Here is a 230686-nt window from a genome sequence, read left to right as displayed (position 1 = left end):
TTTCATGTAGTGAAAAAAGTAGCGATTTAATAAAACTGCTTCTGCTTCAAGAACACCGGTAGTTACTTCAATTCTAGCTTCCTCTAATCTTCTTTTTCCGTTACCAGAAACGAGCGGATTACAATCGGGAGTAGCAATTACCACACGCTTAACTCCTTTTTCGATGAGCAATTCACAACAAGGTGGTGTTTTTCCAAAGTGGCTACACGGTTCCAGTGTTACATAAACGGTAGCGTCTTTGGCGTTCTGACCAGCCATTTGAAGGGCATGAACTTCTGCGTGTTCTTCACCAGCTCGTAAATGAGCCCCCATACCAACGATGTTTCCATCTTTTACAACAACAGCACCAACCATAGGATTTGGACTTGTTTGTCCTGATGTTCCTTCTGCTAACTGCAGGGCAATCCTCATATATTCTTGATCTGTCATTTTCTTCACCTCTCCTAAAAAAATCAAAAAACCCCAAGGATTTAATATCCTTGGGGTTTGGGAGACGTGATTTCTAGAAATATAGTTTGAATACGAAAGCATAGGAAAGAAACCTAACGATAATTGATATTTCTGCATAAGGAAAAAACCTAGCAAAATATCGAATTTTTAAACGCTAGTTGTCTCTTTTTATTTCAGTATAAAAAATAAGTATAGAAAATTAAACATATATAAAGAATCAAAATGAATCTTTAAAAATATGCATACTGAAATAAAAGTGTATTCACTATATAAAAAACTAGAAACATATCCTTCTCCCATCCAGACTATACTGTCGGCCCTAGAGTTTCACTAGATCCACCGTTTTCGAGTTGAAAACGGGTCACGGACTTAGAAGTTTTCACTTCATCACCGCCGGTTGGGAATTTCACCCGACCCCGAAGGATGCTGTTTGCTCAAATTATAGCACAAAAAAAATAAAAGGCTAGTAAAAAATATTCGAATGTGAAGAATTGTGTGAAAATATATGTGGGCTGGAATGGAAATAAAAGTATTAGAAATGTTGTAAGGAGAAGGGATATAACGGAGTTGCTAAAAAGAAAAAACATGCACAAAAAAATGTGCATGTCACATGTAAAATTATTCTGCCTCTGGTGCTCTAACAACAGACTCGAATTTACCTTTATGCGAAGCGTCGCAATAAGGCATATTTTTTGATAAACCACAACGGCATAAAGAAAATGCCGGTTTTGCTGGGAATACATTCCCTTGTGAGTCGACTAATTCCACGTCCCCTGTAACGCGAAAAGAGCCATTATCATTTACTTTAATTTGTACTTTTGCCAACGTTATCCCTCCTTCCCAAACGCTTAATTTCATCATATAATCAAGGGAAGTGCTTGACAATATAAAAAGAGCACTTTGTTTGAGAAAGAAGAGAGTGTTATAATAGTTTTCATAACTGACTAGAGTAAGGTGACGAGAGATGGATAAACAATTACATACATTACGAAACATTGCAAATGAGCGCACGTGGGCATCATTTTTGAATGATAATCATCCATATAGTTTGTTACATTGGTCCATTGCAGGTGTAGGGCAAGAGGCAAAGGATGTTTGGTTACTTCAAGATGAAGTAACATTTCAAACGACAGAATTCCCAACGTTAGATGATGCAATGCAATGGATTTCTGAAAATATGGAACAAGTTACAGACGTTTTAGCGCAATAAAAAAACAGGCTTATGCAAGCCTGTTTTTTGTTTCTTTCACATATGTGTTTAAAAATTGATCGATGGCTGCTTCGTACTCTTCTTTATTTTCGTTATAAGAGCAAGCGTGTGCACCACGTTCTGCAATATAAAGTTGTTTATTGTTTTCTTTTGCTTCATATAGTGATTTCGTCATATCAGCTAAAATATAATCATCATCTTTACTATGAATAAAGAGGACGGGATTGTTAATATTTTTTATACAATCAATTGGTGAAACTTCGCGAATCGTATAACCGTCACGCACTTTTAAAAAAGCATTTGCTAAAGGTAATAAAGGCCATTTTGGTAAATGGAATTCAACCTTTAAACGGTGCTGTAATTGTCCGTGAAAATCAGAGAAAGGACAATCTGCAATATAGAAATCAGCACCATCTTCTACAAGTCCTGCGTATTGAAGAAGTGTTGCAGCTCCCATAGATTCACCATGAATACCGAGTGTTATATTTGTTCCAAAGCGACTTTTTAGCCAGTCAACTACAGATTTTAAATCATGTTTTTCATAGTATCCATAGCTTGTTGTTTTTCCGCCAGTTTTACCATGACGACGATGATCATAAATAACGACATTATACCCTCTGTTTAAAAATAACCTTGCATATTTTACAGAGTTCATTTTATTTACAGTTACGCCGTGACAAAAAATCATAAACTTATTGGAATGACCAGCAGGAATGTAATATCCGTGAAGATCATATCCGAATTGTGAAGGAATATGAATTTCTTCTTTATGAAGAGCATCAAAATCTTCTATACGAAAATGTTTTTTCGTTTCTCTTTCGAGTACTTCTTCCTCTGTTTTTTTCTTTAAATACATCACTTTATTTGTAAAGAAAATCCCAAGGGCTGTTATCGCACCTAGTACAGTAAACAATGCTGCAAAAAAACGTTTCATACTTTACCTCATCCTCCAAATACCGTTACATGTGATACACTTATATTGTATCACAATGATATAAAAGGGGAGAAATAGGAAATGGTGCATATACAAAAAATTACGCCAACGATGAAAGAAACAATTCGAATGTTTATGTGTGAGAACTGGGGAAGTTCATTGATGGTTTCACGTGGTAAGGGGCATCAATTAGAAGAGTTGCCAGGATTTGTTGCGTTTTCTAATGACAGAATAATCGGAATTATAACGTATGAAGTGACTGGAAATATGTGTGAAATTATATCGTTAGATAGTATTGAAGAAAGAAAAGGAATAGGGAAGAAGCTTGTGGATTGTGTATTGCAAGTTGCAGAAGAAGAACGGTGCAGGCAGGTTTGTCTTATTACAACAAATGATAATATGAATGCGTTACGATTTTACCAAAAACGTAATTTTGTAATGACTAATTTATATGTGAATGCGGTAGAGGAGGCAAGAAAAATAAAGAAAGAAATTCCACGTATTGGATATGATAATATCCCAATTTTACATGAAATTCAGTTGGAGTATCGTTTAGTGAAATGATGTAACAATTTTCAGAAATATGAGTTATTAATCTTGACGGATAGTGTAATTTAGGTTACCGTAAAATTGTAATCTATTACCATATTAAGGGGTGACGATGTGGCAACTATACGTGATGTTGCAAAATTGGCAGGTGTTTCAGTCGCAACCGTTTCACGAGTTATTAATGAAAAAGGATATGTTCATGAGGACACAGTAAAACAAGTAAAGGAAGCAATTGAAGAATTACGTTATAGGCCAAACAGTGCAGCGAAGCCACTATTTAAAGAGAATTCAACGATAATTGCATTACTTGTAGATAATCTATATGACCCATCAAACATCACTTTGCTACATTGTATTGAGGAAATAGCATATAAAGAAGGATATCAAATCATTGTTTGTAATATAGAGAATAAAGATAGATACATATATATGTTGAAGGAGAATAACGTTGCAGGTGTTATTTTAACAAAATCCGTTTTTAAAAGTATAGGAGAAATTCCATTTCCGTTTGTTGTGATTGATGAGCAACAATCACATGGAAATTATTATGAAAGTGGACAGAGGGCTGTTTCTTTATTAAAAGAGAAAGGGTGTCACTTTCTTGCATATTTCGGTGAGGGAGAAGAAAGTGAAGAAATGGAAGATCATATAGCAGGTTTTTTAGATACTGTTTGGGATGAAGGAATCTCTTATCGAGAAGAATGTGTACAAGGGTATACAAATAAACAATTTATTACATTATTGCGAAACAATCCGTATATAGATGGAATTGTAACTTCAAGTGATCAGATTGCTATTGAGTTAATTCGGTCAGCAAGATTTGTAAATATACATGTACCAGATAAATTAAAAATTGTTGGACCGAATGGGAGCATAGAGTGTGAATGGATAGGTTCATCACTACCGGCAATTGAAAGCTATGTCAAAGATAACGGAAAAGTAGCTTTTCAACAATTAAAAGGAAAAATAAAAAAGTAAAAGGTGCGTTTTATACGCACCTTTTTATAATGTAATTGCGGCAATAAAGCCAAATATAAGTAACGGTATATTGTAATGTAGAAAAGTGGGTACACATGTATCCCATATATGATGGTGCTGACCATCAGCATTTAAACCGGATGTTGGTCCGAGGGTACTATCTGATGCTGGAGATCCTGCGTCACCTAGCGCTCCGGCTGTACCAATAATTGCAATTGTAGCCATCGGACTAAATCCAAGCTGAATGCACAGAGGTACAAAAATTGTTGTTAAGATAGGGATGGTTGAAAAGGATGAACCAATTCCCATCGTAACGAGAAGTCCAATAACAAGCATAAGAAATGCAGCGAGTGGTTTGTTATTTCCGATTATATGTGCACTCGTTTGCACCAGAGATTCAACATGTCCTGTTTTTCGAAGAACAGCGCCGAATCCAGCGGCAGCAATCATAACAAAGCCAATAAAGGACATCATACGCATTCCGCTTGTTAATATCGCATCTGCTTCTTTAAGTGGTAGACTACCACTTACTGATAAGACGATAATACCTGCTAAAGCACCGAAAATCATTGATTCTGTTGTTAATTGAACAGTTAATGTAGCAATGATAGATAATAACCCGAAAGTAATGCTACGTTTTGTATAGGGAACGATCTCATTTTCGGTAGTATGAATTTGTTCTGTTTCATACGTACGAGGTTTTCGGTACGTAATGAATACCGCTACACATAATCCAATAATCATACCGAGTGCTGGAATAGTCATTGCTTTTGGAATAAGTGTGACATCAAATGTAAGACCGCTTTGCGCAGCGTTGGTTTGCAATACGTCATGATAAATTTTTCCGAACCCTGCAGGGATCCACATATAAGGAGTAATTAATCCAAATGTAATAATACACGTGACAAGTCTTCGATCCACTTTCAGCTCATTTAATACTTTTAAAAGTGCTGGAATTAAGATGGGGATGAAAGCAATGTGAACAGGAATCACATTTTGTGAGAAACAAGCCATCGTTAAAATAATGAATAAAATAAGTATTTTAGAATAAACTTGTTTTTTCGTGTCTTGTTCATTGCCAATCCATTTTAATGCAGTTTGAATCATAGCATCTGGAAGTCCTGTTTTGGAAAGGGAAATAGCGAAACCACCAAGCATTGCATAACTTAAAGCGATTGGAGCACTGTTTCCAAGACCAGTTGTAAAAGTGTTAATCGTTTCTGAAATACCGAGTCCGCCGATAATTCCGCCTGTTAAAGCTCCAACAATGATGGCGACAATGACCTGGACACGTAACAAACTAAGCAATAGCATAATTGCTACTGCGACGAGTACAGCGTTCATAATAAATGTAATCTCCCTAAATTTTTATTCTGTTAAGACAAGTAAATATGAAACATTTTGCTATGTTTATACATACTTGCGACATATTATTATAAAATGTTTTCTATGAAATGTAAAAGAGCCTTTTGTTACTAATGCTGAAAAGCTAGCTCTTGTTTAATTGATTGCAAAGAATTGGCGAATAATTCTGGTTCTTCTAGATCAGGAGAATGTGCTGAATTTGGGAACCAAATCATTTTTTTTATAGGCGCTTCAATAATATCGCAATATTCCTGAACGAGTGCATAAGGAGTTTGATAATCATAGCGACCAGAACAAAAATAAACTGGAATAGATAAACTTGAGATAGAAGAAAAGAAATCGATTGTCAGCATTTCTTCCCATAAAACGCCAGATTTTAAATTTCCTGCGAGAAACTTGAACCAATCTAATAGCGTATATTCAGGAGAAAAGAAACCTTTTCGTATGAAAGAAAAGGAAGATCCGTTTTGGATTGCTCCTCCGAATGTGCCAAGCCACTTTCTTTGAATAATAAGACGTCTCATATCTAAAAATGGTGGTTTTCCTAATTTTAAAAGGGAAGCTAATGCTTTTTTATGATCATGTTTTTTTGCAGAACTAATTAAATGTTGATATAGCAATTCTTCATTTTGTTTCATATGTACAATTTGCCCAATACTGATGTAAGCCTCGATATACTTTGGATATTGATGTGCTATGTTAAGCCCAATAATACTTCCCCAAGAATGACCAGCGAGAAATAGTTTTTGTTTGTTGAACCTTTTAAGTGCATATTGAATCACTTCTTTTGCATCGGAAACGAATTGTTCGATTGTAAAATTTGCTCCGAAATCTTTCATTGAAAAAGATTTACCTGCCCCGCGCTGATCCCAATTAATAACAATAAAGTGCTTCTCTAATTCTTTTTGAAAATGACGAATAAATCCGATTTGTGCCATGCCGGGTCCACCATGGCAGCATAATAAAATAGGCTGCTCTACGTTTTGCCCACGCATAAGGAGAGTTTGTTTTCGATTATTAATCATAACGCTTTCTATCGTAGCGATACTATTAGGAATGAGTTGTTTGTTTTCAGTATAGAACTGAGGGGTATAGCTACGCAAAAGCATATTGAAAACCTCCTTTTGTGAAATCGTATGAATCGCACAGGCTATTCATTTTGCATATACTGTTAGAAAATCATTGTAACATACCATACTAGTGTCATTTCAACACGGGAGGAGGGAAATTGTGACGATTGGAGAAATTATAGATGGTTTAAATAGGCGTGAATCCATCGCTATTATAGCAAAACGTCTTGAAATAAGCCCGTATACATTATCGAAGAAATTAAGATTGATTGGATACGAATATGATGGAGAGCAGAAGAAACGTATTTTTGTAGGAGATGGAGAAGAACCACGTCACTTACAATTCCAAGAAGCGACCGCCCTTCAATATGAGAAAACAGATTATCAATTATTAATTTATGAGCAATTACAAAGTATTTATGAATTATTAAGAAGAAGAGAAGAAGTAATTGCACCAATTATGAGTAAAAGTACAGAGAAAAAGAGACGCACCTTTTCTATTAATACAGAAATATTAGCAAGATTGGACCTTATATCAGAATCGAAAGGAATTCAAAAATCTAAAATTGTAGAAGAGGCGTTGCAACAATTTTTACAGCAATATGAATTTAACAAAACATCACATTTTGATAACTAAAGAAAAGGATACTATGTTCATTGGAAGAACGAGTATCCTTTTTATGATGCATATTACGTATAAATACAGGATTAGTGCAAATCTTTTATGGCGTGAAAAATGAAATTTCTTATTAGAGAAACACTTAATTTACTTTTTGGATTCTTCCATCAATAACTGGCTGAATTGGTTCTTTTAATTGTTTTACGTAATCGACTAACGCTTCAAAGTCGTTTGGACCAGTTTCTGCATTTTCACCATTTTTAAATGATATGAATCCGTCACCGCCAGAAGCTAAGAAAGCATTTGCAACTACGCTATACGTTTTAGATGGAGATAATTCTTCTCCGTTTGTTAAACGTATATTTGTAACTTTTTCACCGTTTGGTTTATTTGCATCCCACGCATATTGAATACCTGAAATTTGAAGCATTCTTGTTGTTCCTTTTTGCCATTGCTGATTTAAAATATCGCGAATGTCTTGACCTGTTAAATCTACTTTAATCAATTGATTTCCAAAAGGTTGAATGCCGTATAACTCACCCCACGTAATATCACCAGCATCTAAGTCATTACGAATGCCACCAGGATTCATGAGGGCGATTTGAGTTTGCATCGTTTGACGCTGAGCATCGGCAACTAAATTTCCAAGAGTGGACTCACCAGCATCATTTTGTTTACGGTCGATAGATGCTGTAGATTTTCCGACCACTTCATTTACAAGTGGTGCGATTTTTTCTTTATATTGATCTAGTTTTTTCTTTACTTGTTTATCAGGTTCTACACCTTCATGATACGTTGTAACAACTTCAGCTTTTTTCTTTATAATATCCTTTGTTTTACGATCAATTGTTACATCCACGTCTGAGAAAGCCGTGCCGTAAGAATTTGCTTGGACAATTAGCTTATTATTTACTGTACCATTTACATACGTATGACTATGTCCACCGAAAATAACATCAACTTCTGGGTCTGTTTCATTTGCAATTCGAGTAAGGTCGCCATTTGTTACCCCAGACTCATCGGTTGTTCCACCGACATGAGCAAGAACGACGATAGATTTAACGCCGAGGCGTTTTAATTGTTGTGTTGATTTATTAATTGCTTCTACTTCATCAGTAATTTGTACATTTTTAAGCATCGTAGGCATAACGACATTTGGTGTATCAGTTGTAACAACACCAATGAATCCTACAGGAACACCATCTACCATTTTTACAGTAAATGGTGGTAAAAATAAGCGGCCAGTTGATTTGTTATAGAAGTTAGCAGCTACATAGGGGAAGTTAGCCCCTTTGAAATTCCCTGTTTTTTCATGATATCCACCGTAAATGAGGCGTTTCATTTCATCAATGCCTTCATCAAATTCATGGTTTCCGATTGTACCAACATCAAATTTTAAATCATTTAAAAATTCAATCGTCGGTTCATCCTGTAATAATGCTGAAACTGGTGGACTAGCTCCGACGATATCACCAGCATGTACGAGAAGTGTATTAGGGTTTTGTTTTTTACGTTCTTTTAAATAAGTAGCTAAGTAATCAGCGCCACCAGCTTCTTTATTATTAATTTTTTTAACAGTATCTAGTTGTCCATGGAAATCATTAATACCAAGCATTTGTACGTCTATGTAGCGGTTTTGTTCAGCTGGATTCTGAGATGGGGGAGCGGCAAATACGCTTGAAAAAGTAATAGTGCTTAAAACAGCAACGGCAGGAATAATTTTTTTCCACATAGTTCATTTCTCCTTTTTTATAATCTGACATCATACGACATAATTTTAATAGATTCATAGGATTATAGCTACATAAAAATTTAGTCTTTTCGAAAAATTAACATATTTACAAAAAGTGGATAATAGAGTAAAGACCCTTTTTTATTGTCGATTGCATCGTGTATCTACTATAATGGAGAAAAAAGTAAAAGGTGAGTAGCATGAAGAAAAAGAAACAAAGACAAATGCAAAGACAATCGCAAGTGAATCCACCAAAGAAAGAAACACTTACATTAGGCGATCAATTAAATGATTCACTCATGCAACAATTAAAGAGTAAGAAGAAAGAGTTGCAAGTGAGAGAAGAGGAAAAAGAGGCAGCTGAACTGGAAAGAAAGCGCAAAGAACAAAAAGAACGTGAAAAGAATAAATCATTTGAAGAACTGCTAAGTGAAAGTAACCTTACTTGGAAAGACTTTAAATAATAAAAAAATGATCAGTGAAATTCACTGATCATTTTTTGACGAGCTTGTAAGAAAAGGGGAGTTATTATGAGGAAAATTGTAGTTGTTCCGCATGAAAATCATTGGAGTGAAAAATTTCAAATGGAGGCTGAAAGATTAAAAACAGCGATGCCAGAAACGGTGAAAATTCATCATATTGGAAGTACGTCAGTGCCAGGACTGGCAGCTAAACCTATTATTGATATGATCATGGAAGTAGAAAGTATTGAAAGGGTAGATAGGTGGAATGAACGATTTATAGAGCTTGGTTACATCGTAAAAGGGGAAAATGGTATTTCAGGACGCCGATTTTTTATCCATGGAACGGAAGAAAAACGTTTGTATCATTTACACGTGTTTGAAAAAGGAAATCCAGAGATAGTAAGGCATTTAGCATTTCGTGATTATATGATGGCTCATTGTGAAGAAGCAGAGGCATATGCAACCTTAAAGAAAGAATTGGCCGAAAAGTATACATATGATGGCACGTTATATACGGAAGGGAAAAATGAGTTTGTGCGCAATGTGGATGAAAAAGCGAAAGAATGGAGAGAAAATAACGTGAATAAATGAGTTCACGTTATTTTTTAGCTATATAAAAGTGTTATGTAAACTGTACGTATGTTTTGACTTTTGGGATGAATCTTGTTGAAATAAAGTTGTGGCTTATAAAAAAATGTAACAATGAAAGGGAGACGACTGTGTATATTCCAACAACTACACTTCATAATGGCGTGAAAATGCCGATGATTGGTCTAGGCGTTTATAAAGCAAAAGAAGGCGACGAAGTAAAACAAGCAGTAAAAACAGCGTTAGAAGTTGGATACCGTTCGATTGATACAGCAACTGTGTATGAAAATGAAAGCGGTGTCGGAGAAGCGATTCGTGAATCAGGAATTCCAAGAGAAGACCTATTTATTACAACAAAAGTTTGGAATGACGATCAAGGATACGAGGAGACACTCGAGGCGTTTGAAAAAAGCTTAAAGAAATTACAAATGGACTATGTAGATTTATATTTAATACATTGGCCAGTAAGAGGGAAGTATGTGGATACGTACCGAGCGTTAGAAAAATTATATGAAGAAGGTAAAGTGCGTGCGATTGGTGTTTCTAATTTTCATAAACATCATTTAGAATTGTTATTACCAAATTGCAAAGTGAAGCCGATGGTGAACCAAGTAGAACTTCATCCGATGTTAACGCAATTTGAATTGCGTAATCATTGTCAAGGTGAGCAAATCCAAATGGAAGCGTGGAGTCCGTTAATGAGGGGCGGAGAAGTATTTCAGCATCCAATCATTCAGGCTATTGCTAACAAATATGAAAAAACACCTGCGCAAGTTATATTAAGATGGGATATTCAAAGCGGGATTGTTACAATTCCTAAATCTGTTACACCATCTCGTATTAAAGAAAACTTTACTATTTTTGATTTCTCACTAACTGAAGAAGAGATAAATCAAATTAACACGTTGAATCGCGATTTACATGTAGGCACAAATCCTGATAAATATGATACGTTATAAAAAAGACTGTCTCCTAATAAAGGAGACAGTCTTCTGTTTATCGGTAATTCGATATTTTTAACGATGCAAAGCATATGTGTCATATTTAACAATTTTTTGAAGTTGTACATATTCTTCTTTAGTTAAAGGTAACTGTTGGCTAGCTCGTATATTTTCCTGCAATTGTTGAAGAGAGCTTGCGCCAGGTATAACAGCTGCAACAGTCTTATTATGTAAGCAATATTGAATAGCTGTTCCTGTTAAAGAGCTTTCTCCAATCGTTTCTTTTACACTCGCTAGAGTTGTATGTAATTCATCGTAAGAATAAGAGAGGTAATCCTTTTCCTTTACTCTTTCTATTTTTCTTGCATTGTTATCAGTTAAAATTCCTTTTGCAAGTGGTCCGCGAGCAATGATGCTAATTTGGTATTCATTCAGAAGCGGGAACCATTCTTCTGGACGACGATTTAAAAGGCTATATTCCATTAGTACACTAACGATGTTTGAGCGTTTTGCATATTCACGGATTACATTTGGACGTATAGAAGAAATACCGTAATGGCGGATAATACCTTCTTTTTTCAATTCTTCAAAAGCTTCAATTGTTTCATCTATTGGATCTTCAATCGTTCCGCCATGAAGTTGGTAAAGGTCAATATAATCAGTTTGAAGTCTACGTAAACTTTCTTTTACTTCAGCCTTTATGTAAGCTTTAGAAGGGTCCCAAGACCAGCCGTTTTTTTCTTCTGTCCAACGATTTCCAACCTTCGTTGTAAGAACAATTTTGTCTCGTTTCCCTTTCAAGGCTTTTCCAACAAATTCTTCATTTAATCCGTAATCATATAAATCTGCTGTATCAAAAAAATTAATTCCTAAATCGATTGCTTCATCGACAATACGCATAGCCTCTGTTTCAGATGTACCGAGAGACATACAGCCAAGGCCCATTTCTGTAACAAATAAATCTGAGTTTCCTAATTGACGTTTTTTCATAGGTCAACCTCCTTACCTTTATTGTACGAGAGGGAAAAGAGGTTGACAAACGTTTCCTTTTCGCTTTGCATTAACTGCCCGTAAAAGCATAATTAATGTGAGCTTAACGGATTAATGTTTCATTTTATTTGCTGTAATCCACTCTTGTACAGTTGTATACTCTTTGCTATATTGTTTTAGCTTATGGCGAATTTGCCATGCTTTTCCGACTAACGTGATGCGATTTGGTAAAATATAAACTTTCATTTCTATCACGCTCCTTTCAATGTGGTAAAATGTATGAAGAAAGAATAGGAAATAGAACAGGGAGATGAAGTAGTATGAGTAATCTTACAGAGAGAACAGTAAAAACTGAGCCGATTTTTGATGGTAGAGTTATAAAAGTTCGTGTTGATGATGTAGTATTACCAAATGGAGAAATGAGTAAACGTGAAATTGTAAATCACCCTGGTGCAGTTGCGATTATTGCTATTACAGATGAGGGGAAAATTGTGCTTGTTGAGCAGTATCGTAAAGCGCTTGAAAAGGCGATTATAGAAATTCCAGCCGGCAAGTTAGAGCCTGGTGAAAAACCAGAGGTAACAGCAGTTCGTGAATTAGAAGAGGAAACAGGATATGTATGTGAAAATATGGAGCTTATTACTTCTTTCTATACATCTCCAGGATTCGCAGATGAAATTTTATATGTATATAAAGCGACAGGTTTGACAAAAAAAGAAAATAAAGCTGAGTTAGATGAAGATGAGTTTGTGGAATTAATGGAAGTATCGTTAGAAGAAGCGATTACTCTTATGAAAAATCTTCGTATTCATGATGCGAAGACGATGTTTGCAGTACAATATTTACAACTACAAAAATAAACACTCGCCAAAGGCGAGTGTTTTTTAATTGATTTTTGCATATACACGTGCATCACGTAAGCTACCGTCTGGTGCTAGGAAATCATTTTCCATTGTACCTTCTAGAATGAATTCTAAACGTTCTGCTAAGCTACATGCATTTATATTTGTTGCATCAGTACGAATTTCAATTCTTCTAGCGCCTAGTTTATCAAAGGCGAATTGGATAGCGCCTTTAACAGCTTCAGTCATATAGCCTTGTTTTGTATAATCGCTATGCAACCAGAAGTGAAGTGAAAACTTTGGAATATCCCAGTTTTCAGGTTTTAGTGTAATTGCTCCGATGAATGTACCAGATACTTTATCGTATAAGTGAAAATCAAGTGTTTCACGAAGTAAAAACTGTCCGTGAGCTTCGCGAACAATTTCTTCAGCACTCTCTTCTGTTTCAGCGTTAATTGGTACCCACGGTACTAAGTCTTCTAGAGAAGCTTGGATTGCTTCATATACTTCTGCACCATCACCTGGAAATGGTTTACGAACTTGTAAGCGTTCAGTTTGAAATAATGTTGGAAAATCTAATAATAATGGTTTCAAGAGAAATCCCTCCTATTCTCTACTTTTTAGTTTAGCAAAGTAGAGCGGAATTTCAATGTTAATTCGTCATACTTTTTTCTTTCTTTCATACATTTTTAATAAGAGTGTGAACGGAGGGAAGAAAAATGTGGCGAAAAAATTGGCAAGACCGTGTAATGTCTCACATACAGGAAAACTCTTCATTATATATATTTAACGCTGTTTTATTATTGATGGGAGTAATATTTGGAGCCATTCTTGTGAATAGCTTACAAATCAATCAAAAACAAGATTTATCATTTTATTTACAACGTTTTTTTGGACAAGTCTCTAAAGGAGAATTTGCCATTGCGGGCGAAATGTTTCGAGAAAGTTACTTTTCGCAATTAAAATACATCGGATTTATTTGGATTTTAGGGATTTCAATTATTGGATTACCACTTATTTTTATTTTATTATTTGTAAAAGGAGTTGTTGTTGGATTTACAGTTGGTTTTTTAGTAAGTCAGCATGGATGGAATGGACTATTATTAGCATTTGTATCTGTTTTGCCACAAAATTTAATTATCATTCCAGTCTTTCTCATTATGACAACCATTGCTGCAAGTTTTTCTTTACGGATGATTAGGCATCAATTTATTAGAAAAATAACCGAGCCACTATTACCATTATTAATCCGGTATACATGTTTCTTTCTTGTAATTGGAGCGGTATTAGCAATGGCTTGTAGTGTGGAGGCTTACGCATCACCAGTTTTAATGAAAGAAGTTGTTGAGGCTATTAATAAAAAATAAATATTTTTTGAGAATAATTATCAATTTGTTTTTATTGTTTTTCTTTTGACAGAAGCCCTTCTTCTGATATAATGGTGTAAGAGTGGCGAGGAGGGAGTAGTACCGAATGGAAGAAAGAATTGAACGAATTAAGAAGCAATTACATGCAGCGAGCTATAAATTAACACCGCAACGTGAAGCAACAGTTCGTGTGCTGCTAGAAAATGAAGAAGATCATTTAAGCGCAGAAGATGTTTACCTCCTTGTAAAAGAAAAGTCGCCAGAGATCGGATTAGCAACCGTCTATCGAACTTTAGAACTATTATCTGAGTTAAAAGTTGTCGATAAGATTAACTTCGGAGACGGTGTTTCACGCTATGACTTACGCCAAGAAGGTGCGCAGCGTTTTCACCATCATTTGATTTGTACACAATGTGGTGCTGTACAAGAAATACAAGAAGATTTACTTGGTGAAGTGGAAAGGAAAGTAGAACGAGACTGGAGCTTTAAGGTGAAAGATCATCGTTTAACATTCCATGGGATTTGTAAAAATTGTCAAGAAAATGAAACGGATGAAAAATAACCTTTTCCTATTTATCTAGGAAGAGGTTTTTTATTTGAATAAGGTATAAATTGGTGAAAGCTTGGCATATGTTGTAATAACTTATATTTTGGAGGAATTTACAATGCGCCGAGCTTTAAAATTAACTTTTGATGGAATAAAAGTATTTTTATTATTTACAAGTTGTACGATTTTGTTTTATTTCGCTATACTATGGATAAATGAAGAATATGAAAGCTATCATCGTTATGAAAAACCTAAAGAAGAGACTGTAGAAAAAGTATCAGGGAATGAAGAACCGGCAAAGGATGCTTTCGTAAATAGAATGATGTTTTTCTATGAAAATGGGGAGTAGTGTAGAGTGGAAGATCAATTAAAAGATTTTATTCATTATATGGTTGTCGAAAAAGGATTAGCAAAGAATACAGTAGTATCTTATGAACGGGATTTAAAAAGCTACGTAAAGTATTTGCAAAATGTGGAACAGACGAAAACTTTTCATGAAGTGACCCGTTTACACATTGTTAACTTTTTGCAGTATTTAAAAGAAAACGGAAAATCTTCGAAAACATTGGCGCGTCATATTGCATCAATTCGTTCGTTCCAGCAATTTTTACTTCGTGAACGAGCGGTAGAACACGATCCATCCGTACATATTGAAACGCCGCAAGGGGAACGGAAATTACCAAAAGTATTATCAGTTGATGAAGTAGAGGCGTTACTTCAAACACCAAAAATGACAAGTGCTTTTGGGATACGTGATAAGGCGATGCTAGAGTTACTGTATGCGACAGGACTTCGTGTTTCAGAATTGATTGCACTCAATTTAGAAGATGTACATTTAACGATGGGATTTGTTCGTTGCATAGGGAAAGGGAATAAAGAAAGAATTATTCCACTAGGAAGTTTAGCAACGGAAGCGATTCAAAAGTATATTGAAAAAGGAAGAAGAGAATTAATGGGGAAAAAAGTAGTAGATGCACTCTTTTTAAACCATCATGGTAATCGATTATCAAGACAAGGATTTTGGAAAATATTAAAACGATTAGCGAAAGAAGCAAATATTGAAAAAGAGCTTACACCTCATACGTTGCGTCACTCGTTTGCTACGCACTTATTAGAAAATGGAGCAGATTTACGTGCTGTACAAGAAATGCTTGGTCATGCAGATATTTCAACGACGCAAATCTATACGCACGTTTCAAAAACTAGATTAAAAGATGTATATAAACAGTTTCATCCAAGAGCATAGTTACTATGCTCTTTTTTCATAGATTCAGAAGGGAAGACCGTTTCACAGAAACTTCACAAACATTTCGTATATTGTTTTCAGCAGAAGACTGGAATATTACAATGTATTTCCTCTATACTAAATAAAGTATAAAGGAGGAAATGATGATGAAAAAACTGATTATAACTTTATTTATCGCGATGCTAGCGTTGGCTGGCTGTAATACAAACAAAGAAGAACCGAAAAAAGAACAGAAACTTGAAGCTGTAAAAGTAGCAGTCCAAACAAATCCGAAAGAAATTAAACCAGGTGAAAAAACAGAAGTACAAGCACTTGTTACACAAGGGAAAGAAAAAGTAACGGATGCCGATGATGTAAAGTTTGAAATTTGGAAAGATGGCGACGAAAAGCACGAGATGTTAGATGGTAAGCATAAAGGAAAAGGTGTTTATGCAGTAGAGAAAACATTCGAAACGGATGGAGTATACCATATTATCGCTCACACAAATGCACGTGAAATGCACGTTATGCCGGAAGTGAAAGTTGCTGTAGGAAATGCGAAAGTAGAAGATGCGAAAAAAGAAAATAGTGATCACAGTGCAGGACATGGAGATCATAAAAGTGACACAATGATCCATCTTATGGCTGGAGACATAAAGGCAAATGCTGAATCTACAATGAAAGTTCATTTAAAGCAAAAAGAAGAAGCATTAACTGGTGCTGAAGTACAACTAGAGATTTGGAAAGATGGTGTTGAAAAACACGAATTTATTCCAGCGAAAGAAGGGAATAAAGGAGAGTATGAAACGAAACATACTTTCAAAGAGAACGGTGCTTACAAAGTGAAAGTGCATGTAAGAAAAGGCGAATTGCATGAACATAAAGAAGAAACAATAGAAGTAAAATAAAAAGTAGCTCTTTAGAGCTACTTTTTATTTTTAATATGAAGAAATAAATCATAAAAAAATTAGCACTTCGTTGCAGAATGGATTACAATAGAAGTGTGAAGAAAATGAGAAATTCTACGAAAATGTATTAAAAAGAAAGCGTAAACATGTTATGATATCAGTATCAGATGTCTGACATCTGACTTAGAAAAAACTAGAAATGTTTTTGAGTCGTTTCAAGTAAAATGAAATAGGTTAGAGAATGGTTTAAAGAAGTACTGTTTGACAATGAGAATTCTTATGGATAACAGTTTCACTTTATAGCGTTTTGAACATACTACAAGAAGTAGAACTGAACTTATAGGAGGTCGCAGTTATGAATAAATATAAACGTATATTCCTAGTCGTAATGGACTCTGTGGGAATCGGTGAAGCACCAGATGCTGAGCAATTTGGTGATTTAGGATCTGACACAATTGGTCACATTGCTGAACATATGAATGGTTTACAAATGCCTAACATGGTGAAATTGGGTCTTGGTAACATTCGTGAAATGAAAGGTATCTCTAAAGTAGAGAAACCACTTGGATATTACACAAAAATGCAAGAGAAATCTACTGGTAAAGATACAATGACAGGTCACTGGGAAATCATGGGCCTTTACATTGATACACCATTCCAAGTGTTCCCGGAAGGATTCCCGAAAGAATTACTTGATGAATTAGAAGAAAAAACAGGCCGTAAAATTATCGGTAATAAGCCAGCTTCTGGAACTGAAATTCTTGATGAACTTGGCCAAGAGCAAATGGAAACCGGCTCTTTAATCGTTTATACTTCTGCTGATAGCGTATTGCAAATTGCAGCACACGAAGAAGTAGTGCCACTTGATGAGTTATATAAAATCTGTAAAATTGCACGTGAATTAACATTAGATGAGAAATACATGGTAGGTCGTGTTATTGCTCGTCCATTCGTTGGTGAACCTGGAAACTTTACACGTACACCAAACCGTCATGATTATGCATTAAAACCATTCGGCCGTACAGTAATGAATGAATTAAAAGATAGTGACTACGATGTAATTGCTATCGGTAAAATCTCTGACATCTATGATGGTGAAGGGGTAACGGAATCACTTCGTACGAAGTCTAACATGGATGGAATGGATAAGCTTGTAGATACATTAAATATGGACTTTACAGGTCTTAGCTTCTTAAACTTAGTTGACTTTGATGCATTATTCGGCCACCGCCGTGATCCACAAGGATACGGAGAGGCTCTGCAAGAATATGATGCACGTCTTCCAGAAGTATTCGCAAAACTACAAGAAGATGATCTATTATTAATTACAGCAGACCACGGTAATGATCCAATTCACCCTGGTACTGACCATACACGTGAATATGTACCATTATTAGCATATAGCCCAAGTATGAAAGAAGGCGGACAAGAGTTACCACTTCGTCAAACATTTGCTGATATTGGTGCAACAGTAGCAGAAAACTTCGGTGTGAAAATGCCAGAATACGGAACAAGCTTCTTAAACGAGCTAAAGAAATAGGGGGATAAACAAATGAATCGTGAACTTATTACAAAATCAGCTTCATACTTAAAAGAGAAATTTCAAGAGACACCACAAGTAGGACTAATCCTTGGATCAGGACTTGGTGTATTAGCAGACGAAATTGAGAACGCAGTAACAGTACCTTACAGTGAAATCCCTGAGTTCCCAGTATCAACTGTAGAAGGCCATGCAGGTCAACTAGTATTTGGTACACTTCAAGGTGTAACAGTAGTAGCAATGCAAGGACGTTTCCACTTCTATGAAGGATACGACATGCAAAAAGTAACATTCCCAGTTCGTGTTATGAAAGAACTAGGTGTAGAAACGGTTGTTGTAACAAACGCAGCTGGTGGTGTAAATACATCATTCGAGCCAGGCGATCTTATGTTAATTTCAGACCACATTAACTTCATGGGTACGAATCCATTAATCGGGCCAAATGATTCTGAAATGGGCGTACGTTTCCCTGATATGTCTACATCGTATACAGTAGAACTTCGTGAAATGGCGAAACAAGTTGCAGCAGACTTAAATATTAAAGTACAAGAAGGTGTATACGTTGGAATGACAGGTCCTGTATATGAAACACCTGCTGAAATTCGTATGCTTCGTACACTTGGCGGAGATGCAGTTGGTATGTCAACAGTACCTGAAGTAATTGTAGCACGTCATGCTGGAATGAAAGTATTAGGTATTTCTTGTATTTCAAATATGGCAGCTGGTATTTTAGATCAGCCACTTCATCACGATGAAGTAATTGAAACGACAGAACGTGTTAAAGCTAACTTCTTAGCATTAGTAAAAGCAATCGTAAAACAAATGAAGGGGTGACTTCACAATGAGAATGGTGGACCTAATTGCAAAAAAACGTGACGGACATGCATTAACGACAGAAGAAATTAACTTTATTGTTGAAGGATATACAAATGGTGATATTCCTGATTATCAAGTAAGTTCACTTGCAATGGCAATTTTCTTCCAAGATATGAACGACCAAGAGCGTGCTGATTTAACGATGGCAATGGTAAATAGCGGCGATACAATTGACTTATCAGCTATTGAAGGTGTAAAAGTAGATAAGCATTCGACAGGTGGTGTTGGTGATACAACGACACTTGTATTAGGTCCATTAGTAGCTGCTTTAGACGTACCAGTAGCGAAAATGTCTGGACGCGGTTTAGGACATACTGGTGGTACAATTGATAAATTAGAAGCAGTTCCAGGATTCCATGTGGAAATTGAAAACGATGAATTCATGCGACTTGTAAATGAAAACAAAATCGCTGTTATCGGCCAAAGTGGTAACTTAACACCTGCTGATAAAAAGTTATATGCACTTCGTGATGTAACAGCAACAGTAAACTCAATTCCGCTTATTGCAAGTTCGATTATGAGTAAAAAAATTGCTGCTGGTGCAGATGCAATTGTTCTTGATGTAAAAACTGGAGCAGGTGCATTTATGAAAACGGATGAAGATGCAAAACGTTTAGCAGAAGCAATGGTACGCATCGGTAATAACGTTGGTCGTAATACGATGGCAGTTATTTCTGATATGAGTCAACCACTCGGTGAAGCTATCGGTAACGCACTAGAAGTACAAGAAGCAATTGATACATTACAAGGTAAAGGGCCAAAAGATTTAGAAGAGCTATGTTTAACACTTGGAAGCCAAATGGTGTACCTTGCTGGACAAGCTTCATCTTTAGAAGATGCACGTGAAAAGCTAATTGAAGTAATGAACAACGGAAAAGCGCTAGAATCATTTAAAACGTTCTTATCAGCGCAAGGCGGCGACGCATCTGTTGTTGATGACCCTTCTAAATTGCCACAAGCACAATTTAAAATTGAAGTGGAAGCGAAAGAAGACGGATATGTATCAGAAATCGTTGCAGACGAAATCGGAACAGCAGCAATGCTTTTAGGAGCAGGACGTGCAACGAAAGAGTCAGAAATTGATTTAGCAGTTGGTCTAATGCTGCGCAAAAAAGTAGGCGATAGCGTGAAGCAAGGTGAATCCCTTGTTACAATTTACGCGAACCGCGAAAATGTTGAAGATGTAAAAGCGAAAATTTATGAGAACATGAAGATCTCTAAAGAACACGTAGATGCACCAACTTTAGTACACGGTATCGTAACGAAGTAATAAAAAAAAGCTGAGGAGATTTCTCCTTGGCTTTTTTTACTATTTTTTGTTTATAATAATAATGGGTGAAATTATGATTAGAATTTGTGCAGTAACAAAAACAGATGAAGTATTATATGATGTTTCTCTAGAAGAAACAAAGAAAGACCATATTGTATGGTATTGGCTAGATTTATATAAGCCAACGAAAGAAGAGTATACATATATTCTGCAAGACCATTTTAAGTTCCATCCCCTTGCAATTGAAGACTGTCTAGAATATGTACAAAGGCCAAAAGTTGATTTTTATGATGGATATAACTTTTTAGTTCTTCACGCGTTTGGAGAAGATGGGCTAGAACCACATGAAATTGATTTGTTTGTTAGTGATCGCTATATTGTTTCTTTCCATTTTTCTCATAATAATGCAATTGAAAGAGTATGGAAAACACTTGGTGAGAAGAGGCGGATTAAGAAAGGACCTTTACATGTAGCACATACAATCACTGATCAAATTGTAGATGATTATTTCGCACCTGTATATTACATTGAAGATCATTTAAATGCGATTGATGATAATTTAACAGGTGAGACAGCAGGAGCCGTGCTAGAAGAAGTATTTGATATTAGGGCAGATTTATCTAAGTTAAGACGTACAATTATTCCAATGCGTGATTTATTGTATCGTATTTTGAATTCCACTCGTTTTTACGGTATAAGTGATCATGAGATTTATTTTAAAGATATACATGATCATTTACTTAAACTTACGGAAATGATTGAGGCAAGTCGAGAGTTAACGGCGGATATTCGGGATAGTTATTTTTCATTAAACTCACATCATATGAATAACATTATGAAAACATTAACTGTATTCTCGACTATTTTCATGCCATTAACATTTATTGCGGGAGTATATGGAATGAACTTTACGCATATGCCAGAGCTTGGTGGACAATATAGTTATTTTATTTGTCTTCTTCTAATGGCATTAATTGGCGGCGGAATGATGGCATGGTTTTATAAAAAAGGATGGTTTAAGTAAAAAACACCGAGGATTTCCTCGGTGTTTTTTCTTAACCAATAGCATGTAATACAAACATAGCTAAGAATAAGCATGTAATGATATACATAGATGGTGCGACTTCTTTACGCTTTCCAAGAGCAACTTTTAAGATAGGGTAAGCAATAAATCCGAACGCAATGCCATCAGCGATACTATATGTGAGCGGGATCATAACGATAATTAAGAATGCTGGAAATCCTTCTGAAAAGTCGTTCAGAGGAATTTGTTGAATGCTTGTAATCATCAGACCGCCAATAATAATTAAGATTGGTGCAATGGCACTATCAGGAATTAATTTGACAAATGGAAGAGCAAACAGTGATGCAAAGAATAGCAACCCAGTAACGATAGACGTCAGACCTGTCTTACCACCTGCAGTAATACCTGCGGCACTTTCTACTGTTGAAACGGTAGGGCTTGTGCCAAATAGACCACATGTCATTGCTGAAATTGCATTGGCTTGGTAAGCACGTGGGAATTTACGATCATCTTCTAATAAACCGTGCAGAAGTCCCATGTTCTCAAAAATAAGCACCATGCTTAAAGAGAATGTTGCAATCCAAAATGGTAAGGAAGAAAGTTTCCCAAATGACATAGCTCCAAACACATCACCGTAATTAGCGAATGAGAATGAACTATTTCCCATTTGACTCGTATCCACAAGACCAAATAACCATGAGATACCAGTTCCTATTGCAATCGTCCATAAAAAGTTTCCACGTACGTTACGAATAAATAATACAAGTGCAATGATAAGAGTAAGTAATGTCGCAAGAACGACAGGATTACTTAATTTCCCCATTGCCACAGCAGTATTTGGGTTCGAAACGACTAAACCACCTTTTTGCAATCCGATAAACGCTAAAAATAATCCAATGCCGACAGTAATCGCTTCCTTTAATGACTTTGGAATTGATACTGATAGCACGCGAGCGATTGGTGTAAAAGCGGCAATTGCAAAAATAATACCAGAGATAAAGACAGCAGCTAATGCTTCTTGCCAAGTTAGTCCAAGCGTATGCACAGCTGTGTACGTGAAGAATGCATTTACACCCATACCAGGGACAAGAATAGCAGGTGCATTTGCCCAAAATGCCATGAGTAGACATCCGACAAATGAACTAAAAACAGTTGCTAAAATTCCAGCTTCAAGAGGAATGCCAGCATCTGATAAGATGGACGCATTTACAATCATAATATATACGATTGTGAAAAATGACGTAACTCCAGCTAAAACTTCTTGTTTTGGTGATGTTTCGTGTAAACCTAATTTAAATGTTCTTTCAAGTATTCCTTTCATGTTAAACCTTCTTTTTCATATCCCTCTCCCACCCGTGATATCTCTTTTGTAAGAGCTCACCGTCCTTTATTATATCAGAACATCATGTTTTTACAACAAGTAAAATGATAACGTTTACTTGTAAAGAGAATTCGTTATAAATACGTAAAAATAGCCCGTATGGATGAAATGATTTCTAATTCACCAGATTGAATGGGCGGGGCTGCTTGTGCATGTAAAGTAGCATAAGACGTAACCTCCCGTGGTAATTGGGCAGATTCTTCAACGAATGAGAGGGGAACAGGATTAATATTTAGATTATATGTACTCGCAATAGCACGAGCTTTTTCTACTGCCTGGTGCAGAGCTTGAATGAGAGCCTTCTCATAATATTTATTTGGATGAGATACTCGGAAACGTAAACCTTTTGCTACATTTGCGCCATTTGATACGGCTATATCATATACTTCCCCAGCTTTTTGTACATTTAAAACGGTAATTTCATACAAATGCTCCACACGGTATCCTTGGAGCAATGCTTTATCATTTACATATTCGTATTGAGGAGTGATCGTATAAGAAATCGTTTCTATATCTTTATCGGCAATACCAAGCTGTTTAAGTGCATCCAGTAATTGTTTTGATTGTACTGCATTTTCTTCCTGCGCTTGTTTTACATTTTTACTATCAGTTCGAATGCCAAGCGTTAATATAACAACGTTTGGTTTTGCTTTGACAACGCCTTCGCCTTGTACAGTAATAGTAGCTTCTTTACCAGTATTAGCTGTGCGTACGTTGTGTAAATAAGGATTTATTCCACCCTGCATTTTCCATCACCATCCTTTTTATATGTATATGTGTGAACAAAAAAGAAATTTATATGAAAAAAGTTACATAAATGAGAATGTTGAGGAAAGAAATCATATACAATATAGGTATTTATAGATTATAATATGTGTAAATATGATAAAAAAGGGACGAGGCTATTGAACGAAAAAAGAGAAACGCTGATTTTAGATTTATCTGCATCATTTCGAAAAATGATACGTTTATTACAAAATGATATTAATACACGTTTTGCAGAACATATGCCATATAATGAATTTTCTGTATTACGTGCGTTATTTTTAAACAGTCCACAGATGGCTTCGCAAATTGCGAGTGAAGTAAACGTAACCTCCAGTCATATTACAGCTGTTACAGATCGACTTGTACGAAAAGGATTAGTAGAAAGAAAACGTTCTAATTCAGATCGTCGTATCGTGTACTTAGAAATTACAGAGCACGGAAGAGAAGTAACTGAAAAACTTGAAGCTGTGCGTAAAGAATATTATAAAGAGAGATTTAAAGGTTGGAGCGACCAAGAAATAGAAATGGTCTTAGAACTATTTGGCCGCGTATTATAATAAATGAGGATAGGAAGCGAAAGCATTCCTATCCTTTTTCTTTTGAATAAAAATATTTTGAAACTCCGATACTTTAATTAAAAGATCGGAGGAAAGATTATGAAATATATTGCTGCACTTACCATTTTATTTGGTGGTTTTTTCTATTTTCAAACATTCACGTACGCAGATACGCCTATCCAAGTGGTGCGAAAAGAAGTGAAGTACATTGAAACTGATAATACAGTTTTATATTCGAAATTATGGGTTCGTTCTATGCAAAACGCAGTATTATTTCACCATAGCGATAATATTCGTAATCGGGACACATTACGTAATGTAACAAGTTCATCGTTTGTTAAAGCGAAGCAACTATCTTTTCAGAAAGCAGCACTTTATATACCGAGACTATCGCAATACGTATCAAAAATAGGGAAAGAAAACATTCAAGTGTACTACATTGCGATTCACTATAATGTGAAAAAAGAAAATGCATATCAATTAGATGGTATGAACTATTTTCTACAAGTATTTGTAAAAGAGCGTGGGGAATGGAAAATTGCCGAAAGTGTAGTTGCACCGACAGAGCAAATTGTGCAAAATGGTGATGGATTTGGGATGAAAGAAGAGATGGTGTATGGGGATAGGAGAGAGAATGTGAAATAACCTCCTCTTTAAGAGGAGGTTATTTCACACGCCAAGAAAATTTAAATTTTAATAAGCGAGATAATAGTAGGTAGACTATCGTACTGGTTCCTATAAAACCAATATAATAATTTAAGATAGAATGACTTCCTCCCGTTGCCATTCCTCCAAACATTCCAATAAAGATTACACAACATATCATACATAGTGTTTTGAGTTTCGGATATAATAGAAAATTCCCATTTTGTTCATTAGGTGATCTTGTATATAAGTACATTCCTAAAGGTAATAGAATAAGTACATTTGCGATTGGGCCGATAAGTTTTGTTGCTGAGGGAATATACGTAAAATTAGGTTCATCATGACGTACGCCTTGTTCATCAGTATAAGCACGTTGAGGATCGTAATTAAAATTAATATTGAATCCGCGAACTGGCGCTAAAATACTCACTTTTTCTATTACTGAACCGTAACGATCTACATTCTCCTCCGTATAGACGGGATGATTAGAAATAAGTCCAACCGTATGAATAGAAATAGCTCCGGCAATTAGAGTCGGCAAAATAAAAGGGAATCCAAGTATAGCAACACTGAAGAATCCTTGTGAAATCATATTACCAGCAATTGTTCCTATGCATAATGCAAGTGTATATATAGCAATTAAGATGATAACCATGTATAAGAAATAGGTATGAAATGGTGAAAATATTTGATACTTATTATGAAAAGTTGCCTTTTTCATAATAGCAAAAAGTCCCCAATTCAATATAACGATAGCTAAAATATTACACACACCAAAAAGCCATTTCGTCATGAAGAGATGTTTCCGTTTAAATGGCATAGACCATAGAATGTCACTTGATTGATTTTGACGCTCCCATCCAATAAGGATGCAGGCTAATGCAATAAGGAGTCCTCCTTGAACCATGATAGCATCGGGAAGTGAAAGTTGATAATAGTATCGGTATATATATTTCCATTCATTATGTTCATGAAAATATTTTAATTGCTCGGCAGATGCTAAGTAGTATTTATAGGATAGTACATAAAAACTTACTAACCAAAATAGCCAAACAATATATTTACTTTGCTTGTAGGTATGCATCCATAATACTTTTTGAAACATAGGATCTCTCCTTTAAAAAACTTTATAGTTTGTAAGACGTGATAATATAAAATAAGTGACGATTCCAAATAAAAAGAACCCAACATAGTAACTAAATAATAAATCAAAACGCTTCAACATTTGCCCACCTATTAATGCAACATAAAAGGTAGTACTCCATATCCAGAGTGAGTTGTATTTTGGAAAAAGGAAAATTTTTTTATTATGTTCATTAGGTGATCGTGTATAAAGAAACATACCAATTAGTAAGCTGGAAATAGTATAGAAGATAGAAACAAGTATTACTTTTGCAGAGTAGTAACTATGAAAAGTGGGTCCCCTGTGTATTACTTTTCCATGATCTTCATATGATTGAGCTGTTGGATGGTAATTATAACTAATTGAAAAGTCTAATATGGCGCTTGAAATGTTGGTCTTTTTATTGAATTCATAAATGTTTTCGAAATTCGTATAACTTTTATTCCCCTGTATTGCCTCAGCATGAGCTGTAAAGAATAGGAGTAAGAGTGAAAAGATTCCCATTCCCATGATGCAAAAAGTAATGCTAAAGATGCTTTGTGAAATAATACTGCCAGTAAATGTACCGATACATAAAGAGACAGTATAGATCGCTATATATGTGAAAATTGCATACAGGAAATATCGATGAAACGGTTCGAAAGATTGATATTCAAAGTGAATCGTAGATTTATAAATAAAATACATAAGACCCCAATTGATTAGAAGTGATAGTACAATGAAAAATCCACCGAAAACCCACTTCGATAAGAACATATCACGTCTTTTAAATGGAAATGTCATAAGTGAATCTCCACTTTGATTACTTCGCTCCCAACCAATCAATATACAGGATAGGATAATTGTAATAATACCTAACCAAAAGCTATTAGAAGAATAAAAAGAATAATGATAGTAGAACTTTTCTTCACCTATTTTTTCTGGATGGAGAAAGAGAGACTGTTGAGTTTCTGCTGCTTGATAGTATTCGAAAGATAAAAAATAAAGCGAACTAAAGAAAAACAGTAACGCAGCATATTTCCCGCGCTTCCAATTCCACATCCACAACGCTTTATGAAACATACCCATCCTCCTCCAGTGTCGTAACGAAGACATCTTCAAGTGACATTGTTAGTTCTTCAATGAGTATAGGTTGCTCTTTATAAAACTTCTCCAGTGTTGTAGCTACATTTCCCTCAATTAAGATTGTATATACTTTTCCCGTTTGGTTTAATATTTTAATATTGCTTAAGTTTTCTAGTTTTTGAGGTAATGAGCGTTCATAGGCTACTTGGATTTTAGCAAATTGTGATTTTGCATCGTCTAGTGATGTAATAGAAGATACAGTATGTCCTTTTAAAATAATGATTGTATCTGCAATTTGTTCAACTTCATCTAAATGATGGGTAGATATGAAAATGGTAATCTCTTTTTCTGCAACTTCTCCAACGAGAAACTGTAAAATCTGTCTTTTAACGATAGGATCAAGTCCGTTTGTTGGTTCATCTAAAATAATATATTCTGCCTGTGCAGCAACAGCTAAAATGATGGCAAGCAGTGCTTTCATTCCTTTTGAATAACTACGAATTCGTTTGTTTGGTAAATTGAAACGTTCTAGTAGTTCGTAGAAATATGGTTCATCAAATGCTGTATAAACTGCTTTATAAAACTTCACGATTTCTTTTACTGTATAACCGTTCAGTATGTTAGTAGAATCCGGAACATATACGATTTTTTGTTTCGTTTCAGGATTTTTATGAATGTCGATATCCTCATATGTAACAGTTCCCTCATCTGGGTCTAAAATACCGACTATCGTTCGTAATAAAGTTGTTTTCCCCGCACCATTTCTTCCAAGTAATCCGACGATACTACCTTTTTGTAATGTGAAAGAAACATCGTCTAAAATTGTTTGATTATCAATTGTTTTCTTCAAGCTTGTCACTTTCAACATCCGTATTTCCTCCAATCTCTTTATAGTATGAATCTATCCAATCATGAATTTTATCTTTCGTAATACCAAGATAAGAGGCTTCTAATAGTAATTGATGAAATTGCTTTTCAACCATAGCGATTTTCCTTTCGTCTAATGTTGGGGTAATCGATTGGGATACAAATGTTCCTTTTCCTCGTAACGTTTCAATAATTCCTTGTCGCTCTAACTCTTGATACGCTTTACTCACTGTATTTGGGTTTATAACGAGTAAAGAAGCGAGCTCGCGTACAGAAGGAAGTTTATCACTTGGAGCCAACATGTTTTTCAATACGAGTTCTTTTATATTTTGAACAATTTGTTCCCATATCGGAGTGTTGCTTCTTGGGTCAAGTTGAATATGCAAGAGCAATGTCTCCTTCCTCATATGTATTAAGTGTACTACTGTGTGTAATACACTTAATACAATATAGGGGACGAATGTATTTGTCAAATGAAAATAATAGAAAAAATTGGTATTAAAAAAAGAGAAATTGGAAAAAATAGGTCTGATATAGAATGGAGGGTTAGTCATGAAGCGAGTTTTTGGAATACTTGTTTGTTTCATGTTATTGCTTTCTGGAACTTCAGTGAGTTTTGCGCAATCTGAGAAAACGAAGCAGGAGAAAACAGAAGAAACAACGCCGAAGTTAGCGGAACAAGCGTCGTCAGCAATCGTAATTGAGCAAGATACAGGTAAAGTTTTATTTGATAAAAACCCAAATGAAAAATTACCACCTGCTAGTATGACAAAGATTATGACAATGCTTTTAATTATGGAACAAGTTGAAAAAGGAAAACTAAAACTGACCGATAAAGTTAGAGCGAGCGAACATGCAGCTTCAATGGGTGGATCGCAAATCTTTTTAGAACCTGGGGAAGAGATGACTGTAAATGAGATGTTAAAGGGTATTGCAATTGCATCTGGAAATGACGCATCTGTTGCAGTAGCTGAGCATATCGCAGGTTCAGAAGAAGGATTTGTAAATATGATGAACAAAAAGGCGAAAGATCTAGGGTTGAAAAATACACATTTTCAAAACCCAACAGGTCTTCCGGCCAAAGACCATTATTCGACAGCAAATGATATGGCTATAATGGCGAGAGAATTGATGAAGTATCCACTTATTCGTAAATACACAGGTAAGTACGAAGATTATTTACGTGAAGATACGGATAAAAAGTTTTGGCTCGTTAATACGAATAAGCTAGTACGTTTTTATCCTGGCGTAGATGGAGTAAAAACAGGTTTTACGACAGAAGCGAAATATTGTTTAACAGCATCGGCTCAAAAAAATGGCATGCGTGTCATTTCAGTTGTCATGGGAGCACCAACATCAAAAGAACGGAACAACGAAGTGACGAAGCTTCTTGACTATGCATTTGGACAATATATGACAAAGAAATTGTATACGCGCGGCGAAAAAATTAAGACAGTTCAAGTAGGAAAAGGGAAAAAAGAAAAAATAGATTTAGTTGCGTCAGATAATGTTTCTCTTCTTATGAAGAAGGGCGAGAGTATGGACAAGGTAAAACAAGAAGTAATTGCTGAAAAGAAAGTAAAAGCACCGATTAAAAAAGGTGACGCGCTTGGCACACTTGTTATTAAAAAAGATAAAGATGTTTTATTAAAACAAACAATTGTAGCAAAAGAAGATGTTGCTGCAGCGAGCTGGTGGGAGTTATTTAAAAGAAGTTTTGGGATGTTTTCAACATCAAAATAGCGGCAAATAGTTTGCCGCTTTTCTATTCGTATGCCAGTGAATAATGCTGAAAGGTTTCACTTTATGACGAAATAGTTCTTCTTTTGTCAGCAGGAAGGATTCTTATTTTATATCACGAAAATCTTTATGTATGTGAATAAGTAAAGTTTGAGCATAAGGAGGAAATCGTGTGAGTCTTTCCATGCAATTAGAAGTAAAACGTGACGTCCTATGTGTGAGACTAGAGGGTGAATTAGATCATCATACGGCTGAAGAGTTGCGAACGAAAGTAACAGATATGATTGAGACACATGGTGTTCATCATATTGTTTTGAGCCTAGAGAACTTATCGTTTATGGATAGTTCTGGTCTAGGTGTTATATTAGGCCGATATAAACACGTAAAGGGATTAGGTGGAGAAATGGTTGTTTGTGCAATTTCACCGCCTGTTAAGCGTTTATTTGAAATGTCGGGCTTATTCAAAATCGTTCGCTTAGAAGAAAGTGAAGCGCACGCGCTCGCGACGTTGGGGGTGGCATAGATGAGAAATGAAATGAACCTTCAATTTTCAGCATTAAGTCAAAATGAATCATTCGCTCGCGTTACAGTGGCGGCTTTCATTGCACAACTAGATCCAACGATGGAAGAATTAACGGAGATCAAAACAGTTGTGTCAGAAGCGGTTACAAATGCAATTATTCATGGATACGAAGGAAATGCAGAAGGTATTGTTTATATTTCTGTAATTTTGGAAGAAGCAATGGTGAAACTCACGATTCGAGATGAAGGGATTGGAATCTTTAACTTAGATGAAGCGAGACAACCCCTTTTTACAACTAAACCTGAATTAGAGCGTTCCGGAATGGGATTTACTATCATGGAAAATTTTATGGATGAAGTAGAAGTTATTTCAAACGAATCTTTCGGGACAACAATCCATTTGACAAAATACTTATCAAATAGTAACGCTCTATGCAATTAAGGAGAATAGCCTATGGACATAGAGGTCAAAAATGAGAAGAAGAAACCTCAGTTAAAGGACCACGAGCTAAAAGCGTTAATTCAAAAAAGTCAAGATGGAGATCAACAGGCGAGAGATACAATCGTTCAAAGTAATATGCGTCTCGTTTGGTCGGTTGTACAGCGGTTTCTTAATCGAGGATACGAACCAGACGATCTATTTCAAATTGGATGTATTGGGCTCTTGAAATCGGTAGATAAATTTGATTTATCTTTCGACGTGAAATTTTCAACATATGCAGTTCCAATGATTATTGGAGAAATACAACGTTTTTTACGTGATGATGGATCAGTGAAAGTTAGTAGGTCTTTAAAAGAAACAGGGAACAAAATTCGAAAGATGAGAGATGAGCTTTCGAAAGAGTTCGGAAGGGCTCCAACGATTAATGAGGTGGCAGAGGCGCTAGAACTAACGCCAGAGGAAGTTGTTCTAGCACAAGAAGCGAGCCGGGCGCCTTCATCTATACATGAAACTGTATATGAAAACGACGGTGATCCAATCACTATTTTAGATCAAATTGCAGATCAATCTGAAACGAAATGGTTCGATAAAATTGCTTTAAAAGAAGCGATTAGAGAACTAGATGAACGAGAGCGCTTAATTGTATACTTGCGTTACTATAAAGATCAAACACAGTCAGAAGTAGCAGAGCGCATAGGTATTTCGCAGGTACAAGTTTCAAGACTTGAAAAGAAAATATTAAAACAGATGAAAGATCGAATAGACGAATAATTGTCTATTCGATTTTTTTATGAAGTTAATAGGAGAGAGATGTTAATTTTCGAAAAAATTAACAGAATTTATTGATAATTTAGTTAATTTAAAATATAATCCAAGTATGAACTTGTCATAAAGGGGGGAAGGAAACATGGAAACGAGGCAACAATGGGGAACGAGAGCTGGATTTATTTTCGCAGCGGTCGGATCTGCCGTTGGATTAGGAAACATATGGCGTTTTCCTTATACAGCGTATGAAAATGGCGGCGGGGCATTCTTTTTACCGTACTTATTTGCATTATTAACGACGGGTATTTCATTGTTAGCATTTGAGTTTGCTCTTGGTCATCGTCATCGTGGCTCAGCACCACTTACATTTTTCCGTATTAGCCCGCGTGCCGAATTTATTGGATGGTGGCAAATGTGCGTAACATTTATCGTTTCAACATATTATGCAGTGATTATTGCTTGGTCTATATCGTATACATACTTTGCAATTACTGGAGCATGGGGAAAAGACACGCAATCATTTTTATTTAAAGAGTACTTACATGTTGCAGATAAGCCAGGACAATTTGGAGGACTTGTACCGGAAGTATTAATTCCGTTAGCTCTCGTTTGGATTATTGTGCTTGGCGTTGCATTTAAAGGAGTTAAAAAAGGAATCGAAGTTGTTAACCGTATATTTATTCCTTTATTAGTTGTTATGTTCCTTATTATCGTCGTTCGTGCAGTGACGATGGAAGGTGCTATGCAAGGACTAGATGCATTCTTTAAACCAGATTGGAGTCGTATTTTTGATGGGAAAGTATGGCTTGCTGCTTATGGTCAAATATTCTTTAGTTTATCTTTAGCATTTGGAATTATGATTACGTATTCTAGTTATTTACCGAAAAACTCTGATACAACAAATAATGCCTTTATTGCTGGATTCGCAAACTCAGGATTTGAATTATTAGCAGGTATTGGAGTCTTTGCAGCTCTTGGATTTATGGCAAATAATATGGGAGTACCGGTTGATAAAGTAGCAAGTGCTGGCGTTGGACTTGCGTTCGTAGTATTTCCGCAAATTATTAATGAGTTGCCGATGTCACCGTTGTTTGGTGTATTATTTTTCTTATCGTTAACGGTTGCTGGAATCACATCACTTATTTCACTTGCGGAAGTATGCTTTGCCGCTGTATCTGAAAAATTCAGTTTAAGTCGTGAAAAAACCATTGGAATTATGGGAACCCTTCTCGTGTTAGTTTCTCTTGTTTTTGCAACACGTGGTGGACTTATGTTCTTAGATGTTGTCGACTATTTCGCTAATAATTTCGGATTAATTACAATTGCACTTGCGGAAGTAGTTACGATAGGGCTCATTTTACGTCGTTTACCAGTTTATCAAAATCATGCAAACTTTGTATCTGATATTAAATTAGGAACGTTTTGGAGAGTGAGTTTACTCGTTATTACTCCGCTTATGTTAGGGTATATGCTAATTGATGGTACAATCCAAAATATTAAAAAGAACTATGGAGATTATCCGACTGAGTTTGTTGTAACGTATGGTTGGTCGATAGCAGCAGCATTCCTCATAGTTGCAATAATCATTGGTCTGAAAAAATGGGATGCACAAATTCATTCGGACTCTGCCAAACTTGAAAAAGAATGGAAAGATCGAGGTGTTTCATAATGAGTGGATCAGCGATTATGATGATGGTTATTGGAATCGTAGTCATTTGGGGAGGGCTTGCATTAAGTATTGCAAACTTATTTAAGAAAAAGGCATAAGTAAAAAACATCTGCACCAAAATGGTGCAGATGTTTTTTTATGAAAAAATTGTATTAGAAAAAAATTCAATAACCATACTACAACTACGAGGAAGAGTGAAGGGGTGAATGAAAGTTGGAACAAACGATTTATATTAAAATGCGCAATCGTTTAAAAGTTTCTCCTACTTATGAAGTAAAGCTGGGCGATGTTGCTCAACTTGCCGGAGATTCTTCCGTAGTTGAGTTGTTACAAAATGAGATAGTTTACAAAATAACAGCGCATGATAAGACGCATGTTGTAATTGATGTTATGAAAGTAATTGAGATTATTCAACAGAAAGCATCTCATGTACAAATTAATTTACTCGGTTCTGGACAAACTCTTGTTGAAATTATATACGAAAAAAAGAAGGCGCATCCAGTTTTTTTCGGGCTTGTATGGCTGTTACTTTTCATTGGAGCGGCCCTTGCGATCATTTATTTCCATGAAGATGTAAGTATGCAACAAGTACATCAACGGTTATATTACATGATTACTGGAGAATTTAATGCGCAACCACTTTTATTTCAAATTCCTTATTCTTTAGGTCTTGGCTTAGGGATGGTTTTATTCTTTAATCATGTATTTCAAAAGCGAATTAATGAAGAGCCAAGTCCGCTAGAAGTTGAGATGTTTCAATATCAACAGTCGCTTGATCAATATGTAATCGTTAATGAAAACAAGGATAATATGAAACAACTTGCCGATGATTGAGTCTGGATTTGTTATTTTAATTGGTTTAGCTGGAGGGATTGCGGTAGGTAGCGGGTATGTCGCATTTTTAGCTGTACTTGGTATAATCCCCCGTTTAGCTCAATTAACGAGAAGTGGAAAGCATATTCAATATTTTGAGTGGGCAGTCATTGCAGGTACTTTAACAGGGGCTTGGTGTAGTTTGAAAAACATTACATTTCAAACATCGCAATATTGGCTCGTTATATTAGGGATATTTTGTGGCACGTTCATTGGAATGCTTGCTGCGGCATTAACAGAGGTGTTAAATGTTCTACCTATTTTAGCGAAACGAGTAGGGGTAGAGGGGAAGATTGTTGTTTTACTCATTGCTATTGTACTTGGGAAAGTAATAGGATCGTTGTTTCACTGGATTTATTTCGTAAAGTAGGAGGCAGTATATAAATGACAAGTCAGAAATTGAAGGATGATTACATAAATAAAGTGAAGGAGTATCATCCAAAGCCAAACTATTTACTAAATTGTATCAAAGCATTTCTTGTAGGTGGACTCATTTGTACAGTTGGAGAAGTATTGATGAAATTTTATATACATTATTTTCACTTCAGTGAACAAGAGGCAGGAAACCCAACTGTTGCAACGCTTGTTTTATTATCCGCGATTTTAACAGGATGTGGTGTATATGATAAAATCGGTCAATTTGCTGGAGCAGGATCAGCGGTGCCGGTGACAGGATTTGCAAATTCTATGGCGAGCGCTGCCTTAGAGCATAAGAGTGAAGGGATTGTTCTAGGGATTGCTACAAATATGTTTAAACTGGCAGGAAGTGTAATTGTATTTGGGGTTGTTGGTGCATATATCATTGGGTTAATAAGGTATACCTTTAAAGTTTTTATGTCTTAAAGGAGGGGCTAGTATGAGGTTGACCGGAAAACAAACGTGGGTATTTCAAAATGATATATATGTGAATGCAACGGGTACTGCTGTCGGTCCGAAAGAAGCTGAGGGCCCTCTTGGAAAAGATTTTGATATTTCATACGATGACTTGCATTGTGGAGAGGAAAATTGGGAGCTCGCCGAACGAAGATTAATGTCAGACTCAATTCAACAAGCAGTGCAAAAAGGGAATATAAAAACATCGCAAATTGATTTCTTTTTAGCGGGAGATTTATTAAATCAAACAGTGACAGCAAATTATGTTGCGCGTAAGTGGGGCATTCCTTTTTTAGGAATGTTTAGCGCTTGTGCGACGTCTATGGAGACTTTAGCAGTTGGCTCAGCTTTTATAGACGGTGGATTTGCAAATCGTGTCTTAGCTACAGTAAGTAGTCATAATGCAACGGCTGAAAGACAATTTCGCTATCCAACAGAGTATGGTGGGCAAAAGCCAGGGACAGCAAATTCAACTGTGACTGGTGCAGGATCTATATTAATTAGCAATGAAAAAAGTGCGATTAAAATTACGGCGGCTACAATCGGAAAAGTGCAAGATTTAGGAATCACAAATCCTTTGGATATGGGGGCAGCGATGGCTCCAGCAGCAGCTCATACAATTCAACAGCATTTTGAAGATTTAAGAAGAAGTGCCGATGATTATGATTTAATTGTTACGGGTGATTTATCAGCTGTTGGGACGCCGATTGCAAAACAACTTTTACTTGAGGAAGGTTACGATCTTGGGCATATATACAATGATTGCGGATTGATGATTTATGAATCAAGTCAAGAAGAAGTGTTTGCAGGTGGTAGTGGTTGCGCTTGTTCAGCAGTTGTCACATATGGCCATTTATTACACGAGATGCAAAAAGGGAATTTACAACGAATTTTTGTCGTTGCCACTGGCGCATTATTAAGCCCGATGATGATGCAACAGAAAGAAACGATTCCAACAATTGCACATGGTGTCGTATTTGAAAGAGTTAAAGGAGAGTGAATTGTGGATTTTATATATGCATTTCTTGTAGGTGGAGCTATTTGTGTAATTGGGCAACTATTGTTAGATTTCGCAAAGTTAACACCAGCTCATTTAATGGCAACTTTTGTAGTCATCGGAGCAATTTTAGATGGATTTGGATTGTACGATAAACTAATAAAGTTTGCAGGTGCTGGAGCAACAGTCCCTATTACAAGTTTTGGACATTCACTATTGCACGGAGCAATGCATGCAGCAGAAAAACATGGATATTTAGGAATTGGTATTGGCATGTTTAGTTTAACGTCTGCGGGCATTTCCGCAGCGATATTGTTTTCGTTTTTTATAGCACTTATATGTAAACCGAAAGGATAAATCAAATGAGACGAAGGGTTGTTTTGGTCACAGATGGAGATGAATATGCAAAGCGGACAATTGAGCTTTTAACAAAGGAATTTGGGGGAAGGTGTATTTCAGCATCACAAAGTAATCCAACCAAATTGACAGGGAAAAAAGTTGTTGAGCTTATTATGCAAACGCCATATGACCCTGTATTTGTCATGTTTGATGACAGTGGATTTATTGGAGAAGGATCTGGTGAGAAGGCTTTAAAATATGTGGCTACCCATAAACAAATTGATGTGCTCGGAATTTTAGCAGTAGCGTCTAATACGCATCATTGGGAATGGGCACGTGTAGATGTAAGTGTAGATCGGAATGGGAATTTAACCGAATACGGTGTTGATAAATTTGGACTTCCAGATGGTGAAATTGGCAGGATTAGTGGAGATACAATATATTGCTTAGACGATTTAAATGTTCCTGTCATTGTTGGAGTTGGTGATATTGGTAAAATGTGCGGAAATGATGAATGGGAGAGAGGGTCACCTATTACTAGAAAAGCGATTCAATTAATTTTGGAAAGGAGTGGTTTTTATGACGAAGCCTAAAAAGGTGGATATCCCTATATCAACTTTCATAAGTGACAATGAAAATTATTTAAAGCAGACAGTTGGACTAGGCGTTACATACGATGTTGGCATTCGTAAATTTCAAATTTTGAATAAAGAAATTGGTGTGTTATTTGTAAACGGACTTTGTGATACAAATTATATTATCCCTATTTTAGAAGAAGCGGTGGATACAAATGAGATAAGGGATGTAGAAGAAGATACAGTGAAGCTTTTAGAGAATCGCTTAATCCATCAACAAGTAAGCAAAGTGAAAACGATGGATGAGGTAATGCTCCAAGTATTATCAGGACTCATTGTGATATTTGTGGAAGGTGAAACGGAAGCGTTCGCGATCGATGTTCGTAGTTATCCAGGGCGAACACCGACAGAACCAGATACCGAAAAGGTAGTACGCGGTGCGAGGGATGGGTTTGTTGAAAATATCGTTGTAAATACAGCATTAATTCGTAGAAGAATTCGAGATCCACGTCTTCGAAATGAAATTATTCGAGTAGGAGATAGATCACAAACGGATATTTGTATTACATACGTTCAAGATGTTGCAAATCCAGACTTAGTAAAGATTATAAAACAAGAATTAAATAACATCGATGTAGATGGAATTACGATGGCGGATAAAACAGTAGAAGAATTTGTTGTAAAGCAAAGCTATAACCCATTCCCACTTATTCGATATACAGAAAGGCCAGATGTAGCAGCAAATCATCTATTAGAAGGGCATGTGTTAGTGCTCGTTGACACATCACCAAGTGCTATGATTACACCGACAACATATTTTCATCATTTACAGCATGCGGAAGAATTTAGACAAAATCCAGCTGTCGGTACATTTTTACGCTGGGTGCGCTTTTTAGGTGTTATATTCTCGTTATTTTTATTACCATTTTGGCTAGTGTTTGTATTTGATCCAACTCTTTTGCCAGCAAATCTTGCTTTTATTGGACCGACTAAGATGACGCATTTACCAATTTTATTACAGGTGTTAATGGCAGAGGTCGGACTTGAGTTTTTAAGGATGGCAGCCATTCATACTCCAACGCCGTTATCGTCTGCAGCAGGGTTGATTTCCGCTATATTAATTGGTCAAATTGCAATTGATGTAGGTTTGTTTGTGCCAGAAGTAATTTTGTATGTAGCGGTTTCGATGATTGGTGCATATGCAACACCGAGTTATGAATTAGGATTAGGGAATAAGGTTGGGAAATTGTTTGTTATTATTTTAACAGGTCTCTTCCATGAGATGGGATTTGTAATTGGTATGACGATATTAATTTTATTTTTAACGTCTATAAAAAGTTTACAAACACCTTATTTATGGCCGTTTTTACCATTTGATTGGGGCGCGTTAACAAAAATTTTACTCCGTCCAACAATGTCTAGTTTAAAAGTACGACCAAGTATTGTAAGACCTCAAAATGTAAAAAGACAAAAATAAACGGGATTATACACCCGTTTATTTTTTTTAGCAAAAATTTATTGTTTTTTAACAAAAATCACACATTTTTTGTGTACACTTAGAGTAGATATTGTGTATGGAAGGGGAAGAGGACATGATTAAATTATTTGTAAGTGATTTAGATGACACGCTCGTTTACGATGTGAATCATATGCAAAAAGAAGATGAACGTGCGCTGTGTTGGTTAGCTGAGAAAGGGACAAATATTTGTTTTGCCTCTGGCCGCTTTACACATAGAATTGATGAAGTTGTAAAAAGGTTTTCATTCCCATATTACACAACAGGCTTAAATGGAGCGACAATGTTACTTCCGGATGGGGATTTATTCCATGAATCGAGTTTTGAAAATACGGTTGCCCAGGAAATATATCGATATATACATAAAAAAGGACTAGCGGATATTGTTTGTGCAAATGAGCAGCGATATACAAAAAGGAAAAATGAACAACACCATAATTTTGAAGCGTATATGGGTGTGCATATCGCTGAAATTGAAGCGTTAGAAGAAGAGTTTGGTAAGACTGTGCACCCTGCAAAATTGTTTGTTTTTGGAGAAGAAGAGAAAATTGTGACGTTAGATCAAGAGCTACGAGATACGTTTCAAGGCGAAGCGGAAGTTTTTATATCAGGTAAACGCTATGTTGATATTATGCCAAGAGGCGTGAGTAAGGGTAGTGCTCTAAAGCGACTAATGAACCATTTGCAAATTGAAGCAAATGAAGTTGCTTGTATTGGAGATTCTTTCAATGATATTTCTATGTTTGAAGTAACCCCACATTCATTTACTCTTCATCATGCCCATCCATATGTAAAGGAGAAAGCAAATCATATAGTGCGTTCGGTTGAAGAGGCTGTTATGAAATTACCGTTACTTGTATAAAAAAGAAGCCCGTCACTGGCGGGCTTCTTTTTTACTTGAATAAAGATTTAACAAAATCAATGATACTTGAGAAGAAATCTTTCACTTTATCTAGAAAACTTTGTCCTTCTTCAGATCCTAAAAAGGCAGAAACGTGTTCTTTTGCTTTATTTAATTGACTACCAACTTGATTCCAATCGATATTAAGATTTTTCATTTTATCAAATAACGATACTAAGTTATCTAACTGTTCATCTGTTAATGTAATGCCTAATTGATCAGCAATTTTTTTAATTAATGAACGTAAATCTTCTGTTGTTTTTGGCTGTTCTTTTGCAATTTCTTCTTTAATTTTTGCAACAAGTTGAACTGCTTTTTCTTCACCAATTTTATCACCAAGCTGGGCTGTTTGTACCATTTCTTCATTCGCTACTTTTTTAACTTCTTCAGGAATTTGTTTATTGGACGCAGTTTCATATGCTTTCATTAATCCAGTTAAAGCTGCAGTTCCTGAAACTTTAAAAGGTGCGTTAATTTGAATTTCTGCATCTTTTACACCTGCTGTAATCAAAGCGTTAGTGTACATTGCATCTGTTACCCAGTTAATGTTCTTTGATCGTACAATAAGACCAGATCCTGGTTTAGTGTATGTAATCATAGAAGAAGAAATTGCTCTCGTACCAATTTGTGCTTTTGGAACAATGCCTTCTAGAAATTTATGTTCTTCCGCATTAGATACAGTAATAATTGTAGCATCTTTCGGTGCTTTCATTTCTTTTAACAGATCTTGTTTTTGTTGTTCAGATAAGTTCTCTCCTAGTGTAACAATTGATTCTCCCTCGATGATGTCTGCAAATGAAGCTGTTGGCATCATAAATACCGTTACAGCTAATAGCAGAGCTAATAATTTCGTTTTCACGAAAAATCGCTCCCTTTCTCTTTCTAAAATTTTCGGGCAACAAAGTTATTATAGTATATATTTCTTATTTGTCACCTAGCTTTTTCCACATTTCAAAAAAGAAGTATCTAGATTGTCGGATTCTTTTTGTTTCTAGTCATGAATGTGGTAATATAGTGCTGAGATAGTTGAAAGGAGACATATACATATGAAAACTTTAGGATACATATTAATGGAAAACGGTGAAAAAATCGACTTGGAATTTTTCCCAGAAGAAGCACCGAAAACAGTAGAAAACTTTAAAAAATTAGCAGAGCAAGGATTTTATGATGGTGTTACATTCCACCGTGTTATTCCTGGCTTCGTAAGCCAAGGTGGAGACCCAACAGGTACAGGTGCAGGTGGCCCAGGTTACTCTATTCCATGTGAAACTGATGGAAACCCTCATAGACACCTTGTCGGATCACTTTCTATGGCTCATGCTGGCCGTAACACAGGCGGTAGCCAATTCTTTGTTGTTCATGAGCCACAGCCACATTTAGATGGCGTTCATACTGTATTTGGTAAAGCAACAAGCGGTATTGAAACAGTATTAAAAATGCGTCAAGGCGATGTAATGAAAGAAGTTAAAGTTTGGGAAGAATAAGGTAAGGGAAAAGAGAGCTTTTGCTCTCTTTTTTTACTTTTAAATGGGACGGGGTACTTCTTCTGCAGCTCATCATACAAGTAGTATTGTTGCTAAAATATATTGCTTGTGAGAACAAACCTTTAACAAATTACATAGAATACATTATATTATATGTTTCAATAAATATTTTTTGTTATATTAATTTTGCTAGAAGTGTGCTGCTTTAGGGTAACTATTAATGAAGTGATATTGAATGATATGTTTCTTTCCATTCCATATAAAATTTTCTTTTTTTAACTCTATTTATTAAAGGAATAGTGCTGAAACATAGATTTGACTTTCTTCTTTTCGCTTTGTATGATTATCAAGTTGTTTTAGGCTCTTCTCACTCTGTTGAAAATATTGTAAAATGAATATGATATGAAAAGAGTGATTGAGGGGATTACTAGTTTGTAACTTTTGTAAGAAGGGATAAGGGTTATGTTAATTCGTTTTAAAAAAAGTTATGAAAAAATTGCAATGGGGCTTCTTTCGTTTATGCCAACTGAAAAAGATGTGAAAACATTACAATTGACAATGAAAGAATATGAAGCAAAAGATGATTGGCAATTGTATTTGTGGAAAGAGAATGAAGATTTTGTTGGAATAATGGGGATTGTAAAAAAAGAGAATCAAGTATTAGAAATTCAGCATTTGAGTGTCAACCCATCTCACCGTCATGTAGGGATTGGGACAAAGATGGTTCAAGAGTTAAAGAGTAAATTTCTTGAGTTTACAATTTGCGGAAATGAGCAAACAGCAAGTTTTTGCGAAAAATGTAAAGGGCTAGAACAAAATATACATTCGTGAAAGCAGGGATAAGTAGTTTATTATCTCTGCTTTCTTTTTTGTAATTGTTCATTTCGTTCAGTAATGACTTCTGTGCGATCACGCATAGTATGCTTGTTTATAATATATTCACTTGGGATAGCATTCAAATCTTTCCAAGGGAGGTTTTGTTTTTGACATAACTCTGTGCACTGCTTCTCTAACGATGGATCTGATAAGGGTAAAAATAAAGGTACAAAACGTTCTTTTTTATGGATAGATTGCAATCTTTCATTGAGCAAGGAAAGAAGTTGTACTTGATTAATTCCTAAACGTTGTAAAGACACACCGCTTTTTTCTAAAATTGTGATTGCGCTTTTCATCATTTTTGTAGAACCATTCCAGTTATCACGTCTTTGGTGGTATAAAGAAACTGCAATTTGAATGAGACCAACTAAGTAATGATCACGATTTCCTCGTGGTTTTGTCTTCCAGTACTCTTCTAGTATTTCGTGGCATTCAAAATAGTCGTAATCTCCTTGGAAATGAATTAAAAATTGTATGTATTCGGTAGGATACATGTTTTCTCGCCCCTATCTAACGGTTATACATATAAGTGTATCATAGAAATATGAACAATAAACGACTAGGAGATTTCCCCCTAGCCGTTATTGTTCATATTAGCAGAAGCAAGCTGCTCCTACAATAATTAGTAAAATAAACAGTACAACAAGTAATGCGAACCCACCGCTAAAACCACAATCAACGTGACCCATAGTTTTTTGACCTCCTACATTGTTCTTACTACACTGTTATCATATGAAGTGGTGGGCATGATGACATAGGCATCGGTCTATTTTTAATTAAATTTCTTAAAAAGGTTGGATAGAACATGAGTATGCTCTATACTTATGTTGTTATAGAAAAAATGTGGTGGGATGCTTTGTGCAATATAATTTTAAAGTAGAGGCTTTTGAAGGGCCTTTAGATCTATTGTTACATTTAATACATCGTTATGAAATTGATATATATAATATTCCTGTAGCAGATATTACAGAGCAATATTTATCTTATGTGCATACGATGAAAGAACTTCAATTAGATGTTGCAAGTGAGTATTTAGTAATGGCCGCAACGTTATTACAAATTAAAAGTAAAATGTTGTTGCCGAAACATGAAGAAGATGTACTTGATAACGGTGATGATTTTATAGATGATCCTCGTCAAGAATTGATGGAGAGGTTAATTGAATATAAGAAATATAAGCAAGTTGCTACTGAGTTAAAAGAAAGAGAACAAGAAAGAGCACAGCTATATACACGTCCACCAATTGACTTTACATCGTTGCAACAAGAAGAGGAGACAAGCTTGCCTCTTGATGTTACGTTATATGATATGCTAGCGGCATTTCAAAAATTAATGCGCCGTAAAAAGGCAAAAAAACCTGTAACAACACGTATTACTCGTCAAGAAATACCAATTGAACAGCGAATGACTGATATTTTAAAGCAGTTAAAAATAAAGGGTGGTCGCCAAAGTTTTTATGATTTATTTGTTGATGATGAACGTGAAATAATGGTCGTAACATTTTTAGCAGTTCTGGAACTTATGAAAAATCAACAAATCATAATTGAGCAAGAACATAATTTTGATGAAATTTTCGTATCAAGCTCTAATAAATCTGCATAGGGCAAGTATGTGAAATTGGGATAAAAACACTTTATCTCATGCTATGTTTTAATGTATCGTTTGGAACAAGAGAAAAAATATTGAACCGAACGCATTGATTGTGATTCGGTTTTTTGATGTGTATTTTTATGGGAAAATAGAAGGAAGGAGCTCGTGAAATGGATAGGAAAGAACAAAAGTCAATTATTGAAGGCCTTTTATTTGTTTCTGGTGATGAAGGGATTTATCCAGAACAAATAGCGAAAGTTCTTGAAATTGAAATGAATGAAGTAATGAATATTTTAGAAGAAATGCAACAAGAATGTGAAGGTGCAAACCGTGGTTTGCAAATTGTACAGTATGCAAAAGTATATCGTTTTGCTACAAAGAAAGAACATGCTTCATATTATCAAAAACTAATAGATACACCAACAGCTGCTTCGCTCTCACAAGCTGCCCTTGAAACGTTAGCGATTGTTGCATATCGTCAACCAATCACAAGGACTGAAATGGAAGAGATTAGAGGAGTTAAAACCGATAAGGCGTTACAAACGTTGGTTTCACATTTACTTATAAAAGAAATGGGAAGGGCGGAAGGACCAGGGCGTCCTATTTTATACGGAACAACAAAAGAATTTTTGGACACATTTGGATTGAAAACATTAGATGATTTACCGCCGCTTTCTGAAGAGAATGAACAAATGAATGAAGCAGATTTATTCTTCGGTTCCTTACAAGAGATATCGAAATAAAAGCTTAGCATTTTGCTAAGCTTTTTTTGTATATCAATTATTTACAGTGCCATACTAAATGAAAAAAGGAGACGAGTTATGAGAGGTATGCGGATTATTCTATTATTAGTTTCTGTTTTATTATGTTTTTCTTTAAATAGCGCATCAGCTAAAAGGTATATGATGTCCATTCATACTACGTCTCCTTTACATATGCATCGGCAACATCTTAGTAAAATGAAAGTGAGCTTTTTAAAAGTGGGGCAAGGTGATGCAACACTTATCATAATGCCAAACGGACAAACAATGTTAATTGATGGAGGACCTTATGAAGCAGGAGAGGTTATTATTCAGAAATTAATTGAGAAAGGGATTAATCATTTAGATGTAATTGTCAGTACGCATCCCGATATGGATCATATAGGGGGGCTAATTCCAATTGTAGAGCAAATGCCGGTATCGCTTATATTAGATAGCGGAAAAACATATAGTTCTCTTACTTATCATACATATCGGAATAATATTAAAAAAAGAGGGATACCTTTCGTTTCAGTAAAGGAAGGGCAATATATACCGCTGGATCCACATGTTTCTATACAAGTATTAAACAATGGGAAATCAAAAGATGAAAATAATGAATCCTCAATTGTTTTGAAGGTACGATATGGAAAAGCGGATTTTTTATTAATGGGTGACGCGGATGTACGGACAGAACATGAAATATTAAAACAATTTGATGTACATGCAGATGTTTTAAAAGTGGGGCATCACGGCTCGTATACTTCAACAAGTGAAACGTTTATAAAAAAAGTGGAACCGCAGTTTGCTATTCTGTCTTATGGGAGTAGTAATCCGTATGGACATCCTCACCAAAGTGTAGTAAAACGCTTAAAAAGGCACGGTATAATGGTATATAGAACGAATAAACGTACAGTAGAAATAGAAACAGATGGTGAACATGTTATGTTAGAGTCTAGTGGGTTAATGCCATTGTTGAAGTGACTTCTATATTAGGGGTGGATACTGTCCCTTTTTGGAAAAATGAATACTATATATTATAATTATAATGGACGTAAGAAATTTCCTTTTTTGTTGAATAAAAAGGAAATTTCATTAGAATGTATAGACAACTACTCGTGCATATATTAAGATGGAACTAGGCGAATAAGGTAATAATAACAAGTAGGTATTTCATGGGAAAGGATCGATGAAAATGAAAACGCAAATTGTCATCAATGCCAAAATTTACACAGGTCAAGAAATAGTGGAAAACGGATTTATTCGTTACGCAGAAACCATTAAAGAAATTGGTTTGATGGCTCAATATGTACCACAAGAAAATGAAACTGTTTTTGATGCTACAGGGAAGATTGTAATTCCAGGTATGATCGATGTTCATATTCATGGTGGATACGATATTGATGCGATGGATGCAAATAGCGATGGGTTAGTAACTCTAGGTAAAGAAATGTTAAAAGAAGGGGTTACAACTTACTTCCCAACAACAATGACACAAGCTCCAGAGGCAATTGAAGCAGCGCTAACTGCTGCGAAAGAAGCAAAAGAAAAAGGAGCACATTTCGAATATATTCACTTAGAAGGACCTTATGTTTCAAAGAAACGTGCAGGTGCACAACCACTTGAACATATCGTTCCTGCAAATATTGAGCAATTTAAACAATGGCAAGAAGCAAGTGGGAATTTAATTAAATTAGTAACATATGCACCAGAAGAAGAGGGAGCATTAGAGTTTGAACAATATCTTACTGAAACTGGTGTAGTTGGCACAATGGGGCATACAGATGCAATTGATGCGCAACTAAAAAATAGAAAGATTACACATGCGACACATTTATACAATCAAATGCGTGGATTACATCACCGTGAGCCAGGAGTTGTTGGTCATGTGTTATTAAATCCAGATGTAATGGTTGAAGTAATTACAGATGGTATTCATATTCACCCTGATATGGTGAAATTAGCATATAAGTTAAAAGGACCGAAAAAAGTAAGTGTTATTACTGACGCAATGCGCGCAAAAGGTCTTGAAGATGGATTATATGAGCTTGGCGGACAGCCGGTACATGTAAAAGATGGTAGTGCTCGATTAGAAGATGGAACGTTAGCTGGTAGTATTCTAAAAATGGATCAAGCTTTCCGAAATGTAATTGAATTTACAGGTTGTTCAATCGAAGATGCAGTACTGATGACATCAGTTAACCAAGCAGAAGAGTTTGGATTAAATAATAAAGGTGCATTAGCGGTAGGAAAAGATGCAGACTTTGTTGTGATGAATGAAGATTTACATGTATATGATACGGTTCGTTTAGGAATTCATATGAAGGAAGGGAAGTAATTAAATGAATATTCTTGTTGTAAAAACTCCAGAAGAACTAGCAGAAGCAGGTTATAAATTAATTGAAGAAGTTGTAAAAACAAAAGAAAATCCAACATTAGGAATGGCTACAGGAAGCTCTCCATTAGGTATTTATGCAGAAATGCGAAAAAATAAACTTGATACAAGCCGTGTAACCACTGTAAACTTAGATGAGTACGTAAATTTACCACATGAAGATAAAAACAGCTATCACTATTTCATGCAAGAACAGTTGTTTGATCATCTTCCATTTAAACAAACTTATGTACCAAACGGGATGGCAAGTGATTTAGAGGAAGAATGCAAACGTTACGAGGGCATTCTAGTTGCTAACCCAGTTGACCTACAGATTCTTGGAATCGGTGAAAACGGTCACATCGGATTTAACGAGCCAGGAACACCGTTTAATTCTCCAACGAACATTGTTGAATTAACAGAATCTACACGCCAAGCAAACCTTCGCTTCTTCGAAAAAGAAGAAGATGTGCCAACTCATGCGATTACAATGGGAATTGGAAGCATTATGAAAGCGAAACAAGTTCTACTTGTAGCTATGGGTGCTAAAAAGGCAGAAGCTGTTAAAGAATTATTGCAAGGTGAATATAGTGAAGAGTGTCCGGCTACAGTTTTACAACGTCATCCGAATGTAACCGTAATCGCAGATCAAGAAGCTCTATCTTTATGCAGTGAGGCGATTGCTGATGAACATCGACAAGTATTCACCATTTCCGATCTATTATCAGATTCAAGAGTGGGTGAAACAGCTAATTGAGGACGGCGAATGGAAGCCGGGAGATAAAATCCCATCTGAGAATGAACTTTGTGATAAGTTCGAAGTGAGTCGTATGACAATCAGACAGGCGATTAATAATTTAGTGGAACAAGGCTATTTATATCGGAAGCGTGGAATTGGAACATTTGTCCAACTTCCGAAAGTGGAACAAAAATTGCAAGGAATGACGGGATTCACAGAAGACATGATTTCTCGTGGGATGAACCCAAGTAGTCAATTACTTAGTTTCCGCCTAGTTCCAGCTACTGCTAAAATAGCAGACCGGTTGAGAATACAGGAGGGGGAATCGGTTTATGAAGTGAGGCGTATTCGCTTAGCTGATGATGAACCGATTGCTTTTGAGACGACATATTTGTCGCCAGCTCTTGTAAAAGATATTAACGAAGAGATATTGCAACAATCTTTATATGAACATTTAGAGAAAAAACTGGGCTTTAAACTTGTTAGCGCTACTCAGTCAATTGAAGCTTCTGTTGCAACGGAAAATGAAGCTGAACATCTGCATATTCCTAAAAAGGCGCCTGTACTTGTAATGCGTCAATGGTCATATTCAGAAGGTGAGATACCGCTAGAGTACGTGAAATGTATTTATCGTGGAGATCGTTATAAATTTATTACGAATATTGCACGTAACAAATAGTATATTTCAGTTTGTGAAGTACAGTGGAAATGAAAATGGATAACATGTAAAGAAATAAAAATACGACTCATCCTTATAAGGAATGAGTCGTATTTTTATTATGAGCAATTACGTGGTTAACAGCATCTTTGACGTGATTTACTACATAGTGAGCGTGTTTTTTCACTGCATCATCGGCTTGCGACATAGCAAAACTGTGAGGAGTTAAAGAAAACATAGGAATATCATTGTAAGAATCCCCTATACAAGCAATTTCCTCAGGTTTTATTTGAAACTCATTTAATAAAACAGAAATGGCAGAGCCTTTACTAACATTCGGTGGCATTACATCTAAACATTGTTCTGCTGAGATGAAAGTACTAACTTTCCCGTGGAATTTTTCATCAATTTTTTTCTGAAGGAGTTGTAAGCTCTCCTTTGTTCCACCGACAGAAATTTTATTTGGGAAAATTGTATCATCAATCTTCTGTAGTAAGTTTGGTTCTTCAACAGAAGTCATTGTTACTTGTTGTTCAAGTTCTTGAATAAAAGGTGTTTTCTCTTCAATGTAATAATTATGCTCATCACTTACATAACGGAAATAAGGATTTTCATTCGTCATAGCTAACAAATCGGGAAGTATGCTGGAATCAAAAGTTGCAGATAATAGTTGTTTATTTTCATGTGTATATACAAAAACACCATTTACACTAATACGATGAAAATTTGTATTTACAGCTTTCATTAAGTCTGCAATTTCATTATCAAGTCTTCCGGAAGCGAAGCAAAGAATAACATTTTGCTCGGCGAGGCTGCGTAGTGCCGCAACATCTTGCTCATCAATAAGACCTCCGTGTTGCATCATTGTACCATCGATATCACTTACAAACATTTTAATCATGTTGTTATCTCCTTTCTATGTACAGTTGCTCTTACATTATACGCATCATATATAAACATGTCTAAAAAATGAATTTTTATTAAATGGCAGATGTTTTACATTGACGACAAAGAAGAATATTCTGTAACATAAAAGTAGGCTATTTAAGTACGAGGGTGGTGTTATATGAATAATTATCTAGAAATTAAAAAAGTTTTAAATAATAATGTCATCATTGCTAGCCATCCTGAACACGAGGAAGTAGTAGTGATTGGTAAAGGAATTGGATTTGGGAAAAAAGCGAAAGATGTATTGGAGCAAGAACAAATCGAAAAAATGTTTGTCTTAAAAAATGAACGTGATCGTGAACAATATAAATTATTAGTGCCGCATGTTAGTGAAAAATTAATTGAATTGATGAACGATATTATGCTGTACATTCAAGAAAAAGCAAAATCTCCACTAAATGAACATATTCATATTGCGTTAACAGATCATATTTCATTTGCAATTAAAAGGTTAAAACAAGGACTTACAATTGATAATCCTTTTTTAGTTGAAACAAAAATGCTCTATCCAGAGGAATATGAAATTGCTGAAGGTGTTGTAGAACTTTTAAATTCTCGTTTGCAAATTACATTGCCAGAAGGAGAAATTGGTTTTATTGCACTTCACATTTACAGTTCGCTTACAAATTCTGATTTATCTTCAGTTAATCAAAACTCCCGTCTCATTGCACAACTTGTATCTTTAATTGAGACAAACTTACAAATTACATTAGATCAAGAGAGCATTCATTATTTACGCCTTATTCGTCATCTTCAATATGCTATTGAGAGGGTGAAAAAAGGAGAAAAAGTAGAGGAATCGCAAAGTTTTGCTGATTTATTAAAGGCGGAGTATCCAGTTTGCTATAACGTGGCTTGGAAGCTAGTTAAGGTCATGCAAAAAGAGTTGCAACTACCTGTATATGAAGCTGAAAGTATTTATTTAACGATGCACTTGCAACGCTTAGTAAAGGCAGAGCATGTGTAAAAAGTCATATATTTTTGTCTAAAATGAAAACGTTAAAAAAAATGATTGAATCGCTTACAATAGTTATGTATAATAACTATTGCAAAGTTATACAAATTTCGACAAACAGATTAAGGAGAGTAACGAAAACGTTTGCCTTAATTATAGTGAACTTATACGTAAACCTATTTTTGACACGTGTTACTGATTCGATCAGGCATGAGTGGAGAAAAGTAAGGAATGTAAGCTAGAGAAAGGGATATACTACCCTTTGTATAGCTATCGTTCTATCTTTTTTTCCTCATGTCTTTTTGGCGTTTGTCGGAAGGTATCAATATAGATAAGAGAGGAAGGGTTTCCATGTTTAAGAAGATCTTTGGTGTTCTTCAAAAAGTCGGAAAAGCGTTAATGCTTCCAGTAGCGATTTTACCGGCGGCAGGTATTTTACTTGGATTTGGTAATGCATTTCAAAATCCACAGTTAACAAATGTTATTCCTGCTTTAAAAGCAGATTGGTTCGTAATGGTTGCAAAAATTATGGAACAATCTGGTGATATTATTTTCGCTAACCTTGCATTATTATTCGCAGTTGGGGTAGCAATTGGTTTAGCTGGTGGAGACGGAGTAGCTGGTTTAGCAGCATTCGTCGGCTACTTAATTATGAACAAAACGATGAGTGTGTTCTTAGAAGTAGATAAGCTAGTGAAAGTAACAAGTTCTGGAGCAGACCCAGTAAAAATTGGATTTGCAGATCCAGCGTATGCAAACGTATTAGGTATTCCGACGCTACAAACAGGGGTATTTGGTGGTATTATCGTCGGTATAGTAGCGGCATATTGCTATAATAAATACTTCAACATTGAATTACCATCATACTTAGGTTTCTTTGCAGGTAAGCGTTTCGTACCGATCGCAACTGCAACATTCTCTTTAATAGTAGGTATTATCATGTGCTTCGTTTGGCCATACATTCAAGGTGGCTTAAACACGTTCTCACATCAAATGATTGATGCGAATAGAACAATCGCAGCATTTATATTCGGTTTAATTGAACGTTCATTAATTCCATTTGGACTACACCACATTTTTTATTCACCGTTCTGGTTCGAATTCGGTCAGTATACAAATGCAGCTGGCGAATTAATCCGTGGTGACCAAAAAATCTTTATGGCACAGTTAAAAGACGGTGTAGAATTAACGGCAGGTACATTTACAACTGGTAAGTATCCGTTCATGATGTTCGGTCTTCCAGCAGCAGCTTTAGCAATGTATCATGAAGCACGTCCAGAAAATAAAAAATTAGCAGCAGGTATTTTAGGTTCTGCAGCATTAACATCTTTCTTAACAGGTATTACAGAGCCACTTGAATTTTCATTCTTATTCGTAGCGCCAGTATTATTCGGAATTCATGCTGTATTTGCTGGTCTATCATTTATGACAATGCAAATTTTAGGTGTTAAAATTGGTATGACATTCTCTGGTGGTTTAATTGACTTCCTATTATTCGGTGTACTACCAGGCCGTACAGCATGGTGGTGGGTAATTATTGTTGGTCTTGTACTAGCAGTTATTTACTACTTCGGATTCCGCTTTGCAATCCGTAAATGGAATCTAAAAACACCTGGTCGTGAAGAGGCAAATGCGAATGACGGTGCAGGAAAAGCAGAAGCAGGCGAACTTCCTCGTGAAGTATTAGTAGCACTTGGTGGTAAAGAAAACATTGCTTCTTTAGATGCTTGTATTACTCGTTTACGTGTTCAAGTTAACGAACAAAAGAATGTAAACAAAGACCGCTTAAAAGAACTTGGAGCAGCTGGTGTACTTGAAGTTGGAAATAACATTCAAGCTATTTTCGGACCGAAATCTGACACGTTAAAATCACAAATTCATGATATTATGTCAGGTCGTACACCTCATGCTGAAAAAGAAGAACCTGTAAAAGTGGAAGAAACTCCTCAAAAAGTTGATGAAAATGAAACAATTGTATCACCAATTGAAGGGAAAATCTTACCAATTACAGAAGTACCTGACCAAGTATTCTCAGGAAAAATGATGGGAGATGGATTTGCAATTGAGCCAACTGAAGGAACAGTAGTTTCTCCAGTTAACGGTGAGATCGTTAATGTATTCCCTACAAAACATGCGATTGGTATTCAATCTGAAGGCGGAAAAGAAATTTTGATCCACTTCGGTATTGATACTGTAAAATTAAATGGTGAAGGTTTTGAAGCGCTTGTAGCACAAGGCGACAAGGTGAAACAAGGCCAACCATTATTAAAAGTAGATCTTGCATTTGTAAAAGAAAATGCACCATCTATCATTACACCAATTGTCTTTACAAACTTACAACAAGGGCAACAAGTCGAATTGAAAAAAGATGGAAATGTTAAGAAGGGCGAAACCGCTATTATTGACATTCAGTAGGAATTTGACGCAAAATGTTTATAATTATAATAGGCGATGTGGTTGACCGAACATCGCCTATTATATACAATAGATGATGTAGTACTCACGTCTATACAACTAAAAAATACTGTAATTTAAAGGAGATAAATTATCATGGAAAAAATCTTTAAAGTAACTAGCGACTCAGGAATTCATGCTCGTCCAGCAACTCTACTTGTAAACACTGCAAGCAAATTCGGTTCTGACATTAACTTAGAGTATAACGGAAAGAACGTTAACTTAAAATCAATTATGGGCGTAATGTCTTTAGGTATTCAACAAAACGCAGAAATTAAAATCACTGCAAATGGTGATGATGCAGCTCAAGCACTAGCAGCTATCGAAGAAACTATGAAAAACGAAGGATTAGGAGAATAATGACTCTTAACATTCAAGGGATCGCTGCATCAAGTGGGATTGCTATTGCAAAGGCTTTCAGACTTGAAAATCCTGAATTTAACATCGAAAAGAAATCAATTACAAACGAAGCTGCAGAAATTGCACGCTTAGACGCTGCGCTTGAGAAAGCAAAAACTGAATTAGAAGCTATTAAAGACCACGCATTTGCTGAGCTAGGTGCTGACAAAGCTGCGATCTTTGAAGCACATTTATTAGTGTTAAATGATCCAGAACTAGTAAACCCAGTAAAAGATAAAGTGAATAGCGAAAAAGTAAATGCTGAATTTGCAATGGATGAAGTTGCATCAATGTTTATTTCTATGTTTGAAAACATGGATAACGAATATATGAAAGAACGTGCTGCAGACATTCGTGACGTAACAAAACGCGTTCTTGCACATTTACTAGGAATTAACTTCTCAAATCCTGGTACAATTTCTGAAGAGGTAATCATCATTGCTGAAGATTTAACACCATCTGATACAGCTCAGTTAAACCGTAAGTATGCAAAAGGTTTCACTACTGATATCGGTGGACGTACATCTCACTCTGCAATTATGGCTCGTTCTATGGAAATTCCAGCTGTTGTTGGTACAAAAGTTGTTATGGAGAAAATCCAAAACGGCGATATCGTTATCATTGACGGTTTAGATGGAGAAGTAATTGTAAACCCATCAGAAGAAACTCTTCGTTCGTTTGAAGAAAAGAAAGCGAAATTTGAAGAGCAAAAAATTGAATGGGCAAAATTAAAAGACCAAGCTACTGTAACAAGTGATGGACATCACGTTGAGCTTGTTGCAAATATCGGAACACCAAATGATGTACAAGGTATTATCGATAATGGTGGAGAAGGCGTTGGTTTATACCGTACAGAATTCTTATACATGGGCCGTGACAATCTTCCAACAGAAGAAGAGCAGTTCGAAGCGTATAAAGCAGTTCTTGAAGGTGTAAAAGAAGGTCAACCAGTCGTTGTTCGTACACTTGACATCGGTGGAGATAAAGAGCTTCCATACTTACATTTACCAAAAGAAATGAACCCATTCTTAGGATACCGTGCAATTCGCTTATGTCTTGATGAGCAAGATGTGTTCCGTACACAACTTCGTGCATTACTTCGTGCTAGCGTATACGGCAACTTAAAAATTATGTTCCCAATGATTGCAACTCTTGATGAGTTCCGTCAAGCGAAAGCGATTTTATTAGAAGAGAAAGCGAAACTTGTAGAAGCGGGTACAACTGTTTCTGATTCTATTGAAGTTGGTATGATGGTTGAAATCCCAGCTTCAGCAGTATTAGCAGATCAATTCGCGAAAGAAGTTGATTTCTTCTCTATTGGAACGAATGATTTAATCCAATACACAATGGCTGCAGACCGTATGAACGAACAAGTATCATACTTATACCAACCATATAACCCATCTATTTTACGTCTTGTAAAAATGGTTATCGATGCTGCTCATAAAGAAGGCAAATGGGCTGGCATGTGTGGTGAGATGGCGGGAGATTCACTTGCTATCCCATTATTATTAGGATTAGGTTTAGATGAGTTCAGTATGAGTGCAACATCTATTCTTCCTGCAAGAACACAACTAAGCAAGTTGTCAAAAGCAGAAATGGAAACATTAGCAGAAAAAGCATTAATGATGTCAACTGCTGAAGAAGTTGTTGAACTAGTTAAAAGCATATAATTAATAAAAAAACCTGAGTCGATTTGAAATCGGTCTCAGGTTTTTTCTATGAGAAAAGTAAATCTTGTTTTCTTACTATAGAGGATAAGACACAGAACTAGATAGCGATAGCAACGATATCAGTTGGGCATACACGTAAAATACCATTAAAAGTATTACGTTGACGGTGCTTATCATCTTTGTTGTCGTCTTTATTATCTTTATCATTATTGTTACGAGCTAAAGCGGAGAAAAGAGCAACACCGTTAGCGAAACCTTCAAAAATTACATCGTTGAAAGATCCGATACCTTTAATGCTTAAAAGAGAAAGCTCTGTTCCAACTGAAATGCTAGCAAGTACGTTACATACAGCTGGTTGTTGTGGTTTTACCTCTCTCTCTTTCTCGCGATGGTCACGATGGTCGCACTCTCTTTCACGATGATGACAGTCTCTAAAGTTATCACAGCATCCAAATGATCCAAACATAATCCTCATCACCCCCTTCACACTTATAATCTATGTAAGTTCGGTAGTTAGTGACTGGACAGAGAGTGGAATTTTTTCTAGGGGATTTTCTCATTTTAAATGACTAGCTGGGTGTTTAGTATGGAATGATGTTTAAAATAGGGGTAATATAACAAAAAAATGTAAAAACCACCAAAATAAACGAAATGGGTAGCCTTTACACTTTTTTACTTTTATATAAAACGATGATATATACAGGAAGAGCTAGGAGTAGTGGTACGATGGATCGTGCAGTATGTTTTTCTGATTCTAATTGAAATGCTTCTTCTTTTGGGAATTGTAAAATGGAGATGTTTGCGGCATCACCAATAAAATATAGAAGCAGTACAGTTACTATGTAACATAAAAGTGCGATCAAGCTTCCGTATGAACTCAATGAAAATCCCTCTCTTGTTATCTATTTGTTATCATTGTATCACAATTGTAATAAAAACACACGGGTATATTTCAATACCTTAACAAAATTCGACACAAAACGTCACGTTTGTTTATGATAAAGGAATAGAATATACTTTTCTATAAGTATAAATGTCGAATGATTTGTAGTAATATTACAAAAGTATGACAGGAAATAAAAAACGAAGGTAATGTAGTTACCTTCGTTTTTTATTATTTTGCCCACTCACTCACTTGCTCTACGCTCATACGTGGTGCAGGGTGACCTTTTAAAGTTGATTCACCAATTGTAATAAGCATAATTGGAACGTAACGAGATGAAACGTTAAATTCGTCTGTCAGTGCTTGTGGATTGAAGCCACCAATAGCACAAGTATCCCAACCAGTTGCTTTAGCTGCAAGCATAAGTTGCATTGCTGCTAAAGATGCATTTGAAAAGGCAGCATCTCTCGGGAATTGTTCACGAGCATATGCAGATTCAATATTTTTAGCTAAGCGTTCTTTTGCTTCTTCTTTCATAAATCCTTGTTCTACAATTGGACCATATACTGGCTCAACATTTTTATAAGCTTCTAAATCACCTAAAATAGCGACTACTGCAGAAGCATCAAGAATTTGTTGTTGGTTATAAGCTATTGGGTGTAATCGTTTTTGTACATCTTCACCTTGAAAAACAAGGAATTTCCAGTGTTGTAAGTTCCAAGCGGAAGGTGCTTGTGCTGCGGCTTTTAAAATCTCATGCAATTCTGTAGATGAGATTTCTTTATTTGGGTTGAATGCACGTGTAGATGTGCGTTCATATAAAACGTTAAAAAAGTTGTCGTTTGTCATTATATATCCTCCAAATTGTATATAAAATTATCAAGAAAACGCAATGTATATTACTTACATTTTGTAAGTTGTCGAATTTAAGAATATAATATCTTTATTTTAATTGTCAAGTTTTAAGAAATAAGCTAGGGCATTCATACAAACGATATAATTCCTATAATCATACACTAAAAAAGGAATTTATAGAGTGAAAAGGGAAGATAACATTCTCAATTAGCTTGTTAATATGTATCTCTCGCAAATTAAAGTTTATTAGAGAACAGTCTTTTAAAAATGTTTGTGAGGAATTCAGTAGAACAAGATATATGAAGTGAGTGAAGACTAGTGATGAACATACTACATTTTTTATTAGAGAATACGGTTTTCCAAAATGTGTTACAAGATTTGCAGTTAAATGTCCTTTATATAGAAAATGGATGTAAGCATCAACAAACGATAGAAAATATCCATCCAAAATGTATGTTTATAGCAAATAATTTTGAAGAGGGCGAACTATTATTTCAAAGAACGAAACCGCACATTATAATTATGTATGTAACAGATTATTCTCAAATCAAATATATAAAGAATATGTATACCCCGCAAAGTACATTCATTGTCATTTGGGATCAACAAATAACAAAAGAATTTACAGATGTACTTGCATTAGGAATACGTAATATTGTAATAGCCCCTGTAACTCCACAAGCAGTATTAGAAGAAGTGAATAAGAGTTTGTATCAACTTTCTTTAGTAAGGCAAGTTAGTTTGCAACAGGAACTGCTTCAAACGATGTTTGATTTTCAAAATGATTTATTATTTATAGTAGAAGATGATGAAATTGTTGATTGTAATACAAATTTTTTAACTTTTTTCGGATATGAAAATTTGTTTGCCTATCGTGAGCAACATTTAGTATTTGCTGAACATTTTATAAGAGAAAATGGATACTACTCGACGACGCATGATATAACATGGCTAGACGATACTTTATCAAGTGGTAGAAGAATTAAGATGTCAAATTATGAAGGGGAAGTATCTACTTTTCTATTACGTGCGACACCATTGCCAGAAGATTTATCAAGATTTATTGTAAAATGCACGGAAATTACAGAATTAGATGAAATCTATCAAGAACAAGAAAGACTTGCTATGGTAGATTCATTGACAGAGATTTATAATCGTTTAAAGTTTCAACAAATACTAGAGGTAGAGTGGGAAAAGGTAATACGTAGTGATGAGAAAATAGCAATCATTTTATTTGATATAGATAATTTTAAAACAGTTAATGACACATATGGTCATGATTTTGGTGATTTGGCATTAATACAACTTGCAGAGCTTATGAAATCTAAAGTGGAGCAGCAACACGTATTTGCAAGATGGGGAGGAGAAGAATTCATTATATTAGTGACAAATACAGTAGAAAAGGAAGCATTTCAAGTTGCGGAGTCATTACGATTCTTCATTGAAACAAAGCAATTCACTGGAATTTCGAAGCTAACAGCTAGCTTTGGAGTTGCGTTATATGAACAAGGAACTACAAGAGAAGAATTAATGCAACGAGCGGACATTGCTTTATATGAAGCGAAAAAAAATGGAAAGAATCAAGTATGTGTGTACAGAAAAGAAAAAATGTAATTTTTCGCAACAAATTGTTGCGATTTTTTTTTATTGTTTGATAATAGAATAGGGGGACAATTTTTAGCGAAGGAATTATGGAGGATCGACATGATAAAAAAAGTAATGATAATGGCTTCACTGTCTGCTATAGTTGGCGGCGGAGTATACTATTTTCTTGTTAGCCCCAATATAAAGGAAAACACAGTATTAACAACTAAGGTGAACCCTACTATTGAACCAGAAGTGCAAGGGAATATAGAAGAAAAAGAAGAGCAACAAATTGATTATGCTAGCATATCTCAAAAATTAGATCAATATTTAGTCGGAAAGCAATTTAATGGAACAGTTTTGGTAACAGATAAAGAGCATGTTATATTGAATAAAGGATATGGCTATGCTGATGTTCAAAATAAAATTGAAAATACGCCTCAAACAAAATATCGTATCGGTTCTATTACGAAAACAGTTGTTGCCACATCTATTTTACAGCTGCAAGAACAAGGGAAATTGAATATTCAAGATAATGTAAATAAATATATTCCTTCATTTCCGGAGAATAAAAATATTACGCTATATCATTTATTAACACATACCTCTGGTTTACCTGAACACGCAAAAGGCAATGTTAATGCTGCTTCCCGTTTACAGTTAATTAATTGGATCGGACGTCAAAATTTAGAATTTCCTGCAGGAACAGGTTGGAGATATACAGATTATAATTATATGGTGCTTGCTTATATAATAGAACATATATCGAAAAAACCTTTAGGAGATTACATAAAAGAAAACATATTTATAAAAGCAGATATGCATGAATCCGGTATGGGAAATATGGTACCTGGCGATAAAAATTTTACAAAGGGTTATGTGAAAAAAGATCAAGAGCTTGTACCAGCGCAGAAGTTAGGCATGGATTGGCTATATGGTTGTGGTGAGATGTATACGACAGTTGGAGATATGAAGAAGTTAGACGAAGCAATTATAAATGGAAAACTTCTTTCTGAACAAAGTATACAAGCAATGTTTTCACCTTCAGCAGAACGGAAATATGCATTTAGTTTTTATATATATGCAGATTATTTTCATAATCATGGTGTATTATCTGGTTGGAACACTTTTAATAATTTTAATAAAGAAAAAGGAACTTTTGTTATGTTATTTTCAAATGTGAAAAATAGTATGGATGATGACTTTAATAAAGAGTTCCGAAAGATGGTAAATGATTTATTAGAACAAAGGGGATGAGAAAATGGAACATAAAACTTTATCAATAGGTTTCATTGGTATTGGCGTAATGGGAAAAAGTATGGTTTATCACTTAATGCAAGATGGTCATAAAGTATATGTATATAATAGAACGAAAGCAAAAACAGATTCTTTAGTGCAAGATGGTGCACATTGGTGTGATACGCCAAAAGAGTTAGTGAAGCAAGTTGATATTGTAATGACAATGGTTGGATATCCACATGATGTAGAAGAAGTGTATTTTGGTATAGAAGGAATTATAGAACATGCAAAAGAAGGTACGATAGCAATTGACTTTACGACATCTACACCTACCTTAGCAAAACGCATTAATGAAGTTGCAAAAAGCAAAAATATATATACGTTAGATGCACCTGTCTCAGGAGGAGATGTTGGTGCGAAAGAAGCAAAACTCGCAATTATGGTAGGTGGAGAGAAAGAAATATATGATAGATGCTTACCTTTACTTGAAAAGTTAGGAACAAACATTCAATTACAAGGACCAGCTGGGAGTGGACAACATACAAAAATGTGCAATCAAATTGCGATTGCTTCCAATATGATTGGAGTATGTGAGGCTGTTGCTTACGCGAAGAAGGCTGGACTGAATCCAGATAAAGTGTTAGAGAGCATTTCAACAGGGGCAGCAGGTAGCTGGTCATTAAGTAATTTAGCTCCTCGAATGTTAAAAGGAGACTTTGAGCCGGGATTTTATGTAAAGCATTTTATGAAAGATATTAAAATTGCTTTAGAGGAAGCAGAAAAATTACAATTATCAGTCCCGGGCTTAAGTATGGCGAAAGAATTGTATGAAGAGTTAATTAAGGATGGAGAAGAAAATAGTGGAACACAAGTATTATATAAAAAATATATAAGGGGGTAAACGAGGTGGACCTTCAAAAGTTTGATGAGATGATTGATACTGTACAGCGAGCTACTTGTATGAAAATTAATGAAAAACAAAAAGAAGCTTTTAAACAAAAGTATGATTTTGAACCAGAATTTGAATATGGAAGAGATGAGAAGGGGCATTATGTAATTCGAACCTCAAAAAAGATGTTAGAAGAAATGGAGTTTTATTTGGCATTGAAATATGATCGTGATGGAGTGGATCTTTATATGCAAGCTGAGATTGACGGTATATTTCATGTATCTGTTAGCTATGGTGAAGATGCCCTACATCTACAAGAATTGTTTCAATTTCTAGAAGAAAATAAATAAAAGTCCTCATTTGAGGACTTTTATTTATTTAGTCATCTTTAATTTTTATAATTATAAGTTAGAAGCGCGGCGGCATCGTTCAACCGGGAATGGGATAATTTGTGCGATGTGATTAGGACCCAATTGTTTTGTACGAGCATGGCGTATTATATAAAAAGCACACAGAATTGAAACAGGAATAGCGCCGAATAAACCAAACAATAAAGCGCTTACACAAGATGCGACAAATCCTAAAACACCAATTTCTAACTCTTCCATAATAGCTCCTAAAATAACTGGAAATGCTCCACATGTAACCCCAAGTATAAGTGCGATAAGTAAGCTCATGATTATCCCCCTCTGTTTGCGATATTATTTTCCTTCTTAATTAATTGTAGTATATCATATACAAAACAGAATTTTCAGAAAAAATTCAATAAATATTCAAAAAATGTTCAAAAAATATACTTGAAAAATCAAGGTGTTAAATTTGTGATGAAGTGGTACTTTTGAGTAAATAAAAAATCAGGCTTATTTCAAAAATGAAATAAGCCTGTTCCATAGGAGGATGTATATATGTAGAGTGAATAAAAGTTTGGAAAAGGGGGTCCAAGTCCTTTTATTCAACTAACTACCTTAATAGATTGGAACCCAGCCTTCAGTTGTCACAAAAATACGAATAGCTACAACTTGACGATCATCTTGCAAGGTAAAATAATGTCTTGCATTTTCAGGAACAGATATGAGATCGCCTGGCTCAAGTTCAACATCAAAGAATTTCCCATCTTTGCCTTCAATAGCGAAAATGCCATGACCACTGACGATAAAGCGAACTTCGTCATCTGTATGATGATGTTCTTTTTGGAAATTAATTAATAATTCGTCAAGGTTAGGTGTGCTATTTGAAAGTGAAATTACATCATGTGCTTTATAACCTCGACTTGCTGAAACATCAGCGATTTCTTTTGAAAAAACAGCTAATATTTCAGCTTTGTTTTCATCTGTTAACGAATAATTTTCATTTAAATGAGTAGGAAGTTTAGAAATGTTCCATTTCTCATATAAAACGCCTTCCTCTTGTAGAAATTTAGATACTTCCACTTCATTTTCAATGCGAGTATTTACTTCATGAATACGAATTTGCGCCATTAGAAACGCCTCCTTGAATTGATAATAGTTTTATATGAAATTGGAATAAAAACTCATAAGCTTCTAATCTTTTCTTTGCATCAAAGCTATCTCGGCCCCATACGGTAATACCGTGGTTACGGATTAATACTGCTCCTGAATCACCTTTTATATGCTTTCGGAAGTTTTCTCCAAGCGTTGGGATATGGGCATGGTTTTCGATAATAGGAATGTGAATTGTTGCACCTTCTTCCCAAATATCGAGAGCTTTAATAATTTCTTGATTTTGAAGGGTGACTGCATCATTATATAAATTTGTGATGACATTGTTATCAGTTGTATGAACATGAAGTACGCACCCGGCATTTGTATTGTTATAAATATGTGTATGCAATACTGTTTCTGCTGACGGGCGTAATTCAGTCTCTAATACGGGAACCCCTAAATGATCTACTAATAGAAAATCATCTGGAGTAGTTTTTGTTTTATCTTTACCACTTGCTGTAATAAGAAAAGTAAGGGGCTCATGACTAACCTTTATAGAAATATTACCACTCGTTGCCGGAAACCAATTTCGTGTTGTTAATTCTTTTTTTATCTCGCTTAAGTCATACCATTGACGAAAAAGTTGTTTCATAATTTCACCTCCAACAAATGTTTTAATTCATTTTGAATATCATGGAATGTTTCAAACGGTGTATAAGCAATATAATTCTCTTCACACTTTGTAATAAGGAAGTCACGAGCAAATACTTTATCTGCTTGTTTCGCAGCTTGTAAATCAGTAATTGAATCTCCGATCACAATATGGAAGTCATTCGTATCACTCAATTTACGGATGAGAGATGATTTACATAATCCGCAATGATTTTGACAATGATGATCACAAGGATGAGGCCAATTCACCGTAATGTATTCATTTGAAAAATCTGTTTCATTACAGTAAATTTGCTCTTTTGGAATGAGTCCTTGTAAGAGTGGATAGACGAAGAAATCCATTCCACCTGATATAACGTAAAAAGAAATGTTATTTTCATTTATAAATTGTATAAATTCATGAAAACCATTACGAATTTCAGCAGTTTCTATTAAAAATTGAATAATTTCATCGTGCAGATGAGTAGGTATTAATTGAAATAATTGAGAAACACCTTCTTGAATAGATAGCTCTTGTGATAAAATTCTATTCTTTACTTCTTCAGCTTCTGGTGGTGCGAATTTTTCCATAATGGACATAATGTTATCATTATTTGTAATCGTGCCATCGAAATCACAAAATACTTGAATACTCATAATTTCACCTCATGAGAGGGATTTCCCCATATTTGTAGTGCACTATGCAAATTTATGTCATCTACTTCATGGAGTGGTTTATTTTGCAAAGTAGCATTAATTGCAGTACGGAAAGCTTTACCACCGCCTTGCGCTCCATTTGGATGTCCATGTATCCCGCCGCCAGCATTAATAACAACATCTTTACCGAAATCTCGTACAATAAAGGGAACGAAACCAGGGTGAATACCAGCAGACGGAACAGAAAAGCTCTTCTTGAAAAATGCATCGTCTTCATTTAAATATTTTGAGATAGCAAGAGCTTCCTCTTTTTCTAGCGCAACACTTCCGTATGGAGATGGGAATAATGAAAAGTCAGCCCCAGCATAGCGTAGTAGCTTTCCGAGTAATAATGGAGATGAAATTCCATATAACCTAGATGCTGAATAAGCACCACTTACAGCAGGGTGTGCCATAATAGGAACTGGGATTTCATCATCTTCTGCAAGTGATTGTAGTACATCTAGTCCGTAAGCAAATACGTTAAATAATAGAATATCAGCTCCAGCTTGCACTGCACGTTTCGCATTTTCTTTTAAATCAAAAGTTCGTCCTGTTAAATTTACGGCATATAACGTTTTATGTCCGTATGTTTCATATACGGATTGTAAAACTTCTTTTCCAGATACAATGCGTTTCGTAAGTGGTGTTAATGCATTTTCAAATAATATTTCATCATCTTTTACTATATCTACACCACCAATTGCTTGATCGCGTAATTGCGTTTTTAAATACCCAATATTTCGTCCAATCATTCCTTTAAAAATACTCATTAAAAGGGGACGATCATGCACTTGTAAAAGATTTCGAATACCATCTATACCGAACTTAGGACCAGGAAAATGCTTTTTTAACTCATCTGAAAAAGTTAAGTCAATTAATTTTACTTCGCCATCAAGGGATAGCTTTCCAAATGTAGTCGTTAAAATTGCTGGTAAATCTGGACTGAAGTTTAATAACGGATATTCGATTTTAATAATTCCGCGTTTTACTTTTTTACGTAAATACGAATTTGTATGTTCATTTTCAGCTAATTCCTCAATATGAATGACGTTGCCTTTATGTTGCTTTAATTGTTCTTGCAATAATTGTGGCAAATGAGTCCAAGAGCCAATTGTTAAACCAAGTGCAATTTGCTCAGCCTTTTTTTCTAAGTTATGTGAATCATCATGGATTAAATACGTCGCTATAATTCCGCTCATTGTTATAACCTCCTAGTTAAATAAAAAAACCTCTCAGCTAAGGAGAGGTTTTTTTACAACCAGCTCCTTATCTGTCAGCGTAATGCTGCGAGAATTAGCACCGTGTCTACAATTGTAGATCGGTTGCCGGGTTTCGTCGGGCTCGTCCCTCCACCTGCTCTTGATAAGAAGTATTTAGAAATGTTTAAATTTTTAAGATAACTGAATTTTGTCAGATATTTTTCATGTTGTCAATTACTTTTTGAAAAAATTTAATTTATCAATTCGATTAATGGCTTCCCGTAATCTATCTTCTGTATGCAAGAGACCCACACGGATATACCCTTCGCCATGTTCACCAAATCCAACACCAGGAGCAACTGCAACATGTGCTTTTTCTAGTAAAATATCAGCAAATTGCTCAGAGGTATATCCTTTTGGAACAGGAAGCCATGCAAAGAATGACCCTGTTGGAATGTTTACATTCCAACCAATTGATTGACAAGCCGAAATAAGAGCGTTTCGTCGAGATTCGTAACTATTTACAAGGTCTATTACGCAAGACTGTGAACTTAATAGTGCTTCGCGGGCAGCATCTTGAACTGCACCAAAAATACTAACATACATATGATCTTGTAATAAGTTAATGGTTTCAATGACACTTTCATTCCCTACTGCAAAAGCAATACGCCATCCAGCCATATTGAAAGTTTTCGATAGAGTGTAAATTTCAATACCTGTATTTTTAGCACCGTCTGCTTGCAAGAAACTAACAGGTTTTTGACCATCGAATCCAATCGCACCGTAAGCAAAATCATGAACCACTAATATATTATGTTTATTAGCAAAATGAATAGTTGCATCAAAAAAATCTTTTGATGCAGTAGCACCTGTAGGATTATTTGGATAGTTTAAAAACATTAATTTTGCACGCTCGGCAATAGAGTTATTAATTTTTGTGTAATCTGGTAAAAAGTTATTTTCTGCAATAAGCGGCATTGTTTCAAATTGTGCTTTTGCTAAAGCAACTCCTGATAAATAATCTGGATAGCCTGGATCTGGAACGAGAATCGAATCACCAGGGTTTGTAAAACAAACTGGTAATTCTACTAATCCAGCCTTTCCACCAAACAATATAGCAACTTCAGTTTTCGGATTTATTATTACATCATATTCACGTTGATAGAATGTTGCCACGGCTTCTTTTAAACTTTCATGTCCGCGAAATGGCGGATATTTATGATGAATGGTCTTTTCTGCAGCATCTTGTAAAGCTTTTACGATATGCTGCGGTGTTGGTTGATCTGGATTACCTTGACCTAGATTAATAACATCGTGACCAGCTGCAACGAATTTGTTAACTTTTGCAACAAGTGAAGCGAAAAATTGTGTTGGCAATGATGTTACTATCTCAGAAGGTTGAAATAATTTCATACTTTCCACCTCTTTTGAAAGTTGTTACAATTCTAGTGACAAATGATATAATCTTTCCAGTATTTTGTAAAGAGAAAAATAAGAATGGGGCTGAAAAAATGAAAGTCGCATGTATTCAAATGGATATTGTTTTTGGGGATGTAGAAAAAAATATTGAGAATGCTAAAAATAAAATAAGCGAAGCGATGAAGGAGAGACCGGATGTTATTGTCTTACCAGAATTATGGACAACAGGATATGATTTAGCAAGACTTTCTGAAATTGCAGATAGGGATGGATTGGAAACGAAAGAAAAGTTGAAAGAATGGTCGAAACAATATGGTGTACATATTGTTGGTGGTTCCATAGCGAAGCAAACAGAGCAAGGTGTTACAAATACAATGTATGTGGTAAACAAGGAAGGAGAACTAGTCAATGAATATAGTAAAGTGCATTTATTTCAGCTTATGGATGAACATAAATATTTAATCGCTGGAAATAGTACAGGTGAATTTAAGTTAGATGATGTAGAGTGCGCCGGCACAATTTGTTATGACATTCGTTTTCCAGAGTGGATGCGCGTTCATACTGCAAAAGGTTCAAAAGTTTTATTTGTTGTAGCAGAATGGCCATTAGTTCGTTTAGCACATTGGCGTTTGCTATTGCAAGCAAGAGCAGTTGAAAATCAATGTTATGTTGTTGCCTGTAATAGGGCAGGAAAGGATCCGAATAATGAGTTTGCCGGTCATTCTTTAATTGTCGATCCTTGGGGCGAGGTTGTTGTAGAAGCAAATGAAGAAGAATCAATTTTATTTGGAGAGCTTGTATTCGAGAAAATTAAAGAAGTACGTAAAGGAATTCCAGTTTTTGCGGATCGTCGTCCAGAATTATACAAATAAAATGTTGACAAGTGATTTTTATTCTTGGTATAGTCTTCAACATAAAGTTAAAAATTCAAAAAATTATACAACTCTTATCAAGAGCAGGTGGAGGGATTTGGCCCGATGAAGCCCAGCAACCGACCGTAATACCATTGTGAAATGGGGCGTTTATTACGCCAAAAGGCACGGTGCTAATTCCAGCAGAAAGTAAAACTTTCTGGCAGATAAGAGGGGAGAAGATAAACTTCAAACCTCTTTCTTAGTGGAAAGAGGTTTTTCTATGTTAGAAAAACCTCTGAATTTAAAAAGGGGGAGAAGACGATGGGATATTATTCATTAACAGAAATAACAGCTGTACAATATGCGAAAGATCATGGCTATTTTGAAGCGAAGGCAAATGTCGTTTGTCATGAAATTGGAGACGGAAACTTAAATTACGTGTTCAAATTAGATGATGGAGAGAAATCAATTATAATAAAACAAGCACTGCCCTATGCGAAAGTAGTTGGTGAAAGCTGGCCATTGTCTATAAAAAGAGCAACGATTGAAAGTAAGGCCTTACAAATTTTTGCGCAGTATGTACCGGATTATGTTCCAGCAGTGTACAGTCATGATGAAGAGTTAGCGATAACGGTAATAGAAGACTTATCAAGACTAACAATTACAAGAAAAGGATTAATAGGCGGAGAAGAATATCCGCTTTTATCCCAGCATATCGGCCGTTTTCTAGCACATGTTTTATTTTACACTTCAGATTTTGGTTTACAATCAGAAGAGAAGAGGGTACTAGAAGGTACCTTTGTAAATCCGGATCTTTGTAAAATTACAGAGGATTTAGTGTTTACAGATCCGTTTGGACATTATGATACAAATGATTATGAGCCAGATTTACAGCTCGTGGTTGATGAACTTTGGAGTGATAAAACTTTAAAACTAAAAGTAGCACAATATAAATATAAGTTCTTAACAAGAAAAGAAACTCTTATTCATGGTGATTTACATACTGGTAGTATTTTTTCGTCACCTTCTGAAACGAAAGTGATTGATCCAGAATTTGCGACCTATGGCCCATTTGGATTTGACATAGGTCAATTTATTGCAAATCTATTATTAAATGCTTTATCTAGAGAAGAAGAAAAAAGAAGTGTACTATTTTTCCATATAGAAAAGACGTGGAGTTATTTTGTAGAGACTTTTACAAAGTTATGGATTGGAGAAGGTGTAGAAGCATATACCAAAGAAAAACAATGGTTACCAATTATTTTGCAAAATATCTTTACTGATGCTGTTGGATTTGCAGGATGTGAACTGATTCGTAGAACAATTGGTTTAGCTCATGTAGCAGATTTAGATGAGATAGAAAATAAGGAAACAAGAATTCAAGCTAAGAAACAAGCGCTATCCATAGGAAAAGAACTAATAAAATATGAATCTAAAAGTGCTGATATTCAACTGTTTCGAACATTATTTCAACAGACAGTTTCAGGGGGCATAAAAGCATGAGTACAATTGTTACTGTTCCGAGATCTGTAAGTTGGAAAGGTGATGCAATTGCGGTATTAAATCAAACGAAATTGCCGCATAGCACAGAATATAAAACATTGACGACTATTGAAGAGGTTTGGAAAAGCATCGTAATGTTAGAAGTACGAGGAGCGCCTGCAATTGGAATTGTAGCTGCATTTGGCTTGGCGCTTGAATCAAAAAAATATAACACTGTACATATTGAAGAATTTCAAAAGAAGTTTAATAGAGATTGTAATTATTTGGGGACGTCACGCCCGACAGCGGTCAATTTATTTTGGGCAATTGATCGTATGAGAGAATCTATTCGAGGGATTACTACAATAAAAGAAGCACAAAAAACATTAGAAGAAGAAGCGCTTCGCATTCAGCAGGAAGATGAAGAGGTGTGCCGAAATATTGGGGAATATGCGTTAACATGTTTTAAAGATGGCGATAATATTTTAACAATCTGTAACGCTGGAAGTATCGCAACTGCCAGATATGGAACTGCATTAGCTCCCTTTTATATTGGAAAAGAGAAAGGTGTGCGTTTACATGCATATGCGTGTGAAACGAGACCAGTTTTACAAGGTGGTCGTTTAACGACGTGGGAATTGAAGCAAGCAAATATTGATGTGACCCTTATTACAGATAATACTGCAGCTCATGCTATTCAAACGAAAGAAATAGATGCAATTATTGTAGGGGCGGATCGAATTGTCGCAAATGGAGATACGGCAAATAAAATAGGGACAATGAATTTAGCTATTTTAGCAAAGTACTTTGATATCCCATTTTATGTTGCTGCGCCACTGTCAACATTTGATGTTACGAAAGAAACTGGCGCCGAAATAATTATTGAAGAAAGAGATGAAACAGAAGTTACGAAAATCTTTGGAAAACAAGTAGCACCAATCGGAACGAATGTTTATAACCCTGCATTTGACGTAACACCGAACGAATTAATTACAGGAATTATTACTGAGAAAGGTATTATAAGCGGGGATTATAAACGAGAAATTGCATCATTATTTGAAAAACAGGCTAATACATAATAGCTTGTTTTTTTATGCCTAAATGCATTGTTTTCTCTTACTTATATAATGAAAGGAGGGGAAGAGGATGGAAGAGTGGATCAAGATGATAGGTAATGTAGGGTTTCCAATTGTTGTAACATTATATTTACTCCACCGTATTGAAAGTAAATTAGAGGGGGTAATTGTTGCAATTGAGAAGCTCCCGCGGCAATTACTAAAGTACGAAGATCCTCGTAATAAAAAATAAAGTTTGCTCTTCTTGAGCAAACTTTATTTTTTATTGAGCAGTATAGCCACCATCGATAACGACAGCTTGACCAGTTATACCTTTCGCTTTTTCACTCGCTAAAAACATAGCATAATCAGCGATTTCTTGTACTTGTAGCAAACGCTTCTGTGGTACAAGTGGATAAATGACATCTTCTAAAACATTTTCAAGTGGTACATTTCGTGTAGTAGCTAAGTCTTGTAGTTGATTACGTACAAGAGGGGTATCGACATAACCAGGGCAAAGGGCATTAACAGTAATACCATGCGTAGCACCTTCTAAAGCGGCAACTTTTGTTAATCCAATTACGCCATGTTTTGCACTATTATAGGCAGCTTTTCCAGCAAACCCGACCAGGCCGTTAATAGAAGCGACATTAATAATACGACCATATTTTTGTTGTTTCATAATCGGAAAGGCATGCTTAATTGCGATAAACGGAGCAATTTGCATAATTTGAATTAGCAGCTCGAACTTTTCAGTTGGAAAGTCTTCAATGGGTGAAACGTGTTGCATTCCTGCGTTGTTAATTAATATATCTAATGAACCGAAATGATCAACTGTTTGAGAAATTGCTGCTGTAATTTCCTCTTCAGATGTAACGTCACATTTTAAACCGATAGCTTGAAAACCTTCATTTTGTAATTGTTCAGCAGCTTCTTTCGCACGTTCTTCAAGACGATCAGTAATCACAACTTTTGCACCTTCTTTTGCAAAAGTACTTCCCACTTCATATCCAATACCACTCGCAGCACCTGTTAAAAAGACAACTCGATTTGTAACCATGATGAAAAACATCCCTTCATAATAAAGTTTTCATAGTGCTCTATTTAGAGAGGTTATAATGAAATTCCTGCAAACATTTGGAAAAAATATCGCTAGCTATCTTGTAAAACAAGATAGTAGGAGGATTTGAATTATGTCGACAAGTCAAATGCTGAAAGGGATTTTAGAAGGATGCTTACTTGCTATTATTTCTGAAGGCGAAATATACGGTTATGAAATGAGTGAGAAGCTAGCAAAGTATGGTTTTACAATGGCGAGTGAGGGAAGTATTTATCCGTTATTAATACGAATGCAAAAAGAAGGACTAATAACAAGCGTAATGAAGGAATCGCTATCTGGTCCAAAGAGAAAATATTATACATTAACAGAAAAAGGCGAGGAAGCACTTGGTGAATTTATGGATCGCTGGGAAGCGATGCAAAGTAGTGTAGAACGTCTACTTGAAGGGAAGGAGAAAATAATGTTATCAAGTGAAGCACGAAAGTTTTTGTTAGATATGAGATTATTTTTGATGGCAAAGAGTGTGAAAGAAAGTGATATTGAAAACTTTTTAGAAGACGCAGAACTTCATTTAATAGAAGGTGAGAGTGAGGGGAAGAGTGTAGAAAATATTTTCGGAAGCTCACCGAAAGAATATGCGCATGAACTTGTAAAGGTAATGGAAAGAGATAGACAGGAAACGTGGAAGCAAATTGGTTTTACAGTAATGAATATCGTATCTTTTTGGATTATTGCTTCTATCTTAATAGTGAATAATGGAATGTTACAGATTTCACTTATTCAGTGTATCGGTTACAGTTTTTCATTGATTTTAGTTGTTATAGGTCCTAATTTTCTACTTCGCAAAATGACCTTCGTCACAAGCTTTACAAAAACATGGTTTTCCATGTGGTCTTTAGTTATGATTGCTCCATTGTTTTTATTAGGAGCTGTTACGATATTAGATGTGATATATCCTACAAAAATGCTCACATTCACCGAAGTCCAAAGTTATATAGTAGCTGGTGGGATTTTTATCATCACAGTAGCGATAAATATATATTTTGAAGGATGGTTTAAAAACTTATATTTAATCATTCCGCTTTCTATTATGTAAATGTTTAAAACATTTACATCTGAAGAGCTCATGCCAGTGTTATTTCAAGTTATATGTTTATACGGAAGTTTGTTTATTTTAATTTTCCTTGAAATTATGATGAAGACGAATAGAAGAGAAATGGTTAAATAAGGGAGTGATAAAAGTGCTATCGAATGAAGGGCAAAAGTTTTTAGATGATACTCAAGGGTATTTACGAACGAAGGGCATTAGAGAAGCTGATATTATTTCCTTTATAGAAGATGCGGAAGTTCATTTAATAGAAGGAGAAAAGAGAGGGAAGAGTGTAAATGATATATTCGGTCATGCTCCAAAAGAGTATGCAAATCAACTTGCCAAAGAGATGGAAGTTGATAAAAAAGGGAATTATAAATTATTGCTTTACTTTATTATAAATTTATTAGCATTCACGATGATGAAGAGTGTATTTTTTAGTGAAGCCGACCATCGTTTGTCTTATTCTTTAATTGAATTAATCGGATATCCGATTATGATTTTTGTAGGAATTAGTGTATTAATATGGGGCATGAGAACAGCCTCATTTAAGCGTAAAAGAACTGAATTTTTAATTATGTATATAACAGGTGCGATATGGTTTTTATCAATTTTCAGTATTGCATTATTAAATAATTTTTATGGTACAACATTTATTAAATTTACTGCGACAGAAAGCTTCATTCTTGTTGGAATAGTAGTTCTATTTGCAGCTATTGTAAATATTAAATTTGGTGGTTGGTTTACTTTGGCGTATTTACTAGTTCCAATTGCATTGGAATATGTATTCGTAATGATAGATTTATCAAGTATTATTGGAATGTATGTACAACAAATAATTCTTTTCATTGTTATTTATATGCTTTTGAAAATTCATATAAAATTAGAAAAAGGAAAGTATACGAATAAAAAGAGAGACAGTATTATTTATAGGTAAATTGAGTAGTAGTTTTCTAAGGTTAACCTAACAATAACTCTTTTATCAAAAGGATATATGTTGACTATTTTATTAATATATTAGATTACACATCAGGATATATTCTGTTTTTCGGTTTAATAGGAAAGCGGCTGCTCTGGATATACAAAAAATTATTTCCAAAGAAATATTATATAGGGATTTTTAGAGGGATTACATTTACATTTAGTTGTCTATTTTTATTTCTAGCAGCCGGGATTTGGTTTGTTGATTGGAACAAGTTGTTTTAAACAGTAACATGAGGGTTACTGTTTTTTTCTTTGTAGTAAAGAGCTTTGTAAAGAGAGCGCTTTTTGTTCTGTTGTTAATAAGGAATCAATATGAACGTTTTCTGGACGAGGGACTATCGGATACATAAGATTTGTTGGAGAAGGGTGGTGCTCCGAGCCGGTTGGAGAATGAGGATCTGCATGAGTAAGTTTTCCATGAATACGTCTTGTAAATAAAATATGACCGATTTCGTGAGCGAGCGTATATATATTTTTCATAGGGGCAGCCGAATTTGTTAAAACGATATAGCCAGTAAGTTGCTGTTGTTTTGCTAAAGAATAAGCGCAGGCAATTACTGCAGTTTCTTTGAAATAATCACTGCCAATATAACAAATATAAAGGTCGCATTCAGGAGCTTCATTTACACATGTTTGGAAAAAGGATGCCAACTTTTCTTGACTTTGAATGGAATTTTTATAACTGATTTCACGGTCAAAAAAACGGAAAAGTTCATTTAATACAATTACTTCTTGAATTTGAAATGTAATGGGGTGCCAAATTGATTCTGCAACAGCTAAGTCTTTTGCGATACGGTCATCAGAAATATCGGCGCCGGGAGTAATGCAAATACATATATTGACGTATGGATTCATAAGGAACACCTCAAATGAAAAAAAGTTCTTCCTATAATATATGTGGGAAAAAGATGTCATGTATGGATAAACGCCTTCTTTATTGAATATATAGATGACAAGTCGAAAAAATTTCATAGTTCTATAACATGGTATGGTCGTCTTTTTGATATAGTAAAGGAAAGGGGGAGAATATATGTATACATTAAAAATCGTTTCAGACAGAGAAGCACTTTATCAATTTGCGAGTTATGTAAGAGTTGTACAAGGGGTTGAAGATGTATATGTAGAGGTGGGAGAACCTTTATATGAACATCCTTTAATGAAGTTTTATGTACATATTAAGCTGAAAGAAACATATGAGCAGCATAAAGCGTTACAGGAAATAGCAAGATTAGTAGAATTGGGTCGTTTTACATATGTCCATTATCGTAATGATGAAATTGAGGAAGCTTTTGAAGCTGTAAAATATGAAAGTTTTAAGAAATAAAGATGAAAAAACGGAGGCGAAAGCTTCCTTTTTTTCTTTAAAATTACATGAACAAAAAGAGAGAAATTTTGTTATGATAAGGGAGGTTAGGGAAAGGGGAATTTACATATGGGGTATATTGAAGAGTTACGAAAAGTCGTTGGTACAAGACCGCTTATTCTCGTAGGATCAGCAATCATTATATTAAATGATAAACAAGAAGTATTGCTTCAATATCGTTCAGATACATATGATTGGGGTGTACCTGGCGGGGCGATGGAACTGGGTGAAACGACAGAAGAAACGGCACGTAGAGAGTTATTTGAGGAAACGGGGTTAACTGCAAAAATAATGCAATTTCTTGGTGTTCTATCAGGAAAAGAAGTATATTTCCGTTATCCGAATGGCGATGAAATTTTCAATGTCATTCATCTGTATCAGGCACATCATGTGAGCGGGGAATTAAAGCTCGATCATGAAGGGTTGAAACTTCAATATTTTCCAGTAGATAAGTTGCCAAAATTGAATGAAACGACAGAGAAAATTTTGCAAAAGTTTTTATATGCACTGACAGAATAGAAGGTTAATTCCTTCTATTTTTATTATATGAAATATTTTGATTTTTTAGTATGTTTATAGTATGATAGTTATAGATATACATCTTATGGAATTTCACCTAAAAACTTACTAGGGTACATAAGAGAGGGGCAAGTACAAAATGCATAATGTTGTTATTACAGCTGCAGTTCGTTCGCCAATTGGAACTTTTGGAGGAGCGCTAAAAAATGTAACGCCAGTAGAATTAGCTGTTCCTGTACTTCAGGAAGCTGTAAAACGAGGCGGGGTAGAACCACATGAAGTTGATGAAGTAATTTTAGGTCATTGTATTCAAAGAACTGATGAAGCAAATACGGCGAGAACAGCTGCATTAGCGGCAGGATTTCCTGACACAGTTACGGGATATACAATCCAACGTCAATGTTCTTCAGGTATGCAAGCAATTATGTCAGCTGCAATGCAAATCCAATTAGGTGTAAGTGATGTTGTTGTTGCAGGTGGAGTAGAAGCGATGAGTTCGAGCCCTTATGCATTGAAACAGCACCGCTGGGGACAACGTCTACAGCACGGAGAAATTCGTGATACGGTGTGGGAAGTGTTAGAAGATCCGATTCACCATATTATGATGGGTGAAACAGCGGAAAATTTAGTTGAACAATATGAAATTACAAGAGAGGAACAAGATGAAGTTGCTCTTCGCAGTCATACATTGGCACTGAAGGCAATCGAGTCTGGACACTTTGACGATCAAATTGTTCCTATTACAATAAAAGAACGTAGAAAAGAAGTAGTATTTTCGAAGGATGAGCATCCACGTGCAGATATTACAGCGGAAAAATTAGCAGGGTTAAAACCAGCATTCCGTAAAGATGGGTCTGTAACTGCAGGTAATGCATCTGGCCTGAATGACGGAAGTGCAGTTCTAGTATTAATGAGCGAAGAAAAAGCAAAAGAAAAAGGCTTACAACCGTTAGCTAGAATTGTTGGATATTCAGTAGCTGGAGTAGACCCGAAAATTATGGGTATTGGACCAGCACCAGCAATCCGAAAAGGATTAGAGAAAGTAGATTGGTCATTAGAAGATGCAGATTTACTGGAAATTAATGAAGCTTTCGCGGCTCAATATTTAGCTGTAGAGAAAGAGTTAGGCTTAGACCGTGAAAAAGTGAACGTAAACGGTAGTGGCGTAGGACTTGGGCATCCAATTGGTTGTACAGGGGCTCGTATTACAGTAAGTTTAATTCACGAATTAAAAAGACGTGGTTTAGAAAAAGGAATTGCCTCTTTATGCGTTGGTGGCGGTATCGGGGTTGCCTTATTTATAGAAGCACTATAAAAAAGAAGCAGCTATTGCTGCTTCTTTTTTTATGACTCAAATAGATGATGGAATAATCGATCGCGATTTTCAAAGAAAAGTTTCGTCGTTTGATAATGCTCGGTTTCTTCTAATGTGGATTCGTGAATCCCCTCTTGTGTTAAAGAGTATATAGTAGATTCAGGGTAAGCCATTAAAATAGGAGAATGCGTCGCAATAACAAATTGTGAACCTTGTTCAGCTAGTTCGTGCATTCGAATGAGCATGGAAAGTTGTCTCATCGGTGATAGAGCTGCCTCAGGCTCATCTAAAATGTATAAACCTTGTCCTGAAAAACGATTCATAAATAAGGAAAAGAATGATTCACCGTGTGATTGTTCGTGTAGTGAAACGCCGCCGTAAGATTTTATAGCATCTATTTCATCAATATAAGAAGCAACGTTATAAAATGATTCAGCGCGAAGAAAGAAACCGTCGTTTGGTGTATTGAAACTTTTTGAAATTCGAAGGTATTCATGTAAAGATGAATGTGAATCGTTTGTGCTAAAGCGGAAATTCTTCGTTCCACCTTCTGCATTAAAACCTAACGCAATTGCAATTCCTTCAAGTAATGTTGATTTACCCGTTCCGTTTTCTCCAATAATGAATGTTACATTTGGATGGAAAGCTAGTGATTGTAATGTTCGAATAGCGGGTAAGCAGTAAGGATATGCGGAAAAACTAGGGATATTTTCTTTTTTTAATGTGACATTTTGTAAAAAGGGTACGTCAATCAATATATAAACCTCAATTCATAACGGATTTTGAATCTAAAAAGGCAGCAAATACAAGTGTTAATAACACCTGAATCCCTTCTTGTTTTCTGAATATTTATGTGGATTATATCATTTAAACTATCATATTCCAATGTGAAAATAAATATTGCATGAAGTTCCATTCTCTCGTTATGATAGATGGTATTCTATTGAAAATGTGAGAAGGAGTTAAAGTATGCCGTTTACATTTGCACATCCAGCAGCAGTTCTCCCTTTTACGAAAAAGCATTCTAAACATATTTCAGTAACGGCTCTTATATTAGGTAGTATGTCGCCTGACTTTGAATATTTCTTACACTTTAGACCGTATGGTGTAATTGGGCATACGTGGCTGGGGTTCTTATATTTAAATTTACCACTTGTCTTCTTATTAGCATACATATATCATTACATTTTAAAAAAGTCTTTTATAACACATTTACCTAAACCATTTGCTGGCTACTATACATATGCAGTAGACAAGGGGTGGGGTCTTCATACATGGAAGGATCTTTTTGTATTTTGTTATTCAGCATTATTCGGTATGTTAACGCATGTTGTTTGGGATGCATTCACTCATAAGACAGGCTATTTTGTTATGAAAATACCATTATTGCAAAGAGAATGGTACGGTATCTCTGTTTATAAATATATGCAACATGGAAGTACATGTATTGGTTTTCTATTATTAGCATACGTTTTATGGAAGCATAGAAATGAAATGGGTAAAGACTTTATTTTAGCTTCGGAAAAAAGAAAGTATTGGATTTCAGTAATTGTTGTGGCAACTATTATATTTATCGTGCATGTGTTCCTAGATCCCTATTTTCATATTTTCCAAATTGGAGGTATAATAGTATCTGGACTGACAAGTTCATTTTGTGGACTTTTCATTGTTTCTATAGTTTACAAAGCAAGGGACTAATTTTATATTCATGAATGATAGCGTTAGGAGAAATGAAATGATGAAAGCATGGAAAAGTATTTTTGTTTTATGTAGTTTTCTTCTTATGTTAAGTGGTTGCTTCCATCAAGAAGAAAAGAAAGCTGAACCGAAGAAGAAAGAATCTATTCCTGAAACAAAAGAATATGGTGGGCGTGAGCTGAAAAAAGTAGGACAAAAAGTGAAAGAAACAGGCTGGGGTACTTTCAAGTTAGAGCAGATGCATTCTGTGAATCAAACATTTGAAGTAGCGCCAATGAAAATTCACGTACAAGATGTGAAAGTAATCTCTTTATCACAGATGAGTGAAAAGACAAAAAATACATTGAAAGTATACACGGCACTAACTCCTGAAGAAGTAAAACGTAGATTAGGGGATAAAGTAAGCCAAGAAGATGCAGAATTATATGCATCGCTAAGTGGAACAGAGATTAGTAATACAATTCGTTACGTTGAGATTACATATAAAGTGGAGAATAGCGGAAATAAAAATATGCAATTTTTCTCTATGAATGATGTTATAATTAATGGTAAGCAACATTTTAAAGTAGCGACTCAAAACTTTTTATATGACGAAGATACGTTAGTTGGTACAAAAAATGTATCAAGAGAAGACTATAAGCCTGGTGAAACAAGAGATGGGATTATTGGTTTAATACTTGACGATGGAAAAGACAAGGTAAAGGATATTCAGTTTATAACTGATGATTTACTTGCAGGAGATTCAGAAACACAAGATGTTGTAAAAGAGCCACAAACGTTTAATATCTCACTTTCGGAGTAATGTGTTTTTAAAATAATGTAAGACAAAACAGTCAGCACTCAAAAGATTATGCTGACTGTTTTTTTATTTCTTTTATGTATGAATCTACATTTTGAAAAGGCACCTTAATTTTAAACGCATCTTTTTGTTTATTAAATTGCTTTTCATTATAGGGACCGAAACGTTTATTGTGCTTTACGTCAATAATCCAATAATGTTCACTTTTTTTATTTGCAATTGCTGCGTCAGGGTTATTTGGATCTGATTTTTCCTCAGTTTGTTTTGCAATAATGTATTTATCATCCCAAGCAATGTCTGTAATTTTTGCAGGGATGTATTGTGTGGCATATACAGCATCTTGCGAGGGGAAAAGTTCAAATGCATTTCCAGAAGTACGTATGAGCTCGTATTCATCGTTAACCGTATAAGTTAAGTGACTTGTGTTTCCTGTACAACCAGTTAATAGGAAGGCGACGAATAGGATTATCCATTTTTTCAATATGGGAACCTCCTTTATAATGCTATTGTAACAAATTGTACAAGAAAAGTAAGAGAAACGCTAGTTTACAATGTTTTTTAGAAGTGGTACGATGAGACGGGTAAAGAAGGATATGAAGGAGTCGACATAAAATGAAGTTAAAGATGCATCGTCCAGCGCTTGTAATGAATCGCATAGGTGCTTCCCTAATTGACATGTTTTTAATCTCGGTTATGTATGGTGCAGTAGTAGCTATTATGACCGGAAACTATAGTGCTATGTTTAAGCGCTTTAATATAAGTTTAGGTGATTTTAGATATGATTTCGCAGTAGTTTTCATATTAATGGCGATATATTTTATTGTGTTACCCTTTATTTGGAACGGTGTTACAATTGGCAAAAAGGTAACGAGAATAAAATTAATTTCATTGAAGAGTGAAAAGCTAACGTTGCAAACATTAATTATAAGATTTTTTGTATTGTTATTGCCGAACGTATTGCTATTAGGAATTCCATTAATATGTAACGTATATATGATGTTGTTCCGCAAAGACAATTGCGGTTTTCAGGACTTAATTACAAAGACGAAAGTAATAAGTCTTGTATAATGAAAAAAGACCTTTTTATCCATAAAATAAGAAGGTCTTTTTTTGTTATACTACAATTTATGTAATAATATCATTTTGGGTTTTAATAGATTGAAAATTAAGAAAATGTTATAATGATTAAAATAATATCTTTATATAATAAGGGGGAAATTGAAATGACTGGAGGTAGTGTAATCTTTTGGGGGATTTTAATTTTCATCGGTTTAGTTTTCGATCAGCGTAATAGTAGGAAAAAAGAAGGAGTAAAAAAGTAATCGCTTACAAACGAATGAGCAATTTTTCTTGCTTGCAGATTAATCTTATAAAGGAGTATACTGAATGACGGTAAGACTTATAGAAGGGGTAATGAAAATGAAGCTTGCAGGAAAAGTTGCTATCGTAACTGGCGGTGGCATCGGTATTGGACGTAATACAGCTCTTTTGTTGGCTAAACAAGGCGCAAAAGTTATTGTGACGGACATTGATCAAGAGAGTGGACAAGCAACAGTGGAGGAAATTATGAATCTAGGCGGAGAGGCACTTTTTGTATCCTATGATATGGGAAAGCAAGGAGATTGGCAACGCGTTATTAGCATTACTTTGAATGCATTCAGTCGCATTGATATGCTTTTTCAAAATGGTGGTTTATATAAAATAGATTCTATTTTTTCTCGCCAACAAGAGAACGATTCCAATGTACTTTGTATTAATGACGTTTGGATAGAGATAAAACAATTAACGTCATCTTTTATGAAACAGCAAGAAGAAGTGGTGCTTAGTGATTTACCGATTTTCGGTATTATTAGCACGAAAGGACAATCATTTCATACAGTAGAAGCCCTAGTATAATAATGAAAACCGCCCTCAATATATGTGGACGGTTTTTTTGTATGTTATATAGAAGGAAATTTCTTTAGCGAATACGTTGTTCTGTTTGGCTGTCAAAGAAATGCGCTTTATTTAAATCAAATGCCAATTTAATTTGATCTCCAGGTGAGAATATATGTCGTGCATCAACACGTGCTGCAAAATCTTGATTTCCAAGTTTCATATATAAAATAGATTCAGCACCTAACAATTCAGCAACTTCAATTTTTGTTGTGAAAGTAGTAGATTGTGAAGCTTCTAAAAATAGTAGTTCATCATGAATGTCCTCCGGGCGAATACCTAAAACAATTTCCTTATTTACATAGCCTTGTTCACGTAGCATCTTCATTTTTCCTTCAGATACTTTGATTTTTATGGTATTGTCTATAACGAAATCGGTTTCAGTCAATTTACCACGAAAGAAGTTCATCGCTGGTGACCCGATAAATCCACCCACGAAAATGTTTTCTGGTGTTTCATATACTTCTTTTGGAGTTCCAATTTGTTGAATCTTTCCATCCTTCATAACGACAAGACGCGAAGCCATAGTCATTGCTTCTGTTTGGTCATGTGTTACATAAATTGTTGTTGTTCCAAGGCGATGATGTAGCTTAGAAATTTCTGAGCGCATTGCAACACGGAGTTTAGCATCTAAGTTTGATAATGGTTCATCCATTAAGAAAACTTTTGCATCTCGAACGATTGCTCTACCTAACGCAACACGTTGGCGTTGTCCACCTGATAATGCTTTCGGTTTTCTATCTAAATATTGTTCAAGCCCTAAAATTTTTGCTGCATCTTTCACACGACGATCGATTTCATCTTTTGGTATTTTTCGAAGTTTTAATCCAAATGCCATATTATCATATACACTCATATGTGGATAAAGAGCGTAGTTTTGGAAGACCATTGCGATATCTCGATCTTTTGGAGGAACATCATTCATTAGTTTACCATCAATTGAAAACTCGCCTTTTGAAATATCTTCGAGTCCAGCTACCATTCGTAATGTTGTAGATTTTCCGCATCCAGAAGGACCGACAAATACGATAAATTCTTTATCTTGAATGTGTAAATTAAAATCGGTTACAGCTGTTACGTTATTATCATATATCTTATAAATATTTTCTAATTTAAGTTCTGCCATGGTATTTCCCCCTAGAAATAATTATGCAAACGCTTTCTTTGAGTTCATTATAAACGAATAGATTCAAAAAATAAATAAAAAAATAAAACGTTTTCATTTATTGAAGAGTTATTAGTAATTTTCGTATGTTTTCTTAGAAAAAGAACAATAAAAATTGTAAGCGCTATTTTAAATTGAGATAGAATCTGTTATCATTCATTAATGAAAACGTTTGCGCCTTAAAAAAGAGAAAAATGAATTATGAATGAAATGGGGTAGCATAATGGAAAAACAATGGTGGAAAGAAAGCGTAGTATATCAAATTTATCCTCGTAGCTTTATGGATAGTAACGGTGATGGTATAGGAGATCTTCAAGGGATTATTTCAAAGCTAGATTATTTAAAAGAGTTAGGGATTGATGTGATTTGGTTATCACCAGTCTATGAATCTCCAAATGATGATAATGGTTATGATATAAGCGATTATTGTAAGATTATGAACGAGTTCGGAACAATGGAAGATTGGGATGAGCTATTACATGAAATGCATGAACGTAATATGAAATTGATGATGGATTTAGTTGTTAATCATACATCTGATGAACATAAGTGGTTTATTGAATCACGTAAATCAAAAGATAATAAATATAGAGATTACTATATATGGCGTCCTGGAAAAGAAGGGAAAGAACCGAACAACTGGGGAGCTGCTTTTAGTGGGTCTGCATGGAAGTACGATGAAATGACGGATGAATATTATTTACATCTGTTTTCTAAAAAACAGCCGGATTTAAACTGGGATAATGAAAAGGTAAGACAAGATGTTTATGAGATGATGAAGTTTTGGTTAGAAAAAGGAATTGATGGATTCCGCATGGATGTGATCAATTTTATTTCTAAAGAAGAAGGATTACCAACTGTTGAAACAGATGAAGATGGCTATGTTTCAGGTCATAAACATTTTATGAACGGTCCAAACATTCATAAATATTTGCATGAAATGAATGAGGAAGTATTATCGCATTATGATATTATGACGGTTGGTGAGATGCCAGGTGTAACGACAGAAGAAGCCAAATTGTATACTGGAGAAGAACGAAAAGAGTTGCAAATGGTATTCCAATTTGAACATATGGATTTAGATTCAGGAGAAGGTGGAAAGTGGGATGTAAAACCATGCTCACTTCTTACTTTAAAAGAGAATTTGACAAAGTGGCAAAAAGCATTAGAGCATACCGGATGGAATAGCCTTTATTGGAATAACCATGATCAGCCTCGCGTTGTATCTCGTTTTGGTAACGATGGAATGTATCGCATTGAATCAGCAAAAATGTTAGCGACAGTTCTTCATATGATGAAGGGAACGCCATATATTTATCAAGGTGAAGAAATCGGAATGACGAACGTTCGATTCCAATCAATTGATGAATATCGAGATATTGAAACGTTAAATATGTATAAAGAAAAAGTGATAGACCATGGTGAAGATATAGAAAAAGTAATGGAGTCTATTTATATAAAGGGTCGTGATAATGCTAGAACTCCGATGCAGTGGGATGATCAGAATCACGCTGGATTTACAACAGGTGAACCTTGGATTACTGTAAATCCTAACTATAAAGAGATTAATGTGAAACAAGCAATCCAAGATGAAGGTTCAATTTTTTATTACTATAAGAAATTAATTGAGCTACGCAAAAATAATGAAATAGTTGTATATGGATCATATGATTTAATATTAGAGAATAATCCTTCTGTTTTTGCTTATGTAAGAACATATGGAGACGAAAAACTACTTGTTATTGCAAACTTTACTGCGGATGAAAGTGTATTTGAAATGCCTGAGGATATTAGTTATAGTGAATCAGAATTATTTATACACAATTACGATGTAGAAATCGGATCGATAGATAACATTACATTACGTCCGTATGAAGCGATAGTATTCAAATTGAAATAAGAAAAATCCTTATGCCACCTTGGCATAAGGATTTTTTGGATTACCATTTTAATATGGAGAATCCATATGGAGGAAGTGTAACTTGTAATACACTTGCTTCCGCTGAAAATTCTTCATTTGTATAAATGTTAATTATTTTCTTACCAGTAACATGAAGAGGGAGTGAAACTGTAACTTCACTATTAGTAGGGTTTAAAACGAAAAAGATAGTTTCATCCTCATATGTTTTCGTATAAGAAATATAATTATGTTCATCATTTGCTTCGATGAATTGAAAAGTACCATGTCCTCCAAAAGCTTCATGTTGTTTTCGTAATGAAATCAATGTTTGTATATGTGTAAATAATGCATGATCTTGTTCTTTAGTATCCCAAATCATACATTTACGGCAATCGGGGTCCATACCACCATCCATGCCGATTTCATCTCCGTAATAAATGCATGGAGAGCCGATGAAAGAAAGATGGAATACATAGAGCAATTTCAACTTATTTTTATCTCCGTTGCATGTTGTTAAAATTCTTGGAGTATCATGGCTATCTAATAAATGAAAGGCTGCTTCATTTACATTCATAGAGTAGGAATGTAGAGATTCTGTAATTTGCTTCATGAACTCACTTGCTTTAATGGAATCGTTAGCAAAGTAAGAAAGTAGAGCGTTTGTAACAGGGTAGCTCATGACAGCATCAAATTGATCGCCTTGTAGCCATGGAAGGGCATCGTGCCAAATTTCTCCCAAAATATATACTTCAGGATTTAATGTCTTTATTTCAGTTCGGAATTCTCTCCAAAAATTGTGATCGACTTCATTTGCGACATCAAGGCGCCAGCCATCTATATTAAATTCTCGTACCCAATAACGTCCTACTTCAAGTAAGTATTCTTTTACATCTGGATGAGCTGTATTTAATTTAGGCATATACGGTGTAAAGGCGAAAGTATCATAATTTGGAAGTGGCTCGGTTATAATTGGGAATTCATGAATGTGGAACCACTCTTTATATGCGGACTTCTCACCGTTCTCTAGTACGTCTTGAAATTTCTCGAAAAAGTATCCACTATGATTAAACACAGCATCGAGCATTACTTTTATACCGTGCTTATGACATTCTTCAACGAGCTCTTTGAAAGTTTCTTTCGTCCCAAATTGTGGATCAATTTCCATATAGTCAATTGTGTCATATTTATGGTTTGAATGAGCTTTGAAAATAGGTGTGAAATATATTCCGGAAATGCCAAGCTTAACAAGGTAATCAAGGTTTTGAATAACACCAGCAAAATCTCCACCGAAAAAATTAGTTGGAGTTGGATTCGTACTTCCCCAGGGAAGAGTGTTTTCTGGATTCAGCGTACTATCGCCATTAGCGAATCGTTCAGGGAAAATCTGATACCAAATGGTGTCTTTAATCCAAGATGGTGCTTTGAATACATCATCTGCATGAATAAATGGAAAACAGAAAAAGTTACCAACATCATCATTTGGAATGTTAGAAAAGAATCCTCGCTCTGTATAAATAAGAGTGTCTGTTTCAGATTTTAATTCAAACCCATAACGTAAGCGCTTAAATTTGGGTTCGATTGAAATGGACCAATAATCAAATAATGCAGTAGAACCCGTTTTTTTCATGGGTGTACTTGATGATATCCATTTCCCGTCTTTCCATTCGTAAGGATCACCGTAAATAAGATCGGCGCTTTGAATATCATCTCTCTTAGTACGTACTCGGATGTGAATTGTTTGTTCATCATAAGCGTATGCATAATTATCTTTCGGCCTATGATAAATGGCTTCTTTAAACATATAGAAAATCCCCCTTCAATATCTCTATACATAGTATTCCCTTAAGTGTAATAATAAAGACTATATTGCAAACGATTGCCTTTCTCGTAGCTTTAATATTGCTTATAAGAGTAGTATTCATTTCATATAAAGTCAATGTATAAAGAGTATAATGACATAATTTTTAAATTAATATTTGCAAAATGAATAAAAGAATGTATAATGATAGACAAATAGCGCAAACGTTTTCATAGACTTGAGATATTGTTTGCGCTTCAATTAAACTATTAAATGCAAACGTTTTCAGTTACTGAGGTACATAGACAATTTAGGGAGGTTTTTGGGATGAAGAAAGCATTATCATTATTAACGGTTTCAGCATTATCTATTGGTATGTTATCTGCATGTGGACCGAAAGATTCAGGGAAAAAAGAGGAAAGTAAAGCGAAAAAAGACTATGACCTTCTTGTTTGGGAAGATGAGAAAAAAGGTGTGGGTCTAGAGCCAGCGGTGAAAAGTTTTGAAAAGAAATATAATGTGAAAGTAAAAGTTGAAGAGGTTCAGATGACGAAACAAATAGAAAAACTTCGTCTCGACGGTCCAGCTGGCACAGGGCCAGATGTTGTAACATTGCCACATGATCATATTGGTAATGCGGTAACAGAAGGGCTACTTTCAGAAGTGAAAGTAGATGATACAGTAAAAAGTAAATTTACAGATTTATCAATAGAAGCACAAACATATAACGGAAAAATATACGGTTTACCAAAAGCGATTGAAACACCAATCTTTATTTATAATAAAAAAATGATGCAAAAAGCACCCGAAACGATGGATGAACTGTTTAACTTCTCAAAAGACTTTACGAAAGATGGAAAATACGGATTTTTAGCACTAGGAGATAACTTCTACTTCGCTAATGCATTTATGGCAGGTATGGGTGGTTATGTATTTGGTGAAAAAGATGGAAAGCCAAATGCAAATGATATTGGATTAAATAATAGCGGTGCGGTACAAGGTGCTGAATATATTCAAAAATGGTACAAAGAAAAGTTATTCCCGAAAGGTATTATCGGTGAATCTGGTGGTTCAGCTGCAGATGGATTGTTTAATGAAGGAAAAGCAGCATCTATTATGAATGGTCCATGGGCATTCCAAGCGATGGAAAAGGCTGGAATAGATTATGGTGTTGCTCCAATGCCAAAATTACCAAATGGTCAACCGATGAAAACGTTCGTTGGTGTAAAAGGATGGCATGTAACAAGCTTCTCTAAACAAAATGATTTAGCTACAAAATTTACTGAGTGGGTTACAAATGAAGAAAATGCTAAAATTCGCTTTGAGAAAACGAAAGAAATTCCACCAGTAAAATCAGTAATGGAAGATCCAATCATTAAAGAAAATGAGGCTGCAAAAGCGGTTGCGACGCAATCGGAAAATGGAATTCCAATGCCGAATATTCCAGAAATGCAGGAAGTTTGGAAACCAGCTGGGGATGCGCTTCAATTAGTTGTATCAGATAAAGAAGCACCAAAATCCGCACTTGATAGTGCAGTGAAACAAATTAAAGGTAATATTGAGGCAAATCATAGTAAGAAAAAATAAGGTGAAATTCGTGCCTCTAATATGAGGGGCACGAATTCTCTCCCTTCCATGTGGGAAGAAAAAAGGGGGAAGGAACATGCAAACATCTATGGAACCTGCAAAGGGGTTAAACCATTCAAAGCATAGGAAAATGGCAACCGTGTTATCAATCATTCCGGGCATGGGCCAAATATATAATAAACAATTTGTAAAAGGTCTTATTTTTCTAGTATTAACAGGTTCATTTATTGTAGCCTTTGCTGATTTATTAAATATGGGATTATGGGGCATTGTAACGCTCGGTACAGAAGTTCCACGTGACCATTCTGTCTTTCTATTAGTAGAAGGGATCTTGGCACTTATCGTTATCGCGTTTGGGCTCGGCATATATGCACTTAACTTATATGATGCATATCAAAATGGAAAGAAACGTGATATAGGAACACCGTTAAATTCTGTAAAAGAGCAATACCGTAATTTGTTAGATCAAGGCTTTCCTTATTTAATGGTTTCACCAGGTTTTCTACTACTTATCTTTGTTGTCGTATTTCCAATCATCTTCGTAATTTTAATTGGATTTACAAACTATGATTTATATCATTCTCCTCCAGCTAAATTAGTAGATTGGGTGGGTTTTAAAAACTTTATTGATATTTTCACATTACCGATGTGGAGAGATACATTTTTAAGTGTATTTTCTTGGACTGTCATTTGGACATTCGTTGCAACAACATTACAAGTTGCACTTGGTATTTTTTTAGCGATTATCGTAAATCAGCCTGGTATTAAAGGTAAGGCAATTATTCGAACAATCTTTATTTTACCGTGGGCTGTTCCAGCATTCGTATCTATTCTTGTATTTGCTGGTATGTTTAATGAAACATTTGGAGCAATTAATAACCAAGTATTAGCTTTATTCGGGATTGAAAAGATTGCTTGGATGACAGACCCGTTTTGGTCAAAGATTGCTTTAATTATGATTCAAACATGGCTTGGTTTCCCGTTCGTCTTTGCAATGACAACAGGTATATTGCAATCGATTCCAGGAGAATTATATGAAGCGGCTACAGTAGATGGAGCAACTGCTTGGCAACAGTTCCGCAAAATTACATTGCCACTTGTGTTATATGCAACAGCGCCAATATTAATTACGCAATATACGTTTAACTTTAATAATTTTAGTATTATTTATCTATTTAATAACGGAGGACCTGCTGTGTCTGGACAAAATGCAGGTGGAACGGATATTTTAATTTCATGGATCTATAAGTTAACGATGACTTCGGCTCAGTACGGCAAAGCAGCAGCTCTTACAATGATTTTATCGTTAATTGTTATTACAGTTGCGTTATGGCAATTTAAGAGAACAAAATCATTCCAAGAAGAGGATATGATGTAAATGAATATTAAACGACAAAAGATGCTACGTCTTTCATTAAGTTATTTAGTTATCTTCATAATGTGTGCGATTATTTTCTATCCATTACTATGGATAATTGGCTCATCGTTTAATCCAGGGGATAGTTTATCTGGGTCAAGTATTATTCCGAAAAATGCCACATTAGATCATTATCGCAAGCTACTTGATCTCGATTCAAGTAATTACTTACTTTGGTATAAAAATACTTTGAAAGTTAGCGTAATGACGATGATTTTCTCTGTACTAGCCATTAGTTTTACTGCTTATGCATTTTCGAGATATCGTTTTGTTGGAAGAAAGAATGGTTTATTAACATTTTTAATTTTGCAAATGATCCCGAATTTTGCAGCGTTAATCGCACTATATATATTAGCTCAGTTAACAGGATTACTTGATACACATCTTGCATTAATTTTAATTTATGTGGGCGGAGCAATTCCGATGAATACATGGCTTATGAAAGGGTATTTTGATACGATTCCGAAAGAGTTGGATGAATCAGCTCGAATGGATGGAGCAGGGCATTTCCGTATTTTCTGGCAAATCATTATGCCACTTGCAAAGCCAATCGTAGCGGTTGTAGCGTTATTTACTTTCATTGGTCCATTTACAGATTTCATTTTAGCGAGTATTATTTTGCGAACACCAGAAAATTATACTTTGGCAGTTGGATTATATGAAATGGTTGCGAAGAAATTCGGTAATGAATTTACAACGTTTGCAGCGGGTTCTGTGTTAATTGCGATCCCGATTTCAATTTTATTCCTATCACTACAAAAATATTTTGTTTCCGGTTTAACAGCTGGAGGTACGAAAGGATGAAAAATGGGACATTACGTCCCATTTTTCTTTTCATCTCCCCATAAATAACTTTATAGGGAGATGAAAAGAGATTTGACATCACATGCGAAAAGATGTCAAATAAATAGTATATTATAGTATAGGAAAAAATAGCTATATCCCTTACAATACATGAAGAGGGAGAATAGGATTAGTTTTGCAAGATATAAGAAATAAAAATTTATGACTTGCAATGAGTGCGAGATAAAATATATGAAAAATGGCAGAGAAATGAGAGGAGGGGGATTTTTATGACAGTTACAATTAAAGATGTGGCGAAGCAAGCGAATGTTGCACCATCAACAGTTTCTCGTGTAATTGCTGATAATCCAAGTATAAGTGAAAAGACAAAGCGCCGTGTTAGGAAAGTAATGAGTGAATTAGGGTATCATCCTAATTTAAATGCGAGAAATCTTGCGAACCAAACGACGAAAACACTTGGCCTTGTTATGCCAAGTTCTGCAAGTAAAGCTTTTCAAAATCCATTTTTCCCAGAAGTTATAAGAGGGATTAGTTCATTTGCACACGTAGAAGGTTATGCGCTTTACATGTCGACAGGTGAAACGGAAGAAGAAATTTTTAATGGTGTCGTAAAGATGGTACAGGGACGCCAAATTGGTGGCATTATTCTTTTATATTCAAGAGAGAATGATCGGATTATTCAATATTTACATGAACAAAATTTCCCGTTTGTTTTAATAGGAAAACCATATGATCGAAAAGATGAAATTACATATGTAGATAATGACAATTATACAGCTGCAAGAGAAGTGGCAGAATATTTAATTTCATTAGGGCATAAGCAAATCGCGTTCATTGGTGGTGGATCAGATTTACTTGTAACGAGAGATCGTTTAGCTGGTATGAGTGATGCCTTGAAATTAGCAGACATTGTATTACCAAAAGAATATATTTTACATTTTGATTTTTCGAGGGAAAGTGGTCAACAAGCGGTTGAGGAATTAATGGGACTGCAGCAACCGCCGACGGCAATTATGGCAACGGATGACTTAATTGGACTTGGTGTGTTAAGTGCTCTTTCTAAAAAAGGATTCGTTGTACCGAAGGATGTTTCTATTGTAAGCTTTAATAATGCTTTATTATCAGAAATTGCGAGCCCTCCACTTTCGACAGTTGATGTGAATATTTATCAGCTGGGATATGAGGGAGCAAAAGCTTTAGTTGATAAAGTAGAGAATGCAGAATCCACTGCAAAGTGTATCATTATTCCTCATAAATTACTAAAACGTCAAACTTGTGATCATTATGCATAAAAAAGCTAAGAGTTTAACTCTTAGCTTTTTTCTTTAGAAAGGCTTCTAATCGGTCGCAGCCTTCTTTTAAAGTTTCAATACTATACGCATAGGACAAGCGAAGGTAGCCTTCACCGTATTCAGAGAATGCTGTTCCAGGAACTACAGCTAGTCCAGCTTCTTTGACAAGATCAAGTGCAAAATCAAATGATGAAGATGTCAAATGACCAACATATGGGAATAAGTAAAATGCACCTGTTGGCTTTTCAACTGTTAATCCCATTTGAGTGAGTCTATTATATACGTAATCACGGCGTTTTTTATATTGGTGGCGCATCATTTTGGGTGCGTCTTTAGCTGCTGTTAATGCTTCAATTGCAGCGTATTGAGCGATTGAAGTAGCACACGTTACATTGTATTGATGAACTTTTAATATGTGTCCAGCTAAATAGCTTGGTGCAAATAAAAGTCCAACACGCCAGCCAGTCATAGAATGTGATTTAGATAAACCGTTAATGACAATTGTCTTTTCACGCATTTCTGGGAAATGAGCGATAGATGTGTGCTTTTGTTCATATACCAGCTCGCTATAAATTTCATCTGAAAGGACGAAAATATTTTTGTCTTTTAAAACATCTACAATATCTTTTAGTTCTTCTGTTGATAAAGTTACACCGGTCGGGTTAGAAGGATACGGTAGTACGATACATCTTGTTTTTTCTGTAATAGCATTTTTAAGCGCTTCAGCTGTTAAACGGAATCCAGTTTTACGAACATCTACAAAAATAGGTGTTGCACCGCATAATCGAATAATAGGTTCGTAACCTGGATAAATAGGAGCAGGTAAAATTACTTCTGTTCCTGGCTCTAAAATCGTTCGAAATGTAACATCAATTGCTTCGCTAGCACCGATTGTAACGATGGTTTCGTTTTCAGGTGAGTAGTGTAAATCGTAGTTATCTTTTACGAAGTTACAAGCTGCCTTGCGTAATTCTAGTAAACCAGCGTTATGTGTATAGCTTGTATAGTTTTCTGTAATAGCCCGTTTTGCAGCTTCTTTTACGAGAGAAGGTGTAGGGAAATCGGGTTGTCCGATTGTTAAAGAAATCAAATTATCATAGTTTTGAATCATGTTAGAGAATTGACGGATTCCAGAAATTTGGATGTCCTTCACTCTAGGGTTAATGAATTGTTCCATTGTATCTCCCTTTCTTCCGTTTGAAAATTAAGTTCATTTTATCATATTTTCTATGATCGCGCTTTGTATATGTAATTTAGAAAGAGAGAGAAAAGAGAAAAAAGCCGCTATAAGCGACTTTTTAATATCCGTATTCCCAATCTATTTCATCTTCATTCCAGAGTACAGAGGATACCTTGCCAAGGTGAACAACTGATTCGTTCACAGCACATGTGCAATTTTCATCTCCTGCTTTATGCTGTAATTCTTCATATACTGATTTTTCAACATTTTCTAGAACAACCAAATTTTCTTCTTTTAAAACAAGCGTAGTACCCGCCATATTTATCTTCCTCCTACTAAAGTAATGATCACTTATTTGTAAACATAGATAGTATGGATTATATGCTGTATTTTGCTATAGTTGTCCGTCTAAAAAAGTATTTTTATATTTTCTTTGTAATCCGTATTCATTGTATACTGCACGAAGGAAATTTGGTACAGGGTTTACAATCATTTCGAAAATCTGTAACAATTATGATGAGTTGTTAACAAAGAATTAACAAATATGTTAAGAAAAATCAAAATTTTAAAACAAATACACCTATAAAATGATATAATCATATCAAAATACATATAGGGGATGAGAGGTTATGGAGCTTATCCGTGATTTATTGATTCAAATTGCCATCATAATTTTGCCACTATTTTTATATGAAGCGATTCGTTTAAATCGCTATCAAGAAATGCCTCCGAAGCCAAATCGTTACTTTATTATGTTTTTATCTAGCGTTACGCTCGTTCTCTCCATGACATACTCTATTTGTTTTGGCAATGTGTGTGGGTATAACTTTCACCCCATTCCAATTGTCAGTGGTTTTTTATATGGTGGGATTGTTGGTTTAATCCCAGCGGTTATTTTTGTTGCATATGAATGGTTACTAAAGGGAATGAGCTTTCTTCCAGTTTTAGAAGTAATATTTCTATTGATAGTTCCGCTGTTTTTATCAAAGAAATGGTCTCTTTTTTCAAGGGATAAGAAATTAATTTTAGCATTTATGATTTCATCATTTTATGTGCTTGTTTCTTTAGTATTAGGCATGATTAATGTTCTTTTGGAAACAGGATTTACACCGTATATTTCGCAAATATATAGCGGATTTATATTTGCCTCGCTTATCATGGTCATGACAATGGTATTTCAGGTGTATTTAACTGAATATTTAAACGAAAATGCATTGCTACGTACAGAGATGCAAAAATCAGAAAAGCTTAATATTGTAAGTGAGTTAGCAGCAAGTGTGGCACATGAAGTTCGAAATCCACTTACTGTTGTTCGTGGATTTATCCAATTGTTAGAAAGTACGGAAGATGTGAAGAATAAGGATTATATGCGTCTCGTATTAGCTGAATTGGATCGGGCGGAACAAATTATTTCAGATTACTTGAATTTAGCAAGGCCGCAAATTGAGAAAAAAGAACACATTTGTTTATCAGCCCAATTAATAGAAATGACCACTCTCATGTCGTCATTTGCAGCGATGCAAGGTGTATATTTACAAGTTGAAATTTCAGAAAGTCTTTATACGATTGGTGATAAGACAAAGTTGAAGCAAGCTATTATGAATGTTGTTAAAAATGGTATTGAAGCAATTCAAGGAAATAAAGGATATTTAAAAGTAACAGCTATTCAAAAAGACGAAACAATCATAATAAGAGTTAAAGATAGTGGTGTTGGTATGACGAAAGAACAGTTAGCAAGGCTGGGGCAACCATATTATTCTTTAAAAGAAAAAGGGACAGGATTAGGGCTTATGGTAACATTTAGTATTTTACAAGCGCATAATGGTACATTGGAATATAAGAGTGAAAGTGGAAAAGGCACTGAAGCAATTATTATATTACCAGCTGTACAAAATAAGGAATAAAAGTTACCGATGGAAGGTAACTTTTTATTTTATATTGCTTATTCATTTGTTTTTTCTTGTTTTGCTCGGCTAAATAAACTTTTAAATGTTTGAAAGAAACTTTGCTCTTTTGAGGCAGCAACCATTCTTTTTGTTTCTTGAATTTCTCGAATAACTTGCATAAGCTGTGCATCACGATTACTGTCCTTGTTATAAATTTGACTAACAAGTTTATTCATTTTTTCTTCCTGTTTGGATTCTCGTTTATACATATGATTCATTAATAAGTCCATCTTTTCTTTTTGTAATGCATCTGTTTGAGCGGCGTGCTCGACTAACTCTTGAAGCATTTTTTCTTGAGAGCCTTCTTTTACATAAACTTGTTGCATCAATTCATCTAGTTTCTCATCCTTTAAACGATTTTGTGTAATTAGAGTAGAATTTTGATGAATAATTGCTTCATTTAATTGAGCTAGCATTTCAAGTTTCAACATGAATTCCTCAAAGTTACGTCCATCTTCCTTTTCTTTCGGTTGTATCTCTTGCTTATCTTGTATAACTGGTACAGGTGGGGCCTCTTTTTCTTTTAAAATAATCGGTATCGTTTCTGAAATATCTTCTTGTAATGTAGCAGCTCTTTCATGTATAGATTTCAATAGTTTTAAATCATCAAGTTTATAAATACGAGCATCAGCTGTTTTAGAAATCATATAGCCATGTTCCTCTAACAGTTGACTATATTTGCGGACTATATGTTTTGGGATGCCTGTTTTATTCGTGACATCTTTCGTTTTATAAGTAGCTTCCATGATATTTCCTCCCCAAAAAGTATCGTATATATCATTTCAATCTTTTATGGGGACTTCCTTTGAAAAAGAATGTCGGAAGGCTATTAGTTTTCTACAGCATTAGTGAAAAAATGAAAGTTTTTGGCGGAATGGCAAGGAATAACTAAAATAATGTCTGAAAACATATACAGGAGAAGTTTGTTATAATAACGGAGGAAAAAAGAAACTGGTAGAAACATGGAGGTATACATGAAGCAATTAAAAGGTATTATCATTTCAATTATCGCAATTCTGTCTATTTTAGTAGCAGTTTATGAAGTACTTGTGCCAGAGGAAACAAGTGTAAAGAAAACGAATACGTATGATCAAGTGTTAGAATTTCCGAAAGAACGTTATCCAGAGACAGGAAAACATATTACGGATGCTATAAAAGAAGGGCATTCAGAAGTTTGTACAATCGATCGTGGTGGTGCTGCAGATAGAAGGAAATTGTCGTTAGCACCATATCCTTCAAAAAAAGGGTATGATCGTGATGAATGGCCAATGGCGATGTGCAAGGAAGGCGGAAAAGGAGCACATATTGAATATATAAGTCCGGCGGATAACCGCGGAGCAGGCTCTTGGGTAGGGAATAAGTTAGATAAATATCCAGATGGTACGCGTGTGAAATTTGAAGTGAAGTAGTAGTTGTACATTTCATAATGAAGGAGAACGGGAACTATGGAGTTAACAATTTCTTATTCGCAATTAATGTTGATGAACTATGACGGTGAGCAGCCTTATGTAGACTGGACGGATGAAGATTTTGAAAGAGGTTATGCTGAGGCAGAGGGAACTGTTATTTTTGAAGCACTTTCTGATTATACTTGTGAAGTGAAAGTGACCCCAGGGAAACATATTGAAAAAGAAGAAGTGATTAGAACGATTACGGTTCCTTTTACAGTTGAAAATGAAAGTATCGTTATAACGAGTATTCTTTCAAATAAATTTCAAATACCTATTCCAAATGGTGAGTATACAGTGGTCTTACAAGCAATTCCTCTTGAAGAGCCAACGGATGATGAATTATATAAAATACAATACGAATTCTTTTTTGAAAGTAAAGAATAAAAAATGGGTTATCCTCAATAAGGATAACCCATTTTCGTTATGCGTTTGTTTTTAGCAGGGAGCGAGCATCTTTTGCTGCTTGCACCATGTGCTCTAAAGCTGGAATAACTTCTTCTGTTCTTCTCGTTTTTAAACCACAATCAGGATTAATCCAGAAATATTTAGGATCGCATACTTCTAAAGATTGTTCTACGATTTTATACATTTCATCTTTACTCGGTACACGTGGGCTATGAATATCATATACACCTAGACCGATGCCTTTTTCATATGTTGTATGTTTTAATGTATCAATAAATTCACCGTGACTTCTTGATGTTTCGATAGAAATCACATCTGCATCTAATGCGCGAATCGCATCAACAATATCTTCGAAGTTACTGTAACACATATGAGTATGAATTTGTGTTTCATTTGCTACAGAAGAAGTTGCTAAAAGGAAGGATTGAACTGCCCATGTAATATAAGCGTCCCAATCTTTTTCTTTTAGTGGCATTCCTTCACGAAGTGCTGGCTCATCGACTTGGATTACTCGAATTCCGGAAGATTCAAGTAGTTCAATTTCGTGACGAAGAGCTAATGCAATTTGATACGAAACTTCTTTTCTTGGAATGTCATTTCGAACGAAGGACCAATTTAAAATTGTAACAGGTCCAGTTAACATTCCTTTTACAACTTTCTCTGTTAAGCTTTGTGCATAAACAGTTTCCTTAATAGTCATTCCGTTAATAAAGGCTACATCACCATAAATAACAGGTGGTTTTACGCAGCGGGAACCGTATGATTGTACCCAACCGTTTTTAGTGAATGAGAAACCAGCAAGACGCTCACCGAAATATTCGACCATGTCAGTTCTTTCAAACTCACCATGTACAAGGACATCAAGACCAATTTCTTCTTGGTAACGAATCCATTTTTCTGTCTCTTTTTCAATAAATTTTTCATATTGTTCATTTGAAATAACACCGTTACGCCATTCTTTTCGCGTTTGACGAACTTCAGTTGTTTGCGGGAAGCTACCGATAGTTGTTGTTGGTAACAATGGTAACTCTAGGGCAACTTGTTGTAATTCGTATCGCTTTTCAAATGGAAGAGGACGTGAAAAATCTTCTTCTTTTAGTGCTGTTCGTGCTGCTTTGACATCTTCACGGTTACGTACAGCAGATGAACGAATTGTATGATGTACATTTCGATATGTTTCCAGCTCATTACTAATACTTTCTGTACCTTTAGTGAGAGCAGAATGAATAAGAACTAACTCTTCTAATTTTTGATTTGCAAATGCTAACGCATCAAATAGCTCAGTCGATAAGTGAGTTTCTTCTGTTTTATCGATTGGTGTATGCAATAAGCTACAAGAAGGCTGAACAATGAAGTCTTTCGTTTGGACTTGTTTTTGTAGCGTTGTAAATAACGTAAGAACTTCATCAAGGTCAGCTCTCCAAATGTTACGGCCATCTATACAACCGACAGCTAAAGTTTTATCAGCTGGGAATCCATATTTTGAAATAGCATGTAGATTACCTTCTTTACCATGAACGAAATCTAATCCAATACCGGATACAGGGAATGTAATAATTTCTTCATAGTTTTCTTCTACACTATCAAAATATGTTTGTAAAAGAAGGTTCGCATTTGGAACTTCTTTACGAATAGCTTCATAAATTTCTTTTGCTTGTTGAACTTCTTCTTTCGTTAAAGAAGCGAAAATCGGTTCATCAACTTGAATGACTTGTGCACCAGCTGCATGTAGTTCTGAAAGCAGTTGTACGTATGGTGCAACTAATTGTTTTAAAATCGTAGCGAATTGTTCTTGTGTATAACCTTTAGCTAATTTTAAGAAAGTATATGGTCCTAAAATAACAGGTTTTCCATCTACTCCTAATTCTTGTTTTGCCTCTTCGTATAAGCGAAGTGGACGATTATCTTTTAAGGAGATTTGTAATCCCTCTTCATATTCAGGAACGATATAATGATAGTTTGTGTTAAACCATTTTGTCATTTCAGAAGCTACGTGATCTTTAGAGCCACGCGCCATTGCGAAATATACATCAAGGTAAGATGTAAACTCAGAAAAACGTGATGGGATAAATCCTAGCATATAAGCAGTATCCAAAACGTGATCATAATATGTAAAGTCGCCAATTGGAATGAGTTCAATCCCTTTTTCTTGCTGTACTTTTACGTGTTGAAGGCGAATTTCTTTCATTGTTGTTAAAAATTGTTCTTCATCGATTTTATTGGACCAAAAAGCTTCCAATGTTTTTTTCCACTCTCGTTGTAGTCCGATACGTGGATAACCTAAGTTACTTGTTTGAATTGCCATTTTAAATTCCTCCCTAATTGAAAGTAAGCATTTCCGTTTACTAGGAAATACCTATAACAAAAAGTACAAAGACATAGAAAATAAGCCTTCCTTTTTGTTTTAACACCTCATCATCATCCGTGAATCTATCAGTGTTGTTAAAACAGGCAGGTCTCCTGACTTATGCTTCATATAATTTCTTTCACCTTCCCGTTTTCACAGTGGCACTAAAAAGAAATCTCAGCATTTACAGTGGCGGGACCGTGTTGGAGTTTCACCAAGCTTCCCTTTTAAACACGAAACGAAACTTTCGTGTACCTATTTTCCTTTTGAAAGGAATTTAACAAGCGATATGATATTGAAACAAATTCTAACACAATTTTTGGAATTTTGTCTACTGTTTTAAAATAAGAAAATTCCAAAGTTTTTATTTCTTATTATTCTGACTTTTACATTCTGAAGTAACTAATAATATTACATTATAAAAAGAGAAATTGAGCTATGAAAGAAGTAGGGATGTCTTCTTTCATAGCTCAATTTTCATCTATAGCAACTTCTGAAAGCCGGCCTGCTATAGCATCTTTAAGGAGGGTGTTTAGCCATTGTAGTTCAACTGTAATATGCTCAATTACACTTTGTAAAATATATAGTTGTGCACGTGGAACTTTTCCTTTATTACAATCATATATCGTTTGCATAGTATATAAATATTGAAGAGTATCGTTTTTCTTTTTTTCTAAAATAGGAACTAATTCGTGATCATTGCTAAAGTGAGCGAAAGATAAGGCTGAATAAATAGGTTTATATATTTGGTTTTTTGCTTCGAATTGTTTTAATAGTAAAGTGTGGAATAGTTTTTTGCCTTCTTCTGTTATATGAAAAATCGTTTTGTCAGGTCGATTTGTGTCTCTAATTACATTTGTAATATGAATTGCGCCTTGCTTTTCTAATTGCTCGAAGGCGTAATAAAGTGATCCTTTAGCATATTTAATGTAACAATCCATTTGTCGTTCTTTCATAATATGCTGCACTTCATATGGATGTTTATCTCCTTCGAGTAGCAAGCCGAGAATGACTAATTTCATGCTCATGCTGTCTCAACTCCTGTATATAAAAACTTTATCCGGCATTAACGGGCAGTAAGACACCCATCCAAAAATTCAGCGGAACCAAAGAAGTTAGGTGGGGGGCGGGCTGTCCGTAAAAGCCCGATTGGTTCAATTAATAATCAGTGGGGGATGAACAAAACCGCCACTGATTAAAGATTAACTTTATACATATTATAAACGGCATATCCTTTTTCATAAAGGGATATGCCGCTTCTTTTTTATATTAACTGACTTGCTTTTGTTTTTCTTTCTTTTTAGGGCCTGTAAAGAGGCGTTCATTTCCCATAAGTAAAATACAAATAATACTTAGTACAGCCGGAATAAGTGCCCAGAAGAATGTGTTCGCAATAGATGTAGCGAGAGCTTCTTTAATACCCGCTAATATTTCAGCAGGAATTTTTGCGGTAGCGCCTGGTGATAATAAGAAACTTGTGTCTCCACCTTTTGGAGCTAATTTTGCTAGTTCAGGGGGGAACACAGAGTTTAGTTTATCTGTAAAAATATGATTTTGAATTGTACCGAAAATCGTTACACCAAGAGTCATACCGAGTGATCGGAAGAATGAGTTTGTTGATGTTGCCGAACCACGGTCTCGCATTTCTAATTTGTGAATAGAAGACATACTTAATACTGAGAATGAGAAGCCAACACCAAGCCCAGCGAGAATCATAAATAGTGTTACGAGTAAACGAGGTGTATCCATTGTTAAAGTACTTAATAAATAAATACCAAGAACGAAGAAGACGCCAGATACCATCATAATGTTACGATAGCTTGTTCGAGAAGCTAATTGTCCTCCTGTTTGACTTCCAATTACAGAACCAACCATCATTGGTGTTAAAATTAATCCGGCATTAGAGGCGGAACCTCCAAGAACGCCTTGAATGAAGATTGGAATATAAACTGTACAGATAATAAAAGCGGCACCATAGAAAAAGGCAACTCCTTGACTAGCTGCGAATAAAGGTTTTTTAAATAGATGGAACGAAATAATAGGCTCGGTTGCTTTTCGTTCTACAAAGAAGAAAATAATAAGCGTAATAACTACTGTTGTAAATAAGCCAATAATTACAGTGGAATTCCAGGCATATTCCTTACCACCAAGTTCTAATGCGAACATTAAGCAAACGATACTTATGACAAGTGTAATAGCACCAGCCCAATCAATTTTTTGTTTTCTAAATTCTAGAGACTCACTGTAGTATTTAGTAATGAAGAAAAAGGAGATAAGTCCTAATGGAATATTGATATAGAAGACCCAATGCCAACTTATATAGTCTGTAATATAAGCGCCTAATAAAGGACCGAATACACTAGAGGTCCCGAAAACAGCACCGAATAGTCCTGTCATCTTCCCACGTTTTTCTGGTGGGAAGATATCGTACATAATTGTGAAGGCGATAGGCATAAGGGCACCACCACCGATACCTTGAATAGCTCTATAAATACTTAATTGCTCAATACTTGAAGCTGTTCCGCAGAGCGCAGAACCGAATAAGAAAAGAATGAGGCCACCAATATAAAAACGTTTCCGCCCGTACATATCAGAAAGTTTCCCGAAGATAGGCATCCCTGCCATTGTTGCTACCATATAAGCTGATGTGACCCAAACAAACTTATCAAATCCTCCTAAGTCTCCAACAATTGTTGCCATTGCGGTTGCAACGATTGTATTGTCCATTGCGGCCATTAATATACCAAGCAGTAAACCAGCAACAACAAATTTTGTCTTGTTGGCGTCTTTTTTTAATGGTTGAGTTTCCAAATATAACCCTCCTTTAGAAATAAGTAAACTATATTAAGTTTTGAGTGCAGTGGATAAAAAATTTAAATGTATAGGTGATTTTAATTTCTTTTCCATAAGTGCACTGATATGCCATAAAGAATATTATAGTCAAATTTGACTATAAGGCAAACTTTTTCTTCCGTCAAAATATTCTTTCGTATGAGTAGAGAACGAGTGAGCCATATTGAATATTGCCATAAAGTAAATTGTAAAAAAATTTCATTAAGAACACCTTCTGTTAATAGATGAAAAATGGTTTTTTCTTCATATTGTCGAATAGGATAAAAGGAAGAGAAATATTAAACATTGCTTGTAGTAAGCTTTAGTAATTTGGGGAATTCATTGTGTGTATGATACATCTGAAATGAGGTGAATATATATTATGAAAATATGGGGACGAATTTCGGATACAGGAAAGTATTCAATACCGCTACAACCAGTATTGTGGATTGACGGATCGAAAAAGGAAAATGAATTTCCTCAAGTAGCCGTTACATTAAAAATTGGTAGTATGTATACAGAACAATTTTCGTATGAATTGACCTACGATGTAAACGACATACTTATTATGAGAATTGAAGTGGAAAATAAAGGGGTAGAAATGATTTCGAGAGTTGTTGTAAGTCATATGATTCGAGATTACTTTGCTTATATTCCTAATTCTTTAAAAGTTGATAAGGGGATAAGTGAGTTTTTATTCCAGCTTGTAAGGTGGCGAATTGATGATTTGTTACCGAATGAAAAGGTGGAACTACGTTGTAAAATAAAAGCTAATAAAGATAAAGCTCTTAAACAAGCATTCTTTCAGGCTACATATACATTTCAAGATAAAGAGATATCATATGGTCCACTGCAAACAAATGAAGTTGTTGTGCGTCAATAATAAAAAGGAACCTGTACAAAAGGTTCCTTTTTTTAGTGAAGGTTGTGTTTTTTGAGTATTTTCTTTTGCTCCATTCCTTTTTTTCCTACATAGTTATTTTTGTAGCCAAAGTATAGAATAAATAAAAATGAAACAACATTAACAATAGCGTCAATTTGATCGTTTGTAATAAAGTGTATGCCGAAAGAGGTAAATAATAATTTTAATGATAATAGAAAACCAGCTAGTAACCGCATAGCATCTGATAGATTCTCTTTTTGTAGCATATAGATTACTCCTTTCTATAAAAGTTATATATTATATATATGAAATAGAGTAGAAAAGGTATACAAGCTTAAGCAGAAATGTACATTGGATATGTACATTTTTTATTTGGTAGAAAAACATTATTGATATAGAAACATATATTGGTATAAAAGGGGGAGAAGTATGAAACATAAAGGGAAAATTAGTGGATTATTACTTGGAAATACAGTGGCAGTTACAGAATGGATTGCACTTCAGGATGTAATTGCAAAACTGGATTCACGATCATTTTATACCGTCTTTATTATTTATATATTGCAAATGATACTAAGTTATTATTTTGGACATTGGTACGATAAAAGAGCGAACAAGCGTATGAATGAAGAAGTAGGAGGAATGGCAAGCAACGATTTTGTTGTTGATTTTTTTGGGAAAGTAGCCGCTTTATCTGAAAGAGCTTCCCGTAATATTACAGTTTACATTCTTTCTGTAAAAGAATGGGAAGGATTAAAAGACACGTTGCAAGAAAAAAAATTGGGAGTGTTAGTACAAAAATTAGAGAGTACCATTGTAAAGTCAATTCGGAAGGGAGATGTTGTTACAAAGTGGGATGAAAATAAGTATGTTATTGTAGCAATTGATAATGGTCATGAAACATCAACAATAACAAACAGATTAATGAAAAATATTGAAAGTGAAATAGAAGGTGATTTACTCAGTGTCACTCTTTTATTTGGAGCAGCTAGCTATCCAGTAGAAGGAAAAACGTTTGAAGAACTGTTGAGAAAGTCGCAAAATCAATTGTACCAGTATAGAAATTTGCAAGAAAATGAGTGAAGCTTTGATTTGAAGATATTTGATAGGAAGAAGTTTTATTTGTAACATTTTTTTGACTTTTATTACAAAAAAACGCTTCGTTTGTAATAAAAGTCTTTAAAAATATATGAAATAAGCATATAATTATGATGGTAGTGTCAATGCAATTTGCACAATGTGTTTTATTTTAAAAGTGTAGAGGAAAGCAAGCTCTACACTTTTCCTTTTTAGGAAATGAAAAGAATATTTGTAAGTTGTTGCGAGATATCGATTGTACTGTGTAAAATGAACAAAGAGATTATTTGATAGAAAGCTGGAAAGGGAATGATAGACGTGAGAGCGGAACGATCACCTTTTATCAGGTGAACTATTATAGTCTTATTAAGACTGAGGTGAAATTCTGTGGCCATTAAGGTAATACATAGTGTGAACAGATTTTAAAGAACACGAAGTACTATACTTAAAGATGGATATGGAACTGCTAAATACTTCAAAAAGAATAATGTAATATTAAGTAATAATTTGTACAAACAATATTAATGATCTTCGTAAAAAAGATGCGAGTGTATAGAACAATTACATATTTTATAACTTTTTTATATTACACGATGGTCGTTTATAAGTAGGAGGAAGAGATGTTGAAATATAGTAAATTAGCAATTATAACTGCATTATCAATGACTTTATTAGCCGGTTGTTTTGGACCGAAACCAGAAGAAGAATTATATGTAGCGTTTGAAAACGCTGCTAAACAAGAAAAAACAATGTTTGAAGATGCAAAAAAACTTGAGACTTTAGAGAAAGAAGGACAAGAATTATATAACCAGATTGTGCAAGAAGGAAAAGATAATAATCAAACTGTTAAAGAAAAACTGAATCAAGCAGCAAAGAATACAACTGAACGAGAAAAAGTACTTACAAAAGAAAAAGAGGCCTTAAATAAAGCGCAAGAAGAAGTGAAGTCAGCTGATAAGTATGTGAAGAAAATTGAAGATAATAAGTTGAAAGATCAAGCTGATAAAGTGAAAAGCATGTATGAGAAACGACACGATTCATTTAATAAAATGTATGACAGCTATAATAAATCTTTAAAACAAGAAAAAGAGTTATATACAATGTTACAAGATAAAGGTACTAAATTAAAAGATATTAGTGAAAAAGTAAAAGTAGTAAATCAATCTTATAAGGATATTGAGTCAGAAAAAGATAAATTTAATGAATTCACAAAGTCTTATAATACAGAAAAAGTAGCTTTTTATAAACAAGCAAATATTAAAATTAAAGAAGAGAAAAAATAAAACAGTTTGGCCTACACTTGGCCAAACTGTTTTATTTTTTTGTATAAGTACGACTATACCATGGAACCGGTTCACTTAATTTTTTTTCTTGTTTCAATGCTTCAGGCCCAATATAATCTTGAAGTGTTTTTTTTGCTACTGTTAAAGATAAGGTTGTTTTCGGATTTCGATAGGAGGATTCAAGATGACCAAGATGCGGTAGAATTCGAAAATCTTCTTTCGTAGGAGGGATGTGGAAAAAATAATCGCCTAAACGTATAAGGACATCAGATTGTTGTTGGCTAAAACGTGGGTTTCTAGAAAAATGTAATCCTTCTTTAATTGCTTTTTTTTCAGCAATCAAACGCTCTAAAGCTGTCTTTTTTAACCAGTATAAATATTTAGGATTAGTAGCTGCTTTAGCATGACGATTCACAACGAAAATAGATTGAGCTAGTCGATTAATAGAATGTTGGTTTTGTAATTGAGATTGTGGTTGTGAAGGTTTCATATTGAATCTCCTTTCAATTTTTCATTATTATAGCATAAATAAAATAGGTTTTTATTATATGCAAAAAGTGATTGTATATATTTTCAATATTAAAGCAATATTGTTACAAAAAACAACTATTTTGTATAATAGTAATAGAATATGTTTTTGAAATTTGATAATGAAAGAGTGAGAAGTTTGAAAGAAATATTAAAACAACAGTATGCCATTATAGATATTGGATCTAATACAATGCGTTTAGTTATTTATGAAAAGCAAAATGGAGGTTTTTATAAAGAGATTGAAAATACGAAAGTGGTTGCTAGGTTAAGGAATTACTTAATTGATGGTGTGTTGAATGAAGAGGGAATAGAAGTATTATTACAGACATTATTTCAATTTCAAGAAAGTACAAGGTTCCATCAGTTGCATCATGTACTTTGTGTTGCAACAGCAACAATTAGACAGTCTGAGAATCAAGAGGAAATTAAAAAGCTTATTGAAGGACAAACGGACTTTACTCTTAGAGTATTATCAGAATATGAGGAAGCGCGTTACGGATACTTGGCGGTTATGAATTCTACATCGTTTTCAGAAGGAATAACGGTAGATATTGGTGGGGGAAGTACGGAAGTTACATACTTTAGAAATAGAGAGATTTTAGAGTACCATAGTTTTCCTTTTGGGGCACTTTCTTTAAAGCAACAATTTATTAAAGGTGATATTCCTACTAAAGATGAGTTAGAGGGAATGCAACAGTATTTAGAATTTCAATTTCAAACGTTACCATGGTTCATCAATAAGAAATTGCCTCTTATTGCAATTGGTGGTAGTGCGAGGAACTTAGTAAAAATCCATCAAAATTTAATATGTTATCCTATAGCAGGATTACATTTATACAAGATGAAAGAAGAAGATATTGAAAATGTAAAAGATGAGTTGGAAAAATTGTCGTTCATAGAACTTCAGAAATTGGAAGGATTGGCAAAAGATCGAGCGGATACGATTATTCCAGCGGTTGAAGTATTTCATACACTTGTTAATGTTATAGAGGCACCGGCATTTGTATTAAGTAGAAAAGGATTAAGAGAAGGTGTTTTCTATGAAGAGTTGACAAAAGATTTGGGGATTTCATATTATCCGAACGTAGTTGAAGAAAGTTTGCATTTACTATCACATGAATACGAAATGGACATGGAATTTGTTATTCAACTTATTAAACATGGAAGACTAATTTGCAAACAACTTGAGGAAATAGGGCTTATTTCTATGTCAGTAAAAGACTGGGAAGTATTCCATCAAGCAGCGAAAGTATTTAATATAGGCAAATATATAGACGAAGAAGCGAGCCGTTTACATACGTTTTATTTATTGGCGAATAAGACAATTGATGGCATGATGCATAAAGATAGAGTGAGGTTAGCGCTTATTGCATCTTATAAATCAAAAATGCTATTTAAACAACATTTATCTCCATTTGAAGGTTGGTTTGATAAAAGTGAACAAAAAAAAATCCGTCTATTAGGAGCTGTTTTACAATTTTCAGCTGCTTTAAATGCAAGGCAACGATCGCTTGTTGAAACCATATCTATAACAGAAAGCAAAGAGGCATTAACGTTTAAAGTTTTATGTGAACAGTCTGCATTAGCAGAAAAAGTGCAAGCTGAAAAACAAAAAAAACAGTTAGAAAGAGTATTAAAAACGAATATTAACTTGTTATTTGAACTAAAACATTAGGTCGTACGGATGTCTTTACGAAAAATTTACACTTTGTAATATTGTAATTTGATAAAATAAAATTAACTAAATTATAGTAAAAAAGTTTCAAGGGGAAGTGTGAAGAGAATGGAATTATCGAAGGGGAATGCAGTAAATTTAAATGATACAGCTTATTACAATAATCGAGAGTTAAGCTGGCTAGCATTTAATGAACGTGTACTACAAGAAGCGCAAGATGGAAAAAATCCACTTTTGGAAAGATTGAAATTTATTAGTATTTTTAGTTCGAATTTAGATGAATTCTTTATGGTACGTGTAGCGGGATTAAAGGATCAAGTGAGTGCTGGATTTAATCAGCCAGAAAATAAAGCTGGCTTAACACCAAAAAAGCAACTAAATAAAATTGCGATAAAAGCCCATGAACTAATGACAGTACAATATGATACATTTAAAAATTATGTATTGCCAGCGCTTGAGTTAGAGGGAATTGAACGTTTAACATTCCATGATTTGACGAAAGAGCAGCGAGAATTTATAGAAGAGTATTTTGATGAGCAAATTTTTCCGGTGTTAACCCCTGTAGCTATTGATGCATATCGCCCATTTCCAATGTTATTAAATAAAAGTTTGAATTTAGCTACTCTTTTATATGATGAGAAGCAAGCGGAGGAAGAGAATCGGACGAAGCTAGGAATTGTACAAGTTCCTTCATTACTTGAGCGCTTCATATTTTTACCGAGCGAAGGGCAAAAGCATAAATTTATTTTATTAGAAGACGTAATTAGTAGCTTTACTCATAAATTATTTACGGGATATACAGTATCATCTGTTACTCGTTTCCGTATTACACGCAATGCAGATTTAACGATTCATGAAGAAGGTGCGAGAGATTTATTAAAGGTAATTGAAAAAGAATTAAAAAAACGTAAGTGGGGGGGGGCTGTACGTTTAGAAGTTGGGAAAGAACACATTGATGAAAGAGTATTAGCGTTATTATATGAGGTTCTGGAAGTAAAAGATGAAGATGTATATATAATGGATGGGCCATTAGATTTAACATGTTTGTTTTCTTTATATAAAAAACTAGCTCCTTTATATGAACATCTTGTATATCCGGCTCTTATTCCGCAACCGCCTCAAGATTTAGGTGATGAAGAAGATGTATTTGAAAAAGCAATTGAGCATGATATTTTATTACATCATCCTTTTGAATCATTTCAGCCGGTAGTTGATTTTGTCCGTGATGCGGCAGACGATCCAAATGTACTTGCGATTAAACAAACGTTATATCGAGTAAGTGGTGATTCACCAATTATTCAGGCGTTAAAGATAGCGGCTGAAAAGGGAAAACAAGTGACGGTATTAGTTGAATTAAAGGCAAGATTTGATGAAGAAAACAATGTTCATTGGGCTAAAGAATTGGAACAGGCAGGATGTCATGTTATTTACGGTGTAAGTCACTTGAAAACACATAGTAAAATTACGTTAGTTGTAAGAAGAAAAAACGGAAAAATCGAAAGGTTCGTACATCTTGGAACTGGAAACTATAATGATGCAACAGCGAAGTTATATACTGATTTTGGATATATTACATCAAGAAAAGACTTTGGGGTTGATGCAACCAATTTCTTTAATTATTTAAGTGGTTATACAACAAAGCCACATTTTCATCATTTATCTGTTGCTCCATTTGATATAAGAGAACAATTTATGGATTTAATAGATGAAGAAATCCGTTATCATAGGCAATATGGAAATGGATATATTATCGCTAAGATGAATTCATTAACAGATAAACCATTAATTAAAAAAATGTACGAAGCATCACAAGCTGGAGTAAAGGTAGAGCTCATTGTTCGAGGAACATGTTGTTTAAGACCTGGTATTCCAAATGTAAGTGAAAATATTCGTGTAGTTAGTGTTGTTGGAAGATATTTAGAACATAGCCGTATTTATTATTTCCATCATAATGGGGAGGAGAAAATATATTTATCTTCAGCTGATTGGATGACGCGAAATATGGAGAAGCGAGTGGAAATATCTTTCCCGATATTAGATATTGAAATGAAGGCACGAATTAAGGCGATTTTACAGCTTACATTAGCTGATAATGTGAAAACACGTGAACAAAATAAAGATGGTGATTACTATTATGTTATTAATGGTAGTACAGAAGAAATTGATAGCCAAGTGAAGTTGTTTAAGATGGCGTATCAAAATACAGATGCTGAATAATGAAAAAAGTAAAAACCTCTTATGTCTATAAGAGGTTTTTACTTTTTTCTACTCATATGCTCCCAAAATGGGAGGATGAGTAGAAACAATAGTTTTATTATAAGCGTGTAATAAGGTGGCTCGTTGAGAGAATAACATTTGAAATAATCGTTATTTTAACTTAGTAATAGTATGGTTGTTGACATGGTCCACCGTAACAAGGATAAGGTGCTGGCGGCGGGAAAGGTGGTGGATAAGGTGGGTAAAATGGTCGAGGGCCGAAAGCTAATGCTCCGCCGAGTAATCCACCAGCAATTCCAGCTAGAAAGGGAACGCCAAAAAACGGGAAGAAGCGTGAGTCGCCTACTGGACCAATAGGTGCTGAACGGACTGGGATTGGTTGATAATATGGATACATGAACATACCTCCTTTATTGGACTCACTTTCATCATATGGTAAATGAAACGTGGATGAGCGCGTACAAGAAAGGATATGCAAGAAAATAGGCGAATTATTACGAATGTTGGAGTGTAAAAAGTGTAATTTCAGGTTTTGACATAAAACGGAATGGAACACGCGTTCTCCCTAGGCCTCGATTAACATAGAGAGTTAAATCTTGAATTGTATAGAAGCCTTCAATATAGTCTTTGGCGAGTGATGGTGTAATAATAGCTCCTAAAAAAGGAATTTGTACTTGTCCGCCGTGGCTATGACCAGAAAGTTGCAAGTTGATTGGATATCTGGAAACTTGGGGCGCGATATCTGGTTCGTGAACAAGAACAATGTTATAAGTATTTTGTCGTGCATGCTCTAATGTTTTCTCTATTTTGGGTTTGCCTAGTAGTATATCATCGAGACCGAAAATAGAAATCTCACTATTATCCATTAGACGAATTCTTTTTTCATTATTTAGCAATAGTTCAAATCCAGATTCACGCATGATGTGTTCATAGTATTTAGTTCCATATCCACCGTGATCATGGTTACCATAAATAGCGAATTTACCGAAGGGGGCTTGTATATTTTTTAAAATGGATGCAACGAAAGGAGTGTCAGTATACGTTTGGTAATTATCAATGAGATCTCCAGTAAAAAGGACAATATCTGGATTTACAGCATTAATTTTAGAAACAACTTGAGATAAATGTTGAAGCGAGAAATAGTATCCAAGATGTAAATCGCTGAATTGAAGAATTTTCATACCATGAAAACTTTTTGGGATGAGTTGTGATTTTAATGTGTGCTGTGTAAAAGAAATGAAATGGGGTTCTATATATTTAGCATAGTAGTATCCGATGCCACTGGTTATAAATGAATAGAGACAAGTGCGCATACCAATTTTTAAAAAATTTCTTCTTGTAATGTGCTTCATAAAAATATGAGTATCCTCAATGTTTTTATTCCATTTATAGGCTACTCTAATCTCCTTTCAGTTTATTTAAAATATACTTTACATAATAAAAAATTAGTATAGATTACGAAAAAAATGAATGAAAAGAAAATTCTTTACATTAAAATATCAGAAAAGTTTAAAAATATAAAGATTTCTATTAAATAAAGTGATAAAATGAATTTGTATTCATTTTTTGGAGGGGATGTATGTGAAAGAGAAGGTAGTTATTATAACAGGTGGATCGAGTGGAATGGGAAAAGGAATGGCGACTCGTTTTGCAAAAGAAGGGGCACGAGTTGTTATTACAGGACGTACAAAGGAAAAACTAGAGGAAACAAAGTTGGAAATTGAACAATTTCCGGGGCAAGTATTACCTGTACAAATGGATGTAAGAAATACGGATGACATTCAGAAAATGATTGAACAGATTGATGAGAAGTTTGGTCGAATTGATGTTTTAATAAATAATGCAGCTGGAAACTTTATTTGTCCAGCAGAAGATTTATCTGTGAATGGTTGGAATTCAGTCATTAATATTGTGTTAAACGGTACATTTTACTGTAGCCATGCTGTCGGAAAATATTGGATTGAAAAAGGTATAAAAGGGAATATCATTAACATGGTAGCAACATATGCATGGGATGCAGGTCCAGGAGTTATTCATTCGGCTGCAGCGAAGGCAGGGGTATTAGCGATGACGAAGACGCTCGCTGTTGAGTGGGGACGTAAATATGGAATACGAGTTAACGCTATCGCGCCAGGACCAATTGAACGTACGGGCGGTGCTGATAAATTATGGATTTCAGAAGAAATGGCTAAGCGTACGATACAAAGTGTTCCGCTTGGAAGGCTGGGTACGCCAGAAGAAATCGCTGGTCTAGCTTATTATTTATGCTCAGATGAAGCTGCGTACATAAATGGAACTTGCATGACAATGGATGGAGGACAACATTTACATCAATATCCATTTTAAAAGGGATAAAAAAATGAATGTTTGATTCATTTTTTTATGGTTAAATGTGACGGAATTGTGACATATGAAAGAAAAGTGTTTACAAGAGGTCATATATACGTTATATTTAAGACCTCTTTTTTCTTCATAGTAGAATTGCTAATTCCCCTTAGCATTTTACCCCTCTAATCCCTTCAGGAAAACTGAAGGGATTTTTTATTATTTTTCCGTAAATATCATGTTATAATTTTTGAAAAGTAAAGGGAGGGAAGCACGTTGATAGATGCATTAGATGTAATGAGTAACTTGGATAAAGTCCTTCCTTATTATCAAGCTATTTTTAGTGCTGATGAGCATACTGTAATTGGATATGAAGTAGTAGGACGTATTCAAACAGAAGAGGGCATACAAAGTTTAGCTTCTTTCTTTCACGATGATTCGATTCCAAGTGAATTTCAACTGGAAGCGGATAATATTATAGTAGAAAAAGCTTTAAATCGTTATTTAGAAAGCGATCAAAAATTATTATTATTTATACATCGGAATGCTAATGTATTAATGAATGATGATGATGAAAGCTTGCTTCAACTTTTATTGAGGTATGAAGAACAAGGTTTAAATTTAAAACAAATTGTTTTAGAGATTACAGAACATGAATGTAAAGAAGATATAGAGCAATTTAATCATTTGCTTATGTATTATCGTACATATGGTATTCAAATTTCGATTAATAAAGTCGGAACGGGCACAAGTAATTTAGAGCGTATTAGCGTGTTAGCACCTGATATTTTAAAAGTAGATTTAACGAATTTAAGGCAAACAGCACTTTTACAATCTTATCAAGATATTTTATATTCTTTATCATTACTTGCTAGAAGAATTGGTGCAACTTTGTTATATGAAGAAATAGATGCTTTTTATCAACTGCAATATGCTTGGAAGAACGGCGGAAGATATTATCAAGGTAATTATTTGAAAGAATGTTTACCTGATTTTATTGAAACGAATGTTTTGAAAGAGCGACTTGGTAATGAATGTCATCAGTTTATTCAGCATGAAAAGAAGAAGTTACAAAAAATTTATAATTTGACAGAGATGTTACGCGATCGCATTGGCGATGTTTTATCAAAACAAAAAAAGAATGAAGATATAAATGATTGGTTATTACAATTTAGTCAAAGTGTATCACAGTGTAGTTTTCGTATATTTATTTGTAATGAAGATGGTTTCCAACAATCAGGAAATGTTATGAAAAAAGATGGAGAATGGATTGTGATGCCGGATTATTATATGAAGAACTGGAGTTGGCGCCCGTATTTTCTCGAGAATATCATGAAAATGCGTTTTGAGAATAAGGCAAGGCTTTCAGATTTATATGCAGATATCGAAACGGGCGAAATGGTACGAACATTTTCTTTCCCAATAGATGATGACAACTTTTTATTTATAGATTTATCTTATGAATATTTATATGAAGAAGATGTTTTATTTTAATGCACGAAGAGATTCGTGCATTTTTTGTTTGTTTTTATCATAAATTGGTAATAGTGAAAATGGTGATGAAAATGCTGTCTATCGTTGTAAAGATTTTACGAACGAAATCTGTCCTTTCTTTGCATAATCATTGTTACAATGAATACTACAAAGACAAGTTCTTTTAAAAGGAAGGTGAAAAAATGAGGAAATATGGAATATGGCTTGTTCTATTTGTATGTGTTGCCTTTCTAGTTGGTTATAGTGTTACGACTGTTTTAGGGAAAGAGGAAGTGAAAGTTGATCGGAAAGAAGTATTTACAACGATACAAAAAGGCTATGAAACCCAGTTTTCAATTCGTGGGAAGCATTTGCCGATGAATAAGATGATAGAGACGTTATCACCGTATTTTACAGATAATTTCCTTCAAGTGTTTACAGATGAAAATAGCAGAAGTGATAAACAAAGTGGTGAATATTTACTTCCGGCAAAAGAAGCACCGTTTTCTTTTAATTCAGAAACGAAAATATCGTATGATGAAGAACATAAAAATTTATATGTATATGAGCGGACAAAAAGTGGACAATATCAAATTGTAACATTGAAAAGGGATCAAGATAAATGGAAGTTAGCAGGATATCATGAAAGTCAGGAACTCTTAACTGAAATAAAAAGGTTGCAACAATTATAAAGTGAAACTTTTAATCAGTGGGAGGGATTACTAGCCCATCTAACTCCTTTGCTTTAGCTAAATTTTTTGGGTTTTACTACCTACAAATAGCGGGATAAGAATAGGAATAGGTATTTACCTATTCCTATTCTATATTGAGTAGTTTTTGTAACTTTTCAATTTGAAAACCTGCAACTACTTCGCCATCAATTACGACTGTTGGAGTTGAATAAGAATCATAGTCGTTTAAAAGACGATTGCGAGCAGCAGCGTCTTTTTTTACGTCAAATTCTTCATATGCAACGTTATTATGCTTCAAAAATTCTTTAACAATAACACATGGCGGACAATCAGGTTGTGTATAAACCTCAATTTTTTTCATTGTAATTCCTCCTTTTTTCTGTTTTTTATTATATTCTTCCAGTATAAAAACCGCAATAAAGAAGGGGAAATATGTTCTTTCTGTTTTTTCCTTCGCATTTCGACAAATTTTTAGTTGAGTTTCTAGCCAATAACCTTTATCCTAGAGTGTGGAACATTTTTTCTGTTATGACGGATAGAATGAGTATAGCTGTAAAACCTATTGGTAGGAAGATCAGAGAAAGGAGAGATTTCATGTCTCTACTCCAAGGAATTTTAACTCGACTTGTTAGTCTACAAGAACAAGCTGAAAGCGGTGAAGTAGCACAACGCTATTTTGAAGTGAACGGTGAGCGCAAATGTAGCGTGAAATTTTTCGATAAAAGTGAAATGTATGAGTTAGAAGTGTATCAACAAGGTGAAAAACCTCAAGTGTACCAATTCGATAATATCGACATGGTTGCAATTGAGATTTACGATATCATTTCTTGATACATATAAAAAAGGTACTGCCATATGGCAGTACCTTTTTTAGTTCTATTACTTTCCAGCGTAATGTATAGAATTTTTTTATTTTTCCTACAATGGTATTAAAATGAAAATTTAATCTGTGTAAGTTTGCCTATCCACGTGGATAAGTAGTCCCGCCAACCGGATGAATATGTGAAGCTAAACTTCTCACAATTGCTGGGTTCTGCAAATAGTGGGAGAAATATAACTAGGAGGTTATCGTATGGAACATTTACCAGTTGTGATTTGTCCTAATTGTCAAAGCTCTGCTGAGATTACTCATGTATTAACGGCTCAATCTAATCAAAATGTAATTTATACGTGCCAAGTTTGTCACTTTGTAATTCGAAATATTGAAACGAATAAAGGATAGGAAGTTATAATTTTAGTTTTTGTCCCATACAATGAGAATACGAAAAGTCTGTCTAATTGAAAGGACGTGACTCTGTGGACGGTGCACATAAATTTTACAATGTTTCAGAGAGACATTTAAATTTTGATATGGTCTTTAGCCGTATTTGTAGTTTCATTGAAAAGGATCCACGAAATTTATATCGATTATCCATTGGGACAGACTCGCAAGCACATCAAAAGGATACGAGGTTTATTACAGCAATCCATATTCATCGTGTTGGAAAAGGTGCCTGGGGTTGTTTACACCATAGATCAGTAAAAGATAAGCCAGCAACCTTACGTGAGAAAATATATTTAGAAACGCAGTTTAGTCAAGAAATCGCATGTCTATTTACACCTACTCATATACAAACAATATGGGAGTTATTGCATCCTTATGCTCAAGATGGGGCTGGATTCATAATGGAAATTCATTTAGACATTGGGAATGATGGTTTAACAAAGGAATTTATTTTAGATATGACAGAAAAAATTCGAGCGATGGGATTAACTGCAAAAATTAAGCCGGATGCTTATGCGGCGTTTAGCTATGCAAATCGATATACGAAATGACTTTTTGTATGTTTACAATTGCTACATATCTTTTGGTAAAAACTGAATATTACATCTATTAAATAGGTTAAATTTTTTATATAATAAGAGTAACGATGCGATTGTAAGGAGAGGGGTATATGCAAAGGGAAGTTGTTTTAACGAAGGAAGAAGAAAGTTTACTACTAGATATTTTATTTCAGCAAAATTATGCAAGTGAAATTTTAGCTGTGGAACTTACAGATATTGAGAATGGTTTGAAACAGACGGATGTGATGCAATATAAAAAAATCACAAGGTTATTTTACAGATTAAAAAATAAAGGGTATTAAGCGCTACCGGAATGGTAGTCTTTTTTTTGTGCTGTATGCTAAAATAGCTGTGTGATTGTATTTTTATTGAAATAAATTTAGGACAAAATAATAATATGAAAACGCTGTCATAAAATGTGAATAGAGTTATGAACATAAGCAGGAAAAAGGGAAAATGGGGGATGTAATATGATTAGTATTCCGAAAGACGAATTTCAACAAATTCTTGTGAAGGATTTAATGATTTCATCGGAAAAAGTAGCTCATGTCCAAATTGGAAATGGTTTAGAACATGCTTTACTCGTTCTTGTGAAATCTGGATATTCGGCGATACCTGTCTTAGATCCAATGTATAAATTACATGGTTTGATTAGTACTGCCATGATATTAGATGGTATGTTAGGATTAGAGCGTATTGAGTTTGAAAGACTTGATGATATGAAAGTAGAGCAGGTGATGAAGGAAGATATACCTTTTCTTAAATTAGAAGATTCATTTGCAAAAGCTTTAGAAATGACAATTGATCATCCTTTTATTTGTGCTGTTAATGAAGAAGGCTATTTTGAGGGGATTTTAACACGTCGTGCTATTTTAAAATTGTTGAATAAGAAAGTAAGGCAACATAATCGATAACGTGAGAAAAGTGACTTCATAGAAACGAAGAAGTCACTTTTTTTCGTGCATATCACTTGTGTATGTATTATATTTAAAAAGACATAAAACATAAGGAAAGTTTGCGCTGGAAAATTGTATTTTCTGAATGAAAGCTTGTTGAAATAAGGTGTATGGAAGCTAAGGAAAGAGGGAGAAAGTTGCAAATTGATGATTTTCAAATGATGGTTGTGTTAGCTCAGGAATCAAATATGAGAAAAGCGGCGGAACGTTTATTTGTTTCCCAACCTGCGCTGAGTCAACGATTACAATCTATGGAGAAACAATGGGGAATGAAGTTTTTTATTCGCTCACAAAAAGGATTGACAATTACACCTGAAGGGGAAAAAGTTGCAAATTATGCCAAAGAAATGTTGCAAAAGGAAGAGGATATAAAAAGTGAGCTAGCTGTTTTTAGAACGGAAACTCATGGAACGTTAAAAATAGCTGTTGCATCAGTTATTGGTCAATATTGGCTTCCTCCTGTTTTGAAAAAGTTTGTGCATAAATATCCTTCTGTAAAGATATCGCTGTTTACTGGATGGAGTAGTGAAGTGCAAAAGCAGTTTTATGAAGGAGACGTTCATGTTGCTATACTGAGGGGAACACAAGAATATAAAGGTCAAAAGCAAAAATTATTTGAAGATGAACTGTATTTAGTTGATAAAGAAATAAAAGATATTTCGATGCTAAAAGAAACAAATAGGCCGTTCATTCAATTTAAAAGTGACTCGACTTATTATGGACAAATACAAAATTGGTGGTATGGTTTATTTTCTAATCCGCCTAAGCGAACGATTGTAGTTGACCAAATTGAAACATGCAAACAACTTGTTTTAAATGGTATAGGTTATGCCCTTTTACCTTCTACTGTTTTAAAGGAAGTACAGGAAAATATGTATAAAACACCTGTTCAATTGACGAGAGAAACATGGTTGTTAACAAGTGACTCAGCAAGGCAGTTGAAGCAAGTACAAGCATTTTTAGAAATTATAGAAGAAATTCAAAGGGAAAAATAAGATTATTATCTTGCTACTCGCTCTTTCGTTTGGTAGAGTAACATTATAAATGGATTTAGGAGGCAACAAGAATGAAAATGATGGACGCTAACGAAATTATTTCGTTTATTCAAAAAAGTGAAAAGAAAACTCCTGTAAAGGTATACATAAAAGGGGATTTAAAAGAAGTAACATTCCCTGAAACAGTACAAGCATTTGTGAATAAAAAATCAGGTGTATTATTCGGAGAATGGTCTGAAATTAAGACAATTCTTGATGAGAATAATAAGCACATCGTTGACTACGTTGTAGAAAACGATCGTCGTAATTCTGCAATCCCAATGCTTGATTTAAAAGGTATTAAAGCTCGCATCGAGCCCGGTGCTATTATTCGTGACCATGTTGAAATTGGTGACAACGCTGTAATTATGATGAATGCAACAATTAACATTGGTGCTGTAATTGGTGAAGGTTCTATGATCGACATGAACGCAGTACTTGGTGGACGTGCAACAGTCGGTAAAAACTGTCACGTAGGTGCAGGTGCTGTACTTGCAGGTGTTATTGAGCCACCTTCTGCAAAACCAGTTATCGTTGAAGATGATGTAGTAATCGGTGCAAACGTAGTTGTTTTAGAGGGTGTTACAGTAGGTAAAGGTGCAGTTGTAGCAGCGGGAGCTGTTGTAACAGAAGATGTGCCTCCATACACAGTTGTTGCAGGTACTCCAGCACGTGTAATTAAAGAAATTGATGAGAAGACAAAAGCAAAAACAGAAATTAAACAAGAGCTTCGTCAATTAAACCCAGAGAAATAAAAAGAAAAAAAAGCGTAAGAGCGTAAATGGGCTCTTACGCTTTTTATAGATAGAGGTGCAAAAATGACAGTAAGCAAATTTGTCCAAATTCGTAGAGATCTACATAGAATTCCAGAAATCGGATTTAAGGAATGGAAAACACAACAGTATATTTTAGATTATATAGGAACGCTTTCTCATGAATTTGTGGAAGTGAAGACATGGAAAACGGGTGTAATCGTTAAAGTAAATGGAAAAAATCCAGAAAAAATAATAGGTTATCGTGCAGATATAGACGGTTTACCAATTACAGAGGAAACTGGATATGAGTTTGCTTCTATTCATGAAGGAATGATGCATGCATGTGGCCATGATGTACATACAACAATCGGTTTAGGCCTTCTAACGAAAGCTGTGAGCGAAAGAATAGATGATGACCTTGTATTTCTATTCCAGCCAGCAGAAGAAGGACCAGGCGGTGCTCTTCCTATGTTAGAAAGTGAAGAGTTAAAAGAATGGAAACCAAATATAATTCTTGGTCTTCATATTGCACCAGAATACGCTGTAGGGACAATTGCAACGAAAGAAGGACTGTTATTTGCCAATACTTCAGAATTATATATCGATTTAAAAGGGAAAGGTGGCCATGCTGCCTATCCGCATACTGCAAATGATATGATTGTTGCAGCGAGTCATCTTGTTACACAGCTTCAATCCGTTATTAGTCGCAATGTAAATCCTCTTGATAGTGCAGTAATTACAATCGGAAAAATTACAGGTGGTACGGTTCAAAATATTATTGCAGAAAAATCTCGTTTAGAAGGAACGATTCGAACATTATCAGTAGAATCAATGAAGCGTGTGAAAAGCAGAATTGAGGCAATTGTTGCAGGTATCGAAGCTTCTTTCCAGTGTGAGGCGATTATAGATTACGGAGCAATGTATCATCAAGTATATAACCATGAAGAGTTAACGAGAGAGTTTATGCAATTTGTACATAAACAAACAGATATGAATGTTATTACATGTACTGAGGCAATGACAGGTGAAGATTTTGGTTATATGCTTCGAGAAATCCCTGGATTTATGTTTTGGCTTGGAGTAAATTCAGAATATGGTTTACATCATGCGAAATTAAAGCCAGACGAAGAAGTGATTGAAAAGGCAATTACATTTTTAAGCCAATATGTAAAGTGGAAAGGGAATAGAAAATAAAACTTCCGCTTTCTTGAAGTTTCCAAAAAAAATTTTGTTCTGAGGTGTAAGTAACGCTCGTATAGATTGGTTTTAGGCGTTTACATACAAATGAAAGAATAAAGTTAATTGGACTGTTTTAATAATGAGCAGGGGGTTTTTAGCCACTGCTCATTATTAATTATTTGACTAACTTATATATGTTTACTTTTAGTATGAAAAGTGTGTAAAATCAATGTGAAACATAGAAAAAAGGGTGGGGAATTACGTGCAAATTAGCAGTGCGATTTTATGTTTCGTCTTATATGCGTATGTTATTATTGCGGCGGTTTATTTTGGGATAAGTTTTTATGCCTATCGTCTAGTAGATAATAATGAATATGACGAAACATACAAATGGGTGAAGAGATATTTATCACCTGTACTAGAAATTATGAATGGGTTTGTGCTCTTTTTATTTATTGGATTAATTGCTTTCTCAACGAGTTTAGTAGGGAATAAAACTACGTTATTTGTATTGGGTATCATTATTTTTATGCTGTTAGGAATAAGGATTGGTAATACGGTCTTTTGGAATGAAAGAAAAGTAGATGGTTGGACGGGAATGTTAATTCCGTGTATGTTAGCTGCAATTGTGACAAATATAGAACATGAATATTATCAATTACATTTTTGGCTCATTATCGTTTTAACAATTCTTTCTGTTTTGTATATAAGCACAGTAGTACTAACATATATTGCACATGAAAAAGGAGATGTTAAAGGCACTCGTTTCTTTAGAGGACGGGCATTATTTTGGAGTGTGCCGACGATGGCAGTTATCGCGCTTATTGCGATATTAGTAAATGGATATCAATTTTCTAATTGGCAACTATTTTTAGAAAATTGGTGGATCTTTATCTTTTCGTTTATTGCTTTTTTAGGTGCAACGCATTATTTATTTCATCAACATCATTACATATGGGCGTTGTTATTTGCATTCATACAGCTGCTATTTGCCTTTTTTGGTCAAGAAACATTATTATTCGTTTTTGAAACATTTAGTTCGTTTGGAAATATATTTGTATTTGCTATGTTACTTGTTGGTATCGCTTTTTACTTGCAACAATATTTTTATATACAAAAACAAAAATAAGAGCTAATTACAGTTTTTGTGACGCATATAAAGTGTGTTACACTGAAAATAAATAGTACTTGAAGTTATTGGAGGAATTCCTGTGGGTGAGAAAGAAAAAGAGTTTGCTGTCATTGGACTTGGTCGCTTTGGTGGAAGTATTTGCCGAGAACTAGCTCAATTAGGTATGGAAGTAATGGCAATCGATTCAGATGAGGATAAAATTAATGAATTTGCAAATATAGCTTCGCATGCTGTAATTGCAGATTCAACAGATGAGATGGTATTAAAAAGCCTTGGTATTCGAAATTTTGATCACGTAGTCGTTGCTATTGGAGATAATTTAAATTCAAGTATTTTAACGACTTTGATTTTGAAAGAGTTGGGTGTAAAAAATATTACTGTAAAAGCTCAAAATGATTATCATGAAAAAGTGTTAAGTAAAATAGGTGCAGATCATATTGTGCATCCAGAACGTGATATGGGAAAAAGGATTGCTAATAATATTGCATCAAGCAATGTGTTAGATTACCTTGAGCTTTCAGATGAGCATAGTATTGTAGAGATTATTGCGAATAAAAAAATTGATGGGCACTCTTTAATTGAATTAGATATTCGTGCGAAGTTTGGATTGAATATTGTAGCAATTAAACGAGGTAAAGAAGTTATCGTATCCCCTCGGGCTACGGAGAATATTCAAGCAGGAGATATATTAATTGTCATTGGTCATGACGATGAAGTGGATCGATTTAAACACTTTTTAAGATAAGAGAAAAGGACAATGCCTTCATAGCATTGTCCTTTTTCTTATATTTCCATAATGATTGGTAAAATCATTGGACGGCGTTTCGTTTTCTCATATAGGAATGGAGCTAATGTGTCTGTAATTTCATTTTTAATTTCAGACCATTGTGTTGTTTTACGCTCCATTACTTTTTCTAAATGAGTTGTAATTAATGTTTGTGCATCATTGATTAAATCACTGCTTTCACGCATGTAAACGAAACCGCGTGAGATGATATCAGGTCCTGCTGCAACTTTAAATTCTTTCATATCAATGCTTACAACTACAATTACAAGTCCTTCTTCAGAAAGGATACGACGATCTCGTAATACGATATTGCCGATATCTCCAATACCGTTTCCATCAATGTAGACCGAACCAGATGGGATTTTTCCAGCTACGCTAGCTTCATCCGAACGTAAAGCAAGAACATCGCCATTATCCATAATGAAGCAATTTTCTTCAGGGATACCACAATCATTTGCTATGTTCATGTGCATACGCTGCATACGATATTCACCATGAATTGGCATGAAGTACTTCGGTTTAATTAGACGTAACATTAACTTTTGTTCTTCTTGCCCACCGTGTCCACTTGTATGGATATTTGAAAGTTTCCCGTGAATTACATCAGCGCCAGCGCGGTACAACATGTTAATTGTACGACTTACGCTAATTGTATTTCCTGGAATTGGTGAAGAAGAGAAAACAACTGTATCTCCAGGAATAATTTGAATTTGGCGGTGTGTACCGTTTGCAATACGTGAAAGTGCTGCCATCGGTTCACCTTGACTACCTGTACATAAAATAACAACTTTATTAGCTGGTAAGCGGTTTAGTTGAGATGCATCTATGAATGTATCTTTCGGGCAACGAATATAACCAAGGTTTTGTCCGATTTCAATCGCTGCTTCCATACTTCGACCAAACACAGCTACTTTACGGTTGTTTTCAACAGCAGCTTCAATAACTTGTTGTAAGCGGTGAATATTTGATGCAAAGGTTGCGAATATAATCCGTCCGTCTACTTTACGGAAAATGTCTTGAATGCTATCACCAACGCGACGCTCAGACATAGTAAAGTTTGGAACTTCACTGTTCGTACTATCAGATAATAGACATAGCACGCCATCTTTACCGATTTCAGCCATTTTTGTTAAATCAGCTGGTTCACCAACTGGTGTGAAATCAAATTTGAAATCACCTGTATGAACAACTTGACCTTGAGGTGTTTTCACAACAACGCCGTACGAATCTGGAATACTGTGAGTTGTACGGAAGAAGGATACAGACGTTTTTTTGAATTTAATAACGTCATCTTCTTGAATTTCGTAAAGTTTTGCTTTACGAAGTAAGCCGTGTTCTTCTAATTTATTTTTGATGAGTGCAATTGCTAATTTTCCGCCGTAAATCGGAATGTTCACTTGACGTAATAGATAAGGAATTCCGCCGATATGATCTTCGTGACCATGTGTAATGAATAACCCTTTAATTTTATCTTCGTTTCGCACAAAATAAGTGTAGTCTGGTATTACATAATCGATTCCGAGGAGTTCGTCCTCTGGAAATTTAATTCCAGCATCAATTATAATAATTTCATCTTGAAATTGAACAGCGTATGTATTTTTACCGATTTCACCAAGCCCACCGAGAGCAAATACAGCAACTTGGTCGTTTTTTAGAAATTTCATATCGCTATACGATTTCCGCTAATGTTAAATCAGCGTTTTCTTTTTCATATTCAAGATGAGCGCCAGTAACAGACTGAACAAACTCGATATTATATGCGAACTTATTTAATTTTGTACGAACATCTTTTTCAGACGTAGCCTCTAAATATAAAACTTTTGTATTTTCACGTACTGGAACCTCAGTTAATTTTTCTTGATAAAATACTTTAAAAATCATTTGGAAAACCTCTCCTTGTCTATGTTTTGCATTATCTGTTACTTATTATAAAGCAAACAGTCCCGATTTTCATGTTTTTTCGAATGAGAATGAAGAAAAAGCCCGAAATGGGCACAATTTAAGCGATTGTCTTTTTACGGACTAGACCGTTTAAATAACGCTTGAGCTTTTTCTTCAGCTTCTTCAGCATGATTACTCCTTCCTTTCCTTATTTTAAACATGCATATTAATAGTGAAAATTCTATCTCTGATATAAGAGATAGGACAAAAGTGAATGGTGAGTCTTGTCCTCTCCCATACAGTGAAAGTTATTCTATAGTAACGATTAGTAGCCGTTAGTTATAGGTATAGTATGAGGAAGAATGGAAAAGAAAATTCATCCGAACAAGTATCCACATGTTTTACTAATATATATATGCAAAGTTTGTAAATAAGGTCAGAAAGGGAACGCTTTCTTCACAGATGTTTAATATGTTATACTTTTTTTTAGAATTTGAAAAGTGATATTCAAAATAGGAATATAGAGTGCCAGAAAGGATTTTGACAAATGAATGATAAAATTGTTTTTTTTGATATTGATGGAACATTATTAGATCATGATAAAAAAATTCCGCAATCTACACGAGATGCAGTAAAACAGTTACAAGAAAAAGGTGTACATGTAGCAATTGCGACAGGGCGCGCGCCATTTATGTTCGAAGATATTCGCAAGGAACTTGATATACATAATTATGTTAGTTTTAATGGACAATATGTTGTCTTTGAAGATGAGGTAATATTTAATAATCCGTTACATCCAGATGCTTTACATAAGTTTACTCAGTTTGCAAAACAAGAAGGATATCCACTTGTATATCTTGACCATCAAGATATGAGAGCATCAGTGGAATATCATGATTATGTGAAAGAAGGCTTTGGAAGCTTAAACTTTGAGCATCCAGCATATGAGCCTAATTTTTATGAGGAACGTAATATTTATCAAACACTACTTTTTTGTGAAGTAAATGAAGAGGAAAAGTTTATTAATCATTATCCAGATTTTCATTTTATTCGTTGGCATGCATATTCAATGGATATCATTCCGAATGGTGGTTCTAAGGCAAAAGGAATTGAGAAATATATTGAAAAGTTAGGTTTTAATCGTGATCAAGTATATGCATTTGGAGATGGCTTAAATGATTTAGAAATGATCGAAGCCGTTGGCACAGGTATTGTGATGGGAAATGGCCATGAAGACTTGAAAAAACTTGCAAATCATGTGACAAAGGACGTTAGTGAAGACGGTATATATCATGGACTAAAGTGGGCTGGATTGCTGTAAGTGAATATGGAACCCATTTCATAATAAAAAGGCGGAAGATTAACTTCCGCCTTTTTATCACGCTATTTGCCGGGTAGTAAGACCCCCACCTCAAAATTCAGCAAAAGCAAAGAAGTTAGGTGGGGGCCTGCTGCCCGATTGGTGAGGGCTAATAATCAGTGGGGGATGAACAAAACCCCCACTGATTAAAGTTTCACTTTATTATTATCGCTCTAGAGGTTTGGAATCATCAGGAGCGGCAAATGGATTTTCTTTATTAATATGGTCATAGAACATAACGCCATTTAAATGGTCAATCTCGTGCTGGAATACGATTGCTGGTAAACCTTTTAAACGTAATTTTACTTCTTCCCCGTTAATAGAAGTTGCTTTTACTGTAATTCTTGTATAACGAGGAACATAACCAGGTACTTCGCGGTCTACAGATAGACAGCCTTCACCGCCCTGTAAATATGTACGTTCAACAGAATGGCTAATGATTTTTGGATTGAATAATGCATGGCTATATAATGTACCGTCCGCATCGGTTACATGAACTGCAATCATTTTTTTTGAAACACCGATTTGCGGAGCCGCTAATCCGATTCCAGGGCGTAAACTATATTTTTCAGCCATTTCAGGATCTTGGCTATTTATTACAAATTCAATCATTTCTTTTAGGGTAGTTGTATCTTTTTCGCTTGCCGGTAATGAAACATCTTCTGCAACGTTGCGCAAAATAGGATCTCCTTCGCGAATAACATCTTTCATTGTAAGCATATGTAATCTCTCCTTTCCTCTTTAGTCTACCAAAGGAGATGGAAAAAGTCATCGGCAAGAAAGGGAAGGTATTTTGGAAATCGTTCTATTATAGAGTGTTTATGTATGTGATAAACAGAAAAAGACGGCAAAGCCGTCTTTTTCTTTCCATAGTTGTTTCGTTTTACATTAGCGAATGCAAGCAGCACCAACGATAATTAAAAGAATAAACAACACAACGATTAAGGCGAAGCCGCGTCCAGACCCGCCACAAGAACCGCCATAACCGTAGGAAGGATATGAACAAGTTGGATAGCAATATGAGTATCCGTACATGAGATGACCTCCTTTATCATTTCCCGCTAATACTGCGGTTACTATAATGTATGGAAGAGAGGGTAGAAATGTATAGGTATTTACCTAAAAAAGGAAGGATAGTTTGTATATTTTTGTTACGAAGAGAGAAAAACTAAAGAGAATTAAATCGTTTACATATTATTCTAAGAGAAAAAATAAGTGAAAAAGGGAATAATATAACAGTAGGTCAATGCTTACTAATACAGATGTAAAAAATAAAAACACGTTTGTGTAGTAGAAACCTGCATATTATTTATAAAAAAACGTATTCAAAGTAATTGACATCGTAATTAGAATAGTTGTAAACTAAAAAACGTGATCAAGATTGTATTAATATGTTTCTGAAAAAACATTAGTACAGATTGTTAGGTACACAAAATTATTCTCAACCGACAGATAAACATGTTGGTTTACATCGTTGCGCTTTTTAAACTGGAAAATAGCCAGTGAAAGCGTTTCAGAATATGGTTCAAGAGAGGAAGAGGTGAACGGAATGGGTACTAAAACAAAAAAGACCCTATTTAATGTTGATGAGCAAATGAAAGCTATCGCAGCTCAATTTGAAACATTACAAATTTTAAATGAAAACGGTGAAGTTGTGAATGAAGCAGCTATGCCTGAATTATCTGATGATCAATTAAAAGAATTAATGCGTCGTATGGTGTATACTCGCGTATTAGATCAACGTTCTATTTCTTTAAACCGTCAAGGACGTTTAGGTTTCTACGCACCTACAGCTGGACAAGAAGCTTCTCAATTAGCGAGTCATTTCGCACTTGAAGCAGAAGACTTCATCTTACCAGGATACCGTGATGTACCACAATTAGTATGGCACGGACTTCCATTATATCAAGCATTCTTATTCTCTCGTGGACACTTCATGGGTAACCAAATGCCTGAGAATGTAAATGCATTAGCTCCACAAATCATTATCGGTGCGCAAATCATCCAAACTGCTGGTGTTGCGTTAGGTATGAAACTACGTGGTAAAAAATCTGTTGCAATTACTTACACTGGTGACGGTGGTGCTTCACAAGGTGACTTCTACGAAGGTATGAACTTTGCAGGTGCATTCAAAGCTCCAGCAATCTTCGTTGTTCAAAACAACCGTTATGCAATCTCTACTCCAGTAGAAAAGCAATCTGCAGCTAAAACTGTAGCACAAAAAGCAGTAGCAGCAGGTATTTACGGAATTCAAGTAGACGGTATGGATCCATTAGCTGTATACGCAGCAACTGCTTTCGCTCGTGAGCGCGCAGTAAATGGCGAAGGTCCTACTTTAATCGAGACTTTAACATTCCGTTACGGTCCACATACAATGGCTGGTGATGACCCAACTCGTTACCGTACAAAAGATATCGAAAACGAATGGGAACAAAAAGACCCAATCGTACGCTTCCGTAAGTTCTTAGAAGCTAAAGGCCTATGGTCTCAAGAAGTTGAAGAGACAGTAATCGAAGAAGCAAAAGAAGATATCAAACAAGCAATTGCTAAGGCTGACCAAGCTCCAAAACAAAAAGTAACTGATTTAATGGAAATCATGTACGAAAAAATGCCTTACAACTTAGCTGAACAATATGAAATCTACAAAGAAAAGGAGTCGAAGTAAGCCATGGCTCAAATGACAATGATTCAAGCAATCACTGATGCTTTACGCGTTGAAATGAAAAATGATCCTAACGTACTTGTATTTGGTGAAGACGTTGGTGTAAACGGCGGTGTATTCCGTGCTACTGAAGGTTTACAAGCTGAATTTGGTGAAGATCGTGTAATGGATACTCCACTTGCAGAGTCTGGTATTGGTGGACTTGCAGTTGGTCTTGCACTTGAAGGATTCCGTCCAGTTCCAGAAATCCAATTCTTCGGTTTCGTTTTTGAAGTAATGGATTCAATTTCTGGTCAATTGGCTCGTATGCGTTACCGTTCTGGTGGACGTTGGACTGCTCCAGTAACAGTTCGTTCTCCATTCGGTGGTGGTGTTCATACTCCTGAACTACATGCTGATAGCTTAGAAGGATTAGTGGCTCAACAACCTGGTCTAAAAGTTGTTATTCCATCTACTCCATACGATGCTAAAGGTCTTTTAATCTCTGCGATTCGTGACAACGATCCAGTTATCTACTTAGAGCATATGAAATTGTATCGTTCATTCCGCCAAGATGTACCAGAAGGCGAATACACAATTGATTTAGGCAAAGCTGATATCAAACGTGAAGGTACAGATGTATCTGTTATCGCTTACGGTGCTATGGTTCACGCTGCATTAAAAGCTGCTGAAGAACTTGAAAAAGAAGGTATCTCTTTAGAGGTTGTTGACTTACGTACAGTTCAACCATTAGATATCGAAACAATCATCGCTTCTGTTGAAAAAACAGGTCGCGTAGTTGTAGTTCAAGAAGCTCAAAAACAAGCTGGTATTGCAGCTAACGTTGTAGCGGAAATTAACGACCGTGCAATCTTAAACTTAGAAGCTCCAGTTGTACGTGTTGCAGCTGCTGATACAGTATTCCCATTCTCTCAAGCAGAGAGCGTATGGTTACCAAACCACAAGGATATTGTTGAAGCTGTAAACAAAGTAATGAACTTCTAATTTTTAGTTTTTCATGTGCAAAAGAAATCAGCACATGCTGGTTTCTTTTGTACATATTCCATAATAATGAAATGAATCAGGGGGCTGAATTCCGTGGCATTTGAATTTAAACTACCAGATATCGGTGAAGGTATCCACGAAGGTGAAATCGTAAAATGGTTTATTAAACCAGGCGATGAAGTAAATGAAGACGATGTACTTCTTGAAGTACAAAATGATAAAGCAGTAGTAGAAATCCCTTCTCCTGTTAAAGGTAAAGTACTTGAAGTACTTGTAGAAGAAGGAACAGTTGCAATCGTAGGAGATACATTAATTAAATTTGATGCTCCTGGATACGAAAACCTTAAATTTAAAGGTGACGATCATGATGAAGCTCCAAAAGCTGAAGAAGCAGCAGTAGAAGCTCCAGCAGCGGAAGCTACTCCAGCAGCAACTGCAGAAGTAGTAAATGAGCGCGTAATCGCTATGCCATCTGTTCGTAAATACGCTCGTGAAAAAGGTGTAGACATTCATAAAGTAGCTGGTACTGGTAAGAATGGCCGTATCGTAAAAGCTGACATCGATGCATTTGCAAATGGTGGACAAACTGTAGCAGCAACTGAGGCTCCAGCAGCAGTAGAAGCTACTCCAGCAGCAGCGAAAGAAGAAGCACCAAAAGCACAACCAATTCCAGCTGGAGAATATCCAGAAACTCGTGAGAAAATGAGTGGTATCCGTAAAGCGATTGCGAAAGCAATGGTTAACTCTAAGCATACAGCTCCTCACGTAACATTAATGGATGAAGTTGATGTAACTGAGCTTGTTGCTCACCGTAAGAAGTTCAAAGCAGTAGCAGCTGACAAAGGTATTAAATTAACTTACCTTCCGTACGTTGTTAAAGCTTTAACATCTGCATTACGTGAATACCCAATGTTAAACACTTCTTTAGACGATGCATCTCAAGAAGTAGTTCATAAACATTACTTCAACATCGGTATCGCAGCTGATACAGACAAAGGTCTATTAGTACCAGTTGTTAAAGATACAGATCGTAAGTCTATCTTCACTATTTCTAACGAGATCAACGATCTTGCTGGTAAAGCACGTGAAGGTCGTCTAGCTCCAACTGAAATGAAAGGTGCTTCTTGCACAATTACAAACATTGGTTCTGCAGGTGGACAATGGTTCACTCCAGTTATCAATCACCCAGAAGTAGCAATCCTTGGTATCGGCCGTATCGCTGAAAAACCAGTTGTGAAAAATGGCGAGATCGTTGCAGCTCCAGTATTAGCATTATCTCTAAGCTTTGACCATCGTTTAATTGACGGCGCAACAGCTCAAAAAGCGTTAAACCAAATTAAACGTCTATTGAATGACCCACAATTATTAGTAATGGAGGCGTAATAACAATGGTAGTAGGAGATTTCCCAATTGAATTAGATACAGTCGTTGTTGGTGCAGGTCCTGGTGGATACGTTGCGGCAATTCGTGCAGCACAATTAGGTCAAAAGGTAGCAATTATTGAAAAAGCTAACCTTGGTGGCGTATGCTTAAACGTTGGATGTATTCCTTCAAAAGCGTTAATCAATGCAGGTCATCGTTATGAGAATGCAATGCATTCTGATGACATGGGTATCACTGCAGAGAACGTAAAAGTTGACTTTACAAAAGTTCAAGAATGGAAAAACGGCGTAGTTAAGAAATTAACTGGCGGTGTTGAAGGCCTTCTTAAAGGTAACAAAGTTGAAATCATTCGCGGTGAAGCTTACTTCGTAGATGCTAACACATTACGCGTTATGACTGAAGATGCAGCTCAAACTTATACGTTTAAAAATGCTGTTCTTGCAACTGGTTCTACACCAATCGAAATTCCAGGATTCAAATACTCTAAACGTGTTATCAACTCTACAGGTGCTTTAAGCTTACCTGAAATTCCTAAAAAACTTGTTGTAATCGGCGGCGGTTACATCGGTATGGAATTAGGTACTGCATATGCTAACTTCGGTACAGAAGTTACTGTAGTAGAAGCTGGCGACGAAATCTTAGCTGGTTTCGAAAAAGCTATGAGCTCTGTTGTTAAACGTGCTCTACAGAAAAAAGGTAACGTAAATATCCATACAAAAGCTATGGCTAAAGGCGTTGAAGAAACAGAAACTGGCGTAAAAGTTAGCTTTGAAGTTAAAGGTGAAATCCAAACTGTAGAAGCAGATTACGTATTAGTAACTGTAGGTCGTCGTCCAAACACTCAAGAAATCGGTCTTGAGCAAGTTGGAGTTAAAATGACTGACCGCGGCATCATCGAAATCGATGAGCAATGTCGTACAAATGTACCGAACATCTATGCAATCGGTGATATCGTTCCTGGACCACCATTAGCTCACAAAGCTTCTTACGAAGGTAAAGTAGCTGTAGAAGCAATTAGTGGCCATGCATCAGCTATCGATTACATCGGAATTCCTGCAGTATGCTTCACTGATCCAGAATTAGCATCTGTTGGTTACACTAAAAAACAAGCTGAAGAAGCTGGAATGACTGTAACTGTATCTAAGTTCCCATTCGCTGCTAACGGTCGTGCATTATCATTAAACAGCACTGACGGTTTCCTACAACTTGTAACACGTAAAGAAGATGGTCTTCTTGTAGGTGCTCAAGTTGCAGGTGCAGGTGCTTCTGATATTATCTCTGAGATTGGTTTAGCTATCGAAGCTGGAATGACAGCTGAAGATATCGCTCAAACAATCCATGCTCACCCAACATTAGGTGAAATCACAATGGAAGCAGCTGAAGTTGCTCTTGGAATGCCAATTCACATTGTAAAATAATTTAAGTAATGTAAATAGCCCCTCTCTTATTGTAAGAGAGGGGCTATTTTTATTTTCATCAAATGACTTGCAAGGTCTTTAAACGTACTTGTCGAATGAATATATAATACTTTAACAAATGATTTAGGCGTAACTTACTTCAAAGGTAATATATATCATCCTATAATATGTAATTGATTCAAACTTAACCCCATATATTAATAAAATAGAGCATGTCAAAGGAGAAGGTTCCATGAAAATATTACATGTTATATTTTATCATTTACTACTATGGAGTGGCTTTTCCACTGTATTAACATTATCGAATGGTGATAAGTTTCATTATAAAGTTATTCTTTTTTTCGTATTCCTGTATTTAGCCTATGTAATAGCATATTTTGTATTACACGTAAGAAAGCAAGCTTTATTTCTTACATGTTCGAATTGTATACTATTTTTAATCATATTATCTATTTTTTAAATTAACGTTTATAAAAATACATTGTTCTTCCATTAAATAATTGTAACTCTCCTTCTAATTTCTTCGCTAAAAAACGGCAAAATTCATTCGCTTTCCCTTTGTCACCATATGTTGCATTAGGTGGTAAAGAAACTTGGATGAAAGATTGTTTATTTTCTATACCAACACCAATATAAATTGAGTCATACCGGTCGTGATTGGATTGAAGTTTTAATGTTGTTGTAGATGTATCTAAAATTTCATAAGGAAAAGCGGTATTTGTATACGGGTAATTAATTTGGGCCCCAGTTTTAGAAGTAACTGTTTTATAATAATGAAAAAGTTGTTTTATATCATCTATTGAAACAGATTGTTGATTGGATTTAGGTACAAGCGTAATAAAGGCATGTTGCATATAAGTTCCCCCTAACTTAGTAGAATACTATCATTCTACATCCTACTGAATTTTTTGACAATTAAAAGGAGTATTACATGTTTTGTTTAATATACTAGTAATGAAACGTGATGTAGAAAGGTGGAAACCAATGTTTGAAAAATTGTATGATGAGCATGAAAGTGTGAAGGTACGATTTTTAGGGTTTATGACACATGATACACGTTATGATTTTGGTGTTATTTATACAAATATGTTTTTTGGAAAACCGCTCATTGTTTGTATGCAAACAGGAAGGTCTACTTTACTCGGACGAGATGATGTAGAGAATGTTCAATATATACAGGAGATTTTTAAATTAGGATCAGAAGAGGAAGCGAAGGAGTTAGCTGAGTTTTTCAAATTTCTAGTTCCGTCAACTTCTTTACATGCGGAATATGAAGAATAATTAATGTGAAACAGTCGTACTTATAAATATGGCTGTTTTTTATTTGAATATCGCATACTAATTAAAATTTAAAATATTTAATGTGTTATACTAAAAACCTATTGACGTAAAAAGTATAACATATTAAAATAAAGACAGAAAGTTAAGCGGTTACAAAAAAGTTTTTGGGATTATAAACTTAGGGGGAAATGAAAAATGGGAACAATCGTATGTCAAGATTGTGAAGGTACAATTGCACACTTCGAAGATGAGAAAGTAACGGTACTTTACGGGAAATGTGGATCTTGCGGATGTGATCACACAGAGCATACAAAAGCCCAATAATTGATAGGAAATGGACAGCTAAAAGTTTTTAGGACCATAAACTTAGGGGGAAATGAAAAATGGGAACAATCGTATGCCAAGTATGTGAAGGAACAATCGGACATTTTGAAGATGAGAAAACGACAGTACTTTACGGAAAATGTGGAACAAATTGTGACTGTGTTAGAAAAGATAATGCGAAAGCTTAATGATAAATAAATAGATTACTATTAAAACTCAGGGGGAAATGAAAATGGGAACAATCGTATGCCAAGTATGTGAAGGAACAATTGGACATTTTGAAGATGAAAAATCAACAGTACTATACGGGAAATGTGGATCTCATTGCGAATGTGACCATAAAGAACATACAAAAGCTTAATAATAAGAAAAAGCGCCTACATGTGTAGGCGCTTTTTTAATAAATTGTAGTTGTATGGCCAACTGTTGCAACGATTGCATCATCTCTAATTGGAATAAAGCTTATGGATGTCTGTGGTGTACTAGAAGAAGCGTATTGGCTCATTATACGGCTATCGATACGGGTAATAGTATCGGTCAAGAAAGCTGAAATAAAAGCGTAAGGGACTCGTCGTTCATTTAATGAATAAATAATTTCTTCTTTTGTTTTTACACCTACGCCATGTCCGTAAAAAAAGAAATTTCCTAAATAGATTGTGTTTTCTCCTTGCCACTCAATCGTAGCTGGATTCACTTGTGGGTTTTTAAAGTAAACGAGGTCACCTGGAACAAGGTCGCCACCGTTTTTTGTTATGAGCCTTAGATCTTGATCGTAGTCCCATGTATAAAGTAAAAGGTTTGCAAATAGACGATTGAAAGTTTCTTCCTCATACAATGATAATAAAGCTTTATAAAAAATAATGATCATAGCGGTTGCGCATTCAGTTCCATATAGTTTTCCGTTTTTGAAAATATCTTGTATGGCAATAGAAGGTGGTATGTTTGGAAGAAGCTCGAATCCTCCAAGGGATGTTCTTTTCCAATACTGGGGGTTGCAAAAAGATTGTTGAAATGTGCGAAATTGAAATCCACTTTGAAAAAGTTCTAGTGCAGAGATAATAATATTAACTCGTAAATTGAGATCAAAGCTGAGTTCATCAGCTGTTCGGAAGGAATAAACTTCTTGATTTCCTGCCATTATTGATAAAATTTGTTGTTTCTCTGCTACAAATGGCTCATATTCATTTGTAATATAAGGATGTACAATAGAACGGCCTATTACAATCATAATAGTATCCCCACCTATACGTTACATTCTTTAGTATCGTATGAAGAATAGGAAAAAAGGTGAAAAAAAAGCCTATCAACTGATAGGCTTGTACTCTTTAATAACACGTAATGTTTGTAATGTCATATCTTCAGGACCTTGTACAGGTAAACCTGCTTCTAAGTTTTTACGAATATACTCTAAGTTTTCTTGTGTAATAATTTCCCCCGGAGTAAAGATTGGAATCCCTGGCGGATAAACCATAACAAAATCAGCTATAATACGACCCGCTGCATTTTCAAATGGAATGACTTCTGTTTCCGAATAAAAAGCATCTCGAGGAGAAAGTGCTAGCACTGGAATTTCTGGAATCTCTACTTGTACTTGAACACCTTTATCTGCCCTATTTCTAAATGTTGCTGCTAAATCTTGTAATGCTGTAATAAGTGTATTTGTATCACTTTCTGTATCTCCCAAAGTGATAAGACATAGTATGTTGTATAGATCTGAGAGTTCTACTTCAATGTTATATTTCTCTCTAAGCCATACTTCAGCTTGGTGGCCGGTAATACCTAAATCTTTTACAGATACAATTATCTTTGTAGGATCATAGTTAAAGGTAGCATCTGTACCTAACATTTCTTTTCCAGGACAGTAAAGATGCTCAATAGAATTTATAGCATCACGAACATGTTCAGCTAATTGTATTGTTTGTTCTATGAGTGCTGTTCCTTCTGTAGCAAGACGTTTTCTCGCAACATCAAGTGATGCTAACAAGATGTAAGAAGTTGATGTAGTTGTAAGCATGCTAATAATAGATTGGACATGTTTTACATTCACCAAGCCTTCTTTCACATTAAGAATAGAACTTTGAGTTAAAGAGCCTCCTAATTTGTGAACACTTGTTGCTGCCATGTCTGCACCAGCTTGCATCGCTGACATCGGCAATTCATCGTGAAAATGAATATGAACACCATGAGCCTCGTCGACTAGTACAGGGATGTCATAAGAATGTGCTAATTGTACAATCTGTTCTAAGTCTGCAGCAAACCCAAAGTACGTTGGATTAATAACAAGTAAGCCCTTTGCATCTGAGTGCTCTTCAAGTGCTTTTTTGACAGATTGAATTGTGATTCCATGAGAAATACCGAGCTTCGGATCGATTTCAGGATGCATGAAAATCGGTTTTGCACCTGAGAAAATAATAGCTGACATTACTGATTTATGCACGTTTCGTGGTACTAGGATTTTGTCACCAGGACCGCAAACGCTCATCACCATTGTCATAATAGCGCCACTTGTACCTTGAATAGAAAAGAAAGTATGATCTGCACCGAATGCAGCGGCTGCTAAATCCTGTGCTTCTTTAATCATACCTTTTGGATGATGTAAATCATCGAGTGGCGCAATATTAATTAAGTCAATTGCTAATGCATTATGCCCAATAAATTCGCGAAATGTAGGATCCATGCCCTGTCCTTTTTTATGACCAGGAATATGGAATTGAATTGGATTTCGCTTACTGTGCTCAACTAAAGCGGTAAACAATGGTGTTTCGTATTGGGACAATCTATACACCCCTTCTTCTTCATAATATTTAGTATAATTTGTTTTATATAATCCTGCTCTAAAAAAGGTAAGTCTTTTTTTAGAATGAGGCTTGTTTTTCTGCCATTCAAAAAATCGTTTTTGAGATGGTAGCTTCACTTTATTTTCTATAAAACAAAAGCATTATATCACCAATAATTATAGATGTATAGAAAAAAATGTTTTTAAGGTGAGTATGTTTAATAGTTAGCCTCAACTAATGAATAGAGGAAGACAATTCCATTAAAATGAATAAATAGTGTATAATGCAGAGTGGCTATAATGAATAATAAAATATTCTCTTTAAGATAGCATAATGAAACAAGAAGAAATGATAAATGAGGTGCGAAATGGAATATCAATATCCGTTAGATTATGATTGGTCAAATGAGGAAATGGTTACAATTGTGAAGTTTTATGAAGCGATTGAGAAAGCTTATGAAAAAGGAATTATAAGAGAAGAATTAATGGGTTTATATCGTCGTTTTAAAGAGATTGTTCCATCGAAAGCAGAAGAAAAGAAAATTGATAAAGAGTTTCAAGAAGTAAGTGGATACTCTATATATCGTGCTATTCAAAGGGCAAAGGAAGTTGAAGAACAAAAGGTTGTAAAAATATAAAAATATTTTGAAAAATAAAAACTGAAGTGATATAATGTGATAACAACTAAAAACGGACAATATAAATTGTCCGTTTTCTACTATCGATTACAAAGTGCATATAAAGGAAGGAGTGGTTGCATCGTAGATTCAATCTTAGCAAGGAATTGTTCGTTGGTCATTGCTGAAAACTCCTCTGGTGATATATGAATACCAACTAATAATTCTGCTTTTTTTACAGTAGCTAGTCGTTCAATCATCTTTTGTAAGTCTTCGGTTTCAAGTGTTTTATGTAATTTCACACTTGGTTTAGTATGGTCAATGGACCAAACGAAGTCATTTGGAATATTTGTTTTTAAATCATTTAAATGTTCTAAGAAGGCATGAGCCGTCTCAACTTTTTGTGGACACTCATAGATTAAACCAAAGTATATGAAGGCATGAGTACCCCATAAGCCGATTTGGAAATGCGGTAGCATTTTATATCCTCGTTTATTTGTTGAAAAAGCAACCCAAGTATCGTTTGGTGGATTGACTTTCCGTCGTGCGTGTTTTGCAACATGATAAAAAAAGTTCTCATCAGTGTGTTTGGATAAGTATTCTGCAAATTGTTCCCCTAAAGCTTCTAGCTTAGGATGAATGTTCGTTTTAATTGCACTCATTCGTTCTTCGAGACCATCAACTGTAAAGACATCAAAATCAGTTGACTTGAATGTTTGTATTGTCATGATTGTTCCTCCAACTCCTATTTTGCTTTTATTTTAGCATAGCTTGTACTATTCATAAAAAAAACAGCACAAAAAAATTAAAATAAAAAATATAATTTTGTTGCATAGATGATTTATCCAACATAGTATAGTATAAAACAAAAAATCAGAAAATTGAATTAATTCTAGTCCGAGGGCAGACGAATATTGGGAGGAGGCAAATAATATGAGACAGGTGATTAATGCGTTAAAGAGAACAGATGCCGAAAAGAGAATACCGGTGCTACGTTTGGAGCTAGATTATGAATTAGCAACTTTATATGATGCGATGATGGAAGATGATAAACAGAAAAAAGAAGAGTGTGTACAAAAGTTAGAAGTGTTAAGACTTGAAATGATTCGTTTAGAAGCGTAATAATAGTATATGTATAAAAAATTAGTTGGTGCGAACCTTATAAAGGGTTCGTTTTTTCTGTGAACAGTATAGATCGGAGTGTTTAAACATGCAAGAAGTATGGAAAGACATCGATGCACATGCCAAACGGTGGATTCGGGATGCAGGAGAGCATTTGATGGCATCAATGAAAAAAGCACTTATTATAGAAACAAAATCAAATGCAGCTGACTTAGTTACAAATATGGACCGAGAGATAGAACGGTTTTTAATTGGGAAAATTAAAGAAACATTCCCGAATCATAATATTTTAGGAGAAGAGGGTTATGGAGACGAGATAAAGTCTTCTGGCGGGGTTGTTTGGTTAATTGATCCAATTGACGGTACGATGAACTTTGTTCATCAAAAAAGAAATTTTGCGATTTCAATTGGTATTTATGAGAACGGTATCGGAAAGATTGGACTTATTTATGATCCAGTGCACGATGAACTATATCATGCAGTCAAGGGATCCGGAGCTTTTTGTAATGATATATCAATTCCTCCATTGGAAAAAGGAACTGTAGAGCAAGGTATTGTAGCTTTAAATGCGATATGGCTTACAGATAATCCATTGCTTAATATGGAAAGTATGATGGCACTTGTTAAGAAAGCAAGGGGCACGAGATCATATGGCTGTGCAGCACTAGAGATGATATACGTTGCAACAGGAAGAATAGATGCATATGTAACGCCGAGATTATCACCATGGGATTTTGGCGGAGGACAGATAATTGTAGAAGAAGTTGGAGGTAAGGTGACGACATTCTCTGGAGCGCCACTTTCTATCATAGAGAAGAGCAGTGTGTTAGTTGCAAAACCAGGAGTGTATGAAGAAGTGTTATCGTTTATATTAGAGCAACAAAAAAAGTAAGAGGCTGTGTATAAGCTTCTTACTTTTTAGCGTTATTGTGATTTGCGCATTTTTCTTTTTGTTACAAAACCGTACCCAACTGCAACAAATGTGCCGATAATGCAAATAATAATACCGATTGGACTATTTTCAGCAATCATAATGCCGATACCGATTAAGAAAATAACACCGATAATTGCGGTTAATAAAAAGCGATATTGAATGTGTTCCATTTCTTCACCCTCCAATCTCATTTTACTTTCACAAAAGTAAGAATACAACTATATTTTCATTCTTGCTTTTATTTTAATTGCTATTGTATCCCCTTCGCTCTTATAATAGAGAAGGATTAAAAAGACATTAGGAGTTGGACATGTTGAAAAAACGACAAGATTTACGTAATATAGCAATTATTGCCCACGTTGACCATGGTAAAACAACACTTGTTGACCAGTTATTACGTCAAGCGGGGACTTTCCGTGCGAACGAACACGTTGAAGAACGCGCAATGGATTCAAATGATCTAGAAAGAGAACGCGGTATTACAATTTTAGCGAAAAATACAGCGATTCACTATGAAGATAAAAGAATTAACATTTTAGATACACCAGGTCACGCTGACTTCGGTGGAGAAGTAGAACGTATCATGAAAATGGTTGATGGTGTTTTACTTGTTGTTGATGCATATGAAGGTTGTATGCCACAAACACGATTTGTTTTAAAGAAAGCTCTTGAGCAAAACTTAACTCCAATCGTAGTTGTAAACAAAATTGACCGTGACTTCGCTCGTCCTGATGAAGTAGTTGATGAAGTAATCGACTTATTCATTGAGCTTGGTGCAAACGAAGATCAATTAGAGTTCCCAGTTGTATTTGCATCAGCAATGAACGGAACAGCAAGCTTAGATTCAAACCCAGCAAATCAAGAAGAGAATATGAAATCATTATTCGATACAATTATCGAACATATTCCAGCACCGATTGATAACAGTGAAGAGCCACTTCAATTCCAAGTAGCACTTCTTGATTACAACGACTATGTTGGACGTATTGGAGTTGGACGCGTATTCCGCGGTACAATGAAGGTTGGACAACAAGTTGCTTTAATGAAAGTTGACGGAAGTGTAAAACAATTCCGCGTAACGAAATTATTCGGTTACATTGGATTAAAACGTCAAGAAATCGAAGAAGCAAAAGCTGGGGATTTAGTAGCCGTTTCTGGTATGGAAGACATTAACGTTGGTGAAACGGTATGTCCGGTTGAGCATGAAGATGCGTTACCATTACTACGTATTGATGAGCCAACACTACAAATGACGTTCCTTGTAAATAACAGCCCATTTGCAGGTCGTGAAGGTAAATACATTACATCTCGTAAAATTGAAGAGCGTCTTCGTTCACAATTAGAAACAGATGTAAGTTTACGTGTAGATAATACAGAGTCTCCTGATGCGTGGATCGTATCTGGACGTGGGGAACTACATTTATCTATCTTAATCGAAAACATGCGTCGTGAAGGTTATGAATTACAAGTATCTAAGCCAGAGGTAATCATTAAAGAAGTTGATGGCGTAAGATGTGAACCTGTAGAGCGCGTACAAATCGATGTACCTGAAGAATACACTGGTTCTATTATGGAATCTATGGGTGCACGTAAAGGTGAAATGTTAGATATGGTGAATAACGGAAACGGTCAAGTGCGCCTTACTTTCATGGTTCCAGCACGTGGTTTAATTGGTTACACAACAGAATTCTTAACATTAACTCGTGGTTACGGTATTTTAAACCATACATTCGATTGCTACCAACCAGTACACGCTGGACAAGTTGGTGGACGTCGCCAAGGTGTTCTAGTTTCACTTGAAACAGGAAAAGCATCACAATACGGTATTATGCAAGTTGAAGACCGTGGTGTAATCTTCGTTGAACCAGGTACAGAAGTATATGCTGGTATGATTGTTGGAGAACACACTCGTGAGAACGACTTAACAGTTAACGTTGTGAAAATGAAACAACAAACTAACATTCGTTCTGCGACGAAAGATCAAACTTCAACAATGAAGAAACCACGCCTAATGACTTTAGAAGAATCATTAGAGTACTTAAACGATGATGAGTTCTGTGAAGTAACTCCAGAATCAATTCGTCTGCGTAAAAAGATTCTTGATAAGAGTGAGCGCGAAAGAGCTGCTAAGAAAAAGAAATCTGTTGAAGCGTAAAAACAAAAAAACAACGACCTTTATAAAAGGTCGTTGTTTTTTATTTTGTTTATTTTTTAGAATATTTACTCTTTTTTGTGGACAGTATTTTTTTTGCGAGTTACTCTTGTATTAAGTGTATAAAGAAAATTGTATTTTACTGCTAGGGGGGAAGAGTGTGTTAGAAAGGATGTCTTTTTTTGCAAAATTGTGTAAGGTAGATGAAAATCCAGAGTTAGGAATGTGGTTACTTTATGGGACGATTATTATATTAAGTGCTCTCGTCTATAATTTAGGGTTTGCTAGAAAGTTGTCTGTACTTAAAAATATTGTGATATACATATCATTAGCAATTGGATGTACAGTATTAACCTTTTTTGCTGTATTTTTACCCGTTGGAGAAGGACTTGTTGTAGCAGCGATTGTACTTGGGATTTATAGATTACGTTTGCGTCAAGCGAAACAACAAAAAGCAGGATGAGGAAGGGGGGAGTTTTTATGCGTTCAGTACAAGATGCACTATATAATTGGTTAACAATTAAAACAGTTGCTGAAGCACGTCCAGATGATAGTGCTGCAAAAGAAACGTATTTGTTATTTCAAAATATGATATATGAAGAACATAAATTAAAAAATGTGGAAGTCGAAAAGAACGAGGAGATGTATTTAATTACATACGAAATGAATGGGGAAAGGAAATCTGCAAGGTTTCCGCTAGAAGCCATTGATTGTTTTTTGGATCAGATGAATCGTGAACCAGAAAAATATAAATAAGTCCTTATCTATATGAGTAAGGACTTATTTACATTTTACCAATCGTCTTCGATTTTTTTATCACGATATAATCGGAAATTACCACTTGCATGACGTTCCATTGTACGCTCTGCAATTCGTTCCGAACATTCCATGCACATATATGTATGAATAGGGCGATTACGCAGTTTTTTTGCCATAGGATTTTCATCATCTAACATATCTTTTTTATCACAAATCATACATTTGACTCTCATTTCGTCACCTCAATACGAATTCTATCAGTATAAGTATATCATGGAAGTATAATGTTTTTGAATAATAGTGGGAAAAAATAATATTTTCGCAATTCAAAAAATAAGTTATGATAAGGATATACCAAGTATGTTTGGAGGTGAAAATATGGCGAATGTAGTAGAGCCTACCTTAACAGAGGGTTTAGTACAAACGTTGCGTAAAGAGTGTATTGTTATGATAGCAACGACAGATTTCGAAAAACAAGTTCCTAACGTAAGTGCTATTTCTTGGGTGTATGCAGTGAGTAAAACTAGTATTCGATTTGCAGTAGATCAACGTTCACGTATTGTGGAAAATATACGGCATAATACAGGTGTGGTATTGACTATAATGGCGAATGAATCCGTATTTTCCATAAGTGGTGCAGGTGAAATTTTGACAGATAGAATGGAAGGCATTTCTTTAAAATTAACTGTAATAGAAGTAAATGTGCAAGAAGTGCGTGATGTTATGTTTTATGGAGCGAAACTTGCAATTGAACCAACATATGAAAAAACATATGATCTTCGGGCAGCGAAAAAGCTGGATAACGAAGTGCTAGTAGGGATAAGAGAATTATAAAGATGCTAAATAAGAAATTCGTTTATTCACTTTTGTAATCGGTTATTGTGATTTAACGTTAATAATTATAATAAAAGGTAATATATTGAATAGAAATGAATAAAGAATAAATAAAAGGTTTAATGACTATGATTTTCGATTCTACCTCGTTTACACGGTACATATAATTATAACAATGGTTCGTCCATATTTTATGGATGAAACCCTTGTTCTACAAATTTAAAAGTGGAGTCAGGGGGTAACAGGTTGGATAAAATTTATGTGTTAGATACGAATGTACTTTTGCAGGATCCTTTATCTATTTTTTCATTTGAAACCAATGAAGTAGTGATTCCAGCAGTTGTATTAGAAGAGGTTGATTCGAAAAAACGTTATATGGATGAAGTAGGACGAAACGCTCGTTATGTATCTAAGTTAATAGATAAATTTCGTGAAATAGGAAAGCTGCATGAAAGTATCCCGCTAGAAAACGGCGGAACATTTCGTATTGAATTGAACCATCGTTCATTTGTGCAACTACAAGATATTTTTGTAGAAAAAACAAATGATAATCGAATTTTAGCTGTAGCAAAAAATCTATCTTTAGAAGAACAGGAAAAAGAGGACGGGAAGTCTGTTATTTTAGTAAGTAAAGATGTACTCGTAAGGGTAAAAGCTGATGCAATTGGTTTGAAGGCTGAAGATTATTTAAGTGATCGCGTAATTGAAGTAGAAAATATATATTCTGGCTTTTTAGAAGGATATATATCAAAAGAACAATTGGATTATTTTTATGAGAAAGGTGAATTGCCTCTATCTGAAATTGCGAATCATCCTTTTTATCCAAATCAATTTGTAGTAATGAAAGATGCATTGGGGGGCTCTAGTTCTGCGCTTGGCATCGTGGATCACTTAGGTAAGAAGGTAAAGAAACTTATTTTTCACAATGAACAAGTGTGGGGGATACGACCACGAAACGTGCAGCAAATCATGGGATTAGAATTGTTGCTTCGTGAAGATATTCCGCTTGTAACGTTAACAGGGAAAGCCGGCACAGGAAAAACGTTACTTGCATTAGCTTCGGGACTTATGCAAACAGAAGACTTAGGGTTATATAAAAAATTACTCGTTGCAAGACCAATTGTCCCAGTCGGAAAAGATATCGGTTATTTACCAGGAGAAAAAGAAGAAAAGTTAAGACCATGGATGCAGCCAATTTTTGATAACCTAGAGTATTTATTTAATACGAAAAAGCCAGGAGAGTTAGATGCTATTTTAGCTGGAATGGGTTCAATTGAAGTAGAAGCCCTTACTTATATACGCGGGAGAAGTATTCCAGATCAGTTCATTATCATTGACGAAGCACAAAATTTAACAAAGCATGAAGTGAAAACGATACTAACTAGGGTAGGGGAAAAGAGTAAGATTGTATTGATGGGAGATCCTCAGCAAATTGATCACCCATACTTAGATGAATATAATAATGGCTTAACGTATGTTGTAGAGAAGTTTAAAGAACAGCGCATTAGTGGTCATGTGAAGTTTGTTAAAGGGGAGCGATCTAATTTAGCTCAACTAGCAGCAGATTTATTGTAAAAAGGAGTGAGCTTAAGCTCACTCCTTTTCTTTAAATAATTGTAAATTTACGGATGTTCCGGATTGGATTTTGTCGATTAGATCCATCATTGAAATAGAGATGAACAGGTCCGTCTTCTTTTAATGGTTTTCCTTCTTTTGAAAAGCCTAGTATAGCATTTTTGACAGTTTCTAATGGAAGTGTCATTGTATGATCTACCGTTTCAATTTCAACTTGCGTAGCGCCCTCTAAAATTTCAGCGTTAGCAAGGAATGGATGAAATGGTATACCAAATGTTCCAGTAATCAGCTGTTCTTTTTTATATTTCTTCACACTTTGTTGTATTGGAGGAAAAGCGGCACCATCACGGATTTCGCGATCCCAATGTTCTGAAGTGTTTTTTAAATAAGTTTCTAGTTCAGACGTGTTTTCTCTAGTTTCATCAAAGTAAGTTGTCAAATCTACTTTTCGATCATCAAAGATCCAAACAGTTGGATCAATAGTGATTGGAAAACGTACTTTTCCGTTAATAAATAAAATTTCGCTCATTGTTCTTCCCCCATTTGTGTTATACTCCCACTTTTCAGTATAATAGTATTAGACACTGTTGTCACAAAAAATGTTTCTATTGCAATTTATGAAAACTATCGCTAATATTAATAGATAGGATAGAGGAGAGTAGGACGGAAACGGAGGGAATCAATTTGGCGTCTGAGACAGTAGCAAATCATCAGGAAAAGGCACTAGCCCTTCTACAAGCGGATGCAGAGAAGATTTTAAGACTTATTAAGGTGCAAATGGACCATCTTACAATGCCGCAATGTCCATTATATGAAGAAGTGTTAGACACACAAATGTTTGGACTATCCCGCGAGGTCGATTTTGCAGTTCGCCTTGGTCTTATTGCAGAAGAACAAGGGAAAGCAATGTTAGGTGAGCTCGAACGTGAGTTATCTGCACTTCATGAAGCGTTTACAAACAAACAACAATAACGGGTTCAAATAAGGGGGCTCAAACTAAATTAGTTTGAGCTTTTTATTTGTATAATAAAGCAGGAAGAATCAATGTACATATGGAATACAACAATAATTAAATTGAAACAGAAAGAGGAAATGAAATGAAAAAAGTATGGAAATCAACGGATTATTCATTGGTACTTCCTCTTGTTATCTTATGTGTGCTGGGAGTTATAATGGTATATAGTTCTAGTTCCATTGTTGCGATTTCGAGATTTGATAAACCAGCAAATTTCTTTTTTAAAAGACAATTAATTACTTTAGTTGTTGGGACAATAGTATTAATAATTATTGCTACTATCCCATATAAAGTTTGGAGAAAACGAATTTTTTTGTTGGGGAGTTACGGTGCTAGTGTTGCCTTATTAGCTGCAGCTGCTTTTTTCACTAAGAAAGTAAACGGTGCAAACGGGTGGATATTTGGGATACAGCCTGCAGAATTTGTTAAGATAACAGTTATTCTCGTCTTAGCTCATTTCTTTGCCAAAAGACAAGAAACGAATACACCTGTTTCCAAAGGGTCAGGTCCAGTACTTATTGGTGTTGGTATAATCATGTTTTTAATATTAAAGCAAAATGATTTAGGTACTGATTTGTTAATTGCAGGAACAGTAGGAATTATGTTTCTTTGTTCGGGAGTACAGGTTAACTTATGGATTAAACGAATTGCTTTAACTTCTATAGTATGGATTCCAGCACTATATCTGCTTGGTAATTATGCATTAAATCCATATCAAAAGGCACGTTTTTCTGTTTTCCTTGATCCGTTTAATGATCCTCAAAAGGATGGATTTCAATTAGTGAATTCATTTATTGGAATCGCTTCTGGAGGGCTTAATGGTAGAGGATTAGGGAATAGTGTACAAAAATATGGTTATTTACCAGAACCGCAAACGGATTTTATAATGGCAATTATATCTGAAGAACTTGGTTTTATAGGTGTAGCTATCATTTTAATCTGTTTATTACTAATTATTATTCGGTCATTTAGAGTTGCACAAAAGTGTACAGATCCATTTGGAAGTTTAATAGCTATCGGAATTGCAAGCTTGTTTGGAGTTCAAACGTTTATTAATGTTGGTGGTATGTCTGGGGTAATACCACTTACCGGAGTACCATTACCGTTTGTCAGTTACGGTGGTAGTTCTTTATTAGCTAATCTACTTGCGATGGGGATACTACTCAATATTGCTAGTCACGTGAAACGACAAGAGAAACAACAGAATGGATTAATGAAAGAAAAAGAACAAAATGGACCACATCTTGTAGTTGTAAAATAAAAAACACATTGTGCTTTAGAGCATAATGTGTTTTTTATTTTTAAGTAGTTTTAAATGTGATGTATTAATATATATTTCAGTTAAAAAATATATCACATTAAGTTTAATGTGATATACAATTAAGTTGTTAGAAAAGGAAGAGGTATGCTATACTATTTTTGTGAAACAAATTGCACAGAAAACTTATCATTTGTTAAAAAATAAGGTATGATGGATAAAAATAAAGTGAAGCTTTCTAAGTATAATATAATGTGGAAAGTGAAGAACTTCACGCTTTTTAAGGTGTGTATATATTTTATCTCTAGAGTGGTAGGAAAGTAGAGGGGGAAAATCATGACAAAGCTGCAACGTATTCAAAAAGTATTGGTAGCTAACCGTGGAGAGATTGCAATTCGTGTGTTTCGAGCTTGTTCGGAACTAGGATTAAAAACAGTTGCAATCTATTCTAAAGAGGATAGTGGTTCTTATCATCGCTATAAAGCCGATGAGTCCTATTTAGTTGGGGAAGGAAAAAAACCAATTGATGCTTATCTAGATATTGAAGGCATTATTGAGATTGCAAAAAGTAATCATGTAGATGCAATCCACCCTGGATATGGTTTCTTGTCAGAAAATATTCAATTCGCGAAACGTTGCGAAGAAGAAGGAATTATCTTTATCGGTCCGAAAAGTAAGCATTTAGATATGTTTGGAGATAAAGTGAAAGCAAGAACACAAGCGCAGCTAGCACAAATTCCAGTTATACCTGGTAGTGATGGTCCAGTAGATTCATTAGAAGAAGTCGAAAAATTTGCTGAAAAGTATGATTACCCGATTATTATTAAAGCGTCCCTTGGTGGTGGCGGTCGTGGTATGCGTATTGTGCGTACTAGTGAGGAATTAGGAGAATCATATAATCGAGCGAAATCAGAAGCGAAAGCAGCCTTTGGTAATGATGAAGTTTACGTCGAAAAATTCGTTGAAAAACCTAAACATATAGAAGTACAAATTTTAGCAGATGAAGAAGGCAATGTTGTTCATTTATACGAGCGTGACTGTTCTGTACAACGTCGTCATCAAAAAGTTGTAGAAATAGCACCGAGTGTATCACTTTCAGATGATTTGCGTCAGCGTATTTGTGATGCTGCTGTGAAGTTAACGAAAAATGTAAACTATTTAAATGCAGGAACAGTAGAATTCCTTGTAAAAGATGATGAGTTTTACTTCATTGAAGTAAATCCACGTGTTCAAGTAGAACATACGATTACAGAAATGATTACAGGAGTAGATATCGTTCAATCACAAATTTTAATAGCTGATGGACATTCATTACATAGCAAAATGGTAGGTGTGCCGAAGCAAGAGGAAGTAGTTGTGCATGGATTTGCAATTCAATCTCGTGTAACAACTGAAGATCCGCTAAATAATTTTATGCCGGATACAGGAAAAATTATGGCGTATCGATCAGGCGGTGGTTTTGGTGTGCGTCTTGATACAGGAAATAGCTTCCAAGGTGCAGTTATTACACCGTACTACGATTCTTTACTTGTAAAAGTTACAACTTGGGCACTTACTTTTGAGCAAGCAGCTGCAAAAATGGAACGTAACTTAAAAGAATTCCGTATTCGTGGTATTAAAACAAATATTCCATTCCTAGAGAATGTAGTAAAACATAAAAACTTTTTATCAGGAGAATATGATACTTCGTTTATTGATGTGTCACCTGAACTATTCTTGTTCCCGAAACGTAAAGACCGCGGAACGAAAATGTTAAATTATATTGGTTCAGTAACAGTAAATGGCTTCCCAGGAGTAGGGAAAAAAGAGAAACCAATTTTTCCAGATGCTCGTATACCGAATGTATTACACTCAGAGCCAATCCAAAATGGCACGAAACAAATTTTGGATGAGCGTGGAGCGGACGGATTAGTAAAGTGGGTACAGGATCAAAAACGTGTACTTTTGACGGATACAACATTCCGTGATGCACATCAGTCATTACTTGCAACTCGTATTCGTACAAAAGATTTACATCAAATTGCAGAGCCAACAGCGAGAATGTTACCGAACCTATTCTCAGCGGAAATGTGGGGCGGTGCAACGTTTGATGTTGCGTATCGTTTCTTAAAAGAAGATCCATGGGAACGATTACTAGATCTTCGTGAAAAAATGCCGAACGTGTTATTCCAAATGTTACTTCGTTCTTCAAACGCAGTTGGATACAAAAACTATCCAGATAATTTAATCCAAAAATTTGTAGAATGTTCTGCTCAAGCTGGCATTGATGTATTCCGTATTTTTGATAGTTTAAACTGGGTAGAAGGCATGAGAGTTGCAATTGATGCTGTACGAGATACTGGTAAAATTGCAGAAGCAACAATGTGCTACACAGGAGATATTCATGATCCATTACGTAGTAAATATGATTTGAATTATTATAAAAACTTAGCAAAAGAGTTGGAAGCATCGGGAGCTCACATTTTAGGTATTAAAGATATGGCTGGCTTACTAAAACCAAACGCAGCATATGATTTAGTTTCAGCATTAAAAGAGACGGTATCAATTCCGATTCACCTGCATACGCACGATACGAGTGGAAATGGTATATTAACGTATACGAAGGCAATTGAAGCAGGTGTTGATATTGTCGATGTAGCGGTGAGTTCTATGGCTGGTCAAACGTCACAACCGAGTGCGAACACATTATTCTATGCACTAGGTGGAAATGAAAGACAACCAGATGTTAATATCGATTCTTTAGAAAAGCTATCTCATTATTGGGAAGATGTACGCAAATACTATGCACCGTTTGAAAGTGGTATGAATGCACCTCACACAGAGGTATATATGCATGAAATGCCAGGTGGACAGTATAGTAATCTTCAACAACAAGCGAAGGCGGTTGGTTTAGGAGATCGCTTTGATGAAGTGAAAGTAATGTACCGTCGTGTGAATGACATGTTTGGAGATATTGTAAAAGTAACACCGTCATCAAAAGTTGTTGGCGATATGGCATTATTTATGGTTCAAAACCACCTGACAGAACAAGATGTTTTAGAGCGTGGACATGCGTTGGACTTCCCGGGATCTGTTGTTGAAATGTTCTCTGGTGATTTAGGTCAACCGTACGGTGGTTTCCCGAAAGAATTGCAAAAGATTATTTTAAAAGGGAAAGAGCCGTTAACAGTAAGACCAGGTGAACTACTAGAGCCAGTAGATTTCGACGCGTTAAAAGAAGAATTATTCCATAAACTTGGACGCGAAGTAACAATTTTTGATGTAGTTGCATATGCATTATATCCAAAAGTATTTATGGACTATGAAAAAGTGGCTGAGCTTTATGGAAATGTATCTGTACTTGATACACCGACGTTCTTCTATGGTATGAGACTAGGTGAAGAAATTGATGTGGAAATTGAACAAGGTAAGACATTGATGGTTAAACTTGTATCAATTGGAGAACCACAGCCGGATGGAAATCGTGTCCTTTACTTGGAATTTAATGGTCAACCACGTGAAATTGTCGTGAAAGACGAGAATGTGAAAGCAACAGTTGCACAACGTGTGAAAGGAAACCGTGAAAATCCAAATCACATTAGTGCAACAATGCCAGGAACGGTAATTAAAGTAGTTGTAAAAGAAGGCGATGAAGTGAAAAAAGGCGATTCTATGGCAATTACAGAGGCAATGAAAATGGAAACAACAGTTCAAGCGCCGTTTAATGGTAAAGTGAAAAAAGTATATGTTAACGATGGTGATGCAATTCAAACGGGTGATTTACTTATTGAATTAGATCACTAAAATAAAGAAAAGAGCTGTGTAAATACAGCTCTTTTCTTTATTGCAAAAAATCCCTTGCCTAATTGGCAAGGGATTTTAGTTTTAAATTATTTTGTTTGTTTAGAAGTTGATCCGGCTTCTTTTGCATTCACTTTACTTCTTGTTCCTAACATAACTAAATAGCATAGTACGGCAAACAAGCAAGAAATGAATAGAGAATGTAACAATGCCATCGCTAAACTAGCGTTTGTAAATACAACTAAAACTCCTACTACAGCTTGAAGTGTAACAAGGATAAATGAAATGATCCATCCCCAATATACTACAGGTTGCTGCTTGTAATGGCGAATAGCGAGAATCATCGCGTATAGTATCCAAGCGAAAATTAACATCGCTGCAACTCTATGGCCCATTTGAACCCATTCATGTAGTTGAGTTGGCATAGGTCTGTTTTTGCTACATAAAGGAAAATCTGGACAAGCTAAGCTAGCTCGTTCGTGACGTACTAAAGCACCTGTGTAGACGACGATATAACTGTAAATTGTTACACCATAAATATGAAATTTCATTTTTTTGTCCATAATAAGTGAACGTGCATCAAATTTTTGGTCAATTTCAAAGATAAGACACGTTAATAAAATGACAGAAGCAAATGAAATTAAGGAAATACCGAAATGGATAGCAAGTACAGCTGGCATTTGTCCCCAAACAACTGCTGCTGCTCCCATTAATGCTTGTGCAACTAAAAATACGAAGGATAAAATTGCTAACGTTTTTGTTTCACGCACATGTTTATAATATTTCCAGGACAAAATACAAAGGAGAGTGACAAGAATTCCAGCTGATCCTGATGTTAATCGGTGGCTAAGTTCAATAATAGTTTCCATTGATAAATTAGATGGAACAAATTCACCGTTACAAAGTGGCCATGATTTACCACAACCTTGACCAGAACCTGTTTTTGTAACTAAAGCGCCTCCTAATAAAACTATTAATAAATCAAGGCTTGTAATGACTGCTAACCATTTAATAAAGCGTTGCAATCTCTTTCACCATCTTTCTGCTATGAAGTTATTGCGAAATATTTTCATTCCATTATGTATAGAATAAAACGCGCTAGTTCCTATGATATATAAAAAATAATAAAATAGCAAAGAAATGGAGGGGGAAGACAAGGGAGAGAAAATAGGTGTGAAAACAGGATTCGTAAGGAAAAATTTAGGTGAAAAATAGGCTATTTTGAAAAGAAATGGGGAGAATACGTGTTAAATAGGAGAAAATAGTTTATTATAGAATGTAACATCATGTTATGATAAGGACAACTCAGAATGAAGTTTTTTATATTCGACACAAAAAGTTCATGTTTTCTTCACAAAATGTTCGGGAAATATGATTTAATATATTGGAGTATGGGCGTAGATTAGTAGTAGAATGGGTTAACAATGTTTCTACTGTAATAATATTGCTATATAGAAGCGAATTATTTCATTTGAAATAGGCGCAAAAAGAAAGATGAAAGTTTTAAGAGGGGGTTAGAGTGATGAACCATGCAACAAGTGAGCTGCATGATGAGTCCGCTGTTACAAGTGTACCGGAAACAACTCGGTTACAAGATTTATCAGCACTCGTTAAAATGGGGATTGTAAACTCAAATACACTTACTGTATTTACAGGATTTTGGTTGGCGTTACACTTTAATGGATTAAGTGTGATGGACAATCTGGATAAGCTATTTTTTACAATCGTTGGTTCTGGATTAATTATGGCGGGGGTATGTTGTTTAAATAACTACATCGATAGAGACATCGATCCGTTAATGGAGAGAACAAAGACTCGTCCAACGGTTACTGGAAAGTATAAACCAGGATTTGCACTTACATTTGGACTAGTTATATTACTTCTTGGATTTGTATTCTTATTATTAACAACACCAATGGCAGTTTTAATGGGATTTATTGGTGCTTTCACATATGTTGTCCTATATACTTTATGGACAAAGAGAAAGTATACACTAAATACTGTTGTAGGTAGTATATCTGGAGCAGTTCCACCTTTAATTGGATGGGCAGCAATCGATCCATCTTTAGGTCATCCAATTGCTTGGATGTTATTTTTAATTATGTTTATTTGGCAAATCCCACATTTCCTTGCATTAGCGATGAAACGTGTTGATGAATATCGAAATGCAGGAATTCCAATGCTTCCTGTAGTTCATGGATTTGAAATTACGAAACGCCAAATTATGATTTGGACAGTATGTTTATTACCACTACCATTTTATATGAGTGGACTAGGGATAACATTTATGGTAATTGCAACACTGCTTAACATCGGATGGATCGCTTTAGGATTTTATGGCTTCCGTAAGAAAGATGACATAAAATGGTCCGTGCAAATGTTTGTTTATTCCCTAAATTATTTAACAATCTTATTTGTATCAATGATTGTAGTTACATTCTTCTAAGACAACGACATAATTGGATTTCTTTACGTTGAGATTTACTTTACTTAACTATAAAGTACAATCTAATTCACAAGGAAAGTGGGGGTTGTTTGTATGAAGAAACAGTGGCGACTGCTTTCGTTCGTTTCACTGCTGGCTTTACTGTTAGGGGGATGCGGTAAAGCCTTTCAATCTACTTTAATTCCGCAAGGAGAAGTAGCAAAAATGCAATATGATTTACTTCTACTGGCGAGTGCAATCATGGTAGGAGTAGTACTAGTAGTTACTATTATTTTCTTGTATGTAATTGTGCGTTTCCGACAAAAGAAAGGTCAGGAAGATTATATTCCAGAGCAAGTTGAAGGAAATCACAAGCTAGAAATTATATGGACAGTTATTCCGATTATTCTTTTACTAATCTTAGCTGTTCCAACGGTTACATATACATTCAAACTTGCTGATGTAAGTGCGATGGAGAAAAAGAATATTGATAAAGATACTATCGTTGTTGATGTAACAGCGAATCTTTATTGGTGGGAATTTTCTTACAAATCAGAAAAGATAGTAACTTCGCAAGATTTAGTCATCCCCACAGGTAAGAAAGTGTATTTAAATTTGAAGGGTGCCGATATTAAACACTCATTTTGGGTTCCATCTTTAGCTGGGAAAATGGATACAAATACAGACAATGTGAACAAAATGTGGTTAAAGGCAGATAAATCGGGCACTTATAATGGTTTTTGTACAGAATTTTGCGGCCCATCACATTCTTTAATGCAATTTAAAGTGAAAGCTTTAGATGAAAGCGAGTACAAAAATTGGCTTGCTGATATGAAGAAGATTGATGGGAAGAAAGAAGTAGCTTCAACAAAGGCGCAAGAGGGCCAAGAAATATTTAATAAAAGCTGTATTGGTTGTCACGCAGTTGGATCTAATGATAGTAGACCACCTTCCGCTCGTATCGCACCAAACTTAGCAAACTTTGCGGATCGCGATATGGTTGCCGGTATTGCCGAAAACAATGAAGAAAACTTAAAAAAATGGCTGAAAGATCCTGAAAATATGAAGCCAGGAAACAAAATGACTGGCAAATATGGCAACTTAACGGATGATCAAATTGATGCATTAAATGCATACTTACAAACGTTAAAAGTTGAAAAGTAAAGAGGGATTATTCGCGAAGGGGAGGTTGAAAACGTGAGTTCTGTAGCAAAAAAACAGGGGATGGGTGCTGTCATATGGGATTATTTAACGACAGTAGACCATAAAAAGATTGCCATTCTCTATTTAATTGCAGGTGGATTGTTTTTTGTAATAGGCGGAATAGAAGCTCTATTTATTCGCCTTCAATTAGCGATTCCTAACAACGCTTTTCTTGTTGGGGATGCTTATAATCAAGTATTGACGATGCACGGTACAACAATGATTTTCCTCGCAGCTATGCCACTCGTGTTTGCATTTATGAACGCCGCTGTACCACTTCAAATTGGTGCACGTGATGTAGCGTTCCCGTTTTTGAATTCACTCGGATTTTGGTTATTTTTCTTTGGTGGAGTATTTTTAAATTTAAGTTGGTTTTTAGGTGGAGCACCTGATGCAGGATGGACATCTTATGCATCTTTAGCTTTAGCCTCTAAGGGTCATGGTGTTGATTTCTATGTACTCGGTTTGCAAATCTCAGGTATTGGTACATTAATTGGAGGTATTAACTTCCTTGTAACCATTATTAATATGCGTGCGCCAGGAATGACGTATATGCGTATGCCGATGTTTACATGGACGACATTTGTAACATCTTCGCTTATATTATTCGCTTTTCCACCGTTAACTGTAGGATTAGGACTTTTAATGTTAGATCGTTTATTTGGAACAAGTTTCTTTAATCCAGCATTGGGCGGGAATACAATTATATGGGAGCATTTATTCTGGATTTTCGGTCATCCAGAAGTATACATTCTTATACTCCCAGCTTTCGGAATATTCTCAGAAATATTCGCGACATTTTCGAAAAAACGATTGTTTGGTTATTCATCGATGGTGTTTGCGACTGTATTAATTGGATTTTTAGGATTTATGGTATGGGCCCATCATATGTTTACTGTTGGACTTGGTCCAGTTGCTAATGCTATTTTCTCAGTTGCAACAATGGCGATTGCGGTTCCGACTGGTATCAAAATATTCAACTGGCTCTTTACAATGTGGGGCGGAAGTATTCGTTTTACGACACCAATGATGTGGGCAGTAGCTTTCATTCCATCATTCGTAATGGGTGGAGTTACAGGGGTTATGCTAGCATCTGCACCAGCTGATTATCAATTTCATGATAACTATTTCGTAGTAGCACATTTTCATTATGTAATCGTTGGCGGTGTTGTATTTGGTTTACTTGCAGGAGCTCATTATTATTGGCCACTGATGTTTAATAAAGTATTAAATGAAACATTAGGAAAGATAACGTTTTGGCTATTCTTTATTGGTTTCCATTTAACGTTCTTTATTCAGCATTTCCTTGGCTTGATTGGTATGCCACGCCGTTACTACACATATCTTGAAGGGCAAGGGTTGGAAATGGGGAATATGATTAGTTCTATTGGAGCGGTGTTTATGGCTCTTGGGACTATTGTTCTTCTATTCAATGTAATTAAAACGACAGTATCAAAAGAAAAAGCTGGTCGTGATCCGTGGGATGCACGTACATTAGAATGGACAATGCCAGCACCGACACCAGAATATAACTTTAAACAATTACCATTTGTTCGCGGATTAGATCCGTTTTGGATTGAAAAACGTGAAGGTAATAAAGAGATGACAGCAGCGGAACCAGTTGGTGATATTCATATGCCAAATCCTTCGTTTTCACCATTTGTCATTTCTTTTGGATTGTTTATAGCGGCATTTGGTGCAATGTATATGCAGGGTGGAAAAGATAAGTTCTGGTTATTGGTAGCAATTATTGGTTTAATCATTACATTTGGCGCAATGTTCCTACGTTCAGTAATCGATGATCATGGATATCATATTCATAAAGAAGATTTAGATGATAAGGGGGGCAAGGCATAATGCATGTAGATGAAAAATTAACGAATGAAACATTTCCAGCAGAGCCTGAAAAAGCAACCCTTGAAGGGAAAAATAAGTTTGTCGGTTTTTGGTTATTTCTTGGAGGCGAAACAGTATTGTTCGCTTCCTTATTTGGCACATATTTAGCGTTAAAGAATTCTACAAATGGTGGACCAACATCTCAAGAGATGTTCCAAATGCCACTCGTTTTCATTATGACGATGCTTTTATTAACGAGTAGCTTAACGAGTGTATATGCGATGTATCACATGAAAAACTTTAACTTTAAGAAAATGCAACTTTGGTTACTAGTAACTGTATTGCTAGGTTTAGGGTTTTTAGGGTTTGAGATATATGAGTTTTATCATTATACACATGAATTTAAGCATACTATGAGAAGTAGTGCGTTTGGCTCTGCGTTTTATGCTCTTGTTGGTACACATGGACTCCACGTATTGTTTGGGTTATGTTGGATTTTAACATTAATCTTTAGAAATGCGAAGAGAGGTCTAAATTTATACAATGCACCAAAGTTTTATGTTGCATCGATTTATTGGCACTTTATTGACGTAGTTTGGGTGTTTATTTTCACTGTAGTATATTTAATGGGAATGGTGGGATAAACAATGGCGATAAAGCAAACGAATAATCCTAAAGTTGATCTTGTTTATCGGAAGAGAAAAAGTGCGGAGGAAATGAAGCATCAAGTTATTACGTTTGCATTAATGATTTTTTTAACATTAGTTGCATTTGTAGCAGTGGCGTATCCAAAAACTTTTAGTCCGACTTTCTCTGTTCCATTTATTTTACTATTAGCAGTGGTACAAGTAATTTTTCAATTGTATTATTTTATGCATATGAGTCATAAAGGACATGAAGCAGCAAGTTTCTTTCTATACTCTGGTCTGCTAATAGGGTTAATTACAATTTTAGCATTTATGACAATCGTCTGGATTTGAAAAGTGAAAAATAAGGGAGCTTGTGTTGTCACAGCTCCCTCTTCATATTATGGATAACCTTACGAAGGTAGGTGTGAAAATGAGTAACTTGTGGATATTTGGTTTTCAGGCTTTATGGAGTCCAATCTTTTTAATATTTATGCTGTCGATTCTTATTGGGTACTTCTTAATTATTGGTCCATATAGAATGCGATTTGAAAATGCGGCGAAGGTAAGTAAGAAGCAAATTTTTTATTTTACGACTGGTATTGTTCTTTTGTATTTTGTAAAGGGAGGGCCTATTGATTTAATTGGCCATATTATATTTAGTGCTCATATGTTTGAAATGGCAGTCATGTATATTGCAGTTCCACCGTTACTGTTGCTTGGTATACCGATTTGGTTATATCGTTACATTACTTCTTTTAAGTTCGTTCAAATTATATTAAAGGTATTTGCTAAACCGCTTATTGCGTTGTTTGTATTTAACGGCCTGTTTTCTTTTTATCATTTACCAGTTGTTTTTGATACAGTAAAACAAAGTCAAATAGCTCATCCTATTTGTTTAGCTATATTGTTTTTTACAGCAATTATGATGTGGTGGCCGATGTTAAATCCATTACCAGAATATCAAACGTTAAGTGATATAAAGAAACTTGGTTATATGTTTGCTAACGGTATATTATTAACGCCTGCTTGTGCGTTAATAATTTTTGCGACAGCCCCGTTATTTGCAACGTATACGGATCCGGCTGCTTGGATGAAAGCGATGGAACTATGTGTACCAGCGGGCACTTTATCAGATTTAAATATAACGGGACCAGAATTTTTGCACTGGATGCCAGTTGTACAAGACCAGCAAACTGGTGGTATCATAATGAAAATTGTCCAGGAAATAGTGTACGGTACAATTATAGGCTATGTATTCTTTAGGTGGGCACGTAGAGAACGTGAAAAGGATAAGGAGCAGTTGCAACAATTGCCGCCGTATTTACAGACTAAGTGAAAAAGTGTATGGGATTCCATGCGCTTTTTCTTTTTAGTTTTAGCTCTTTTTAATAAGGTTGAATTTTCTGACTTTTTATGTTAAGTTAGTGTAGGCGTGTACTAAAAGTGGATATAAAATTTACTACTAGCTTTCATGCGTAATAATTCCATATGTAGTGCAAGTTTTTTAGAGAGTTACAAATATATATTGTTATCTTTAATAAACATGAACTATTTTAAGGGGGAATTTAAATGGGTAGTAGTGGAAGTATGGTAAAGCCGATTAGTGGTTTTTTGACAGCACTAATTCAATATCCAGTACCAGTAGTAGAGTCACGTGCAGACATTGATAAACAAATTCAACAAATCATAAAAACAATTCATTCGACCAAATCAGGTTATCCTGGATTAGAATTAATAGTATTTCCTGAATATAGCACACAAGGGCTCAATACAAAAAAATGGACCACAGAAGAATTTTTATGTACAGTGCCTGGGCCAGAAACCGACTTATTTGCTGAGGCATGTAAAGAATCTAAAGTATATGGTGTTTTTTCGATAATGGAAAAAAATCCTGGTGGTGGAGAGCCATATAATACAGCAGTTATTATTGATCCACAAGGTGAAATGATTTTGAAGTATCGTAAGCTAAATCCTTGGGTACCAGTCGAGCCTTGGAAAGCTGGAGATTTAGGCTTACCTGTTTGTGTTGGACCTGGAGGAAGTAAATTAGCTGTTTGTATTTGTCATGATGGCATGTTCCCTGAAGTAGCTCGTGAAGCGGCCTATAAAGGGGCAAATGTCTTGATTCGTATTTCTGGATATAGCACACAAGTTAGTGAACAATGGATGCTAACTAATCGTTCAAATGCATGGCAAAATTTAATGTATACATTGTCGGTAAACTTAGCGGGTTATGATGGTGTATTTTATTACTTTGGTGAGGGACAAGTATGTAATTTTGATGGGACTACTTTAGTCCAGGGATATCGAAATCCTTGGGAGATTGTTACTGCAGAAGTATATCCAGAACTAGCAGATCAGGCTAGATTAGGGTGGGGATTAGAAAATAATATATATAATTTAGGTTCAAGAGGTTATGTAGCAACTCCTGGTGGGGTGAAAGAAAATCCATATACGTTTGTAAAAGATTTAGCTGAAGGTAAATATAAGGTTCCTTGGGAAGATGAGATTAAAGTAAAAGATGGATCTATTTATGGATATCCAGTAAAAAAAACGATTCATTCTTAGGGAAGGGAAATAAAACAAGCGCATCAATATGATGCGCTTGTTTTTGTTAATCAATAATTTGAAATTCTTTTAACTCTTTTTCGACATTTTGTAGGAGTTGTTCGCTTTTTTGAAGTACGTTCGTTGGGAAAGTCTCATCATCACCATATTCAACGCCGTGAGGATAATAATGTTTTCCTAATAAGGGGGGGAGTAGTTTTACTTCAGCGTGTCTACTGCCGATGTCACCTTCAACAGCAACTCCTTGCACTCGTAAATAATAAATATCCTTTAATATTTCAAATTTATAATCGTATGTAACCCGTTCATAATCCCACTGTCCAGCAAGTACGAAGTGGTTGTTTTCCATGATTTCAGTTAAAAGAGTTAATTCAACGACGGCTCCATTAAATTTCGTATTTGTAAATTGCATATAATACCTCCTTTTTTAATGTTACACCATTATTTTTATAATAGTATGAATAATGAGAAAGTGCAATTCATATTGAGAGAAAAGGGATAATCCAGACTTTTTTCACGAAAATATGATATAGTGAAAAGAGTACGGTACACACAAAAAGAAAGAAAAGGATTTGTGTATATCTCAATTTTATGTTTTGTTCAGGAGGTATATCGTTTGAAGAAATTATTGCGTATCGTAATGATTACATTTTTAATTTTAGCTGTTGATTTATACGGAAAATTACTCGTTTCACAATATATATTAACCCCATCTCAATCAAAGCAAGAAAATAAAATTGTGAAAAAGAAAAAGCAAATTAAGGAAGACTCCTCAGACACTGTTTTAAATATGATTGGTGAAGACTCTGAAAATTTATTGGCGAAGTGGGGAGAACCCTCTCGAATAGAGCCGTCTGCATACGGATATGAATGGTGGGTATACAATCAGGATTTAACTCAGTATGCTCAATTTGGAGTTTCTGAACGTAAAGTTGTAACGGCGTATGCTGCTGGTGAACAAGTTAAGGTTCCACCTTATTATATAAATGAAAAATATGAAGAAGTATATAAAAAAAGTCCGCCTTCGCATGAAATTGCGTTAAAAAGAGGGAAAAATAGTTATCAATTTGAACTATCTGATACCGAAGTCATGGAACAACCGTTAATACCTGTAGAAGATGGATGGGCGCAATTGTATTTTGATCAATTTACACATGAGCTTGTGGGTGTTCGTTATATGGATGATGAAACATTATTACGCCAAAGACCGTATCAGCTCGTTTATTCAGGTGAATTAATAGCAGAACAACCATTGACTCCAGAAAAAATAAAACAAGTAGAAAATGGGAATATGCAACAAATTTTTGATTTAACAAATATCATTCGAAGTCGTCATAAATTATCATTATTAACATGGGATCAGGAAACAGCAGATGTTGCTGTTGGTCACAGTAAAGATATGAAAGACAATAATTATTTTTCTCATGACTCACCTACATTAGGTACGCTAGGAGATCGTTTGCAACGCGGGAAAGTAGGATTTCAACTTGCTGGTGAGAACATAGCGGCGCAACATAGTGATGGAATTGCGGCAGTGCAAGGTTGGTTAAATAGTGAGGGGCATAGAAAGAATTTATTAAATGAACAATTTACAGGATTAGGTGTTGGTGTATACGATAAATTTTATACACAAAACTTTATTCGAAAATAAAGCGAAACTGTAAGCGGTGGGGTGTTATATCACCTAATTAGTTACTTCGTATTCACTGAATTGTAGGTGGGAATCTGACCGTATGCAAATAGCAGAAAAAAAGGTGCATGAATCGTCTGAAAATAGGCGAACCATGCGCCTTTTTTTTCTTACTATATAGTAGATATACATGGAGAGGTGAGGATTATGCCAACAACAAAAGGATCGTTACATCCATCGGTTCAACAGTTTAAAGAATTTGTAAACCATCACCCTAAAATGGTTCATGAGGTTAGAAATGGTCACAAAACTTGGCAACAATTTTATGAAGAATGGTACTTACTTGGTGAAGAAGATCCAATATGGGCAACTTATAGACCGGATGGAGCGCCTGCGTTTTCTTCGGTAAAAGAAAATAAAAAAGAAAAAGATAATCGAACTGAAGAGGAAAAAACTGCTGATGTGATGGGGCAAATGCTTTCTTTTTTTAAAAAGTTGGACGTGGAACAAATGCAGAACCATTTAGCCAATGTGACGAGTGCTATTGGGAGCGTGCAACAAGTTATTCAGCAATTTCAAGGTAACCGTACGCAACAAGAACAAAGTACTTCAGAAAATAACCCGTTTTTCTTTCAAAAGGATTAGGGGGGAAAGATGATGAGAGCAGAAATTATGGAGTTTATAAAGGCTGATGAGGATTTATCTCGCTATATTAGAGAGCAACCGTACTGGTATAGAAAATTAACACGAAATCCTGAAGAAAAAGAGGCTTTTGAGTTAGCGGCGATGCAACATTTCAAAAAAACAATACCAGATAAAGTGGAAAAGTTTCAAAATCAATTGGCCGTTGCTTCGATTATGATTGATATGTTTCAGTATATGAAGCAACAAAATGTAACCTAATTGGAAGTGAAAAATATGTCCGTCATGCAGAACTTTTGTTACAATAGAGGTTGATTATTTAAAAAGGAGTTGCAGCATGACGGAAATTTGTTTAGTACGACATGGACAAACTGATTGGAATTTTCAAGAAATTATTCAAGGGCGAGAAGATATTCCGCTTAATGAAGTTGGTAAGAAGCAAGCGAGTCAAAGTGCAGCTGCTTTACAAGAAGAAACGTGGGATATCATTATAAGTAGCCCATTAATTAGAGCGCAAGAAACAGCTAGTGAAATCGCAAAGGCGGCTGGATTACAATCGATTTTATTAGATGAGCGATTTGTTGAACGGAATTTTGGAGAAGCTTCAGGGAAGCCAGTTGCGGCTGTTAGAGAGTTGATTGCTGAGGGTAAAGTAGAAGGTATGGAGCAAGATGAAGAGATTGTAGCTCGTTGCTTTGCTGCTTTAGAAGATGTTGCAACAACTCATTTTGGCAAACGTATTATTATTGTTGCTCACTCACACGCGATAAAAGCGATTTTACATGCCATTGAACCAGATGAAATTACATTTAAGACACCGTTAAAAAATGCGTGTATTAGTTACGTGAAACAAAATAGTGGGAAATGGGATGTTCTTAAATATAATATAGCGGAACATATTAATGTATAAGTGTGTACGGATATAGTGTGAAAATAGTTTCATTATATCTTTCTTTTGAGTAAGTCACTTCAATTAGTAGTTCTAATCTAAATGTGGTATGATGGATACTCGGAGGTGTCTCTCATGATTGTAGCGACGCTAGAAAGCGTATTAATATTAGATAAGGCAGAGCAGCTTGCAAAAGCGATTATCTGTTCAGATATAGCAGAAGATTATCGTAAGTATTATAGAGATTTACATGAAGATATGGAACTTCAGACGTTAATTCAGCAATTTACAGCGATGAAAGAACGGTATGAGGAAGTACAGCGTTTTGGAAAATACCATCCTGACTATACTACCGTATCGATGAAAATGAGAGAATTAAAGCGTTCTGTGGACTTACATGATAAGGTTGCAGCTTTTAAAAGAGCAGAAACTGCTTTGCAGAAGTTATTAGATGAAGTTAGTGTAGCAATCGGTTCGGAAGTGTCTTCTTCCATTAAAGTGCCAACAGGAAATCCATTCTTTGATGCTGGTGGCTGTGGTGGAGGTTGTGGTACCGGCGGAGGTTGTGGTTGTAAAAAAACGGGGTGATGTACCCCGTTTTTTAGAAGTTGGAAGAAAACGTATACAGAGTTTGTCCTGTAATGTTATAAATTTCTGATTGGTTTTCATAGAATATAAAATATATGTTTTTAAAAGGAGAAGATGGAGAAGATTATGTTCGGGCAACGACAAAGTATGATTGTTTATTTACATTCATTGAAACATGCCAAGATTTTAAGGAAATATGGTAACATACATTACATATCAAAACGATTAAAATATGCTGTAGTATATTGTGACATGGAACAAATTGAGCATATGATGCATAAGTTGAACAAACTTCCTTTTGTGAAAAAGATAGAACAGTCGTATCGCCCGTATTTAAAAACGGAATTTGAAAATTCCCGTCCTGATCGAGCAAAAGAATACGATTATAGCTAATAGAAAAAATCCCCTGCTAAGTTTAGCGGGGGATTTTTTAATTGAAATAAAGTGTTATTTCATCGGAGGAATGAAATTGTTCATTCGTAAAATACCAATTAAATGATTAAAAAATAGTTCTTTTTCTGGGAAAGTTGTAGATGGCTTTATAGTAAAAGTAGCCACTTTTTTTCCGAGTTGCTCTGCCGTTTCTTCAAATAAAATGACACGTTTACTTTTTTTATTTTCAAATACAGGAATGCCTTCACGACATATGTATAATGGTTGGAAATCACCAGTAGTAGTTGGTTTTAATATTACAACAAGCGAACACACTTTTTTATCGTTTTTTATCGTTTCAAATTGTAACATATGTGCTATACGTTCTTGATTTGTTTTGGCAATTTCAAGTAATTCATATAAATCAGAGTAGCCTTCTCCGAGTTCTATAAAGCGTTGAATCATATTTTTTCCTCCTCTTTCTTTTACTGTACCATTTCACTTTTTAAATGAAAAGCACACAAAGAAAAAAAACCCTGCATAGCAGGGCCCTTCTTATACTAGCATGTACTAGTAAGAAGGAAAAGGGAGAGGAGAAACCGGAGGAAGAACTTATGGGGAAACGTAAGTCTTCTCCGCGGTTGGCAACAACATCGAAGGTGATGTTGTTATAATTATTTATGTCCAATCTAAATGAAGATATACATAATGAAATTAAATTTTATGTTGGGCTTTTTATTTTTCTTTTTTTTATTTTGTGATAGGATAAAAAAGATAAAGTGGAACTAATATACATATTGGATTCATATTAGTGAATGATGAGATGAATACATAAAAATAATGAGCGGTTATTTGATGGTGAGTTTTCCGATATTTAGGTGAATGTAATTTGTTAACGGTTACCGAAGTGGGAATGGCTTTGTATAATCGCTCGATAGATTGAAATAAAGGTAGTGACAACAGATGAGAGTAGTTTCAGGAAAATGTAAAGGACACCCACTTAAAGCGGTTCCTGGTAATACAACACGTCCAACGACAGATAAAGTAAAAGAATCTATTTTTAATATGATAGGTCCTTATTTTGATGGTGGTATTGCCCTTGATTTATTTGGTGGTAGTGGTGGTCTTGGAATTGAGGCTTTGAGCAGAGGGATCGATAAAGCGATTTTTGTTGATAGGGATAGTAAAGCGATAAAAGTAATTCATCAAAATTTAGAAAGTTGTAGAATACAGGAACAAGCTGAAGTATATCGAAATGATGCGGAACGTGCAGTAAAGGCGCTAATAAAACGTGAAATGTCATTCGATCTTATATTAATAGATCCTCCATATAAAGAGCAAAAAATTGTATCTTTAATTAGTGTAATGGATCAACATGGATTGCTGCATAGTGATGGATTAATTATGGCAGAGCATGGTAATGATGTGGTTTTACCTAATTCAATAGGCAGGCTTGTGAAAGTACGAGCTGAGAATTATGGGATTACTGCAATATCGATTTATAAGTATGAAGGTGAGGGGACAGAATGACAAGTATAGCTATTTCTTCAGGAAGTTTTGATCCAATTACCCTTGGGCATCTGGATATTATTAAAAGGGGAGCAAAAGTATTTGATGAGGTGTACGTAGTCGTTTTAAACAATTCATCAAAAAAACCATTCTTTTCAGTTGAAGAGCGATTAGAACTAATTCGAGAAGCGACAAAGGATATCCCGAATGTAAAAGTAGATTCGCATAGTGGGCTGTTAGTAGAGTATGCAAAAATGCGTAATGCAAATGCAATATTACGTGGTTTACGAGCAGTTTCTGATTTTGAATATGAGATGCAAATTACTTCTATGAATCGAAAATTAGATGAAAATATTGAAACATTTTTTATTATGACAAACAACCAATATTCATTTTTAAGCTCGAGTATTGTGAAAGAAGTTGCGAGGTATGGAGGAAGTGTAGTAGATCTTGTACCTCCTATTGTGGAGCGTGCTTTAAAAGAAAAGTTTCAAACCCCGTTAAAGTGAACGGGGTTTTTCTTTATACGTGCGCAAAAATAATAAAATAACATATAAGTATAGACAAAATAATGTAAAAATTGGTCCGTAATGTATAAAAGATGTCCAAATTTCATGTAGTATAGAAGGATGCTTGGATAAAAATACAGGAATATCTTTTGGTATAGGTGAGAAAGAACTCACTTTCTCATAAAATGGTGTCCAAAATACAAATGTAAAAATAGGGGCAAGAATACTTTGAATAATTCGTGCGAAAAAATAGGGTTTAAATCGGATATCTGTTTCAGCTAATATGCTAGCAACTTGTGCCTGAATAGAAAGACCGCTAAATGCTAAAATGAAGCTTGTTACCATAGCTTGTTGTAAGAGCGGTGTTTCATTTATTTGACTAATCATTTGGCTTCCGAGTGTCATTTCGAAAATACCTGATAATATAGGTATACTAAAATCCGTACTTAGTTGGAAGAATGATAAAATATGTTGCATAATAAAAGAAAGAGCTGCTGTAATGTGGAATACAGTAATCATTTTATTTAACACAGAGAATAAAATAATAAATCCGCCAATCATAAGTAATGTTTGAATAGAAGAAACGATAGCATCCCCAAGTAATTTACCGATTGGCCTTTTTTCTTGTAAGCGCGTCTCGTGAAGAATTAAAAAAGGGTTTTGAAAGCGGCGTTTTTTTGTAGTGTGTGTATTATTTTTGTAAGCGATATTATGTCCGTAAAAACGCATAATTAATCCGACGGCAAAGTTACTGAAATAATGGGCAGCCGCTAATATAATTCCTAATTTCGGATTATTAAAAAAACCGATAGACACAGCACCGAAAATAAAAAGTGGATTAGAAGAATTTGTGAAAGAAACGAGGCGCTCCGCTTCAATCTGAGTTAAAAGATTGCTTTTTCGTAGTCTAGCGCTTAATTTGGCGCCTGCAGGGAAACCAGAAGCCATTCCCATGGCCCAAACAAATCCACCTATCCCTGGAACGCGAAAAAGTGGGCGCATGAGTGGTTCTAATATAACGCCAATAAATTTTACAACACCGATACTAATTAGAAGTTCTGCAATGATGAAAAACGGTAGTAGTGAAGGGAATACAACTTCCCACCATATATTTAACCCGCGAATAGAAGCTTGCAAAGCGGCTTGGGGGTGGAGTACAAGAGAAAAGGTTAAAAATAGCGTTGATATGGTAAGGAAAGCGGTTTTCCATTTTTCATACATGTAAGTAAATCCCCCTTTGTCCCAAAAAACGTTCATTTCAGTATACGTGGATACGTAGTGAATTTAGACCATAAGTATGAAAAAGGAATGAAAAAAATTAAAGGGTGAGAAAAATGAAAGAACCAAAGATTGGTTTAGCGCTTGGGTCTGGAGGAGCGAAAGGGTTTGCTCATATTGGTGTAATAAAGGTTTTAAGGGAAGCGGGTATCCCTATTCATATGATTGCAGGAAGTAGTATGGGGGCGCTAATAGGTACGTTTTATGCGGCAAGTAGTAACGTTGAAAGATTGTATAAATTGGCATCTGTTTTTAAGCGGAAGTATTATTTAGATTTCACGGTACCAAAAATGGGATTTATTGCTGGAAAACGTGTCAAAGATATGATTAAAATGTTTACATATAATAAAAATTTAGAAGAGTTAGATATCCCGACGGCTGTTGTGGCTACTGACATACTGAAGGGGGAAAAAGTGGTTTTTACAAGTGGGCCAGTTGCAGATGCGGTGAGGGCTAGCATATCTGTTCCTGGAGTGTTTGTACCAGAAAAAATAGATGGACGATTATTAGTGGATGGTGGAGTTATTGATCGCATCCCAGTATCGGTTGTGAAAGAGTTAGGGGCCGATATTGTTATCGCTGTTGATGTATCTCCAATTAAGGTGAATGGAGATGTTACGTCCATTTATGACGTAATCATGCAAAGTATTGAAATTATGCAGCATGAGCTTGTAATGAATCGGCAAATTGCATCGGATTTAATGATGCGACCAGCTGTAGAGCAATTTAGTTCACGTGCTTTTACGAACATTGAAGACATTATTCGAGTTGGAGAAGTAGAAGCGGAAAAACATGTTTCAAATATTTATTTATTAATTGAGCAGTGGAAGGAGAAACATAATGTTTAAGCGTTTTCGGTTTATATATGCAATCTTAATAGGGGTTATATTGGCGATGTTACTTGTTTACGTACGTTTACCGTATTATGTAACAAAACCAGGAATGGCTGCCAAATTAGAGCCTTACGTTCAAGTTGAGGGTGGAACGAAAGAATCTGGTGATTTTATGCTTGTTACGGTTTCAATGGGGCCAGCAAATGTGGTGAATTTAATAGCGGCACAGTTTAATAAATATACACATATTTCGAAAGCGGAAGAAATATTGCAAAAAGGTGAGAGTGATGAAGAATATCAATTTCGCCAAAATTATGCGATGAAAGATTCACAAAATGCCGCAATTTATAATGCATATAAACGTGCAAATCGCTCTGTTTTTTTTGAAAATAAAGGTGTATTAGTTGCTGGTGTGGCAAAAGGAATGCCGTCAGAAGGAAAGCTTAAGCTTGGTGATGTTATTATAGCTGTTGACGGAAAAACATTTGAAAAGACGGAGCAATTTATTGAATATATGACTGGGAAAAAAGAAAGCGATGCTGTAAGTATTGAGTACATGAGAAATGGAAAACAATTGAAAGAAAATTTAAATGTAAAGACGATTCCTAATGGAAATGGACGTGTCGGTATAGGTGTTTCTATCGTTACGGAAAGAGAATTAGTGGTCGATCCGAAAGTGAAAATTAATTCTCATGAAATTGGTGGACCATCCGCAGGTTTAATGTTTACATTAGAAATATATAATCAACTTGTGGAAGAAGACTTAACAAAAGGACATGAGATAGCTGGAACAGGTACAATTAATGAAAAAGGAGAAGTGGGCCCAATTGGTGGTATAAATCAAAAAGTGGTGGCTGCTAGCGATGCCGGGGCTGAAGTGTTCTTTGCGCCAAATGAAAAAGGTGCGGAGAAATCGAACTATAAAGATGCACTTGAGACTGCAAAGGATATTAAAACAAAAATGAAAATTATACCAGTGGATACGCTGGATGATGCGTTAACATATTTAGAAAAGATGGATAAGGGAAAAACCTCTCTGAAATAGAGAGGTTTTTTATAGGAATTTTGTAGTTGTTTCATCATAGCGAATAGGATGGTGTGTTATATCCTGTTTTAATAGTTGCGTGCGTAACGGTTCTTGCATGATGGAGAAATATACAGAGTTTGCTTTTTTCTCTATATCTAAAGCGGCATGGTCAAATGTTTTTGTATGAGTAAGGATTGGAAGTTCGATTTTTTTCTTGTTTTTTGAAAGATAAGTTTGACCTTTTTGTGACATGCCTAACAGGCGGATATATGGTGCGTGTTGTTCTATATTTGCGCTACGTATTTCCTCTTTTGTTGTGTTTGTTAAAATGTGTGTACAAGCTCTTTGTAATCTAGTCCATGTATAACGTTTTGTTTTTAATGCTTCCATGAATGAATAGAAGGAGGAACTGTTTTGTATTTTTGATAAAATACGATGCTCTAAACCTTCTTCTATTTCATATATATGTCGTAAGTCCCCTGGAGACATCGTCATGAGTTTATATTTAAAAAATGAAAAGTATTGTTCCCAATTATGTAATATCCCGTAGTTTTGTTTGTAATTTGCTAAAAGCGAAGTGGTTGCCTGTGGGAGAAAAGGTTCAATTGTTGTAAATGATCCTTCTTCGCTAAAGAGTTGTTTTCGGATGCTTGTCGCGCTTGCAATATATTGGTCATTAAATGTTTCATCATGATAATGAGAGGCAAATCTTTGTATAGTTTGAGCTTGTATAGAACTATTCTGTGACAGAATTGCTTTCATATATTGGAAGCCTAAAATATTATTTGGTTGTGACATATCAATGTTGTTTTCGGATGTTAAAATGTGTGAGAAAGCATCTGATGTTGCTTTTGCATAACTATTACCAGCGTCCATGAATTGTTTTACAAGGCAGTTAAAAGTCTCTTCTTCGTTTTTTTGTACGGAGATGGTATTATAAAAGTTTTTGATTTGTCCATCCTCACTACCGAAACAAATTTCAGAAACACGTAGGGCATTTAAAATGGAAATAGCACCATTTGCGAAGGTTTCAGCCTTTTGTGTTGCAAAGACGTATGGAAGCTCTACAACAAGGTCTACGCCGTTTGTTAAGGCCATTTTAGTGCGATACCATTTGGAAATGAGTGCGGGCTCACCACGCTGTAAAAAAGGACCACTCATAACGGCAATTATTATATCGGATTGTGTTAACTTTTTTGTCTGTTGCACATGATAAAGATGACCGTTATGAAAAGGGTTATATTCAACAACAATACCACCAGCTTTTATGGTAATCTCTCCTTTCGATGTAGCATCTTTTTGAAAAACGTGATACTCTATATATTATTTACTATGATGACTTCATTATAGTGTAAAGAAAAAACATTGACAAATATAAAATGGCTAGCTATAATTTTGTTTGTTGCCTTGAGGTGATATGATATGAAATGGTCCATCCATCAATTGAATAAATTGAGAAATAAAGGATTGACATTGGATGAGATGGTAGATGTAAGTGAGCTAAAAGAGGTCGAGAAAGATATTCGTGAAATTAATCCTGTGCATGTAATGGGAAGAGTTGATTTTGGCTCCGGTAAGTTTACGTTTCATCTACATATAACTGGAAGCATGGTTTTACCATGTTCTCGCTCTTTAGTAGATGTGACATTACCATTTGACATTAAAACAACTGAGGTGTTCCAAACTTCACAAGAAGAATTTGAAACTGAAGCTGAAATTCATTCTTTAGAAGGAGAAGTACTTGACTTACTGCCCGTAATCAAGGAAAATATACTTTTGGAGATTCCAATGCAAATTTTCAGTGATGATGTTTCTGGTGGAGCACCGACGCAAGGTCAAGACTGGCAAGTGATTTCGGAAGAAGACAAAGAAAAGACTGTTGATCCAAGATTGGCAGGACTTGCAAAGTTTTTTGACAAATAATCGGAAGACTGGTTCAGGCCTTCATATGAAAATAACTATTTCTTTTAAGGAGGTGGGAAGAATGGCTGTACCTTTTAGAAGAACTTCTAAAACAGTAAAAAGAAAGCGTCGTACGCATTTCAAATTATCAGTACCTGGTATGGTAGAGTGCCCAAGCTGTGGTGAAGCGAAATTAGCTCACCGTGTATGTAAAGCATGCGGTACTTACAAAGGTAAAGAAGTAATCAGCAAGTAATTGCGGGAAAATAAACGCAGAAGATATCTTCTGCGTTTATTTTTTTTGTCTTAATCTTTAGTTGTTGTATTCTATCTTTTCTAGTAACTGCATATGCTTAATAAAAAATGCATAGGGAGGACTAGAGAGATGGCGACAACAAGACAAGATGCTTGGACTGATGATGAAGATTTGCTTCTGGCAGAAGTAGTACTCCGGCATATTCGAGAAGGTGGAACACAACTTTCTGCCTTTAAGGAAGTGGGAAAAAATTTATCACGTACACCAGCAGCATGTGGATTTAGATGGAATTCTTACGTAAGAAAGCAATATAAAGAACGTATTGAGGAAGCAAAGCAACTTCGTAAAGTAGAAAATTATGAAGTGAAAGAGACGAAGGTGTTAGAACCTACGTCAATTACGTTGAATGATGTTATTGACTTCTTGCAAAATTATAAAGATGAAAACTCTTTAACGGTGTTGCAACAACAAGTTGAATCATTACAAACAGAAAGAGAGCGCCTTCTGGAGCGATTATCAGTATATGAGGAAGAGTATAGAACATTACTTGATTATATCGATCAAAAAAGAAGTGTAATGGTAGTGGAAAGAAACAACGCTCGCTCGAATGAAAAGTTAGAGAAGCTTAAGAAATAAAAAACAGCTGTTATACAGCTGTTTTTTTTTATTTATTTATTAAGCCGATTCTTCGTTTGTAACCGCATTCAAATTTGTTTCTGGATGCCAAATATAAAAATCTCCATCAGTTACTGATACGGGGTTGAAACTTAATTTATCCCAAAAACCAGATGAATGAATACGCGCTATCGTTTTAATAGGAAATTGCATTTGTTTCGCATGATTTACAAGCATTTGCCCGAATCCTTGTTTTTGAAAAGTTGGTAATACTTCAAGTTTATAAAGTTCTAGGTAAGGACCTGTAATTTCGAATGGTTCTCCGCCGTTTCTTTTCATATATAGACTCATACGTGCAATTAGTGATCCGCCATAATAAATACCGTAAAATGGAGATTCACTGTCGTTTTCAATAATGTTTGCTTGCAATTCTTCCAGCATAGATAGTTCTTGGGCTCCGCACCCTTTAAATTTTTTAAATTCATCTAACGTTTTATAATTGATGAGCAAGCGCTCAACTTTTGGGAATCCCATTACATCACATCCTTTTCTTATCTCGTTGAATGCAGAAAAGTAAAAATATTTACAATAATAGTATAACTCATTTTTTTATTTTTATGAAGAAGATAGTATATTTCTTTTATTATTTTTTTGAGGATTTGCTAAACTAAGAGTATAAGTGTATTAATAGGCAGTATATACGTAGTGAAAAATGAGAGTGTATTTGTTTGGCAGAGGACAACGAAATTATAGGGCGTGCTCATGTACTTTAAAAAGATATAAAAAAAGGGGGGCGGCAAGGGTGCTTAATGTGAATCCCTTGTGTGAAAATGAAAATTGGAATTGTCGGACCAGGTGCTATTGGTCTATTGTATACATTTTATTTACAAAAAAGTAACCAAAATGTTACGTTGTTTACAAGAACAGCTAAGCAGGCTGAAGAGTTAAATGAAACAGGTGTAACTTGTATTAGAGATAGAACATGTGAAACAGTATATCCATCTGTTTTACCGATAGAAAGTATGGTAGCGCAAAATTTAGATTATATATTTATTGCTGTGAAGCAATATCATATAGATGACATACTACCGTTTGTGGAAGGGGCAGCATCATTAATCTTTTTGCAAAACGGAATGTCACATCTTCAAAAGATGCTGAACATAGGGTGTGAAAATATAGCTGTTGGTATTGTAGAACATGGTGCGAAAAAAGAGGGAGGGCATATCGTTCATCATACTGGAGTTGGGGTAACGAAATTTGGAGTGGTTTGTGGTCAATCTATACATTTCGAAAGTGTATTCCATTCTTTTCCCGTTTCTTATTTTCCAGTTCAAATAGAAACGGATTGGAAAGAGATTATGCATAAAAAATTAGTGGTAAATGTATGTATCAATCCGTTGACGGCGTTATTGGGAGTTAAGAATGGTGAATTAATCAAGAATCGTTTTTTTTATCAAATGATGGAGCAAGTGTTTCAGGAGGTCGCCTTTCTTATTAGAGGAGAAAAAGAGATGGTATGGCAAATGGTACGCAATGTGTGTGAAGGAACGTCTCGTAATACATCCTCTATGCTAGCCGATGTAAGAGCGAATAGACAGACGGAAATTAATGCGATTGTTGGATATGTATTAGAAGAGGCTAAGAAACAGCAACGACCAGTTCCGACACTTCAATTTTTGTTCGATGCAATAAAAGGGTTAGAAACAAGAGTATAAGTGTTATTCTTTGCTTTTACGTGAAACATTGACTACAATGTGGATTGGTGAGAGAACTGGATACGAAAGGAAGAATTATATGGAGATAAAAGAAATCTCTGTTCCGCAACAAGGTGTTGTAGCGGACTATATGAACGGTAAAAAAGAGATACAGTCATGTTTTGATTATATGTTAACAGAAGATGCTTTTAAACAGCGTTTACATGATTTGCGTGAAAGGGAGTTTTTCCGCCAAGATTTAGTAGCGCATTTATTAGAATATAATACAAAATTACAAGCGGGAGAATCTACACTTCAAAATGTAAAAGCGCTTGGAGATGAAAATACATATGTTGTAATAGCTGGACAACAAGCGGGGTTATTAACTGGACCGCTTTATACAATTCATAAAGTTATTTCAATTTTAAAGCTTGCAAAGGAAAAAGAAGAAAGTTTAGGGGTGAAAGTTGTCCCTGTCTTCTGGATTGCGGGTGAAGACCATGATATGGATGAGATTAACCATACTTTTTTAGCGAAAAATAAAAAGATGAAAAAAACTATTTTTTATGATCGTAATCCGAAAAAGGCGAGTGCTTCTGAGTCTGAACTTTCTGTTGAAGATTGTAGAAATTGGATTGAAGAGATTTTTAAAACATATCCAGAAACAAATTTTACAAAGGATGTATTAAAATTTGTTGATGATGCTTTGGAAAAATCGAATACGTATGTAGATTTCTTTGCTCATCTTATTACGAAAATCTTTGCTAATTCTGGTTTAATCCTTGTTGATTCACATCATCCTGAATTAAGAAAGTTAGAAATTCCATTTTTTAAGCGAATTATAAGTAAGTATAAAGAGGTACAAGAGGGCCTTCGTAATCAGCAGGAAGTAATTAAAGAACTAGGATACAAACCGATTATTGAAACGAAGTCTCATGCAGTGCATATATTTATGGAAATAGATAATGAACGAGTATTGCTTGAAGAGCATCAAGGTAAGTTTGTTGGAAAGGATGGGGCGCATTCATTTTCATACGAAGAGTTGATTGAAGAGATGGAGAGAAATCCGGCACGTTTTAGTAATAATGTTGTAACACGTCCTCTTATGCAAGAGTATGTATTTCCTACGCTCGCATTTATTGGAGGTCCAGGGGAATTAGCTTATTGGAGTGAATTACAACAAGTATTCCATACTGTCGGTTTTCAAATGCCACCTGTCGTTCCTCGTCTTACAATTACTTATGTGGAGAGATGTATAGCGACAGATTTATTCGATCTGCAATTGAGAGAAAGTGATCCGTTTTTAAATGATGTCGATAAACTGCGTGAAAACTGGTTGTCTAATCAAATAGAGGAACCGATTGATAATCATTTTGAAAAGGCGAAAAAAGAAATTGCCGATATTCATACATCTTTACAGCAATTTGTAAAGAAAATAGAGCCGGGGTTAAGTGCGTTTGCAGGGAAAAACGAATTGAAAATTAATGAACAAATTGAACTGCTGGAAAGAATGTTGAAAAGAAATGTTGAGAAAAAGTATGAGGTTCAGCTAAATAAATTTCGCCGTATACAATTCGCACTTCGTCCATTAGGTGCGCCGCAAGAACGTGTGTGGAATGTATGTTATTATTTAAATCAGTTTGGTTTGGATTTCGTTGATCGTGTAATGGAAAACCCTTTTTCTTGGGACGGAAAACATCATGTTATAAAACTATAAAATCTTGCTCCTTGGAGCAGGATTTTATTTTTATTCCGTTGAATTTACTGTGAAGTGATTTTTTTCTGAATTATCAATCGAAAAAATAGATATGGTAATTGTTTTGGATACTTAAATATATGACAAAATAGCACAAAATGTAAACGTATTATTCGCTTTTTCGACAGTTTTTTATTTAAATTCCCGCAAAAGATGATAAAATTTAGTATATAATAAAAGAAAATAGCGATTTGTATAGTATGTTGCCTTTATTGGTAAGTTAAATGAGTCGTTCTTTCGTATTATTTCATTCTCTAAGCGTGAAAGATGTGTTTAGAGGAAGGGATACATTCAACATAATTAATTGGAAAAAGAGTAGGTGCAACAATGTTTAAACACGTAACAGTGCTTTTAAAGGAAACAGTAGACGGCTTAGATATAAAGCCAGATGGTACATATGTAGATTGTACACTGGGGGGAGGAGGACATAGTTCTTATTTATTATCCCAATTAACTGAAGGTGGAAAATTAATAGCGTTTGATCAAGATGAGATAGCGATTCAAAACGCGAAAGAAAAGTTCTCTTCATACGGTGAACAGTTTATAACAGTAAAGAGTAATTTCCGCTATTTAGCTGAAAAACTGCAGGAAATAGGTATAACAGAAGTAGACGGTATTTTATTTGATTTAGGTGTTTCATCCCCACAATTAGATACACCAGAGCGAGGCTTTAGTTATCATCATGATGCACCGTTAGATATGCGGATGGATCAAGATGCCCCATTAACAGCATATGATGTTGTAAATAGTTGGTCATATGAACAACTTGTAAGGATTTTCTTCCAATACGGTGAAGAGAAATTTTCAAAACAGATTGCAAGAAAAATTGAAGCTTATCGTGAGAATAAAGCTATTGAAACGACAGGAGAATTAGTAGAGCTAATTAAAGAAGGTATTCCGGCTCCTGCTCGTAGAACTGGTGGGCATCCTGCTAAGCGAGTGTTTCAGGCAATTCGTATAGCTGTAAATGATGAATTAAAAGTATTTGAAGAAGCATTGGAATCTGCTATTGAGATGGTTAAGCCAGGTGGAAGGGTTAGTGTTATAACATTCCATTCATTAGAAGATCGTATTTGTAAAACAACGTTTAAGCGAAATAGTACAACGCCACAATTGCCGCCAGGATTACCGATTATTCCTGATGAATTTAAGCCGAAATTAAAGCTTATTACAAGAAAACCGATTTTACCTTCTGATATAGAGCTAGAAGAAAATAATCGTGCGCGTTCTGCGAAGTTGAGAATCGCTGAAAAACGATAAAAGGGAGAGAGAGGTATGACTAATTTAGCTGTAAAGTACAAACAACAAGCGCAAGAAGAGGTGCAAATTCAAACGCCCCCACAGCAGATGGTTAAGCCGAAAGTTAAAGCGAAAATTACAAGGATCGAAAAACTGTTGTATGTAGCGTTTATTGGCTTTTTATTGTATGCCTGTGTCGCGTTTATTGGAAATAAAGCAGGCCTTTATCAAGTTAATGTAGAAGCAGCGACGATAGAAGAAAAAATTGTACAGCAGCAAAAAGAAAATCAAGAATTACAAGCTGAAGTAGAGAAGTTAAGTCGCTATGAACGAATCGCTGAAGTTGCAAAAAAACACGGGCTAGAAATTAATGCGAATAATGTGAAAGGCCTCAAATAAGGCAATAGGTGTGAAGGAACGATGAAGAAGAATATGACTAAATTTCATACCAATAAGGGAGCAGGTTATTTTATGATATTTTTCCTCCTGCTCTTTTTGCTGTTATTAGCCCGATTTTTTTACATACAATCAACAGGAACAGTTCATAATCAAGATTTAGATGCACTTGCTAAACAAAAGCATAGTAAAACAGGAGTTCTTGAAGCGAACAGAGGAACCATTTATGATCAAAACGGTCATGTGTTAGCGCAAGACGCAAACTCTTATAAAATAGTAGCCGCCCTAAAAGGTGCTAACTCTGTTGAGAATAAAGAAGATACTGCAAAGAAAATTGCAGGAGTACTTGGAAAAGGCGAAGAGGATATTTTAGCTTCTTTAAATAAGGAAGGTAGAAGTCAAGTCGAATTTGGAACATTAGGTAAGGATTTGACGAAAGAAAAGAAGGAACAAATAGAAGCGTTGAAGTTGCCGGGAATATCTTTTATTACAGAAAATGCAAGGGTGTATCCAAACGGTGATTTCGCATCTTACGTTATAGGTCATGCAAAACCAAATGAGAATGGAACCTCGGTAGGTCAATTTGGCATAGAGAAAAGCTTGGATAAATATTTAAGTGCTTCTAACGGAGAAGTAGCATATACAGGTGACCGTAAAGGTGTGTCTCTTGATGGTGGAAAAGTTAATGTAAAGGCACCTAAAAATGGAGATAACGCGTATTTAACAATTGATCACCGTGTCCAAAGTTATTTAGAAGACGCGATGAAAGCAGCAAGTAAGCAATATGAACCAGAAAGTTTAATAGGGATTGTTGCAGATCCGAAAACTGGAAAAATATTAGCGACGTCTACTAAACCTAGTTATGACCCTAATGATCGTCAAATTAAATATTTCTTCAATGACGCAATTGCCAATGCATTTGAACCTGGATCAACAATGAAAATTTTCACGTTAGCGGCAGCTATTAATGAAGGTGTGTACAAAGGGCAAGATTATTATCAGTCCGGGACATATCAAGTCGGAAATAGGAAAATAAAAGATCATAACGGCGGTGCTGGTTGGGGCTCTATCACGTTTGATGAAGGGGTAGAACGTTCTTCAAACGTAGCGTTTGCAATTTTAGGAGATCAAAAACTTGGTCCAGAACGTTTCCGAAAATATATTCATAGTTTTGGATTAGATGAAAAAACGAACATTGATTTATCAGGTGAAGGATCGAATACAATTTTATTTGATCAGCAAATACAACAAGTGACAACAGCTTTTGGACAAGGTTCCACTGTAACACCAATTCAGCTTGTACAAGCTGCAACAGCTATTGCAAATGATGGGAAAATGATGAAACCTTATGCAATTGATAAAATTGTAGATCCGATAACAGGGAAAGTAAAATTAGAACATAAGCCAGAAGAAGTAGGAAAACCTGTTACAAAGGAAACAGCAGCGCAAGTAAGACAGTTATTAGAACGTGTTGTTACATCTCCGAAAGGTACAGGGACAGCTTATAAAATTGATGGATATTCAGTTGGTGGTAAAACAGGTACAGCGCAAATTCCGGATGGAAAAGGCGGCTATATGACAGGAAGACAGAATTATATATTCTCATTCTTAGGTATGGCACCAATGGACGACCCACAACTTGTTGTGTATGTAGCTGTAAAACAGCCGAAATTAAAAGATGATGAGAACGGTGCACAGCCTTTAGCTGATATTTTTAAATATGTAACAAAAAATAGTTTAGAGTATTTAAAGATTAAGCCAAATGAAGTGAAAGATCCGAAAAAACATCTGAAAGAGCAACAAACTACTGTTCCAGATGTAACTGGTAAAACGATGGCTGAAGCGGGGAAAGCAATTGATAAAGCAAAACTTCGTCCAATCGTATTAGGTGAAGGGAAAGTACAGCAACAAGTACCAAAAGCGACTGAACAAACATTGAAAGGCGACCGAGTCTTCTTGGTAGGAGATAAGCCTACAATGCCAAATATACAAGGATGGGCACTGCGTGATGTTATGAATTTAGCGAAGACATTACAGCTTAACTTGAAGCCTTCTGGTACAGGATACGTAACAGAACAAAGTGTGGCGGAAGGAACATTATTACAACCTGGTACAGAATTAGGTGTCACACTCGTACCGCCACTCGAACCACAACAAGAAGCAGAAAAGCCGTAATGGTAAAAGAGAAGAAGTTCTAATTAAATAAGTACAAGCATATATTGGAACAAGCTAGGCGTAAGGGAGGCTTGTTCCGATATGCGTGTATCAAATGTAACAGTTAGAAAACGACTTATTTTTATACTTATATCAGGTATACTTATCTTCACTATTATCGATATTCGTCTTGGATATGTGCAATTTTTTCTTGGGAATATGTTAACGGATCGTGCGAAAGATTCATGGAGTCGTAATATTACTTTTGAACCCGAACGTGGGAAAATTTTAGACCGAAATGGTGTGGAACTTGCCACGAATAAAAGTGCTCCAACTGTCTTTGTTGTACCGAGGCAAATTGAAAAACCAGCAGAGACTGCAGAGGAGTTAGCTGCAGTATTAGGTGTGGAAAAAGATGAGATTTATAAGAGGATTACAAAAAAAGAATCGATTGTAAGGTTAGATAAAGGCGGAAGGAAAATATCACATGACAAAGCGAAAGAGGTACGAGGCTTAAGTTTGAAGGGCGTGTATATCGCAGAGGATTCTATCCGGTACTACCCATTTGGGAATTTTTTATCACATGTATTAGGTTTTGCAGGTAGCGATAACCAAGGTCTTATGGGACTAGAAAAATATTATGATAAGGAGCTAAATGGGGACAAAGGTCATGTGCGTTTTTTTGCAGATGCGAAAGGACAAAGGATGCCTAATGTTGGTGATGATTTCAAAAAACCAGAAGCTGGTTTAAATTTAGGATTAACAATCGATGCGCGTATTACAAGGATTATGGAAAGAGAAATGAATATTGCGGAGTCAACTTATAATCCAGACGGTATGATTGCGATTGCAATGAATCCTAAAAATGGTGAAATTTTAGGTATGTCTAGTCGGCCGAGTTTTGATCCAGCGGATTTTCAAAGTGTCTCTCCAGAAGTGTATAACAGAAATCTACCTGTGTGGAGTACGTATGAGCCTGGTTCAACATTTAAGATCATTACATTAGCTGCAGCATTGAATGAAAATTTAGTAGACTTAGAGAAGGATACGTTTTATGATGATGGAGCAGCTGAAGTCGGTGGAGCTAGATTGAAATGCTGGAAAGCAGGAGGTCATGGCAGTCAAACGTTTTTAGAAGTCGTTCAAAACTCATGTAACCCGGGATTTATTGAACTTGGTGATCGCCTTGGTAAAGACCGATTATTTAAATACATTCGTAATTTTGGTTTTGGGCAGAAGACTGGAATTGACTTGCAAGGTGAAGGCAGTGGGATTTTATTTAATTTAGATAAAGTTGGTCCAGTAGAGCAAGCAACAACTTCATTCGGCCAAGGGGTTTCTGTTACACCAATTCAACAAGTAGCAGCTGTAGCGGCGGCTGTAAATGGTGGAACATTGTATCAGCCGTATATAGCTAAGGAGTTTATTGATCCGAAAAATAATCAAGTTGTTAGTAAAAAGACACCTGTTGAGAAAAGAAAAGTTATTTCCAAGGAAACTTCAGAAAAAGTTCGTTATGCATTAGAGAATGTTGTAGCGAAAGGTTCTGGTAAAGGAGCTTATATTGATGGATATCGTGTAGGTGGAAAAACGGGTACTGCTCAAAAGGTGAAAGATGGTAAATATTTAGAGAATAATTATATTGTATCTTTTATCGGATTTGCTCCAGCGGATGATCCAGAGATTGTTGTGTATGTTGCTGTTGATAATCCAAAAGGGGTTACACAGTTTGGTGGAGTGGTAGCAGCTCCAATTGTCGGGAATATCCTTCGAGATGCGCTTCCTGTTATGGGAGTGAAACCGAGAAAAGAACAAGTTGAGAAAGAATATAAATGGGGCGATACACCAACTGTGGAAGTTCCGAATTTAATTGGAATGAAAAAGAAAGACTTACAAACACAACTCGTCGATTTGCAGCTTGATATAAGTGGAGATGGAGAGAAAGTAATTAAGCAATCACCAGAAGCGGGAGCTAAAGTAAAAGAAGGCTCAAAAATTAGAATTTACTTCGGGAATTAAAGGTAACATAGTACGTTTTATGGTACAATTGGTGGAAGTGAGTTCTTTATAGAACAGTTACTTAATGTGAGACAATAAGTGTCTCATTCATAAATAGGCCAGTAGCACTTACCTCCTTATATAGGAGGTAATGTGTTGCTTACTGAAAAAAAGATAAATAAACAATGTAGAGAGGGTTTAGTGAAATGAAGTTGCATACACTTTTATCATGTTTGCATGATTTTCCAGTTGTTCCAAAAGAAAATCCAGAAATCACATCTATAGAAGCTGATTCACGTAAAGTGAAAGAGGGAAGCTTATTTGTATGTATGAAAGGATATACGGTTGATAGCCATGATTTTGCTAAGCAAGCAGCGGCACAAGGAGCGGCTGCTATTGTTGCGGAAAGACCAATTGATGTTGACGTTCCAGTTGTACTTGTGAAAAATACTTTTCGTTCGTTAGCGGTTTTAGCTGATTATTTTTATGGTCAACCGACACACAAGTTACATTTAATCGGAATTACAGGTACAAATGGAAAGACAACAACATCGCATATTATGGATGAGATTATGCGAGCACATGGTCATAAAACAGGGCTAATTGGGACGATTAATATGAAAATCGGTGATGAAACATTTGAGGTGAAAAATACAACACCAGATGCACTAACACTTCAACAGACGTTTTCAAAAATGGTTGAACAAGGTGTGGACAGCACGGTAATGGAAGTTTCGTCACATGCGTTAGATCTTGGTCGTGTACACGGATGTGATTACGATGTAGCGGTGTTTACGAATTTAACACAAGATCATTTAGATTATCATAAAACGATGGAAGAATATAAACATGCAAAAGGGTTACTATTTGCACAGCTTGGCAATAGTTATAATCATAATCGTGAAAAGTACGCTGTGCTGAATAGCGATGATAATGTAACAGAAGAGTATATGAGAAGTACTGCAGCAACAGTTGTAACATATGGTATTGATACAACAAGTGACATTATGGCAAAAAATATCGTTATGACGAGTGGTGGGACTACATTTACGCTTGTCACACCGTATGAAAGTGTAAATGTTACGATGAAATTAATAGGTAAATTCAATGTATATAACGTACTTGCAGCAACAGCAGCAGGACTTGTTTCGGGTGTGAAATTACAAACAATCATTGCTGTTATAAAAGAACTAGCTGGGGTTCCAGGACGTTTTGAAGTTGTTGATGGCGGACAAAATTATACAGTTATTGTTGATTACGCGCATACGCCGGATAGTTTAGAAAATGTATTAAAAACTGCAAAACAATTTGCAAAAGGTGATGTGTATTGTATCGTTGGTTGTGGCGGCGATAGGGATCGAACAAAGAGATCGATAATGGCAAGTGTTGCAACAAAATATGCAACTCATGCAATTTATACATCAGATAATCCAAGAAGTGAAGATCCAGCGGCTATTTTAGATGATATGGTACAGGGTGCAAGTGGGAATAATTATGAAGTGATTATTGATAGAAAAGAAGCGATACACCATGCGATCGCTAATGTGAAAGCAGATGATATCATTATTATTGCTGGTAAGGGTCATGAAACGTATCAAATTATTGGTAAAGAAGTTCATCATTTTGATGATCGTGAAGTTGCGAAAGAAGCAATTACAGGGCGTTTAAACAACGAAGAGTAACAACGTGAGAGGAGGACTACATGTGCTTGAGCAAGGTTTATTAGTAACGGCTGGGGTAGCATTCTTAATTTCTGTTGCCCTTTCGCCATTGTTTATTCCATTTTTAAGAAAATTAAAGTTCGGACAGAGTATTCGTGATGAGGGACCAAAGTCACATCAAAAAAAATCAGGGACACCGACAATGGGCGGTATTGTCATATATGTATCTATGATGGTCACTTCACTTATTATGGCGATTAAGTTTAATCATTTAGGTGCAGAGGTTTCGTTATTATTATTAGTGACATTTGGTTATGGATTGATTGGATTTTTAGATGACTACATAAAGGTAGTTAAGAAGAGAAATCTTGGTTTAACATCAAAACAAAAATTAGTAGGTCAGCTTGTTATTGCTATTGCGTTCTTTTTAATTGGAAAAGGGCAAGCATTTCACACATATATCATGATTCCAGGTACGGATGTTAAGTTTGAATTAGGTTGGGCGTATTTTGTACTTGTACTATTTATGCTAATCGGTGGCTCGAATGCGGTTAACTTAACTGATGGTTTAGATGGTTTATTATCAGGAACAGCGGCTATTGCATTTGGAGCATTTAGTATTATTGCAGTAGCACAAGAACAATTTGGAGTTGCGATATTCTGTATGGCAGTTGTCGGAGCAGTACTGGGATTTTTAGTATTCAACGCGAATCCAGCAAAAGTATTTATGGGGGATACAGGTTCCTTAGCTTTAGGTGGAGCTATCGCAGCTGTAGCAATTTTATTAAAACAAGAATTACTACTTGTAATTATTGGTGGAGTATTCGTAATGGAAACTTTATCTGTTATTATTCAAGTTATTTCGTTTAAAACAACAGGAAAACGTGTCTTTAAAATGAGTCCATTACACCACCATTATGAATTATGTGGTTGGTCAGAATGGCGCGTTGTTGTAACGTTTTGGTCTGTAGGATTTTTATTAGCTGTGTTAGGAATTTATATCGGGGTGTGGATGTAATTGAAAACTGTAACTGAATTTCAAAATAAAAATATTCTTGTATTAGGCATTGCAAAGAGTGGTTATGCAGCAGCTACTTTGTTGCAAAAATTAGGGGCGAATGTCATTGTAAATGACGGAAAGCCTTTAGCAGACAATGTACTTGCTGCAGAATTACAAGCAAAAGGAATGGACGTTGTATGCGGTGGCCATCCTTTAGAATTATTAGAGAGAAATATTTCTCTTGTCGTTAAAAATCCAGGAATCCCGTATTCTAATCCAATATTAGTTGCTGCGAAAGAAAAAGAAATTCCAATTGTTACGGAAGTTGAATTAGCATATCGTATTTCAAAAGCACCATTTGTTGGAATTACAGGGTCTAATGGTAAAACGACGACAACAATGCTGACATTTGAAATGTTAAAAGAGGGACAAAAGCATCCTGTTATTGCAGGGAATATAGGAACTGTAGCTTGTGAAGTAGCACAGGATGCAAAAGAAAATGAAGTTGTAGTTACAGAGCTTTCATCGTTCCAATTGATGGGAGTAGAATCGTTCCAACCTAAAATTGCAGCGTTCTTAAACTTATTTGAAGCCCACTTAGATTATCATGGGACGAAGAAGGAATATGGTTTAGCAAAAGCAAATGTTTTTAAAAACCAAACAGAAAACGATTATAGTGTAATAAATGCGGATGATGCAGATGTGATGGAGTTATCTGCGGATACTAAAGGTCAAAAAATCCTGTTTTCGACAACGAAAGAAATTGAAGATGGTGCGTGTATAAAAGATAACGCTCTTTATTTCAAAGGTGAAAAAGTTGTTGAAGTAAGTGATATCGTTTTACCTGGTCAACATAATCTAGAAAATATTTTAGCTGCGATGAGTATTGCGAAATTATTAGGTACTTCTAATGAAGCAATTATGGTCGTGTTAAAACGTTTTACTGGTGTAAAACATCGTTTAGAATATGTAACAACGATTAACAACCGTAAGTTTTATAATGATTCAAAAGCAACGAATATGTTAGCGACTGAGAAAGCACTATCTGCGTTTACACAACCGATTGTGTTACTAGCAGGTGGGCTTGATCGCGGAAATGAATTCGATGATTTAATTCCGTATTTCAAAAATGTAAAAGCGATTGTAACATTTGGACAAACAGCTCCCAAACTAGTAAGAGCGGCAGAAAAAGCGGGATTAGATATAATTGAAAGTGTCGATACTTTAGATGAAGCAGTGGTGAAAGCTTATGCTCATTCTAAAGAAGATGATGTTGTTCTTCTTTCTCCAGCGTGTGCAAGCTGGGATCAATTTAAAACATTTGAAGAAAGAGGAGACATTTTTATACAAGCTGTGCATAAACTTATATAAAGTAAATCAAAACATCAGTAGGCTAACACCTACTGATGTTTTGTTACATAGGGCAAAAGGTTCTGCCTAAAGAGGTGGTGTTTGTGGGTAATGAAGAAAACGCCTGATTTTATTCTCATCATCGTAACACTTTCATTGTTGACAATCGGAATGATTATGGTTTATAGTGCGAGTGCAGTTTGGGCCTCTTATAAAATGGGGGACTCATTCTTTTTTGCCAAAAGACAATTACTGTTTGCGGGTCTTGGTGTAGTAGCTATGTTTTTTATTATGAAAATTGATTATTGGGTGTGGCGTACGTATTCAAAAGTAATTTTGCTAGTTTGCTTCATTCTTCTTATTCTCGTTCTTATTCCTGGAGTAGGTCTTGTTCGAGGAGGAGCACGAAGTTGGATTGGGATCGGAGCATTTTCGATTCAACCGTCAGAATTTATGAAGTTTGCGATGATTATTTTCTTGGCAAAGTTTTTAGCGGAACGGCAAAAATTGATTACATCTTTTAAACGTGGTTTATTACCGGCTCTTAGTTTTGTGTTTCTTGCTTTTGGGATGATTATGTTACAGCCAGACCTTGGGACAGGAACGGTAATGGTTGGGACATGTATCATTATGATATTTATTTCGGGAGCGAGGGTCTTTCACTTTGCGATGTTTGGTTTGCTTGGTGTAGCAGGGTTTGTAGGGTTAATCGCATCAGCACCGTATCGAATGAAGCGCATTACATCATATTTAGACCCGTGGGCAGATCCGCTTGGAAGTGGATTTCAAATTATCCAATCATTACTCGCAATTGGACCCGGTGGATTATTTGGACTTGGGCTTGGACAAAGTAGACAAAAATTTCTTTATTTACCTGAACCACAAACTGACTTTATATTTGCAATCTTATCCGAGGAATTAGGTTTTATTGGTGGTTCATTTGTGTTATTATTATTTAGTCTATTATTATGGCGCGGGATTCGTATCGCATTAGGAGCGCCAGATTTATATGGTACGTTTTTAGCAGTAGGTATTGTGGCGATGATTGCGATTCAAGTAATGATTAATGTTGGTGTTGTAACAGGACTGATGCCCGTTACGGGTATTACCTTGCCGTTTTTAAGTTATGGTGGATCAAGTTTGACATTAATGTTAATGGCAGTAGGTGTATTATTAAATATAAGTCGCCATTCTCGCTACTAAACCCTGTTTATAAGACAGGGTTTTTCGTATGTGTGTAAAAATGCAATATGTATATAGAAATAAATATAATGGAAATAAGAAAAGAGAAGCGGAGGAGTTAGTAGTGCGTGTATTAGTGAGTGGTGGGGGTACTGGTGGTCATATTTATCCAGCTCTTGCTTTAATTAGAGAAATAAAAAAGTTAAATCCAGAAGCAAGATTTTTATATATTGGTACGGAAAATGGACTAGAGAGTACAATCGTTCCAAAAGCAGGTATACCATTTCAATCTATTGTTATAAGCGGATTTAAACGAAAAATATCATTAGATAATGTGAAAACAGTAATGCGTTTTCTAAAAGGTGTACAGGATAGTAAACGATATATTCGTCGTTTTAATCCGGATATCGTAATTGGAACGGGTGGATATGTATGTGGACCAGTTGTATACGCTGCAGCCAAATTAGGTATTCCGACTATTGTACATGAACAAAATAGTGTACCAGGTGTAACGAACAAATTTTTAAGTCGTTATGTTGATAAAGTTGCTGTTTGTTTTGAAGCAGCTACAGAGCATTTTCCAGAGTCAAAAGTGGTAATGACAGGTAATCCGCGAGCATCAGAGGTAATGGATCAAAATGGAATGAAAGGGAAACGTTCAGTTGGGCTTTCTCTTCCTAAAAAGTCTGTACTTATATTTGGTGGAAGTCGTGGGGCTAGACCGATTAACGATGCCTTCGTTGAAGCAATTGAACAGTTTGGGAACAAAAGCTACGAAATACTATATGTAACAGGTGAAGTACATTATGACAAAGTGATGGAAGCCGTGAAGCAAAAAGGGAACCCGAACAATGTTATTATTAAGCCGTTCATTCATAATATGCCAGAGGTACTAACTGGTGTAGACCTTGTTGTTTCAAGGGCTGGGGCAACAACACTTGCAGAATTAACAGCGTTAGGAAAACCAAGTGTGTTAATACCGAGTCCGTACGTAACAAATAATCATCAGGAAAAGAATGCACGTTCAGTTGTTGATAAAGGAGCGGCAAAAATGTTACTTGAAAAAGATTTAACAGCTGAAACACTTATTCGTGATATTGATGAGATTTTATTGGATGCACAAACATTACAAAATATGAAGCTAGCTGCTAAGAAACTAGGTATTCCAGATGCAGCAAATAAGCTGTATGAAGTAATGAATAAGCTTGTAAAAAAATAAAGTGAGGCTTTAATCAGTGGGGAGTGATTCTCTCTCGTTGATTATTACCTTTCACTAATCGGATGTTTACTGGCATCCCGATACCGCCTAACTTCTTTGTTACCGCCGAATTTTGATTTAGGAGCTGTAATGCCCGTAAATAGAGGGATAACGTTAGGTGAACGCCCTGCATATTATTGTCATAAGGAGACTTAATATGGGGGAGATTGTCTATGGAACAATTAGTAAATGAGCTTATAGAAGCAGACGTTGGTCGTGTTTTAGTTAACGAGTCGTTAGCGCGTTATACAACTATGAAAATAGGTGGACCAGCGGATATTTTAATTGTGCCTAAGCATGTAGCCGGTATTGAAAAAACATTACAGTTAGTAAAGCAATACAAAACGAAGTGGACTGTAATTGGGCGCGGTTCAAACCTTCTTGTATCTGATCGAGGCATAGAAGGTGTTGTTATTCGTTTAGGAGAAGGATTAGATCACTTAGAGGTCGAAAAACATAAGGTAAGAGTTGGTAGTGGATATTCTCTTATTAAATTGTCAACTTTACTTAGTCGTCAAGGGTTAGCTGGATTGGAGTTTGCAAGCGGCATTCCAGGAAGTGTCGGTGGTGCAGTATATATGAATGCAGGTGCACATAAATCGGATATATCGAGTGTATTATCGAAGGCTCTCATTCTGTTTGAAGACGGTACAATTGACTGGTTAACGAATAAAGAACTGGAGTTTTCTTATCGGGCATCTGTATTGCAAACGAAACGGCCTGGTATTGTTTTAGAGGCGGAGTTTCAATTACAGGCGGGAAAACGTGAAGAAATTGTATGTAGCATGCAAAATAATAAAGATTACCGCCGTGAAACGCAACCATGGAATCACCCGTGTGCAGGAAGTATATTTCGGAATCCAATCCCACATTTTGCAGGCGATTTAGTAGAAAAAGCAGGGCTTCGTGGTTATAGGATTGGTGGAGCTCAAATTTCTCAAATGCATGGCAATTTTATTGTTAATACCGGGGGAGCTTCAGCGCAAGATGTATTGTCCTTAATTGAATTAATAAAACATACAATTAAGGATAAATTTGATGTAGATATGCACACAGAAGTAGAAATCATTGGAAGATAACGGTTATTCGTTCCGCTCATTATCATTTATGTTATAATAAGAAGATAAGAACGGCATGAGGAACATGCCGTTCTTTATGTTACATAGGGGGATCGTACATGAATAATAGTAAAGTGATTAAACTACAAGATCGTGTACCAAAATTGAAAAATCAAAAGAAAAAAAACAAAAAAAATGTTAATCATCGATTGATTTTATACATATCAATTTTATTTTTATTAGTGCTCTTTTTAATTTATTTTCGGTCTCCGCTTAGTAATATAAAAAAGATTAGTGTGTTTGGAAATCATTATATGACGGATGAGCAAGTAATGAAGGATTCAGGCGTGACATATGATACAAGTTATTTCCGAGTGACAGCACATAAAGCTGAAGAAAACTTAACGAAGCGAAAAGAAATTAAAGCAGTAAATGTAAAAAAACGTTTTCCAAACAAGATTGATGTTCATATTGAAGAATATTTAACGATTGGTTATATAAATAAAGAGGGAAAATTACAACCGTTATTAGAGAATGGAAAAACACTTGATGTACTACCTAATGGAAAACTTCCTGTTGCAGCACCGATTTTCGAACCTTTTAAAGAAGAGAAAATGAAGGAGTTAATCGCTGAACTAGAAAAATTAACACCAGCTATTTTAAAATCTATTTCGGAGATTCGCTATTCTCCAACGAATGCGAATGAAGATCATCTTACTTTATATATGAATGAAGGTTATGAAGTGAGCACTACGATTCAAAATTTCGCAAAACGTATGGAAGCCTATCCGCTTATTTTAAAAACAATTGAGCCAGGTAAGAAGGTATTAATTGATTTAGAAGTAGGTGCATATACGAAAGAATTAGGTGCGGAAGAAAAAAAAGAATAGAATGGTAGTTTTCGTTGCTTATAGCAGAAAAAACAAAACAAACGTTCTATTATATGCATACGAATTTAGAAGAATGGTTCATTTGATGAAAAATATGTAAAAATTCTTAGATTCATACTAGTATTGGTACAAGTTTCACTTTTCTATGAGTACATCTTAGTGTAGACTTATACTTGGCGGTAAACTTTACACTCGAAATAGAATTATTTCAAGATAAGCAGTTATTCATAGTTTACTGCGATATTCTTAATTGAATGCTAAATAAAAATAAGAAAAATATAGGGTTAAAAAAGGGAAACGTATAAAGACGTTGAATATTTTTCTTATAAATAGTAAAGTTGCGATTGTTGTTCCATATATTGAGTTGTATGGTATAAATAAAGAAGGAGGTGCCAAAGAATGAACAGCAATGAAATATATGTTAGTCTTGACATCGGTACATCCAATGTTAAAGTCATCATTGGTGAAATGGTTAATGACAGCTTAAACATTATTGGTGTTGGAAATGTAAAATCAAATGGTTTAAAGAAGGGATCGATAGTTGATATAGACGAGACTGTTCGATCAATTAAAAAAGCAATTGAACAAGCTGAGCGTATGGTGGGAATCCACATTGAGCAAGTTGTAGTAGGTGTCAATGCAAACCAGGTACAGCTACTTCCTTGTCACGGAGTAGTCGCTGTTTCAAATGAAGATCGTGAAATCGGGAATGAAGATGTCTTACGCGTTCTAGATGCAGCACAAGTTGTGTCAATTGCTCCAGAACGTGAGTTTATTGATGTGGTACCTCGACAGTTCATCGTAGACGGTCTTGACGAGATTAACGATCCACGCGGGATGATCGGTGTAAGATTAGAAATGGAAGGCACACTTATTACAGGCTCGAGAACTTTACTACATAACCTACTTCGTTGTGTAGAAAAAGCAGGTCTTGAAATTGTTGATATTTGTCTTCAACCTTTAGCGGCTGCAACAGTTGCTATATCTTCAGATGAAAAAAATAGAGGAGTAGCCCTTGTTGATATGGGGGGAGGATCTACAACTTTATCTATTTTTAAAGACGGAGAGTTACAAGCGACGAGCGTATTACCATTAGGTGGAGACCATATAACGAAGGATATTGCAATTGGGTTGAAAACTTCAACAGAAAATGCAGATCAAATTAAGTTGAAATATGGACATGCTTTTTATGATACAGCATCTGAAGAAGAGATGTTTACGGTTCCTATTATGGGAAGTGATCAAACAGAACAATATTCTCAGTTGGAATTATCGGATATAATAGAGGCTCGTGTAGAGGAAATTTTAATGTTTGTTCAAGATGAAGTGCGTAAGTTAGGAGTAAAGCAAGTGGCTTCTGGTTATGTACTAACTGGCGGAATTGCTTCTATGCCAGGTGTTCTTGATCTTGCATATGATATTTTACATGAAAATGTTCGTGTAGCAACTCCTGATTATATTGGTGTGCGTGAGCCCCAATATACAAGCGGAGTTGGATTAATTAAACATTCTTATCAAAAAGCTAAATTACGTGGGAAAAATGTGCAGGAAAAGCAAGAGCATTTTGAAACAGTACCAGCACCAGCACCAACGCCGGTACAACAGCAACCTGCGAAACAAAAAACTCGTAATCAAAACAATAATAATCAAAATGATGACCGTATGATGTCAAAAGTAAAACGTGTATTCCGTTATTTATGGGATTAAAATTGGACACGAAAAATGAGGTTCTAGGGGGATTTCGACATGTTAGAGTTTGATACTACTCAAGATCAATTAGCGAATATAAAAGTTATCGGTGTCGGCGGTGGCGGAAACAATGCTGTAAACCGTATGATTGAACACGGTGTACAAGGTGTAGACTTTATCGCTGTGAACACTGATGCACAAGCATTAAATCTATCAAAAGCTGAAACAAAAATGCAAATTGGTGGAAAATTAACGCGTGGACTTGGTGCAGGCGCAAACCCTGAAGTAGGGAAAAAAGCTGCAGAAGAAAGTAAAGAACAGATCCAAGAAGCACTTCGTGGTGCGGATATGGTCTTCGTAACTGCTGGTATGGGCGGTGGAACTGGAACTGGTGCAGCTCCAGTTGTTGCTCAAGTTGCAAAAGAATTAGGTGCTTTAACAGTTGGTGTTGTAACACGTCCATTTACTTTTGAAGGACGTAAACGTGCAACGCAAGCAGCATCTGGTATTGCAGCATTTAAAGAAAATGTAGATACTCTTATTGTAATTCCAAACGATCGCTTATTAGAGATCGTTGATAAAAATACGCCAATGTTAGAAGCATTCCGTGAAGCTGATAACGTATTACGTCAAGGTGTTCAAGGTATTTCGGATTTAATTGCAACGCCAGGTTTAATTAATTTAGACTTTGCAGACGTAAAGACAATTATGTCTAATAGAGGTTCTGCTTTAATGGGTATTGGTTCTGGTAACGGGGAAAATCGTGCTGCAGAAGCTGCGAAAAAAGCGATTTCTAGTCCATTACTAGAAACATCTATTGATGGAGCTCAAGGTGTTATCATGAATATTACGGGTGGCGCTAACTTAAGCTTATATGAAGTACAAGAAGCGGCAGATATCGTAGCCTCAGCTTCAGATCCAGAAGTAAATATGATCTTCGGTTCTGTTATTAACGAAGGATTAAAAGATGATATCGTTGTAACTGTAATTGCAACTGGTTTTGATGATAGCATTGCAACTCAACCACCAAAACCAATTATTCGTCCGAATGCGAACCACACGCAACAACAGCAACAACCAGTAGCTCAACCTTCAAAACAACGTGAAGTAAAACGTGAAATGAAGCGTGAAGAGCCAGTTGTACATGAACGTCATTCAGATTCAGATGATATCGATATTCCAGCATTTTTACGTAACCGTCGTAGACGATAAAAAAAGGAGCTTTCATGCTCCTTTTTTGTTTTTTAAATGGAAAAGACCTGCTAAGCAGGTCTTTTTTTATTTCGTATATTTCAATATATTTTGTTGGTGAAAATAAGAGTATATCATTCTATGAATTTGTACTTTTATTCTTTACCGACAGATTATGTCTAGAAATCACAAAATAACAAAAAAACACCTCCGCAAATTGACACACTTTCCTATTGGATATGCATTATACTAGTCTCAACTTGAAAAAAGAGGTGAATTGTTTGGTTGTTTACGCCGACGTTGTTTGGTTGTTAAACGCCTGCATTGATTTTCTTTTGCTTTTATTAACAGCTACCGTGTTAAAAAAGAAAATCAAAAGATGGAGGCTTGTGTTAGGGGCATTTATAGGTTCAACTATTGTTATTTTTGCCTTTACTCCTTTTGCTTCTATGATGACACATCCAATTATGAAACTACTGTACTCGTTACTTATTGTGTATACAGCATTTGGGTTTACAACATTTAGAAATTATGCACAGACTGTTTTTACTTTTTACTTTGTAACCTTTATGGTTGGCGGAGGATTAATTGGAACTCATTTCTTTTTGCAAACGAATGAAATGGTAAATGGATTGGTTCAATCTCAGTCAATTTCTTACGGCGATCCAATTAGTTGGTTATTTGTTATTTTTGGTTTTCCGGTAATTTATTATTTTTCTAAAAAGCGTATTGAAAGCGTAGAGGTCACGAAAATACACTATGACCAAATTGTGAAAGTAAAAATTCAATTGGCCGAAGAAGAACTAGAACTGGCAGGTCTTATTGACAGTGGGAACCAACTTTACGATCCATTAACAAAAACACCCGTTATGATTATGCATGTTTCATCATTAGAACATTGCTTACCATCTTGGTTAACAGAACAAATTTATTCCAAAACAGAAATTCCTCAAATACCAGAAAATGATTCTGGTTGGGCGACAAAATTACGTTTAATTCCTTTCCGTGCAGTAGGAGTAGAAAGTCAATTTTTGTGGGCAATTAAGCCTGACAGTGTGCAAGTTGATCATGAAGGTAGTTCTATTGTTGTAAACAAAGTATTAATTGGATTAAATACACAACAACTGTCTACAAATGGGGAGTATCAATGTATTGTGCATCCAAAAATGTTGATTTCACAAAAAATGGTGATCGCTTAATAATGAGAGGCGGGATAATATGATGAAATTAAAATTTTATTTAGTATACCTTTGGTATAAAGTATTGCTGAAATTAGGAATTAAGACCGATGAAATTTATTATATTGGTGGAAGTGAAGCGTTGCCACCACCGTTAACGAAAGAAGAAGAGGAAGTTCTTTTGAATAAATTGCCAAAGGGAGATCAGGCAGCAAGGTCATTACTTATTGAACGTAACTTAAGGCTCGTTGTATATATAGCAAGAAAGTTTGAAAATACAGGGATAAATATTGAAGATTTGATTAGTATAGGAACAATCGGCCTTATTAAAGCGGTAAATACATTTAATCCAGAAAAGAAAATAAAATTAGCAACATATGCATCGCGTTGTATAGAAAATGAAATTTTAATGCATTTACGTCGAAATAACAAAAATCGTTCAGAAGTTTCTTTTGATGAACCGTTAAACATTGATTGGGATGGGAATGAACTGTTGTTGTCTGACGTGTTAGGTACAGATGATGATATTATTACAAAAGATTTAGAAGCTACTGTAGATCGTCACCTTTTAATGAAAGCATTACACCAATTAAATGATCGTGAAAAACAAATTATGGAACTTCGGTTTGGTCTTGCTGGAGGAGAGGAAAAGACGCAAAAAGATGTGGCGGATATGCTTGGGATTTCACAGTCATACATTTCGCGTTTAGAAAAAAGAATTATAAAAAGATTACGAAAAGAATTTAATAAAATGGTGTGAAGAATAAGACCAGCCGTTATGTAGGCTGGTCTTATTCTATTTAGTTGTATTAGGAAAGATAATTTAAATAAAAAATCGTGAAAAAACCATATGCATAAAATCCCCTTCAAAGGAAATACTTTACACTGTACAGCAACTCCCGATAGGAGGGAACACTTTGACGAGAAACAAAGTAGAAATTTGCGGTGTTGATACAGCTAAACTTCCAGTATTAAAAAATGAAGAGATGCGTAAATTATTTCGTGAAATGCAAAGTGGAGAGATAAGCGCAAGAGAAAAATTAGTGAATGGAAACTTACGTCTTGTACTGAGCGTCATCCAAAGATTTAATAACAGAGGAGAATATGTTGACGATTTATTTCAAGTTGGTTGCATTGGACTTATGAAATCAATTGATAATTTTGATTTAGGCCAAAATGTAAAATTTTCAACGTATGCTGTGCCGATGATTATTGGGGAAATACGCAGATATTTGCGTGATAATAATCCAATTCGCGTATCGCGCTCATTGCGAGATATTGCGTATAAAGCTTTGCAAGTAAGAGAAAAGTTGATTGCAGAAAATTCAAAAGAACCAACAGCAATGGATATTGCAAAAGTGCTAGAAGTAACTCATGAAGAGATAGTATTTGCTTTAGATGCGATTCAAGACCCAGTTTCATTATTTGAACCGATTTATAATGATGGAGGAGATCCTATCTTTGTTATGGATCAGTTAAGTGATGAAAAACAAAAGGACGAGCAGTGGGTTGAAGAATTAGCATTAAAAGAAGGAATGAAGCGTTTAAATGATCGAGAAAAAATGATTATTAGAAAACGTTTCTTCCAAGGAAAGACACAGATGGAAGTTGCAGAAGAAATTGGGATTTCCCAAGCGCAAGTATCACGTTTAGAGAAGTCAGCCATTAAACAAATGAATAAAACGATTCAAGGATAAGGTCTCACCAATTATGGTGAGACCTTTTTATATGTAATATGGTTTGTGCTCATAGTAGAGGATTAGTGTTCATATAATGAAACTAGCATGGTGTTTCGTATAGGTGGCTTCCTGTAAATATGAGAAACAGTTTCCAATTCGTCATATAAGGGAGAGGATAAAAATGGTGATACGAATTTCAGAGTTACAGATGAAGGATGTTATAAATATTTCAGATGGAAAAAGGATTGGGAATATTGGAGATATTGAAATTGATATGAACACAGGGAAAATTTGTTCTGTTATTATTTCCAAACAGACACGTATGCTAGGTATTTTTGGAAAAGATGTTGAGATTGTAATTCCTTGGAAGGAAATTGTGAAAATTGGGGAAGATGTCATACTTGTAAGAGTAAATCCTGTTAATTCTGTAACAGAATCAATACAAACACCGACAATTTCATAAAGAATATTACAAATTCCTCTTTTTTTTCTGTTAGGATTATGAAAAAATAAAAGTATGGTAAAATAGACAGGAAGTACCATGCTTTTTTCTGTTATTTTAATTAAAAGGAGCCGCTTTATTATGAGAGAACCATTTAAATATGTGGACGGTATACTGTATTTACAAGCGTGGAAAGAACTTGGAAACATTACTGCTGGATTTACGACAAAAGATGGTGGGATAAGTACGGGCTCCTTTCATGCGATGAATTTAGGATTACATGTGAATGATATCGTGGAGAACGTTCATGAAAACAGACGCATTTTAGCAAATAAGTTACAAAAACCATTAGAAAACTGGATTTGCTCTGAACAAGTTCATGCTCATCATGTTGAAAAAGTAGGGCAACAGGAAAAAGGAAGTGGCGTCTATTCATATGAGGACGGCATTTCAAAAACAGATGGCATTTATACGAGTAATGAAGATGTTCTGTTAACGTCTTGTTACGCGGATTGTGTTCCGCTCTATTTTTATGCACCATCACATGGTATGATAGGACTTGCGCATGCTGGATGGAAAGGCACTGTACAAGAGATTGCAAAAGAAATGATTCAAAAGTGGAATGCAGAAGGTATTTCAAGTGATGAAATTCATGTTGCAATTGGGCCGTCGATCGGATCTTGTTGTTATGTTGTGGATGATCGTGTATTAACAGCAGCACAGGAAGTAGTTAGCGGTGCTGTTCCTCATCAAAAAATTTCTGACGGGCAGTACGCAATTAATTTAAAAGAAATTAATCGTATATTATGTGTACAAGCAGGCATAAAAGAAGAGCATATTGTAATGTCATCTCTTTGTACAAGCTGTGAAGAGCAACTATTTTTCTCTCATCGTCGTGATCAAGGTAAGACAGGAAGAATGTTGAGTTTCATAGGTTTTAAGGAGGAAGGAAGCAAGTGACAGTACAAGAAAATTTAGTGATTGTAAACGAAGCTATTAAAGAATCTTGCGCTCGAGCTGGACGTTCGTTGCAAGATATTAAACTTGTTGCAGTGACAAAAACTGTAGGGATTGAAAAAACAAACGAAGTAATTGAAGCTGGAATTATCGATTTAGGTGAAAATAGAAATGAAGGTTTCTTACAGAAATACGAGCATTTCGGTTCAAAAGTTAATTGGCACTTTATTGGCTCATTACAAACGAGAAAAGTAAAAGAAATCATTAATGAAATTGATTATTTACATTCGTTAGATCGTCTTTCCCTGGCGAAAGAAATTCAGAAACGTGCTGATAAGAAAGTGAAATGCTTTATTCAAGTGAAAACCTCATCTGAAGAATCGAAGCAAGGATTGGCAATAGAAGAGGTTGTTTCTTTTATTCAAAGTTTGCAAGAATTCGATAAAATTGAAGTGGTTGGACTAATGACGATGGCTCCATTTACAGAAGAAGAGGAAGAAATCAGACGCTGTTTTAAGGAATTACGTATGCTACAAACAGAGGTGCAGGAGCTAGAGTTATTACATGCGCCATGTAAAGAATTATCAATGGGAATGTCCAACGATTACACGATTGCAATTGAAGAAGGGGCTACATATATTCGTTTGGGAACGATTTTAGTAGGAAAAGCGTAAAAGGAAGGAGAATCTTATTATGAGTTGGTCAAAAGTAAAATACTTCTTTTTTGATACACCGGAAGAAAAAGAAGCAGCTCAATATGGTTATGAAAAGGAGCAAACAGACATGAAAAAGCAGCAAGATCCACCAGAACAACAAGATGTTACGTTTCCGAAAGCGCAACCGAAGCAAAATGTTGTGAGTATTGAAACAGCAAAACAATCTTCAAAAGTTGTTTTATTAGAACCACGCACATATTCGGAAGCGCAAGGGATTGCAGACCACCTAAAAGGTAGACGAGCTGTTGTAATTAATTTGCAGAGAATGTCTACTGATCAAGCGGTACGTATCGTTGACTTTTTAAGTGGTACTGTATACGCTATAGGCGGGGACATTCAAAAAATAGGACCGAAAACATTTATGTGTACACCTGAAAATGTTGATATTGTTGGTGCAATTTCAGAGTTATTCGGTGAAGAAGAAGAAACAAATATAAAGAGGTGGTAATACGCCATGACAACAGTTTTAATGGTGTTAAGTTCTGCTATCGAGATTTACTCGTGGGCACTGATTATTTACATTCTCCTATCATGGTTTCCTGGTGCAAAGGAATCATCTTTTGGAGAGTTCTTGGCGCGAATTTGTGAACCGTATTTAGAACCATTCCGCAGATTTATTCCGCCGCTGGGTATGATTGATATTTCTCCACTCGTTGCGATTTTTGCGTTAAAACTTGCTAAAAGTGGTTTGTTCAGCTTGTTCGGCTATTTCTTATAGTAAGAGGTTAAATACATGAGCATTTACGAACATTTTAGGCCTGATGAAGAGGTCTTTGTAGATAAAGTGCTAGAGTGGAAGCGAACGGCGGAGTACCATCAAGTGAAATTAACAGATTTCCTTGATCCAAGACAGCAACAAATTGTTTCTATGGTAATTGGACAAGGAGATGTTGCTGTGCAATTTGGTGGTGCAACGCCTAATGCAGAGCGTAAAAGAGCACTCATTTATCCAGACTATCTAGAATTAAATGAAGAAGAATTTCAAGTAGAAGTATTAGAAATTGACTATCCTTCCAAGTTTTATACGCTAGAACATAGGCAAATATTAGGTACATTTATGTCTCTTGGTTTAACGAGAGAAAAATGTGGTGATATTTTGCTGCAAGAAAATCGTGCCCAAATTGTAGTTGCGAAAGAAATCGTATCGTACATTGAGATGAACTTACAAGCAATAGGAAAAGTAAAAGTCTCCTTATCAGCAGTACAAGGAGAACAAATTCTACAGATACATGAAACGTGGGGGGAGAAATCTGGAACGGTTTCTTCACTTCGTTTAGATGTTATGTTAGCTGAAATGTTACATTTATCTAGACAGAAAGTACAACCTTTCATTAAAAATGGTTTAGTAAAAGTTAATTGGAAAATAGTGGAACAAACTTCTTATGAATGTTATCCAGGAGACGTTTTCTCTGTTAGAGGATATGGCCGAAGTAAATTATTTTCTGTAGAAGGTAGAACAAAACGCGACAAATGGAGAATTTTGTATGGTATACTAAAATGATTGGTTTTTTAGAAGGAAATCCTCCTATTTTGTCGAAGAAAAGATATAATTGAAAGAGGAAATTTAGATAACTACTTGGAGGTGGCGTTGTGCCGTTAACACCATTAGATATTCATAACAAAGAATTTGGTCGCGGATTCCGTGGCTATGATGAAGATCAAGTAAATGAGTTTCTTGATCAAATTATCAAAGATTATGAATTGGTCATTCGTGAGAAAAAAGCTTTAGAAGAAAAAGTTGCGCAGTTAGAAGGGAAGTTAGATCATTTCTCTAATATTGAAGATACGTTAAACAAATCTATCGTGGTTGCGCAAGAAGCAGCGGAAGAAGTAAAACGTAATGCGCAAAAAGAAGCGAAATTAATTGTGCGTGAAGCTGAAAAGAATGCTGATCGTATTATTAACGAAGCATTAGTAAAATCAAGAAAAGTTGCTTTTGATATTGAAGAGTTAAAGAAACAAGCGAAAGTATTCCGAACTCGTTTCCGTATGTTATTAGAAACACAGCTTGAAATGTTAAACAACGATGATTGGGATAAACTAATTGAGTTAGAAGACGAAGTAGATGAACTGTTGAAAAAAGAAGAAACAGTGTAAGCTTGACGTTTTTCTCATTATTACATATAATTTTAAACAACATATTTATTAAGAAAAACGAAGATAGGGATAAGTACCTTTTCAAACCTTATATAGCGAACTGAGGACGGTGTAAGCTCAGGATAAGGAGATAGTGGGAATATCACCCTGGAGTTCCGCGCTGAACAAATAGAGTAAGCGTAGGCGTGTATTCGCGTTAAGAATATAAGAGGATTCTATACATATGTATATGATCTACTAGGGTGGTACCGCGGGAGACTTTCTCGTCCCTTTTTGGGATGAGAAAGTCTCTTTTTTATTCCGTTTTTTAAGTATTTCTTATATACATGTAAGGAGGAATTGAGCATGGAGTACAAAAATACATTACTGATGCCGAAAACAGAGTTCCCAATGCGTGGGAACTTACCAAAACGTGAGCCTGCAATGCAAGAAAAATGGGCTGAAATGAATATTTACGAAAAAGTACAAGAACATACAAAAGGTCGTCCTTTATTTGTATTGCATGATGGACCTCCATATGCGAATGGTGACATTCATATGGGACATGCATTAAATAAAGTATTAAAAGACTTTATTGTTCGTTATAAATCAATGACTGGTTTTAGTGCGCCATATGTTCCAGGATGGGATACGCACGGTTTACCAATTGAACAAGCTTTAACAAATAAAGGTGTAAAGCGTAAAGAAATGACAGTTGCTGAGTTCCGTAAGTTATGTGCAGAGTATGCATATGAACAAGTAGAACGTCAACGTGAACAATTTAAGCGTCTAGGTGTACGTGCAGATTGGGATAATCCATATATTACTTTAGAGCCCGCTTATGAAGCACAACAAATTAAAGTGTTTGGTGACATGGCGAAAAAAGGTTATATCTATAAAGGTCAAAAACCAGTTTACTGGTCTCCAACGAGTGAATCTGCTTTAGCAGAAGCTGAAATTGAATATCAAGATAAAAAATCAGCATCTATTTACGTAGCATTCCCTGTAAAAGATGGAAAGAACGTATTAGAAGGTGATGAAAAGTACATCATTTGGACAACAACACCTTGGACATTACCTGCAAACTTAGGTATTTCTGTTCACCCAGAGCTTGAATATAGCATTGTAAAAGTAAATGATGAGAAATATATCATTGCTTCTGAGCTGTTTGAGACAGTTGCAAAAACGTTAGAGTGGGAAAATGCTGAAGTTGTGAAAACAGTAAAAGGTAGCGAACTGGAGTACACAGTTGCAAAACATCCATTCTACGATCGTGATTCATTAGTAATGCTAGGAGATCACGTAACAACAGATGCAGGTACAGGTTGTGTTCATACAGCACCAGGACACGGGGAAGATGACTTCGTTGTTGGTAAAAAGTATGGATTAGAAGTACTTTGCCCAGTTGATGATAAAGGTGTATTAACAAATGAAGCACCTGGATTTGAAGGCTTATTCTATGATAAAGCTAACAAGCCAATTACAGAAAAATTAGAAGAAGTAGGCGCGTTACTGAAACTAACATTCATTACGCATTCATACCCACATGATTGGAGAACGAAAAAACCAATTATTTTCCGTGCGACAGCACAGTGGTTTGCATCTATTGAAGCATTCCGTAAAGAATTAATAGAAGCTGTAGCGGAAACAAAATGGGTACCAGCATGGGGAGAAACTCGTCTTCATAATATGGTTCGTGACCGTGGTGACTGGTGTATTTCTCGTCAGCGTGCATGGGGTGTGCCAATTCCGGTATTCTATGCTGAGAATGGCGATCCAATTATTACAGACGAAACAATTAACCATGTAGCAGATTTATTCCGTGAACACGGTTCTAACGTATGGTTTGAGCGTGAAGCGAAAGATCTATTACCAGAAGGATTTACACATCCAGGTAGCCCAAATGGCGAATTCCGTAAAGAAACAGACATCATGGATGTATGGTTCGATTCAGGTTCTTCTCACCAAGCTGTATTAGAAGAGCGCGAAGATTTACAGCGTCCAGCTGATTTATATTTAGAAGGATCTGACCAGTATCGTGGTTGGTTTAACTCTTCATTATCAACAGCAGTTGCTGTAACAGGTAAAGCTCCATATAAAGGCGTACTAAGCCACGGTTTCGTACTAGATGGTGAAGGACGTAAAATGAGTAAGTCGATTGGAAACATCGTTGTACCGAAGAAAATCATGGATCAATTAGGCGGAGACATCTTACGCTTATGGGTATCTTCTGTTGACTATCAATCTGACGTACGTATTTCAGATGATATTTTAAAACAAGTAGCAGAAGTGTATCGTAAAATCCGTAACACATTCCGTTTCTTATTAGGAAACTTAGACGACTTTAAGCCAAGTGAAAATGCAGTAGCTGTAGCTGAGCTTCGTGAAGTAGATCGTTACATGTTAGTGAAATTAAATGACTTAATTACAAAAGTTAAAGAAGCATATGAGACATACGATTTCGCTGCTGTGTATCATGCAATTCATAACTTCTGTACAATTGATTTAAGTTCATTCTACTTAGATTTTGCAAAAGATATTTTATACATTGAAGGTGCAAACCACGAAGATCGTCGTGCAATTCAAACTGTATTATATGATGTTCTTGTTGCGTTAACGAAACTTGTAACACCAATCTTACCGCATACAGCTGATGAAGTATGGCCATACATTCCAGGCGTAACAGAAGAAAGTGTACAATTAACTGATATGCCAGAAGCTGTACAATTAGATGACGCGGAAGCATTAAAAACAAAATGGGATGCATTTATGACATTACGTGATGACGTGTTAAAAGCACTAGAAGTAGCTCGTAATGAAAAAGTAATCGGTAAGTCATTAAATGCAAGCATTACGCTATATCCAACTGCAGAAATGAAAGCTATGTTAGAGTCTATTAGCGAAGACTTAAAGCAATTATTCATCGTTTCTGAGTATAAACTTGGTGGTATGATGGAAGAAGCGCCAGCAGATGCACCGAAGTATGAACATACAGCGGTTGTTGTTGCTCAAGCAACTGGTGAAACATGTGAACGTTGTTGGGTAGTTTCAGAAACAATTGGTAAAGATGCTGAACATGAAACATTATGTGAGCGTTGTGCAACAGTTGTGAAAGAAAACTATGTAAAATAATAAAAAACTGACTGCTATTTATGCAGTCAGTTTTTTATTTTGATGATATATCAAAATAACTTTCAGGCTCTTTCCTGTGAAGGAAAAATGTGTGTGAGGTAAGCAAATAAATTTCGGACACACTAACTGTACATTACAGCTAGGAGGAATGTACACGTGAATGAAATCTACATGGAAATAAAAGAAGAATTGCAATTGATGAGAAAAGAGTTGCAAGAGAGACTAGCTAAAGAAGTAATGCACAAATATGATGTCGAGTTCAGCCAAGAGCTTGGATATGAAATTAAGGAAGAGATAAAGAAAAAATTGCTATTACATGATATAAAAGAGGATTTAAAGGATGTAGAACGTGCATTATTTAAAATGGAAATAGACATGTACGGTATTTGTGAAGAGACCGGGAGATTAATTTCGACAAAGCAAATGAAAACAATGCCGACTGCCCGAACAATTCATGAATTTTTCTATGAAAAGGTAAATGTATGAATACGCACAACGATATTATATTACCTTTTTTTAATTTATTTTATTCTTCTATAAAGGTTCATTGTGAAAAGGTAGCAGCTATGCTAAAATTTTGAGGTACACTGTCTTTGTGGGGGAAATGAAAATGATATATTATGTAATAGCGTTATTTGTCATTGCTATCGATCAAATATCGAAGTGGTTAATTGTAAAGAACATGGAATTGGGTACGAGTATTCCGATTATCGACAATGTATTATACATAACATCACATCGAAATAGAGGCGCTGCCTGGGGTATTTTAGAAAATAAAATGTGGTTCTTCTACATTATTACAGTTGTTTTTGTAGTGTTTATCGTATTTTATATGAAAAAGTATGCGAAAACAGACAAGCTTCTAGGTATTTCGTTAGGCCTAATTTTAGGCGGGGCAATTGGTAACTTTATTGATCGTGTATTTAGACAAGAAGTAGTGGATTTCATTCACGTGTATATTTTCTCGTACAACTATCCAGTATTCAATATAGCTGATTCAGCGTTATGTATTGGTGTTGTATTAATTATTATTCAAACATTATTAGAAGGCAAGAAAGCGAAGGAGTAATTGAATGAGTGAAGTAGTACAAGTAACAGTTGTAGAAGAGCAAAAAAATGAGCGAATTGATAAATTCGTTGCAGGAATAAATAACGAATGGTCACGTTCACAAGTACAGCAATGGATTAAAGATGATGTTGTGACAGTAAACGGGAAAGCAGTAAAAGTGAATTATAAAGTAAAAGAAGAAGATGAAATTACAGTAACGATTCCTGATCCAGAAGCGTTAGATATTCAACCAGAAGATATGAATTTAGAAATTTATTATGAAGATGCAGATGTGCTTGTTGTAAATAAACCACGTGGTATGGTTGTACATCCAGCGCCAGGACATACAAGTGGTACGCTTGTAAACGGCCTTATGCACCATTGTACAGATTTATCAGGTATCAACGGTGTAATGCGTCCAGGTATTGTGCATCGTATTGATAAAGATACATCTGGATTATTAATGGTTGCTAAGAATGATATGGCGCATGAATCACTTGTAAATCAACTTGTAGCAAAAACAGTAACAAGACGTTACAAAGCAATTGTGCACGGTGTTATCCCGCATGATAAGGGGACTATCGATGCACCAATTGGTCGTGATAAGAAAGAGCGTCAAAGTATGACAGTTGATGAAAATGGTAAAAATGCTGTTACTCACTTCCAAGTGTTAGAACGCTTTAAAGACTTTACACTTGTAGAATGTCGCTTAGAAACGGGACGTACGCACCAAATTCGTGTTCATATGAAATATATTGGCTATCCACTTGCAGGAGATCCGAAGTATGGTCCCAAGAAAACGTTAGATATGAATGGACAAGCACTTCATGCAGGTATTTTAGGCTTTGATCATCCTCGTACTGGTGAATATATTCAGTTTGAGGCACCGATTCCAGAAGTATTTGAAGAAGCATTAAATATTTTACGGAAATAGTATTGACAAATCACAAGAAAACTGAGATACTGACAACAGTTAAATAATGATCCTTTAACACAGCCCCGTGAGGTTGAGAAGGTAACGGTTTGAAATACTTAGGGTATGCTGTACCCTTTTTTCAAAAGTCCTCTCGCACACGCTGAGAGGACTTTTTTTATACCATTACTCTCACGCAAGAAAAAAAGCTTGGAGGTGTAGAGCATGCAAGAGAAAGCTGTCGTTTTAGATGACCAAATGATTCGCCGTGCTTTAACACGAATTAGTCATGAAATCGTGGAACGAAATAAAGGTGTCGATAATTGTGTTCTTGTCGGAATTAAAACTCGTGGAATTTTTATTGCACAACGTTTGGCAGAACGAATTGGTCAAATTGAAGGAAAAGAAATGGAAGTTGGAGAGTTAGACATTACGTTATATCGTGATGATTTAACACTGCAATCCAAAAATAAAGAACCACTTGTAAAAGGTTCTGATATCCCTGTAGATATTACGAAGAAAAAAGTTATCCTTGTGGATGACGTGTTATATACAGGAAGAACAGTTCGAGCAGCAATGGATGCTCTTATGGATTTAGGTAGACCATCTCAAATCCAACTGGCGGTTCTTGTTGATAGAGGTCATCGTGAACTACCAATTCGCGCTGATTATGTAGGAAAGAACATTCCAACATCAAGTGAAGAGCGTATCGAAGTTGATTTGCAAGAGACAGATCAACAAGATCGAGTAAGCATATACGATAAGTAAAGCCCTTTTAAATGTAGTCCTGTGAGGCTGCCAAAGGGTCTTGGCTTTCATATGTCAAATTTGGCATACGAAAGTGTAGGACTCTTTGTGCACAGGCACAAAGAGTTTTTTTATTGCAAAGATTTAAACTGAAGGAGGATGTAACAATGGAACAAAAGCCAGTGTTAGACGTTAATGAAGTACCGAAACCGGGAAAATGGTTATTTTTGAGTATACAACATTTGTTCGCGATGTTTGGATCAACAGTGCTTGTTCCGTTTTTAACAGGATTGAATCCATCAGTAGCATTAATATCAAGTGGATTAGGAACGTTAGCGTTTCTTCTTATAACGAAAGGTCAAGTACCTGCCTATCTAGGATCATCATTCGCCTTTATCGCACCGATTATAACAGCGAAAACGGCAGGTGGACCGGGAGCAGCAATGCTTGGTGGTTTGCTAGCAGGGCTTGTGTACATCTTAATCTCACTCGGAATTAAGAAATCAGGATCAGAGTGGATTATGAAATTACTTCCGCCAATCGTAGTTGGACCGGTAGTAATGGTAATCGGTTTAGCGTTAGCACATACAGCAGTTAATATGGCGATGAACGGTGCGGATGGCAAATATAGCTTTATACACTTTTCAGTAGCATTAGTAACATTAGCAATTACAATTATATGCTCGATATTCGGAAGAGGATTTTTCAGTATCATACCAGTGTTACTTGGCATTATCGGCGGATATATCTTCGCTTACTTCCAAGGGCTAGTAGACTTAAAGCCGGTAGCTGAGGCAAAATGGTTTGTTGTACCAGATTTCACAGTACCATTTGTCACATACACACCAGAGTTTTCATGGAAGATTGTACTCTTGATGGTACCAGTTGCACTAGTAACAATATCAGAACATATCGGACATCAAATTGTACTTGGAAATGTTATTAAAAGAGATTTAATTGAAAAACCAGGTTTACACCGTTCGATCTTCGGTGACGGAGTAGCAACATTAATCGCATCACTAATCGGTGGGCCACCGAATACAACGTATGGTGAAAACATCGGTGTGCTAGCAATTACGAGAGCATACAGTGTATACTTATTCATCGGTTCAGCAGTATTCGCAATCATGTTCGGATTTATCGGTAAGATTTCTGCGCTGATTCATTCGATCCCAACACCAGTTATGGGTGGGGTATCAATCTTACTATTCGGTGTAATTGCATCAAGCGGATTACGCATGATGGTAGATGATAAAACAGATTTAAGTGACAAACGAAACTTAATGATTGCATCAGTAATACTAGTAATCGGTATTGGTGGAGCGGTACTTCACGTAGGAGAATCGTTCCAAGTAGAAGGAATGGCACTAGCAGCAATTGTAGGTGTACTGTTAAATCTATTACTACCGGAAACGAAACAAATAAAACAACCTAAGCAGATTGCTTCATAATAATAACCTTTTAATTCAGTCCTGTGAGACAGAAAAGGGTGGCTTCTTCCTTGCACCCTAGTCTTACATGACTAGGGTATTTTTATACAAATGTTGTTATAAAAATACAAAAGTGGTAACATAAAAATCAGAAAGATGAGGGATGACGATGAGCCATTTGTTAACGATGAGTGAATTATCGGAAGTAGAAATTTCAGAAATCCTAAAAGACGCAGAAGATTTCGCGAATGGAAAAGAGAGCAAAACGACAGAGCAAACTTTTGTTGCGAACTTGTTCTTTGAGAATAGTACGAGAACGAGATTTAGCTTTGAAGTTGCTGAGAAGAGATTAGGACTAGATGTTTTAAACTTTTCAGCGGATGCATCTAGCGTACAAAAAGGAGAAACTCTATACGATACGATAAGAACACTAGAATCAATCGGAACAAAAGCGGTGATCGTCCGCCATGAGCAAGATCGCTACTTCGATGAACTAAAAGATCAGGTAAATATCCCAATCTTAAACGCTGGAGATGGATGTGGAAACCACCCAACGCAGTGCCTACTCGATCTTCTTACAATTAAACAAGAGTTTGGAAGATTTGAAGGATTAAAGATTGCGATAGTAGGAGATGTTCGTCATAGCCGAGTAGCACGTTCTAATGCAGAAGCATTAACGAAACTGGGTGCAACAATTTACTTTGCAAGTCCAGAAGAGTGGAAAGATGAAGACAGCACATTTGGAACATACAAACCATTAGATGAACTTGTTCCAGAAGTGGATGTAATGATGTTACTTCGTGTACAACATGAGCGTCATGATCAGTATGAAACAGACATTATGAAAGAGTATCATGAGAGACACGGATTAACAGTGGAAAGAGAAAAGCGTATGAAAGAAGGAAGCATTATTATGCATCCAGCTCCTGTAAACCGTGATGTTGAAGTTGCAAGTGAACTTGTTGAGTGTGAGCGTTCACGCATATTTAAACAAATGGAAAATGGAGTTTACGTAAGAATGGCTGTACTAAAACGCGCCTTACCAAATGTATTAGGAGGAATAAAACATGAATTACTTGTTTAAAAATGGTCGTTATATGAATGAAGAAGGAAAAATCGTAGCAACAGATCTTCTCGTACAAGACGGTAAAATCGCTAAGGTAGCAGAAAATATTACGGCAGATAATGCTGAAGTAATCGAAGTGAACGGAAATTTAATCGCACCTGGATTAGTAGATGTACACGTACATCTTCGTGAACCAGGTGGTGAACATAAAGAAACAATTGAAACAGGTACACTAGCAGCGGCAAAAGGTGGATTCACTACAATTTGCTCAATGCCAAATACACGCCCAGTACCAGATTGCAGAGAACATATGGAAGACCTGCAAAAACGTATTAAAGAAAAAGCGCATGTCAACGTACTACCATACGGAGCAATTACAGTACGTCAAGCTGGTTCTGAAATGACAGATTTCGAAACATTAAAAGAACTTGGAGCATTTGCTTTCACAGATGACGGCGTAGGCGTACAAGATGCTAGCATGATGTTAGCGGCTATGAAACGTGCAGCGAAATTAAATATGGCAGTAGTTGCGCACTGTGAAGAGAATACGCTTATTAATAAAGGTTGTGTACATGAAGGGAAGTTTTCTGAGAAACACGGATTAAACGGTATCCCATCAGTATGTGAATCTGTACATATTGCAAGGGATATACTGCTTGCTGAAGCAGCAGATTGTCACTATCACGTATGTCACGTAAGTACGAAAGGTTCTGTACGTGTAATCCGTGATGCGAAACGAGCTGGAATTAAAGTAACAGCAGAAGTAACACCACATCACCTAGTGTTATGTGAAGATGATATCCCATCAGTTGATCCTAACTTTAAAATGAACCCACCGCTTCGTGGAAAAGAAGACCATGCAGCATTAATTGAAGGATTACTAGATGGAACGATCGATATGATCGCAACTGACCATGCACCGCATACAGCGGAAGAGAAAGCGCAAGGAATTGAAAGAGCGCCATTCGGAATTACTGGTTTTGAAACAGCATTCCCACTTCTATACACAAACCTTGTGAAAAAAGGAATTATTACATTAGAGCAGTTAATTCAATTCTTAACAGAAAAGCCAGCTGATACATTCGGCTTAGAAGCAGGTCGCCTGAAAGAAGGTAGAACAGCTGATATTACAATCATTGATTTAGAACAAGAAGAAGAGATTGACCCAACAACATTCTTATCAAAAGGAAAAAATACACCATTCGCAGGTTGGAAATGCCAAGGATGGCCGGTAATGACAATCGTTGGTGGTAAGATCGCATGGCAAAAGGAGAGTGCATTAGTATGAAAAGACAACTTATCTTAGAAGATGGAACAGTATTAATTGGAAAAGGTTTCGGAGGCGAAATTGAAAAGTCAGGTGAGGTTGTATTTACAACAGGAATGACTGGATATCAAGAAACATTATCTGATCCATCATATTGCGGTCAAATCGTAACATTCACGTACCCATTAATCGGAAACTACGGCATTAACCGTGACGATTTTGAATCGATTCACCCATCTGTAAATGGCTTAATCGTAAACGAAATTTGTGATCACCCATCAAACTTCCGTAATGAAATTTCGTTAAATGATTACTTAAAAGAAAGAAATATCCCAGGGTTAGCAGGAATTGATACAAGAAAATTAACGAGAAAAATTCGTCAATACGGTACATTACGTGGACGTCTATGTAACATGGATGCAGATGTAGAATACATCGTGAGCCAATTAAAAGCGACAGTATTTACAGATCACGTGAAACGCGTATCAACGAAAGATCCATACCCAAGCCCAGGCCGTGGACACCGAGTTGTACTTGTAGACTTCGGAATGAAACATGGTATTTTACGAGAATTAAACAAACGTGACTGTGATGTAATTGTAGTACCTTACAATACAACAGCAGAAGAAATTTTACGCCTTAGCCCAGATGGAATTATGTTAAGTAACGGACCTGGAGATCCGAAAGATGTACCAGAAGCAATTGAAATGTTAAAAGACATTATCGGTAAAGTTCCTTTATTCGGAATTTGCTTAGGACATCAACTATTCGCTCTAGCATCTGGTGCGAATACAAGTAAGTTAAAATTCGGTCACCGTGGTTTAAACCATCCAGTAAAACATCTTGCAACTGGAAAAGTAGCAATTACATCTCAAAATCATGGTTACGCAGTAGAAGAAGAATCAGTTAAAAATACAGAACTTGAAATTACACATGTCGCTTTAAATGATGGAACAGTAGAAGGTCTTCGTCATACGAAGTTCCCAGCATTTACAGTGCAATACCATCCAGAAGCTTCAGCAGGACCAGAAGATGCAAATGATTTATTCGAAGATTTCTTAGAAATGATTGAAAACTTCAAGAAAGAAGGGGAAGAGTTATGCCAAAACGCCTAGACATTAACACAATTTTAGTAATCGGATCAGGACCAATTGTAATTGGGCAAGCAGCAGAGTTTGACTACTCTGGTACACAAGCTTGTCAATCTCTTAGAGAAGAAGGTTACAAAGTAATCCTTGTTAACTCTAACCCAGCAACAATTATGACAGATACTGCAACAGCAGATAAAGTATATATAGAACCATTAACACTAGAATTCGTAAGCCGTATCATTCGTAAAGAACGTCCAGATGCAATCTTACCAACATTAGGTGGTCAAACAGGTTTAAACATGGCTGTTGAACTTGCGAAATCAGGCATACTTGAAGAGTGTGGAGTTGAAATTTTAGGAACGAAATTATCAGCAATTGAGCAAGCGGAGGATCGTGATTTATTCCGTACATTAATGCAGGAATTAAATGAACCAATTCCATCTAGTACCATCATTCATACGCTAGAAGAAGCACATGAATTTGTAAAAGAAATTGGATATCCAGTTATTGTTCGCCCAGCATTTACAATGGGGGGAACAGGTGGCGGAATCTGTAGTAATGAAGAAGAACTAATTGAAATCGTATCAGGTGGATTAAAACATAGTCCAGTAACACAATGTTTATTAGAAAAGAGCATTGCTGGTTGTAAGGAAATTGAATATGAAGTAATGCGTGATTCAAATGATAACGCGATTGTAGTATGTAATATGGAAAATATCGATCCAGTTGGAGTTCACACAGGTGATTCTATCGTAGTAGCACCGAGCCAAACATTAAGTGACCGTGAATATCAAATGTTACGAAACACTTCATTACGAATTATTCGTGCATTAGGAATTGAAGGTGGATGTAACGTTCAGCTTGCACTTGATCCACATAGCTTCCAATACTATGTAATCGAAGTAAACCCGCGTGTAAGTCGTTCATCTGCACTAGCATCTAAAGCAACTGGATATCCAATTGCGAAGCTAGCGGCAAAAATTGCAGTCGGTCTAACATTAGATGAAATTATAAACCCAGTAACGCAAAAAACATACGCTTGCTTCGAGCCAGCATTAGACTATGTCGTTTCAAAAATTCCGCGCTGGCCATTTGATAAGTTTGAATCAGCAAACAGAACACTGGGTACACAAATGAAGGCAACTGGTGAAGTTATGTCAATCGGACGTAACTTAGAGCAATCATTATTAAAAGCGGTTCGTTCTTTAGAACTTGGCGTTTATCACTTAGAGTTAGAGCATTTAAAAGAACTTGATAAAGAAACAATGAAAAAACGCATTATAAAAGCTGATGATGAGCGACTGTTTATTGTAGCAGAAGCAATTCGTCAAGGTGTAACGAAAGAAGAAATCAACGAATGGTGTGAAATGGACTTCTTCTTCTTACAAAAAGTTGAAAACATCGTAAATATGGAACGTGAAGTAAAAGCGAATGTAGGAAATATGGAAGTACTACAAACTGCGAAAGAAATGGGCTTCAGCGATCACTACGTTGCAGCAGCTTGGAATAAAACAGAGCGTGAAATTTACGATATGCGTAAAGAAAGCAATATAACTCCTGTTTATAAAATGGTAGATACTTGTGCGGCAGAGTTTGAATCTGCAACACCATACTACTACAGCACATATGGTGACGAGAATGAATCGGTTAGAACAGATCGTAAGAGTGTAGTAGTTCTAGGATCTGGTCCAATCCGTATCGGTCAAGGTGTTGAGTTTGACTACGCAACTGTTCACTCTGTATGGGCAATTAAAGAAGCTGGATATGAGGCAATCATTGTTAATAACAATCCAGAAACAGTTTCAACAGACTTCAGTATTTCTGACAAATTATACTTTGAACCATTAACAATTGAAGATGTAATGCACATTATCGATTTAGAAAAGCCAGAAGGTGTTATCGTTCAGTTCGGTGGACAAACGGCAATTAACTTAGCGGCGAAATTAGAAGAACACGGTGTGAAAATTTTAGGAACATCACTTGAAGATTTAGACCGCGCAGAAGATCGTGATAAGTTTGAAGCAGCTCTAACACAGCTTGGTATCCCGCAACCAGTTGGTAAAACAGCAACAACTGTAGAACAAGCGGTAGCAATCGCTGAAGAAATTGGATATCCAGTATTAGTAAGACCGTCTTACGTACTAGGTGGACGTGCGATGGAAATCGTATATCGTCAAGAAGAATTACTGCACTACATGAAAAATGCAGTTAAAGTTCATGCAGAGCATCCGGTATTAATTGACCGTTACATGGTTGGTAAAGAAATTGAAGTAGATGCAATTTCAGACGGTGAGAATGTATTCATTCCAGGTATTATGGAACATATTGAACGCGCTGGAGTTCACTCTGGTGACTCAATTGGAGTATACCCACCACAAAGCTTATCTGAAAAACTAAAAGAACAAATCATTGAACATACAATTGCACTTGGAAAAGGTTTAAACATTGTTGGATTACTAAATATCCAGTTCGTAGTATTCAAAGATCAAGTGTACGTAATTGAAGTAAACCCACGTGCGAGTCGTACAGTACCGTTCTTAAGTAAAATTACGGGCGTACCGATGGCGAATGTTGCAACGAAAGTTATTTTAGGTCAAGACTTAGTAGAGCAAGGATACGGAACTGGTTATCACCCAGAAGAGAAAGAAGTATATGTAAAAGCGCCGGTATTCTCGTTTGCGAAACTACGCTCAGTTGATACAACATTAGGACCTGAAATGAAGTCAACAGGGGAAGTAATGGGTAAAGACTTAACGCTTGAAAAAGCATTATACAAAGGATTAGTTGCTTCTGGAATTAACATCCCAACGCACGGATCAGTAATCATCACAGTAGCGGATAAAGATAAAGAAGAGGCAATGGAAATTGCAAAACGTTTCCACGAAATCGGTTATAACTTATTAGCAACAGCTGGAACAGCACAATCGTTAGCAGAGCAAAATATTCCAGTGCAAGTGGTAAACAAAATTGATTCTGAAGACTATAACTTACTTGATATTATCCGTCAAGGAAAAGCACAGTTTGTAATCAATACATTAACAAAAGGCAAACAACCAGCGCGTGATGGTTTCCGCATTCGCCGTGAATCAGTAGAAAATGGTGTGGCTTGCTTAACATCACTTGATACAACGAGAGCAATCTTACGAGTATTGGAATCTATGACATTCTCAGCTCATTCAATGAAAGAAATTACGCAAACAAAGCGTCACGAGGTGGTACATGCATGATGCAAAAGCAAAATATGATTGTCGTTAACCAAAAAGAAATCGCAAAAAACATTTACGAATTAGTGCTTCAAGGAACGTTAGTACAGCAAATGAACGAACCAGGGCAGTTTGTACACATTAAGGTAGCAGAGGGCATTGCGCCCCTTCTGCGCCGCCCAATTAGTATTTGTAATGTAGATCAAGAGAAGAACGAATTTACAATGCTATATCGTGCCGAAGGACAAGGGACAAAAACATTAGCAACTAGAAAACAAGGTGAAATGATAGATGTACTAGGACCATTAGGACACGGTTTTCCTGTAGAAGAAGCAGAAGCTGGTCAAACAGCTTTACTAGTAGGCGGGGGAATTGGTGTACCACCACTTTATGAATTATCACAGCGCCTCGTTGCAAAGGGTGTACGTGTGATTCACATCTTAGGTTTTCAAACGAAAGATGTTGTTTTCTATGAAGAAAAATTTGCAGAACTTGGTGATACGTACGTTGCGACAGTAGACGGTACACACGGTACAAAAGGATTTGTCACAGATGTAATTGATAATTACGGAATCGACTTTGACATTCTTTATTCATGTGGCCCGTTAGCGATGCTTCGTGCATTAGAAGGACGTTACAAAGAGAAAAAAGCATATATTTCATTAGAAGAGCGTATGGGCTGTGGTATTGGAGCTTGTTTCGCATGTGTATGCCACTTACAAGAAGATCCAAGTGGACATTCTTACAAGAAGGTGTGTAGCGACGGACCAGTATTTCCAATCGGGGAGGTTGTACTATGAACAGATTGCAAGTTGAATTACCAGGATTATCATTAAAAAATCCAATTATACCGGCATCTGGATGCTTTGGATTTGGTCGTGAATATGCACAGTTTTACGATTTAAGTGTACTAGGATCAATCATGATTAAAGCGACGACAGAACAACCACGTTATGGAAATCCAACGCCTCGTGTTGCTGAAACACCAGGCGGCATGTTAAATGCAATCGGACTTCAAAACCCGGGATTAGACAAAGTAATGAATTCGGAATTACCATGGTTAGAACAATTTGACCTTCCAATTATTGCGAACGTTGCAGGCTCACAGGCTGAGGATTACGTAGCGGTTGCGAAGGAAATTTCTAAAGCGCCTAATGTCCATGCACTAGAATTAAATATTTCTTGTCCAAACGTAAAAACAGGTGGTATCGCCTTTGGTACAAATCCTGAAATTGCTGCTGATTTAACGAAGCGAGTAAAAGAGGTTTCTGAAGTACCTGTATACGTGAAATTGTCACCGAACGTGGCAAACATAGTGGAAATTGCAAAAGCGATTGAAAATGCAGGTGCAGATGGTTTAACGATGATTAATACATTGCTTGGTATGCGTCTAGATTTAAAAACAGCTAAACCAATTTTAGCAAACCGTACAGGCGGATTATCAGGTCCTGCGATTAAGCCAGTAGCAATTCGCATGGTACATGAAGTAAGCCAAGCGGTTAACATTCCAATTATCGGAATGGGCGGTATTGAAACAGCGGAAGATGTAATTGAATTCTTCTACGCTGGCGCAAGCGCAGTTGCAGTAGGTACAGCGAACTTTATCGATCCGTTCGTATGTCCGACAATTATTGAAGAGTTACCAGCATTACTAGATGAATTAGGATTTGATCATATTTCGGAATGTCAAGGAAGGAGCTGGAAGCAAACATGTCACAGTCGTTAATCGTTGCACTAGATTTTCCAGGGAAACAAGAAGTAGAACAATTCTTACACCACTTTGAAGGGGAAGAGTTATTTGTCAAAGTAGGTATGGAGTTATTTTACAAAGAAGGCCCTGCAATTATTACGTACTTAAAAGAAAAAGGACATAAGATTTTCCTAGATTTAAAACTTCATGATATTCCGAATACAGTAAAAAGCGCTATGCGTAGCCTAGCTAGTCTAGATGTTGATATGGTAAATGTTCATGCTGCTGGGGGAAGTAGCATGATGAAAGCTGCGATTGAGGGATTAGAGGAAGGTAAGCAAGAAGGAAAAGAGAGACCGATTTGTATTGCAGTTACACAACTAACAAGCACTTCGGAAGCTATGATGAAAAAAGAGATTGGCATTGAGAAAACGTTAGAAGAAGCGGTTGCTCATTATGCAAAATTAACGAAAGACAGTGGACTTGATGGCGTTGTTTGTTCAACACTTGAAGTTCCAAAATTACGTGAAGTATGCGGAAATGAATTTGTAACAGTAACACCGGGGATTCGTCTTGCAAGTGATGATGTTAATGACCAAGTGCGCGTAGCAACACCGAAACGTGCGAGGGAACTTGGCTCAAGCTACATCGTAGTTGGACGCAGTATTACGAAAGCAGAAAATCCGCTTGAAGCGTATAAAACAGTAAAACAACAGTGGGAAGGTGTAACAGTATGAAAAAAGAAATCGCATCGCATTTATTAGAAATTGGAGCAGTATTTTTACAACCGAATGATCCATTCACTTGGTCTTCAGGTATGAAATCACCAATTTATTGTGATAACCGTTTAACTTTATCTTATCCAAAAGTACGTCAAGCGATTGCAGCTGGATTAGAAGAGTTAATTAAAGAGCACTTCCCAACTGTAGAAGTTATTGCAGGAACAGCAACTGCTGGTATTGCGCACGCTGCATGGGTAAGCGATCGTATGGATTTACCAATGTGCTACGTACGTAGTAAAGCAAAAGGTCACGGTAAAGGGAACCAAATTGAAGGAAAAGCTGAAAAAGGTCAAAAAGTAGTAGTAGTAGAAGACTTAATTTCAACTGGTGGTAGTGCAATTACGTGTGTAGAAGCACTTCGCGAAGCTGGCTGTGAAGTATTAGGAATCGTATCAATCTTCACATACGAGCTAGAGTCAGGAAAAGAGAAATTAGAAGCAGCTAACGTAGCATCATATTCTTTAAGTGATTACAGTGCATTAACTGAAGTTGCAGCAGAAAAAGGTATGATCGGACAAGCTGAAACGAAAAAATTACAAGAGTGGCGTAAAAATCCAGCTGACGAAGCTTGGATCACAGCGTAACATAAAAAAGACGACTGCGGGGGAACGCAGTCGTCTTTTTTATCATTGTTAAAAATTCAAGTAAAGTCCTATCGATATTAAAGAAAATTCATATTATAATCTTTCTACTAAAAACTACTTAGCGCTTTCTGCAAGCTCATATCCTCTTACAAACAATAGAGTCATATAAGAAACAATAAATGAGAAGATGCTGTACATGCCAACCCAAAAGAAGAATTTTGGAGTGAAGGCGATAACACCTATTATTAAAAAACTAGCAAACGTTACAATCGGCATTACGTAATACGTTTTCGTCTTGCGTGTTCCAATAACAGAAACGATAAAGATAAGTAATGGACAAATTAATAAGACGAAAATCAATTCATTCATAGTTATGTCCCCTTTTCTAATGGAAGTAATCTGTTCCTCGTAAACGTTTTTTAAATAAATATTCTCTTAATATAACTTCGCTAACATGTAGATAATCCCTTTAGAAAGTCACTGGATTTCATAATAAAAAGCGTAAGCAAGAGAAAACTTGCTTACACTATAGAATAAACATCGCAACGATCGTGGTGACAATTAAGCCAATCACAACTGGTAAAAAGTTTCGGCGTGCGAGTTCAAATGGATCCACTTTACAAATGGCAGCGGCAGGAATAAGCGCCCAAGGAATTAAAGTCCCCCCTCCGGTCCATATGGCAGCAATTTGCCCGAGTGCTGTTAATGTAGCTGTTCCATGCCCAAGTGCTGTTCCGAAAAGATTGGCAATTGAACCAGCAAGTGATATACCAGAAAAGCCAGATCCATCTAATCCTGTTATGACACCAACGATAGTTAATGTTCCCGCCGATACGTATTGATTTAAAGGAACAGTTTGAGATAAGGCAATCCCTAAGTCGTTAATGATTCCATGTGAACCTTTCGGTAAATAGTCTCCGATAATTTTCACAAAACCGCTATCTCCTAAATAAAAGAGTGCAGCAATTGGAATAACTGGACCAAAGATTTTAAATCCAAATTGGAGCCCTTCTATAAAATAATCGGTTGTTTTATTTAGTCCATTACCTTTGTAGGCGATGAGGGAAATGATGATAATCATAATAACAGTCGTTCCGCCGATAAGTGCTGTTGCATCGCTTCCTTGTAGTTTGAATTGAATCATGCAAAGGATATCGATGATATATACGATAGGGATACATATAGCGAGCCATTTCTTTATGCGAGGAGATAATAAAATAGTAGTTTTAGATGGTTCCGTTGATGCAGGGGAGTTTTGCAACGATAATCCTGTATCAAATTCTTTTCGTAAGAAGAAAAAAGCGACAGAAGTTGTAACAACGCCCATCACGATAACGAGGGGAACACTGGCAGAAACGACGCTGGAAACAGGAAGACCAGCCGCGTCTGCAGTTAATTTCGGTGCACCTTGAATAACGAAGTCGCCAGATAAGGCGATGCCGTGTCCGAATAAGTTCATAGCAATGGCAACCCCAATTGGAGGAAGACCGACGCGTACAGCGACGGGGAATAAAATAGCTCCCATTAAGGCGACAGCTGGAGAAGGCCAAAAAAAGAAAGAAATTGTCATCATTAAAAGGCCGATAATCCAGTAGGCAAGTGCAGGGGTACGAATCATCTTTGTAAATGGTGAAATCATCGTATCATTTATGCCAGTATGAACGAGTAGATTGCTCATTGATACGATAATAGAGATGATTAATATAGTTGGTAAAAGTTCAGTAATAGCGTAAATGAAACTTTGAAAAATACCGCTAACGGCAAGAGGGATAGAACTTGTAGCGGTTAATGCTAATAAAAAGATAAAAACGATACAAATAATCGTCGTATCTTTCCGGAGAATAAAAAAGGTAATAATAGTGAGTAAGCAAATAACATAGAGAGCGTGTAATAGCGTTAATTCAACTCCCATAACATTCACATCCTTAGGCATTCGTGTAGTTTATTGTATGAAAGCAGTGAAAGTATGTGAGTATAGGAAAAGAAAAAAAGTGAAATTTCATGTACTGTAATGGTAAGAATAAAAAATGGATGATGCAATACAATTAATCCTAAAAATGGAATTAGAGGAGGGCGTATGTGCAAAAAAATTGGTTTTTGGGGATTTATTATTTCTTGTAGTCTATTAATCATTTTAAATCTATTTACAAACAATGAATGGATAAGTATCAACCCTCTTTTTGGGTTTGTTTTTATACTGTTATACCGATGGGATGACATGAAACAACATAGTAAGAAAAGCATTGGAATTATGATAGGTATCATTGTTGTTTGCTCATTTTTCATAGGGTTTATTTTAATAGAAGGACAGAAACAGATGGAGAAAATGTCTATTTTTCAAGAATGGATGTCTTCTGCAAAAGGCCTTTATATTGTAATTGTAGTTGTTATTTTTCTTAGGTTCACGATAAGAATATGGAGTTACATATTAAAGAGAGGATAGAATGGAGGTAGTAAGAATGAGAGAAAAAATAGGATATTATGGTATGCTCGTTTGTTTACTATTATCAGTTATTTCAGGGCAATTTTTAAAAAGTGAATGGGTACCAGTTATATTATGTATAGGAGTATTGATTTTTGCACCTATGTATCGCTGGAATGAATGGAAAGCATATAGTCGAAAAAAGAAAATGGTTTTCAGCATCGAATTTGTCATTATAATCAGCACAATTCCGTTTTTGTTATGGAAAGGAAATGAGATAATAGATGGAATTGTAATGTTTCAAGGGTGGTTGTTTATTGCGAAAATGCTATATTTAATATGCATTTTAATGTTGGTAGTGGTAGTCACTAAAATAATAAACGAAAAGCTATTCGTTAATGAATAAAAGAAAATGCCACCTTATTCGGTGGCATTTCCTCATTTTACTGCATGAGCTTTTTGCATCTTTTTAATTAAACGAATTTGTCCACGATGATTGATTTCATCTTCAAAAACGTGAAACCACTTAAAATAGTTATTTGCTGGTTTGTCATACCAAAAGTCTGTCGTTTTAAATAACCATTCATCAGGTAACGATTGAAAAGTCTCGATTGTTTTGGAACGTAATTCTTGTAATGTATTTATGTAAAATTCTATAGCGTTTCCTTTTATTTTCTCACGTCCAAGATCGCCTAATTCAATGCCAGGTAACCAGCGTTCTAATTCAGCCTCCGTTGGTTCACGGTCTTCAAAAGTATGAATCTGGTAGTAAAATTCAATAGCAGCCATATGATACAATAACATGCCAATTGAATTTGCTTCCTTATCATATAAATAATCAAGTTCTTCAATTGTTAAACTTTCCACTGCTTGCATTGTTGTATAGCGAGCGTAATTCATCATGGAAACAAGCTTTGAAAATTCTACATGTAAACCCTCCAATTTATCAATTACAAAATTCAATTAAAATTCCCCCTCTTTAAATGAATACTCCAGAGAAGGAATTCTATGTGCAAAAAAAAGTTTTGTTTAAACCTTCATAATATTAACAAGGGATTACAATTAGTTCTCTATTTGATTTTGTAATAACGTCATAACCACCTTTGGTGATGACAATATCATCTTCAATTCTACAACCGCCCCAGTTCGGTATGTAAATGCCCGGCTCAACTGTAACAACCATACCTTCTTGTAAAGTTGTCTTGCTTTCTTAGGATAGGCGAAGTGGTTCATGTATTTCTAACCCAAGACCGTGCCCGGTAGAGTGTCCAAAGTATTGACCGTATCCATGTTCTGTAATGTAATTCCTCGTTATATCATCGATACTTTTCGCAGTTTCTCCAGGCTTAATTGCTTCAGTCCCACGCTTTAACGCTTCTCGTACAACATTGTATATTTTTTGGAATTCTTCCGATGGTTCCCCGATTGCTACGGTACGTGTTATATCGGAACAATATCCGTCGTAAAGTGCACCGAAGTCTAATGTAACGATATCGCCTCGTTCGATTATTTTATTTGATGCAACTCCACGGGGAAGTGAAGAACGAACGCCTGAGGCTACAATGATTTGGAATGAAGAAGATGTAGCCCCTTTTTTTCGCATGAAAAATTCTAACTCATCTCGAACGTCAGTCTCGCTTATTCCAGGCTTTAGAAATGTAACAATATGGTGAAATACTTCGTCAGCGATTGTAGCTGCGATTTTCATTGTTTCTATTTCAGATGTGTCTTTAATAAGTCGAATATCTTCAATGATCTCACACACTGGAACCATTTCTGTATGTATATATTTTTGTAGTTTCTTAAATTGTTGCAAAGTCATATTATTGTCTTCTATACCAAGTTTTTGAATGTTTAATTTTGATACTTGATTTGCAACTTCTTCTAAATTTCCTTTATGCATAATAATTTCTGCTGCTTTTATTTCCGTTTTTGCTTGATCTACGTAACGGAAATCAGTAATGAAAATAGCTTTATGCGCAGCAATTAAGACAACGCCTGCGCTACCTGTAAAGTTTGTTGCGTATTGACGGTTTTCTTTTTTGTAATCAGTAATCCGTCAATTTCATAGTTTTGTAGTTGATTTTGGATTTTATTAATTTTTAAAGTCATGTTAATTCCCCCTATTCACAGTATTGAATAAAGCAAATAGCGTGCCAAAATGTATATTTGAAGAAAGGATAGTAGGGAAAACATATATTTTAGAGGAGATAAAAAAATAGCCCGCCATTTGCGGGAGACGGTTTATTCATAAAATCCAGATTGCTTCAATAAATAGCAGGGGGATGAAGAAATATTGATTGAAATTGCACTTGTACGTTATTTACATGCTGTAAAAAAATTTATACAAATGTGAAATGATACTGTCAATTTTTTTGACAATATGGAATGGATATAGCAACTAAATTGAAAATAAATAAAAAATGCGTTACTTATTAGCAACGCATTTTTGTATTTACGCTTTTAATTTCATTACAGTATCAGCGTCCGGTGTTACATATACGGTTTGCTGATTGTCGTACGTAACAAAACCAAGTTTTGCACCACTCGGTTTTTTGACATGGCGTATTTTGGTGAAATCAACAGGTACAGAGCTAGACTCTTTCGCTTTACTGTAATACGCAGCAATTTTGGCAGCTTCTAGTAAAGTTTCTTCAGCAGGCTCTAAAGAACGAATGACAACGTGAGAGCCAGGTATGTCTTTCGTATGTAACCAAATTTCATCACGGCGGGCAAACTTCGTTGTTAAATAATCATTTTGTTTATTGTTTTTACCAACGAAAATCTCTGTACCATCACTTGCTAAATATTTATCTAATACTGGTTTAGTAGGTTTTTTCTTTGTGTTTTTCGTTTTGCGATTGCGCACATAACCTTCTTCAGCTAATTCCTCACGAATTTCTTCAATATCTTTTGAAGAAGCAGCTTCCATTTGTTGAAGTAAGCTATCAAAATAAAGAATTTCTTCATTTGTTTTTTCGATTTGTTCTTCTACAATAACAACTGAATTTTTCGCTTTTTGGTACTTTTGGAAATAGCGTTGCGCATTGTCAGATGGTGTTTTTAAAGGATCTAATGTAATTTTTAGAGTTCCGCTATTTTCGTCGTAATAGTTAACGACTTCAATATCTTTATCCCCTTTTTTCAAAGCGTACATATTGGCTGTAAGTAGTTCTCCAAATAGTTGATATTTATCTGCCTTTCCGGCATCTTGCAGTGTTTTTTCGAGTTTAATGAGTTTTTTCTCGTTTTTATTTTTTTCGTTTTGCATAAAGCGTTCTAAATCATGAGCTTGTTGTTTTACACGATCACGTTCTGCTTTGCCAAAGAAGAAACGATCTAACAATTCGCTCACTGATGAGAATGTTTTTTCTTCTCCTTGCAAGTGTGTAAGAGGGAAAAGATAAAAGAATTCTTTTCCATTTGCAGTAATCATTGCTGGTGTATATGCATGAGATAGTAATGGTGTTTGTATAGAGAAAAATGCTTCTGATAATGCTTTCTCGTTTACCATACCGGCTTTCTTTACTACTTCTTTTGCAAATAATGGGGATATTCCCATGAAAGCCCCGACGAGTTGTTTATCCATATTTCCAGATAGAAAGTCTAGCGGTCTAATAAAATCATCTGCGGTTTCAATTTGCAGAGGATTGATTTTATGTTGGGCTGGTGGCGCGACGTACTCAGCACCAGCATATACAGTTCGGTGACGGTTTACGGCTAATGAAACGTGTTTTAAGCTATCTAAAATCACGTTTGTTTTCGTATCTAATAAGATAATGTTGCTATGTCTTCCCATTATTTCAATTACTAATGTTTTTAATGATTCGTCTCCGATTTCATTACGACTGCGAACTGTAATTTGGATAATCCGTTCTAAGTCGATTTGTTCAATTTTTTCAATAAATCCACCTTCTAAATGTTTACGAAGAAGCATACAAAACATCGGCGGTATTGCTGGCGAATCGTAGTTTTGATTCGTTAAGTGCATACGCGCATATGTAGGATGAGATGAAAGAATTAGTTTTTGGTTCTTTCCATTCGCTCGAATATGTAATAAAATCTCGTATTTTGAAGGTTGGTATATTTTAGAAATCCTTCCCGTGTAAAGAGAATTTTCAATTTCATGTGTAATCGCTCTTGTAAATAATCCATCGAATGCCATTAATGAACACTCCTTTCTAACTAAAAGTTAATTATAGCATTTTTTTGGACGAGGCTGAATAAGCTTTCAATAGAGTATGTCTGGAATCAGGAGGTCGATGGCAGGATGAACTGGTATGGAATGCGAGCACATGAAGTGGAAGAAAGAACGAATACGAATGTAAAGGTTGGACTTACGGAGAAAGAAGCAGAAGGGCGAATTAAGAAATTTGGTACAAATGAATTAGAAGAAGCAAAAAGGCCTTCTGCACTAATGGTATTTTTAGCGCAATTTAAAGATTTCATGGTACTCGTTTTGTTTGGAGCAACAATTGTTTCTGCGTTTTTAGGTGAATACATTGATTCTATTGCTATTGTTGCCATTGTTATTATCAATGGTATTCTCGGCTTTTTTCAAGAAAGAAAAGCTGAAAAATCATTGGAAGCTTTAAAGGAACTAGCTGCTCCACAAGTTACTGTAATGCGGAATGGAAAGTGGGTAAAAGCACCATCTAAAGCACTTGTTTTAGGTGATATTATTAAGTTTTCCAGTGGTGATCGTATTGGGGCTGATGTGCGTCTTGTTGAGGCATCAAGTTTATATATTGAAGAGTCTGCTTTGACAGGGGAGTCCGTACCTGTGCAAAAGAAGGTAGAAGCATTGCAAGGGCAAGAGGTTGCAATTGGTGATCAAAAAAATATGGCTTTTATGGGGACAATGATTACGCGAGGATCTGGAACAGGTGTCGTTGTAGCAACTGGTATGAATACAGCGATGGGTCAAATTGCAAATATGTTACAAAATGCAGAGCAAATGGAAACACCACTGCAAAGAAGGTTAGAACAGCTCGGAAAAATATTAATTATTGTAGCTCTTATTTTGACAGCGCTCGTTGTATTGGCTGGTGTGTATCAAGGGAATGAAGTATATCATATGTTTTTAGCTGGCGTATCGCTAGCTGTTGCGGCTATTCCAGAAGGGTTGCCAGCAATTGTTACAGTAGCTTTATCACTTGGTGTACAGCGGATGATAAAAAAGAGAGCAATTGTACGAAAGTTACCAGCCGTAGAAACGTTAGGTTGTGCTTCCGTTATATGTTCTGATAAAACGGGGACAATGACGCAAAACAAAATGATGGTAACACATATGTGGTCAGGCGGAGAATTGTGGAAAGTGACAGGGCAAGGATATGAACCTAATGGCTCTTTTATGAAAGGTGAAATTGAAGTGAATCCAGCTAAGACAAAAGCACTTTATCAGCTACTTACATTTGGTTCACTATGTAACAATGCAAATATTATTCAAAAGAAAAAGGCGTACGTATTAGATGGAGATCCAACAGAGGGAGCGCTTGTAGCTGCAGCAATGAAAGCTGGGATTACACGTGAGGCATTGAAAGGGAAATTTGAAATTATTCGTGAATTTCCATTTGATTCAACTCGAAAAATGATGAGTGTTATTGTACGAGATCGAGAGGGGAAGAAGTTTATTGTTACGAAGGGAGCACCGGACGTTCTTTTGCAAATGAGTCAAACGATTTTATGGGGGGATAAGCAGCAGCCGTTAAGTGAGTTATATAGAAGAGAAGTACAGGCGGCTATTCATAGCTTAGGTAGTCAAGCGCTTCGAACAATTGCAGTTGCGTTTAAACCTTTAAAAGTCACGGATTCTATTGAACATGAAAGAGACGTTGAAAAAGATTTTATGTTGGTTGGGATACAAGGTATGATTGACCCGCCAAGGCCAGAAGTGGCGCAGGCGGTAAAAGAGTGTAAAGAAGCTGGTATTCGAACGGTAATGATTACAGGTGATCATAAAGTGACAGCAATGGCGATTGCTGAACAATTAGGAGTTTTGCCACCAGATGGACGCGTTGTTGAAGGCGTAGAACTCGCGAATATGGATGTGGAGGAATTAGAAAATGTTGTAGAAGATACGTATGTATTCGCTCGTGTATCACCTGAGCATAAATTAAAAATTGTTAAGGCACTGCAAAATCAAGGACATATAGTAGCCATGACAGGCGATGGAGTGAACGATGCTCCAGCTATAAAAACAGCGGATATTGGGATAGCAATGGGAATTACAGGGACAGATGTTGCGAAAGAGGCCTCTTCACTTGTTTTACTAGACGATAATTTTGCTACAATTAAATCAGCAATTAAAGAAGGAAGAAATATATACGAGAACATACGTAAGTTTATTCGCTACTTATTGGCGTCAAACGTTGGAGAAATTTTAGTCATGTTATTTGCGATGTTACTTGCATTACCACTGCCGATGGTTCCTATTCAAATTTTATGGGTGAACTTAGTTACTGATGGTTTACCAGCGATGGCATTAGGTTTGGATAAGGCTGAAGGAGATGTGATGAAGAGAACGCCGCGCCACCCGAAAGAAGGGGTATTCGCTAGAGGGCTTGCGTGGAAAATAATAAGTCGAGGGTTTTTAATTGGGGCAGTGACGTTAGTAGCGTTTATTATTGCGTATAACCAACATCCAAATGAACTGAAATATGCACAAACTGTAGCGTTCGCGACGTTGGTACTTGCTCAGCTTATTCATGTATTTGATTGTCGTAGTGAGCATTCTGTCTTTCACCGCAATCCATTTGGGAACGTGTATTTAGTAGGGGCGGTTATCATTTCGTTACTACTCATGCTAGTGGTTATATATTATCCACCGTTACAACCGATCTTTAGCACAATGCCGATACAAGCAAGAGATTGGTTATTAATTGGAGGTTTGTCATCAATTCCGACTTTCTTACTAGTAGGTTCTTTATTAACAGGGAAAAAGGCGAAAAAGAAAAAGCCAATGTTATATAAGAAGGGATTAAACTTGAAATAGTCAATGTTATGAAAATGTGATATAATTTACAGAAGGTAGTAGAGCCTTGTCTCTATTACCTTTTTCATTGAGTTATTTTATGGCTTGGATGTGATAAAAATGATTTCTAGTATGACAGGGTTTGGAAGATCGAAAGTAGAAAGTGATACTTTTCAAATTACAGTAGAAATGAAATCGGTGAACCACCGTTTTTTAGAGATGAGTATTCGACTTCCTAAGCAAATGATGGTATTTGAGGACAAAATTCGTAAAATAATTGCACAGCAAGTTCGACGTGGACGCATTGAGGTGTCTATTAGTATAGCAGGTGAAGGACTTGTTGAAAGAAAATTAAGTGTGAATTGGTCACTTCTTGAGCAGTACCAATCGATGATGGAAGATATAAAAGGAAAGTTTCAATTACAAGATTCTATTACACTCGAGCAATTAATGGCAATGCCAGAAGTAACAGCAATTGAAGAAATAGAAAATGTAAATGAACATTTTGAGAACAGTTTATATGAGGCTGTTCGTCAAGCTGCTCATATGTTGAAAACGATGAGAGATGGCGAAGGAGAACGATTACATAAAGATATAGCGTATCGTTTACAAGAGATTAGCAATTGTGTAAATGCAATTATTCCACATGCACCAATTGTTACACAAAAATATCGTGAACGATTAGAAAATCGCTTAAAAGAATTACATAATCAAGAGTTAGATGAACAAAGATTGCTAACAGAAGTCGCAATCTTTGCAGAGCGTTGTGATATTCATGAAGAGTTAGTTCGTTTGCAAAGTCATTTAGAGCAATTTCATGAAACATTGCAGATTGAAGAGCCTGTTGGAAGAAAAATGGATTTCATCGTGCAAGAGATGCATAGAGAAATTAATACGATTGGTTCTAAGGCAAATGACTTAACAATTTCAAAATATGTTGTAGAAATGAAAAATAACCTTGAAAAAATTCGTGAACAAGTACAAAATATTGAGTAGCTTTCAAAAAATATATAAAGTTATACGTGGTGGAGAAATCGGATAGACTTACTAGGAGGCGCAAACTATGGCCATGCGGTTTTTAAATATTGGATACGGAAATATTGTATCTGCTCATCGAATTATTGCTATTGTAAGTCCGGAGTCAGCTCCTATTAAACGAACAGTACAGGAAGCACGCGAACACAATGCTTTGCTTGATGCTACGTATGGGAGAAAAACAAGGGCGGTTATTGTTATGGATGATGGGCATGTTGTATTAAGTCCAATTCAACCAGAGACGATTGCACATCGTTTGAATAATAAAGAAGATTTAAGTGAGGAAGGGTAGGTTTTACATATTTATGAGAAGTAGAAGAGGATTGCTCATCGTTCTTTCAGGGCCTTCTGGGGTTGGAAAAGGAACGGTTCGTAAAGAGCTGTTTAGCCATGAGGATACACGTTTTCAGTACTCTATTTCAGTAACGACACGTAAGCCGCGTGAAGGTGAAGTAGATGGTGTGGATTATTTCTTTAAAGAAAGAGAAGAATTCGAGGAAATGATTCGTAATGAAAGATTACTTGAGTGGGCTGAGTTCGTAGGTAATTATTACGGAACACCGATTGACTATGTTGAAAAAACATTACAAGAAGGAAAAGATGTATTCTTAGAAATTGAAGTGCAAGGAGCAATTCAAGTTAAGAAAGCTTTCCCAGAAGGTGTATTTATTTTCTTAGCACCTCCAAGTTTATCTGAACTAAAGAGCCGTATTGTCGGCCGTGGTACAGAGACTGAAGATGTTATTGAAAATCGTTTAACTGTAGCGAAAGAAGAAATCGAGATGATGGACGCTTACGACTATGTAGTAGAAAACGATCAAGTTGAATTAGCTTGTGATAGAATTAAAGCAATTGTGGTTGGCGAACATTGCCGCCGCGAAAGGGTAGCAAAATATTATAAAGAAATGACGGAGGGTCTATAATTATGTTAAATCCATCAATTGACTCATTACTACAAAAAATCGATTCTAAATACACACTAGTAACAGTGGCTGCAAAGCGTGCACGTGAAATGCAACTTGCTAATAACTGTGTTGTAGAGCAACCGGTTTCTCATAAGTGTGTAGGTAAAGCATTAGAAGAAATCGATGCGGAAGTATTAAGCTACGTACCAAGTGAAGATAAAGTTGCTGAATAAGCCTTTGCCTTCGACAAAATAAAACATAGACTTTATAATTTTCTATGTAACGGTAACAACCTATTTACAAGTAGGTTGTTATTTTTTTACGAAAGGAATGAAATATTGGTACTGACGAGCTGGGAATTCTATTTCAGTATTATAAGTTTGAAAAAGAAAGAGGACGAGTCATATGCTAAAAGGGAAAAAGATACTTCTATGTGTAACAGGAGGCATTGCGGTTTTTAAAGCAGCTGCGTTAACGAGTAAATTGACACAATCTGGCGCGATTGTAAAAGTAATGATGAGTGAGTCGGCAATGAAGTTTGTTACGCCTCTTACATTCCAAGCACTTTCTCGCCATGATGTATATACGGATACATTTGATGAGAAAGACTCGGCTGTTATTGCTCATATTGATTTAGCAGATTGGGCGGATGTTGTACTTGTCGCACCTGCTACTGCCAATTGTATTGGAAAGTTAGCTGGTGGTATTGCAGATGATATGATTACAACTACTTTGTTAGCTACTGCAGCTCCGGTATGGATTGCGCCTGCTATGAATGTGCATATGTATGAAAATAAAATTGTTCAAAAAAATATGATGACATTGAAAACGCTAGGATATACGTTTATTGAGCCTGGGGAAGGCTTTTTAGCATGTGGATATGTAGCAAAGGGACGACTAGAAGAACCTGAAGCGATTATCGCACGGTTAGAGGAAGCTTTCTCAGAACACAAACCATTGCAGGGAAAAAGAATATTAATAACTGCTGGCCCAACACGTGAAAAGGTTGATCCAGTTCGTTTTATGACGAATTTTTCTTCTGGAAAAATGGGGTATGCGATTGCAGAAGTGGCGGCGAATTTAGGCGCTGATGTTATACTCGTTTCAGGACCGACAGCATTAAATCCACCGTTACATGTAACGACAGTGCAAGTGGAATCTGCACAAGATATGTTAGAAGCAGTTCTTCAACATTATCAAAACGTAGACGTTGTCATTAAAACAGCAGCAGTTGCAGATTATCGTCCGAAATATGTTCATGATAATAAAATGAAAAAGCAAAATGGTGATGCTGTCATTGAACTCGAAAGAACGGTGGATATTTTAAAAACGTTAGGTCAGAAAAAGGATAAACAGTTACTTATCGGTTTTGCTGCTGAAACGACAAATGTAGAGGAATATGCAACGAAAAAACTACGTGAGAAAAATGCAGATATGATTGTCGCGAATGATGTAAAAGCGCAAGGAGCTGGATTTGGCACGGATACGAATATTGTAACGATGTATAGAAAAGATGGAAAAGTTATTGAGTTGCCACTTTTAATGAAAAAAGAGGTAGCTCGTGAAATATTAAAGCAAATTGAAATGATGTTAGAAGATGATCGTTTATGAAATTTGCAAGTGTAATTGTTGATGTACCTGCCCGTCAGACAGATCGACCATTTGATTACATTATCCCTAAAAAATGGGAAGATATTGTACAGACAGGAATGCGGGTAGTAGTTCCGTTTGGGCCAAGAAAATTGCAAGGTTTTATTATTGGGATTAAAGATTCGGTGGATGTAGAAAGTAAGAAGTTAAAGACGATCCATGAAATATTAGATGTAACACCGGTTTTAAATGATGAATTATTAAAACTTGGATATTGGCTTACAAGTGAAACGTTATGCTACATGATTTCAGCTTTTCAAGTGATGCTTCCAACTGCGATAAAAGCAACGTATAAAAAACGTCTACAACTTTGTAAACAGGAAGAAATAGCACCTGAAATACTATATTTATTTCAGGATAAAGAAGCAATTGATTTTGAAGTAATCGAGCAACAGCCACATTTATACCGGACTATTCAACAAGAAATTAAAAATGGTACGGTTGAAGTCGTTTATCAAGTGAAAGATAAAGTACAAAAGAAGAAGCAAAGAGTTGTTCAGCCGGAGTTGCCAGAAGATAAATTAGAATTAGCGGCATTTGAACTGAAAAGTAAAAAACAACAAGATGTACTCTATTATTTTGTGGAAAATTATAAAAGTGTACCGTTGAAAGTAATTACAGAAGAGTTACAAATAACAGATGCTCCAATAAAAGCACTTGTTAAAAAGGGATTCATTTCAGAAAAGTATGTGGAAGTATACCGAAATCCGTATGACGATGATGGTTTTGAACAAACGAAACCATTGCCACTTACGGAGGAACAAAAACAAGTTATTACACCGATTTTATCATCAATTACAAATGAAACTTATAATCCATTTTTACTATATGGTGTTACAGGAAGTGGAAAGACAGAAGTATATTTACAATCTATAGCAGCAGTGCTCGAGAAAGGAAAAGAAGCTATCGTTCTTGTTCCTGAAATTGCACTAACACCCCAAATGGTGGATCGTTTTAAAGGTAGGTTTGGCTCGCAAGTTGCAGTTCTTCATAGTGCGTTGTCTGTTGGAGAAAAGTATGACGAGTGGCGTAAGATTTTAAGAAAAGAAGTGAAAGTTGTAGTTGGTGCGCGTTCAGCCGTTTTTGCGCCTTTTGAGAATTTAGGGATTATTATTATTGATGAAGAGCATGAATCAAGTTACAAACAAGAAGATAATCCAAGGTATCATGCAAGAGATGTGGCTGTCTGGAGAGGGCAATACCATAAATGTCCTATCGTTCTTGGTAGTGCGACACCAACACTTGAATCGTTTGCAAGGGCGAAAAAAGGTGTTTATGAACTACTAACAATGGAAAAACGTATGAATGAACAAGCTTTACCAACGGTAGAGATTGTTGACATGCGAGAAGAACTTCGTGACGGGAATCGATCAATGTTTTCTAAGGCGCTGCATGAAAAAATAGCAGATCGATTAGAAAAGAAAGAACAGATGGTACTCTTCTTAAATAGAAGAGGTCATTCTACATTTGTTATGTGCCGTGATTGTGGGTATGTTGTACAATGTCCGCATTGTGATATTTCATTGACATATCATAAAATGAATCATCGTTTAAAATGTCATTATTGTAGTTACGAAGAAAATATGCCAACTGAGTGTCCAGCTTGTCAAAGTACATACATTCGTTTCTTTGGTACAGGTACACAAAAGGTAGAAGAAGAAATTACAAAACTATTTCCAGAGGCGCGAGTCATTCGAATGGATGTAGATACGACAAGTCGAAAAGGAATGCATGAAAAATTATTAAAGGCGTTTGGGGAAGAAAAAGCAGATATATTACTTGGAACACAAATGATTGCTAAAGGATTAGATTTTCCGAAAGTAACGCTTGTTGGGGTTTTAACTGCAGATACGATGCTTCACTTACCTGATTTTCGTGCAAGTGAAAAGACATATCAGTTATTGACGCAAGTAAGTGGACGAGCGGGTAGACATGAATTGCCAGGGGAAGTTGTGATTCAAACGTATACGCCAGAACATTACAGTATAGAGTTAGCGAAGAACCAACAATATGATGTGTTTTTTGACCAAGAAATGCAAATGAGACGAACAAGACAATATCCTCCATATTACTATGTTGTACTCGTAACCGTATCTCATCCTGAATTATTAAAAGCGGTACAAGTGACGGAAAAAATTGCCTCGTATTTACGAACGCATTGCTCGCAGCAAACAATGGTGTTAGGACCAGTTGCTTCAGCAATTCCAAGGATAAAAGATAGATATCGTTATCAATGCATGATAAAATACAAACGGGAACCAAACTTAAAGAACGTGCTCAAAATGGTAAATGAACATTATCAAGCAGAAATGCAAAAAGAGCTACAAATCTCAATTGATTTTAATCCAACAATGTTAATGTAGCGGAGGGAAATATGGCAGTTTTAGAAATAGTAAAGCATCCAAATGAAGTGTTAGAAACACCATGCGAAAGAGTAATTAACTTTGATAAAAAGTTAGTGAAATTGTTGAAAGATATGCATGAAACAATGTTAATTGCGGACGGAGTCGGTTTAGCTGCGCCTCAAGTAGGTGTAAGCTTGCAAGTAGCGGTTGTTGATGTCGATGATGATACTGGGAAAATCGAGTTAATCAATCCATCAATATTAGAAAAACGTGGTGAACAAGTAGGTCCCGAAGGATGTTTAAGCTTCCCGGGACTTTATGGTGAAGTAGAACGTGCGGATTATATTAAAGTAAGAGCACAAAATCGCCGTGGGAAAGTATTTTTATTAGAAGCGGAAGGATTTTTAGCGCGTGCAATTCAACATGAAATCGATCATTTACACGGTGTTTTATTTACATCGAAAGTGACAAGATATTATGAAGAAAACGAACTAGAATAGGTGTTAAAAGGAGCGGTTTTTAAATGATAAAAGTAGTGTTTATGGGAACACCGGACTTTTCAGTGCCGGTGCTTCGTCGTCTTATTGAAGATGGCTATGAGGTAGTAGGTGTTGTGACGCAACCTGATCGTCCAGTAGGTAGAAAAAAAGTATTAACACCTACACCTGTTAAAGTTGAAGCGGAAAAACATGGTATCCCTGTGTTACAGCCGTTAAAAATTCGTGAAAAAGATGAATATGAAAAAGTATTGGCATTAGAGCCAGATTTAATTGTAACAGCTGCATTTGGTCAGATTGTACCAAATGAAATTTTAGAAGCACCGAAGTATGGATGTATTAATGTCCACGCTTCTTTACTTCCTGAACTTCGTGGTGGTGCACCAATTCATTATGCAATTATGGAAGGTAAAGAAAAAACAGGTATTACAATTATGTATATGGTAGAAAAATTGGATGCTGGTGATATCTTAACGCAAGTGGAAGTGGAAATTGAAGAGCGTGAAACGACAGGCTCATTATTTGATAAATTAAGTGAAGCAGGAGCACATCTTCTATCTAAAACAGTACCTTTATTAATTCAAGGTAAGTTAGAACCGATTAAACAAAACGAAGAAGAAGTAACGTTTGCGTACAATATAAAACGTGAGCAAGAGAAAATTGATTGGACAAAAACAGGTGAAGAAGTATACAATCACATTCGCGGATTGAATCCATGGCCAGTTGCTTATACAACTTTAGCAGGACAAGTTGTTAAAGTATGGTGGGGAGAAAAAGTGCCTGTAACTGAACCGGCTGAAGCAGGTACGATTGTTGCGATCGAAGAAGATGGTTTTGTAGTAGCAACTAGTAATGAAACAGGTGTTAAAATTACTGAATTGCAACCTTCTGGTAAAAAGCGTATGAGTTGTTCACAATTTTTACGTGGAACAAAACCTGAAATTGGAACGAAGTTAGGAGAAAATGCATGAGACAAAATGTTCGTGAATTAGCTCTTGATGGTTTAATTCAAGTGGAAAAAAGTGGTGCATATAGCAACTTACTTTTAAATAATTTAATTGAAAAAAGTGCAATTGATAGAAAAGATATTGGTTTATTAACTGAAATTGTATATGGAACGATTCAACGTCGTGACACATTAGATTATTATTTACAGCCTTTTTTAAAAAAGAAGGTTGAGGCGTGGGTAAGAGTATTGCTTCGCTTATCTTTATATCAAATGATTTATTTAGACCGAGTGCCAGAAAGAGCGGCTATTCATGAAGCGGTTGAGATTGCAAAGCGTCGCGGGCATAAAGGAATTGCTGGTATGGTGAACGGTGTATTACGTTCGATTCAGAGAGAAGGTGTACCTTCTGTAGATGAAATCAAGGATCCAGTAGAACGGCTTGCAATTGCGATGAGTCATCCAGTTTGGCTTGTACAAGAGTGGACTTCTGCATATGGCTTAGAAACTGCAGAGAAAATGTGCGAAGTAAATATGTTACCTCCTGTACCTACAGCGCGTGTGAATGTTGATAAGGTAACGGTAGAAGAAGCGATTGAGTTGTTGGCAAGTGAAGGTATAGAAGCAAAACGTGGTGACTTGTCAGATGATGCAATTCAGATTGAAAGAGGAAATGTAGCGCATACAGAAGCGTTTAAAAAAGGATTTCTTTCTATTCAAGATGAAAGTTCTATGCTTGTAGCACGCGCTTTAGAACCAAATGAGGGAGAGACAGTTCTTGATAGTTGTGCGGCTCCTGGTGGTAAAACTACGCATATAGCTGAGCGTTTAAAGGGAACTGGTAAAGTAATGTCTCTTGATTTACATGCACACAAAGTACGTTTAATTAAACAGCAAGCAGAGCGACTTGGGTTAGAAAATGTCGAAACAAAAGCGCTAGATGCTAGAAAAGTGCAAGAGCACTTTTCAAATGAAACGTTTGATAAAATATTGGTAGATGCACCGTGTTCTGGATTTGGTGTAATTAGACGTAAGCCTGATATTAAGTTAGGAAAAGATAAAGGCGATAGTGAAAGATTATCGACGATTCAACTTGCGATACTAGAAAAAATAGCACCGTTATTAAAACAAGGCGGTCGTCTTGTTTATAGTACGTGCACAATTGAGAAAATAGAAAATGAACAAGTAATAGATAAATTTTTAAAAGAACATCCTGAATTTGAATGGGATACTACGATAAAAGAACGTATGCCAGAAAAATTAAGTCCGTATATTAATGAAGGTCAAGTACAAATTTTACCGCATTATTTTGCAACGGATGGCTTTTATATTGCTTGTTTAAGGAAGAAGGTGTAGCATCATGGAAACGACTGTAAGAAAACAAAAGAAAAATGTAGAAACGAAGAAACCATCAATTTACTCTTTACAAATTCATGAAATGCAAGATTGGTTAAAGGAACAAGGAGAACCGAAGTTCCGCGCTGGACAAATTTTTGACTGGCTATATAAAAAACGTGTAAAAAATTATGAGGATATGTCAAACCTTTCTAAAGGATTGCGTGATAAATTGTCGAATTCCTTTGATATTACTACTTTAAACACGTTAGTAAAA

At 35.6% G+C, this 230686-nt stretch carries 248 protein-coding genes, 3 pseudogenes, 4 riboswitches and 1 other annotated feature (2 of these 256 cut by a window edge); of the genes and pseudogenes, 184 read left to right on the top strand and 67 right to left on the bottom strand.

Translation table 11 applies throughout. The features are described 5' to 3' along the window. Positions 1-429, bottom strand: the start of a protein-coding gene (gene ribD, locus ACYFX0_RS05125) for a bifunctional diaminohydroxyphosphoribosylaminopyrimidine deaminase/5-amino-6-(5-phosphoribosylamino)uracil reductase RibD (protein WP_086396383.1). Its footprint begins 684 nt before the window's first position; 429 of the gene's 1113 nt are visible here — the first part of the coding sequence; the start codon lies at positions 427-429; its stop codon lies off the left edge, out of view. A gap of 305 nt (positions 430-734) precedes the next feature. Beyond that, positions 735-878: riboswitch (FMN riboswitch) on the bottom strand. A gap of 190 nt (positions 879-1068) precedes the next feature. After that, complete coding sequence (locus ACYFX0_RS05120) at positions 1069-1275, bottom strand: CDGSH iron-sulfur domain-containing protein (protein WP_001151582.1); 207 nt, start codon at positions 1273-1275, stop codon at positions 1069-1071. 139 nt (positions 1276-1414) lie between these two features. Here ACYFX0_RS05120 and ACYFX0_RS05115 point away from each other — a divergent pair, with 139 nt between their 5' ends. Next, positions 1415-1660, top strand: a complete 246-nt coding sequence (locus ACYFX0_RS05115; protein WP_000360793.1) for a DUF2552 family protein — start codon at positions 1415-1417, stop codon at positions 1658-1660. A gap of 10 nt (positions 1661-1670) precedes the next feature. Here the strand turns inward: ACYFX0_RS05115 and ACYFX0_RS05110 are convergent, their stop codons facing one another. Further along, complete coding sequence (locus ACYFX0_RS05110; RefSeq protein WP_000819241.1) at positions 1671-2594, bottom strand: alpha/beta hydrolase; 924 nt, start codon at positions 2592-2594, stop codon at positions 1671-1673. A gap of 81 nt (positions 2595-2675) precedes the next feature. Between ACYFX0_RS05110 and ACYFX0_RS05105 the strand changes: the two genes are divergently transcribed. Then, the gene (locus tag ACYFX0_RS05105; protein ID WP_000233419.1) at positions 2676-3158 is read left to right on the top strand and encodes a GNAT family N-acetyltransferase; all 483 of its coding nucleotides are present in this window, start codon (positions 2676-2678) and stop codon (positions 3156-3158) included. A 99-nt stretch (positions 3159-3257) separates the two neighbouring features. Next, on the top strand, positions 3258-4121 hold the full coding sequence (locus ACYFX0_RS05100) for a LacI family DNA-binding transcriptional regulator (RefSeq protein ID WP_000201358.1): 864 nt from the start codon (positions 3258-3260) through the stop codon (positions 4119-4121). Between the two features lie 24 nt (positions 4122-4145). On the opposite strand, the gene ACYFX0_RS05095 is transcribed toward ACYFX0_RS05100, so the two are convergent. Together ACYFX0_RS05095 and ACYFX0_RS05090 are read right to left on the bottom strand one after the other, a co-directional pair. Next, the gene (locus tag ACYFX0_RS05095; RefSeq protein WP_000994811.1) at positions 4146-5465 is read right to left on the bottom strand and encodes a Na+/H+ antiporter family protein; all 1320 of its coding nucleotides are present in this window, start codon (positions 5463-5465) and stop codon (positions 4146-4148) included. 131 nt (positions 5466-5596) lie between these two features. Next, on the bottom strand, positions 5597-6595 hold the full coding sequence (locus ACYFX0_RS05090) for an alpha/beta fold hydrolase (protein WP_460269970.1): 999 nt from the start codon (positions 6593-6595) through the stop codon (positions 5597-5599). Positions 6596-6716: 121 nt separating this feature from the next. On the opposite strand from ACYFX0_RS05090, the gene ACYFX0_RS05085 reads away from it, so the two are divergent. Continuing rightward, a complete protein-coding gene (locus tag ACYFX0_RS05085) occupies positions 6717-7193 on the top strand; it encodes a ribbon-helix-helix domain-containing protein (protein ID WP_460269969.1) in 477 nt (158 codons plus the stop codon). 124 nt (positions 7194-7317) lie between these two features. On the opposite strand, the gene ACYFX0_RS05080 is transcribed toward ACYFX0_RS05085, so the two are convergent. Further along, on the bottom strand, positions 7318-8907 hold the full coding sequence (locus ACYFX0_RS05080; protein ID WP_460269968.1) for a bifunctional metallophosphatase/5'-nucleotidase: 1590 nt from the start codon (positions 8905-8907) through the stop codon (positions 7318-7320). A gap of 200 nt (positions 8908-9107) precedes the next feature. Here ACYFX0_RS05080 and ACYFX0_RS05075 point away from each other — a divergent pair, with 200 nt between their 5' ends. From ACYFX0_RS05075 to ACYFX0_RS05065, 3 genes are all read left to right on the top strand, one after another. Continuing rightward, positions 9108-9371, top strand: coding sequence for a YqkE family protein (locus ACYFX0_RS05075; protein ID WP_000727553.1), 264 nt, complete (start codon positions 9108-9110; stop codon positions 9369-9371). Positions 9372-9437: 66 nt separating this feature from the next. Next, positions 9438-9962, top strand: a complete 525-nt coding sequence (locus ACYFX0_RS05070; protein ID WP_001227184.1) for a GrpB family protein — start codon at positions 9438-9440, stop codon at positions 9960-9962. Positions 9963-10090: 128 nt separating this feature from the next. Then, positions 10091-10918, top strand: coding sequence for an aldo/keto reductase (locus ACYFX0_RS05065; RefSeq protein ID WP_000275862.1), 828 nt, complete (start codon positions 10091-10093; stop codon positions 10916-10918). Positions 10919-10975: 57 nt separating this feature from the next. Here ACYFX0_RS05065 and ACYFX0_RS05060 read toward each other — a convergent pair whose 3' ends face one another. Together ACYFX0_RS05060 and mciZ are read right to left on the bottom strand one after the other, a co-directional pair. Next, entirely contained in the window at positions 10976-11890 is a 915-nt protein-coding gene (locus ACYFX0_RS05060) for an aldo/keto reductase (protein ID WP_000747233.1), read from the bottom strand. Between the two features lie 111 nt (positions 11891-12001). Then, on the bottom strand, positions 12002-12136 hold the full coding sequence (mciZ, locus tag ACYFX0_RS05055) for a Z-ring formation inhibitor MciZ (RefSeq protein ID WP_000870291.1): 135 nt from the start codon (positions 12134-12136) through the stop codon (positions 12002-12004). Between the two features lie 74 nt (positions 12137-12210). Here mciZ and ACYFX0_RS05050 point away from each other — a divergent pair, with 74 nt between their 5' ends. Then, positions 12211-12750: an NUDIX domain-containing protein gene (locus tag ACYFX0_RS05050; RefSeq protein WP_000067931.1), complete on the top strand. Its 540-nt coding sequence runs from the start codon at positions 12211-12213 to the stop codon at positions 12748-12750. A 24-nt stretch (positions 12751-12774) separates the two neighbouring features. Here ACYFX0_RS05050 and ACYFX0_RS05045 read toward each other — a convergent pair whose 3' ends face one another. Next, positions 12775-13326 (bottom strand): GNAT family N-acetyltransferase, encoded by a 552-nt coding sequence (locus tag ACYFX0_RS05045; protein ID WP_000803497.1) that lies wholly within the window; start codon positions 13324-13326, stop codon positions 12775-12777. Positions 13327-13481: 155 nt separating this feature from the next. Here ACYFX0_RS05045 and spoIIM point away from each other — a divergent pair, with 155 nt between their 5' ends. The 9 genes from spoIIM (at position 13482) to corA (ending at position 21489) form a co-directional block, all read left to right on the top strand. Then, positions 13482-14099 (top strand): stage II sporulation protein M, encoded by a 618-nt coding sequence (spoIIM, locus tag ACYFX0_RS05040; RefSeq protein WP_223308695.1) that lies wholly within the window; start codon positions 13482-13484, stop codon positions 14097-14099. A 106-nt stretch (positions 14100-14205) separates the two neighbouring features. Beyond that, on the top strand, positions 14206-14661 hold the full coding sequence (fur, locus tag ACYFX0_RS05035) for a ferric iron uptake transcriptional regulator (RefSeq protein ID WP_000392657.1): 456 nt from the start codon (positions 14206-14208) through the stop codon (positions 14659-14661). A gap of 103 nt (positions 14662-14764) precedes the next feature. Beyond that, the gene (locus tag ACYFX0_RS05030; RefSeq protein ID WP_001250432.1) at positions 14765-14995 is read left to right on the top strand and encodes a YqzK family protein; all 231 of its coding nucleotides are present in this window, start codon (positions 14765-14767) and stop codon (positions 14993-14995) included. A 6-nt stretch (positions 14996-15001) separates the two neighbouring features. Then, on the top strand, positions 15002-15892 hold the full coding sequence (gene xerD / locus ACYFX0_RS05025; RefSeq protein WP_460269966.1) for a site-specific tyrosine recombinase XerD: 891 nt from the start codon (positions 15002-15004) through the stop codon (positions 15890-15892). Positions 15893-16038: 146 nt separating this feature from the next. After that, entirely contained in the window at positions 16039-16779 is a 741-nt protein-coding gene (locus ACYFX0_RS05020) for a FixH family protein (RefSeq protein WP_000733456.1), read from the top strand. 355 nt (positions 16780-17134) lie between these two features. Further along, positions 17135-18319 (top strand): phosphopentomutase, encoded by a 1185-nt coding sequence (gene deoB / locus ACYFX0_RS05015; RefSeq protein WP_001046081.1) that lies wholly within the window; start codon positions 17135-17137, stop codon positions 18317-18319. A gap of 12 nt (positions 18320-18331) precedes the next feature. Next, positions 18332-19153, top strand: coding sequence for a purine-nucleoside phosphorylase (locus ACYFX0_RS05010; RefSeq protein ID WP_001078446.1), 822 nt, complete (start codon positions 18332-18334; stop codon positions 19151-19153). Positions 19154-19160: 7 nt separating this feature from the next. Continuing rightward, a complete protein-coding gene (locus ACYFX0_RS05005; protein WP_001243069.1) occupies positions 19161-20465 on the top strand; it encodes a pyrimidine-nucleoside phosphorylase in 1305 nt (434 codons plus the stop codon). Between the two features lie 61 nt (positions 20466-20526). After that, positions 20527-21489: a magnesium/cobalt transporter CorA gene (gene corA, locus ACYFX0_RS05000; RefSeq protein ID WP_002026281.1), complete on the top strand. Its 963-nt coding sequence runs from the start codon at positions 20527-20529 to the stop codon at positions 21487-21489. Between the two features lie 31 nt (positions 21490-21520). On the opposite strand, the gene ACYFX0_RS04995 is transcribed toward corA, so the two are convergent. Both ACYFX0_RS04995 and ACYFX0_RS04990 read right to left on the bottom strand, forming a co-directional pair. Next, positions 21521-22810 carry an NCS2 family permease gene (locus ACYFX0_RS04995; RefSeq protein WP_000676243.1) on the bottom strand — a complete coding sequence of 430 codons (1290 nt, stop codon included), beginning with the start codon at positions 22808-22810 and terminating at the stop codon, positions 21521-21523. 134 nt (positions 22811-22944) lie between these two features. Further along, positions 22945-23616 carry an SIMPL domain-containing protein gene (locus ACYFX0_RS04990; RefSeq protein WP_001161431.1) on the bottom strand — a complete coding sequence of 224 codons (672 nt, stop codon included), beginning with the start codon at positions 23614-23616 and terminating at the stop codon, positions 22945-22947. Positions 23617-23775: 159 nt separating this feature from the next. Between ACYFX0_RS04990 and ACYFX0_RS04985 the strand changes: the two genes are divergently transcribed. Continuing rightward, positions 23776-24195: a MarR family winged helix-turn-helix transcriptional regulator gene (locus tag ACYFX0_RS04985; protein WP_001003307.1), complete on the top strand. Its 420-nt coding sequence runs from the start codon at positions 23776-23778 to the stop codon at positions 24193-24195. A gap of 99 nt (positions 24196-24294) precedes the next feature. Then, positions 24295-24840: a hypothetical protein gene (locus ACYFX0_RS04980; protein ID WP_460269961.1), complete on the top strand. Its 546-nt coding sequence runs from the start codon at positions 24295-24297 to the stop codon at positions 24838-24840. Positions 24841-24859: 19 nt separating this feature from the next. Here the strand turns inward: ACYFX0_RS04980 and ACYFX0_RS04975 are convergent, their stop codons facing one another. From ACYFX0_RS04975 to ACYFX0_RS04960, 4 genes are read right to left on the bottom strand one after another with little or no spacing between them, the layout of a single operon-like run. After that, positions 24860-25945, bottom strand: coding sequence for a hypothetical protein (locus ACYFX0_RS04975; RefSeq protein WP_000487025.1), 1086 nt, complete (start codon positions 25943-25945; stop codon positions 24860-24862). Positions 25946-25957: 12 nt separating this feature from the next. Beyond that, on the bottom strand, positions 25958-27025 hold the full coding sequence (locus ACYFX0_RS04970) for an ABC transporter permease (RefSeq protein WP_137073604.1): 1068 nt from the start codon (positions 27023-27025) through the stop codon (positions 25958-25960). Beyond that, on the bottom strand, positions 27015-27896 hold the full coding sequence (locus ACYFX0_RS04965; RefSeq protein WP_000922124.1) for an ABC transporter ATP-binding protein: 882 nt from the start codon (positions 27894-27896) through the stop codon (positions 27015-27017). The genes ACYFX0_RS04970 and ACYFX0_RS04965 overlap by 11 nt, the downstream gene beginning before the upstream one ends. Next, positions 27862-28281, bottom strand: a complete 420-nt coding sequence (locus ACYFX0_RS04960; protein WP_000548027.1) for a GntR family transcriptional regulator — start codon at positions 28279-28281, stop codon at positions 27862-27864. The genes ACYFX0_RS04965 and ACYFX0_RS04960 overlap by 35 nt, the downstream gene beginning before the upstream one ends. A 166-nt stretch (positions 28282-28447) precedes the next feature. Between ACYFX0_RS04960 and dacF the strand changes: the two genes are divergently transcribed. From dacF to ACYFX0_RS04890, 14 genes are all read left to right on the top strand, one after another. Beyond that, the gene (gene dacF, locus ACYFX0_RS04955) at positions 28448-29638 is read left to right on the top strand and encodes a serine-type D-Ala-D-Ala carboxypeptidase DacF (protein ID WP_000832002.1); all 1191 of its coding nucleotides are present in this window, start codon (positions 28448-28450) and stop codon (positions 29636-29638) included. A gap of 169 nt (positions 29639-29807) precedes the next feature. Then, on the top strand, positions 29808-30158 hold the full coding sequence (spoIIAA, locus tag ACYFX0_RS04950; RefSeq protein WP_000059135.1) for an anti-sigma F factor antagonist: 351 nt from the start codon (positions 29808-29810) through the stop codon (positions 30156-30158). Next, on the top strand, positions 30159-30599 hold the full coding sequence (spoIIAB, locus tag ACYFX0_RS04945; RefSeq protein ID WP_001243398.1) for an anti-sigma F factor: 441 nt from the start codon (positions 30159-30161) through the stop codon (positions 30597-30599). A 12-nt stretch (positions 30600-30611) separates the two neighbouring features. Further along, positions 30612-31370 carry an RNA polymerase sporulation sigma factor SigF gene (sigF, locus tag ACYFX0_RS04940; RefSeq protein WP_000350729.1) on the top strand — a complete coding sequence of 253 codons (759 nt, stop codon included), beginning with the start codon at positions 30612-30614 and terminating at the stop codon, positions 31368-31370. A 136-nt stretch (positions 31371-31506) separates the two neighbouring features. After that, positions 31507-33033 carry a sodium-dependent transporter gene (locus ACYFX0_RS04935; RefSeq protein ID WP_460269956.1) on the top strand — a complete coding sequence of 509 codons (1527 nt, stop codon included), beginning with the start codon at positions 31507-31509 and terminating at the stop codon, positions 33031-33033. Further along, positions 33033-33131 (top strand): methionine/alanine import family NSS transporter small subunit, encoded by a 99-nt coding sequence (locus tag ACYFX0_RS04930; RefSeq protein WP_000016826.1) that lies wholly within the window; start codon positions 33033-33035, stop codon positions 33129-33131. The genes ACYFX0_RS04935 and ACYFX0_RS04930 overlap by 1 nt, the downstream gene beginning before the upstream one ends. A gap of 115 nt (positions 33132-33246) precedes the next feature. Beyond that, complete coding sequence (locus ACYFX0_RS04925; RefSeq protein ID WP_000438368.1) at positions 33247-33867, top strand: stage V sporulation protein AA; 621 nt, start codon at positions 33247-33249, stop codon at positions 33865-33867. Next, positions 33860-34276: a stage V sporulation protein SpoVAB gene (gene spoVAB, locus ACYFX0_RS04920; protein ID WP_000572938.1), complete on the top strand. Its 417-nt coding sequence runs from the start codon at positions 33860-33862 to the stop codon at positions 34274-34276. Before ACYFX0_RS04925 ends, spoVAB begins: the two co-directional genes overlap by 8 nt. 14 nt (positions 34277-34290) lie before the next feature. Beyond that, a complete protein-coding gene (spoVAC, locus tag ACYFX0_RS04915; RefSeq protein ID WP_000203809.1) occupies positions 34291-34749 on the top strand; it encodes a stage V sporulation protein AC in 459 nt (152 codons plus the stop codon). A 13-nt stretch (positions 34750-34762) separates the two neighbouring features. Then, the gene (gene spoVAD / locus ACYFX0_RS04910; protein ID WP_001241139.1) at positions 34763-35779 is read left to right on the top strand and encodes a stage V sporulation protein AD; all 1017 of its coding nucleotides are present in this window, start codon (positions 34763-34765) and stop codon (positions 35777-35779) included. A gap of 3 nt (positions 35780-35782) precedes the next feature. Then, positions 35783-36133, top strand: a complete 351-nt coding sequence (gene spoVAE, locus ACYFX0_RS04905; RefSeq protein WP_000345907.1) for a stage V sporulation protein AE — start codon at positions 35783-35785, stop codon at positions 36131-36133. Between the two features lie 5 nt (positions 36134-36138). After that, positions 36139-36708: a stage V sporulation protein SpoVABEA gene (spoVAEA, locus tag ACYFX0_RS04900; protein WP_001254416.1), complete on the top strand. Its 570-nt coding sequence runs from the start codon at positions 36139-36141 to the stop codon at positions 36706-36708. Continuing rightward, on the top strand, positions 36695-38167 hold the full coding sequence (gene spoVAF / locus ACYFX0_RS04895) for a spore germination protein SpoVAF (RefSeq protein WP_000165593.1): 1473 nt from the start codon (positions 36695-36697) through the stop codon (positions 38165-38167). The genes spoVAEA and spoVAF overlap by 14 nt, the downstream gene beginning before the upstream one ends. A 97-nt stretch (positions 38168-38264) precedes the next feature. Further along, positions 38265-39068 carry a Cof-type HAD-IIB family hydrolase gene (locus tag ACYFX0_RS04890; protein WP_142398774.1) on the top strand — a complete coding sequence of 268 codons (804 nt, stop codon included), beginning with the start codon at positions 38265-38267 and terminating at the stop codon, positions 39066-39068. 31 nt (positions 39069-39099) lie between these two features. On the opposite strand, the gene ACYFX0_RS04885 is transcribed toward ACYFX0_RS04890, so the two are convergent. Continuing rightward, complete coding sequence (locus ACYFX0_RS04885; protein ID WP_016077278.1) at positions 39100-39966, bottom strand: DUF1002 domain-containing protein; 867 nt, start codon at positions 39964-39966, stop codon at positions 39100-39102. 187 nt (positions 39967-40153) lie between these two features. Here ACYFX0_RS04885 and ACYFX0_RS04880 point away from each other — a divergent pair, with 187 nt between their 5' ends. Then, positions 40154-40591 carry a peptidylprolyl isomerase gene (locus ACYFX0_RS04880; RefSeq protein WP_000853784.1) on the top strand — a complete coding sequence of 146 codons (438 nt, stop codon included), beginning with the start codon at positions 40154-40156 and terminating at the stop codon, positions 40589-40591. Between the two features lie 462 nt (positions 40592-41053). Next, complete coding sequence (gene ribT / locus ACYFX0_RS04875; RefSeq protein WP_000908401.1) at positions 41054-41422, top strand: GNAT family N-acetyltransferase RibT; 369 nt, start codon at positions 41054-41056, stop codon at positions 41420-41422. A 20-nt stretch (positions 41423-41442) separates the two neighbouring features. On the opposite strand, the gene ACYFX0_RS04870 is transcribed toward ribT, so the two are convergent. Next, on the bottom strand, positions 41443-41961 hold the full coding sequence (locus ACYFX0_RS04870) for a DUF309 domain-containing protein (protein WP_000283612.1): 519 nt from the start codon (positions 41959-41961) through the stop codon (positions 41443-41445). Positions 41962-42060: 99 nt separating this feature from the next. Further along, positions 42061-42156: a YjcZ family sporulation protein gene (locus ACYFX0_RS04865; RefSeq protein ID WP_000510194.1), complete on the bottom strand. Its 96-nt coding sequence runs from the start codon at positions 42154-42156 to the stop codon at positions 42061-42063. Positions 42157-42325: 169 nt separating this feature from the next. Here ACYFX0_RS04865 and scpA point away from each other — a divergent pair, with 169 nt between their 5' ends. The 6 genes from scpA to ACYFX0_RS04835 all read left to right on the top strand — a co-directional run bounded on the left by scpA (position 42326) and on the right by ACYFX0_RS04835 (position 47589). Further along, positions 42326-43069: a segregation/condensation protein A gene (scpA, locus tag ACYFX0_RS04860; RefSeq protein WP_001199753.1), complete on the top strand. Its 744-nt coding sequence runs from the start codon at positions 42326-42328 to the stop codon at positions 43067-43069. Positions 43070-43227: 158 nt separating this feature from the next. Continuing rightward, complete coding sequence (gene scpB, locus ACYFX0_RS04855) at positions 43228-43800, top strand: segregation/condensation protein ScpB (protein ID WP_000375173.1); 573 nt, start codon at positions 43228-43230, stop codon at positions 43798-43800. A gap of 78 nt (positions 43801-43878) precedes the next feature. Further along, positions 43879-44781, top strand: a complete 903-nt coding sequence (locus tag ACYFX0_RS04850) for a ComEC/Rec2 family competence protein (RefSeq protein WP_001214828.1) — start codon at positions 43879-43881, stop codon at positions 44779-44781. A gap of 211 nt (positions 44782-44992) precedes the next feature. Continuing rightward, the gene (gene nagA, locus ACYFX0_RS04845) at positions 44993-46135 is read left to right on the top strand and encodes an N-acetylglucosamine-6-phosphate deacetylase (protein ID WP_002082222.1); all 1143 of its coding nucleotides are present in this window, start codon (positions 44993-44995) and stop codon (positions 46133-46135) included. A 4-nt stretch (positions 46136-46139) separates the two neighbouring features. Continuing rightward, the gene (gene nagB, locus ACYFX0_RS04840) at positions 46140-46928 is read left to right on the top strand and encodes a glucosamine-6-phosphate deaminase (protein WP_001024209.1); all 789 of its coding nucleotides are present in this window, start codon (positions 46140-46142) and stop codon (positions 46926-46928) included. Then, the gene (locus tag ACYFX0_RS04835) at positions 46858-47589 is read left to right on the top strand and encodes a GntR family transcriptional regulator (RefSeq protein WP_014894892.1); all 732 of its coding nucleotides are present in this window, start codon (positions 46858-46860) and stop codon (positions 47587-47589) included. Before nagB ends, ACYFX0_RS04835 begins: the two co-directional genes overlap by 71 nt. Before the next feature lie 73 nt (positions 47590-47662). On the opposite strand, the gene ACYFX0_RS04830 is transcribed toward ACYFX0_RS04835, so the two are convergent. Further along, a complete protein-coding gene (locus ACYFX0_RS04830; RefSeq protein ID WP_000594250.1) occupies positions 47663-48469 on the bottom strand; it encodes a Cof-type HAD-IIB family hydrolase in 807 nt (268 codons plus the stop codon). 165 nt (positions 48470-48634) lie between these two features. On the opposite strand from ACYFX0_RS04830, the gene glcT reads away from it, so the two are divergent. The 4 genes from glcT (at position 48635) to ptsP (ending at position 53997) form a co-directional block, all read left to right on the top strand. Continuing rightward, positions 48635-49483: a glucose PTS transporter transcription antiterminator GlcT gene (gene glcT / locus ACYFX0_RS04825; RefSeq protein WP_001067323.1), complete on the top strand. Its 849-nt coding sequence runs from the start codon at positions 48635-48637 to the stop codon at positions 49481-49483. Between the two features lie 339 nt (positions 49484-49822). Then, a complete protein-coding gene (gene ptsG, locus ACYFX0_RS04820) occupies positions 49823-51886 on the top strand; it encodes a PTS glucose transporter subunit IIABC (protein WP_000473175.1) in 2064 nt (687 codons plus the stop codon). Positions 51887-52021: 135 nt separating this feature from the next. Further along, positions 52022-52285: a phosphocarrier protein HPr gene (ptsH, locus tag ACYFX0_RS04815; RefSeq protein ID WP_000411080.1), complete on the top strand. Its 264-nt coding sequence runs from the start codon at positions 52022-52024 to the stop codon at positions 52283-52285. Then, a complete protein-coding gene (ptsP, locus tag ACYFX0_RS04810) occupies positions 52285-53997 on the top strand; it encodes a phosphoenolpyruvate--protein phosphotransferase (protein WP_000174211.1) in 1713 nt (570 codons plus the stop codon). Before ptsH ends, ptsP begins: the two co-directional genes overlap by 1 nt. Positions 53998-54094: 97 nt before the next feature. Here ptsP and ACYFX0_RS04805 read toward each other — a convergent pair whose 3' ends face one another. The 3 genes from ACYFX0_RS04805 to ACYFX0_RS04795 form a co-directional block, all read right to left on the bottom strand. Then, positions 54095-54463: a DUF3915 domain-containing protein gene (locus tag ACYFX0_RS04805; protein ID WP_000468030.1), complete on the bottom strand. Its 369-nt coding sequence runs from the start codon at positions 54461-54463 to the stop codon at positions 54095-54097. A gap of 196 nt (positions 54464-54659) precedes the next feature. Then, positions 54660-54878 carry a hypothetical protein gene (locus ACYFX0_RS04800; protein WP_000100493.1) on the bottom strand — a complete coding sequence of 73 codons (219 nt, stop codon included), beginning with the start codon at positions 54876-54878 and terminating at the stop codon, positions 54660-54662. A 233-nt stretch (positions 54879-55111) separates the two neighbouring features. Continuing rightward, a complete protein-coding gene (locus ACYFX0_RS04795; protein WP_000180387.1) occupies positions 55112-55729 on the bottom strand; it encodes a nitroreductase family protein in 618 nt (205 codons plus the stop codon). 327 nt (positions 55730-56056) lie between these two features. Between ACYFX0_RS04795 and ACYFX0_RS04790 the strand changes: the two genes are divergently transcribed. From ACYFX0_RS04790 to ACYFX0_RS04775, 4 genes are all read left to right on the top strand, one after another. Then, positions 56057-57349, top strand: a complete 1293-nt coding sequence (locus tag ACYFX0_RS04790; protein WP_001023182.1) for a GGDEF domain-containing protein — start codon at positions 56057-56059, stop codon at positions 57347-57349. Positions 57350-57439: 90 nt separating this feature from the next. Then, a complete protein-coding gene (locus ACYFX0_RS04785; RefSeq protein WP_460269951.1) occupies positions 57440-58576 on the top strand; it encodes a serine hydrolase domain-containing protein in 1137 nt (378 codons plus the stop codon). A 4-nt stretch (positions 58577-58580) separates the two neighbouring features. Beyond that, positions 58581-59459 carry an NAD(P)-dependent oxidoreductase gene (locus tag ACYFX0_RS04780; protein ID WP_000400426.1) on the top strand — a complete coding sequence of 293 codons (879 nt, stop codon included), beginning with the start codon at positions 58581-58583 and terminating at the stop codon, positions 59457-59459. Positions 59460-59464: 5 nt separating this feature from the next. Continuing rightward, positions 59465-59797, top strand: a complete 333-nt coding sequence (locus ACYFX0_RS04775; protein ID WP_000365616.1) for a DUF3909 family protein — start codon at positions 59465-59467, stop codon at positions 59795-59797. Positions 59798-59848: 51 nt separating this feature from the next. Here the strand turns inward: ACYFX0_RS04775 and ACYFX0_RS04770 are convergent, their stop codons facing one another. The 6 genes from ACYFX0_RS04770 to ACYFX0_RS04745 all read right to left on the bottom strand — a co-directional run bounded on the left by ACYFX0_RS04770 (position 59849) and on the right by ACYFX0_RS04745 (position 64851). Further along, the gene (locus ACYFX0_RS04770; protein WP_000054662.1) at positions 59849-60124 is read right to left on the bottom strand and encodes a hypothetical protein; all 276 of its coding nucleotides are present in this window, start codon (positions 60122-60124) and stop codon (positions 59849-59851) included. A 288-nt stretch (positions 60125-60412) separates the two neighbouring features. Next, the gene (locus ACYFX0_RS04765) at positions 60413-60925 is read right to left on the bottom strand and encodes a 1,2-dihydroxy-3-keto-5-methylthiopentene dioxygenase (RefSeq protein ID WP_000057322.1); all 513 of its coding nucleotides are present in this window, start codon (positions 60923-60925) and stop codon (positions 60413-60415) included. Beyond that, entirely contained in the window at positions 60903-61541 is a 639-nt protein-coding gene (locus ACYFX0_RS04760; RefSeq protein WP_000811337.1) for a methylthioribulose 1-phosphate dehydratase, read from the bottom strand. The genes ACYFX0_RS04765 and ACYFX0_RS04760 overlap by 23 nt, the downstream gene beginning before the upstream one ends. Continuing rightward, positions 61538-62197 carry a 2-hydroxy-3-keto-5-methylthiopentenyl-1-phosphate phosphatase gene (gene mtnX, locus ACYFX0_RS04755; protein ID WP_000027470.1) on the bottom strand — a complete coding sequence of 220 codons (660 nt, stop codon included), beginning with the start codon at positions 62195-62197 and terminating at the stop codon, positions 61538-61540. The genes ACYFX0_RS04760 and mtnX overlap by 4 nt, the downstream gene beginning before the upstream one ends. Next, positions 62194-63438, bottom strand: a complete 1245-nt coding sequence (gene mtnW, locus ACYFX0_RS04750; RefSeq protein WP_460269950.1) for a 2,3-diketo-5-methylthiopentyl-1-phosphate enolase — start codon at positions 63436-63438, stop codon at positions 62194-62196. Before mtnW ends, mtnX begins: the two co-directional genes overlap by 4 nt. Positions 63439-63502: 64 nt before the next feature. Further along, a riboswitch (SAM riboswitch) is annotated at positions 63503-63608 on the bottom strand. A gap of 64 nt (positions 63609-63672) precedes the next feature. Further along, positions 63673-64851, bottom strand: coding sequence for a pyridoxal phosphate-dependent aminotransferase (locus tag ACYFX0_RS04745; RefSeq protein WP_000765505.1), 1179 nt, complete (start codon positions 64849-64851; stop codon positions 63673-63675). A gap of 14 nt (positions 64852-64865) precedes the next feature. Here ACYFX0_RS04745 and ACYFX0_RS04740 point away from each other — a divergent pair, with 14 nt between their 5' ends. From ACYFX0_RS04740 to ACYFX0_RS04725, 4 genes are all read left to right on the top strand, one after another. Further along, complete coding sequence (locus ACYFX0_RS04740; RefSeq protein ID WP_002162505.1) at positions 64866-65729, top strand: carbon-nitrogen family hydrolase; 864 nt, start codon at positions 64866-64868, stop codon at positions 65727-65729. A 71-nt stretch (positions 65730-65800) separates the two neighbouring features. After that, positions 65801-65942, top strand: a riboswitch (SAM riboswitch). A 90-nt stretch (positions 65943-66032) separates the two neighbouring features. After that, positions 66033-67214: an S-methyl-5-thioribose kinase gene (gene mtnK / locus ACYFX0_RS04735; RefSeq protein ID WP_016098934.1), complete on the top strand. Its 1182-nt coding sequence runs from the start codon at positions 66033-66035 to the stop codon at positions 67212-67214. Then, positions 67211-68272 carry an S-methyl-5-thioribose-1-phosphate isomerase gene (gene mtnA, locus ACYFX0_RS04730; RefSeq protein ID WP_086397978.1) on the top strand — a complete coding sequence of 354 codons (1062 nt, stop codon included), beginning with the start codon at positions 67211-67213 and terminating at the stop codon, positions 68270-68272. Before mtnK ends, mtnA begins: the two co-directional genes overlap by 4 nt. A 67-nt stretch (positions 68273-68339) precedes the next feature. Then, positions 68340-68501: a YvrJ family protein gene (locus ACYFX0_RS04725; protein ID WP_000393338.1), complete on the top strand. Its 162-nt coding sequence runs from the start codon at positions 68340-68342 to the stop codon at positions 68499-68501. Positions 68502-68531: 30 nt separating this feature from the next. On the opposite strand, the gene ACYFX0_RS04720 is transcribed toward ACYFX0_RS04725, so the two are convergent. Next, positions 68532-69308 carry a 3-hydroxybutyrate dehydrogenase gene (locus ACYFX0_RS04720; protein ID WP_000258453.1) on the bottom strand — a complete coding sequence of 259 codons (777 nt, stop codon included), beginning with the start codon at positions 69306-69308 and terminating at the stop codon, positions 68532-68534. 133 nt (positions 69309-69441) lie between these two features. Here ACYFX0_RS04720 and ACYFX0_RS04715 point away from each other — a divergent pair. From ACYFX0_RS04715 to ACYFX0_RS04700, 4 genes and pseudogenes are all read left to right on the top strand, one after another. Then, positions 69442-69759 (top strand): annotated as a pseudogene (locus ACYFX0_RS04715) (PadR family transcriptional regulator); the annotation flags it as partial. 9 nt (positions 69760-69768) lie between these two features. Next, positions 69769-70536, top strand: a pseudogene (locus ACYFX0_RS04710) (DUF1129 domain-containing protein). Between the two features lie 13 nt (positions 70537-70549). After that, positions 70550-71335, top strand: a complete 786-nt coding sequence (locus ACYFX0_RS04705) for a DUF1129 domain-containing protein (protein ID WP_000950457.1) — start codon at positions 70550-70552, stop codon at positions 71333-71335. Positions 71336-71379: 44 nt separating this feature from the next. Then, on the top strand, positions 71380-71604 hold the full coding sequence (locus ACYFX0_RS04700) for a DNA-binding protein (protein ID WP_370541918.1): 225 nt from the start codon (positions 71380-71382) through the stop codon (positions 71602-71604). A 15-nt stretch (positions 71605-71619) separates the two neighbouring features. Here the strand turns inward: ACYFX0_RS04700 and ACYFX0_RS04695 are convergent, their stop codons facing one another. After that, the gene (locus ACYFX0_RS04695) at positions 71620-72237 is read right to left on the bottom strand and encodes an ImmA/IrrE family metallo-endopeptidase (protein ID WP_460269946.1); all 618 of its coding nucleotides are present in this window, start codon (positions 72235-72237) and stop codon (positions 71620-71622) included. 175 nt (positions 72238-72412) lie between these two features. Between ACYFX0_RS04695 and ACYFX0_RS04690 the strand changes: the two genes are divergently transcribed. The 3 genes from ACYFX0_RS04690 (at position 72413) to ACYFX0_RS04680 (ending at position 74579) form a co-directional block, all read left to right on the top strand. After that, positions 72413-72706, top strand: coding sequence for a DUF3928 family protein (locus ACYFX0_RS04690; RefSeq protein WP_000288330.1), 294 nt, complete (start codon positions 72413-72415; stop codon positions 72704-72706). A 108-nt stretch (positions 72707-72814) separates the two neighbouring features. Then, positions 72815-73264, top strand: coding sequence for an NUDIX hydrolase (locus ACYFX0_RS04685; RefSeq protein WP_002005651.1), 450 nt, complete (start codon positions 72815-72817; stop codon positions 73262-73264). A gap of 139 nt (positions 73265-73403) precedes the next feature. Next, positions 73404-74579 carry an acetyl-CoA C-acetyltransferase gene (locus ACYFX0_RS04680; RefSeq protein ID WP_000552075.1) on the top strand — a complete coding sequence of 392 codons (1176 nt, stop codon included), beginning with the start codon at positions 73404-73406 and terminating at the stop codon, positions 74577-74579. 29 nt (positions 74580-74608) lie between these two features. Here the strand turns inward: ACYFX0_RS04680 and ACYFX0_RS04675 are convergent, their stop codons facing one another. Next, positions 74609-75334 (bottom strand): AAA family ATPase, encoded by a 726-nt coding sequence (locus ACYFX0_RS04675; RefSeq protein WP_000568001.1) that lies wholly within the window; start codon positions 75332-75334, stop codon positions 74609-74611. Positions 75335-75548: 214 nt separating this feature from the next. Here ACYFX0_RS04675 and ACYFX0_RS04670 point away from each other — a divergent pair, with 214 nt between their 5' ends. Then, positions 75549-76277, top strand: coding sequence for a DUF4184 family protein (locus tag ACYFX0_RS04670; RefSeq protein ID WP_086397977.1), 729 nt, complete (start codon positions 75549-75551; stop codon positions 76275-76277). A 37-nt stretch (positions 76278-76314) separates the two neighbouring features. Next, positions 76315-77079 (top strand): hypothetical protein, encoded by a 765-nt coding sequence (locus ACYFX0_RS04665; protein ID WP_460269943.1) that lies wholly within the window; start codon positions 76315-76317, stop codon positions 77077-77079. A gap of 46 nt (positions 77080-77125) precedes the next feature. Here the strand turns inward: ACYFX0_RS04665 and ACYFX0_RS04660 are convergent, their stop codons facing one another. Continuing rightward, complete coding sequence (locus ACYFX0_RS04660) at positions 77126-77557, bottom strand: DUF3997 domain-containing protein (RefSeq protein WP_000758794.1); 432 nt, start codon at positions 77555-77557, stop codon at positions 77126-77128. Between the two features lie 131 nt (positions 77558-77688). On the opposite strand from ACYFX0_RS04660, the gene ACYFX0_RS04655 reads away from it, so the two are divergent. From ACYFX0_RS04655 to ACYFX0_RS04645, 3 genes are all read left to right on the top strand, one after another. Next, positions 77689-78144, top strand: a complete 456-nt coding sequence (locus ACYFX0_RS04655) for an RDD family protein (RefSeq protein ID WP_460269942.1) — start codon at positions 77689-77691, stop codon at positions 78142-78144. A 155-nt stretch (positions 78145-78299) separates the two neighbouring features. Beyond that, complete coding sequence (locus ACYFX0_RS04650) at positions 78300-78398, top strand: hypothetical protein (protein ID WP_000145659.1); 99 nt, start codon at positions 78300-78302, stop codon at positions 78396-78398. Between the two features lie 64 nt (positions 78399-78462). Beyond that, entirely contained in the window at positions 78463-78972 is a 510-nt protein-coding gene (locus tag ACYFX0_RS04645) for an SDR family NAD(P)-dependent oxidoreductase (RefSeq protein ID WP_000218411.1), read from the top strand. A 64-nt stretch (positions 78973-79036) separates the two neighbouring features. Here ACYFX0_RS04645 and ACYFX0_RS04640 read toward each other — a convergent pair whose 3' ends face one another. Then, complete coding sequence (locus ACYFX0_RS04640; RefSeq protein ID WP_000818934.1) at positions 79037-80137, bottom strand: ABC transporter ATP-binding protein; 1101 nt, start codon at positions 80135-80137, stop codon at positions 79037-79039. Between the two features lie 262 nt (positions 80138-80399). Here ACYFX0_RS04640 and malL point away from each other — a divergent pair, with 262 nt between their 5' ends. After that, complete coding sequence (malL, locus tag ACYFX0_RS04635) at positions 80400-82076, top strand: oligo-1,6-glucosidase (protein WP_000415168.1); 1677 nt, start codon at positions 80400-80402, stop codon at positions 82074-82076. 40 nt (positions 82077-82116) lie between these two features. Here the strand turns inward: malL and ACYFX0_RS04630 are convergent, their stop codons facing one another. Then, positions 82117-83877 (bottom strand): alpha-glycosidase, encoded by a 1761-nt coding sequence (locus tag ACYFX0_RS04630; RefSeq protein ID WP_000471787.1) that lies wholly within the window; start codon positions 83875-83877, stop codon positions 82117-82119. A gap of 324 nt (positions 83878-84201) precedes the next feature. On the opposite strand from ACYFX0_RS04630, the gene ACYFX0_RS04625 reads away from it, so the two are divergent. The 4 genes from ACYFX0_RS04625 (at position 84202) to malR (ending at position 88974) form a co-directional block, all read left to right on the top strand. Beyond that, entirely contained in the window at positions 84202-85461 is a 1260-nt protein-coding gene (locus ACYFX0_RS04625; protein WP_000709931.1) for an extracellular solute-binding protein, read from the top strand. A gap of 76 nt (positions 85462-85537) precedes the next feature. Beyond that, positions 85538-86839: a maltosaccharide ABC transporter permease MalC gene (gene malC, locus ACYFX0_RS04620; RefSeq protein WP_460269938.1), complete on the top strand. Its 1302-nt coding sequence runs from the start codon at positions 85538-85540 to the stop codon at positions 86837-86839. Then, positions 86840-87682: a maltosaccharide ABC transporter permease MalD gene (gene malD / locus ACYFX0_RS04615; RefSeq protein ID WP_001022600.1), complete on the top strand. Its 843-nt coding sequence runs from the start codon at positions 86840-86842 to the stop codon at positions 87680-87682. It abuts the gene before it with no gap. Positions 87683-87951: 269 nt separating this feature from the next. Next, positions 87952-88974 (top strand): maltose operon transcriptional repressor MalR, encoded by a 1023-nt coding sequence (gene malR, locus ACYFX0_RS04610; RefSeq protein WP_000219054.1) that lies wholly within the window; start codon positions 87952-87954, stop codon positions 88972-88974. Between the two features lie 13 nt (positions 88975-88987). Here malR and ACYFX0_RS04605 read toward each other — a convergent pair whose 3' ends face one another. Then, complete coding sequence (locus ACYFX0_RS04605) at positions 88988-90151, bottom strand: aminotransferase A (RefSeq protein WP_000434586.1); 1164 nt, start codon at positions 90149-90151, stop codon at positions 88988-88990. Between the two features lie 121 nt (positions 90152-90272). After that, positions 90273-90473: a hypothetical protein gene (locus ACYFX0_RS04600; protein WP_000929277.1), complete on the bottom strand. Its 201-nt coding sequence runs from the start codon at positions 90471-90473 to the stop codon at positions 90273-90275. 310 nt (positions 90474-90783) lie between these two features. Here ACYFX0_RS04600 and kinB point away from each other — a divergent pair, with 310 nt between their 5' ends. After that, complete coding sequence (gene kinB / locus ACYFX0_RS04595) at positions 90784-92058, top strand: sporulation sensor histidine kinase KinB (protein WP_000420369.1); 1275 nt, start codon at positions 90784-90786, stop codon at positions 92056-92058. Between the two features lie 38 nt (positions 92059-92096). On the opposite strand, the gene ACYFX0_RS04590 is transcribed toward kinB, so the two are convergent. Then, complete coding sequence (locus ACYFX0_RS04590; RefSeq protein WP_000388468.1) at positions 92097-92846, bottom strand: DUF3967 domain-containing protein; 750 nt, start codon at positions 92844-92846, stop codon at positions 92097-92099. Between the two features lie 228 nt (positions 92847-93074). Here ACYFX0_RS04590 and nucA point away from each other — a divergent pair, with 228 nt between their 5' ends. Beyond that, positions 93075-93509, top strand: coding sequence for a DNA-entry nuclease (nucA, locus tag ACYFX0_RS04585; protein ID WP_000811494.1), 435 nt, complete (start codon positions 93075-93077; stop codon positions 93507-93509). 36 nt (positions 93510-93545) lie between these two features. Further along, on the top strand, positions 93546-93935 hold the full coding sequence (locus ACYFX0_RS04580) for a competence protein ComJ (RefSeq protein WP_000424022.1): 390 nt from the start codon (positions 93546-93548) through the stop codon (positions 93933-93935). A 37-nt stretch (positions 93936-93972) separates the two neighbouring features. Here the strand turns inward: ACYFX0_RS04580 and metE are convergent, their stop codons facing one another. The 3 genes from metE to ACYFX0_RS04565 all read right to left on the bottom strand — a co-directional run bounded on the left by metE (position 93973) and on the right by ACYFX0_RS04565 (position 99114). After that, a complete protein-coding gene (metE, locus tag ACYFX0_RS04575; RefSeq protein WP_001007602.1) occupies positions 93973-96261 on the bottom strand; it encodes a 5-methyltetrahydropteroyltriglutamate--homocysteine S-methyltransferase in 2289 nt (762 codons plus the stop codon). A gap of 128 nt (positions 96262-96389) precedes the next feature. After that, positions 96390-96577, bottom strand: a riboswitch (cobalamin riboswitch). Positions 96578-96773: 196 nt separating this feature from the next. Continuing rightward, the gene (locus ACYFX0_RS04570) at positions 96774-97331 is read right to left on the bottom strand and encodes a PadR family transcriptional regulator (protein ID WP_000062064.1); all 558 of its coding nucleotides are present in this window, start codon (positions 97329-97331) and stop codon (positions 96774-96776) included. A gap of 241 nt (positions 97332-97572) precedes the next feature. Further along, complete coding sequence (locus tag ACYFX0_RS04565) at positions 97573-99114, bottom strand: MDR family MFS transporter (protein WP_000449901.1); 1542 nt, start codon at positions 99112-99114, stop codon at positions 97573-97575. A 403-nt stretch (positions 99115-99517) separates the two neighbouring features. Here ACYFX0_RS04565 and ACYFX0_RS04560 point away from each other — a divergent pair, with 403 nt between their 5' ends. Then, entirely contained in the window at positions 99518-100018 is a 501-nt protein-coding gene (locus tag ACYFX0_RS04560; RefSeq protein ID WP_000708116.1) for a hypothetical protein, read from the top strand. Positions 100019-100050: 32 nt separating this feature from the next. Here ACYFX0_RS04560 and ACYFX0_RS04555 read toward each other — a convergent pair whose 3' ends face one another. Beyond that, the gene (locus ACYFX0_RS04555; RefSeq protein ID WP_000939448.1) at positions 100051-100284 is read right to left on the bottom strand and encodes an SPP1 phage holin family protein; all 234 of its coding nucleotides are present in this window, start codon (positions 100282-100284) and stop codon (positions 100051-100053) included. A 163-nt stretch (positions 100285-100447) separates the two neighbouring features. Between ACYFX0_RS04555 and ACYFX0_RS04550 the strand changes: the two genes are divergently transcribed. Both ACYFX0_RS04550 and ACYFX0_RS04545 read left to right on the top strand, forming a co-directional pair. Beyond that, entirely contained in the window at positions 100448-101101 is a 654-nt protein-coding gene (locus ACYFX0_RS04550) for a diguanylate cyclase domain-containing protein (protein WP_000680815.1), read from the top strand. Between the two features lie 614 nt (positions 101102-101715). Continuing rightward, positions 101716-102378 (top strand): YkyA family protein, encoded by a 663-nt coding sequence (locus ACYFX0_RS04545; protein ID WP_000922470.1) that lies wholly within the window; start codon positions 101716-101718, stop codon positions 102376-102378. 31 nt (positions 102379-102409) lie between these two features. Here ACYFX0_RS04545 and ACYFX0_RS04540 read toward each other — a convergent pair whose 3' ends face one another. Beyond that, positions 102410-102868, bottom strand: a complete 459-nt coding sequence (locus ACYFX0_RS04540; protein ID WP_000804864.1) for a YkyB family protein — start codon at positions 102866-102868, stop codon at positions 102410-102412. Positions 102869-103009: 141 nt separating this feature from the next. On the opposite strand from ACYFX0_RS04540, the gene ACYFX0_RS04535 reads away from it, so the two are divergent. After that, entirely contained in the window at positions 103010-104584 is a 1575-nt protein-coding gene (locus ACYFX0_RS04535; protein ID WP_052658738.1) for a Ppx/GppA family phosphatase, read from the top strand. 108 nt (positions 104585-104692) lie between these two features. Then, a complete protein-coding gene (locus tag ACYFX0_RS04530) occupies positions 104693-106801 on the top strand; it encodes a polyphosphate kinase (protein ID WP_000423553.1) in 2109 nt (702 codons plus the stop codon). 160 nt (positions 106802-106961) lie between these two features. Here the strand turns inward: ACYFX0_RS04530 and ACYFX0_RS04525 are convergent, their stop codons facing one another. Further along, positions 106962-107198, bottom strand: a complete 237-nt coding sequence (locus ACYFX0_RS04525) for a hypothetical protein (protein WP_000283738.1) — start codon at positions 107196-107198, stop codon at positions 106962-106964. A gap of 97 nt (positions 107199-107295) precedes the next feature. Then, positions 107296-108153: a metallophosphoesterase gene (locus ACYFX0_RS04520; RefSeq protein WP_000680639.1), complete on the bottom strand. Its 858-nt coding sequence runs from the start codon at positions 108151-108153 to the stop codon at positions 107296-107298. Positions 108154-108382: 229 nt separating this feature from the next. On the opposite strand from ACYFX0_RS04520, the gene fadH reads away from it, so the two are divergent. The 3 genes from fadH (at position 108383) to ACYFX0_RS04505 (ending at position 111291) form a co-directional block, all read left to right on the top strand. Next, positions 108383-109147 carry a 2,4-dienoyl-CoA reductase gene (gene fadH / locus ACYFX0_RS04515; protein WP_000660913.1) on the top strand — a complete coding sequence of 255 codons (765 nt, stop codon included), beginning with the start codon at positions 108383-108385 and terminating at the stop codon, positions 109145-109147. Between the two features lie 255 nt (positions 109148-109402). Then, positions 109403-110620 (top strand): EAL domain-containing protein, encoded by a 1218-nt coding sequence (locus ACYFX0_RS04510; RefSeq protein WP_000564306.1) that lies wholly within the window; start codon positions 109403-109405, stop codon positions 110618-110620. Between the two features lie 182 nt (positions 110621-110802). Then, positions 110803-111291, top strand: a complete 489-nt coding sequence (locus ACYFX0_RS04505) for a DUF3993 domain-containing protein (protein WP_001233816.1) — start codon at positions 110803-110805, stop codon at positions 111289-111291. Between the two features lie 124 nt (positions 111292-111415). Here ACYFX0_RS04505 and ACYFX0_RS04500 read toward each other — a convergent pair whose 3' ends face one another. Further along, a complete protein-coding gene (locus ACYFX0_RS04500) occupies positions 111416-111652 on the bottom strand; it encodes a glutaredoxin family protein (protein WP_000717872.1) in 237 nt (78 codons plus the stop codon). A gap of 233 nt (positions 111653-111885) precedes the next feature. Between ACYFX0_RS04500 and ACYFX0_RS04495 the strand changes: the two genes are divergently transcribed. From ACYFX0_RS04495 to ACYFX0_RS04450, 10 genes are all read left to right on the top strand, one after another. Next, positions 111886-112122, top strand: a complete 237-nt coding sequence (locus ACYFX0_RS04495; RefSeq protein ID WP_000055151.1) for a YkuJ family protein — start codon at positions 111886-111888, stop codon at positions 112120-112122. 241 nt (positions 112123-112363) lie between these two features. After that, positions 112364-112513 (top strand): hypothetical protein, encoded by a 150-nt coding sequence (locus ACYFX0_RS04490; RefSeq protein ID WP_000400650.1) that lies wholly within the window; start codon positions 112364-112366, stop codon positions 112511-112513. Between the two features lie 74 nt (positions 112514-112587). Beyond that, positions 112588-113106 (top strand): ribonuclease H-like YkuK family protein, encoded by a 519-nt coding sequence (locus ACYFX0_RS04485; RefSeq protein ID WP_000348492.1) that lies wholly within the window; start codon positions 112588-112590, stop codon positions 113104-113106. 119 nt (positions 113107-113225) lie between these two features. Next, positions 113226-113417 (top strand): antirepressor AbbA, encoded by a 192-nt coding sequence (gene abbA / locus ACYFX0_RS04480; RefSeq protein ID WP_001188692.1) that lies wholly within the window; start codon positions 113226-113228, stop codon positions 113415-113417. Between the two features lie 168 nt (positions 113418-113585). Continuing rightward, positions 113586-114029: a cyclic-di-AMP-binding protein CbpB gene (cbpB, locus tag ACYFX0_RS04475; protein ID WP_000623573.1), complete on the top strand. Its 444-nt coding sequence runs from the start codon at positions 113586-113588 to the stop codon at positions 114027-114029. Positions 114030-114181: 152 nt separating this feature from the next. Next, positions 114182-115066, top strand: a complete 885-nt coding sequence (locus ACYFX0_RS04470; protein ID WP_003261853.1) for a LysR family transcriptional regulator — start codon at positions 114182-114184, stop codon at positions 115064-115066. Positions 115067-115137: 71 nt separating this feature from the next. Further along, a complete protein-coding gene (gene dapD / locus ACYFX0_RS04465) occupies positions 115138-115860 on the top strand; it encodes a 2,3,4,5-tetrahydropyridine-2,6-dicarboxylate N-acetyltransferase (protein WP_000783241.1) in 723 nt (240 codons plus the stop codon). Positions 115861-115923: 63 nt separating this feature from the next. Next, positions 115924-117054 (top strand): N-acetyldiaminopimelate deacetylase, encoded by a 1131-nt coding sequence (locus tag ACYFX0_RS04460; protein WP_000218671.1) that lies wholly within the window; start codon positions 115924-115926, stop codon positions 117052-117054. A gap of 247 nt (positions 117055-117301) precedes the next feature. Continuing rightward, entirely contained in the window at positions 117302-118168 is an 867-nt protein-coding gene (locus ACYFX0_RS04455; RefSeq protein WP_001167320.1) for a hypothetical protein, read from the top strand. A gap of 82 nt (positions 118169-118250) precedes the next feature. After that, positions 118251-118916 carry a potassium channel family protein gene (locus ACYFX0_RS04450; protein ID WP_000504032.1) on the top strand — a complete coding sequence of 222 codons (666 nt, stop codon included), beginning with the start codon at positions 118251-118253 and terminating at the stop codon, positions 118914-118916. 38 nt (positions 118917-118954) lie between these two features. Here ACYFX0_RS04450 and rnjA read toward each other — a convergent pair whose 3' ends face one another. Together rnjA and ACYFX0_RS04440 are read right to left on the bottom strand one after the other, a co-directional pair. Continuing rightward, positions 118955-120622, bottom strand: coding sequence for a ribonuclease J1 (gene rnjA / locus ACYFX0_RS04445; protein ID WP_000670375.1), 1668 nt, complete (start codon positions 120620-120622; stop codon positions 118955-118957). Positions 120623-120626: 4 nt separating this feature from the next. Next, positions 120627-120839, bottom strand: a complete 213-nt coding sequence (locus ACYFX0_RS04440; protein ID WP_000576435.1) for a DNA-dependent RNA polymerase subunit epsilon — start codon at positions 120837-120839, stop codon at positions 120627-120629. Between the two features lie 547 nt (positions 120840-121386). Between ACYFX0_RS04440 and ACYFX0_RS04435 the strand changes: the two genes are divergently transcribed. Beyond that, complete coding sequence (locus ACYFX0_RS04435; protein ID WP_000998269.1) at positions 121387-122160, top strand: Cof-type HAD-IIB family hydrolase; 774 nt, start codon at positions 121387-121389, stop codon at positions 122158-122160. A 204-nt stretch (positions 122161-122364) separates the two neighbouring features. On the opposite strand, the gene def (ACYFX0_RS04430) is transcribed toward ACYFX0_RS04435, so the two are convergent. Together def (ACYFX0_RS04430) and ACYFX0_RS04425 are read right to left on the bottom strand one after the other, a co-directional pair. Then, on the bottom strand, positions 122365-122919 hold the full coding sequence (gene def, locus ACYFX0_RS04430; RefSeq protein WP_000957043.1) for a peptide deformylase: 555 nt from the start codon (positions 122917-122919) through the stop codon (positions 122365-122367). A gap of 168 nt (positions 122920-123087) precedes the next feature. Further along, positions 123088-123234, bottom strand: coding sequence for a YjcZ family sporulation protein (locus ACYFX0_RS04425; protein ID WP_000274562.1), 147 nt, complete (start codon positions 123232-123234; stop codon positions 123088-123090). Between the two features lie 514 nt (positions 123235-123748). Here ACYFX0_RS04425 and pdhA point away from each other — a divergent pair. The 5 genes from pdhA (at position 123749) to ACYFX0_RS04400 (ending at position 129106) form a co-directional block, all read left to right on the top strand. Next, entirely contained in the window at positions 123749-124864 is a 1116-nt protein-coding gene (gene pdhA / locus ACYFX0_RS04420) for a pyruvate dehydrogenase E1 component subunit alpha (RefSeq protein ID WP_000536895.1), read from the top strand. A gap of 3 nt (positions 124865-124867) precedes the next feature. Further along, positions 124868-125845: a pyruvate dehydrogenase complex E1 component subunit beta gene (gene pdhB / locus ACYFX0_RS04415; protein WP_000068163.1), complete on the top strand. Its 978-nt coding sequence runs from the start codon at positions 124868-124870 to the stop codon at positions 125843-125845. Positions 125846-125938: 93 nt separating this feature from the next. Then, a complete protein-coding gene (pdhC, locus tag ACYFX0_RS04410; RefSeq protein ID WP_000863420.1) occupies positions 125939-127228 on the top strand; it encodes a pyruvate dehydrogenase complex dihydrolipoyllysine-residue acetyltransferase in 1290 nt (429 codons plus the stop codon). A gap of 5 nt (positions 127229-127233) precedes the next feature. Further along, positions 127234-128646 carry a dihydrolipoyl dehydrogenase gene (gene lpdA, locus ACYFX0_RS04405; RefSeq protein ID WP_000260104.1) on the top strand — a complete coding sequence of 471 codons (1413 nt, stop codon included), beginning with the start codon at positions 127234-127236 and terminating at the stop codon, positions 128644-128646. 232 nt (positions 128647-128878) lie between these two features. Then, positions 128879-129106: a hypothetical protein gene (locus ACYFX0_RS04400; protein WP_000697469.1), complete on the top strand. Its 228-nt coding sequence runs from the start codon at positions 128879-128881 to the stop codon at positions 129104-129106. Position 129107: 1 nt separating this feature from the next. Here ACYFX0_RS04400 and ACYFX0_RS04395 read toward each other — a convergent pair whose 3' ends face one another. Next, positions 129108-129500, bottom strand: coding sequence for a DUF1885 family protein (locus ACYFX0_RS04395; RefSeq protein WP_001163296.1), 393 nt, complete (start codon positions 129498-129500; stop codon positions 129108-129110). Positions 129501-129630: 130 nt separating this feature from the next. Between ACYFX0_RS04395 and ACYFX0_RS04390 the strand changes: the two genes are divergently transcribed. The 4 genes from ACYFX0_RS04390 (at position 129631) to ACYFX0_RS04375 (ending at position 130612) form a co-directional block, all read left to right on the top strand. After that, positions 129631-129927 (top strand): DUF3055 domain-containing protein, encoded by a 297-nt coding sequence (locus ACYFX0_RS04390; protein ID WP_106081586.1) that lies wholly within the window; start codon positions 129631-129633, stop codon positions 129925-129927. 195 nt (positions 129928-130122) lie between these two features. After that, positions 130123-130251: a GapA-binding peptide SR1P gene (locus tag ACYFX0_RS04385; RefSeq protein ID WP_000536778.1), complete on the top strand. Its 129-nt coding sequence runs from the start codon at positions 130123-130125 to the stop codon at positions 130249-130251. Positions 130252-130310: 59 nt separating this feature from the next. Beyond that, entirely contained in the window at positions 130311-130439 is a 129-nt protein-coding gene (locus tag ACYFX0_RS04380; protein ID WP_000536807.1) for a GapA-binding peptide SR1P, read from the top strand. A gap of 44 nt (positions 130440-130483) precedes the next feature. After that, positions 130484-130612 carry a GapA-binding peptide SR1P gene (locus ACYFX0_RS04375; RefSeq protein ID WP_000536796.1) on the top strand — a complete coding sequence of 43 codons (129 nt, stop codon included), beginning with the start codon at positions 130484-130486 and terminating at the stop codon, positions 130610-130612. Positions 130613-130648: 36 nt separating this feature from the next. Here the strand turns inward: ACYFX0_RS04375 and ACYFX0_RS04370 are convergent, their stop codons facing one another. After that, a complete protein-coding gene (locus ACYFX0_RS04370) occupies positions 130649-131479 on the bottom strand; it encodes a protein-glutamine gamma-glutamyltransferase (protein WP_460269930.1) in 831 nt (276 codons plus the stop codon). Positions 131480-131554: 75 nt separating this feature from the next. After that, a complete protein-coding gene (gene speA, locus ACYFX0_RS04365) occupies positions 131555-133027 on the bottom strand; it encodes an arginine decarboxylase (RefSeq protein ID WP_142398770.1) in 1473 nt (490 codons plus the stop codon). Between the two features lie 368 nt (positions 133028-133395). On the opposite strand from speA, the gene ACYFX0_RS04360 reads away from it, so the two are divergent. After that, positions 133396-133665 (top strand): UPF0223 family protein, encoded by a 270-nt coding sequence (locus tag ACYFX0_RS04360; RefSeq protein ID WP_000456553.1) that lies wholly within the window; start codon positions 133396-133398, stop codon positions 133663-133665. A gap of 80 nt (positions 133666-133745) precedes the next feature. On the opposite strand, the gene ACYFX0_RS04355 is transcribed toward ACYFX0_RS04360, so the two are convergent. Next, positions 133746-134372: a YktB family protein gene (locus ACYFX0_RS04355; protein ID WP_000155316.1), complete on the bottom strand. Its 627-nt coding sequence runs from the start codon at positions 134370-134372 to the stop codon at positions 133746-133748. A 205-nt stretch (positions 134373-134577) separates the two neighbouring features. Between ACYFX0_RS04355 and ACYFX0_RS04350 the strand changes: the two genes are divergently transcribed. Then, complete coding sequence (locus ACYFX0_RS04350; RefSeq protein WP_001250164.1) at positions 134578-134766, top strand: hypothetical protein; 189 nt, start codon at positions 134578-134580, stop codon at positions 134764-134766. An 88-nt stretch (positions 134767-134854) separates the two neighbouring features. After that, complete coding sequence (locus ACYFX0_RS04345) at positions 134855-135658, top strand: inositol monophosphatase family protein (protein ID WP_086396388.1); 804 nt, start codon at positions 134855-134857, stop codon at positions 135656-135658. A 32-nt stretch (positions 135659-135690) separates the two neighbouring features. On the opposite strand, the gene ACYFX0_RS04340 is transcribed toward ACYFX0_RS04345, so the two are convergent. Next, a complete protein-coding gene (locus tag ACYFX0_RS04340) occupies positions 135691-135870 on the bottom strand; it encodes a DUF5325 family protein (RefSeq protein WP_000400123.1) in 180 nt (59 codons plus the stop codon). 140 nt (positions 135871-136010) lie between these two features. Between ACYFX0_RS04340 and typA the strand changes: the two genes are divergently transcribed. From typA to ACYFX0_RS04325, 3 genes are all read left to right on the top strand, one after another. After that, a complete protein-coding gene (gene typA, locus ACYFX0_RS04335) occupies positions 136011-137855 on the top strand; it encodes a translational GTPase TypA (RefSeq protein ID WP_000914761.1) in 1845 nt (614 codons plus the stop codon). 157 nt (positions 137856-138012) lie between these two features. Further along, positions 138013-138315: a YlaH-like family protein gene (locus tag ACYFX0_RS04330; protein ID WP_000893662.1), complete on the top strand. Its 303-nt coding sequence runs from the start codon at positions 138013-138015 to the stop codon at positions 138313-138315. A 17-nt stretch (positions 138316-138332) separates the two neighbouring features. Beyond that, the gene (locus ACYFX0_RS04325; protein ID WP_001258140.1) at positions 138333-138608 is read left to right on the top strand and encodes a hypothetical protein; all 276 of its coding nucleotides are present in this window, start codon (positions 138333-138335) and stop codon (positions 138606-138608) included. Between the two features lie 35 nt (positions 138609-138643). Here ACYFX0_RS04325 and ACYFX0_RS04320 read toward each other — a convergent pair whose 3' ends face one another. After that, positions 138644-138844, bottom strand: coding sequence for a YlaI family protein (locus tag ACYFX0_RS04320; RefSeq protein WP_002082250.1), 201 nt, complete (start codon positions 138842-138844; stop codon positions 138644-138646). 145 nt (positions 138845-138989) lie between these two features. Between ACYFX0_RS04320 and ACYFX0_RS04315 the strand changes: the two genes are divergently transcribed. Together ACYFX0_RS04315 and ACYFX0_RS04310 are read left to right on the top strand one after the other, a co-directional pair. After that, entirely contained in the window at positions 138990-139445 is a 456-nt protein-coding gene (locus tag ACYFX0_RS04315; RefSeq protein WP_000024600.1) for a pyridoxamine 5'-phosphate oxidase family protein, read from the top strand. Between the two features lie 246 nt (positions 139446-139691). After that, positions 139692-141020 (top strand): PhoH family protein, encoded by a 1329-nt coding sequence (locus ACYFX0_RS04310; RefSeq protein WP_000358083.1) that lies wholly within the window; start codon positions 139692-139694, stop codon positions 141018-141020. A 31-nt stretch (positions 141021-141051) separates the two neighbouring features. Here ACYFX0_RS04310 and ACYFX0_RS04305 read toward each other — a convergent pair whose 3' ends face one another. After that, on the bottom strand, positions 141052-141549 hold the full coding sequence (locus ACYFX0_RS04305; protein WP_098816923.1) for a hypothetical protein: 498 nt from the start codon (positions 141547-141549) through the stop codon (positions 141052-141054). A gap of 155 nt (positions 141550-141704) precedes the next feature. On the opposite strand from ACYFX0_RS04305, the gene ACYFX0_RS04300 reads away from it, so the two are divergent. From ACYFX0_RS04300 to pyc, 3 genes are all read left to right on the top strand, one after another. Then, the gene (locus ACYFX0_RS04300) at positions 141705-141992 is read left to right on the top strand and encodes an Fpa/YlaN family protein (RefSeq protein ID WP_000135694.1); all 288 of its coding nucleotides are present in this window, start codon (positions 141705-141707) and stop codon (positions 141990-141992) included. A gap of 125 nt (positions 141993-142117) precedes the next feature. Next, positions 142118-143296, top strand: coding sequence for an FtsW/RodA/SpoVE family cell cycle protein (locus ACYFX0_RS04295; protein ID WP_106081589.1), 1179 nt, complete (start codon positions 142118-142120; stop codon positions 143294-143296). A gap of 333 nt (positions 143297-143629) precedes the next feature. Beyond that, positions 143630-147076 carry a pyruvate carboxylase gene (gene pyc / locus ACYFX0_RS04290; RefSeq protein ID WP_000164058.1) on the top strand — a complete coding sequence of 1149 codons (3447 nt, stop codon included), beginning with the start codon at positions 143630-143632 and terminating at the stop codon, positions 147074-147076. Positions 147077-147162: 86 nt separating this feature from the next. Here the strand turns inward: pyc and ctaA are convergent, their stop codons facing one another. Then, the gene (gene ctaA / locus ACYFX0_RS04285; protein ID WP_001188745.1) at positions 147163-148098 is read right to left on the bottom strand and encodes a heme A synthase; all 936 of its coding nucleotides are present in this window, start codon (positions 148096-148098) and stop codon (positions 147163-147165) included. A 497-nt stretch (positions 148099-148595) separates the two neighbouring features. Between ctaA and ctaB the strand changes: the two genes are divergently transcribed. The 7 genes from ctaB to ACYFX0_RS04250 all read left to right on the top strand — a co-directional run bounded on the left by ctaB (position 148596) and on the right by ACYFX0_RS04250 (position 155734). Beyond that, complete coding sequence (ctaB, locus tag ACYFX0_RS04280) at positions 148596-149519, top strand: protoheme IX farnesyltransferase (RefSeq protein ID WP_001015060.1); 924 nt, start codon at positions 148596-148598, stop codon at positions 149517-149519. Between the two features lie 93 nt (positions 149520-149612). After that, positions 149613-150662, top strand: coding sequence for a cytochrome c oxidase subunit II (gene coxB / locus ACYFX0_RS04275; RefSeq protein WP_000745273.1), 1050 nt, complete (start codon positions 149613-149615; stop codon positions 150660-150662). 60 nt (positions 150663-150722) lie between these two features. Beyond that, positions 150723-152558 carry a cytochrome c oxidase subunit I gene (ctaD, locus tag ACYFX0_RS04270; protein ID WP_153577875.1) on the top strand — a complete coding sequence of 612 codons (1836 nt, stop codon included), beginning with the start codon at positions 150723-150725 and terminating at the stop codon, positions 152556-152558. Beyond that, positions 152558-153181 carry a cytochrome c oxidase subunit III gene (gene ctaE, locus ACYFX0_RS04265; protein ID WP_000557861.1) on the top strand — a complete coding sequence of 208 codons (624 nt, stop codon included), beginning with the start codon at positions 152558-152560 and terminating at the stop codon, positions 153179-153181. The genes ctaD and ctaE overlap by 1 nt, the downstream gene beginning before the upstream one ends. 3 nt (positions 153182-153184) lie before the next feature. Beyond that, positions 153185-153517: a cytochrome c oxidase subunit IVB gene (gene ctaF / locus ACYFX0_RS04260; RefSeq protein WP_000985703.1), complete on the top strand. Its 333-nt coding sequence runs from the start codon at positions 153185-153187 to the stop codon at positions 153515-153517. Between the two features lie 79 nt (positions 153518-153596). Beyond that, entirely contained in the window at positions 153597-154502 is a 906-nt protein-coding gene (ctaG, locus tag ACYFX0_RS04255; protein ID WP_106081631.1) for a cytochrome c oxidase assembly factor CtaG, read from the top strand. A gap of 233 nt (positions 154503-154735) precedes the next feature. Next, positions 154736-155734 carry a formamidase gene (locus ACYFX0_RS04250; RefSeq protein WP_098829301.1) on the top strand — a complete coding sequence of 333 codons (999 nt, stop codon included), beginning with the start codon at positions 154736-154738 and terminating at the stop codon, positions 155732-155734. A gap of 46 nt (positions 155735-155780) precedes the next feature. Here ACYFX0_RS04250 and ACYFX0_RS04245 read toward each other — a convergent pair whose 3' ends face one another. Beyond that, positions 155781-156146 carry a YugN family protein gene (locus tag ACYFX0_RS04245; protein ID WP_001160944.1) on the bottom strand — a complete coding sequence of 122 codons (366 nt, stop codon included), beginning with the start codon at positions 156144-156146 and terminating at the stop codon, positions 155781-155783. Positions 156147-156350: 204 nt separating this feature from the next. Here ACYFX0_RS04245 and ACYFX0_RS04240 point away from each other — a divergent pair, with 204 nt between their 5' ends. The 6 genes from ACYFX0_RS04240 to ACYFX0_RS04215 all read left to right on the top strand — a co-directional run bounded on the left by ACYFX0_RS04240 (position 156351) and on the right by ACYFX0_RS04215 (position 159876). After that, entirely contained in the window at positions 156351-157385 is a 1035-nt protein-coding gene (locus tag ACYFX0_RS04240; RefSeq protein WP_000735371.1) for a CAP domain-containing protein, read from the top strand. Positions 157386-157571: 186 nt separating this feature from the next. Then, positions 157572-158009, top strand: coding sequence for a YlbD family protein (locus ACYFX0_RS04235; RefSeq protein ID WP_086397969.1), 438 nt, complete (start codon positions 157572-157574; stop codon positions 158007-158009). A 12-nt stretch (positions 158010-158021) separates the two neighbouring features. Next, entirely contained in the window at positions 158022-158267 is a 246-nt protein-coding gene (locus ACYFX0_RS04230) for a YlbE-like family protein (RefSeq protein WP_098199025.1), read from the top strand. A 76-nt stretch (positions 158268-158343) separates the two neighbouring features. Next, positions 158344-158916, top strand: a complete 573-nt coding sequence (locus ACYFX0_RS04225) for a histidine phosphatase family protein (RefSeq protein WP_000134948.1) — start codon at positions 158344-158346, stop codon at positions 158914-158916. A gap of 114 nt (positions 158917-159030) precedes the next feature. Next, on the top strand, positions 159031-159483 hold the full coding sequence (locus tag ACYFX0_RS04220; RefSeq protein WP_106081590.1) for a YlbF/YmcA family competence regulator: 453 nt from the start codon (positions 159031-159033) through the stop codon (positions 159481-159483). Positions 159484-159609: 126 nt separating this feature from the next. Beyond that, entirely contained in the window at positions 159610-159876 is a 267-nt protein-coding gene (locus ACYFX0_RS04215; RefSeq protein ID WP_002082261.1) for a YlbG family protein, read from the top strand. A 54-nt stretch (positions 159877-159930) separates the two neighbouring features. Here ACYFX0_RS04215 and ACYFX0_RS04210 read toward each other — a convergent pair whose 3' ends face one another. Continuing rightward, positions 159931-160320: a DUF7147 family protein gene (locus ACYFX0_RS04210; RefSeq protein ID WP_016098922.1), complete on the bottom strand. Its 390-nt coding sequence runs from the start codon at positions 160318-160320 to the stop codon at positions 159931-159933. Positions 160321-160818: 498 nt separating this feature from the next. Between ACYFX0_RS04210 and rsmD the strand changes: the two genes are divergently transcribed. Both rsmD and coaD read left to right on the top strand, forming a co-directional pair. After that, the gene (gene rsmD / locus ACYFX0_RS04205) at positions 160819-161385 is read left to right on the top strand and encodes a 16S rRNA (guanine(966)-N(2))-methyltransferase RsmD (protein ID WP_001266977.1); all 567 of its coding nucleotides are present in this window, start codon (positions 160819-160821) and stop codon (positions 161383-161385) included. Beyond that, positions 161382-161873: a pantetheine-phosphate adenylyltransferase gene (gene coaD / locus ACYFX0_RS04200; protein ID WP_000200601.1), complete on the top strand. Its 492-nt coding sequence runs from the start codon at positions 161382-161384 to the stop codon at positions 161871-161873. The genes rsmD and coaD overlap by 4 nt, the downstream gene beginning before the upstream one ends. On the opposite strand, the gene ylbJ is transcribed toward coaD, so the two are convergent. Continuing rightward, on the bottom strand, positions 161865-163094 hold the full coding sequence (ylbJ, locus tag ACYFX0_RS04195; protein WP_016098920.1) for a sporulation integral membrane protein YlbJ: 1230 nt from the start codon (positions 163092-163094) through the stop codon (positions 161865-161867). The two genes, coaD and ylbJ, sit on opposite strands and share 9 nt — an antisense overlap. A 113-nt stretch (positions 163095-163207) precedes the next feature. Here ylbJ and ACYFX0_RS04190 point away from each other — a divergent pair, with 113 nt between their 5' ends. Continuing rightward, positions 163208-163999 (top strand): patatin-like phospholipase family protein, encoded by a 792-nt coding sequence (locus ACYFX0_RS04190; RefSeq protein WP_000662590.1) that lies wholly within the window; start codon positions 163208-163210, stop codon positions 163997-163999. After that, entirely contained in the window at positions 163992-165029 is a 1038-nt protein-coding gene (locus ACYFX0_RS04185) for a SepM family pheromone-processing serine protease (protein WP_000476293.1), read from the top strand. The genes ACYFX0_RS04190 and ACYFX0_RS04185 overlap by 8 nt, the downstream gene beginning before the upstream one ends. 9 nt (positions 165030-165038) lie before the next feature. On the opposite strand, the gene ACYFX0_RS04180 is transcribed toward ACYFX0_RS04185, so the two are convergent. Then, entirely contained in the window at positions 165039-166220 is a 1182-nt protein-coding gene (locus ACYFX0_RS04180) for a nucleotidyltransferase (RefSeq protein WP_002082263.1), read from the bottom strand. A gap of 213 nt (positions 166221-166433) precedes the next feature. On the opposite strand from ACYFX0_RS04180, the gene ACYFX0_RS04175 reads away from it, so the two are divergent. The 3 genes from ACYFX0_RS04175 (at position 166434) to ACYFX0_RS04165 (ending at position 167805) form a co-directional block, all read left to right on the top strand. Next, positions 166434-166934, top strand: coding sequence for a YceD family protein (locus ACYFX0_RS04175; protein WP_000872137.1), 501 nt, complete (start codon positions 166434-166436; stop codon positions 166932-166934). A gap of 61 nt (positions 166935-166995) precedes the next feature. Beyond that, a complete protein-coding gene (gene rpmF / locus ACYFX0_RS04170; protein ID WP_001984764.1) occupies positions 166996-167169 on the top strand; it encodes a 50S ribosomal protein L32 in 174 nt (57 codons plus the stop codon). 129 nt (positions 167170-167298) lie between these two features. Then, positions 167299-167805: an RsfA family transcriptional regulator gene (locus ACYFX0_RS04165; protein WP_000246470.1), complete on the top strand. Its 507-nt coding sequence runs from the start codon at positions 167299-167301 to the stop codon at positions 167803-167805. A 39-nt stretch (positions 167806-167844) separates the two neighbouring features. Here the strand turns inward: ACYFX0_RS04165 and ACYFX0_RS04160 are convergent, their stop codons facing one another. Further along, positions 167845-168318, bottom strand: coding sequence for an N-acetyltransferase (locus ACYFX0_RS04160; RefSeq protein ID WP_000506698.1), 474 nt, complete (start codon positions 168316-168318; stop codon positions 167845-167847). A 296-nt stretch (positions 168319-168614) separates the two neighbouring features. Between ACYFX0_RS04160 and panE the strand changes: the two genes are divergently transcribed. From panE to pyrE, 39 genes are all read left to right on the top strand, one after another. After that, positions 168615-169499, top strand: a complete 885-nt coding sequence (panE, locus tag ACYFX0_RS04155; protein WP_033794172.1) for a 2-dehydropantoate 2-reductase — start codon at positions 168615-168617, stop codon at positions 169497-169499. A 79-nt stretch (positions 169500-169578) separates the two neighbouring features. Continuing rightward, the gene (gene bshC, locus ACYFX0_RS04150) at positions 169579-171195 is read left to right on the top strand and encodes a bacillithiol biosynthesis cysteine-adding enzyme BshC (protein WP_106081591.1); all 1617 of its coding nucleotides are present in this window, start codon (positions 169579-169581) and stop codon (positions 171193-171195) included. A 366-nt stretch (positions 171196-171561) separates the two neighbouring features. Then, a complete protein-coding gene (gene rsmH / locus ACYFX0_RS04145) occupies positions 171562-172494 on the top strand; it encodes a 16S rRNA (cytosine(1402)-N(4))-methyltransferase RsmH (protein WP_000472508.1) in 933 nt (310 codons plus the stop codon). Positions 172495-172509: 15 nt separating this feature from the next. Continuing rightward, positions 172510-172872: a cell division protein FtsL gene (gene ftsL / locus ACYFX0_RS04140; RefSeq protein ID WP_000182806.1), complete on the top strand. Its 363-nt coding sequence runs from the start codon at positions 172510-172512 to the stop codon at positions 172870-172872. 21 nt (positions 172873-172893) lie between these two features. After that, the gene (locus ACYFX0_RS04135) at positions 172894-175044 is read left to right on the top strand and encodes a penicillin-binding protein (RefSeq protein WP_000739962.1); all 2151 of its coding nucleotides are present in this window, start codon (positions 172894-172896) and stop codon (positions 175042-175044) included. Between the two features lie 81 nt (positions 175045-175125). Then, a complete protein-coding gene (locus tag ACYFX0_RS04130; RefSeq protein WP_001266221.1) occupies positions 175126-177042 on the top strand; it encodes a stage V sporulation protein D in 1917 nt (638 codons plus the stop codon). Between the two features lie 185 nt (positions 177043-177227). Beyond that, entirely contained in the window at positions 177228-178703 is a 1476-nt protein-coding gene (gene murE / locus ACYFX0_RS04125; protein ID WP_460269917.1) for a UDP-N-acetylmuramoyl-L-alanyl-D-glutamate--2,6-diaminopimelate ligase, read from the top strand. Between the two features lie 22 nt (positions 178704-178725). Then, positions 178726-179700: a phospho-N-acetylmuramoyl-pentapeptide-transferase gene (gene mraY, locus ACYFX0_RS04120; protein ID WP_000893058.1), complete on the top strand. Its 975-nt coding sequence runs from the start codon at positions 178726-178728 to the stop codon at positions 179698-179700. After that, entirely contained in the window at positions 179701-181053 is a 1353-nt protein-coding gene (murD, locus tag ACYFX0_RS04115) for a UDP-N-acetylmuramoyl-L-alanine--D-glutamate ligase (protein WP_016098909.1), read from the top strand. Between the two features lie 90 nt (positions 181054-181143). After that, positions 181144-182235 carry a stage V sporulation protein E gene (gene spoVE / locus ACYFX0_RS04110; protein ID WP_000753521.1) on the top strand — a complete coding sequence of 364 codons (1092 nt, stop codon included), beginning with the start codon at positions 181144-181146 and terminating at the stop codon, positions 182233-182235. Positions 182236-182338: 103 nt separating this feature from the next. Next, complete coding sequence (murG, locus tag ACYFX0_RS04105) at positions 182339-183433, top strand: undecaprenyldiphospho-muramoylpentapeptide beta-N-acetylglucosaminyltransferase (protein ID WP_014894899.1); 1095 nt, start codon at positions 182339-182341, stop codon at positions 183431-183433. Between the two features lie 212 nt (positions 183434-183645). Beyond that, positions 183646-184551 (top strand): UDP-N-acetylmuramate dehydrogenase, encoded by a 906-nt coding sequence (gene murB, locus ACYFX0_RS04100; protein ID WP_098437122.1) that lies wholly within the window; start codon positions 183646-183648, stop codon positions 184549-184551. Between the two features lie 98 nt (positions 184552-184649). Beyond that, on the top strand, positions 184650-185420 hold the full coding sequence (gene divIB, locus ACYFX0_RS04095) for a cell division protein DivIB (protein WP_001065791.1): 771 nt from the start codon (positions 184650-184652) through the stop codon (positions 185418-185420). Positions 185421-185819: 399 nt separating this feature from the next. Next, the gene (gene ftsA / locus ACYFX0_RS04090) at positions 185820-187127 is read left to right on the top strand and encodes a cell division protein FtsA (RefSeq protein WP_001087559.1); all 1308 of its coding nucleotides are present in this window, start codon (positions 185820-185822) and stop codon (positions 187125-187127) included. A 39-nt stretch (positions 187128-187166) separates the two neighbouring features. Continuing rightward, the gene (ftsZ, locus tag ACYFX0_RS04085) at positions 187167-188321 is read left to right on the top strand and encodes a cell division protein FtsZ (RefSeq protein ID WP_000888984.1); all 1155 of its coding nucleotides are present in this window, start codon (positions 187167-187169) and stop codon (positions 188319-188321) included. Between the two features lie 260 nt (positions 188322-188581). After that, on the top strand, positions 188582-189499 hold the full coding sequence (gene spoIIGA / locus ACYFX0_RS04080; RefSeq protein ID WP_000261975.1) for a sigma-E processing peptidase SpoIIGA: 918 nt from the start codon (positions 188582-188584) through the stop codon (positions 189497-189499). Between the two features lie 19 nt (positions 189500-189518). Further along, positions 189519-190238 (top strand): RNA polymerase sporulation sigma factor SigE, encoded by a 720-nt coding sequence (sigE, locus tag ACYFX0_RS04075; protein ID WP_000976948.1) that lies wholly within the window; start codon positions 189519-189521, stop codon positions 190236-190238. A gap of 157 nt (positions 190239-190395) precedes the next feature. Beyond that, complete coding sequence (gene sigG, locus ACYFX0_RS04070) at positions 190396-191175, top strand: RNA polymerase sporulation sigma factor SigG (protein WP_000197755.1); 780 nt, start codon at positions 190396-190398, stop codon at positions 191173-191175. Positions 191176-191338: 163 nt separating this feature from the next. Continuing rightward, positions 191339-191620 (top strand): YlmC/YmxH family sporulation protein, encoded by a 282-nt coding sequence (locus tag ACYFX0_RS04065; protein ID WP_000236745.1) that lies wholly within the window; start codon positions 191339-191341, stop codon positions 191618-191620. Between the two features lie 120 nt (positions 191621-191740). Beyond that, entirely contained in the window at positions 191741-192559 is an 819-nt protein-coding gene (pgeF, locus tag ACYFX0_RS04060) for a peptidoglycan editing factor PgeF (protein ID WP_001209008.1), read from the top strand. Next, positions 192556-193230 (top strand): YggS family pyridoxal phosphate-dependent enzyme, encoded by a 675-nt coding sequence (locus ACYFX0_RS04055; protein ID WP_000218005.1) that lies wholly within the window; start codon positions 192556-192558, stop codon positions 193228-193230. The genes pgeF and ACYFX0_RS04055 overlap by 4 nt, the downstream gene beginning before the upstream one ends. A gap of 19 nt (positions 193231-193249) precedes the next feature. Next, complete coding sequence (locus tag ACYFX0_RS04050; protein WP_000119129.1) at positions 193250-193720, top strand: cell division protein SepF; 471 nt, start codon at positions 193250-193252, stop codon at positions 193718-193720. A gap of 6 nt (positions 193721-193726) precedes the next feature. Continuing rightward, positions 193727-193990, top strand: coding sequence for a YggT family protein (locus ACYFX0_RS04045; RefSeq protein WP_000214323.1), 264 nt, complete (start codon positions 193727-193729; stop codon positions 193988-193990). A gap of 15 nt (positions 193991-194005) precedes the next feature. Continuing rightward, positions 194006-194773, top strand: a complete 768-nt coding sequence (locus ACYFX0_RS04040) for a YlmH family RNA-binding protein (RefSeq protein WP_000029712.1) — start codon at positions 194006-194008, stop codon at positions 194771-194773. 89 nt (positions 194774-194862) lie between these two features. Then, complete coding sequence (divIVA, locus tag ACYFX0_RS04035) at positions 194863-195369, top strand: septum site-determining protein DivIVA (protein WP_001131611.1); 507 nt, start codon at positions 194863-194865, stop codon at positions 195367-195369. Between the two features lie 51 nt (positions 195370-195420). Continuing rightward, positions 195421-195643 (top strand) — a binding site (T-box leader). Between the two features lie 71 nt (positions 195644-195714). Next, a complete protein-coding gene (ileS2, locus tag ACYFX0_RS04030; protein ID WP_000455953.1) occupies positions 195715-198480 on the top strand; it encodes an isoleucine--tRNA ligase in 2766 nt (921 codons plus the stop codon). A gap of 156 nt (positions 198481-198636) precedes the next feature. Then, complete coding sequence (locus tag ACYFX0_RS04025; protein ID WP_001002956.1) at positions 198637-198966, top strand: TraR/DksA C4-type zinc finger protein; 330 nt, start codon at positions 198637-198639, stop codon at positions 198964-198966. A gap of 124 nt (positions 198967-199090) precedes the next feature. Further along, positions 199091-199549 (top strand): lipoprotein signal peptidase LspA, encoded by a 459-nt coding sequence (gene lspA / locus ACYFX0_RS04020; protein ID WP_000642180.1) that lies wholly within the window; start codon positions 199091-199093, stop codon positions 199547-199549. Positions 199550-199553: 4 nt separating this feature from the next. Then, complete coding sequence (locus ACYFX0_RS04015) at positions 199554-200462, top strand: RluA family pseudouridine synthase (RefSeq protein ID WP_000005854.1); 909 nt, start codon at positions 199554-199556, stop codon at positions 200460-200462. A 204-nt stretch (positions 200463-200666) separates the two neighbouring features. Further along, positions 200667-201209 carry a bifunctional pyrimidine operon transcriptional regulator/uracil phosphoribosyltransferase gene (gene pyrR / locus ACYFX0_RS04010; protein WP_001156491.1) on the top strand — a complete coding sequence of 181 codons (543 nt, stop codon included), beginning with the start codon at positions 200667-200669 and terminating at the stop codon, positions 201207-201209. 146 nt (positions 201210-201355) lie between these two features. Beyond that, entirely contained in the window at positions 201356-202639 is a 1284-nt protein-coding gene (uraA, locus tag ACYFX0_RS04005) for a uracil permease (RefSeq protein WP_000435925.1), read from the top strand. A gap of 148 nt (positions 202640-202787) precedes the next feature. After that, positions 202788-203702: an aspartate carbamoyltransferase gene (gene pyrB, locus ACYFX0_RS04000; RefSeq protein WP_106081593.1), complete on the top strand. Its 915-nt coding sequence runs from the start codon at positions 202788-202790 to the stop codon at positions 203700-203702. Beyond that, positions 203686-204972, top strand: a complete 1287-nt coding sequence (gene pyrC / locus ACYFX0_RS03995; RefSeq protein WP_001108387.1) for a dihydroorotase — start codon at positions 203686-203688, stop codon at positions 204970-204972. The genes pyrB and pyrC overlap by 17 nt, the downstream gene beginning before the upstream one ends. Further along, on the top strand, positions 204969-206066 hold the full coding sequence (locus tag ACYFX0_RS03990; protein WP_000828669.1) for a carbamoyl phosphate synthase small subunit: 1098 nt from the start codon (positions 204969-204971) through the stop codon (positions 206064-206066). Before pyrC ends, ACYFX0_RS03990 begins: the two co-directional genes overlap by 4 nt. Further along, positions 206051-209269 carry a carbamoyl-phosphate synthase large subunit gene (gene carB, locus ACYFX0_RS03985; protein ID WP_001126139.1) on the top strand — a complete coding sequence of 1073 codons (3219 nt, stop codon included), beginning with the start codon at positions 206051-206053 and terminating at the stop codon, positions 209267-209269. The genes ACYFX0_RS03990 and carB overlap by 16 nt, the downstream gene beginning before the upstream one ends. Next, on the top strand, positions 209266-210045 hold the full coding sequence (gene pyrK, locus ACYFX0_RS03980) for a dihydroorotate oxidase B electron transfer subunit (RefSeq protein WP_000983354.1): 780 nt from the start codon (positions 209266-209268) through the stop codon (positions 210043-210045). The genes carB and pyrK overlap by 4 nt, the downstream gene beginning before the upstream one ends. Continuing rightward, on the top strand, positions 210042-210971 hold the full coding sequence (pyrD, locus tag ACYFX0_RS03975) for a dihydroorotate oxidase B catalytic subunit (protein WP_001081049.1): 930 nt from the start codon (positions 210042-210044) through the stop codon (positions 210969-210971). The genes pyrK and pyrD overlap by 4 nt, the downstream gene beginning before the upstream one ends. Then, entirely contained in the window at positions 210956-211672 is a 717-nt protein-coding gene (gene pyrF / locus ACYFX0_RS03970) for an orotidine-5'-phosphate decarboxylase (protein ID WP_000083509.1), read from the top strand. Before pyrD ends, pyrF begins: the two co-directional genes overlap by 16 nt. Then, entirely contained in the window at positions 211669-212301 is a 633-nt protein-coding gene (gene pyrE, locus ACYFX0_RS03965) for an orotate phosphoribosyltransferase (protein WP_000711454.1), read from the top strand. The genes pyrF and pyrE overlap by 4 nt, the downstream gene beginning before the upstream one ends. Before the next feature lie 114 nt (positions 212302-212415). On the opposite strand, the gene ACYFX0_RS03960 is transcribed toward pyrE, so the two are convergent. Further along, positions 212416-212670 (bottom strand): YbeF family protein, encoded by a 255-nt coding sequence (locus ACYFX0_RS03960; RefSeq protein WP_001003933.1) that lies wholly within the window; start codon positions 212668-212670, stop codon positions 212416-212418. A gap of 157 nt (positions 212671-212827) precedes the next feature. Next, positions 212828-214213: a hypothetical protein gene (locus ACYFX0_RS03955; protein WP_283748939.1), complete on the bottom strand. Its 1386-nt coding sequence runs from the start codon at positions 214211-214213 to the stop codon at positions 212828-212830. 132 nt (positions 214214-214345) lie between these two features. On the opposite strand from ACYFX0_RS03955, the gene ACYFX0_RS03950 reads away from it, so the two are divergent. Together ACYFX0_RS03950 and ACYFX0_RS03945 are read left to right on the top strand one after the other, a co-directional pair. After that, the gene (locus ACYFX0_RS03950) at positions 214346-214744 is read left to right on the top strand and encodes a YoqO family protein (RefSeq protein WP_307840425.1); all 399 of its coding nucleotides are present in this window, start codon (positions 214346-214348) and stop codon (positions 214742-214744) included. A gap of 16 nt (positions 214745-214760) precedes the next feature. Then, on the top strand, positions 214761-215129 hold the full coding sequence (locus ACYFX0_RS03945) for a YoqO family protein (RefSeq protein ID WP_001208246.1): 369 nt from the start codon (positions 214761-214763) through the stop codon (positions 215127-215129). 32 nt (positions 215130-215161) lie between these two features. Here the strand turns inward: ACYFX0_RS03945 and ACYFX0_RS03940 are convergent, their stop codons facing one another. From ACYFX0_RS03940 to ACYFX0_RS03930, 3 genes and pseudogenes are all read right to left on the bottom strand, one after another. After that, on the bottom strand, positions 215162-215686 hold the full coding sequence (locus ACYFX0_RS03940) for a DinB family protein (protein WP_001012054.1): 525 nt from the start codon (positions 215684-215686) through the stop codon (positions 215162-215164). Positions 215687-215768: 82 nt separating this feature from the next. Next, a pseudogene (locus ACYFX0_RS03935) lies at positions 215769-216835 on the bottom strand (M24 family metallopeptidase). Between the two features lie 343 nt (positions 216836-217178). Continuing rightward, entirely contained in the window at positions 217179-218888 is a 1710-nt protein-coding gene (locus tag ACYFX0_RS03930) for an Rqc2 family fibronectin-binding protein (RefSeq protein WP_460269910.1), read from the bottom strand. 105 nt (positions 218889-218993) lie between these two features. Between ACYFX0_RS03930 and ACYFX0_RS03925 the strand changes: the two genes are divergently transcribed. The 11 genes from ACYFX0_RS03925 to rlmN all read left to right on the top strand — a co-directional run. Continuing rightward, entirely contained in the window at positions 218994-221717 is a 2724-nt protein-coding gene (locus tag ACYFX0_RS03925) for a calcium-translocating P-type ATPase, SERCA-type (RefSeq protein WP_001104763.1), read from the top strand. Between the two features lie 99 nt (positions 221718-221816). Further along, a complete protein-coding gene (locus ACYFX0_RS03920; RefSeq protein WP_000625867.1) occupies positions 221817-222692 on the top strand; it encodes a YicC/YloC family endoribonuclease in 876 nt (291 codons plus the stop codon). Between the two features lie 67 nt (positions 222693-222759). Continuing rightward, on the top strand, positions 222760-223023 hold the full coding sequence (remA, locus tag ACYFX0_RS03915; protein ID WP_001251456.1) for an extracellular matrix/biofilm regulator RemA: 264 nt from the start codon (positions 222760-222762) through the stop codon (positions 223021-223023). 13 nt (positions 223024-223036) lie between these two features. After that, positions 223037-223654 (top strand): guanylate kinase, encoded by a 618-nt coding sequence (gene gmk / locus ACYFX0_RS03910; protein WP_001257742.1) that lies wholly within the window; start codon positions 223037-223039, stop codon positions 223652-223654. A 2-nt stretch (positions 223655-223656) separates the two neighbouring features. Beyond that, entirely contained in the window at positions 223657-223869 is a 213-nt protein-coding gene (gene rpoZ / locus ACYFX0_RS03905) for a DNA-directed RNA polymerase subunit omega (protein WP_000933962.1), read from the top strand. Between the two features lie 172 nt (positions 223870-224041). After that, positions 224042-225247 carry a bifunctional phosphopantothenoylcysteine decarboxylase/phosphopantothenate--cysteine ligase CoaBC gene (gene coaBC / locus ACYFX0_RS03900; protein ID WP_000911744.1) on the top strand — a complete coding sequence of 402 codons (1206 nt, stop codon included), beginning with the start codon at positions 224042-224044 and terminating at the stop codon, positions 225245-225247. Beyond that, positions 225244-227649 (top strand): primosomal protein N', encoded by a 2406-nt coding sequence (gene priA / locus ACYFX0_RS03895; RefSeq protein ID WP_000666722.1) that lies wholly within the window; start codon positions 225244-225246, stop codon positions 227647-227649. Before coaBC ends, priA begins: the two co-directional genes overlap by 4 nt. Before the next feature lie 11 nt (positions 227650-227660). Continuing rightward, entirely contained in the window at positions 227661-228131 is a 471-nt protein-coding gene (gene def, locus ACYFX0_RS03890) for a peptide deformylase (RefSeq protein ID WP_000279470.1), read from the top strand. 23 nt (positions 228132-228154) lie between these two features. Beyond that, positions 228155-229099 carry a methionyl-tRNA formyltransferase gene (gene fmt, locus ACYFX0_RS03885; RefSeq protein ID WP_000598805.1) on the top strand — a complete coding sequence of 315 codons (945 nt, stop codon included), beginning with the start codon at positions 228155-228157 and terminating at the stop codon, positions 229097-229099. Then, on the top strand, positions 229096-230430 hold the full coding sequence (gene rsmB, locus ACYFX0_RS03880; RefSeq protein ID WP_001249661.1) for a 16S rRNA (cytosine(967)-C(5))-methyltransferase RsmB: 1335 nt from the start codon (positions 229096-229098) through the stop codon (positions 230428-230430). The genes fmt and rsmB overlap by 4 nt, the downstream gene beginning before the upstream one ends. A gap of 4 nt (positions 230431-230434) precedes the next feature. Continuing rightward, on the top strand, positions 230435-230686 hold the 5' end (the start) of the coding sequence (rlmN, locus tag ACYFX0_RS03875) for a dual-specificity RNA methyltransferase RlmN (RefSeq protein WP_000450548.1). The gene runs 837 nt beyond the window's last position; 252 of the gene's 1089 nt are visible here — the first part of the coding sequence; it begins with the start codon at positions 230435-230437; its stop codon lies off the right edge, out of view.

The organism is Bacillus sp. NEAU-Y102 (assembly GCF_054788175.1).
Note: the sequence above shows the minus strand (reverse complement) of the source record. Positions and strands in the feature narration are given on the sequence as shown.

Excerpts from the sequence above, each read along its gene's own strand:
- ACYFX0_RS05115 (WP_000360793.1), top strand. The coding sequence starts at position 1,415 with ATGGATAAACAATTACATACATTACGAAACATTGCAAATGAGCGCACG.
- ACYFX0_RS05110 (WP_000819241.1), bottom strand. The coding sequence starts at position 2,594 with ATGAAACGTTTTTTTGCAGCATTGTTTACTGTACTAGGTGCGATAACA.
- ACYFX0_RS05105 (WP_000233419.1), top strand. The coding sequence starts at position 2,676 with ATGGTGCATATACAAAAAATTACGCCAACGATGAAAGAAACAATTCGA.
- ACYFX0_RS05095 (WP_000994811.1), bottom strand. The coding sequence starts at position 5,465 with ATGAACGCTGTACTCGTCGCAGTAGCAATTATGCTATTGCTTAGTTTG.
- ACYFX0_RS05090 (WP_460269970.1), bottom strand. The coding sequence starts at position 6,595 with ATGCTTTTGCGTAGCTATACCCCTCAGTTCTATACTGAAAACAAACAA.
- ACYFX0_RS05080 (WP_460269968.1), bottom strand. The coding sequence starts at position 8,907 with ATGTGGAAAAAAATTATTCCTGCCGTTGCTGTTTTAAGCACTATTACT.
- ACYFX0_RS05075 (WP_000727553.1), top strand. The coding sequence starts at position 9,108 with ATGAAGAAAAAGAAACAAAGACAAATGCAAAGACAATCGCAAGTGAAT.
- ACYFX0_RS05070 (WP_001227184.1), top strand. The coding sequence starts at position 9,438 with ATGAGGAAAATTGTAGTTGTTCCGCATGAAAATCATTGGAGTGAAAAA.
- ACYFX0_RS05060 (WP_000747233.1), bottom strand. The coding sequence starts at position 11,890 with ATGAAAAAACGTCAATTAGGAAACTCAGATTTATTTGTTACAGAAATG.
- mciZ (WP_000870291.1), bottom strand. The coding sequence starts at position 12,136 with ATGAAAGTTTATATTTTACCAAATCGCATCACGTTAGTCGGAAAAGCA.
- ACYFX0_RS05050 (WP_000067931.1), top strand. The coding sequence starts at position 12,211 with ATGAGTAATCTTACAGAGAGAACAGTAAAAACTGAGCCGATTTTTGAT.
- spoIIM (WP_223308695.1), top strand. The coding sequence starts at position 13,482 with ATGTCTCACATACAGGAAAACTCTTCATTATATATATTTAACGCTGTT.
- fur (WP_000392657.1), top strand. The coding sequence starts at position 14,206 with ATGGAAGAAAGAATTGAACGAATTAAGAAGCAATTACATGCAGCGAGC.
- ACYFX0_RS05030 (WP_001250432.1), top strand. The coding sequence starts at position 14,765 with ATGCGCCGAGCTTTAAAATTAACTTTTGATGGAATAAAAGTATTTTTA.
- ACYFX0_RS05020 (WP_000733456.1), top strand. The coding sequence starts at position 16,039 with ATGAAAAAACTGATTATAACTTTATTTATCGCGATGCTAGCGTTGGCT.
- deoB (WP_001046081.1), top strand. The coding sequence starts at position 17,135 with ATGAATAAATATAAACGTATATTCCTAGTCGTAATGGACTCTGTGGGA.
- ACYFX0_RS05010 (WP_001078446.1), top strand. The coding sequence starts at position 18,332 with ATGAATCGTGAACTTATTACAAAATCAGCTTCATACTTAAAAGAGAAA.
- ACYFX0_RS05005 (WP_001243069.1), top strand. The coding sequence starts at position 19,161 with ATGAGAATGGTGGACCTAATTGCAAAAAAACGTGACGGACATGCATTA.
- corA (WP_002026281.1), top strand. The coding sequence starts at position 20,527 with ATGGGTGAAATTATGATTAGAATTTGTGCAGTAACAAAAACAGATGAA.
- ACYFX0_RS04995 (WP_000676243.1), bottom strand. The coding sequence starts at position 22,810 with ATGAAAGGAATACTTGAAAGAACATTTAAATTAGGTTTACACGAAACA.
- ACYFX0_RS04990 (WP_001161431.1), bottom strand. The coding sequence starts at position 23,616 with ATGCAGGGTGGAATAAATCCTTATTTACACAACGTACGCACAGCTAAT.
- ACYFX0_RS04980 (WP_460269961.1), top strand. The coding sequence starts at position 24,295 with ATGAAATATATTGCTGCACTTACCATTTTATTTGGTGGTTTTTTCTAT.
- ACYFX0_RS04975 (WP_000487025.1), bottom strand. The coding sequence starts at position 25,945 with ATGTTTCAAAAAGTATTATGGATGCATACCTACAAGCAAAGTAAATAT.
- ACYFX0_RS04970 (WP_137073604.1), bottom strand. The coding sequence starts at position 27,025 with ATGTTTCATAAAGCGTTGTGGATGTGGAATTGGAAGCGCGGGAAATAT.
- ACYFX0_RS04965 (WP_000922124.1), bottom strand. The coding sequence starts at position 27,896 with ATGTTGAAAGTGACAAGCTTGAAGAAAACAATTGATAATCAAACAATT.
- dacF (WP_000832002.1), top strand. The coding sequence starts at position 28,448 with ATGAAGCGAGTTTTTGGAATACTTGTTTGTTTCATGTTATTGCTTTCT.
- spoIIAB (WP_001243398.1), top strand. The coding sequence starts at position 30,159 with ATGAGAAATGAAATGAACCTTCAATTTTCAGCATTAAGTCAAAATGAA.
- sigF (WP_000350729.1), top strand. The coding sequence starts at position 30,612 with ATGGACATAGAGGTCAAAAATGAGAAGAAGAAACCTCAGTTAAAGGAC.
- ACYFX0_RS04935 (WP_460269956.1), top strand. The coding sequence starts at position 31,507 with ATGGAAACGAGGCAACAATGGGGAACGAGAGCTGGATTTATTTTCGCA.
- ACYFX0_RS04930 (WP_000016826.1), top strand. The coding sequence starts at position 33,033 with ATGAGTGGATCAGCGATTATGATGATGGTTATTGGAATCGTAGTCATT.
- spoVAB (WP_000572938.1), top strand. The coding sequence starts at position 33,860 with ATGATTGAGTCTGGATTTGTTATTTTAATTGGTTTAGCTGGAGGGATT.
- spoVAC (WP_000203809.1), top strand. The coding sequence starts at position 34,291 with ATGACAAGTCAGAAATTGAAGGATGATTACATAAATAAAGTGAAGGAG.
- spoVAD (WP_001241139.1), top strand. The coding sequence starts at position 34,763 with ATGAGGTTGACCGGAAAACAAACGTGGGTATTTCAAAATGATATATAT.
- spoVAEA (WP_001254416.1), top strand. The coding sequence starts at position 36,139 with ATGAGACGAAGGGTTGTTTTGGTCACAGATGGAGATGAATATGCAAAG.
- spoVAF (WP_000165593.1), top strand. The coding sequence starts at position 36,695 with ATGACGAAGCCTAAAAAGGTGGATATCCCTATATCAACTTTCATAAGT.
- ACYFX0_RS04890 (WP_142398774.1), top strand. The coding sequence starts at position 38,265 with ATGGAAGGGGAAGAGGACATGATTAAATTATTTGTAAGTGATTTAGAT.
- ACYFX0_RS04880 (WP_000853784.1), top strand. The coding sequence starts at position 40,154 with ATGAAAACTTTAGGATACATATTAATGGAAAACGGTGAAAAAATCGAC.
- ribT (WP_000908401.1), top strand. The coding sequence starts at position 41,054 with ATGTTAATTCGTTTTAAAAAAAGTTATGAAAAAATTGCAATGGGGCTT.
- ACYFX0_RS04870 (WP_000283612.1), bottom strand. The coding sequence starts at position 41,961 with ATGTATCCTACCGAATACATACAATTTTTAATTCATTTCCAAGGAGAT.
- ACYFX0_RS04865 (WP_000510194.1), bottom strand. The coding sequence starts at position 42,156 with ATGGGTCACGTTGATTGTGGTTTTAGCGGTGGGTTCGCATTACTTGTT.
- scpB (WP_000375173.1), top strand. The coding sequence starts at position 43,228 with ATGGATAGGAAAGAACAAAAGTCAATTATTGAAGGCCTTTTATTTGTT.
- ACYFX0_RS04850 (WP_001214828.1), top strand. The coding sequence starts at position 43,879 with ATGAGAGGTATGCGGATTATTCTATTATTAGTTTCTGTTTTATTATGT.
- nagA (WP_002082222.1), top strand. The coding sequence starts at position 44,993 with ATGAAAACGCAAATTGTCATCAATGCCAAAATTTACACAGGTCAAGAA.
- nagB (WP_001024209.1), top strand. The coding sequence starts at position 46,140 with ATGAATATTCTTGTTGTAAAAACTCCAGAAGAACTAGCAGAAGCAGGT.
- ACYFX0_RS04835 (WP_014894892.1), top strand. The coding sequence starts at position 46,858 with ATGAACATCGACAAGTATTCACCATTTCCGATCTATTATCAGATTCAA.
- ACYFX0_RS04830 (WP_000594250.1), bottom strand. The coding sequence starts at position 48,469 with ATGATTAAAATGTTTGTAAGTGATATCGATGGTACAATGATGCAACAC.
- glcT (WP_001067323.1), top strand. The coding sequence starts at position 48,635 with ATGAATAATTATCTAGAAATTAAAAAAGTTTTAAATAATAATGTCATC.
- ptsG (WP_000473175.1), top strand. The coding sequence starts at position 49,823 with ATGTTTAAGAAGATCTTTGGTGTTCTTCAAAAAGTCGGAAAAGCGTTA.
- ptsH (WP_000411080.1), top strand. The coding sequence starts at position 52,022 with ATGGAAAAAATCTTTAAAGTAACTAGCGACTCAGGAATTCATGCTCGT.
- ptsP (WP_000174211.1), top strand. The coding sequence starts at position 52,285 with ATGACTCTTAACATTCAAGGGATCGCTGCATCAAGTGGGATTGCTATT.
- ACYFX0_RS04805 (WP_000468030.1), bottom strand. The coding sequence starts at position 54,463 with ATGTTTGGATCATTTGGATGCTGTGATAACTTTAGAGACTGTCATCAT.
- ACYFX0_RS04795 (WP_000180387.1), bottom strand. The coding sequence starts at position 55,729 with ATGACAAACGACAACTTTTTTAACGTTTTATATGAACGCACATCTACA.
- ACYFX0_RS04790 (WP_001023182.1), top strand. The coding sequence starts at position 56,057 with ATGAACATACTACATTTTTTATTAGAGAATACGGTTTTCCAAAATGTG.
- ACYFX0_RS04785 (WP_460269951.1), top strand. The coding sequence starts at position 57,440 with ATGATAAAAAAAGTAATGATAATGGCTTCACTGTCTGCTATAGTTGGC.
- ACYFX0_RS04780 (WP_000400426.1), top strand. The coding sequence starts at position 58,581 with ATGGAACATAAAACTTTATCAATAGGTTTCATTGGTATTGGCGTAATG.
- ACYFX0_RS04770 (WP_000054662.1), bottom strand. The coding sequence starts at position 60,124 with ATGAGCTTACTTATCGCACTTATACTTGGGGTTACATGTGGAGCATTT.
- ACYFX0_RS04765 (WP_000057322.1), bottom strand. The coding sequence starts at position 60,925 with ATGGCGCAAATTCGTATTCATGAAGTAAATACTCGCATTGAAAATGAA.
- ACYFX0_RS04760 (WP_000811337.1), bottom strand. The coding sequence starts at position 61,541 with ATGAAACAACTTTTTCGTCAATGGTATGACTTAAGCGAGATAAAAAAA.
- mtnX (WP_000027470.1), bottom strand. The coding sequence starts at position 62,197 with ATGAGTATTCAAGTATTTTGTGATTTCGATGGCACGATTACAAATAAT.
- mtnW (WP_460269950.1), bottom strand. The coding sequence starts at position 63,438 with ATGAGCGGAATTATAGCGACGTATTTAATCCATGATGATTCACATAAC.
- ACYFX0_RS04745 (WP_000765505.1), bottom strand. The coding sequence starts at position 64,851 with ATGAAATTATTTCAACCTTCTGAGATAGTAACATCATTGCCAACACAA.
- mtnK (WP_016098934.1), top strand. The coding sequence starts at position 66,033 with ATGGGATATTATTCATTAACAGAAATAACAGCTGTACAATATGCGAAA.
- mtnA (WP_086397978.1), top strand. The coding sequence starts at position 67,211 with ATGAGTACAATTGTTACTGTTCCGAGATCTGTAAGTTGGAAAGGTGAT.
- ACYFX0_RS04725 (WP_000393338.1), top strand. The coding sequence starts at position 68,340 with ATGGAAGAGTGGATCAAGATGATAGGTAATGTAGGGTTTCCAATTGTT.
- ACYFX0_RS04720 (WP_000258453.1), bottom strand. The coding sequence starts at position 69,308 with ATGGTTACAAATCGAGTTGTCTTTTTAACAGGTGCTGCGAGTGGTATT.
- ACYFX0_RS04695 (WP_460269946.1), bottom strand. The coding sequence starts at position 72,237 with ATGAATCCATACGTCAATATATGTATTTGCATTACTCCCGGCGCCGAT.
- ACYFX0_RS04690 (WP_000288330.1), top strand. The coding sequence starts at position 72,413 with ATGTATACATTAAAAATCGTTTCAGACAGAGAAGCACTTTATCAATTT.
- ACYFX0_RS04685 (WP_002005651.1), top strand. The coding sequence starts at position 72,815 with ATGGGGTATATTGAAGAGTTACGAAAAGTCGTTGGTACAAGACCGCTT.
- ACYFX0_RS04680 (WP_000552075.1), top strand. The coding sequence starts at position 73,404 with ATGCATAATGTTGTTATTACAGCTGCAGTTCGTTCGCCAATTGGAACT.
- ACYFX0_RS04670 (WP_086397977.1), top strand. The coding sequence starts at position 75,549 with ATGCCGTTTACATTTGCACATCCAGCAGCAGTTCTCCCTTTTACGAAA.
- ACYFX0_RS04665 (WP_460269943.1), top strand. The coding sequence starts at position 76,315 with ATGATGAAAGCATGGAAAAGTATTTTTGTTTTATGTAGTTTTCTTCTT.
- ACYFX0_RS04655 (WP_460269942.1), top strand. The coding sequence starts at position 77,689 with ATGAAGTTAAAGATGCATCGTCCAGCGCTTGTAATGAATCGCATAGGT.
- ACYFX0_RS04650 (WP_000145659.1), top strand. The coding sequence starts at position 78,300 with ATGACTGGAGGTAGTGTAATCTTTTGGGGGATTTTAATTTTCATCGGT.
- ACYFX0_RS04645 (WP_000218411.1), top strand. The coding sequence starts at position 78,463 with ATGACGGTAAGACTTATAGAAGGGGTAATGAAAATGAAGCTTGCAGGA.
- ACYFX0_RS04640 (WP_000818934.1), bottom strand. The coding sequence starts at position 80,137 with ATGGCAGAACTTAAATTAGAAAATATTTATAAGATATATGATAATAAC.
- malL (WP_000415168.1), top strand. The coding sequence starts at position 80,400 with ATGGAAAAACAATGGTGGAAAGAAAGCGTAGTATATCAAATTTATCCT.
- ACYFX0_RS04630 (WP_000471787.1), bottom strand. The coding sequence starts at position 83,877 with ATGTTTAAAGAAGCCATTTATCATAGGCCGAAAGATAATTATGCATAC.
- ACYFX0_RS04625 (WP_000709931.1), top strand. The coding sequence starts at position 84,202 with ATGAAGAAAGCATTATCATTATTAACGGTTTCAGCATTATCTATTGGT.
- malC (WP_460269938.1), top strand. The coding sequence starts at position 85,538 with ATGCAAACATCTATGGAACCTGCAAAGGGGTTAAACCATTCAAAGCAT.
- malD (WP_001022600.1), top strand. The coding sequence starts at position 86,840 with ATGAATATTAAACGACAAAAGATGCTACGTCTTTCATTAAGTTATTTA.
- malR (WP_000219054.1), top strand. The coding sequence starts at position 87,952 with ATGACAGTTACAATTAAAGATGTGGCGAAGCAAGCGAATGTTGCACCA.
- ACYFX0_RS04605 (WP_000434586.1), bottom strand. The coding sequence starts at position 90,151 with ATGGAACAATTCATTAACCCTAGAGTGAAGGACATCCAAATTTCTGGA.
- ACYFX0_RS04600 (WP_000929277.1), bottom strand. The coding sequence starts at position 90,473 with ATGGCGGGTACTACGCTTGTTTTAAAAGAAGAAAATTTGGTTGTTCTA.
- kinB (WP_000420369.1), top strand. The coding sequence starts at position 90,784 with ATGGAGCTTATCCGTGATTTATTGATTCAAATTGCCATCATAATTTTG.
- ACYFX0_RS04590 (WP_000388468.1), bottom strand. The coding sequence starts at position 92,846 with ATGGAAGCTACTTATAAAACGAAAGATGTCACGAATAAAACAGGCATC.
- nucA (WP_000811494.1), top strand. The coding sequence starts at position 93,075 with ATGAAGCAATTAAAAGGTATTATCATTTCAATTATCGCAATTCTGTCT.
- ACYFX0_RS04580 (WP_000424022.1), top strand. The coding sequence starts at position 93,546 with ATGGAGTTAACAATTTCTTATTCGCAATTAATGTTGATGAACTATGAC.
- metE (WP_001007602.1), bottom strand. The coding sequence starts at position 96,261 with ATGGCAATTCAAACAAGTAACTTAGGTTATCCACGTATCGGACTACAA.
- ACYFX0_RS04570 (WP_000062064.1), bottom strand. The coding sequence starts at position 97,331 with ATGAGCATGAAATTAGTCATTCTCGGCTTGCTACTCGAAGGAGATAAA.
- ACYFX0_RS04560 (WP_000708116.1), top strand. The coding sequence starts at position 99,518 with ATGAAAATATGGGGACGAATTTCGGATACAGGAAAGTATTCAATACCG.
- ACYFX0_RS04555 (WP_000939448.1), bottom strand. The coding sequence starts at position 100,284 with ATGCTACAAAAAGAGAATCTATCAGATGCTATGCGGTTACTAGCTGGT.
- ACYFX0_RS04550 (WP_000680815.1), top strand. The coding sequence starts at position 100,448 with ATGAAACATAAAGGGAAAATTAGTGGATTATTACTTGGAAATACAGTG.
- ACYFX0_RS04545 (WP_000922470.1), top strand. The coding sequence starts at position 101,716 with ATGTTGAAATATAGTAAATTAGCAATTATAACTGCATTATCAATGACT.
- ACYFX0_RS04540 (WP_000804864.1), bottom strand. The coding sequence starts at position 102,868 with ATGAAACCTTCACAACCACAATCTCAATTACAAAACCAACATTCTATT.
- ACYFX0_RS04535 (WP_052658738.1), top strand. The coding sequence starts at position 103,010 with ATGTTTTTGAAATTTGATAATGAAAGAGTGAGAAGTTTGAAAGAAATA.
- ACYFX0_RS04530 (WP_000423553.1), top strand. The coding sequence starts at position 104,693 with ATGGAATTATCGAAGGGGAATGCAGTAAATTTAAATGATACAGCTTAT.
- ACYFX0_RS04525 (WP_000283738.1), bottom strand. The coding sequence starts at position 107,198 with ATGTATCCATATTATCAACCAATCCCAGTCCGTTCAGCACCTATTGGT.
- ACYFX0_RS04520 (WP_000680639.1), bottom strand. The coding sequence starts at position 108,153 with ATGAAGCACATTACAAGAAGAAATTTTTTAAAAATTGGTATGCGCACT.
- ACYFX0_RS04505 (WP_001233816.1), top strand. The coding sequence starts at position 110,803 with ATGAGGAAATATGGAATATGGCTTGTTCTATTTGTATGTGTTGCCTTT.
- ACYFX0_RS04500 (WP_000717872.1), bottom strand. The coding sequence starts at position 111,652 with ATGAAAAAAATTGAGGTTTATACACAACCTGATTGTCCGCCATGTGTT.
- ACYFX0_RS04495 (WP_000055151.1), top strand. The coding sequence starts at position 111,886 with ATGTCTCTACTCCAAGGAATTTTAACTCGACTTGTTAGTCTACAAGAA.
- ACYFX0_RS04490 (WP_000400650.1), top strand. The coding sequence starts at position 112,364 with ATGGAACATTTACCAGTTGTGATTTGTCCTAATTGTCAAAGCTCTGCT.
- abbA (WP_001188692.1), top strand. The coding sequence starts at position 113,226 with ATGCAAAGGGAAGTTGTTTTAACGAAGGAAGAAGAAAGTTTACTACTA.
- cbpB (WP_000623573.1), top strand. The coding sequence starts at position 113,586 with ATGATTAGTATTCCGAAAGACGAATTTCAACAAATTCTTGTGAAGGAT.
- ACYFX0_RS04470 (WP_003261853.1), top strand. The coding sequence starts at position 114,182 with ATGGAAGCTAAGGAAAGAGGGAGAAAGTTGCAAATTGATGATTTTCAA.
- dapD (WP_000783241.1), top strand. The coding sequence starts at position 115,138 with ATGAAAATGATGGACGCTAACGAAATTATTTCGTTTATTCAAAAAAGT.
- ACYFX0_RS04460 (WP_000218671.1), top strand. The coding sequence starts at position 115,924 with ATGACAGTAAGCAAATTTGTCCAAATTCGTAGAGATCTACATAGAATT.
- rnjA (WP_000670375.1), bottom strand. The coding sequence starts at position 120,622 with ATGAAATTTCTAAAAAACGACCAAGTTGCTGTATTTGCTCTCGGTGGG.
- ACYFX0_RS04440 (WP_000576435.1), bottom strand. The coding sequence starts at position 120,839 with ATGATTTTTAAAGTATTTTATCAAGAAAAATTAACTGAGGTTCCAGTA.
- ACYFX0_RS04435 (WP_000998269.1), top strand. The coding sequence starts at position 121,387 with ATGAATGATAAAATTGTTTTTTTTGATATTGATGGAACATTATTAGAT.
- def (WP_000957043.1), bottom strand. The coding sequence starts at position 122,919 with ATGCTTACAATGAAAGATGTTATTCGCGAAGGAGATCCTATTTTGCGC.
- ACYFX0_RS04425 (WP_000274562.1), bottom strand. The coding sequence starts at position 123,234 with ATGTACGGATACTCATATTGCTATCCAACTTGTTCATATCCTTCCTAC.
- pdhA (WP_000536895.1), top strand. The coding sequence starts at position 123,749 with ATGGGTACTAAAACAAAAAAGACCCTATTTAATGTTGATGAGCAAATG.
- pdhB (WP_000068163.1), top strand. The coding sequence starts at position 124,868 with ATGGCTCAAATGACAATGATTCAAGCAATCACTGATGCTTTACGCGTT.
- lpdA (WP_000260104.1), top strand. The coding sequence starts at position 127,234 with ATGGTAGTAGGAGATTTCCCAATTGAATTAGATACAGTCGTTGTTGGT.
- ACYFX0_RS04400 (WP_000697469.1), top strand. The coding sequence starts at position 128,879 with ATGAAAATATTACATGTTATATTTTATCATTTACTACTATGGAGTGGC.
- ACYFX0_RS04395 (WP_001163296.1), bottom strand. The coding sequence starts at position 129,500 with ATGCAACATGCCTTTATTACGCTTGTACCTAAATCCAATCAACAATCT.
- ACYFX0_RS04390 (WP_106081586.1), top strand. The coding sequence starts at position 129,631 with ATGTTTGAAAAATTGTATGATGAGCATGAAAGTGTGAAGGTACGATTT.
- ACYFX0_RS04385 (WP_000536778.1), top strand. The coding sequence starts at position 130,123 with ATGGGAACAATCGTATGTCAAGATTGTGAAGGTACAATTGCACACTTC.
- ACYFX0_RS04380 (WP_000536807.1), top strand. The coding sequence starts at position 130,311 with ATGGGAACAATCGTATGCCAAGTATGTGAAGGAACAATCGGACATTTT.
- ACYFX0_RS04375 (WP_000536796.1), top strand. The coding sequence starts at position 130,484 with ATGGGAACAATCGTATGCCAAGTATGTGAAGGAACAATTGGACATTTT.
- ACYFX0_RS04370 (WP_460269930.1), bottom strand. The coding sequence starts at position 131,479 with ATGATTGTAATAGGCCGTTCTATTGTACATCCTTATATTACAAATGAA.
- ACYFX0_RS04360 (WP_000456553.1), top strand. The coding sequence starts at position 133,396 with ATGGAATATCAATATCCGTTAGATTATGATTGGTCAAATGAGGAAATG.
- ACYFX0_RS04355 (WP_000155316.1), bottom strand. The coding sequence starts at position 134,372 with ATGACAATACAAACATTCAAGTCAACTGATTTTGATGTCTTTACAGTT.
- ACYFX0_RS04350 (WP_001250164.1), top strand. The coding sequence starts at position 134,578 with ATGAGACAGGTGATTAATGCGTTAAAGAGAACAGATGCCGAAAAGAGA.
- ACYFX0_RS04345 (WP_086396388.1), top strand. The coding sequence starts at position 134,855 with ATGCAAGAAGTATGGAAAGACATCGATGCACATGCCAAACGGTGGATT.
- ACYFX0_RS04340 (WP_000400123.1), bottom strand. The coding sequence starts at position 135,870 with ATGGAACACATTCAATATCGCTTTTTATTAACCGCAATTATCGGTGTT.
- typA (WP_000914761.1), top strand. The coding sequence starts at position 136,011 with ATGTTGAAAAAACGACAAGATTTACGTAATATAGCAATTATTGCCCAC.
- ACYFX0_RS04325 (WP_001258140.1), top strand. The coding sequence starts at position 138,333 with ATGCGTTCAGTACAAGATGCACTATATAATTGGTTAACAATTAAAACA.
- ACYFX0_RS04320 (WP_002082250.1), bottom strand. The coding sequence starts at position 138,844 with ATGAGAGTCAAATGTATGATTTGTGATAAAAAAGATATGTTAGATGAT.
- ACYFX0_RS04315 (WP_000024600.1), top strand. The coding sequence starts at position 138,990 with ATGGCGAATGTAGTAGAGCCTACCTTAACAGAGGGTTTAGTACAAACG.
- ACYFX0_RS04305 (WP_098816923.1), bottom strand. The coding sequence starts at position 141,549 with ATGAGCGAAATTTTATTTATTAACGGAAAAGTACGTTTTCCAATCACT.
- ACYFX0_RS04295 (WP_106081589.1), top strand. The coding sequence starts at position 142,118 with ATGAAAAAAGTATGGAAATCAACGGATTATTCATTGGTACTTCCTCTT.
- pyc (WP_000164058.1), top strand. The coding sequence starts at position 143,630 with ATGACAAAGCTGCAACGTATTCAAAAAGTATTGGTAGCTAACCGTGGA.
- ctaB (WP_001015060.1), top strand. The coding sequence starts at position 148,596 with ATGAACCATGCAACAAGTGAGCTGCATGATGAGTCCGCTGTTACAAGT.
- coxB (WP_000745273.1), top strand. The coding sequence starts at position 149,613 with ATGAAGAAACAGTGGCGACTGCTTTCGTTCGTTTCACTGCTGGCTTTA.
- ctaD (WP_153577875.1), top strand. The coding sequence starts at position 150,723 with ATGGGTGCTGTCATATGGGATTATTTAACGACAGTAGACCATAAAAAG.
- ctaE (WP_000557861.1), top strand. The coding sequence starts at position 152,558 with ATGCATGTAGATGAAAAATTAACGAATGAAACATTTCCAGCAGAGCCT.
- ctaF (WP_000985703.1), top strand. The coding sequence starts at position 153,185 with ATGGCGATAAAGCAAACGAATAATCCTAAAGTTGATCTTGTTTATCGG.
- ctaG (WP_106081631.1), top strand. The coding sequence starts at position 153,597 with ATGAGTAACTTGTGGATATTTGGTTTTCAGGCTTTATGGAGTCCAATC.
- ACYFX0_RS04250 (WP_098829301.1), top strand. The coding sequence starts at position 154,736 with ATGGGTAGTAGTGGAAGTATGGTAAAGCCGATTAGTGGTTTTTTGACA.
- ACYFX0_RS04245 (WP_001160944.1), bottom strand. The coding sequence starts at position 156,146 with ATGCAATTTACAAATACGAAATTTAATGGAGCCGTCGTTGAATTAACT.
- ACYFX0_RS04235 (WP_086397969.1), top strand. The coding sequence starts at position 157,572 with ATGCCAACAACAAAAGGATCGTTACATCCATCGGTTCAACAGTTTAAA.
- ACYFX0_RS04230 (WP_098199025.1), top strand. The coding sequence starts at position 158,022 with ATGAGAGCAGAAATTATGGAGTTTATAAAGGCTGATGAGGATTTATCT.
- ACYFX0_RS04225 (WP_000134948.1), top strand. The coding sequence starts at position 158,344 with ATGACGGAAATTTGTTTAGTACGACATGGACAAACTGATTGGAATTTT.
- ACYFX0_RS04220 (WP_106081590.1), top strand. The coding sequence starts at position 159,031 with ATGATTGTAGCGACGCTAGAAAGCGTATTAATATTAGATAAGGCAGAG.
- ACYFX0_RS04215 (WP_002082261.1), top strand. The coding sequence starts at position 159,610 with ATGTTCGGGCAACGACAAAGTATGATTGTTTATTTACATTCATTGAAA.
- ACYFX0_RS04210 (WP_016098922.1), bottom strand. The coding sequence starts at position 160,320 with ATGATTCAACGCTTTATAGAACTCGGAGAAGGCTACTCTGATTTATAT.
- rsmD (WP_001266977.1), top strand. The coding sequence starts at position 160,819 with ATGAGAGTAGTTTCAGGAAAATGTAAAGGACACCCACTTAAAGCGGTT.
- coaD (WP_000200601.1), top strand. The coding sequence starts at position 161,382 with ATGACAAGTATAGCTATTTCTTCAGGAAGTTTTGATCCAATTACCCTT.
- ylbJ (WP_016098920.1), bottom strand. The coding sequence starts at position 163,094 with ATGTATGAAAAATGGAAAACCGCTTTCCTTACCATATCAACGCTATTT.
- ACYFX0_RS04190 (WP_000662590.1), top strand. The coding sequence starts at position 163,208 with ATGAAAGAACCAAAGATTGGTTTAGCGCTTGGGTCTGGAGGAGCGAAA.
- ACYFX0_RS04185 (WP_000476293.1), top strand. The coding sequence starts at position 163,992 with ATGTTTAAGCGTTTTCGGTTTATATATGCAATCTTAATAGGGGTTATA.
- ACYFX0_RS04175 (WP_000872137.1), top strand. The coding sequence starts at position 166,434 with ATGAAATGGTCCATCCATCAATTGAATAAATTGAGAAATAAAGGATTG.
- rpmF (WP_001984764.1), top strand. The coding sequence starts at position 166,996 with ATGGCTGTACCTTTTAGAAGAACTTCTAAAACAGTAAAAAGAAAGCGT.
- ACYFX0_RS04165 (WP_000246470.1), top strand. The coding sequence starts at position 167,299 with ATGGCGACAACAAGACAAGATGCTTGGACTGATGATGAAGATTTGCTT.
- ACYFX0_RS04160 (WP_000506698.1), bottom strand. The coding sequence starts at position 168,318 with ATGGGATTCCCAAAAGTTGAGCGCTTGCTCATCAATTATAAAACGTTA.
- panE (WP_033794172.1), top strand. The coding sequence starts at position 168,615 with ATGAAAATTGGAATTGTCGGACCAGGTGCTATTGGTCTATTGTATACA.
- bshC (WP_106081591.1), top strand. The coding sequence starts at position 169,579 with ATGGAGATAAAAGAAATCTCTGTTCCGCAACAAGGTGTTGTAGCGGAC.
- rsmH (WP_000472508.1), top strand. The coding sequence starts at position 171,562 with ATGTTTAAACACGTAACAGTGCTTTTAAAGGAAACAGTAGACGGCTTA.
- ftsL (WP_000182806.1), top strand. The coding sequence starts at position 172,510 with ATGACTAATTTAGCTGTAAAGTACAAACAACAAGCGCAAGAAGAGGTG.
- ACYFX0_RS04135 (WP_000739962.1), top strand. The coding sequence starts at position 172,894 with ATGAAGAAGAATATGACTAAATTTCATACCAATAAGGGAGCAGGTTAT.
- ACYFX0_RS04130 (WP_001266221.1), top strand. The coding sequence starts at position 175,126 with ATGCGTGTATCAAATGTAACAGTTAGAAAACGACTTATTTTTATACTT.
- murE (WP_460269917.1), top strand. The coding sequence starts at position 177,228 with ATGAAGTTGCATACACTTTTATCATGTTTGCATGATTTTCCAGTTGTT.
- spoVE (WP_000753521.1), top strand. The coding sequence starts at position 181,144 with ATGAAGAAAACGCCTGATTTTATTCTCATCATCGTAACACTTTCATTG.
- murB (WP_098437122.1), top strand. The coding sequence starts at position 183,646 with ATGGAACAATTAGTAAATGAGCTTATAGAAGCAGACGTTGGTCGTGTT.
- divIB (WP_001065791.1), top strand. The coding sequence starts at position 184,650 with ATGAATAATAGTAAAGTGATTAAACTACAAGATCGTGTACCAAAATTG.
- ftsA (WP_001087559.1), top strand. The coding sequence starts at position 185,820 with ATGAACAGCAATGAAATATATGTTAGTCTTGACATCGGTACATCCAAT.
- ftsZ (WP_000888984.1), top strand. The coding sequence starts at position 187,167 with ATGTTAGAGTTTGATACTACTCAAGATCAATTAGCGAATATAAAAGTT.
- sigE (WP_000976948.1), top strand. The coding sequence starts at position 189,519 with ATGATGAAATTAAAATTTTATTTAGTATACCTTTGGTATAAAGTATTG.
- ACYFX0_RS04065 (WP_000236745.1), top strand. The coding sequence starts at position 191,339 with ATGGTGATACGAATTTCAGAGTTACAGATGAAGGATGTTATAAATATT.
- pgeF (WP_001209008.1), top strand. The coding sequence starts at position 191,741 with ATGAGAGAACCATTTAAATATGTGGACGGTATACTGTATTTACAAGCG.
- ACYFX0_RS04050 (WP_000119129.1), top strand. The coding sequence starts at position 193,250 with ATGAGTTGGTCAAAAGTAAAATACTTCTTTTTTGATACACCGGAAGAA.
- ACYFX0_RS04045 (WP_000214323.1), top strand. The coding sequence starts at position 193,727 with ATGACAACAGTTTTAATGGTGTTAAGTTCTGCTATCGAGATTTACTCG.
- ACYFX0_RS04040 (WP_000029712.1), top strand. The coding sequence starts at position 194,006 with ATGAGCATTTACGAACATTTTAGGCCTGATGAAGAGGTCTTTGTAGAT.
- ileS2 (WP_000455953.1), top strand. The coding sequence starts at position 195,715 with ATGGAGTACAAAAATACATTACTGATGCCGAAAACAGAGTTCCCAATG.
- lspA (WP_000642180.1), top strand. The coding sequence starts at position 199,091 with ATGATATATTATGTAATAGCGTTATTTGTCATTGCTATCGATCAAATA.
- ACYFX0_RS04015 (WP_000005854.1), top strand. The coding sequence starts at position 199,554 with ATGAGTGAAGTAGTACAAGTAACAGTTGTAGAAGAGCAAAAAAATGAG.
- pyrR (WP_001156491.1), top strand. The coding sequence starts at position 200,667 with ATGCAAGAGAAAGCTGTCGTTTTAGATGACCAAATGATTCGCCGTGCT.
- uraA (WP_000435925.1), top strand. The coding sequence starts at position 201,356 with ATGGAACAAAAGCCAGTGTTAGACGTTAATGAAGTACCGAAACCGGGA.
- pyrB (WP_106081593.1), top strand. The coding sequence starts at position 202,788 with ATGAGCCATTTGTTAACGATGAGTGAATTATCGGAAGTAGAAATTTCA.
- pyrC (WP_001108387.1), top strand. The coding sequence starts at position 203,686 with ATGAATTACTTGTTTAAAAATGGTCGTTATATGAATGAAGAAGGAAAA.
- ACYFX0_RS03990 (WP_000828669.1), top strand. The coding sequence starts at position 204,969 with ATGAAAAGACAACTTATCTTAGAAGATGGAACAGTATTAATTGGAAAA.
- carB (WP_001126139.1), top strand. The coding sequence starts at position 206,051 with ATGCCAAAACGCCTAGACATTAACACAATTTTAGTAATCGGATCAGGA.
- pyrK (WP_000983354.1), top strand. The coding sequence starts at position 209,266 with ATGATGCAAAAGCAAAATATGATTGTCGTTAACCAAAAAGAAATCGCA.
- pyrD (WP_001081049.1), top strand. The coding sequence starts at position 210,042 with ATGAACAGATTGCAAGTTGAATTACCAGGATTATCATTAAAAAATCCA.
- pyrF (WP_000083509.1), top strand. The coding sequence starts at position 210,956 with ATGTCACAGTCGTTAATCGTTGCACTAGATTTTCCAGGGAAACAAGAA.
- pyrE (WP_000711454.1), top strand. The coding sequence starts at position 211,669 with ATGAAAAAAGAAATCGCATCGCATTTATTAGAAATTGGAGCAGTATTT.
- ACYFX0_RS03960 (WP_001003933.1), bottom strand. The coding sequence starts at position 212,670 with ATGAATGAATTGATTTTCGTCTTATTAATTTGTCCATTACTTATCTTT.
- ACYFX0_RS03955 (WP_283748939.1), bottom strand. The coding sequence starts at position 214,213 with ATGGGAGTTGAATTAACGCTATTACACGCTCTCTATGTTATTTGCTTA.
- ACYFX0_RS03945 (WP_001208246.1), top strand. The coding sequence starts at position 214,761 with ATGAGAGAAAAAATAGGATATTATGGTATGCTCGTTTGTTTACTATTA.
- ACYFX0_RS03930 (WP_460269910.1), bottom strand. The coding sequence starts at position 218,888 with ATGGCATTCGATGGATTATTTACAAGAGCGATTACACATGAAATTGAA.
- ACYFX0_RS03925 (WP_001104763.1), top strand. The coding sequence starts at position 218,994 with ATGAACTGGTATGGAATGCGAGCACATGAAGTGGAAGAAAGAACGAAT.
- ACYFX0_RS03920 (WP_000625867.1), top strand. The coding sequence starts at position 221,817 with ATGATTTCTAGTATGACAGGGTTTGGAAGATCGAAAGTAGAAAGTGAT.
- remA (WP_001251456.1), top strand. The coding sequence starts at position 222,760 with ATGGCCATGCGGTTTTTAAATATTGGATACGGAAATATTGTATCTGCT.
- gmk (WP_001257742.1), top strand. The coding sequence starts at position 223,037 with ATGAGAAGTAGAAGAGGATTGCTCATCGTTCTTTCAGGGCCTTCTGGG.
- rpoZ (WP_000933962.1), top strand. The coding sequence starts at position 223,657 with ATGTTAAATCCATCAATTGACTCATTACTACAAAAAATCGATTCTAAA.
- coaBC (WP_000911744.1), top strand. The coding sequence starts at position 224,042 with ATGCTAAAAGGGAAAAAGATACTTCTATGTGTAACAGGAGGCATTGCG.
- priA (WP_000666722.1), top strand. The coding sequence starts at position 225,244 with ATGAAATTTGCAAGTGTAATTGTTGATGTACCTGCCCGTCAGACAGAT.
- def (WP_000279470.1), top strand. The coding sequence starts at position 227,661 with ATGGCAGTTTTAGAAATAGTAAAGCATCCAAATGAAGTGTTAGAAACA.
- fmt (WP_000598805.1), top strand. The coding sequence starts at position 228,155 with ATGATAAAAGTAGTGTTTATGGGAACACCGGACTTTTCAGTGCCGGTG.
- rsmB (WP_001249661.1), top strand. The coding sequence starts at position 229,096 with ATGAGACAAAATGTTCGTGAATTAGCTCTTGATGGTTTAATTCAAGTG.